The following is a 230686-nucleotide window of genomic DNA, read 5'->3' as shown; positions in this document are numbered from 1 at the left end:
ACAGATTAAAGAAGTGGACTATGGTACCTTTATGAAAATGACGGAGGAAAAAGATATCGGCAGAGTCCAGATGGACAGTTCTGAAATCATGTTCACGGACAAGGAGAACGCCCAGATTTATACTACAGGCATCATGTATGACCCTGCCCTGACGCAACGGCTTTATGATGCCGGAGCTACCTTCGCCAAAGATATCGAGCGCCCCACCTCTCCATTGCTCAGTATCTTCCTGTCCGCAGTGCTGCCCATGCTGATTTTCATCCTTCTGGGGCAGTACCTGAGCAGGAAGCTGACAGAGAAGGCCGGCGGTCCCAATGCCATGATGTTCGGTATGGGCAAAAGCAGTGCAAAGGTCTATGTTCAGTCCACGGAAGGCATTCATTTCGATGATGTAGCCGGGGAGGACGAGGCTAAGGAAAGTCTGGCGGAAATTGTGGATTATCTGCACAATCCCCAGAAGTATACAGATGTGGGTGCGTCCATGCCCAAGGGACTTCTGCTGGTGGGCCCTCCCGGCACCGGCAAGACCATGCTGGCCAAAGCAGTGGCCGGGGAGGCAAATGTGCCTTTCTTCTCCATGTCCGGTTCGGAATTCGTGGAGATGTTCGTGGGCATGGGTGCCTCCAAGGTCCGCGACCTGTTCAGGCAGGCCAAGGAGAAAGCGCCCTGTATCGTTTTTATCGACGAAATCGACGCCATCGGCAAGAAGCGGGAGGGACAGATCGGTGGCAACGACGAGCGGGAACAGACGTTAAATCAGCTGCTCACGGAGATGGACGGCTTCGAAGGCAACAATGGTGTCATCATCCTGGCGGCTACCAACCGTCCGGAATCCCTGGATCCTGCCCTCACCAGGCCCGGGCGCTTCGACAGGAGAGTACCTGTGGAACTTCCTGATCTGGCAGGACGGGAGGCTATCCTGAAAGTACATGCCAGGAAAATCAGGCTGGCCGACGATGTGGATTTCCATACCATAGCCCGTATGGCCTCCGGTACTTCCGGGGCGGAGCTGGCCAACATTGTCAATGAAGCAGCCCTTCGGGCTGTGCGGAGTAACCGCACCGTGGTGTGCCAGGCAGACCTGGAGGAAAGCATAGAAGTGGTCATTGCCGGATATCAGAAAAAGAATGCCATCCTGTCTGACGGGGATAAAAGAAAAGTGGCTTACCACGAAATAGGACATGCCCTGGTGGCGGCCATGCAAAGTCACTCTGCCCCGGTACAGAAGATTACTATCATTCCCCGGACATCTGGTGCTTTGGGATATACCATGCAAGTGGAACAAAACGACAAGGTTCTCATGACCAAACAGGAAATTGAAAATAAGATTGCTACCTTCACCGGCGGACGTGCCGCAGAGGAAATTATTTTCGGTGAAATTACCACGGGAGCCTCCAATGATATCGAACAGGCCACAAAGCTTGCCAGAGCCATGATTACCCGGTATGGCATGAGTGAGAAATTCGACATGGTGGCAATGGAAACTGTCACCAATCAATATCTGGGCGGGGACACCTCTCTGGTCTGCTCTGCGGACACCCAGAAGGATATTGACAGACAGGTGGTGGAGCTGGTGAAACGACAGCATGAAAAGGCAAAGGAGATTCTGAAGGATAACCGCGGGAAACTGGACGAACTGGCAGTGTTCCTCTACGAGAAAGAGACAATTACCGGAGAGGAGTTCATGGAGATTCTTGGGAGAAAATGAAATGGAAAAGGACAAAGAATTTTTTAGATCCGCCAAAAGAAGACGGCATGGGAATCCGAGAGTGGACAGATTGCCACGTTGATATGGGTATTCAGAGAAAGGATGGTACATGGAAATGAAGAAATATTCCGGATTTGTATGGATGGAGCTGGCGGTGGGGGCATTGCTGATTTTGCTTGGCATATTCACCTTTCTGCGCCCCGGCAGCCTGCTCACAGGGATTGTGGTGATTTATGGTCTGATAGCGCTGATTACAGGTGTGGATGACATTCTGACCTATATCAGACTGGAAAAATATACTGGCTTTGCACCTTTGATATCTCTGATTTCCGGTATCTTAAGTGTAATGTGCGGCTGTATGCTTTTGCTCTATCCCAACGCCGGAAAGTGGATATTGTCGTTGCTGTTCCCCATCTGGTTCATAGCCCACTGCATTTCCAGACTGGCCCATGTGTACATAATTCGTATGGCAGGACAAAAGTTTTTCTATTATTTTGCTCTTATTATCAATATCGTGGGACTGGTTCTGGGGATTCTGATGTTCTTCAATCCCATGCTGACTTTTATGACCATGAGATTTATGGGATATGTGGTGGCGGTTTACCTGATATTGCTGGGGATTGACAGTATCATGGCGGCATTGGACAGGAAAGATTTCAGATAGCCGGCAGATTCTCAGGTCCATTTTTACACAGGGGGATTCTTCCTCTTTTTTCACATTCCGATTTCCATTAAAATGAAGAGGATATTCTTTTTTACTACAAGGAGGAAGCCTTATGACAGAGACGACAGCAGTCGGCATGGGGAACGGGAATGAAGGAAGGATGTACGGATATATCCGTGTCTCAACAAAGGAGCAAAATGAAGACCGCCAGAGAATTGCCATGAAGGAATGTGGAATTTTGGATGGAAATGTGTATTCGGACCGGCAATCGGGAAAGAACTTTGATCGACCAGGCTACCAGGCGGTGGTCAGCAGGCTTCAAAAGGGGGATACGCTGGTCATTAAAAGCCTGGACAGGCTGGGGCGTAACTTTGATGAAATTCTGGAACAATGGCGTTTTATCACTGTGGAAAAGCAGGTTGGAATTATCATTCTCGACATTCCGCTTCTGGGGGATCTGAATAAGGATCTGATGGGGCGTGTGGTTGCGCAGCTGATGCTGACTCTTATGTCGTATATGGCGGAGACAGAGCGTATCAATATCCGACAGCGCCAGGCGGAAGGAATACAGGCGGCCAGGCAGAGGGGAGTAAAGTTCGGCCGCAGGCCCAAGGAAGTGGCACCGGAGTTCGAGGAGATCTATGGATTGTGGACGGCCGGGAGCTGTTCGGCCCGTGCCGCCGGCAGAAAGCTGGGAATCAGCAGCCATACCTTTATGAAGTGGGTGGAGGCAAGGAAGACGGATCAGGATATTTGCAGTATCTGAGAGCCTTATATCAGCGGAATCACTGTTTCTTTGGAGCAGTGATTCCTGTGTTATGCCCGGGGTTTTGATATGGGATTTTACTGAAAAATTGCAATAATCTAAGAGAAATGATATAGTAATAAGTGATATACAGTGCCGTTTGTAGCATTTTCCAAAAGGGAGTTTTTAAAGCAGAAGAACAGGAGAGTCTGTGTAATGAAGAAAAAGTATACATTGAAGGTATTTCCTGCCGGAGCGGGAAGAGAGATTTACCGGGTAATTGAACTGTCTGGTGAGCATTCACTGGACGATTTGTGCGGAGCAATTCTGTCAGCGTTTGATTTTATAGATGAACATTTGTATGAATTCTGTATGGACAATAAAATGTATAGCGATTGGAACTATCAGTCGGACCCGGAAGATGGTGAACCTTCAACAAGAGTAAAGCTGGATAAAATAGGTCTGGTAATGAAACAGAAATTTTCTCTCCATTATGATTTCGGAGATGACTGGATGTTCACGATTATAGTTCAGAAAATAACAGAGACATCAGAAAGGATTGCTCCGACTGTGATTAAAGAAAAAGGTTCAATAGAACAGTATTCTGAATGGGATGAAGAGGAAGAGGATTATGAAGAACAGAAAGAATAAACAGCTTTCGGATGTTCTCAGAAGGCTTCTGTGAAAAGTTTTTCGTACACAGGTGCAAAAGTTTGATATCTGAGCAGAAAACGATTTTTCCATACATTAACATAACAGGCTGTGCAGAAAGGTATACTTTTCTGCACAGCATTCTTTTTTCTGAATATCGTTCAAAAATAATTTCAAAAGAAAAACAGCAGTCAACTTTTTGTGCAAAAGCGACAAAAATAAGCTTTCGCAAGCTAGGCTTTACTATAACATACATCATATCCATTTGCAAGAGTCTTTATGAAAAAAAGTATACAATTTTTTACACCTGCGTTCAGGAAAAGCCTGATTTTGCAGGCTTTGTAGCGATCGGAATCAAGTGCGGGGACCTGGCTGAACCGGCGGGAAAGGTAAAATGGAGGTGGCTGCCATGTGGTGCGCGGTGCATGTGAAGGATGGACACGAGGCAAGGACAGAAGCCTTTGTATCCGGCCTGCTTTCGAAAGATGTAAATGCGAGATGCTTTCATCTGACCCGAAGCCGCAGAAAAAAGTACGGCGGACAGTGGAGGACAGTGCGGGAAGCGCTGCTGCCGGGATATGTGATCATAGATACGGACCGGCCGGAAGAGGTGGGGCGGGAATTAAAGAGAACGTCCGGACCTGAGCTTCTTTTTGATACAGAGGCTTTTGTCACTACCGTGAAAGCAGAGGAATCAGAATTCCTGGAACTTCTTATAGACGAGGCAGGAGAAATCGGGCTGTCAGAAGTCAGAGTGGAAGAGGACGGCAGAATTTGCTGTCTCTCCGGACCCCTCAGGAAGGTGAGCCATCTGGTAAGAAAAATGGACCTTCACAAAAGGATTGCGGAAGTGGAGGCCGAGTTCATGGGAGAACGGCAGGTGCTGTACCTGGGGATTGAGATAGCAGGTCAGACAGCCGGGCAGGGGCAGGAAAGTGTGGCACAGTTGCAGTAACTTTGGGTAGACAGCAGCAATAAAAAGGGAAACAGAATGCGGCATGCTTTGGAAAAGGGCAGGAGGTGTGAAAGGCTGTGAAGGGTGAGCTCTATGGATATGTGAGGGCATCTGTGGATAGCCAGGATACCGAGAGACAGATACTCAGTCTGTGGGATTACGGGGTGATGCCGGAAAATGTGTTCGTGGAGCAGTCAAATAGTGGGTCTGCGAAGACACAGACAGCAGACGCTTTCACAGAAGACCGGCGGGACTGCGAAACTGTAAAGCGGCAGGTAGTTGTATCAGAGACGGCGGAAGCGGGGATTGTTTCTGCAGAAGGACAGACATGCGGGATGGGTGCTGTGAGCGAATATCCATCAACAGCTTCTGAAGCGGATGGAGTCAGGGAGATATCCGGAGAGAAACAGAATGACAAAGGAGCAGAAACGGCTTACCAGGCAATGCTGAAGGTGTTAAAGGAAAATGATACCCTGGTCATAACAAGCCTTGATGTGCTGGGAAATGACTGCTATGAGCTGATGGACCGCTGGCGTTATATCACGATTGGGAAGAAGGCAGGCATCATAGTGCTGGAGCTGCCATTATCAAATACAGGAATAGAGGAAGAGGAACTGGGGAAAGTGGTGGCCCGGATTACACTGGGCGTGATGCAGCATTTTGACCAGTCGAGACAGTATAAAAGACGCAGGCAGGCGGAAGGGATAGCCAGGGCGAGACAGAAGGGAATCCCGCTGGGGAGGAAGCCGAAGGAGATTCCCCGGGAATTCGAAAGTATCCGGCTGCGATGGGACAGAGGAGAGCTTTCCGCCAGAAGCGCAGCCGATATCCTGGGGGTGGATGCGGGGACCTTCCGGAAGTGGGTGAAGGCAGGAGCGGGACAGGCTGGGAATCAGAAATATGCAGAGACAGGAATAGGAAAGCATGGAGATGGATAAGAGCAGAAATGCGTGAAAGCAGCACAATTGAAAGCAGGAATAAATAGAGACAGGAAGGAAAGCCGGAAACGGTAAAAACCGAAGGAAATGCAAATGGAAATCTATGAAAATAAAAGCGGATAAATTCCGGAAATGGGAAAAACAGGTGAGACCGGAAGCCGGTAAGGTACAGGTCCGAAAAGAGGTGACAGGCGGCAGATGTGGTATGTAATGCAGGTCTATACAGGTATGGAGACGGATATCTGTGAAAAATGCCGTGAGAGAATACTGGAGGAAGGGGAGGACATTTTTATCCCCCTTGTGGAGCGAATGACAAAAGTCCGTGGAGAGCGGACGCTGGTGATGTCCAGGCTCTTTCCGGGCTACCTTTTTGTAGAGACGGATCGAATTGAAGATTTTCAAATGCGCCTGAAAGAGATTCCTGCCATGACCAGAGTGTTGAAAAGCGGCGAGAAAATGTCGCCTATTCACCCGGAGGAAGAAGAGAGGCTCCGGCGGTTGTGCGGGGACGCGCATATTGCCAGATATTCGGAAGGCTATATCGAAGGGGACACCCTGATTGTCACAGAAGGGGCTCTGAAGGATTTCAATGGAAAAGTGAAAAAGATACTTCGTCACAAGAGGCTGGTGGTGATGGAGATTCCGCTGCTGGGGCGGACCGTGGAAGTGACGCTGGGCCTGGGGGTAGTGTCCAGGCAGGGGACGGAGGAGATTCAGGAGATCCGTGCGGCGGAGGCATAAGGCGAGGAGAGGGTCCTGCATTTGCAGGCAGGAGCTGACCGGTAAAAGCTTTGGGAAATAGAAGAATCCCATATGAGCGTGGAAACGTAAAGAGTGGGCGTTTCATAAAGGATATTTCATAAGAGATATATCATAAAAGACATTTGATAAAAAAGGAAATGTAATACAGGAAATTGTCGAATGCATCTGACGCGTCAGGCGCTGTGCAGGAGGGCAACGGACAGACTGGCTTTGACACAGCCGGGGCATGGAATCATGCGTCGGAGTGGCGAAGCCATGTCTTTTTTATTATACGCAGGCCCGCAATGGGAAGTCGCTGATACAGTTGTGGGCCGCGATTATTTGATTTAAGAAACAGAATTTGCTTGACGGGATGTAATATGAGGGAAGAAATGTCTGGTGCTGAGAATTTGAACATGACAGCAAAGCGGGTTATTCCATTTAGCCCGCCTGATATCACTGATTTAGAGATAAATGAAGTAATAGAGGCTATGAAGTCCGGATGGCTTACCACCGGACCGAGAACCAAAGAATTGGAGAAGAGACTGGCTGAGTACTGTCATACTTCAAAGGTTGTATGCCTGAATTCTGCAACGGCAGCTGAGGAATTGAACTTTCGAATCTGCGGAATCGGTGAGGGGGATGAAGTAATTGTACCGGCTTATACCTATACTGCAACGGCATCAGCAGCCATTCACTGCGGGGCAAAGGTGATATTTGTGGATAGCCGGAAGGATTCCACAGAGATGGATTATGACAGGGTTGCTGAGGCAATCACAGGTAAGACTAAGGCTATTGTCGCCGTGGATCTTGGCGGTATTATAGCTGATTATGACAAACTGTATAAGATTGCAGAAGCAAAGAAGGACAGCTTTGTGCCTGGCGGGAATACCGACTTAGGCAGAAGAATCCAGACCGCGAAAGGCCGCATTCTGATTTTCTCAGATGCGGCCCATGCTCTTGGCGCTGAAAAAGATGGAAAGATGGCAGGAGAATTTGCTGATTTCACAGATTTCTCTTTCCATGCTGTGAAGAACTTTACTACTGCGGAAGGCGGGGCATCGACCTGGAAAGACATTCCGGGAATTGAGAATGAAGAAATCTATCATTCTTACCAGCTGTACAGTCTTCACGGACAAAGCAAAGATGCTCTGGCGAAAACACAGATTGGCGGGTGGGAGTATGATATTATTGGTCCCTGGTATAAGTGTAATATGACAGATATCATGGCGGCTATGGGCCTGCGTCAGCTGGACCGCTATCCGGAGCTTCTGAAGAGAAGGAAGGAGATCATCGGAAAGTACGATGCAATGTGCGATGAACTGGGGGTAAAGCATCTGATTCATTACACAGAAAACAGCACGTCTTCCGGACATCTGTATCTGGCAAGGATTCCGGGGGCGAGTGATGAGCTCCGGAGGGAGATTATTATCAGGCTGGCTGAGTGTGGAGTGAATACAAATGTGCATTATAAGCCTCTGCCTATGATGACGGCTTACAGGGAAATGGGATGGGATATCAGGGATTTTCCGAATGCCTATGACTATTATGCGAATCTGATTACGTTGCCGCTTCATACGAGATTGTCTGATGAAGACGTGAACTATGTTTGCAGGGTATTTCGAAGGGTAATAAAGGAAATGAGGATATAAAAAATGTATAGGAAATACATTAAACGTTTAATCGGACTGTTATTTTCTATAGTCGGTCTACCGATATTTGCTGTTATTTTCTTGATAGTTGCGCCAATTATAGTGCTCGAGGATAAGGGGCCTGTGTTTTATAATGCGCCCAGACTTGGACGTAACGGGGAAATATATAAAATGTTTAAATTTCGTTCTATGAAGGTAAATGCACCGGATCTTCGAAATGAGGACGGCAGCACATATAATGGCGACAGCGATCCCCGTGTGACAAAGGTTGGAAAAATATTGCGGAAAACATCACTTGATGAGATTCCACAACTATTGAATATATTAAAAGGTGATATGGCTTTAATAGGGCCCAGACCAGATTTGCCTGATGCATTATCTGTTTATCAACCAGGCGAGGAAAAAAAGCTGTCAGTTCTTCCGGGAATAACAGGGTATAGTCAGGCCTATCATAGAAATTTAATTGATTTGCATGATCGTTTCAGGGAAGATGTCTACTATGCCGAACACCTTACTTTTGGTATGGATGTAAAGATTTTTTTTAAGACGATTCAAACAGTTCTTCTCCGTAAAGGTGTTTATCGAGATGAAACTGGTAAGAAGATAGTGGAGAAGAAGCAGAACTGAACAAAATAGAAACATCTCTGGTGAGTTGGAGAAATACAAAAATCATATGAGATTATCCATGTGTTCGAAAAAGCGAGCATAGAAAAGAAAGGATTTCTGATGAATATAATAATAGATAAATTTAACAGTGAAATTTTTAATCTGAAGATGGGGAATGTAGATTATTCGAAGGATAAAAAGTTGACATTTGAAGTCATGGATGGAATTCAAAAGGAAGCAGTAAATGAGAAGTTTCAACATTTAACAATAAAAATCCCTTCTAATGACAAAGAAAGCTTTAACATAGCATTACAAAGTGGGTTCATTTTTGTGGACACTCTGATAGAGTATTACTTTGATTTTAATCGTGCAGAGCTTCCTTCCATTGATCACAAATGTATGTTAAGGGATGCCTGTCAGAAAGATTTGGAAATACTGAAGCATATTGCAAAAGTCTCATTCTCTGCAGACAGGTTCCATTCAGATAAAAATTTAGATAATTCATTATGCGATAAATATTATGAACATTGGATAGAGAATTCATTTTATGGATTTGCTGATAAAGTTATAGTGGCTGAGTATCAGGGACAGCCGGTTGGATTTACTACAGGAAAGGTTCATCAGGGGAACCCGGTTGGGCGACTCGTATTATCAGCAGTATCTGATTCCTGCAGAGGACTGGGGATTTATACAAGTATGATTCATGAAGGCGTATCATGGCTGTTAGAAAAATATGGGACTTTGAATGGTGTAATGGTTGGAACGCAAATAGAGACTCTTGCCGTACAAAAGGCATGGGTAAGATTGGGATTTAATGTATTTGATAGCTTTTATACAGTACAGAAGTATTTGGAGAAATAGATATGGATTATAAAATAGGAAAAAAAGAAACATTTTCCAAGACAATATCAGAAAGCGATATATATTTGTTTGCTGGAATTACAGGGGACATGAATCCTGTCCATATAAATAAAGAACCATATAACAATATTTTTGGTGAAAGGATTGCACATGGCATTTTGGTGGCAGGATTTATTTCGAATGTCATCGGAATGAAGCTTCCTGGCCCAGGAACTATATACTTGGAGCAAAACTGTAAATTTTTGCAGCCCGTGAAGATTGGCGATACGATTACGGCTGTAGTAGAAATCCTTGAAATTCTTAACGAACAAAAAAATATAATTAAATTGCGCACCGATGTGACGAATCAGGTGAGTGAACTGGTAATTACCGGGTGGGCTGTGGTAAAAGCACCTTAAGAGCGGAGGAATGTTTATGAAAAACATTTTAATTGTGAATCATTATGGTCAGCAACCCCCATATAACACAATGCTCAGACATCATAATTGGGCAAAGGAGCTTGTGAAAAGAGGATATAAGGTCACTGTTATCTCGGCCAGTACAATTCATAATACGAAAATAGATATGATTGAACAGTTAGGGCAGAAAAAAGCAACTGTTGACGGTATTCTGTATAAATATAAAAGAGCGCTTAAGTATTCTGGAAACGGAATTAAAAGGATGCTGAATTTATTAAGTTTCTGCTTTTCTATTATCTATGGAAAAAAAGAAAGTGCAGATATTATTATAAGTGCCGGTGCATATATTTATCCATTTATGAGAAGAAAATACAGGGATACACCTATTATTACAGATATTGCTGATCTTTGGCCTCAAAGTATTATAGAGTATGCTGATTTTTCGCCCAATAATCTTCTCATAAAATATCTATATCACCTTGAAAAGAAAGCTTATATTAAATCAGATGCGCTTCTCTTTTCTATGGAAGGTGGCATCAATTATGTGAAGGAACGAAAGTACGCAAATAAAATAGACTTTTCTAAGATTTTTCATATTAACATGGGCTGTGATATTTTACAAAAAGACAGAGAACTGGAAGGAATATCATTTGATCTTGGATGGAATCTGGATGAATTTAATATAGTGTACTGTGGCTCTATAAGGCAGGCAAATCAGGTGCGACAGATTTGTGATGCAGCAAGAATTATAAAGGAAAGAGGATACAAGGATGTTAAGTTCCAGATTTACGGAAACGGGGACGAACTGAAGATGCTGAAAAAAAATGTGATTGACAATAGTATAGATAATGTCCATTTCTATGGACGTATAGAGAAAGAAAGAATACCGTTTATATTATCACACGCAAAAGCAAACATACTTACGTATAAACATGTTCCGCTTATGAAATATGGAGGAAGTCAAAGTAAACTTTTTGATTATCTTGCCAGTGGGAAACCTGTTATTTGCAATGCCAAATTCGGCTATAACCTGATTGAACGTTACAACTGCGGTGTAGTGGCTGAGGACCAGAGTGCGCAAGCACTGGCGGATGCTATTGAAAAAGTATACAAAACAAACACAGCAGAATTAGCAGAGATGGGAAAACGGGCAAGAAAAACAGCCGAAATGTATGACCAGCCGATTTTGGTTGATAAGCTTGAAGAAGTCTTTAAGTATGTAAGTAGCAGGAAGAAAATAAAAGCGGTAAAAAGTAATAAGAAATGAAGAGGCAATAATAATATGAAAATCCCATTTGTGTCGTTTCTACCAATGGAGAAGGAATTAAATGATGATCTTAAAAGTGCATTTGAACGAGTGTTCACACGCTCCTGGTATATCGAAGGCGTTGAGGATGAAGCATTTGAAAAGGCGTTCGCAGAGTATTGTGGAGTTAAATGTTGTATTGGCGTTGGCAATGGTCTTGATGCACTTATGCTTGCACTGAAGGCAATGGAGATTGGTGTGGGTGATGAGGTCATTGTTCCATCCAATACTTATATTGCGACAGCACTGGCCGTTACCTATGTGGGTGCGACACCGGTATTTGTTGAGCCGGACATCAAAACTTTCAATATAAACCCAGAACTGATTGAAGCAGCGGTGAATGATCATACTAAAGTCGTTATGCCAGTGCATCTTTATGGACAAGCCTGCGATATGGATCCGATTATGGACGTGGCAAGGAAACATAACTTGTATGTTGTTGAAGACTGCGCTCAGGCTCATGGTGCAACCTATAAGGGACAAAAGGTTGGTACATTTGGAGATGCCGCGGGATTTAGCTTCTATCCAGGCAAGAATCTTGGTGCCCTTGGAGACGCCGGTGCAGTTGTGACAAATAATAAGGAACTGGCTGATAAGATTCGTGCTCTAGGCAATTACGGATCAGACTATAAGTATCATCATATCTATAAAGGAAATAACAGCCGTTTAGATGAACTTCAGGCAGCTTTTTTAAAAGTGAAACTTCCACATTTGGAACGTATGAATGTTGAACGCAGACGGATTGCAAAGATGTATACAGAAGGCATTAAGAATTCAAGAGTTGTAACTCCTTATGTGAATCCTGAGTGTATCCCTGTATGGCATATTTATGGAATCAGATGTAACGAACGGGATACTCTTGAAAAACATCTGAATGATAAGGGCATTATTACCAACAAACATTACCCTATTCCGATGCATTTGCAAGAATGCTATAGAAATCTGAATATACCTGTTGGTTCACTTCCGATTGCTGAGGAAATAAGCGCTACTGAACTGAGCCTTCCTTTGTACTACGGCATGACGGATGAAGAAGTTCATTATGTAATTAATGCGCTCAACGAGTTTTGAGGAGTGAAGTAATATGCGGTTAAGAAGGCTTGAACTGAAGGATGCTCCTCTGATGCTTGAATGGATGCATGATAAAGATGTAGTAAAAGATTTGAATACTGATTTTGCTTCAAAGTCGCTTGATGACTGTGTCGCTTTCATAAAGTCAAGTCTAAATGATGAGAAAAATCTGCACTTGTCTATTACAGATGATGCAGACGCGTATATGGGCACAGCCAGTCTTAAGCACATTGCGGATGGAACAGCGGAGCTTGCAATTGTTGTTCGTGAGGAAGCCATGCGACGAGGATATGCATGGTTTGGAATGGAAGAAATATTAAAAAAGGCTTTTGAAGAACTCAATCTTGAGTCTGTATATTGGTGTGTAAGCAGATTGAATCATAGGGCTGTTCGTTTCTATGATAAACACAACTTTCATGAAGTTAAAGATGTACCTGCCGTTGCACTAGAACGATATTTGGAGTGTGCTGATTTAAAATGGTATTCGGTGCTCCGGGGCGATGATATTAATATAAGAGATAAAGTTGCTGGCTGTAGGGTGATACACATAAAAACAATACCTACGGTCAATGCAGGAGAACTTTCTTATTTTGAGGCAACACATGAGATTCCTTTTGATATAAAACGGATTTACTATATTTCTAAAGTTCCGGAAGGAACAAGGCGTGGTTTTCATGCACATAAAGAATTAAAGCAGGTTTTGTTTTGTCCATACGGACGCATACAGCTTGTCCTGGAAAACAAAAATGGAAGGGAAGAAATAGAACTTTCCGATCCTTCCATTGGTGTGGTAATTGAAGAGTGTACATGGAGAGAAATGTTGTGGCTGCAAAAGGATTCTGTTTTATGTGTAGCGGCATCCGATTTTTATAAAACAGAAGATTATATTAGGGATTATGATGAGTTTAATGAGATTGTGAGGAAAAGTCATGATTAAAGTATGCCATATGACGAGTGTCCATGCGCCAGAGGATGTACGTATTTTCAAAAAAGAATGTGTATCACTGGCTAAGGCAGGATATGATACATATCTGGTGGAACAGGGTGAGACGTATGATAAGAATGGAGTACATATTATTGGTGTTGGAACACAGGAAAACAGCCGATTTGCCCGTATGTTCAAGATGACGAAACGTGTATATGAAGCTGCACTCAAAGTCGATGCAGATATATATCACTTTCATGATCCCGAACTTTTACCATATGGATTAAAATTGAAGAAGGAAGGAAAAAAGGTTATTTTTGATAGTCATGAGAATACGGCCATGTCTATAAAAGAAAAGTATTATATACCAAAGTTGTTTAGAAATATGCTGTATTCAGTATACAGAAAATATGAAGAGTATGTTTGCAATAAATTGGATGCTGTGATTTATGTTACACCAAATCTTAAAAGTGATTTTTCAAGGCTCAATAAAAATACAGTTTTTCTCCCCAATTATCCTATTGTTGATATGGTTAATTATCAAGAACCAGACAGAGATTCATTTAGACTGGTTTTTGCAGGTCTGATTACACCTTTATGGAGTCATCGAAATATAATTGAAGCTATAGATGATATAGATGGAATTGAATACACGCTTTGTGGAAATATTGGAGAAGAATACTTAAAAGAATTAAAAAATCTCGCAGGATGGGAAAAGGTAAATTATATTGGGAAAATTCCACATGAACAAGTAGCAATGGAGTTAGAGAATAGTTTCATTGGTGTTGCATTGATGCAACCACATCTTAATTCAATGGGATATCAGGGAACTTTGGGTAATACTAAAATTTTTGAGGAAATGATGGCGGGGTTGCCAGTACTATGTACCGATTTTGAACTGTGGAAGCCTATAGTTGAAGGGAATAAGTGTGGGATTTGTGTTAATCCTAATAATATTGATCAGATCCGAGATGCTATCCGATATTTTGTGAATAACAGGAAAGAAGCTATAGAAATGGGAAGACGGGGAAGAGAGTTGGTTATTAAGGAATACAATTGGGGTGTGGAAGAGACTGACTTATACTTGTTATATGGAAAGTTAACATATGTAGGTGAGTAAAAATGCATGTTCGAATACTTGGAATTAGTGTAAAAAGCAAGCAAATATTATTTTTTTGTGTGTATAGAATATTATTAGACATTGTTTATATTAATGGTGTGGCACCTACATACAGATATTCAGGCTTTGTAACAAATAAAAATTTCATAGTCAATATTATTAGTTGGATAGTATTTTTGATATACGCTGTGCGGTTAATTACAGTTGAGGACAATAAAGCAGTTTCATTTTCAAAAACGGTTATATTCACGCTATTCTTGTTGATTTATACACCTTTTTCTGTATTAATATCTAACGGAATGTATGATTATAAATACGCAATTTCCAATAATATTTATTGGTTTATTTTGATATTTTTCTTTTCATTTAAGTTTAAGACAGGAATTAGAGAGTTACCTCATTTTGTAATTGGTAATCAAAAAATAGGAGAAAAATTTATTAACATATTTGGATTTGCTTCTTTAGCATTAGTGCTACTTATTTCATGGAAATATACAGGATTTAGAATTAATCTAAGTATACTTAATGTATATGAGCTGAGAAGTGATGCAGCAAACTTCAATCTTCCTACTTTATTGAGATATATGTTTGGATGGACAAGAATTATCAATTCTATATTTTTTTGTCTTTCTCTAATTAGGGGAAAAAAAATCAGGGCTTTAGTTTATTTTATTAATCAAGTTTTAAGTTTTGGTATTGATGGGATGAAGTCATCCATGTTCATCCTTGTGTTGGATATCTTTATATTTTTTTTATATAAATTGAACCTATACAAAAACTCACTAAATTTGCTGACTTTTGGATTTAACCTGGCATCAATCGGAGCAATCTTGGAAATGGTGATAATAAATACAAAGTGGCTGGTATATTTAATATTTTTTAGAATGGAGTTTTTACCTGTTCATATAGGAAGTCAATTTTATGATTTTTTTACAACTCACGAACCTGATTTTTTCAGGTCCAGTTTTTTGAGATGGTTTGGTGCGACCAGTCCTTATGAGAATATAAATTATATGATAAGTGGATTGTATAGTGGGGACTATAGTTCAGAGGCAAATAATGGACTTATATCAGATGCGATAACAAATATGGGATACATAGGGATAATAATCATGCCTGTTATTCTTGTTTTATTCTTTAGATTGTTTGATAGATGCTCACAGGGAATAAATGAATATCTTATATTAACTTTGGGAGTATATTGTGCAATAACGCTATCTAATATGTTTTTCCTTCCAAGTTTGTTAACGGGAGGTTGGTTAGTTGCAACAATTATTGTTCTGTTAATTGATAGAGAGCGGACAGACTTGAAAGATTCTGGTGATAATAGTGTGAAAGGATAAATCATATGAAAATAGTAACTGTAGTTGGTGCCAGACCACAGTTTATTAAAGCAGCGGTGGTATCACATGTGTTGAGGAAAAAACACCAGGAAGTGCTTGTACATACTGGACAACATTTTGATTATAACATGTCAGAGAGATTTTTTTCCGAATTGAATATTCCTGACCCAGATTATAATCTTGGGGTATCCGGCGGAACACATGCCCAGATGACTGGCAAAATGATGATTGCAATAGAAGAAGTTTTGATCAAAGAAAAACCGGATTGGTTATTGATTTATGGTGATACTAACTCAACATTAGCGGCAGCTCTTGCATCTGTAAAACTACATATCCCTATATGCCATGTGGAGGCTGGGGCAAGGGTCCATAGTATGACGAATCCGGAAGAAATAAACCGGATTTGCACAGATCATGTATCAAGTCTGCTTTTGGCATCAACAAGAAGCGGATATGATGAGATGTCAAAAGAAGGACTACAAGATAAAGGCTTGCTTGTAGGTGATCCTATGTATGATGCTTTTATAGAGTATAGTAATAAGTTGAAGCCAGAGGAGATCGAATTAGTACTTCTTCAAGGAGGTACTATAAAAATTCCGAATGAATTCTACTATTTGACTTGTCATCGAGAAGAAAACACTAATGATGAAGACCTGCTGGAAATATTTAAGGCTATGGAAATGTTAGATGCGTCAACTATTTATCCGGTACATCCAAGAAATAAAAAAAGAGCCATAAGTTTACAAGAAAAATATAAGTTCACAAAGATGGTACTTACAGAGCCAGTTGGATATTTAGAAAGTGCATGTTTAGTGAAGAATGCTAAGAAGATTGTGACTGATTCAGGTGGTTTGCAGAGGGAAGCGTTTTATGCTGGCAAAAAATGTATTACTATTTTGAATTTTGTGGCTTGGCCTGAAACAATGGTTGATAATCGGAATGAATTGAGTCGTCCTGTCGCTGAAGAAATCGTAGAAAAGCTTAGTCACATTCAAAAGATAGATGAAAACTACTTGCCATTTGGAGATGGGCATTCAGCAGAAAAGATAGTTAGTGCACTGGAAAATTATATGAAAAGCTGAGGAAATAAATGATGAAATATGCACTTATAGGATGCGGTCGCATAAGCCCCAATCATATTGAGGCCGCAAAGAATAACAAGCTTGACTTTGTGGCTATGTGTGACATTTTATCGGAAGTGATGGAAAAGAAATCTGAGAAATTCGGATTGGAACATGTTAAAAAGTATACTGATTACAGGGAAATGTTGGCGATTGAAAAGCCTGAACTTGTAGCGATTGCCACGGAGTCCGGTAAACATGCTGCTATAGCAATAGATTGCATTGCTGCTGGCTGCAATGTAATTATCGAAAAACCTATTGCATTATCAATTGCAGATGCAGATGCGATCATCAATGCGGGCCATGAAGCTGGTGTGATCGTTTGTGCCAACCATCAAAACCGGTTTAATAAATCAATCCAATACATACGCAAAGCTCTTGAAGCGGGACGTTTTGGGCGCCTTTCTCATGGCGCTGCACATATTCGCTGGAATCGTGGCAGGGACTACTACGAGCAGGCTCCCTGGCGCGGCACCTGGGCTCAGGATGGAGGATGCTTAATGAACCAGTGTATTCATAATATAGATCTGCTTCGTTGGATGATGGGGGATGAGGTGGAAGAGGTTATGGCATATACAGATCAGCTTCAGCATCCTTATCTTGAAGCAGAAGACATTGGCATGGCAATCGTGAAGTTTAAGAATGGATCTTATGGCCTTATCGAAGGGACTACCAATATCTACCCGAAGAACTTGGAAGAGACACTTTATATCTTTGGAGAAAAGGGGACAGCGAAAGCAGCAGGGACGAGTGACAATATTATCGAGGAGTGGAGCTTTGCTGACGGATTAGACGATCCGGAACATGTAAAAGCTACTTATGCAGAAAATCCGCCAAATGTTTACGGATTTGGTCACACGCCGCTCTATGCCGATGTGATTGATGCTATACGAAATCATAGAGATCCTTATGTTACCGGTGAAGATGGAAAAAAAGCATTGGAGTTGGTATTAGCAATCTATAAATCTGCTGCTGAGCACAGGCCTGTGAAATTACCGCTTGAATTCTGTTCCACGTTAGACTTTGTCGGCAGATTTGGAGAGGGAGTATTGTGATGGGTAAGATTTATATTCACCCGACCAGCATTGTTGATGAGGATGTTGAGATTGGAGAAGACACTAAAATCTGGCATTTTAGTCATATTCAGTCAGGGGCAAAGATTGGAAATAACTGTTCTTTTGGGCAGAATGTGAATATCTCAAATAATGTAAGGATTGGGAATGGAGTCAGGGTACAAAACAATGTATCACTCTATGAAGGCGTTGAACTTGAGGATTATGTTTTCTGCGGACCATCAATGGTTTTTACAAATGATCTTACTCCAAGGGCACGCTATCCGAAGGGGCATGAAGGTTACAAAAAAACCATTGTCAGGCATGATGCTACACTCGGGGCTAACTGTACCATTGTGTGTGGGCATGAGATTGGTGAATATGCAACCATAGCCGCTGGGGCAGTGGTAACAAAAAATGTGGAGCCTCATGCATTGATGGCAGGTGTTCCGGCAAAACGAATCGGTTGGGTCTGCAAGTGTGGACAAGTATTAAATGAAGACATGATTTGCCCGGATTGCGGTAAAAGCTATGAGTGTCTTAAGCATTCTGTAACAGCTCGGGGGGGGGCAGTGCTTAAATAGTATTTTTCATCTGCTCTCTGAAAGGAGGGCTGCATGATGAAAATCAATGTTGGGCGAATTGTTGAAGGCAAATCCTTTGACATTGTGGGAATATCTTACATAGGTGCACCCAAATCAAACACGGCGATGTTTATAAGTAAAAAGGTGGAGCACCTGCTAGCGAAACTGGAAAACGTGGACAAATGCCTGATTTTTGCAGAACATCAAACAAAAATTCCGAGTTTTCTGGCAGAGAAGCATGCGTTCCATTTTTCTGAAAAGCCTCAACTTGCCTATGCAAGGTTTGCTGTTCAGTTTGCAGAGGAGCGCTTTACAGAAGAAAAGGCATTGCGATATACATTAACTGCAGGAGGCTATTATGTCAGCGAGGATGTCAATATCCCTGACGACGCATACATTGAGCCCGGCTGTGTTATCGGGCCGGATGTTCAGATTGGTGAGAATGCAAAGATACTTGCAGGAACGATTGTTCGTCACAGCACAATTGGTAATAACTTTCTGGCCAATGAAAATGCGGTTATTGGTGCAAACGGATTTACAATGGCTGAAGATGAAGCTGGCAATAAACTCAGGATTCCAACACTTGGCAGGGTCATCATCGGAAATAATGTAGAAGTTGGGACTCATGATAATATATCCTGTGGTTCCGGTGGCGATACCGTGATAGAAGATTATGTAAAGATTGATGCACTTGTACATTTGGGACATGATGTTTTTCTGCAGAAAAATGTTGAAATTACAGCGGGTGGAATCATTGGCGGGTTTGATAGCCTGGGGGAACATTCTTATGTGGGCATTAATGCGGTGCTTCGAAATCGTATCAATGTCGGTGAGAAGGCTATTATTGGCATGGGGTCAACTGTTACAAAATCTGTTGACGCGGGTATAATAGTTGCAGGAAATCCGGCTAAAGTATTTGAAAAGAAGTAATAATACATTTATTTGTGAAAGCAGCAGAAAAATAAAATAGATAAGCTTCTATAACCGGGAGGTAATTTGATGCAATTCAGAGACTTAAAAGCACAGTACAGGGCATTAAAGCCGGAAATTGATGCAGGAATTCAGGCAGTCATTGACAGTTCTGCCTTTATTCTGGGGAAACCCGTAACAGAGCTGGAAAACAAACTGGCAGAATACGTAGGCAGGAAGCATTGTGTGGCATGCGGCAACGGCACGGATGCGCTTCAGCTTGCACTCATGGCATGGGATATTGGCCCTGGTGATGCAGTGTTCACATCGGATTTTACTTATTTTGCATCCGCAGGAACAAGTTCTGTTCTTGGAGCAATACCGGTACTGGTAGATATTGATATCACTACCTTTAATATGAGTCCGGAGTCCCTGGAAGAGCAAATAAAAAGAGTAATTTCCGAAGGAAAGCTTACCCCGAAGGTAGTCGTTCCGGTAGATCTTTTCGGGCAGCCGGCAGACTATGACAGAATTCTTCCAATTGCAGAAAAATATAATCTCAAGGTGTTGGAAGATGGCGCCCAGGGGTTTGGGGGAAATATAAGAGGTAAGCTGGCATGCTCTTTTGGGGATATGTCTACCACGTCTTTCTTCCCGGCAAAGCCTTTAGGCTGCTATGGCGATGGTGGGGCAATTTTCACTGATTCCGAGGAAGAAGATGCGAGATTAAGATCTCTTCGCGCTCAGGGTAAAAGCCCGGCTGATAAGTATGATAATCGAGAAATTGGTATAAACAGCCGTCTTGATACTCTTCAGGCGGCAATTATTTTGCCAAAGTTTGATGCTTTTGTAAGTCATGAGATTAGTGACGTTAATCGTGTGGCGGATTGGTATTCTAAGCGATTGAGATGTAAATTTGTTACACCGACGGTCCTTCCGGGATTTCTTTCCTCTTGGGCACAGTACACAGTATTGTTTGATAATAGGCAGGAGCGTGACGAGATGCAGGCTAAGCTTAAAACAGCAGATATACCATCCATGATTTATTATCCTCGTGGATTACATCAGCAGGAAGCTTATAAATGGATGGGGCTGGATGATTCCCTGTATCCGAATACTGTTGAGGCGACGAAACGCTGTCTTAGTCTTCCGATGCACCCATACCTGATGGAGGAGGAAGTTGACCGGATCTGTAAGGTGCTGTTGGAGGAGTAGCATTTTATAGATATTGTTGTTGACGGCTAAAACTCTATAAAAGATGCTGGTGGAAGATCAAATCTCTATAAATGTAGAAAAGGAGCAGAGAAGAAAATGGAATTTAATAACATCTATCAGGGGCTGATTTCCGGAAAAGAGAAATTGGCCCTTGTTGGCTTGGGATATGTCGGGATGCCAATTGCGGTGGAATTTGCCAAACATATAAAAGTGATTGGTTTTGATATAAACGAAAAGCGTGTGAAGGAATATGCCAGTGGCATTGATGCGACCAATGAAGTTGGGAAGGCTATTAAGGACACAACTGTAGATTTTACATCAGACCCGGATCGCCTAAAAGAAGCGAAATTTATCATAGTGGCAGTACCCACACCTGTGAATGATGATACAACGCCTGACCTGAAGCCGGTTGAGGGAGCATCACGTACAGTTGGACAAAATCTCGCACCGGGAACTATTGTGGTTTTTGAGTCGACTGTGTATCCGGGGGTTACGGAAAATATTTGCGTACCCATTATTGAGAAGGAATCCGGACTTAAGTGTGGGGTAGACTGGAAGATTGGCTATAGCCCTGAAAGAATCAATCCGGGTGACTACATACATCGACTTCCCAATATTGTAAAAGTTGTTTCGGGTATGGATGAAGAATCTGCCGGGGAGATAAAAAAGGTATATGACATCGTTATTAAGGCGGGAACTTTTATGGTGTCCAACATAAAAACAGCTGAAGCAGTAAAAGTTGTAGAAAACAGTCAGAGAGACATCAATATAGCTTTTATGAATGAGATTGCAATGATATGTGATCGAATGCGTATTGATACAGATGAAGTACTGGCAGGAATGAATACAAAATGGAATGCGTTGGGGTTTAAACCAGGTCTTGTCGGCGGGCACTGTATAGGCATAGATCCCTATTATCTTACAAATGCGGCCGAAAAGCTGGGTTACCATAGTCAGATCATTTTGAATGGCCGTAAGGTAAATGACAGTATCGGTGCTTTTGTAGCAGATGCAGCCATCAAGGAAATGATTGAGGCAGGACTGGCTCCTAAAAAAGCGACAGTATTGATTATGGGGCTGACATTCAAAGAAAACTGTCCGGATACGCGTAACAGTAAAGTTGTAGATATTATAAACCGTTTGAAGGAGTATGAAATCAATCCTGTTGTAACCGATTCATGGGCGGATCCCGAAGTGGCAAAACAGGAATATGGTGTAAATTTGGTTGCGTGGGAAGATATTCCGAAAGCAGATTGTGTCATTGTGGCTGTCGGACATAGCGAATACCGCTCTATGTCAATGATGCAGCTGAAAGAGCTCTTTAAGAGTGAGCAGGCTGATGAGGATAAAGTTCTTATAGATGTGAAATCTCTGTATCGTATGGATGAATTGAAGGCATCCGGTATGCGATTCTGGAGGTTATAAAAGTTTCTGAGACTTGAATGGGAGGAGCAACCTATGGCGGAGATTATTTGCAATAAAAATAGAGGATATAAGTGGACGAATAAGAAGGGAATCTATTTTAAAGGTTATCTTCAGGCGGAAAATGGAGAAGTATGGAGATCGGAGGAAGCCATTGAGCAATTATACAATATTGATTCCTTTGAAAAGTTCAGGAAGTACTTACAAAAAATTTATGGTGTATTTGCAATCATTATAGAGCATGGAAGTGAAATATGGCTTGCCAGTGATGTCGCCGGGTCTATTCCATTGTATTACACAGATGATTTGAAAGTGGTAGCCGATGATGTGGACGCGATTATAAAGAGTGACAACAATTATGATGAACTTGATTCTTTACGCGCATTTGAACTTTATGCCACTTCCTATGTAGGGTATAACAATACTGTATACAAACGTATTAAACAGATACAGATAGGTTCCGTATGCAGGATTAAAAATAATTCAGCCATTGAAACCTCATATTATGTGCATGCAGGAAATGTTTCTGACCGCAGTGAGGAAACCGCAATACAGGAATTAGATGAAAGAACACAGGCAATGATGAAAAGGATAATTGCAGCTGCAGAGGGAAGGACTGTTGTAATATCATTAAGCGGTGGGTATGATTCCCGCTATGTGGCATGTTCCTTAAAAGATAATGGTGTGGATGACGTTATCTGTTATACGTATGGAAGGGAAGGGTCTTTTGAAGTAGAACAATCCAGAAAGGTTGCGAATGCACTGGGGTATAAGTGGTATAATGTCCAGTACAACGACAGTGAGATAAGAGAGCTTATACATGAGGACGGGTATCTTGATTATTCAAACAGACCTGATTATATTACATATCTTCAGAATTATTATGCCGTAAATAGACTCAAGGAAACGGGAATGCTTCCTGACAATGCGGTATTTATTACCGGCCTGTGCAATGATATGCCTACAGGGTTTTATATCCCGGATAGTAAGAGGGCCGAACAATTTGGATTTTCCAACGAAGGAGCAGCGGAATATAATGTCCGGCAGCGCTTTGTAAAATTCAGCATCACTGAAGAGGCTGAGAGAAAATATAAAAGCGACATATTGAAATTTCTTCAGGGAATGGGCATATCTGTGAAAGACTATGAAAGCTTTGTAAGCGCGTTGGATTGCATTGAGACATCAGGATTTCATACACATTGTTACTTAAATATGAATGCTGTCCATGGTTATTTTGGCTATGAATGGCTCTTGCCATGCTGGGACCATGATATGCTGACGTATTGGTATAGTTTGTCCCCAAAGCTCAGAATAGGACAATACCTGTATGAAAAGTATATTACAGAACACCTTGGCAGGAAATACGGTGTTGGAACAAAAAAACATTTAAACTTAAGCGCGCCGACACCGTTCTTAGATAAAATGAAGCGAATCTGCGGAGGAATTCTTGTCAGAATTGCATATCCCTTAGGCATTCCGCTTAAAAGAAATACGGATGTGAACAATTTTGCAGTGTTTGAGGTTGCGCTGTATAAAGCCATATCTCAGAAGAAAGCAATAAAAGCAGATCGTGCGGGTATTATTTTACTGCTTACAATATTTATGATGGAAAAAAGGTACGGTAAGACCTGGTATAGAGATATTAAAAGATATTTGAAATAGAATAAGGGACAACTATGAATCATGCTGGTAGAAATCGAAGTATTTTTAAAACGGTATTTTCAGTGTCTTCTGTTTTGCTGATAGCTAAGCTGTTAGGTTTCGTGAAACAGATTGTAGTCGCCAATGCATTTGGAGCAACTGCGGATACGGATGTTATATCATTGTCTCAGGGGATAATAACTGATTTTGAGTTTTTGATTGCGCAGACAATGATTACAGCTTTTATACCCATCTATATTTCAGTAAAAGAAAATAATCAGGATGAAAAACATTTTGTATCAAATGTTTTAAAGATTTTTGGAATTATATCGATTCTGATTTCATCTCTGATATTTGCTTTCTCCCCAATGGTATCAAAAATAATTGCGCCCTCCTATTCAGGGGAAATATTTGATTCTTTAGTTCACAATGTGCGAATATATGCGTTTTCTCTGGTGATACTCGTTATTACTGCCATATTTAACGCGTTATTGAAAGGAAACGACAGTTTCCTTCCCGGAGAAATTACAAGTGTGAATCAGAGTCTTGTATTTATTGTATGTATTATTTTATTTACAAATTCACTTGGAGTACAGACTTTGATTTTAAGTTTTCTGTTATATGCTGCTGTTAACTTATTTTATTTGGGAATGTATTCAAAAAAATATTGGAGATTTGAATTACGAGGTTTTACTTTTGATGATAATGTAAAAAGGCTTCTTAAGATGATAGCGCCGTTGCTTTTCAGCTATGCAATGGTATACATAAATCAACTTGTCGATAAGATATTAGCCACAGAATTGGGTGGCGGAACTGTGACAGCCATGAGTTACAGTGCGGTTCTCACTAATTTTATTACCGGATTTACAGGCGCAGTTTGTGGCATTGCATTTACAAGAATCGCTCAGAATATTGCCAGAAAGGATGATGAGAAAACGGCATTAATAATCCGATATTTTATAACTTTTTTCGTTACCATATTGATACCTGTAACCATTATTTCCATAGTGAATGCAAAGGATATTGTGACTGCGGTATATGGCAGAGGTGCATTTGACTCTGCCGCCATAGAAAGCTCCACATATGCTTTGATGGGATACGGAGGCATGTTTATACCCTGTGCATTAAGAGAATTATTTACAAGACTTCAGTACGGTTATCAGGATTCAAGAGGACCGACAATTAACAGCACTATCAGCATTGTTGTGAATATTATTTTAAGCATAGTATTGAGCCGGTTCTGGGGGATTCTGGGAATTACCGTTGCAAGTACGATTTCGGTCCTGATCAGTGCAGTTATGAATATAGTTTCATCAAGGAAACATAATCGTTATTTAAAAATTTCAGATTTTAAACAGGATATGATATTTTGGCTTATTGGGATTGGGGCATGTATATGTGTAAAGGTATTGATATGTAAATACATTAATATTCAGAATACTTATGCGAGATTTTGTATTACTGCCATGATAACATTGAGTATTTATGGAGTAGTTGTTTTGCCCGTGATTCTCAGGGTTCTCAAAGGGCGTAATCTATACAGAAACTCATGAACCTGTGTACAATATAGAAGGAATCAAATTACCACAGGAAATAAATTTATGGAGGCTTACTGATTGAAACATAGAATAAGATTCCGGTATTATATTGCGCCATTTTTATTTGTAGGAATGCTATGGGTGGGAATGATTCATTATATGTATGCTTTTATAGCAATTCAAGACAATGATATTGCACTATCAAGGTCGGCAGTTTCTGATTTTTTTGATTCGAATATTTTTTCTCATGATCATTGGATCGAAATCTATGGACTTGTACAAAAATGGATGGGAAAACGACAAATCGACAATTTTACAATCTATAAAACAGACTATGGGGCGATGGTTTCTGCAAGGGAGACACAGACACCAGAGAAAATAAATGAAGAGGTAGATGCGGTCTATTCAATCATATCATATCTAAATGAAAAAAATATTCCTTATTATTATCTGACAAGTATTTTACCAGTGCAGGATATGGCAGATTTACCTTATGGTGCAGCAGAGGGAAGCCAGATAAATTCTTTGATGACACAAAGAGCATTGATCGAGAAGAATATAAACCTTATTGATTTAAATACGGCCGATACAATCAGAACCATTCCAAAAGAAGAATTGTTTTATCAAACAGATCACCACTGGACAATAGAAACCTGTTTTGCCACATATCAGGAGATTATAAAAACGATAGAGGATGAGATTGGATGGGATTTAAATGGGAAAAGTACTACGAATAAAAGCAATTATTTAGAACACAGAATTGCGGATTCTTTTTTAGGTTCCTATGGTGTGAAGGTTGGAAAATATTATGCAGGAAAAGATGACTTTGTGATATTATTGCCGGATTTTGATACAGATATGTTATTCCAGAGCTATGATACAACTGGTAAGCTGCTGTTAGAGAAATCTGGCGATTTTTTCTGCGCATTGCTAGACGGTGATATTCTTGAAGATACAGAATACGACAATAAGTATAATTCCTTTTGCAATGTAGGATATATCGAAAACCATATTCTGAATTATAATGCATTAAATGATTTAAAGTGTCTGTTCATCTCACATTCTTATGGACGTCCATTGACAATGTATTTAGCAATAAATTTTTTTGAAATTGTAAATTTAGATCCGCAAAAGGGACGTTTTGGCGGAAACTACCTTGAATATATTGATGAATATGAACCGGATATTGTGTTATTTCAAGTGGAGTTTGAAGGTGAAATAATCGGAGAATATACAGGAGAATAGGAATGGTATTTTCAAGCATTGCTTTTATATTTGGTTATCTACCAGTTGTTCTTTCCGGGTCTTTTGTTTTGAGAAAAAAGGTCTGGGCGTGGAATATCTTTCTGTTTTTTATGAGTTTATGCTTTTACGCATATGGGGAACCACATTACATTCTTCTCTTGGTATTTATCATATTTTTGAATTGGGGAAGCGGTCTTGTACTTAATAAATTTATTCGGTATAGAAAACTACTACTTTTTGTTACGGTTTTTACAGATGTAATGATATTGTTTTATGCTAAATATTACTTGTGGATTATTGAAGGGCTATATCGGAAGGTTGGAATAGAGTTACCATTATATGGAAAGGGAATTCGACTTCCGATCGGAATTTCATTTTTTACTTTTCAGGCAATATCTTATGTGGTGGATGTATATTACGGGAAAGCCAAACCACAGAAGGCATTTGAGAAGATTGGCCTGTATATATCTTTATTCCCACAACTGATAGCAGGGCCAATTGTTCGATATACTGATATTGAAAAGCAAATGGAAAAGCGAGTGATATCAGTTGTTGATTTGTCTGAAGGATTAGAACGTTTTTTCATGGGGATGAGTAAGAAAGTTCTTCTGGCGGATAATATGGCTATTATTGCAGATAAAGCTTTTTTGATGTGTAAGGAGGAGAGTTTGGGAATGCCTTTTGCCTGGCTTGGAGCATTGGCATATACGTTTCAGATCTTTTTTGATTTCAGCGGATATTCTGATATGGCAATTGGACTTGGAAGAATGCTGGGTTTTACGTTTTCGGAGAATTTTAGTTATCCATATAGAGCTGCTTCAATAAAGGATTTTTGGCGTAAATGGCATATTTCGCTCAGCAGCTGGTTTCGGGATTATGTATATATTCCATTGGGGGGAAATCGAAAAGGAAGAGTAAGGTCATGCATAAATTTATTTGTAGTATGGATGTTGACAGGACTTTGGCATGGTGCAAATTTAACTTTTTTAGTGTGGGGGGGGTATTTATGCGATATGCATTCTGGCAGAAAATCTTTTTCAAATAGAAGAAAGAATCCGTAGTCTAAATTATAGAGTATTGACCATTTTACATGCAGGAATAAGCTTTTTTATTGTAATACTTCTATGGGTGATTTTTCGAGCTGAGAACATATCACAGGCAATACACTACATAAGGATAATGTTTGATGCAGGACAAATTGGAGAAAGCCTTCCCCAAACTGTTTTGTATTTATCGGAATATAAGATTGAACTCGCAGTATGTGCATTTTTGAGTTTTATTAAAATACCTGGAAAAGTGACAGATAGTGGTGCATATTATATTGGAAAAATGCTGATATTGTGGGTGTTTTTTCTGATGAGTATAAGCTATCTGGTGAAGGGCAGCTATAGTCCATTTATTTACTTTAACTTTTAATATCAAAAATCCATATTACATTCTATTTCAACCCCATATTTTCTGGTGCATTCTGCCGGAACATCCTTTGTCAGTAAGAAAACGTCACATTTCTAATCATTCATACCATATTCATTTAATGCGCCAAATAGCTCTTTTTCAGTAAAATCCATGCTGTTGGCATATTGTTCTGAGGTGAATGTTACAATAGGGCAGCATTCCTTTCTTTGGTCAAAAACGATTAATAAGGCATTTTAAGACGAAAGCTCACGTTTTCCTTGCATTTTCAGACCACTTATGGCATAATAACAGAAAATTGACTCACTCTTGAAGTTTATACCAAATGAAAAACAGCGGACAAGGGAGGAATGACCAATGGCTTTACCGGCAAAACAAGTGCAATATACTTTTGCAGACGTTCTTACTTGGGATGAGAGCGAGCATATCGAAATCATCAACGGTGAAGCGTTTATGATGGCAGCGCCATCCAGCCGTCACCAGGAAGTTAGCGGTGAGTTGTTTCGCCAGCTGGCTAATTTTTTGGAGGGGAAGCAATGTAAGGTTTACCATGCTCCATTCGGCGTCAGGCTGTTTGAGCGGGATGGTGACAAACCGAAAGATGTTGATACGATAGTTGAGCCGGACATTTCCGTGGTATGTGACCGGAGCAAGATAGACAAATACGGTTGTATAGGGGCACCAGATCTGATAATTGAAATTCTTTCTCCCTCGACCAGACGGCATGACCGGCTTGTAAAACTGAATCTATATCAGCAAGCGGGGGTTCGGGAATACTGGATGGTGGACCCGGATAACCAATCTGCCCAAGTATTTACTCTGGATAGCGGCGTATTGAAAATTTATGAGGATTATGGGGCGAAAGATGTTGCAAGGGTCAATGTTCTGGAGGGGTGTTTCATCGATTTGGAGAAGGTTTTTTCTGAATAAGCATCAAGAGAGGGGGTATCCTGTCCCCAGCTCCCTACCCAATCAAAACCATATTTCTGATGCATCCTGCCAGAACACTTTTTGCCAGTAAGGAAGCCTCATATTGCACTTCTTCAATCTGTGTAAACGGAGTCTGTACGGTATCTTCCGAAGCCGCATCCTCTGTTAGAAGTAAATTATATAGTAATCTGATAAATTACCCATCAACCCCAGTACAAAACCATGATAAAACCGTTCCGGTTCTGCCTGAATGGAAGATAAGTTTCCTGAACACAGTACAGACTTCTTTGTAGGTCAGAGACAGAACATACATATCTTCTTCCGTTTCGTCATCCCATATCTATTCTATTACCTTCAGATAGCCGCTGGCCAGCAGCAGACTCCAGACGGCATTTTCATCAGTTCCCGGTTGACAGAACATAATCTGCTCATCAATATGTACGCGGGCTGTAAAAAGCAGCTGACTAAGCAGCTGCTTCTTCTCTGTCTTTCATATATAACAGTTTTAAGAGAATCGGAGTGGAGATGCTGGACACGATGATCAGCAGAATCACCGCCGTGAAATACTCTGGTGTGAGCAGTCCCACAGAGAGCCCTTTCTGGGCCACAATCAGCGCTACCTCCCCTCTGGTCATCATGCCCACACCGATTTTGAGGCTGTCCTGAAAACGGAATCTGCAGAGCTTTGCCATTAAGCCGCAGCCGACGATTTTGGTGATCAGCGCCACGATAACGAACCCTGCGGAGAACAGCAGAAGTCCTGCGCTGACATTGTCTATGCTGGTCTTCAGACCGATGCTGGCGAAGAATATTGGGCCGAAGATGATATAGGAACTGACCTCCATCTTGCGGTCTATGTAGGAGGAATCCTGGATAGAGCAGAGGACGATACCCGCCACATAGGCTCCGGTGATATCTGCGATTCCAAAGTACTTTTCCGCCGCATAGGCGAAGAAGAAGCACAGTGCCAGGCCCAGGATGGGGATTCTCTGGGTGTGGGGATAACGCTCGTCAAGCTTTTTGAATATCTTATAGACGATGAAGCCTGCCACCAGTGCCATAATGAAGAACAGCACCGTGGAGAGGACCACGCTTCCGGGGTTGGATTCCGGATTCTTGAAGCCAATTACAAATGTCAGCACGATGATGCCGATGACATCGTCGATGATGGCGGCGCTTAGGATGGTGGTTCCCACCTTGCCTTTCAGCTTCCCCATCTCCTTCAGGGACTGCACTGTGATACTGACGCTGGTGGCCGTCATGATGACGCCTATGAACACGGCCTTGTAGAACTCCTCCGAACCCCAGGGAGCTGCACCATAGAAGCCCATGTACAGAAGTGCTCCTCCCAGAAGAGGGATGAATACGCCGGAGCAGGCAATCAGGAGAGCCACAGGTCCGGTCTTCATCAGTTCCTTCAGATTTGTCTCCAGTCCTGCGGAGAACATCAGAAGTACCACGCCGATTTCCGCCATGTGAGCCAGGAAATCTGACTGCTGCACCAGTCCCAATAAGCTTGGGCCAATCAGGAGACCTGCGATGATTTCTCCTACCACCTGAGGCGCCCTGCACTTTCGGGCCAGTATTCCACAGAGCTTCGCGAAAACGATAATAATTGCCAGATCCTTGAAAATGCTGTATGTTTCCATAATCCTTTCACTCTTTTCTTATTATATTAAACTCTAACCAAAGAATGATTATAGCACAAATTTTGCCAATGTAAAGTAAAAAATGGACCTTGGAATGCCGGTGGCCTCTGCAGCTCTGCTTTATCCGCTAAATCCGATTTTTCCTTTTTTCGGGAAATGCCTTCCGGTAAGCAGCGGCGGTGACACCTTCGTAGCGCTTAAAAAGCCGCATGAAGTATTTTTCATCTGAAATACCTGTCTGCTCACTGATTTCCGCCAGGGAGAGTTTGGGCATGGATGTCAGCAGATTTTTGGCCACCCGGATGCGCTGGCGGTTCAGATATTCGGTAATGGTACAGCCGCTGTAGCGTTTGAAGACAGCGGTAAGGTAGGAAGGATGGTACCCGAATTTCTCTGCGATACCGGCCACGGAGAGCGAGGTATCATAGTTGAGCTGCAGCCATTCCATGAGATCGGCAATGTTCAGCGGAATATTTTCTCCCTGCTGCAGCATGTGATGGCGGAAGAAGCATTCGTTTGTCAGTTCCAGCAGCAGGGTGCTTTGTGCATAATTACACTGTACCGCAGAGAGGCTGCCCAGACGTTTGGCCAGATCAAGGAGCTGTACGAACAATACATTGACCCGGCTGTTGGCGGAGAGAGAGCCGGTCTCAGGAAGAATATAACGGGGACAATCGTTTTCCCGGAAGAAGGCCGCTGTCTTAGTCTCTTCGCAGAGGGTTGCTTCTCCGGCATGAAAATGGAAATGGGTCCAGTAAAAAGACAGCTCTCCCTCGGTAGGCCGGGTGCCGAAATGATATTCTTCCGGAAATAAAAGCACAAACTGACCGGGAGTCAGATGGTAACTGCGGTCTCCTGACTGGATATGTAAATTACCCTTTGTCACGGATAGCAATTCGTAGGAATCCATGATACGCTTTGGATGCAGGAACTGATTTTCATTGGTCAGATTCCCTGCAGATGAGAAAGAGACAGGCAGCGCAGCGTCGGATATCAGATACAACATATATGATTTGTCCACCTTTCCTTGAAAACTGTAGGTTGTGATCCTTTATGAAAATGATAACATAAATTTCAGGGCCAGACAATTCCAGGGATACAGATATTTGCTTTTGTACACAAATGAATCAGTATCCTTTTCCGGAAAAGTTTCTATATCGGGAATGATATAAAATATGCAGACAGGAGAAAGAGAAGGAGAGGTAACAGGATGAGTAAAAAAGCAGGTGAAGTCAGAAGCGGTCAGGTAAAAATTTCCGATGCATTCTGGTCTCAGATGCAGGAAAAGGTAATTGATGTGGTGATACCTTTTCAGGAAAAGGTATTGAATGACGAAGTTCCGGGTGTGGCGAAGAGCCATGCCATCGAGAATTTCAGGATTGCGGCGGGATTGAGCCAGGGGGAATTCTACGGGATGGTATTCCAGGACAGCGATATGGCAAAGTGGCTGGAAGGTGTGGCTTATTCCCTGACTGTAAAGCCGGATTCGGCGCTGGAGGCGAGAGCGGATGACATCATTGAGATCATAGAGAAAGCCCAGCAGCCGGACGGCTATCTGGACACTTATTTCATTGTAAAGGAGCCGGAGCGCCGCTGGCAGAATCTCCATGAATGCCATGAGCTGTACTGTGCGGGGCATATGATGGAAGCAGGGGCGGCGTATTACGAAGCCACAGGAAAGGACAGACTTCTTCGTGTGGTGGAGCGCCTGGCAGATCACATCATCAGCCTGTTCGGCCCGGAAGGGGAGAAATCCCATGGGATTCCCGGACATCAGGAAGTGGAAATCGGCCTGATGAAGCTGTACCATGTGACAGGAAAAGAAAAGTACAGGGATATGGCGAGACATTTTCTGGAAGAAAGAGGAAAAAATCCGGATTATTTCTATGAGGAGAAGATGAAAAGAGGCTGGCAGCACTGGGGACAGTACAGCACTGACAAGCTGGATGTGACTTATAACCAGGCCCATGAGACTGTCTATGAACAGAAGGAAGCAGTGGGGCATGCCGTCCGTGCATTATATATGTATACGGCCATGGCAGATCTGGCCGGCGCTGACGGGGATGAGAAACTGTATCAGGCCTGCAGAACTCTGTGGGAGAATGTGGTGAATAAGAAGATGTATATTACCGGTGCGTTGGGGGGGAATCCCGAGGGTGAATCATTTTCCAGTAACTATGAGCTCCCCAATGACATGGCATATGCGGAAACCTGTGCTTCCATAGCCATGGTATTTTTCGCACATCGTATGCTGGAAATGGAGATGGACGGCTGCTATGCGGATATTATGGAAAAGGAACTGTATAACAGTACCATCAGCGGCATGCAGCTGGATGGAAAAAAGTACTTTTATGTCAATCCGCTGGAGTGTGAACCGGGGGTCTCCGGAAAGCTTTTTGGATACCGGCATTCGCTTCCCATGCGGCCGGGATGGTATGCATGTGCCTGCTGTCCGCCCAATCTGGTGCGTCTGATTACTTCGCTGGGAAAATACTGCTGGAGTGAAAATGATTCCGCCATTTACTCTCATCTGATGATCGGACAGAAGGCGGAACTGGAGAAAGCACAGGTTATCGTGGATACTTCTTACCCCTGGGAAGGGAAAGCTGATTATACCATTATGCCGAAGACGGAAGAGGAATTTACGCTGGCAATTCATATTCCCGGCTATGTGGACTTCGAAAGAGAGGAGAACTGCCTGCGCGTCAACGGAGAAATACTGGATGCCGGGAAACTGCTGAAAAAGGGCTATGTATATATCACAAGAAAGTGGACTGTCGGAGATAAGGTATCCCTTCGGTTCCCTCTGGAGGTGCGCAGGGCGTATGCCAATCAGCATGTGCGGGAGAATGCAGGATGTGTGGCACTTCTGCGGGGACCGATGGTGTATTGCTTTGAAGGGGTGGACAACGGTGAAATGATTCAGAGTCTGCGGATACCAAAGGACCTGAAAGCGATTCCATTTACCTGTGAAGAAGGTGTTCTGAAAGGAAATGTACTGCTTTCCATAGAGGGGTATCGCATGGTCGGAAGCGACGAACTGTACAGCGAAAAACCGCCGGTGAAGGAAAAGGCAAAGCTTACAGCCGTCCCCTATTATACGTGGGCAAATCGCGGTGAGAATCAGATGCGGGTGTGGATGCAGGAGGAGTAATGCCGGAAGCGGGGAACAAACTGCCGGAACCTCTTGTAAAATGGAGTGCTATCGTTTATAATGGGCGATGCATGAAAATTTACAGAGAAAGAGAAAGGCGTGATTTGTATGGAAATGATTAAGAAATTCTTTGAACCTGTGGATATGACGGAAGGCACGCCCTGGAAGAAGATTGTCTTTTTTACGGTCCCCATGCTGGTGGGGAACATTGCCCAGCAGCTTTATAATACGGTGGACAGCGTTGTAGTGGGAAATTACGTGGGAGACAATGCACTGGCGGCAGTGGGAAGCGCCGGACCTATCTTAAACCTGCTGATAGTCCTGTTTGTGGGAATCAGCGTGGGGGCAGGCATCATGGTTTCTCAGTATTTCGGAGCAAAGGAGAGGGAGGAGCTTTCCACTACCATCGGAAACTGTATCACGCTCACGGGGATAGCGACGATTTTTGTGATGATTGTGGCATCTCTGGTGGCGAGACCTTTGCTGGAACTTCTGGATACCCCGGAATCCATCATTGACTGGTGTCATTCGTATCTGCTGATTTTGTTTATCGGTTCCTCGGGACTGGCGTTTTATAATATCCTCAGCGGAATCCTGAGGGGACTGGGAGACTCCATGTCTGCCCTGGTCTATCTTCTGGTATCGACTCTTGTCAATATTGTGCTGGACCTGGTGTTTGTGGCAAAGCTGGATATGGGAGTTAACGGTGTGGCGCTGGCCACGGTGATTGCCCAGGTGATTTCCGCCCTGCTGTGTCTGTTCAGGTTAATGCGGATGACAGAGCTTTTTGATCTGAAGCCGGCTTATCTGAAGCTGCAGAAAAAGCATACGGTGAAAATCATTCAGCTGGGACTTCCCTCCGGTATTACCCAGGCGATTTTCTCCATGGCGATGATTGTAGTGCAGTCGCTGACCAACAGTTTCGGCGAAATGTTTATTGCCGCCAACGTAATCATCATGCGCGTGGACGGATTTGCCATGATGCCGAACTTCTCCTTCGGCACGGCAATGACTACCTATGCCGGTCAGAATGTAGGCGCCAAAATGTATGACAGAGTGGAGAGAGGAGCAAAGCAGGGGACAGCCATTGCCATGGCCACATCCACCGTTCTGACAGGGATGATTCTGCTCTTCGGAAAGGCACTGATGGGAATCTTTACGAAGACGCCGGAGCTGGTGGAGCTGAGCCGGAATATGATGGGAATTCTGGCAGTGGGATATATTGCCATGGCGGTTACCCAGAGTCTGTCCGGGGTTATGCGCGGGGCCGGAGACACGGTGACCCCCATGTGGATTTCCATTGCCACGACGGTTCTGATTCGTGTGCCCATCGCCTATGGAATTGCTTTTTTCACCAGATCACCGGAGTTTCCGGGGGGCAGGCAGGAATGTATCTTTATATCGCTGCTGGCTTCATGGGTGTTTGGGGCAATTATCACCTTTTTCTTCTACAAGCGAGGAAAGTGGAAGGAGAAGGCAGTCTGAGGTCTGCAATTACATAAAAACGGAAAACCGGTCAGAAGCCGGTTTTTTGTTACTGTGAAAGGTGGATAATTTTGGAGAAGAGAGATACGAAATACCTGCAGTATCTGCAGATATTAAGAGAAGAACTGATTCCGGCCATGGGGTGTACGGAGCCAATTGCCATTGCCTACGGGGCGGCCCGGGCGAGGGTGCTTCTTGGGGAAAAGCCGGAGAGAATTCTGGTGGAAGCCAGCGGGAATCTGATTAAAAATGTCAAGAGTGTGGTGGTTCCCAACACAGGCGGCCTGAAGGGGATTGAGGCGGCAGCTGCAGCGGGAGCGCTGGCCGGGAAACCGGAAAAGGAGCTGGAGGTGATTGCGGATATTACGGAGGAACAGAAGGCGGAGCTGGCATTGTTCCTGGGCAGGAAGGCGGTGGAGGTCCGCTTTCTGGACAGTAAATTTCCGCTTGATCTGATCGTTACCGCAGAAGGCTTTGGACATCGCACAAGGGTGAGAATCGCGCAGTATCACACCAATGTTGTGCTGGAGGAGACAGACGGGCAGGTGACATTCCGGAAGGAAGCGGCAGGCAGAGAAGAAGGCCTGACGGACCGCAGTGTTCTGAATGTAGAAGACATTCTGGACTTTGCGGAATCGGTGGAGATTGAAGAAGTCAGAGAGACGCTGGAGAAACAGATCTCCTGCAATATGGCCATTGCAGAGGAGGGAATCCGGAATTCCTACGGTGCCAATGTGGGAAGCGTGCTGCTGAAGCTGTATGGAAATGAAATTCATAACAGGGCCAGGGCCATGGCAGCAGCAGGTTCGGATGCCAGAATGAGCGGCTGTGAGTTGCCGGTGATAATCAATTCCGGGAGCGGCAATCAGGGGATTACTGTCAGCGTTCCCGTGATTGAATATGCCAGAGAGTTGAAGGTGGGGCAGGAGAAGCTGTACCGGGCACTTGTGCTGTCCAACCTTCTGGCCATTCATCAGAAGACAGGGATAGGCCGGCTGTCAGCCTATTGTGGCGCTGTCAGCGCCGGAAGTGCCGCAGGGGCGGCGATTGCTTACCTGTACGGAGGCGATTATAAGACCATCGCACATTGTCTGGTAAATTCTCTGGCAGTGACTTCGGGAATGATATGCGACGGAGCAAAAGCTTCCTGTGCCGCCAAGATTGCATTTTCCATCGAATCTGCATTGCTGGGCTATGAGATGTATAAAATGGGCAGTCAGTTCCGGGACGGAGAAGGAATTGTCAGGAAAGGTGTGGAAAATACCATTGCAAATGTAGGACGCCTGAGCAAAGAAGGTATGAGGGAGACGGACAGGGAGATTCTGAAAATGATGACGGAAGCAAGGTGCTGAACAAGCTGTGGAATATGAACGGGGCTGTCCGCTTTCAAGGGACAGCCCCGTTCCACACACTCTCTCAGAGACTTCGTCCAGTGAATACCGCCACAGAGCGGGGATGCATAATGAACTCATGATCAATGCGGACTTCTTCCCCTTCCGGGTAGAAATAGCGGTTCTGTTCGTCCCCCCAGGTGTTGACGCTCAGATACCAGCCGAGAGGGCAATCCAGCTCCGGGACGGTAATCCGTACATCTTCCCAGTGACTGTTGACTGCTATATATACCAGGTCATCTGTCCTGGTTTCCGGGTTGTAGCCGGCAAAGCTTACAGCCAGAGTTTTGGCATCCTGGGGAATGTAGATTTCTTCCGCATTGACATTGTGAGTGTGCATCGGATCCATGCCGCAGACTGCTTCCGGAAGCATTTTGCGGATGACGGGATGGGTGTGTCTGTAATGGATCATGAATTTGAAAAATTCGAACAGCTCCCTGTTTTTTTCCAGCAGACTCCAGTCCAGCCATGAAATTTCATTGTCCTGACAATAGGCGTTATTATTGCCGGACTGAGAATTCCCGAATTCGTCTCCGGCCAGAAACATGGGAGTTCCGCGGCTGCACATCAGCACAGCGCAGGCATTGCGTATCATGCGGAATCTCAGGGAAAGGATTTCGGGATTGTCGGTGTCACCCTCGACACCGCAGTTCCAGCTGCGGTTGTCATCGGAACCGTCCGTATTGTTCCAGCCGTTTCTTTCATTGTGCTTTTCGTTATAGGAATACAGATCATACAGTGTAAATCCGTCATGGCAGGTGAGAAAATTGACACAGGAATTATAGCCTGCATAATTGTTCGTGTTGTCGGAATAGAATCCGCCATAGAGATCGCCGGAACCGGAAATGCTCCATGCAGCTTCCCAGGAATGCCAGAAATCTCCCTTTAAAAAGGCTCTGAGAGAGTCCCGGTAACGGCCGTTCCACTCGGCCCAGCGTTTGCTGGCCGGGAACTTTCCCACCTGGTACAATCCGCCTGCGTCCCAGGCTTCGGCAATCAGCTTCACATTGCGCAGAACGGGGTCCATGGCCAGAAGCTCCAGAAGAGGCGGATTGTTCAGAGGAGAACCGTCCTCATGCCTTCCCAGAATACTGGCAAGATCAAAGCGGAAGCCGTCGATTCTGTAATTTACCGTCCAATAGCGCAGACATTCCAGAATCATCTGGCGGACAGCCGGGTGATTGCAGTTCAGGGTATTGCCGCAGCCGCTGAAATTATAATAATTTCCGTTGGGTGTCAGCATATAATAAACCTTATTGTCAAAGCCTTTAAAGCAGAAGGTCGGTCCTTTTTCATTGCCTTCCGCAGTGTGATTGAACACCACATCCAGAATCACTTCAATGCCGTTATCATGCAGGGCTTTGATGAGAACTTTCAGTTCGGTGCCCTCCTGATTGTACTCGTCTCCGGCGATATATCCCGTGTTGGGCGCAAAAAAACTTACCGTGTTATACCCCCAGTAATCAAGAAGCTTTTCTCCGTTCACCTCCCGGGCGTTCATGGTCTCGTCAAATTCGAAAATGGGCATCATTTCCACCGCATTGATTCCCAGCTCCTTCAGATAGGGAATTTTTTCCATCAGACCGGCAAAAGTTCCCCGATGAGTCACACCGGAAGAGGGGTGATAGGTAAATCCTCTCACGTGCAGTTCATAAATAATCAGATCGCTCATGGTGCGGGAGGACTGAGGCATATCTCCCCAGTCAAAAGAATCCCGGATCACACGGGCATGGTAACTTCCGTGCGTCTGACTTCCCCATTGCCGCTGACCGGCCACCGAGCGTGCGTATGGGTCCAGAAGAACGGCATTCCGATTAAATATAAGCCCGTTTTCCGGCTCGTAGGGACCGTCTACCTGGTAGGCATATTCAAATTCCTCGATATCCAGTCCGAACACAATCATGGAATAGACATCTCCGATTTTATAGGCTTCGGGAAACGGGAGTCTGGCATAAGGAGTAACTGCATTTCTGTGAAACAGAAGAAGCGTGCACGAAGTGCCGTAATGGGTATGGACAGTAAAATTTACGCCTACCGGGAGCATCATTGCCCCATGAACGTCAAAAAGTCCGGGACGGACGGGAAAACCTTCGATTTCTGCCATCGGCGTCAGCGAACGATGAATTTCCGGAATATAAGTCTGTGTATATAGTTTCAAATTATGCCTCCTGTTGTTTATGCATTTTGCGTATAACGGCATTGGGGAAATCCGCTGCAGCCCCAGAAAGCCCCGAATCGGCCTTTGCGGCGGATCAGCATACCGCCGCATCTGGGACAGGGGAGCCCGGACTGGTCAGAACTGTCCCGGTTTTTCTGCTGCGCCAGAAGCAGCCCCAGCTGCTCGTAACATTGCTGGTTCATGATGCAGTCGTTCAGTGCGCGGTGGGCGCCTGCGGTCTCAATATGGAAATAGGCGGCTATGTCTGTCAGCCTGTGACGGGGCAGAGCGGGCAGAAGCGTTTTCGACAGATACAGGGTATCCACATAATCATTTTCCACCTTTCGATTCAGCTCTCTGCCCACACCATTGGTAAGAAAACGCATGTCAAATGTATGGATATTGTGTCCCACCAGAATGTTGTTTTCCGCAAAGGCAAGAAATTCTTCCAGGATGGGACAAAGCCCCGGGGCATTCTTCACCATATCGTCACTGATTCCGTTGATGCCTGTTGCGGTGGCGGGAATGTGTCTGCCGGGATTGACCAGCGAGGAAAAGCGGGATGTCACCTGTCCCGACTGCACTTTTATCGCGGAGAGTTCAATGATTTCATCCTTTTTCGGACTTAATCCTGTTGTCTCCAGATCGAATACCACATAATCTTTTGTATATATGGAAAGCCTTTTTCCGTTTTTTTCGGTCATGGTATACTGTCCTTCACAGCAGCCGGACGGGTGCCTGACCGCTGTATCCTTTGTCTGAATACATTATTTACTGCATTACAGAATACTATATGGGTATGGAAAAAGCAAGGGAATTTTCAGGATTCTCTGCGGGTCCGCCGCAGGGAGGTATAAAATTCAGATTTAAGTAAAATATAAGATTATTTTAATGAAAACCAACCATATTTTCTGGTAAAATCAGGATAGAAATCTGCAGGTTACAGAAAGGCAGGAATGGGAATATGGGAACTGTGCTTAATTATCTGGAAAAATATGGAAAATATACCTTTGCGGAAATGCCCATGACCGAGGTGGACAGTCTGGCTCTGTGTCAGCTTTCCTATTTGAAATTTGACGGTATGGTGTCGGAGGAAGGAGAGCCCGTCATCCTGAAAAGCCTGAGGGAACATCCGGATTACGAGAAGCTTTTTGCGGATGTGCGCTATGAGAAGGTAAACAGGGCACTGTTGGAGGAGATGATACAGAGCAGGCGTTTCGGCCACATGAAGCTGAACTATTATGTCAACGTAATCGAAGAGAAATGGGAGACACAGTTTTCGGCTGTTACCTGTTTCCCGGATGAAGAAATTGTCTATGTGGTTTTCCGGGGAACAGATGAGACAATAGTGGGATGGAAGGAAGATTTTAATATGGCTTTTCTGTCACCGGTGCCGGGCCAGGAGTACAGTGTCAGGTATCTGGAATCAGTGACAGGTAAATTTGAGGGGCCGTTTTATGTGGGAGGACATTCAAAAGGGGGAAATCTGGCAGTGTACAGCGCTATGAATGCAGCCCCGCATATTCAGGACAGAATCATCCGGATTTACAGTATGGACGGTCCGGGATTCAGACCGGAGGTGCTGGAAAAGTGCGGCTATGACAAAATTGCAGAGAAGGTGGTGAAAATTTTGCCCAATTCTTCCCTGGTAGGTATGATTTTTGAGTCAGATATGCATTTTCAGGTGGTAAAAAGCAATACCTTCGGCCTCCTGCAGCATGATCCCTATACCTGGCAGGTGACGGGAAACCATCTGGTCAGAGCGAATGACCTGTATGAGCGCAGAAAGGAAATGGACAATAACCTGAATCAATGGATATTGTCCCTGGATGAACAGCAGCTCCGCACCTTTGTGGATACATTGTATCATGTGATTACTGCTTCAAAGGCGGATAATCTGATCGATTTTACCGCAGAGTGGAGGCGCAGCATGAATGGTATCATCGGCGCTTTAAAACAAGTAGACGAAGAGACTGTGAAGATGCTGAAAGAGATGGTCAGGTCGCTTTTCGAGATTGCAAGAGCCAACAGAAAGCGGCAGATTGCCGCCAAAACCGAAGGGGCCTGGAATCTGCTTACGCAGAAACAGAAACCAGAGAAACAAAATAAGTCAAAACCTTCTCCCCTGTGATGCCGGTGCGCTGTTCGTCAATCCGTTCCGGATGCCATTGAACCCCGAGGATGGGCATCGTCTCATGGGCGATGGCTTCTATGCAGCCATCCTCCGGGCAGCGCTGAACCGCGGTCAGGTTTCTGCCCAGCCTGCCCAGAGCCTGGTGATGAGCGCTGTTTATGGTCATTTTTTCTCCGTATAAATGGCGGAGCCAGGAATTTTCGGCATTCACGGCAGAGTGGCACTTATCCCCCCGGTCGTATTGATGGCGTCCCAGGGCGTCAGGATCCAGATTCTGGATAATGGCGCCTCCCAGGCCTACATTTATAATCTGCATTCCCTTGCAGATACCCAGAACAGGAATTCGCCTGCACAGGGCAATATCGAAAGCATGAAGCTGCAGAATATCCAGTTTCGTGTCAATATCACGGGAACCGTGGTTCTGTTCTCCGAAAAAAGCAGGGGTAATGTCACCGCCGCCGGGAAGCAGCAGCGCGTCGCAGCAGCATACATCCCCTGGATTTATTGTAACCACCGGTATGGCGGAGGCAGATTGAACATAACGGACATAGTTGAGTGTGTCGGATTTTTTTCCCACAATGGCGATTTTCATTTTCTGATACCTTTCTGATCAGGTTCCGCGGGGCGGAACGCCCTGAATTCATTCAAAACAGTTATTTCATTATATGCCGGGAGAGCTATTGTATTTCTGACCGTTTGAGATTATAATGGAGAAAGTTTTGGCGAAAGTTCCGGAAAAGCTGTATAAAAGGAGTTATATCGTATGAAAGCATGGGTCCTGACAGAGATAGGAGAGATACGACTGGAAGCATGGGATAAGCCTGTACCGGGCCCCGGGGAAGTGCTGCTGGCGGTAAAGGCCGCAGGTGTCTGCGGTTCCGACATCCCGCGGATTTATCAGACGGGGGCGCATGTGCATCCACTGATTCCCGGCCATGAATTTTCCGGAATCGTTGTCGACACAGGGGCGGAGACTGAATGGCCGGGAAAACGTGTGGGTGTATTTCCGCTGATTCCCTGCAAAAGCTGCAGACCCTGTGCGGAGGGGCATTATGAGATGTGCAGGCATTATGACTATCTGGGATCCCGCAGGGACGGCGGATTCGCGGAATATGTGTGTGTTCCTGCCCGCAATCTGGTGGAGCTTCCTGATAATGTTTCTTACGAAGAGGCGGCAATGCTGGAGCCTATGGCGGTGGCGGTACATGCCATGAGACGGGCGCAGCCGGGAAATCAGGATACAATAGCAATCTGCGGGATGGGAACCATAGGACTGCTGCTCCTTATGTTCCTGCTGGAAGCGGGAAAGGCAGAAGGGCTGCGCCCGGAAAGAATCCTTGTGGTGGGCAACAAGGAATTTCAGAAGCAGAAAGTGCTGAAGCTGGGGCTGCCGGAAGACTGCTGGTGTGACAGCCGGAAGCAGAATGCGGATGAATGGCTGAAAGAACATACCGGAGGTGGCGGCGTGGATGTGTTCTTCGAGTGTGTGGGAAAGCAGGAGACTCTGGTACAGGCAGTGAATCACACCTCGGCGGGCGGAAGAATCTGTCTGGTGGGAAATCCTGTGTCGGGTATGACTCTGGAGAGAGATGTGTATTGGAAGATTCTCCGCAATCAGCTGACTGTAACCGGAACATGGAATTCGTCGTTTTGTCATGAAGAGACGGATGACTGGCATTATGTACTGGACCGGCTGGCCCGGAAGCAAATCATCCCGGGCGGGTTTATTACCCATAGATTTCCGCTGGAGGAGCTGGACAGAGGCTTCCGCATTATGCGTGACAAGTCCGGCGATTATGGGAAGATAATGGGGATTTTATAGATGGGAGAGATAATCTGAAGGAGAGGACTGCCGGTCCGGGGATCGGATAAAAGTAAATTACCATGATAAAAAAGAAGTTAAAGTGCAAAGGGAAGTATGACATCCGCAAGACGGCGCCGTTTTTTGCATTGCTGCTTCCCAGTCTGATTATGTTGATTTTATTTATAATCAGGAGAATCTATCCCTTTGGAGACAGAAGCTTTCTGTTTTCAGACATGTATCATCAGTATATGCCTTTTTTCAGCGAGCTGCTGCATAAAGTCAGAGGGGGAGAATCTCTGAATTTCTCTTTCAATGTAGGGATAGGATCGAATTTTCTGGCTCTGTTTGTGTATTATCTCGCCAGCCCCTTTCACATTTTTTCTCTGCTGGTACCGGAAAGCCATCTCATGGAATTTATGAGCTATCTGATTGTGCTGAAAATCGGGCTGGCAGGGCTTACCGCCTACATTTACCTGCGGAAGCATTCTGTCTCGCAGAATGCCCGGGGATGGCAATCCGGTCTGAATGCTCTCTGCCCGACAGAGGACAGCTGCTTTGGAGCGCTGCTTTTTTCCTGCTTTTATGCGCTGTCGGGATTTATGGCGGCCTATAATTACAATATTATGTGGGTAGATTGCGTGGTGCTGCTTCCTCTTGTGGTGCTGGGACTGGAGAGGCTGGTGAAGGAGGGGCGCTGCGGACTGTACTGTGTGATGCTGGCGTTGTCCATTTTTACCAATTACTATCTTTCCATTATGATCTGCATTTTTCTGGTGCTGTATTTTATTCTGCTTCTGGTAACGGAGAGAGGCGGCCTGCGCAGCATCGGACATTTTGTGTTCTTTTCTCTGCTGGCCGGAGGTATGGCCGCAATACTGCTGATTCCGGAGGTCTGCGCCATATTGAAGACAGATTTCGGAGATATGGATTTTCCGAAAAAGGTGGAATCCTATTTTTCCGTATTGGATATGCTGGCGAGACACTGTATGTGTGTGACGACGGAACGGGGACTGGACCACTGGCCCAACATTTTCTGCGGCAGTGCCGTACTGATATTGATTCCCATGTATCTGATGAATAAAAGCATTTCTGTCCGGGAAAAGTTCTGCCGCATGACGCTGGCAGGATTTCTGCTGCTGAGTTTCGGCACAAATATACTTGACTTTATCTGGCATGGCCTGAATTATCCGGATTCTCTTCCGGCGAGACAGTCATTTATTTATATTTTCCTTGTGCTGGTAATGTGTTATGACGCCTGGCGGTATTTACGGAATGCGGACGAACAGCAGATTGTATACGGCTGTCTGTGCGCGGCTGTGTTTGTTCTGTTTTGCGAGAAATTCATTGACCATGAAGACTTTGAACTGGGTGTAAAAGTCCTGACTTTGGTGTTTGCGGGAATATATGGCATATTGCTGTATCTGTATCGTACAAGAGAAAGCCGCAATGTACACCGGGCTGTAGCTGTCACGGCATTGGCCGTGGTGATTGCGGAATGTGGTATCAACACATTCGCTACAAGCGTGGGAACGGTGAGCCGCAGTGCCTATCTCGGCCAGCAGGCGGACTACAGAGCGCTTTATGAAATGACGAAAGAGCAGGAACAGGGCGTTTATCGTCTGGAGAAATTTACCAGAAAAACCAAGAATGACGGAACGCTCACAGGCTATCCCACAGCCAGTGTGTTCTCCTCCACGCTGAATTCTTATGTGATGGATATGTATAAGAGGCTGGGAATGCGCCACAGTAAGGTATATTATGGCTTTGACGGGGCAACGGCACTGACCTCCGCCATGCTGAATGTAAAATATATGTTCGGGGAATCGGAGAAATATGAGAATGGACTGTATACGCTGGCTGGTCAGAGCGGGGACATCTGTCTGTATCAATGTAATGCCGTTCTGCCTTTCGGCTATGTGGCGCCCACAGGCTTTGACCTGCCGGAAGAGGAGGGGATTCAGGGACTTCGACTGCAGAACCGCATGGTGAAGGACCTGGGGATTGACGGTGCGCTGTTCGTAAAGTGCGAGAGAAGTGTATCCGGGGATGATATCGTATTTACGGCGAAAAAGGAGGGATACTATTATGGGATTCTCACTGCTTCCGGAACCGGTAAAGTAGATTATCTCGGAGGAAGCACGGAAGAAGAAAAGTTTATTGATCTGAAGAAGGGATCCATTCTATATCTGGGATATCTGGAAGAAGGCAGGAAAATCACGCTGACCAATGGAAATGAGGAGGATACCACACCGGAGATTTCGGTGGATGTGTACCGGATGGACGAAGAAGTGCTGGGCGAGGTGCTGGAACTGCTTTCTGCACAGTATATGGAAAATGTGGAGTGGGGAAGCGACTGGCTTACCGGAACACTTACTCTGGAGAATGCGGGCAGGCTGATCTGTTCTATTCCTTATGAGGATGGCTGGAAGATTTTGGTCAACGGCAGGGAAACGGAGGGAACTTTGTTCGGCGGATGCCTGATGGCGTTTGACCTGGAACCGGGAGAATATACTTTTGAGATGCACTATATTCCCAGCGGAGCCCACGCGGGTATTGCAGTGAGCGCAGTGAGTATCGGAATCTTTATTCTGACTGTGACCGTGAAGAAGAGAAGAGTCCGTCAGAAACCCGGACGTGGTATTGAGAACAGTTCGACAAAAAGGGCCGCCGATTGAGGAACTCAGATAGGAGAAAGCGAGAATGAAAACGAAAGTGGAAAATGCGATGTGGAATGCCGGAAAGCGAACAGCGATGATAGCAGCGGCTTCCGTGATTATGGCGGTGAATCTGAAAACCTTTGTCCGCACGGGCGGTCTGATTCCCGGGGGATTTAACGGACTGACCAGGCTGCTGCAGGAAATCAGCGATATGCTGTGGGGTGTGGAGCCGCCCTTTACTGCCATCAATCTGACGTTGAATGCAATTCCGATTGTGATCAGTTTTAAATTTATCGGTAAGAAATTTACGGGATATTCCTGCCTGATGATTGTGCTTACCGGCCTGCTTACCGATCTGATTCCCGGCTATACGTTCACAGATGACATATTGCTGGTGGCAGTGTTCGGCGGCCTGTTTAATGCCCTGGCCATAGCGGTCTGTCTGATGGCCAATGCCACAAGCGGAGGAACGGATTTCATTGCCATTTTTCTCTCAGAAAAATATGATATTGATTCCTGGAATTATATTTTTGCGGTGAATGTGGTGATACTGGGGATTGCGGGAGCGCTGTTCGGCTGGGAGAAGGCCCTGTATTCCATTATCTTCCAGTTTACTTCCACCCAGGTACTGCACACATTGCATCGCCGGTATCAGAAGCAGACGCTGCTGATCATCACGCAGAAGCCGGAGGAAGTATATATGGCAATCCGGGAGACTACCAACCATGATGCGACGCTGATTAAAGGAGAGGGATGCTATCTGAAGCAGGAATGCAATATGCTTTATTCTGTGGTGGGCAGGGATGAAGTGCGGAAGGTGCTGAACCGTGTCCGGGAGACGGATCCCGGTGCTTTTGTGAATATGATTCGGACGGAGAGTCTGTCAGGGCGTTTCTATCAGCGCCCCAATGACTGAGTGGCCATATCAGAATCTGATGTAATGTACACCGACAAAAAAGACGGGTTTTTATATTGCCCGTCTTTTTTCTGTATGCTATAATGAAACGAATGTCCGGGTGGGGCATTTGCCGGAGATTTGCAGGAAGTTTCAAGTCCATGCATGTAATCGGTGCTTTGCCGGAAGGAATCAGGAAAGGCGCAGGTAGAAGGATGAAGGCATTTTTGGTTTTGGAAGACGGTACTGTATTTGAAGGAACACATATAGGTGCCGACAGAGAAATAATCAGTGAGATTGTGTTCAACACCTCCATGGCGGGATATCTGGAAGTTCTGACAGATCCATCCTATGCGGGACAGGCGGTGTGTATGACGTATCCGCTGACAGGCAATTATGGTATCTGCAGAGAGGATATGGAATCCCGGCGTCCCTGGCCGGATGGATTCATTGTGAGGGAGCTGTCCCGTGTCCCCTGCAATTTTCGCTGTGACATGAGTCTGCAGCAGTTTCTGGAGGAGAACGATGTGCCCGGGATTGCGGGGATCGACACCAGAGCCCTGACGAAGATCCTGCGGGAGAAGGGAACCATGAACGGAATGATTACCACCCGGGAAGATTTTTGTCGGGAAGAGGTACTGCCAAAGCTGAAGGCTTATACCACGGGCAGAGTGGTGGAGCGGGTGACCTGCAGGGAAAAATATATCGTGAAGCCCTCGCTCTCCCTGGATGAGAACGGACCGTTGTCGGGGGCGGCGAGATTTGATGCGGATTATTACGAAAAAGGCGGAAGAGAGCAGAGGCCGACACTGATTAAGGAGCTGAACGGCGTGGGACTGAATGTGGCGCTTCTGGATTTCGGGGCTAAGGACAATATTGCCCTGTCCCTTGCAGGGAGAGGGTGTCAGGTAACGGTCTGGCCGGCATTTACATCCGCGGAGGAAATCATTGCGTCACAGCCGGACGGGATTATGCTCAGCAACGGTCCCGGGGATCCAAAGGAATGCGCGGAGATTATCGGTGAAATTAAGAAGCTTTACGACACAGAGATTCCTGTATTTGCAATCTGTCTGGGACATCAGTTGATGGCTCTGGCAACAGGAGCGGATACCTATAAGATGAAATACGGGCACAGAGGCGGGAATCATCCGGTAAAGGATCTTAAGACAGGAAGGGTGTACATTTCCTCTCAGAATCACGGCTATGTGGTGGACATGGACAAGCTGGATCCGAACGTGGCGGTACCGGCGTTTGTGAATGTAAACGACGGAACCAACGAAGGACTTGCCTATACAGGGAAAAACATTTTCACAGTGCAGTATCATCCGGAGGCGTGTCCCGGTCCTCAGGACTCCGGATATTTGTTTGACCGGTTTATTGACATGATGAGGGAACAGCAGAGGGTGACGAAAATGGAAGGAGGTGCTTCTCATGCCTAAGAATCCTGAGGTAAAACGAGTCATGGTGATCGGTTCCGGGCCCATTGTCATTGGACAGGCGGCGGAATTTGACTATGCGGGCACGCAGGCCTGTCGCTCTCTGAAGGAAGAGGGCGTGGAAGTCGTACTGGTGAACTCGAATCCGGCGACAATTATGACGGATAAGACCATAGCGGACAAAGTATTTATCGAACCTCTTACCATAAGTGTATTGGAGAGGATTATTGAGCAGGAAAAGCCGGACAGCATTCTTCCCACGCTGGGAGGGCAGGCGGGTCTGAATCTGGGGATGGAGCTGGAAGAATCGGGATTTCTCGCCGCCCACGGCGTGACGCTGCTGGGAACTACCGCGGCCACCATCCGCAATGCGGAGGGGCGGCAGGAATTCAAGGATCTGATGGAGCGCATCGGGGAACCCTGCGCGGCTTCCAAAGTGGTGGAGACTGTGGCGGAAGGCGTGGAATTTACCGGGTCCATCGGGTATCCGGTGGTTCTGCGGCCTGCGTATACGCTGGGCGGTTCCGGCGGCGGTATCGCGTATAATCAGGTACAGCTGGAAGAGATTCTGGAGAATGGTCTGCGGCTTTCCAGGGTGGGACAGGTACTGGTGGAGCGCTGTATTGCAGGCTGGAAGGAAATTGAGTATGAGGTCATGCGGGACAGCGGGGGCAACTGTATTACAGTGTGCAACATGGAGAACATTGACCCGGTCGGCGTTCATACCGGTGACAGCATTGTGGTGGCGCCTTCTCAGACATTGAGCGACAAGGAATACCAGATGCTGCGGACTTCCGCTCTGAAGATTATCAACGAGCTGCAGATTACCGGCGGATGCAATGTACAGTTTGCTCTGCATCCCACCAGCTTTGAATATTGTGTCATTGAAGTAAATCCCCGGGTAAGCCGCTCTTCGGCGCTGGCCTCCAAGGCCACCGGGTATCCCATTGCCAAGGTTGCGGCCAAAATTGCCCTGGGCTATACGCTGGATGAGATAAAAAATGCGATCACAAAGAAAACCTGTGCATGCTTTGAGCCGGCTCTGGATTATTGTGTGGTGAAGATTCCCAGGCTGCCCTTTGACAAGTTTATCACGGCGAAGCGGACGCTGACCACGCAGATGAAGGCCACCGGCGAAGTCATGAGTATCTGTGACAATTTTGAAGGGGCGCTGATGAAAGCGATTCGTTCGCTGGAACAGCATGTAGACAGCCTGCGCAGCTATGATTTCAGCGCTCTCACGGCAGAGGAGCTGAAGGACGCCATGAAGGTGGTGGATGACCGGCGTATCTGGATGATTGCAGAGGCTGTCCGCAAGGGGATCAGTTATGAAGAAATTCATGACATTACCATGATTGATATCTGGTTTATAGATAAAATTGCCGCTCTGACAGAGATGGAAGAGACGTTGAGAACCGGGGACCTGACGCCTGCACTTTTGAGAGAGGCGAAGCGGATGGAATTTCCGGACAATGTGATTGCGGAGCTCACCGGCAGAAGCGAAGCTGACATCAGAAAGCTGCGCCATGAAAATGGAATCAGGGCAGTTTACAGGATGGTAGATACCTGTGCGGCAGAATTTGAAGCGTCAACACCTTACTATTACTCCGTGTACGGGGGAGAGTGTGAGGCGCGGGAGAAGACTCCTTTCGCCGAGGACGGTACCCTGACAGCCAATGGGGGGGAGAAGCAGAAGAAGGTACTGGTTCTGGGCTCAGGCCCCATTCGTATCGGACAGGGAATTGAGTTCGATTACTGCTCTGTGCACGCCACCTGGGCTTTTTCAAAGGCAGGTTATGAGACGATTATCATCAATAACAACCCGGAGACTGTGAGTACGGACTTTGACATTGCGGACAAGCTTTACTTTGAGCCTCTGACACCGGAGGATGTGGAGTCCATTGTGGACATTGAAAAGCCGGATGGAGCGGTGGTGCAGTTCGGCGGTCAGACAGCCATCAAGCTCACAGAGAGCCTGATGAAGATGGGGGTTCCCATTCTCGGCACAAGGGCGGAGGATGTGGACGCCGCGGAAGACAGAGAGCTTTTCGACAAAATACTGGAAGAGACAGGAATTCCCCGTGCGGCGGGCGGTACGGTATACACAGCCGAGGAGGCAAAGGCGGTGGCCAACCGTCTGGGATATCCGGTGCTGGTGCGTCCTTCCTATGTGCTGGGCGGCCAGGGAATGCAGATTGCCATTTCCGATGAAGAGATTGAGGAGTTCATGGCAATCATTAACCGGATTGCGCAGGATCACCCGATTCTGGTGGATAAGTATCTCCAGGGCAAGGAGATTGAGGTGGATGCTGTCTGTGACGGGACAGATATTCTGATTCCCGGCATTATGGAGCATATTGAACGGACTGGTGTACATTCGGGGGACAGCATTTCGGTGTACCCTGCGCATACCATCGGCAAACTGGTGAAGGATAAGATTGCAGAGTATACAAGGCGTCTGGCGAAAGCGCTTCATGTAAAGGGATTAATCAATATTCAGTTTATAGCCATCGGAGAGGATGTGTATGTCATTGAGGTGAATCCCCGCTCTTCACGTACGGTTCCCTATATCAGCAAGGTGACAGGCATTCCCATCGTGGATTTGGCTGCAGAAGTTATCATCGGAAAAACCATACGGGAGCTGGGCTATCAGCCGGGGCTGCAGCCGGAGGCACAGTATTATGCCATCAAGATGCCGGTATTCTCCTTTGAGAAGATTCGCGGAGCGGAAATCAGTCTGGGACCGGAGATGAAGTCCACCGGAGAATGCCTGGGAATTGCCCGGGAGTTTCATGAGGCGCTTTACAAGGCTTTTCTGGGGGCCGGCGTAAGTCTGCCCAGGCATAAGAACATGATTATCACCGTGAAGGATGCAGATAAGGGAGAGGCCATTGAAATCGGGCGTCGCTTTGAGAAGCTGGGATATACAATTTATGCCACCAGAAGCACGGCTGCTGCATTGAATGAAGCCGGTGTGAAGGCAAGAAAGGTGAATAAGATTTCTCAGGAATCGCCCACAGTGATGGATTTGATTCTGGGACATCGGATTGATCTGGTCATTGACACGCCTACTCAGGGGCGGGATAAGTCCAGAGACGGTTTCCTGATTCGACGGACTGCCATTGAGACGGGAGTGAACTGTATTACGTCCATGGACACGGCGAGAGCATTGCTGACCAGCCTGGAAAATGCAGGGAAGAACCTGACGCCTGTGGATGTGGCACAGATTACGGAATGACGGGAGACGGGGAGGGTAATGAATATGGCCGATGGACCTAAGGTGTTAAGTAATAAGGTGTTTTTATATCTGACAGAATTTTTTGCAGGTATGTCTGTGATGGCGGTGGAGCTGGGAGCCAGCAGGCTGCTGGCCCCATACTTCAGCTCTTCCCAGATTGTGTGGACAATCATCATCGGAACCATTATGATTGCCATGGCACTGGGGAATATATACGGGGGAAGAAGCGCGGACAGAAATCCGGACCCCGGCAGGCTCTACACAAGGATTTTAATCGCGGCAGTGTGGATAGCGGCTATTCCGGCGGTGGGGAAATACATTATTGTGGGAATCTCAGCATTGCTGATTTTCTCCGTGAGCAGTAATTTCCTGATTGTTGCGGCATTTGCAGCCTGTATGGTAATTTTTGTATTCCCTTTGTTTCTGCTGGGAACAGTGACGCCTTCGCTGGCAAAGTATTCGGTGGGCAATCTGCAGGAAAGCGGCAAGATTGTAGGGAATCTGGGGGCTTTTAACACTGTGGGCAGTATAATCGGAACTTTTGTGCCCACTTTTGTAACCATTCCTTCTGTGGGAACTTCTGTTACATTTCTGATTTTTGCAGGGATTCTGCTGGTGCTCGCTCTGATTTATTTTATCAGTGCGGGAACAGGAAAGGGGAGGCTTGTGGTATCCGGTCTCTGCTTTCTGCTCAGCTGTATTCTGGGGTACTCTGACAGCTTTGCTTTCTGGGAGAGTAACCTGGCTTATGAGGGGGAGTCGGTCTATAACTATCTGCAGGTAAAAGAGAGCGGCAGAAGCGTTATCCTTTCCACGAATGTACTTTTTGGAGTGCAGTCCATTTATATGAAGGAGCAGGGGCTTACCGGTATGTATTATGACTATGCCATGGCGGCTCCGCTGATGGTGGAAGGAAAGACACCGGAAGATTGTTCCGTGCTGATTCTGGGCATGGGTACAGGGACATATGCCACACAATGCAGGAAATATTTCGGTGATATGGAGATTGAAGGAGTGGAGATTGATGACAAAATCACGGCACTTGCCAGGGAATACTTTTATCTGCCGGAGGATGTGCCTGTCACTACTTATGACGGCAGGGCCTTCCTGAATGCGGTGGATAAAAAGTATGACGTGATTATGGTGGATGCCTATCAGGATATCACAATCCCCTTTCAAATGTCTTCCATTGAATTTTTTTATCTGGTGAAGGCTCATCTGAAAGAAAACGGTGTCATGGTTGTGAATATGAACATGCGGGGAAGCGATGAGGGGAATATCAATCAATACCTGGCTGATACGATTTCCTATGTGTTTGGAGAAGTCTGTATGGCAGAGGTGTCCGGTTCCACCAACAGAGAACTGTTCGCTTCGGACAATCCGGATATGATATCCTGTCTGGAAAAGGGCAGGCAGAGATTGACAGATGAGAATCTGTATGCCATGATGGAGCGCACGGCGTCTTCTCTGGAAAGCTATATACCCGGGGAGTATATTCTGACAGATGACAGGGCTCCGGTTGAGCTTCTGGGCATGCGGGTAATTGATGAGCTGATTGGGGATGAAGTCGCCTATTATAAGGGAATCTATGAGGCTGAAGGGCTGGAAGGACTGCTGAATTCTTTTTAATTCATTTGTGAATAATCGCGATAAGTCTGTATATACTTACCATTAGAAAAAATTATGCAGAATGTGAGGAGATTATGAAAGCTGAAACCTATCCCTTTGTAGTTCGTCCACTTCCCTATGAGTATGATGCGCTGGTCCCGGTGCTGGATGCGGAGACACTGACTTTTCATCATGACAAGCACTATAAGACGTATGTGGATAACCTGAACAATGCGCTGGCGGATTATCCGGAACTGCAGAAGCAGAGCCTGCCGGAGCTTCTGTCTGGTCTGGACACGCTGCCGGGGGCAATCCGGATTGCAGTCCGCAATAACGGAGGAGGAGTCTTTAACCATGAACTGTATTTTGACTCCATGAAAAGTCCGGTGGGACAGGAACCTTCCGGGGCTCTGGCGGAGGCCATTGACCGGGATTTCGGCTCCTACAGACAGTGGAAAGAACAGATGAAACAGTCTGCCGTGAGTAAATTTGGATCAGGATGGGCATGGCTGGTGAGTGATAAAAACGGTGTACTGTCCATTGTGCAGACCGCCAATCAGGATGTGCCGGACCTGGAAGAATACACGCCCGTATTGCTGGTGGATGTGTGGGAACACGCATATTACCTTCAATATCAGAACAGAAGGGCGGATTATGTGGAAGGGTGGTTTGGACTGATTAACTGGCGCAAGGCCGGGAAACGTTACGAGGACAGCCTGAACGGAAATGCGTAAAGGAGAAATCCCATAACAGTTTGCAGTGTATAAAACTGTTATGGGATAATGACACAAAGAGATAAGGGACGAACGGAAATCGTTCGAAAGGCAGGCTGAATATGAATCAGAAGAATTACCAGAAAGAACTGGAGAAAATCATAGATAAAGTATCAGGTACAGACAAAAAATCTGTACCTGCGCTGCTGCTGCATAGCTGCTGTGCGCCCTGCAGCAGCTATGTGCTGGAATACCTGTGCAGATATTTTAAGATTACCGTATTCTATTTTAATCCCAATATATCCGAATCAGAAGAGTACCAAAAGCGGGTTGCCGAGCAGATAAGGCTGATAGCATCCTATAACCATGAGAAGAAAGGCTATCCGATTTCTGTGGAAGAAGGCGATTATGAACCACAGCGTTTTCTGGAAGCGGCAAAAGGTCTGGAAAATTGCCCGGAAGGCGGCGCCAGATGCTTTCGATGTTATGAGATACGGCTGAGAGAAACGGCAAAACGAGGTGCCGCGGCAGGATATGATTATTTTACTACCACACTCACCATCAGCCCGTTAAAAAACGCACAAAAATTAAACGAAATCGGATATGATATGGCTCAGGAGTACGGAATTGCCTGGCTTCCCTCTGATTTCAAGAAAAGAGACGGATATAAACGCTCTGTCGAATTGTCCGCACGCTATGACTTATACAGGCAGGATTACTGCGGCTGTACATATTCCAAAATGCAGCGGGATATACGTAATAAGAAATCAGCAGATTTACAATAATGGCAGAGTCAGACCGCATAAGCTCTGTAGCGGTGGTAAGTATCGGTATAACAGGCTTCGATATTATTCAGCCGCGGCAAAAACAGAGTCTCCTGACGGAGATCTATGCGATGGACTTTGGTCTCCATTTTATCGAGCCTGTCCTCGATTCTGTCAAGTCTGTTCTCGACGTTGTCAAGTCTGTCATTGAGTACCTGATTATCCTCTTTCATGTCCTGCAAATCTTTTTCCACTGTCTGCAATCTGCTTTTTACCGCCTGCAGATCTTCTTTGATGGGCTTCAGCTCGGATTTCAGCTTAGTATCCATCATATCAGATATGGCAAGCAATAATTCGCTGTTTGTCATGCTGTATACCTCCTTTTTTTGTGAATTGTTATCGCAGATGAATTATAATGCGATAGATGAACATCCGGATGTGTTCTGTGACAGGAACAAATTTATTATAGCAGATTCGGTATATAGAGTCACGAACTTTTTTGAAAAATGGGGAACGAAAAAACGTTTATGCAGAATACAGTCAGTACAGGACGAAATAATTTGTTGCAGGACGCAGGAAATTAGGGTATAGTAGAAAAATACAGGAAAATAACGAAACAAAAAGAACGGAGAGTCAGAATGAAAAAGATTTTGGATTTATTATCAGAAGAAATGGGAAAGGCATTTGAAGAGGCAGGATACGAGGCTTCTCTCGGCAGGGTGACGTTGTCTAACCGTCCTGATTTGTGCGAATATCAGTGTAATGGTGCTATGGCAGGGGCAAAAAAATACAGAAAAGCGCCCATTATGATTGCAAATGAAGTAGCGCTTCAACTTGGAGACAGCCCTGTCTTTCAGGAGGCTGCGGCAGTGGCACCCGGATTTCTGAATCTGAGGGTTTCCGAAGAATTTCTTTTGGATATGGTCAGGACAATGGCAGAAGAAGAGAAGTTTGGTCTGGAAATGCCCGGAAAATCGAAGAAGATTATGATTGACTACGGCGGGGCCAATGTGGCGAAGCCTCTGCATGTGGGACATCTGCGTCCGGCGATTATCGGGGAGAGCATCAAGCGCATCTGCAGGTACGCAGGACATGAGGTTATCGGTGATGTGCATCTGGGAGACTGGGGCACTCCTATCGGAATGGTGATTACGGAGCTGCAGGAGAGAAAACCGGATCTGCTCTACTTTGACGAAAGCTATGACGGTGCATATCCGGAAGAACCGCCTGTTACCGAGGCTGAATTCGCGGAAATCTATCCTCTTGCCAGCACCAAGGCAAAGGCAGACCCGGAGTACAGGGCCAGAGCTCTGGAAGCAACTCGTAAATTTCAGACCGGTGTGAGGGGATATCGTGCTCTGTGGAAGGTAATCGTGGATATATCCAAAGTGGATCTGAAGAGAAATTATGACAGTCTGAATGTGGAATTCGACCTCTGGAAAGGTGAGAGTGATGTGAACGATCTGATTCCGGAGATGGTAACCTATATGAAAGAAAATGGGTACGCCCACATCAGTGAGGGTGCGCTGGTGGTGGATGTGAAGGAGGAGACTGATACCAGGGAGATTCCGCCCTGTATGATTCTGAAGTCAGACGGGGCTTCTCTATATAATACCACGGACCTGGCCACCATTATGGAACGTATGCGTCTGTATGCTCCGGACGAGATTATTTATATTACGGACAAGCGTCAGGAATTGTACTTTGAACAGGTATTCCGCTGTGCACGCAAGACAAAACTGGTGAAGCCGGAAACTGTTCTGAAATTCCTCGGACATGGCACCATGAACGGCAGTGACGGAAAACCCTTTAAAACCAGAGACGGAGGGGTAATGCGTCTGGAGAATCTGATTGGGGAGACCAGAGATGAAATGTACCGGAAAATAAGGGAAGGACGTGAAATGCCCGAGGAGGAAGCAAAGGAAACGGCGGAAACAGTGGCGATTTCCGCTCTGAAATACGGCGATCTGTCCAACCAGGCCGCCAAGGACTACATTTTTGACATTGACCGATTTACCTCTTTTGAGGGGGACACCGGCCCCTATATCCTTTATACAGTTGTCAGAATCAAGTCCATATTGAACAAATATCAGGAACAGGGAGGAGAAATGAAAGGGCTCATGTTCCTGAAAGCGGGAAGTGAATCGGAGAAAGCGCTGGAAATGGCTCTGGTACAGTTCAATACTATGATGATGAATGCTGCAGAAGAGAAGGCCCCGCACAGAGTGTGTGCCTATATTTATGATCTGGCCAATGCGTTCAATCATTTTTACCATGAGACAAAAATTCTGGCAGAGGCAGATGAGGACAGGCGCCGGAGTCTGATTGCCCTGTTGATGCTTACCAGGGATGTACTGGAGACCTGCATCGATCTTCTGGGATTTTCTGCGCCTGAGAAGATGTGACTCGTATAATAAACTGCTGAGAAAATATCAGCAGAGGGATTGGAGACAAAACGGAAAACAAGCGGAATCAGGAAGGAGGAGTATCGCCATGAAAGTAGTCATAATCGGCGGTGTGGCGGCAGGAACAAAGGCTGCCGCGAAACTGAAACGGGAAAATCCGGGGGATGAGATTGTCATTTACACGAAGGGAAAGGACATTTCCTATGCGGGATGCGGCCTTCCCTACTATATCGGAGGTTCCATTGAGACGGAGGGGGAACTGATAGTGAACACGCCCCGGAAATTTATGGGGCTTACGGGAACTGAAGTTCACACAGGGAGTGAAGTGGTGGCAGTTGACCCCACGGCGAAAACCATTCAGGTGCAGGGAAACGGAATCGAGACGGTCAGTTATGACAAACTCGTAATTGCGGTGGGCGCAGAGAGTTCGGTGCCTCCGGTGGAGGGCACGTCTCTCCCCGGTGTCTTTTCCGTGCGGACTCCCGAGGATGCCATAAGTGCCAGAAAGTATGCTGTGGAGAAGGCATGTAAGCGTGCTGTGGTGGTAGGCGGCGGATTTATCGGTCTGGAGGTGGCGGAAAACCTTATGGCAAGAGGGATTTCCGTGACTGTATTGGATATGGCGTCTCAGCTGATGCCCAATATTTTCGATGGGGAAATGGCGGATTACATACGGCGCAGACTCCAGGAAAAGGGAATGCGGATTCTAACGGGAACGGGGCTGAATGCCATAGGCGGGGAGGAAGCCGTAAGCAATGTGCAGACAAGTACAGGAGTTCTGCCTGCGGATATGGTGATTCTGGCGGCAGGCATCCGCCCTGCCACGAGATTCCTGGCAGACACCGGGCTGGAGATGGACCGGGGCTGCATTCTTACAGATGAATATCAGAGGACAAATCTGCCGGATATTTATGCTGTGGGAGACTGCTGTCTGGTGCGGAACCGTATCACCGGGAAGCCACAGTGGTCCGCCATGGGCTCTACAGCCAACATTGCGGGCAGAGCGCTGGCGCTGAATCTGGGTGGGGAAGAGACCTCCTACCAGGGCTGTCTGGGCACAGGTGTGGTGAGGCTTGCGGATAATCTGAACGCGGCCAGGACCGGACTGACGGAAGAACAGGCAAAGGCAGCCGGATATCAGGTGATTTCCGCACTCTGTGTCACAGATGACAAGGCTCATTATTACCCTGATGCAGGTATGTTTATTACAAAACTGATTGCCGACGCGGACAGTCACAGACTGCTGGGCATGCAGGTAATCGGGGGAGGTGCAGTGGATAAAATGGCGGACATTGCCGTTGTGGGGCTTTCCATGGGGAGCAGAGCGGAAGATTTTATCACCATGGATTTTGCCTATGCGCCGCCTTTTTCCACGGCGATTCATCCTTTTGCGACAGCATGCAGTATACTGGTGAACAAAATGAGCGGGCGTCTGGCATCCTTTACACCTGCGGAATATGCGTCCGGCGCGGCGGAGGAGTATCGGCTGATAGATGCCCATCCGGCTTCCACACTGCCCGGCGGAGAGTGGATTGACCTGGCCAGACCGGAGGCTTTTGCACAGAAGCATGCGAGAGAGGAAAAGCTGTTGCTGGTCTGTGCAAGAGGAAAGAGGGGATATCTCACCCAGAATAAGCTTCGCGCTCTTGGGTTTACGAATACCCGTGTTCTGGAAGGCGGATCTACATTCAATACAATTAAAAAAGCGCTTCCTGTGGGAGGGAAACTTCCCCCGGAGGAGATTAAACGTGTGAAAGGACTGGGGTGTCTGCAGGATAAGCGGTATGGGGACGTGTTCAATGTCCGCGTCATCACCAGGAACGGCAAGATTACCGCGGAAGAGCATCGCTGTATCGCGGAGGCGGCGGAACGGTTCGGAAGCGGCGAGATTACCATGACCACCCGCCTCACCATGGAAATCCAGGGAGTGCATTATGAAAATATTGATCCTTTGATTGCCTTCCTTGCAGAACACCATCTGGAGACCGGCGGCACGGGTTCCCTGGTGCGCCCTGTGGTTTCCTGCAAGGGCACCACCTGCCAGTACGGACTGACTGATACCTTTGACCTGAGCGGGAAGATTCATGAACGGTTCTATGAGGGGTATCATCAGGTGACTTTGCCCCATAAATTCAAGATTGCGGTGGGAGGCTGTCCCAACAACTGTGTAAAGCCGGACCTGAATGACCTGGGCATCATCGGACAGAGAGTGCCGATGTTCGATTACTCCAAATGCAGGGGCTGCGGAAAATGTCAGGTGGAGACTTCCTGTCCGGTGAAAGTGGCAAAAGTGGAAGACGGAATGCTGAAAGTGGACGGGGGTGCCTGCAATGGCTGCGGTCGCTGTAAGGGGAAATGTCCTTTTGGCGTCACAGAGGAATATATTGACGGATACAGAATCTATATCGGCGGCAGATGGGGCAAGAAAATTGCCAACGGACGTCCTCTGGATAAGCTGTTCACCAGCGAGGAAGAGGTACTGGATACGGTGGAGAGGGCCATTTTGTTCTTCCGGGATGAGGGTATCACAGGTGAACGCTTTGCGGATACGGTGAATCGTCTGGGATTTGACTATGTGCAGGACAAACTGCTCCATGCCGAAATCGATAAAACTGCAGTTCTGGAGAAAAAAGTGAAAGGCGGCGCCACCTGCTGAGAAAAAGTGTTTTCGGTACTGCGGAAGAAAAATGGCAATATGAGAGGAGTGGAATGATGGGTGCATCTCTGAAAAAAAGAAAGAACCTTGACGAGATAAGGGATTTGATTCGGTGCGGATGTATCCGCCTGATTCTGCTTCTTCTGCCTGTCGGGCTGACAGCCTGCGGACAAAAGGAGCCGCAGGCCCAGGAAAACGGCGGATATACTTTCACAGATGATCTGGGGCGGGATGTGACGGTCTCCTCCACGGAACGGGTGGCAGTGCTGCTGGGAAGCTATGCGGACATGTGGATTCTGGCGGGCGGGCAGGTGTGCGCCGCCCCGGAAGACGCTTTTGAGGATTTCGACTTGGCCCTGGCGGAGGATACGGTGAATCTGGGAGAGACAAAGAGGCTCAGCCTGGAGCTGCTGCTCTCCGCAGACCCGGATTTTGTGATTGCCAGCACCAATACAGGCCAGCATCTGGAGTGGCAGCAGTCTCTGGAGGGAGCAGGGATTCCCACAGCATATTTTGATGTGTCTGATTTTGAGGATTATCTGCGTGTGCTGAAGCTTTGTACCGGGATTACGGGACAGGAAGAGCGCTATACCCAGTACGGAACAGATATCCAGAAAGAAATAGATGAGATATTGGACAGAAGAGAGGGGGATACTCCGGGGAGTGTTCTGTACATGAGGGCTTCCGCCACAAGTATCCGGGCCAAAAGCAACAGAGACAATGTGCTGGGAGAGATGCTGGAGAAGTTCGGCTGTGTGAATATTGCGGACACGGACGACTCTCTTCTGGAAACATTAAGTGTGGAGAGCATTTTACTGCAGAATCCGGATTTGATTCTGATTGTCCAGTCTGGAGATGATATAGAGGGAACAAAGCGGAACATTGACGCCATGTTTCAGGAGAATCCTCTCTGGGGAGAACTGGATGCGGTAAAGAACGGAAGGGTACATATTCTGGATAAACATCTCTATAATCTGAAACCGAACGCCCGGTGGGCGGAGGCTTATGAAAAGCTGGAGGAGATTCTGTATGCGGAATAAAGGGAGGACCCCGGGAATGCTTCTGGGAGGCGGGATTCTGGCGGTTTTGCTCGTGACAGTTTTAAGCCTTTGCCTGGGCAATGTACATTTTACTCCCGGAGAGCTTTTCGGAATTCTGCAGGGAAGTGAGGGAAATGTGAACCGGAGCATTCTGCTCTATGCCAGGCTGCCCCGGACTTTTGCCTCCCTTCTTGCCGGAGCCGCGCTGGCGGTGTCCGGAGCTGTGCTGCAGAATGTACTGGCCAACAGGCTGGCATCTCCCGGAGTTATCGGTGTCAATGCGGGGGCAGGACTGGGTGTTACGCTCTGCGGTGCGGGAGGCATTTTGTCCGGCTATGCCGTTTCCCTGTCTGCCTTTGCCGGAAGCCTTGTCAGTATATTTCTGATTTTTCTGTTTTCCCGTCGGATGAACGCTTCCAAAACAACTGTAATCTTAAGCGGCGTGGCTCTGAACAGTATATTGAATGCCATTTGCGAATCGGTGACAGTGCTGGATACGGACCTTGCCATGCTGAGTATTGATTTTCGGGTGGGTGGTTTTTCAGCTGTCTCCTTCACACGATTATTTCCCGCCGCCGTACTGATTTCGCTGGCGCTGTCCGGATTGTTTTCTCTGTGCAATGAGCTGGATATCGTGACTCTGGGAGATGAGACTGCACAGGGAGTGGGGCTGGCCGTGGGACGGTATCGGATGATTTTCCTTGTGCTGGCGGCACTGCTTGCAGGGGCGGCGGTGAGCTTTTCAGGGCTGCTGGGATTTGTGGGACTGATTGTGCCGCATTTTGTCCGCAGGTTCACGGGAAATGAAAGCGGCAGACTGCTGCCGTTGTGTGCGCTGTCCGGGGCTGCATTTGTGACCTTCTGTGATCTGGCTGCCAGATTGCTGTTCCTGCCCTATGAGCTGCCGGTGGGGATTCTGATGTCAGTGGTGGGAGGTCCGGTATTTCTGGTCCTGCTGGTGCGTTACAGAGGAGGATTGGGATGATTCAACTGGAGAAAGTATCTGCCGGATACGGGAAACAGGAGATTCTGCACGGTATAGATATGGAGATTCCCAGGGGGAAAATCGTCACTTTCATCGGTGCCAACGGCAGCGGAAAAAGTACGCTGCTGCGGGTGATTCTGGGATTTCTGCCCCTGTGGGGCGGCGGGATTCGGATTGACGGCATTTCCATAAAGGAAATGGGGCGTGCGGAAATTGCCAGGAAGATCGCCTATCTGTCACAGGGGAAAAACGTTCCTGATATCACGGCAGGACGTATGGTTCTTCACGGGAGATTTCCCTATCTGCGTTATCCCAGGAAATACACAGAGACGGATTTCCGGATTGCCGAAGAAGCCATGAAGCAGATGGAAATTGAAAATCTGGCAGAAAAGCAGATGTCCGAGCTGTCCGGGGGAATGCGGCAGAAAGTCTATATTGCCATGGCCCTGGCACAGCAGGCGGAGGTCATAGTCATGGATGAGCCCACTGCATATCTTGATATCGGACAGCAGATAAAATTTGCAGAAATGATAAAAGGGCTGTCGGAGAACGGGAAAACAATTGTTCTGGTGCTGCACGATATTCTGCTTGCCCTGCAGCTTTCTGATCGAATCGCGGCGATTCAGGAGGGGAGGATTCTGCGGTGGGGAACGCCGGAGGAGATACTGGTGTCGGAGACTTTTGAAAAGCTTTACGGGGTCAGTGTGAATTCCTGCCGGACGGATACAGGTTTGCAATATTATTATGAGATGCCGCAATTTGGCGGAAAATCAGAAAAAACATTTAAGAGTTCAGATAGCGCTTGACACTGCTGGACTATTGTGATAGTCTGTATATGACGTCAGACTATTGCAATAGTCCTATTTTGCTTTTATGGAAAAACACAAGGTACCGGAAAGGAGAATCTGTGAATATTAAGCTGTTTGACTCGGAATTAAAGGTGATGGAAGTTCTGTGGGAACAGGGACCTCAATATGCCAAAGATATTGTGGACGTGCTGTCAGAGCGTATAGGATGGAACAAGAATACCACTTACACAGTTATTAAAAAGTGCATGGAAAAGGGAGCCGTAGAGCGGACGGAACCGGGGTTTCTGTGCACGCCGCTGGTCACAAGAGAGGAAGTGGCGCAAAGTGAAACGGAGCAGCTGATTGACAAAATGTTCGGCGGTTCCAGCGAGCTGTTTTTTTCATCTTTTTTAAAGAATCAGGGAATATCGGAGGAAGACGCCGTCCGACTGGCCCGTATGATAGAGGAGGCGAAATAAATGCTGCATTTGGGAATGAATATGCCTTTTGTCTATATGGCATTCTATGGAACGATTATGATTGCAATTGTGATCCTGCTTCGGGTACTGCTGGAAAACAGGATGCCCAAATTTGTGTTTCCCGTGCTCTGGGGAGTAGTGCTCCTGCGCCTGCTGGTGCCCTTTTCTCTCAGCAGCCCTTTCAGTTTACCGGTTCCTGAAAATCCGTTCTTGTCTATTCGTTTTCTGGAACAGCAGCTGACCCGGGAGGCAGAAGCTGCTGTGCTTTCTGAGGACAGGGCCGTTCTGGCAGGGGCGGCAGAAAATACCGGAAGCGTAGAAACGAGCGAGGTCAGGGATATTGATGCAGTGAAGGAAGACGCGGGAACGGTGAGCAGCAGCGAGCAGGGTTCTGCTTGGGCAGGGGACTTCTCCGGGGACAGGGGCGTTTTTCCCCGGCATGTGCTGCCATCCGTTTATCTTCTGGGGCTTGTGGTAACGGCCGTGATTCTGGGATGGCAGAAATATGATTACGCAGGGAAGCTGAAGAGCGGACTGCTCATGGAGCACAATGAGACGGTGAATGCCATGCTGCGGGAGATGGACATGGGGCATGTGCTGGTGTTTACAAATGATGAAATTGCCTCCCCGCTGGTATGCGGTCTGAGGAATCCGCGCATTTATCTGCCCACGCGGATGGATTTCGGCAATAAGGAACTTCTGCGGCATATTCTGGTTCATGAGACCATGCATATCAGACGCAGAGACAACTGGCTGAAATGCATTATGCTGATAGGATTAGTCGTACATTGGTACAATCCAGTGGTATGGCTCATGTCAAAATGTCTTTCTTCTGACCTGGAGACGGCGTGTGACGAAGCGGTGCTTAAACTGTGCGGTGAAGAAGAGAGAAAAAGCTATGCGTTCAGTCTGCTCTCCATGGCCATCACAGGGAACCGCAATTCACTTCTTTACAGCGCCTTTTCCAAAACAGAGGTGGAGAGGCGGGTGAAGCACATTGTTCATTACAGGAAAGCCACTGTCTTCGTCATTATGCTGGCCGTGCTGTTCACCTTCGGAAGTACCGTGGCATTTGCCACCGGAGGACAGGCTCCTTTTTCCGCCCGACTGACGGCTTATTGCTTTAGCTCCAACTGCCACTGGGGAGGTTACGTCCGGATGACACGGGAGCTTTCTCTGGGAAAAAATGCACAGGAACGGGCGGAAGAGGCAGTTTTCAGTGTTCTGGGAGAAGATACCACAGGCGACCCGGAAATACTGGAGAGTGAAATCCGTACGGCGCTGGCAGAAGAATTCGGGGTGGAGAGAACTGCGTTTTCCATTGAATTAAGTCTGATTCTGAGCCCGGAAGAAGCGGAAGCAGAGTACGGGGCCTTCGGACTTACAAAGGAAAAGGATGGCTTCTGGCTCTATCAGAATGAGACGGTCCGCACCTTTGAGGACAGAATCTTAGGCTTTTATCAGAGCAGGGAAGAGGGAAATGTGGACATCTCCGTGCAGAGAGACCGATTCGGCAAAGTGACTTCTCTCACCGTATGGCGCGCAGGGGATCAGGAATATGATGAGCGAACCAGAAAGCTGGAACAGTACAAGATGCGCAGCTATGGCATGGAGACAGAGGTCGGGACGGAAGAAAAATAATCTGCTGCAGGTAAAAAATATGGCCCGGCAGACATGGACCTGGGAGCAGACGGCGGAACTGACACAGAAATGGATGGGATTGTGAGGGAAGACAGCGGATATGTTTCATGATGACTGGAAAAAGAGACTGATTCACAGCGTAAAGATTGCGGCGGCTGCTGTCGCCGCAATTGCTCTTGCGGGAGAACTGGGGCTGAAATATTCTGCGACTGCGGGAATTATCACGGTTCTGAGCATACGAAATACGAAGAGAGAGACCCTGCGAAGTGCGGGAAACAGGGCATTGGCCTTTTTATGTGCCGCAGGGCTTTCAGCCATGTGTTTTCGAATATTTGGATACAACCTTCAGGGGTTTGCTGTGTATCTGTTTTTGTTTGCCCTGCTCTGCCTGGGCGCCGGCTGGACGGAAGCCATCGCCATGGATTCCGTTCTGGTGACACATTTTATGACGGAAGGCTCCATGGAAGTGCCGCTTCTGGTCAATGAAGCTCTTTTGTTTGTGATCGGAACATCTCTGGGCATTCTGGTGAATCTTCATCTCCGCAGAAAGACGTCAGAATTTGACCGTCTGGCGGCAGAGGCAGACAGTCAGATCCGGGGAATTCTTCACAGAATGTCATTGTGGCTGCCAAGAGAAGACAGGGACGGATATGGATCGGACTGCTTTGAAAAGCTGGAACAGGCGTTGGAGGCGGCAAAGCGCTGTGCCGTGGCAAATTATGATAACGCTCTGTTCACAGGAGATTTCAGGGAACTGGACTATGTTAAAATGCGCGGAAGACAGAGCGTAATTCTGAGGGATATTTATGAAAATATTTTGAAGATACAGTATCTGCCGGAACAGGCCGCCCAGGTGGCAGCTCTCCTGGGACAGATTGAGCGGGATTATCACAGAGAAAATACAGTGGAGACACTTCTGAAGGAGCTGGAAATACTGCTTTTAAAGATGAAGGCGCAGCAGCTGCCTGTAAGCAGAGACGAATTCGAGGCCAGAGCCATTCTGTTTCATATTCTGATGCAGTTGAAAAGTCTGCTGGAGCTGAAACGGGACTATATGGCCGGGCAGGAAGCACAGTGACAGTTACAAATCGCGGTTTTGCATTAAATAACAATCAGTTATAACCCTGATGGCGTAAAAGAATGAAAAAGGATTGACAAACAGACCTTTTCAGAGGATAATTAATGTTGCCCCGATGCGCAGGAAACGGTTACTTCGATTTGGGATCGCGTTGTTATGGGTTCGACTCCCATCTGTCGTGAAAGCGGCAGTAGCTCAATGGTAGAGCACGACATACCGTTTCCGACTTTTTCTCGGGGCATTTTGTGATATGAGATAAATGGGGGTATGGAAGCGTCTGAACAGCTTGCCGGGGAGGTGATGGATTTGAGTCGTTTTCGGGAAGTCCTGGGCTTGTCCAGGAAGTATACAACAGTAGAAAATTTTATGGGAGGGGAATCATATCAGATAAATCCGCTGGACACACTGAAAATGGTCACAGCGTCTTCTGTTTTCGGAGAACCTTCTTATTACAGGGCGGGGGGACTGAAAGGTGCGGTGAGGGACGCCCTGTTTGAACACTGTAAATTACTGGAGGGATATCTGCTTTTTGCGGATGAATGGGATGGACATACCACCACAGAAATCATGGAAAATGCCGTTGATGAGGCTCTGACGGCAGATTTCGAGGGAACGCTCCGCTGGGCCGTGTCGCTGAGGCAGGACTTTTATATGCGCCTGAATCCGCAGGTTATCATGGTGAGAGCTGCGCTGCATCCTGCAAGGAAGAAGTTTACCCAGGAGAATCCGGGATTGTTCCCTGCTCTTGAGCGGCAGGTGATGAGTCGGGGAGACGATGCATTGTCTCAGCTGGCTTATTTCCTCTATTGCAATCAAGGGAAGCGGAAAATGCCCAGCATTCTGAAGCGTGCACTGGCCCGGCGTCTGGAACAGATGGACGCTTACGAGGCGGCGAAATATAAAAACGCCGAAATGGGATTGAAGGATGCCGTCCGGATTACCCATGCGCATTCCGCCGTGATTGACGAATTCATGAAGACAGGAAATCTGCAGCTTCCGGCGCAGAAGAAGACATGGGAGAACATGCGCTCAGAAGGCATGGGCTGGAGAGAGATTTTCGGGCAGGTCTCCATGGGACATATGGCGCTCATCAGGAATCTTCGGGGCGTATTTGAGGAGACGGAGGACCGGGAATTCTGCAGAGAATACCTGGAACGACTGAAGGGCGGAGTGGAGAAGGGAAGGCAGTTTCCTTTCCGTTATTACAGCGCCTGGCAGGCCGTGAAAAAGAGTACCTGTGCCCATCGGCCCCAGATTATGGATGCGCTGGAGGAATGTATGGATTTGTCCATGAAGAACCTGCCTGTATTTCAGGGAAAAACCATGTGCCTGTCGGACAATTCCGGATCGGCCTGGGGCACGATTCCCTCGGAGTACGGAAGCGTCCAGGTGGCTGTCATCGATAACCTTTCTTCCGTAATGGCGGCTGCGGCTTCCGAGGAAGGATATGTGGGCAAGTTCGGCGACAGGCTGAAGATTTATCCGATTTCCGGGCGGGGACATATTCTGCGTCAGTGCCAGGAGATATCAGCCGGTATGAACAATGATGTGGGCGGTTCCACAGAGGGCGGTATCTGGGAATTTTTCTTCCATGCCATAGAAAAGAAAGAACACTGGGATCAGATTTTCATCTATTCCGATCAGCAGGCGGGACACGGCGGACTGTATGGAACCGGGGCACAGAGGAAGAAATACCAGGAGCTGGGTTACAGCTGCAATCGTGGCAGATGTGGCCAGGGAACTTATATCAATGTATTTGATTTGATTCTTGCTTACAGGCGCAAAGTAAATCCCCGTGTAAATGTATTTTCCATTCAGACTGCGGGGTACAATAATGTCTGTATTCCTGAGTATGCTTACCGCACCTGTATTCTGTACGGATGGACCGGCAGAGAACTCAGTTTTGCCAGACAGATGATAGATTTATGGGACGAGAAAAATATGGAAAAATTTTGAGAAAAATTTGTTGACAAATGAAGCTTCTCATTGTATACTAACAAAGTCGGTTGTGTGGACAATCGTTAAGACGGAATCTTAGCTCAGCTGGGAGAGCATCTGCCTTACAAGCAGAGGGTCATAGGTTCGAGCCCTATAGGTTCCATTTCAACGAAAGTTGTATACATGGCGAGATAGCTCAGTTGGCTAGAGCATGCGGTTCATACCCGCAGTGTCGAGGGTTCGAATCCCCCTCTCGCTATTTGAAAAGTCTGAAGACAGCATCGTTTTCAGGCTTTTGTTTATGACAATAGAATCCACGCGCTGCGTGGATTCTATTGTTTTGTGCGCAGCAGCTGACAGAGCACCGAAGATCTGCTTTGGTACAGAGGAAAGCGAGGGGAACGCAGGTGTCGGGGAGAGAGATGGCCGCGGGAGAAATGAGAATCAGACGCGGGGAAGAACAGGATATGGCAGGCATTAACAGGCTGCTGAATCAGGTTTTGGCGGTTCACAATGCCGGAAGGCCGGATTTGTTTAAAGCCAATACCAAAAAATATACGGACCGGGAACTTCGGGAGATACTGCACGATGCCGGCAGACCGGTATTTGTGGCTGTGGATGAGGAAGAAAGAGTGCTGGGATATGCATTCTGTGTATTTCAGCAGCATATTGACAACAATATACTGACAGACATTCGGACATTGTATATTGATGACCTGTGCGTGGACGAGACGCTGCGGGGAAGAAATATAGGCAGAAAGATATATGAGTATGTGCTGGAGTTTGCCCGGAGGGAAGGCTGCTACAATCTGACCCTGAACGTGTGGGAATGCAATTCGGCGGCAAAAGCATTTTATGAGAAATGCGGGCTGAAGCCCCAGAAGATTGGAATGGAAAAAATATTGTGATGATGAAAAGGATTATGAGGTAATTTTTTATGAGTGATTTGGAAGCACTGATGGGACTGGACAACGTTATAGGGCAGGCAGGCATGGGAACGCCTCTGACGGATGAGAATCAAGCAGACAGGAAAGGCCTGGAGATTGAAGGGCCGGAGCCGGACAGCCTGGCCACCATAGAGCCTCTTCTGGATGAGCGTATCGTACATGCTGTGAGAGAAATGGGCTTTGAAAAGCTCACGCCTATTCAGGTACAGGCCATCCCCTATCTGCTGCAGGGAGAGGACATTATCGGACAGGCCCAGACCGGAACGGGGAAAACGGCGGCATTTGCCATTCCCGCTCTGCAGAAAATTGATCCGGACTTGAAGAAGCTGCAGACCATTATTCTTTGTCCTACCAGAGAACTGGCCATGCAGGCGTCAGAGGAAATCCGCAATATAGCGAAATATATGAAGGGAATCAAAGTGCTTCCGGTATATGGCGGTCAGGAGATCGGCAGACAGATCAGCGGTCTGCGGGGAGTGCAGATTGTTGTGGGCACACCGGGGCGTGTGATGGACCATATGCGCCGTCACACGATTAAGCTGGAGCATGTCAATATGGTGGTGCTGGACGAAGCGGATGAAATGCTGGATATGGGATTCAGAGAAGATATGGAGCTGATACTGGGCGAGATTCCCAATGCGCATCAGACGGCTCTTTTTTCGGCGACTATGCCGCAGCCGATTCTGGAAATCGCGAACCGCTTCCAGAAGGACGCCAGACTGGTGAAGGTAGCCACGAAAGAGCTTACCATACCGTTGGTGTCCCAGAGATATTATAAGGTGAAAAGTCAGGATAAGGATGCAGCCTGCATCCGTCTGCTGGAATATTATCAGCCGAAGCTCTGTCTGATATTCTGTAATACGAAGGTAAAGGTCGATCAGCTGGCGGAGGTGCTGAAGAGAGCCGGATTCCAGGCGGAGGGGCTTCATGGGGATATGTCCCAGCATCAGAGAGATGTGGCCATGAGCCGCTTCAGAAACGGCAGCACCAATATGCTGATTGCCACAGATGTGGCGGCCCGGGGAATTGACGTGGACAATGTGGAGGCGGTTATCAATTACGATCTTCCTCAGGACAATGAGTACTATGTACACCGCATCGGCAGAACGGGACGGGCGGGCAGAACAGGGAAGTCCTTTACATTTGTCAGCGGCAGAGAGATTTACCGTGTCCGTCAGCTGGAACATTTCTGCCACACTACGATTGAAGAGAAGAAGCTGCCGGGGGCATCCAAAGTGCTGAAGGCAAAAGCTGATAAATATCTGAACCGGGCCTGGGAGCTGCGCGAACATGAAGACATTGAGCTCATGAAGCATTATCTCCAGCGGAAGATGGAAGCGGAGGCGTGTGATGCGCTGGATCTGGCGGCAGTGATGCTGAAATATCAAATCGGTGACAAGGGACCGGAGATAGAGGCAGATGACTATGAGAGTCGCCGGGGAGAGCGGGACAGATTCGGCAGAAGAAGACGTGGGCGGACAGATGACCGCGACAGTCGACGGGGCCGTGGAAGTGAGGAAGACAGGAGAAGATACGGGCGGACAGATGACCGTGACAGTCGGCGCAGACGCGGAGGAGAAGAAGACGGACGCAGACGGGGATACGAGGACGAGCGCGACAGCCGCAGAAGACGCGGACATGAAGGGGAGCGGGAGGAGAGCCGCAGACGCGGATTTGAGCAGGAACGTGACAGCCGCAGAAACCGGAACGGCGAGGAAGACAGAGACAGCCGCAGACGCCGTGAGCGGGACGGAAGTCGTGTGGCCAGAGCAAAGGATGTGAGAATGGACGGCAGCGAGAAGGGGCTGACATTTCCCTTTTCCAAAAAGAAGAAAAGAGACAGGAAGAATTAAGAATAAACAGTAAATGAAATCGTATAAAGTGTCATGAAGGTTGGTGTGGAATGAGAATCGGAACGGGATATGATGTTCACAGACTTGTGGAAGACAGACTGCTGGTGATTGGCGGAGTGAAGATACCCTGTGAGAAAGGACTGCTGGGACATTCGGATGCGGATGTTCTGCTGCACGCTATTATGGATGCCCTGCTGGGGGCTGCGGCGCTGGGAGACATCGGCAGACATTTTCCGGACAGCGATCCTGCTTATAAGGGAATTTCATCCCTGATACTTCTGGAAAAGGTGGGAACTCTTTTGCATGAAAAAGGGTTTATCATTGAAAATGTGGATTCCACCATTGTGGCGCAGGCGCCTAAAATGCGTCCTTATATCGAGACAATGCGGGAAAATATCGCAACGGCTCTGGGAATCGGAACGGAGTTCGTCAATGTAAAGGCTACCACAGAGGAAGGACTGGGCTTTACCGGAACAGGAGAAGGCATAGCGGCGCAGGCGGTATGCCTGTTGAGCAGTCCCTTTGACTTGACGACAATACCGATGTCCGGTGGCTGCGAAGGCTGCAGCGGGTGTAAAAAATAAGAATCTTTTATAAAACCATTGACAGAATTTCTGATTTTGCATATTCTAATATAGGGAATCAGATATTTGCCTGAAAATATGGAAAATGCAGAGAACGGAAAGAGTACTTTTTTCGACAATGAGGACTGGCGGCAGTCTCATTGTATCAGGGTGCCAGAGAGGGACTGCCGAAAGGGCTGGAAGCGGTCTCCATCCGGGAAAAAGGAAGTGCGTCCGGGAGCAGATTTGTCGAAGGTCTGAAGGTGCGGGAATTTCCGGCAGGAATCCTGAGAGAAAGGCTGTTAGGCAGATACGCAGGCGTGCGTTAGACGTGCAGAGGGAAGGGTGAAGACCCTTAAGTAGAGTGGAACCGCGGATAAATTCGTCTCTAGGACGGACTTTTCCGCGTTTTTTGTTGTATCTGCATGATTACAGGCAGGGGGTGGACTATGGGGATTATCAGCAATATTACGGAAGAAATCCGGATTGTCAGAGAGCGGGACCCGGCGATTCATTCCGCCATGGAAGTATTTCTATATCCCAGCTTCAAGGTGATGATACATTACCGGATTGCGCACAGACTGTATCGGAAGGGACATTATTTCTGGGCCAGATGGGTTTCCCAGAGAGGCGTGAGAAAGACTGGCATAGAGATTCATCCCGGCGCCAGAATCGGCAAAGGCTTTTTTATTGATCACGGAAACGGAGTTATCATTGGAGAGACCACTGTTATCGGAGACAATGTGACACTGTATCAGGGGGTGACTTTGGGAGGCACAGGCAAAGAGCATGGGAAGCGGCATCCCACCATAGGCAACAATGTGATGATCAGTGCCGGTGCCAAAGTGCTGGGTTCCTTCACCATCGGGGACAATTCCAAGATAGGTGCGGGAAGTGTGGTTTTAAGCGAGGTACCTGCCGGGTCCACGGTGGTAGGAGTACCGGGGAGAGTGGTGAAACGCAATAATATGGCATTGCCACAGGAGACTATGAACCAGACTGACCTGCCCGATCCTGTGAAAGAAGATATCGCCAATCTGCGGCGGGCCAATTCGGAGATGATAAACCGAATCCTGGAGCTGGAACGCCAGCTGAAAATTATCCGCAGTGAGGGCATGAAATGATTTGAGACGGAACTAAAACAGTAGAGAAGAATTTCTCCCACAGGAAGCATGAAATGATTCGAAACGGAACTAAAACATTAGAGAAGAATTTCATGCGGGGAGAATTTACAGATGCGGACTGAGCAGCTGGAAATTTCTCCCACAGGAAGCATGAAATGATTCGAAACGGAACTAAAAATAGAGAAGAATTCAAGACGGAACAATATAATAAGGAGAAAAAAATGGAGAACAAATTACGGTTTTACAACACCCTAAGCAGAAAGGAGGAGCTTTTTGTCCCCAATACGGACGGAAAAGTGTCCATGTATACCTGCGGCCCCACGGTTTACCATTATGCGCATATCGGGAATCTGCGAAGCTATATTATGGAGGATATTCTGGAGAAAACACTGCGCTATGTGGGCTATGATGTGAAGCGTGTCATGAATATCACGGATGTGGGACACCTTTCTTCCGATGCGGACACCGGGGAGGATAAGATGCTGAAAGGTGCAAAGCGCGAGCACAAGACAGTGATGGAGATCGCAAAGTTTTACACGGACGCTTTTTTTGCAGACTGTGCAAAGCTGAATATCAGGACGCCGGATGTGGTGGAGCCTGCCACTAATTGTATTTCCCAGTTCATCCATATGGTGGAGGTGCTGCTGGAAAAAGGATATGCCTATGCAGCCGGCGGCAATGTCTATTTTGACACATCCAGACTGGATGACTATTATGTATTTTCCTCCCAGAGTGAGAAGGAACTTCTGGTGGGAGTTAGGGACGATGTGGAGGAAGATGCCAACAAGAAGAACAGGAATGATTTTGTGCTGTGGTTTACAAGGTCCAAGTTCGAAGACCAGGCCTTAAAATGGGAGAGCCCCTGGGGAGTGGGGTATCCGGGATGGCATATCGAGTGCTCCTGCATCAGCATGAAGCATCTGGGCGAATTTATGGACATTCACTGCGGCGGTGTGGACAATATTTTCCCTCACCATACGAACGAGATCGCTCAGAGCGAGGCTTATCTGGGGCATAAATGGTGTAATTACTGGTTCCATGTGCATCATCTCACTGACAAAACGGGAAAAATGAGCAAGTCCAAAGGGGATTTTCTCACGGTGTCTCTGCTGGAGTCCAAAGGGTATGACCCGAGAGTCTATCGTTTCTTCTGCCTCCAGTCTCATTACCGCAAGCCGCTGGAATTTTCCTATGAAATACTGGACAATACGGCGGTTGCATATGAGAAGCTGGTGAAGCGAATCGGAGGCCTGAAGAAAGAAGGAGAGACGGACAGAGAAAAATTTGATGCCTACAGGCAGAAGTTTCAGGCGGCTCTCTGCGACGATTTGAATTCGTCCATGGCGATTACCGTACTCTATGATATGCTGAAGGAAGATATGTCGGATGCCACAAAATATGCGCTGGCAGAGGATTTTGACAAAGTGCTTTCTCTGGATTTAACCACGGCCCACGCGGACAGGGAGGCGGAAAATGAAGTGGATGCACAGCTGGAGGCTTATATTCTGGAGAAGATCGAAGAGCGCAGGGCTGCGAAGAAGGAGAAAGATTTTGCAAAGGCGGACGCCATCCGGGCGGAGCTTTTGGAGAAGGGTATCATTCTGGAGGATACCAGAGAGGGTGTGAAGTGGAAGAAAGCATAGACAGGGAGCAGCAAACGGCAGAGGGGCAGAGGGAGTCTGTCAGTATGCCGTCGATGATCCGGGAGATTTTTCACGGCAAATGTCAGGATATCAGGAGCTATTCGCCGTTGACGCTGGCCTATATCGGAGATGCGGTGTATGACCTGATTATACGGACGGCGGTGGTGGAGAAGGCGAACCGCCCTGCCAATATTCTGCATCATATTACGGTTAAATATGTGAGTGCCGGCGCGCAGGCGAGGATTGTGACGGCGCTGCAGGAGCATTTTACGCAGGAAGAACAGACAGTGTACCAGCGGGGGAAAAATGCCAAGCCTCACACTATGGCGAAAAATGCCTCTCCCGCGGATTACAAGAAGGCCACCGGCTTTGAGGCGGTGCTGGGCTGGCTGTATTTAAAGGACGATATGGAGCGGATTCTGGAGCTGGTGCGGAAGGGTATCGAGGCTGCCGATATCGAGAACCTGTAATTTCCGCAGAGGGCGGCAGATGGACAGTCATCTGCTGTAGAATGGAGGGAAAATGGCATACAGAGAATTTACGATTGAGGGAAGAAATGCGGTGACGGAAGCGTTTCGCTCGGGCAGGACTGTGGACAAGCTCTACGTTCTGGACGGGTGCCAGGACGGACCTGTTCTGACCATTAAGAGAGAAGCTGCAAAACAGGGCACGCTGATTAAATACGTGACCAGAGAGCGTCTGGATCAGCTGTCCGGAACCGGAAAGCACCAGGGTGTGGTTGCCGTGGCGGCCGCCTATGAATACGCGTCCGTGGAGGAGATTCTGAAGGCGGCGCAGGAGAGACAGGAGCCGCCCTTTGTGATTCTGCTGGACAATATTGAGGATCCGCATAATCTGGGGGCTATCATCCGTACCGCCAATCTGGCCGGGGCCCATGGAGTGATCATCCCGAAGAACCGGGCGGTGGGACTGACTGCCACTGTGGCGAAAACTTCCGCCGGGGCGCTGAACTATACTCCGGTGGCGAAAGTCACCAATCTGGCGAAAACCATTGAGGAGCTGAAAAAAGAGGGACTGTGGTTCGTCTGTGCCGATATGGGCGGTACCACCATGTATGATCTGAATCTGAAAGGCCCCATAGGACTTGTCATCGGCAGCGAAGGAGAAGGCGTGGGCCGCCTTGTGAAGGAAAAATGCGACATGACAGCGGCTGTTCCCATGAAGGGAAATATTGATTCCCTGAACGCTTCCGTGGCGGCAGGCGTGCTGGCCTATGAGATTGTGAGACAGCGGGGGTTGGCGTAAAAGGGAAGTTCTGCCTCGGATAAGTGTATACGGCAAAACGGATGGATATAAAAGGCGGCGAGAGAAGGAATATGGGGGACAGATACGCAAATTACAGACAATACAGCGACGGAGAGCTGATTGACCGTCTCCGCAGGGGAGAAACCTCTGTCATGGAGTATATCTGTGACAAATACAAAAATCTGGTGCGCAGCAAGGCGAAGTCCATGTTCATTCTGGGGGCGGACAATGAAGACCTGATTCAGGAAGGCATGATAGGACTGTTTAAGGCAGTGCGGGATTATGACACCGGGCGGGATGCCAGCTTCAGCTCCTTTGCGGAGCTGTGCATTAACCGTCAGATGTACACGGCGGTGCAGGCCTCCAGGAGACAGAAGCATTTTCCGCTGAATACTTATGTGTCTCTGGACTGGGAAGAAACCGGGGATGACAGAGAGGGACTGCATCTGACGGAACTGCTGGCAGACAAAACAAAGCGGAACCCGGAGGAGCTTTTTCTGGACAAGGAGCGGGTGGACTATCTGGAGCGTATGATAGAGGAGGAGCTCAGCGACTTTGAGAAACAGGTTCTCGACCTTTATATCACAGGGATGAGTTATACACAGATAGCAAAGGTGCTGAGCAGGGATGAAAAGGCCACAGATAACGCCCTGCAGCGTCTGAAGGCGAAAATCAGAAAAATGTTGTGAAAGTTCGGTGTAAAAGCCGGACTTTTTAATTGTTTTTTTATAAAAGGGACAGATTCATTTTATTGACATGACAAAAAATCGGGCATATAATCAACGGCAGAAAACCGACTGACTGGTCGGACGGCAGGAGGAACGGAAATGATTTCCAGATTCAGTGTGAAAAAACCATATACAGTGCTGGTGGGAGTGGTATTGGCCATTATTCTGGGCATTGTGTCTTTTACCAGAATGACGGCGGATTTGTTGCCCAATATCAGCCTTCCCTATGTGATAGTCATGACTACTTACCCGGGAGCCAATCCGGAGACGGTGGAGTCTGTGGTGACACAGCCTGTAGAGGCGGCCATGGCTACGGTAAGCAATATAGAGAGTATCAGTTCGGTTTCCAATGAAAGCTATTCCATGGTGATTCTGGAATTTGCCCAGACAGCGGATATGAATGCGGTATCTCTGGAGATACGGGAGAATCTGGACCAGATTAAAAGCTACTGGGACGATTCGGTGGGGAATCCCATCATCATGAAACTGAATCCGGATATGCTGCCGGTGATGATTGCCGCCGTGGGCGTGGAGGGCATGGATAATGCGCAGATCAGTACATATGTGCAGGAAAGTGTCATGCCGGAGCTGGAGAGCCTGGAGGGGGTGGCCAGTGTCAGTGCCACAGGCCTTCTGGAAGAGAGCGTGAATGTCATTATCCGTCAGGACAAAGTGGATGCTGTCAACGGGAAAGTGTACGCTGCCATCGATGAGAAGATGCGAGAGGCGGAAGAGGAGCTTGCAGACGGGCGAAAAGAATTGGAAGACGGCAAAAAAGAACTGGCGGACGGCAAAAAGGAGCTTCTGGACGGACGCAAGGAGCTGGCAGATGGAAAGAAGGAGCTGGAGGACGGCAGGAAAGAACTGGAAGACGGCAGGCAGGAGCTGGAGAATCAGCAGGAGGCAATTAACAATCAGCTGGCAGTTCAGAAAAACTCTCTGCTGAGCGCCAAGGCACAGCTGGAAGAAATCCAGACAAACCTTGCCACAGCGAAACAGCTGAATGACGGTATCGGGCAGATGGCATCCGCGGTGGAACAGTTCGGCGTCATAGAGAAGGAAAAAGGCAGCCTGGAAGTGCTGCGGGACGGGGAGTATCTGACGAGATATACTACATATATGACCGAGTGGGCGGATGCGCTGGGCAGAGCCATGGCTTTGCTGGAAGCCGGCGGTTCTTTTGCCACTCCGGAGGGAGTGGCAATTATCGGAGATTTCGGAAGGGCATGTGACAATATTGACAAGCTGCAGGCAGAATTCAGAGGCAACACGGCACTGCCGCTGATTTCCGGTGTCAGCGAACAGCTTGCCGGCATTCTTGCCGCGGAGGAAGCGCTGCCCCGCTGGTATCCGGTGATAGATTTCAGCAACGGAATTCCCGACCAGTCCGTCATACCGGATGAGGAAGCAATCACCCAGCTCACCACTGTGGTAGGGACCGCGCTGGGGGCAGCCAAAGAGGCTGCGGGGAGTATGCTTGAGCTGCTGGAGCAGAATGGCGACATTCTGGTGAAGTATGAAGATATGAAATCGGCGCTGGCGGCGCTGACCAGCGGCCTGGGTTATGACGGATATGTGGCGATGGTCAATGAAATGCTGCAAAAGCAGAATATCACGGACCTGGCACAGGCTATCAACGACATCAACAGCGGTCTGATTGCCATTGAAAAGGGACAGATGGCGGCGGCCATTGAATTTGCCAACGGCAAGGCGACTATCTCCATGGGAGAGTACCAGCTGGAGGTGGCGGAGTCCCAGCTGAAGACGGGAGAGGAACAGATTAAAAGCGGTCTGGAGCAGATGGAGGATGCCGAAGAACAGCTGAAGGACGCTGAGAAGCAGCTGGAAGAAGGGGAAAAGCAGCTGGCGGATGCGAAGGCAGAGGCATACGAACAGGCGGACATGACCAAAATCCTTACAGTTGATACGATAAAAAATCTTCTCACAGCTCAGAACTTTTCCATGCCGGCGGGCTATGTAACCGAGGAAGGCATCAGCTATATGGTGCGTGTGGGAGATAAGCCTTCCACCGTGGAGGAGCTGCAGGCGCTGCCTCTGATGGATCTGCACATGGACGGTGTGCCCGTAATCACGCTGGGAGATGTGGCGGATGTGTTTTACACCGATAACTCCGCAGAAATCTATACCAATGTGGACGGCAGTGCGGGTGTTATGCTGAGTATTCAGAAGCAGACGGGCTATTCCACCGGCGAGGTATCGGATTCTCTGGGAGAACGGTTCGGAGAGCTGATGGAGGAGAATCCCGATTTGTCCCTGATAAAGCTGATGGACCAGGGAATCTATATTGATCTGGTCATGGATTCCATCCTCAACAATATCCTGGTGGGCGGGGCGCTGGCGATACTGATTCTTCTGGTGTTCCTGAAGGATCTGCGCCCTACGCTTGTGGTGGCTTTCTCCATTCCCGTCAGTCTGGTGACTGCCATTGTATGTATGTACTTCAGCGGAGTGACGCTGAATATCATCTCTCTGTCAGGACTGGCGCTGGGAATCGGTATGCTGGTGGACAATTCCATCGTGGTGATAGAAAATATATACAGACTGCGAAGTGAGGGAAGTTCGGTGCGGGAGGCTGCCATGGAAGGGGCCAGAGAAGTGGCGGGCGCCATTACCGCCTCCACATTGACTACGGTCTGTGTATTCCTTCCCATTGTATTTACGGAAGGGATTACCAGACAGCTGTTCGTGGATATGGGGCTGACAATCGCCTATTCGCTGTTTGCCAGTCTGGCCATTGCGCTTACCGTGGTTCCCGCCATGTCATCGAAGATGCTGGTCAGGACCAGAGAGCAGAAGAGCGGCAGATTATTCGAGGGAATGACGAAAGGTTATGAAAGACTGCTGGAACTGTCGCTGAAGGGGAAACCGCTGGTGCTGATTCTGGTATTGGGACTGTTTCTGGGCAGCATTGCGCTGGCTTTTACCAACGGAACTGCCTTTATGTCGGATATGGATTCCACACAGCTGACGGTGAATGTGGCACTTCCTGACGACGCCACACTGGAAGAGACAGGAGAAATCTCGGATAAGGTGGTGGAAGCCATTCTGTCCATAGAGGATGTGGAGAATGTGGGAGCCATGTCCAGCAGTTCTGCCATGTCCGTGATGGGCGGCGGAGGTAGCGGCAGCAGTAATCTGGCCACCATTTATGTGGTGACCCGAGAAGACAAAAAGAGGAGCAATGAAGAAATTGCCCGTATGATCAGAGAGAAAACGGCAGATCTGGAGGCGGAGATTACCATTGATACATCCAGTATGGACATGAGCGCCATGGGCGGCAGCGGTATCTCCATTCAGGTGAGAGGCCGTGATCTGGACACGCTGCGGAGCATTGCGGAAGAAGTGGCGGCGGTGGTGGAGAGCGTGGAAGGAACCGCCGATGTCAGCGACGGGCTGGAAGATGCGGATGAGGAGCTGAGAATCATCATTGACCGGGACGAAGCGGTGCATTACGGACTTACGGTGGCTCAGGTATATACGCAGATTTATGCCAGACTGGCGGAAGCAGGCAGTGCCACTACACTGGTTGCCGCCGATAAGGACTATAATGTCTATGTCATGAACGGAGGAGACCTTGAACTGACCAGGGAACTGGTAAAGGATCTGGAGATAGAAGGCACTGATGAAGAAGGAGAAAAGGTGAAAGTGCCGCTGTCAGAACTTGCCTCTTTTAAGACAACGGAAGCATTTGTATCCATCAGCCGCGCGGACCAGACAAGGTATGTGTCCGTGTCCGCCGCCATTGCAGAGGGATATAATGTGGGACTTGTGTCCGGTGATGTGGAGGAAAAGCTGGCCGGCTACGAACTGCCGGCAGGATACAGGCTGGTATTTTCAGGTGAAAACGAGACAATTGTGGATGCCATGGAACAGGTTATGCTGATGATGATACTGGCCATTCTGTTTATGTACCTGATTATGGTGGCACAGTTCCAGTCGCTGAAATCTCCGTTTATCATCATGTTCACCATTCCGCTTGCGTTCACGGGAGGATTTCTGGGGCTGTATGTCACAGGAAGTGAAGTGAGCGTCATTGCCATGATAGGCTTTGTCATGCTGGCGGGAATCATAGTCAACAATGGTATCGTCATTATTGACTATATGAATCAGCTGCGGGAAAGCGGTATTGAAAAACGTCAGGCGATTCTCACTGCGGGCCGTACAAGGCTCCGGCCTGTGCTGATGACAGCTCTGACCACCATTCTGGCGCTGTCCACCATGGTGTTCAGCAGCGATATGGGAGCGGAGATGGCCAGACCCATGGCGGTGGTTACCATCGGCGGACTGCTTTATGGTACACTGCTGACACTGATCGTGATTCCCTGCATCTATGACCTGTTCAACCGGGATAAAAAGAAAGGGAGCGCGGAATTGGCTGAGCCGGAATTGTAGGCAGGAGAGAAAATTATGGGAAAAATCAACGGTTTGGAGGATATCAGTCAGGTGCCGCCGAAGGTGCGGCAGATGTACGGGGCCGTGATTGAGATGTTGGAGGAGGGGATGGACGCATCTGGCATGCGCGTCTCCGCCATCACGGAGAGAGCAGGAATCGGGAAAGGAACGGCATACGAGTATTTTGACTCCAAAGAGGAGCTTGTGGCCTGTGCTGTGGTATATCAGATAAAATGGAGTTTTGACTGGCTGAAAAGTACTCTGGAAGAGAAGGCGAGCTTTCAGGAACAGTTTTCTTTTGTGATGGAAGTGATCCGGCAAAAGGATATGCGCCTGAACTGCTTTCTGCGATTCGTGCACATGATGACGGATAATTCAGAGTTCAGCAGGATGGTTCGGGAAAAGCTGAATTCTGAATCCTTTGCCGCCTATCAGCCGGTGAATATATTTGGGAAAATCCTGCGGCGGGGAGTGGAGCGTGGAGAACTGCGGGGAGATATCCCCATGGAATATATGGTGTTCAGTGTGTTTGCACATCTGCTGACCTATGTGTTCGCCGCAGTGACGGACGAATGCTTTTCCCCGAATCTTGAGAGGATTAAGATGCTGGCCTCTCAGGGCATTTTGAACGAGCTGGGGAGTACTGCAGGCACCGCAGACTGACGGCCGGGTTTATCTCAGTTTTAAACTTTTTTAGATTTTAATTTAGAAAATAGACACACTTTGGACACAATTCTTTTGTAAGATAAATATCAGATAGTTGATGAACTCACTATCTCCCCCCTCATAAGAAATAGTGAAAAGGTCACGGTGAAAGCCGGGGCCTTTTCACATTGTAAAAATCTTGCATCCGGTATGAAAAAACGCTATAATGAATAGCAGGTATTGGGCCGGAATTCAGGGAAAGGGAAGAAGATTAATGGGCAGACGCAGGAAAGAACAAATGAAAAACGGACCGGATAATGACAGGGATGAGGCATTGGAAAAGGGAGAACAGACGGAAGCGGAAGTGACGGCAGCACAGCAGGAGTACATAGTACTGAACCGTCAGGAAGAGGAGAGCGCTTCTTCCGAAAAGGCAGAGCGAAGTCTGGCAGACTATATGACGCATTCTCAATACCGGTATTTTGACTGTGATGCCATATGGAAGAATATGGAACTGACGCAGGCGGTTATTCGAAAAGGAGAGGCGCTGAACCAGGAGAATAAAGTGCGGCTGCGCAGCGTGGAAAGCGGATATATGAGCGGTAAAAGCGAAACCGTGGGGGAAGCTGTAGGGGGAGGCACCGAGGGGAAAACCAATTTTCCCATTCATATAGTTTTTGACCGGGATTCCGTTCTGTTCGCGGAGTGCCAGTGTGCAGACTGCAGGAAGCACTATTACAGCAGATATTACAGGAGAGATTACTGTGGGTATCTGGCGGCATTTATGACATTGGTACAGGATTATCTGAAGGAAAAAAGTCTGGGTGACGCCACGGATGTGCGGGGCATTAAACTGATCCGGGCTTTTTCAGAGCAGCGGGCCAACAATGTGGTATCCGATACCATGGGGAGGAATGAAAGTCTGACGCTGATTCCCAGAATGATTATGAAAAACGGCGACCTGGCGATTTCTTTCAAGGTGGGAGAGCGTAAACTTTTTGTGGTGAAGGACCTTTTTGAGTTTTATCAGAATGTCCAGGAGTCTAAAACGGCAGCGTACGGCAGCAATACGGAATTCAGCCATGGCATTGACAATTTTATGGAGAAATCCCGTAAGTGGATAGAATTTATCGGAAGAATCGTGAAGGAGGAACTGGCCTTCGAGAGGAGGATGATCGAAGCCCACAGTTACTCCAAAAAAGCGGCTTCCAAAATCGGAGAGTTTACACTTTTCGGCTGGAGGCTGGACGAGTTCTATCGTCTGGTGCAGGGGGAGGAATTCGAGTTCGAGGACAGGGACAGTGAGAGAAAGACGAAGGCGCAGCTGCGGACGGGGGAGCGGAATCCCAGAGTCTCCATGACCATCCGCAAGAATGATTTTGGCGTCCGGAGAAGCTTTCACGGAATAACGGTTGACTGTCGTATGCCTCAATTGTTTTACGGTGTGGGAACTGCTTACTATCTGTGTGAAGACGCCTTTTGCAGGCTGGAGGAGGAATTTCAGAAGAAGGTGCGCACCGTGGCACAGTTCTGCAGAGACGGTTCGCTGACCTTTCAGGTGGGAAGAAACAATCTGTCACAGTTTTACTATTCCGTGCTGCCTCAGCTGGAAGGGGTGGTGGATGTGATGGAAGAGAACGCGGAGGAGATTGCGTCTTATCTTCCGCCGGAGGCCCGCTTTGTATTTTATCTGGACGCGGAGGAGCACAATATGACCTGCCGGGTGGCTGCAAGATATGGGGAAACAGAATTTCCCGTGCCGGATTTTGCCGGGGAAGGTCAGCCGAAGGTGCCGCTGGAGTCCTTCCGGGAGAGAATAAGGGAGTCGGAGACTATGTTTCTGGTGAGTCAGTGGTTTCCCTACTGGGACGCCGACAGACAGGAGAGACATTGCGGACGGGAAGAAGAGCGGATGTATCAGGTGCTGGACAAGGGTGTGGATGCACTTCTTTCCCTGGGGGAAGTGCAGTGTACCAGGCGATTCAGCAATCTGAATGTGGGGCGCAGGGTGAGGCTGGCCGTGGGGATATCCGTCTCCAGGAATCTGCTGAATCTGAATATTTCCACCCAGGATGTACCCCCCGAAGAACTGCTGGATATCCTGAAAAGCTATCGTCAGAAGAGAAAATATTACCGGCTGAAAAACGGAGATTTCCTGAGCCTGGACGAAGAAGGCGCGCTGCAGACCCTGACGGAAATGGTGGATATACTGCGGATGTCTCCCAAAGAGCTGATGAAGGGCAATGTCCGACTTCCTCTGTACCGCGCGCTGTATCTGGATAAGCTGCTGGAGAAAAACCAGGAGATATACAGCAGCAGAGACAGCTATTTCCGGGAGATGGTGAAGGACTTTAAGACGGTGAATGACGCGGATTTTGAGGAGCCGGCCTCTCTGTCCGGAATCATGCGGGGATACCAGAAGAACGGCTATCGTTGGCTTCGGACACTGGAGGAATATCGTCTGGGAGGCATTCTGGCGGATGACATGGGGCTGGGTAAGACACTGCAGGTGCTGGCAGTGCTGCTTTCCGCAAAGCTGGAAGGGAAAAAGGGGACTTCACTTGTGATCGCGCCGGCCTCCCTGGTCTTCAACTGGGGAGAGGAGATACGAAGTTATACCCCGGAGCTTTCCTATGGCTTTATCACGGGAAATCAGGAGGAGCGGAGAGGAAAGCTGGAGCGGTACGGGGAGTTTGACGTACTGATAACTTCCTATGATCTGTTGAAGAGAGATATTGAATATTATGAAGATAAGGCATTTTATTACCAGATTATAGATGAGGGGCAATATATCAAGAATCATACCACTGCGGCGGCCAAAGCGGTTAAAGCGGTGAAAAGCAGTGTGCGCTATGCTCTGACGGGAACCCCCATTGAAAATCGTCTCAGCGAACTGTGGAGTATATTTGACTTTCTGATTCCGGGGTATCTGTACGGATATGATGTATTTCGAAATGAGTTCGAATCGCCCATTGTGCGCAATGAGGATCAGTCTGCGCTGAAGAGGCTGCAGAGAATGACAGGGCCTTTTATTCTCCGCAGAATGAAGGAAAATGTACTGAAGGACCTTCCGGAGAAGCTGGAAGAGAACCGGTATGTCAGATTTGAAGAGACGCAGCAGAAACTATATGACGCCCAGGTAGTTCATATGAAACAGAAAATTGTCATGCAGGACGCCCGGGAGTTCCAGAAGAACAAAATACAGATTCTGGCGGAACTGACGAAACTGCGGCAGATTTGCTGTGATCCCGGACTTTGCTTTGAAAATTACGGGGGAGAATCCGCCAAGCTGGAAGCCTGCATTGACCTGGTACAGAGTGCGGTGGAAGGCGGTCACAAAATACTGCTTTTCTCACAGTTTACCTCCATGCTGGAAGTGATAGCCCGCCGTATGGAAGAGGAGAAAATCAGCTTCTATACCATCACGGGAGCCACACCGAAGGAAAAGCGTCTGGAGCTTGTGAAAGCTTTCAACAGAGATGACACGAAAGTGTTTCTGATCTCCCTGAAGGCAGGCGGTGTGGGATTGAATCTGACAGGAGCGGATGTGGTGATTCACTATGATCCCTGGTGGAATCTGGCGGTGCAGAATCAGGCGACAGACCGCACTCACCGCATTGGACAGACAAAGGTGGTGGTGGTTTACAGGCTGATTGCCAAGGGGACCATCGAAGAGCGGATCCAGGCGCTTCAGGAGAGCAAGAGAGCGCTTTCGGACCAGATTATTCAGGGAGATGCCGGGCAGCTTGGCGGTATGACCAAAGAAGATTTCCTGAGTCTTCTCTGAAGATAAGCTCTTTTATTTATTTTCTGAAAAAATATACATATTTTTCCAGACTTGTCCATATACTGTTAAAAAGGATTGACGACGGGTAAGAAGAGAATCGGCGGCCTGATAATAATTTCCGGACCGCCGCAGACAATCCTGTGAAAGGAGACGTGTATGGCAAGAGGACAACGCAAGACTCTCGAGGAGAAGATTGCTGCAAAGATGGAATTGATTGAGGCACTGACAACTCGTCTGGAGTCGGAGCAGAGAGAGCTGGAAGAAATGTATCAGGAAAAGAGACGAAAGGAACTGGAGGTTGTGAGCGACATCATAGAAGAGGCAGGGCTGGAACCGGAAGAAGTGGCGGAAGTGCTGCAGCAGTACCTGGAGCGCAGGGAGGAAGCGGCTTCCTGACGCGAACATTTATATGAAATATCTGCAGGAATCGGGAGTGTCTGGAACATTCCCGGTTTTTTTATTTAAGGTCTTTTTATTGTGGGAAATATGTGGTAATATAGTAACGGTATCTCTTTCAGAGAGCTGTTTTTTCACTTATCAGCTTATAGGCCGCAACAATTCAGATATCTGACCGAATTGTCGGCGTATTGTGACAGTTCGGACAGAGCATCGAACGGTTGCGTCATATTTTCTATCAACAGACAGGGCAGATCTTGACAATATGATACGAAACGCGGGGATACGTGGACTCCCGCGGCATGGAGGGAAAGCGATGACAGAAAATGACAACTTGCAGATGAAGCCTTATCCCATGAACGACCGCGCAGAAGGAGAGAGTGTGTGTTTTTCTTTTGTGTCCAGGACGGCGTCCTGCGGAATCATGTTGTATGACAGGGGAACAGGCAGACTGCTGAAGAAAATTCCTTTTACCGAAAAAGACAGAACCGGATATGTATACTGCAGGATCGTGGAGAATATAGATGTAAAGACGAACACTTATCTGTTCTATGAAGAGGACAGGCTTGTTCCGGATGAACGGGCGAAAGTCTTTCCACAGAGAACAGGATACGGCAGAGAAAGAAGCATTGCGGATCTGAAAGCCGGATTTGACACAGGAGAATTTGACTGGGGAGAAGACTGTCTCCCGCGCATTCCCTACAGTCAGATGATCGGATATTGTCTGCATGTGCGGGGATTTACCAGACATGCCTCTTCCGGTGTGCGGGACAGAGGAACCTTTTCGGGAATCAGGGAGAAGATTCCCTATCTGAAAGAAATCGGCGTCACTACCCTGGAACTGCAGCCGGCCTATGAGTTTATGGAGGTTCCGCTGAAGGAGGAGGAACAGAGACTTCCTCTGATGACGCCATTTGGGATTATGGAAGAGACCTCAGCGGGCAGGTTAAATTACTGGGGATATAAAAGGGGATATTATTATGCGCCGAAGGCTGCATATGCGGCCGCAGAGGATGCACCCCGGGAATTCAGAGAGCTGGTCAGGGCGCTTCATGAAGAGAGAATGGAGCTGGTGATGCAGTTTTATTTTCCCGGTGATGTCAATCAAAATGAAATCGCGCCAATTCTTCATTACTGGGTGAAGGCATATCATGTGGATGGTTTTCACCTGCTGGGAGAAGATCTTCCCATAGATTTACTGGCGTCCGATGATCTGCTGGCAGATACGAAATTGTGGTACTGCCATTTTGACACAGCGCGGATTTACGGAAAGGCAGAGCAGCCGCTGTACCCACATCTTGGGGAATATAATGATACCTGGTATTATGAAATGCGCAAATTCCTGAAGGGTGATGGAAATATGCTGGGCAGTGTGCTCTACCACATGCGGCATATCCCGGAAAAGGCGGGAGACATTCATTATCTGACAAATTATTTTGGACTCACCCTGGCAGATATGGTGTCTTACGATTATAAGCACAATGAAACCAACGGAGAGGAAAACAGGGACGGAAATGATTACAATGCCAGCTGGAACTGCGGAGAGGAAGGGACAAGCCGCAGACAGAGTGTGAAGAAGCTCCGGATAAAACAGATGAAAAATGCCATGTGTCTGCTTCTGCTCTCACAGTCCGCGCCGCTGATTTTCATGGGGGATGAATTTGCCAATTCTCAGAAAGGGAATAACAATCCGTATTGTCAGGATAATGCGGTAGCCTGGCTGGACTGGAAAGATGCGAAGAAAAATGCTGAAATACTGGAATTCTGGAAACTGCTGATCGCATTCCGACACAGGCATCCCATTCTGCACCCGGATCGGGAACTGCGTCTGATGGATTATCTGGCCTGTGGTTACCCGGATCTGTCGTATCACGGGAAATATGCATGGCAGCCCCAGACGGAAAACGGCTGCAGACATGTGGGTATCATGCTCTGCGGAAAATATGCGAAATCCGGCAGCGGAAGCGACGATACCTTCCTCTATATCGCCATGAACATGCATTGGGAGAGCCACAAGCTGGCGCTGCCCAGACTGCCCAAAGGGATGAAATGGGAGGCGGCTTTTTCCACGGAGAACGGAATCGGAACGAAGACAGATCTGCGGGAGGAAGAAAATTCGGAATGGCAGAGGAACATCGCACCCAGAAGCATTCAGGTGTATGTCTCTGTCCCGGTGAAGGAGAAGAAAGCCCGGGGAACCGTTGAAAAGTGACCGTGCACCTTTGCTTTTTCGTCTGCATATGATACCATAAACACATCATATGGAGATAACTATGAACTGCTTGATTTTGATACTGCTGCTTGGCTGCTGCGGCGGATGGGGAAACAATTCCTGCGGCTGCAGAGCAGGGAATGACGGTAACTGCTGCAGAGAATGCGGGGGGAATCTTCCCGGGAGAAAATGTCCTCCGAAGGATCCCTGCAGAAGAAAGCCCGACAGGATGCCTGATGACTGCGGCTGCAGAGAAGAGAGAACCTGCTGCAGAGAAGAAAAGCCCTGCTGTGATAAGAAGCCCTGTGACTGTGAGCAGAATGAAAGAGAGAGCTGCGATATCGGTCTGATACCGCCTCCCTGGCAGGATTATCCGAAATTCCCGCACCATGACGACAGAGAGGACTGTGAATCATAAAGAACAGAATCCGGACTCTGTGGGTATTCCGGTATCATGAATAATGTAAAAGGCGGTCCCGCAACAAGGTTGACCGCCTTGTTTTTGTTTTTTCGGAAAAAGTATTTAAAGTGGCAAAGGGGTGTGGTATAATAGAGAATACGAATGCGGGCTTTCGGATTGGATCAGGAGAAAACCGGCGTACCGGATATAATATAGCGAAAGGCAGGGCTTTCTGATGGAGAAGGAAAAGTATGTTGCTTATGTTTCCACTTACACAAGAGGGGACAAAAACGGGATAAAGATATATGATGTGGATATGGAACGGGGAAGATTTATTGAGAAGGATAAGGTGGAGATTACCAATTCTTCCTATGTGACCATTTCTCATAACGGGAAATACTTATATTCCATAACGGATTTTGGAGTGGAAGCCTATGAGATATTGGAGGACGGCAGCCTGGAATTCCTGAATTTCGCTTCTATTAACGGGATGAGAGGCTGTTATGTCTCCACAGATTATACAGACAGATATCTGTTTGTGGCGGGCTACCATGACGGGAAGCTGACTGTTCTGAAGCTGGGGAAAGACGGGGCCATAGGAGATATCACGGATGAAATTTACCATAAAGGGCTGGGCAGTGTGGCGGAGCGCAATTTCAGACCCCATATAAACTGCGCGAGAATGACCCATGATAATAAATATCTGCTGGTGGCGGACCAGGGGATGGACCATGTAAATGTATATCGTTTTGACGCGTCGATGGGAAAGGTGATGCTTGCAGATATTATCAGAAGCGAACTGGAATCTGCGCCAAGACACATCAAGATTTCGAAAGACGGACGTTTTATTTACATTGTGCATGAATGTAAATGTTATATTGATGTATATTCCTATGAGGACAAAAAGAATCAGCCTGTGTTCGAAAAGCTTCAGACGGTGAAGACCTGCCGTGGAGAGATGGGCAGCTACAATGCCGCCAGTGCGCTTACCTTTTCTGACGACCACAGATACCTGCTCAGCTCCAATGCCGGGGACAATTCAGTGGTACTGTATGAGGTAAACGAAGAGACGGGAAATCTCACCCAGATCTTCTGTCTGCCGGTGGGCGGGGAGTATCCGAAGGACGCCAGCCTGTTCCCCAACAATAAATTCCTGGTCTCCCTGAATCATGAGACCAATGACATGACATTTTTCCGGGTGAATGCGGAGAATGGTACCATGATTATGAACGGACCGCCCATTCGGGTGGATGTGCCCAACTGCATTACCTTTCATAAGCTGTAAAATTGCCGAAGAGACTTTATCCAATTGCCGTATGCGGCGATTTAGAGCCGTCGCGCAGCGACTAAACAGCAGCGGCCCGTTCAGTGCCCAGAGGACTTACGGACGTGCAATATGCGTCCGGAAGTTCTCAGCCCATAATCAGGTACTGAAGGGGCTGCTGCGGAACTGGAAATTACGGATGATAAAGTCACAAAGGCGCACGAGAGGAATTTTCATGAGAGCACTATCGAGTGAAAATTTCTTTCCTGAGGTGTGCGCCGAAGAGACTTTATCCAATTGCCGTATGCGGCAATTTAGAGCCGTCGCGCAGCGACTAAACAGCAGCGGCCCGTTCAGTGCCCAGAGGACTTACGGACGCGCAATATGCGTCCGGAAGTTCTCTGCCCATAATTCAGGTACTGAAGGGGCTGCAGCGGAACTGGAAATTATGGATGATAAAGTCACAAAGGCGCACGAGAGGAATTTTCAGGAGAGTATTTTCGAATGAAAATTCCTCTCCTGAGGTGTGCGCCGAAGAGACTTTATCCTTTAGAGCTGTCGCGCAGCGACTAAATTAGGAGGAAAAAATGGCAGGTTCCACATATGGTACTGTTTTCAGGATTACAACATGGGGAGAATCTCACGGGAAAGCGCTGGGCGTGGTGGTAGACGGATGTCCGGCCGGGCTGGAACTGGAAGAAAGGGATATTCAGCTTTATCTTGACAGACGTAAACCGGGAGCAACCGGGATTGCCACACCCCGGAAGGAAGCGGATAGTGTGGAAATTCTGTCCGGCGTATTTGAGGGACGCACCACGGGGACACCGATTTCTCTGATGATACGTAATACTTCTCAGATTTCCGGAGACTACAGTGAGATTGCCTCCTGCTATCGTCCCGGACACGCGGATTATACTTTTGACAGGAAATACGGGTTTCGGGATTATCGGGGCGGCGGCAGGTCTTCCGGAAGGGAGACAGTAGGCCGTGTGGCGGCCGGCGCAATTGCCTGTAAGATATTGAAGAAGCTGGGAATCACAGTGTGTGCCTACACCCGTTCTATCGGCCCGGTGGAGGCGGATATGTCCGGATTTGACAGGCAGGCAGCTCTGGAGACCCCCACTGCCATGCCGGACAGACAGGCAGATGCAGCGGCTGTGGCGTATCTTGAGGATGTGAGACATGACATGGACTCTGTGGGCGGCTGTATGGAATGTCTGGTAGAAGGTCTTCCCGGAGGGATCGGGGACCCTGTCTTTGAGAAGCTGGATGCGAATCTGGCCAAAGCCGTTATGTCCATAGGGGCGGTAAAGGCAGTGGAAATCGGAGACGGTCATGAGGTGTCGAGACACAGGGGAAGTGAAAATAATGACAGCTTTCAGATGAGAGAAGGGAAGGCTGTGAAAGTTTCCAACCATGCAGGCGGAATTCTGGGCGGTATCAGCGACGGGGATACCATTGTGGTTCGGGCCTATGTGAAACCAACACCCTCCATTTTTCGGACACAGCAGACTGTCAGTCAGTCCGGTGAAAGCATGGAGATCAAAATTAAGGGGCGTCATGACCCGGTGATTGTACCCAGAGCCGTGGTGGTGATGGAGTGTATGACGGCGCTTACGGTGCTGGATGCCATGATGCTGAATCTGTCCGCCAGGATGGAGAACCTCACAGCATTCTATGGTTTTGGGGGAAAGCAGGTTTTATGACCTGCTTCCCCGGGTCTGTGAGACGGGAAGCACAGCGCGGGGGCTGTGAGGTCAGACTGAATAACAGGGAGGATGGCGATAGATGCGTTATCGTATTTTAAAACAGGAAGGGCGGGCAAAAAGGGCGGAGCTTGAGACTGTTCACGGGACAGTACAGACTCCTTTATTTATGAATGTGGGGACCGTGGCTGCCATCAAGGGTGCTGTGGCCACCTCGGATCTGGAGCAGATTAAGACCCAGGTGGAACTGTCCAATACCTATCATCTGCATGTGCGCCCGGGAGATAAAATCATCAGACAGCTGGGCGGGCTGCATAAATTTATGTCCTGGGACAGACCCATACTCACGGATTCCGGAGGCTTTCAGGTATTTTCTCTGGCTGGCCTGCGGAAAATCAAAGAGGAAGGCGTTTACTTTCGTTCGCACATCGACGGACGGAAGATTTTCATGGGGCCGGAAGAGAGTATGCAGATTCAGTCCAATCTGGGCTCGACTATTGCCATGGCATTTGACGAATGTGCGCCCAGCAGGGCGGACAGAAGTTATGTACAGGCGTCGGTGGACCGCACGGCCAGATGGCTGGAGCGCTGTAAAAAAGAGATGGCGCGTTTAAATAGCCTGGAGGATACCATCAATCGGGAACAGCTGCTTTTTGGGATTAATCAGGGTGCGATATATCCCGATATCCGGATTGAACACGCGAAGAGAATCTCGGAGATGGAGCTGGACGGTTATGCGGTGGGAGGCCTGGCAGTGGGGGAAACTCATGAAGAGATGTACCACATTCTGGACCAGGTGGTTCCCTTTCTGCCGAAGGACAAGCCTGCTTATCTGATGGGGGTGGGGACACCAGCCAATATTCTGGAGGGGGTGGAGCGGGGAATTGACTTCTTTGACTGCGTCTATCCCACCAGGAACGGCCGACATGGACATTTATACACCAATCAGGGAAAAATCAATCTGTTCAATGCAAAATATGAGCTGGATGACAGACCCATTGAGGAAGGCTGCGGCTGTCCGGCATGCAGACGGTATTCCAGAGCCTATATCCGCCATTTGCTGAAGGCAAAGGAAATGTTGGGGATGCGGCTCTGTGTACTTCACAATTTATACTTTTACAATACCATGATGGAAGAAATCCGGGATGCGCTGGATGAGGGCAGATTTGCGGAGTACAAAAAACGGAAGCTGACAGGAATAAATCCCCTTGACCAATAAGGCTTTTTTGTGTATGATACCTATTGTGGTTTCATGACAATGGAATTTGAGCGGAAAACATTTCAGCAGAGGGAACGGTTCGAACGGCGAAGGCAGAACGGACAGTTTACCGGTACAGACATTTAGTCGGAATGGAGGAAAAAATGGGTATTTTATTAGATGCAGCGCCAGATCCCGCGGCGGGGGGAATCAGCCTGATCAGTATGGTTCTTATGTATGCTGTCGTCATTGGCGCCATGTGGTTTTTCCTGATGCGTCCCCAGAGCAAGGAGAAAAAGAGAGTTGCAGCCATGATTTCGGCGCTGGAAATCGGCGACTGTGTGCTGACTACTTCGGGCTTTTACGGAATTGTGATTGACATCAATGATGACATGGTGATTGTAGAGTTCGGCAGCAACAAGAACTGTCGTATTCCCATGGAAAAATCGGCCATCAACCGTGTGGAGAAGCCCGGGGAGAACTGAGACTTCGACAGACAGATGTGATGGATGGAGAGCAGGAGCTGTTATACAACTGAATAGGAAATGAGAGACCGGTGTGTTCAGATGCCGGTCTTTTTTCATCTTGTTTTTTCCATATTGATGATGTAAAATATAAAAGTCATGTTATCAGTATGTTTTAAACTTGATAAAGTACATACAGCAGTATTCCATGCTGTTTAATTACTGTATGACATTTGTGGATGACTGGAGAAAGTAAATATTTACAGGTTTTGACACCATATATCTGACAGGAGACAACAATGAAAAAATATTTTAGACTATTGACAGTAATGCTGACGGTAATCCTTCTGGCCGGCTGCGGGAACGGTGTCGGCCATGGCGCTTCGCAGGCGGCGGAGTCGGGGGAAGCTTTGCATGAGACGGTACGGCAGACTGCTGCCGAAACTGTCCCGGAAGGCCGGGGAGAAAGTCTGACGAAGGAATCTTATGACGATACGGCAGACAGTTTTGACTGGGGGACTGCTGAGGATGCAGAGATCCCGGAGGAAAATGCAGAAGAATCTGGCAGGGAGACAGACGACACATTACCGGAGGATGGAGAATATTCGTCAAAGGAGGATGTGGCGCTATACATTTATCTGTATGGTCATCTGCCGGACAATTACATCACGAAAAAGGAGGCGGAAAAGCTGGGATGGCCGGGAGGATCTCTGGAGCCCTATGCGCCTGGAAAATGCATTGGGGGAAGCCGGTTTGGTAATTACGAAGGGCTGCTGCCGGAGAAAGAAGGGCGCAGCTATACGGAAGACCATTACCAGTCCTTTGAACTTTTGTATGGAGAAGAATAAAATGTATCTATGTGTCATAGACGGAGAAAAAATCACAGACAGGGAAATGCTTCATGAGATTCTGGCGGAGGGACTGAAACTTCCGGAATGGTACGGCGGGAATCTGGATGCTCTGTACGACTGCCTGACAGAGATGCGGGAGGAGGCGGAGATTCAGGTTCGGCATGAAAGCGTTCTGGAAGCGCATCTGGGCGGGTATGCCAGGGCCTTGAGGCGGGTTTTGTCCTCGGCCGCGGCGGAGAATTCCGGAATATCCTGTCGGTTTGAGTGAAGTATTTTCTCCTGTAATATAATCACACTTCTGTTATGCTTCCCCTTGATTCTTCATAATATTTTGTTGCTATTTACTTCTGAATCAGTTATTATAATAAGAAATGCTTTTGCAGCGCGGAATATTGGAACCGGAGAACGCAAAAGCGTAGATGAAAAGGCAGCAGAGTGTACTGTCTGACAGAAAGGACGGAAGAGTATGGAATTACATATCACATGTATTCCCGGCGACGGTATCGGGCCGGAGATTATAGCGGAAGCGAAGAAGGTGCTGGAGAAGACTGCTTCTGTATATGGACATAAAATTATTTTCGAAGATATTCTTATGGGAGGTGCGTCTATTGACGTACACGGCGTGCCGCTGACAGAGGAAGCAGTGGCGAAGGCGAAGGCGGCGGATGCGGTGCTGATGGGTTCTATCGGCGGGGATACCACCACTTCTCCCTGGTATAAACTTCCGCCCAATCTGCGTCCGGAAGCAGGTCTGCTGGCCATTAGAAAAGCGCTGAATCTGTTCGCCAATCTGCGTCCGGCCGTGCTGTATGACGAACTGGCAGGGGCCTGCCCGCTGAAGGAAGAAATCAGCAAAGCCGGCTTTGACATGATGATTATGCGGGAGCTGACAGGGGGCCTGTATTTCGGAGAGAGGAAGACTTTCGAAGAAAACGGCGTGATGAAGGCTGTGGATACCCTGACCTATGATGAGAATGAGATTCGCCGTATTGCCATCAAAGGATTTGACATCGCCATGAAGCGCCGGAAGAAAGTGACCAGCGTGGACAAGGCAAATGTGCTGGATTCTTCCAGACTCTGGAGAAAAGTGGTGGAAGAGGTGGCGAAGGACTACCCGGAGGTGAAGCTGGAGCATATGCTGGTGGACAACTGTGCCATGCAGCTGGTGAAGGATCCGGCCCAGTTCGATGTAATTCTCACGGAAAATATGTTCGGAGACATTCTTTCCGACGAGGCCAGCATGGTGACCGGCTCCATCGGGATGCTCGCCAGTGCCAGCCTGAATGACAGCAAATTCGGCCTCTATGAGCCCAGCCATGGCTCCGCGCCGGATATTGCCGGGAAGGATATTGCGAATCCCATAGCCACGGTCTTAAGTGCCGCCATGATGCTGCGTTACAGTTTTGACCTGGACAGGGAGGCGGATGCCATAGAGAGAGCAGTGAAGCAGGTACTGACCGACGGCTACCGCACCGGAGATATCTATTCTCAGGGCTGTGAGAAGGTTGGCTGCAGTAAAATGGGCGATCTGCTGGCGGAGCGGATTCGGTAAACAGAAGTCAATAGATTACGTTCATAAAGGTATTGCATTTCAGAAAGGTGAAGAAAATGAGAAGTGATTCGGTAAAAAAGGGTACGGCTCAGGCCCCCCACAGAAGTCTGTTCAATGCATTGGGTTATACGGAGGAGGAGAGACAGCGTCCGTTAATCGGCATTGTATGTTCTTATAATGAAATAGTTCCCGGCCATATGAACCTGGATAAGATTGCCGAGGCGGTGAAGCTGGGCGTGGCCATGGCGGGCGGTACGCCGGTGATGTTTCCGGCCATTGCGGTATGCGACGGGATAGCCATGGGACATGTGGGGATGAAATATTCTCTGGTGACCAGAGATCTGATTGCAGACAGCACGGAGTGTATGGCCCTGGCCCACGGCTTTGACGGTCTGGTGTGCATTCCCAACTGTGATAAAAATGTGCCCGGACTGCTGATGGCGGCGGCAAGGGTAAATATTCCCACCATCTTCGTTTCCGGCGGTCCCATGCTGGCCGGCCGTGTGCACGGACAGAAGAAGAGTCTGTCCTCCATGTTCGAGGCGGTGGGCAGTGTGGCTGCCGGCACCATGACCATGGAGGAGCTCTGTGAATATGAAGAAAAGGTATGCCCTACCTGCGGGTCCTGTTCCGGCATGTATACGGCGAATTCCATGAACTGTCTCACAGAGGCCATCGGTATGGGACTGAAGGGCAACGGTACCGTCCCGGCTGTTTACTCGGAGCGTATCCGTCTGGCGAAACATGCCGGTATGAAGATTATGGAGCTGGTGGAAAAGGATATCAAACCCCGTGATATTATGACAGAGGAAGCGTTCATGAATGCGCTGACTGTGGATATGGCTCTGGGCTGCTCCACCAATACCATGCTGCATATCCCTGCCATTGCCAGGGAAGCAGGGGTGGATCTGAATCTTGACATTGCCAATGAGCTGTCGGCGAAGACCCCCAATCTGTGTCATCTGGCGCCTGCAGGTCCCACTTATATGGAGGACCTGAACGAAGCAGGCGGTGTCTATGCGGTGATGAATGAGCTGACGAAAAAGAATCTGCTGAATCTGGACTGCATGACTGTAAACGGAACTGCCATCGGAGAAAATATAGCGAACTGCAGGAATCTGAATCCGGAAGTAATCCGGACCGCGGAGAATCCCTATTCCGAGACCGGCGGCATCGCCATCCTGAAAGGAAATCTGGCTCCCGACAGCGGTGTGGTGAAACGCTCTGCTGTGGTACCTGAGATGCTGGTGCATCAGGGGCCTGCCAGGGTATTCGACTGCGAAGAGGATGCCATTGATGCCATCAAGAGCGGTAAGATTGTGGCCGGAGACGTGGTGGTGATTCGGTACGAAGGACCCAAAGGCGGTCCGGGTATGAGAGAGATGCTGAATCCCACTTCCGCCATTGCCGGCATGGGCCTGGGTTCCAGCGTGGCGCTGATTACAGACGGACGGTTTTCCGGCGCTTCCAGAGGGGCTTCTATCGGCCATGTATCACCGGAAGCGGCGGTGGGCGGTCCCATTGCCCTGGTGGAAGAGGGGGACATCATCAGTATCAATATTCCGGAGAATAAGCTGGATATTCTGGTATCCGATGAAATTCTGGCGCAGAGACGGGCAAAATGGCAGCCCAGAGAGCCCAAAGTGACCACAGGGTACTTGTCCAGGTATCGGGAGCTGGTGACCAGCGGAAACCGCGGCGCAGTGCTGGAGTTCCCGGGCAGGTAGGTGATTGAATCTCGCCTTTTTTCCAGTGGACAGCTGCTGAATGGAAGGAACAGTAACCCGGAACAGATCAAGATTGACGGAGGAGAATGAGATGCAGTTAAATGGTTCGGAAATTGTTGTGGAATGTCTGAAAGAACAGGGCGTGGATACTGTGTTCGGCTATCCTGGCGGTTCTATTCTGAATATATATGATGCTCTTTATAAACACAGCGATGAAATCAGACACATTCTGACATCCCATGAACAGGGAGCCGCCCACGCGGCGGACGGCTACGCGAGAGCCACGGGAAAAGTAGGAGTGTGTATGGCCACCAGCGGCCCGGGAGCCACGAATCTGGTGACGGGAATAGCCACGGCCTATATGGACTCGGTTCCCATGGTAGCCATAACGGCCAACGTGACGCTTCCCATGCTGGGGAAGGACAGCTTTCAGGAGGTGGATATTGCGGGAGTGACCATGCCAATCACAAAGCATGGCTATATTGTAAAAAATGTACAGGATCTGGCAGATACCCTGAGAAGAGCCTTTGCCATTGCCAGAAGCGGCCGCCCCGGCCCTGTGCTGGTGGATATCACGAAAGATGTGACTGCGGCAGTCTGTGAATATACGCCTGTGCTTCCGGAAAAGCAGGAGCGCGTCTGCCTTTGCTCCCGGGAAGAACTGAAGCTGGCGGCAGATTATATCATGGCGGCGAAGAAGCCCTATATTTATCTGGGAGGCGGAGCCATCATTTCCGATGCCTGTGAAGAGGTTGCCGCTTTCGCCGAATTGATAGATGCTCCTGTATGTGATACTTTGATGGGGAAGGGCGGCTTTGACGGCAGAAGCCCCCGCTATACCGGCATGATTGGCATGCACGGCACGAAGACTTCCAACCTGGGTGTCAGTCAGTGCGATCTGCTGATTGCTCTGGGCGCCAGATTTTCCGACCGGGTCATCGGCAATCCGGGTAAATTTGCAGAAGGTGCGAAAATTATTCACATTGATGTGGATGCGGCGGAAATCAACAAAAATATCCGTGTGGACGCCAGTCTGGTAGGAGACTTAAAAGTTGTGCTCCAGAAGCTGAACGGGTATCTGACTCCTCAGGAGCATGGCGAGTGGATGCAGACCATCGCACAACTGAAGGAAAAATATCCGCTGCGGTACGATCAGGATCGTCTGTCCTGTCCGTATATTATAGAGACTGTGGACAGAGTGACGGAGGGAGAGGCACTGATTACCACAGATGTGGGACAGCATCAGATGTGGGCGGCGCAGTATTATCATTATACGAAACCCCGTACTTTTCTGTCATCGGGCGGTCTGGGGACGATGGGATATGGTCTGGGAGCCTGTATCGGCGCACAGCTCGGCCAGCCGGATAAGATATGCATCAATATTGCCGGAGACGGGTGCTTCCGGATGAATATGAATGAACTGGCCACGGCCAGCCGTTATCATATTCCCATAATACAGATTGTCATCAATAATCATGTGCTGGGAATGGTCCGCCAGTGGCAGACATTGTTCTACGGTAAGAGGTATTCACAGACAGTGCTCAGCGATAAGGTTGATTTCTGTAAGGTTGCGGAGGGACTGGGCTGTGCGGCCATTCGAGTAACGGAGAAGGAGGAGATCGGACCTGCCCTGGAGAAAGCCATTGCTCTGAAAGCACCGGTGTTAATCGAATGCGTGATTCCCGAGGATGACAAGGTATTTCCCATGGTTCCTGCGGGAGCTTCTATTACGGAAGTCTTCGACGGGGAGGATTTAAGGTAAAAAGATTCATATGAGAAAGATGTTTCGTTTCCTTCTGGTGTTTTTGCTTTGCGGTCTGCTGTTGAGCCTGGCTGGCTTTCTGGCGCTGGCATTGTACTATCGCAATAATTTTCCTGTCAATACCTGGATTAACGGTGTCTACTGTACGGGGAAGACCATAGAACAGGTGAATGAAGAACTGGTGAATGCGTGTGAAGCGTCTGTGCTGACAGTGGTGGATTTGGAAGGCAATTCCTGGGAAATCATGATGGAGGACGCGGGTATCAGACCGGATTATACTGCGGAGCTGAAGGCATATCTGCGGAAAAATACTTTTTTCGACTGGCTGGAGAACCTGAACAATCCGGTTTCCAGTGAGATTACAGCAGGAAAATATCTGGCGGAGGAAGAAAAGCTCCGCAGAAGCTTTGAATCCCTTGCTTTTGTGGGAGAAGAAAGAACCATGGAGGCTGGAGCGGCTGTCTGCCGTGATGAGAGCGGATTTTACTTTGTGGACGGAAATGCAAGGCGGCTGAACGAGGAAAAGGCCTATTCCGCTCTGAAAGAATGCCTGGAAAAGGGCGTCACTACCGTGAATCTGGAGGCGTGTTATGAAGACTTTTCCGACAGTCCGGCGGACAAGGTGCAGAGAGAGCTCTGGGAGCAGATTTGTGCCTATACGGACAAAAGCGGTAAAATTGTGTATGATATGGGAGCAGAGACAATTGCATTCACTCCTGATATCACAGCACAGTTCCTGAAGTCGGGAGCAGACGGCTGTCCGATTCTGGATGAAAGCGGCAGAATCATGGTGGACGAGGAGGCTGTTCAAAGCTGGGTGGAACAGCTTGCGGCAGATTACAACACCTGCGGTACGGAAAAAGAGTTTGAAGCCACCAGAGGAGATATCGTTACGGTAAAATATGTCACCTATGGGACAAAGCTGGACACAGAAGCGGAAATGCAGTATCTTCTGGAAGCACTTCAGTGGGAAAATGAAAGGACAGGAACAGAGATACATATTCCCGCATATCTTCAGGAGGGATATGTGCGCGGGCGGGACGATATCGGAGATACGTATATCGAAATTGATATGACAGAACAGAAAATGTATTATTATGCGGATGGGGAACAGATTCTGGAGACGGATATTGTAACCGGCAATACGGGCAGAAGGATGGGGACTCCCCAGGGAATTAATTTTGTCTATGGAAAGGAGCGCAACAGGACGCTGCGGGGACCGGGTTATGCTTCCTTTGTAAAATACTGGGTCCCGGTCAAGGGCAACATAGGCATTCATGATGCCAGCTGGCGCTCCAAATTCGGCGGGGAAATCTACAAGACGAACGGTTCCCACGGCTGTATCAACACGCCTACGGATATTATGTCGGAACTGTATGACATGGTGGAAATCGGGACGCCGGTTATTATGTTTTATTAGCGACAGTTCAGACAGGTTACTGGACTGTTACTTTTTTAAACCGGATGAATCAAAATAATTTAACAATGCAGTTGACTAAAGTGCCGGAAGCGAGTATTCTATACTAGAGGAACTAAATTCAGGAGGAGAATAGATGTCCAGAGTGTATAATTTTTCCGCAGGACCTGCGGTTCTGCCGGAGGAGGTACTACAGGAAGCAGCCGATGAGATGCTTGATTACAGGGGGACTGGCATGTCTGTCATGGAGATGAGCCATCGCTCCAAGGCATATGATACCATTATTAAGGAAGCGGAGGCTGATCTGCGTGATCTGATGAAGATCCCCGACAATTATAAAGTGCTTTTTCTGCAGGGGGGAGCCAGCCAGCAGTTTGCCATGATTCCCATGAATCTGATGAAGAATAAGGTGGCGGATTATATTGTGACCGGCCAGTGGGCGAAGAAGGCATATCAGGAGGCTCAGATTTACGGCAGGGCGAATAAGATTGCCTCATCGGAAGATGAGACGTTCTCCTATATTCCCGATTGTTCCGACCTGCCCATCAGTGAAGATGCGGATTATGTCTATATCTGTGAGAACAACACAATTTACGGGACAAAATTTAAGACACTGCCCAACACAAAGGGCAAGACTCTGGTGGCGGACGTGTCCAGCTGTTTCCTGTCGGAGCCCGTGGATGTGACGAAGTATGGCGTCATTTACGGCGGAGTCCAGAAGAATATAGGACCTGCGGGAGTGGTAATCGTGATCATCCGCGAGGACCTGATTACAGAGGATGTGCTTTCCGGCACGCCTACCATGCTGAAGTACAAGACCCATGCGGACAATGATTCCCTGTATAACACACCGCCTGCATATGGCATCTACATCTGCGGCAAGGTATTTAAGTGGCTGAAAAAGCAGGGTGGCCTGGAAGCCATGAAGGAATATAACGAGAAGAAAGCGAAGATTCTCTACGACTATCTCGACGAGAGCAAATTGTTCCGGGGCACTGTCCGCAGGGAAGACCGCTCTCTGATGAATGTTCCGTTTGTCACAGGCAGTGAAGAGCTGGATGCGAAATTTGTAAAAGAGGCGAAGGAAGCCGGATTTGAGAATCTGAAGGGACACAGGTCCGTGGGGGGGATGCGTGCCAGCATTTACAATGCAATGCCCATGGAAGGTGTGGAGAAGCTGGTGGAGTTCATGAGAAAATTTGAGAAGGAAAATGAAAAATAAATGTGATGGTTCAGGCAGGTTACTGAACTGCTGCAAATAAATAATGTTCTGGAAAAGAGGAAAATATGTTTCAAATAAATTGTCTGAATCCCATTGCTCAGGTGGGACTGAAAAATTTTACCGATCAATATGAAATCACGTCGGAAGTGAAGAATGCGGACGGGATTCTGGTAAGAAGCGCATCCATGCATGAGATGGAACTTCCGGAAAGTCTGTTGGCTGTGGCCAGAGCAGGCGCCGGTGTCAACAACATTCCTTTGGATAAATGTGCGGAACATGGTGTGGTAGTATTCAATACACCCGGCGCCAATGCAAACGGTGTGAAGGAACTGGTGATTGCCGGTATGCTGCTGGCGGCACGGGATGTGGTAAGCGGCATTGAGTGGGTGAAAGCGTCCAGAGAAGATCCGGATATTGCGAAGGCGGCGGAAAAAGCGAAGAAGAATTTTGCCGGCACTGAGATCAAAGGAAAGAAGCTGGGTGTCATCGGCCTGGGAGCTATCGGCGTGAAAGTGGCGAACGCTGCTGTGGCGCTGGATATGGAAGTGTACGGCTATGACCCGTATCTGTCCGTAAATGCGGCGTGGAGCCTGAGCCGTGCCGTTCATCATGTGACCAATGTGGAAGACATTTATGCCCAATGTGATTATATCACCATTCATGTGCCGCTGATGGATTCTACAAAGGGGATGATTAACGCGGAAGCTGTCGGAAAGATGAAGGACGGCGTGATTCTGCTGAACTTTGCAAGAGATCTGCTGGCAGACGAAGAGGATGTTCTGGAGGGGCTGCACAGCGGGAAAATTGCCCGCTATGTTTCCGATTTCCCCAATGCCACCACCGCGGGACAGAAAGGCTGCATTGTGATTCCCCATCTGGGAGCCAGCACGGAGGAATCCGAGGATAACTGTGCGGTAATGGCTGTGGAAGAGATGATGGATTATCTGGAGAACGGCAATATCAGAAACAGTGTCAATTATCCTGCCTGTGATATGGGTATCTGCACCAAAGCCGGACGGGTGGCGATTTTCCACAAGAATATTGCCAATATGATTACAAAATTTACTGCGGAGTTCGGTGAGAAGGGAATCAATATCAGTGACATGACCAACAAATCCAGAGGTGAAGTGGCTTATACCATGATGGATGTGGAGGAAGCGCCGACGGAGGAAATCATTCGGGCGCTGGAGAACATTAAAGGTGTGTTCCGGGCAAGGATTGTAAAGGGATGATTTGACAGGAGGATGCTTCATTCTCCGGGGTGACAGCAGACAAATGATTTCATGGACAGACAAAAAAGGCATATGCGGGAGAGCATATGTCTTTTCTTTATGTGCAGGGGCCATGGCATCTCTTTTTCGCCAAATACTTCTGTCCGGACAGTATAACTGATTACTTGACAGAGTGGTCTATTCATGATAGACTAAGTGCGGGTCTATTGTGGATAGACCAAAGAGGCAGGAAATATACGTTCAGGGTGAAGCAGGATATGGGATAGGCGAAAAGGAGAAAACGTTGTATGGAAGATGTGAAATTAGGTGTGGTGGAGACAAAATTTGCGGATATTATCTGGCGTCAGGAACCGCTTTCTTCCGGAGAACTGGTCACAATCTGCCGGGAGGAACTGAGCTGGAAGAAATCCACCACATATACAGTTTTGAAAAAGCTCTGCGACAAAGGCATTTTTCAGAATCAGGAGGGCAGAATTACTTCTCTGATTTCCAGGCAGGATTTTTATGCCGCCCGGAGCACGAAGTTTGTGGAGGACACCTTTGATGGTTCTCTGCCCGCTTTTATCGCGGCGTTTACATCCAGAAAGTCCCTGTCCCGGGAAGAAATTGCCGAGATCAGGGATATGATCGATTCTTCCGGCGGGGCCGACCATCGGCTGGGAAACCGGAAATGAGAGAGTGACGACTGAAAACTGTCTGATGGGGAAAGGGAGGTGTGTATGGAAACTGTTTTTCTGAAAGTACTGAATATGGCAATTGCGGCAGGCTGGATGATTCTCGGAGTATTGATTCTGCGGATTGTTCTGAAGAAAGCGCCGAAGGCAATATGCTGTACCTTGTGGGCATTGGTGGGAATCCGGCTTCTCTGCCCGGTTTCCTTTGAAAGTGTGTTGAGTCTGATTCCCAGCGCGGAGACGTTGCCCGGGGAAATTCTGCTGGCGGCCGAACCGGCTGTCGAAAGCGGCTTTGAGGTACTGGACAATGTGGTAAATCCTGCTATTGCAGATTCCTTCCGACCGAATGTGGGGGACAGTGTCAATCCGCTGCAGGTGTTCACTTATGTGGCTTCCCTGCTGTGGGCTGTGGGCGTGGCGGTGATGCTGCTGTATGCGTTGTTCAGCTGCCTCAGACTCCGCAGACGTGTGAGAACGGCTATGAAGCTGGAAGGAAATCTCTGGATTTGCGATACTGTGGAGTCCCCGTTTATTTTTGGAATTCTGCTGCCGCGAATCTATCTGCCATCTGATCTGGAGGAAGCACAGCTTGCCTGTATCACAGCCCATGAAAAGGCGCATTTGAAGCGGCGGGACCACTGGTGGAAGCCCCTGGGATATCTGTTGCTTTCCGTGTACTGGTTCCAGCCGCTGTGCTGGATTGCCTTTCTTAGCCTGTGCCGGGATATTGAGCTGGCCTGTGATGAACGGGTGGTGAGGGAAATGGACAGTGAAGAGAGAAAAATGTATGCGGAAGCTTTGCTGCAATGCAGTACACACCGTCATATGACAGCAGCCTGTCCTCTGGCTTTCGGTGAAGTGGGTGTAAAGGAAAGGGTAAAGGGCGTGCTGTATTATAAAAAGCCGGCTTTCTGGATAGCCGCTGCGGCAATTGCGGCCTGTGGGGCAGCTGCAGTGTGCTTTCTTACCAATCCTGTGGAGGAGAGGGGGAATGACGTTTTGGGTGCCGGCTATTCCGTATCGGAGGTGCTTTATGACGCGCCCTGGTATGATGCCGCCTATACACCGGATACTGCGCCGGAGTATGTATTTACACCGGACGGCTGGCTGATGATGAGAAGCAGTAACGGTGTCATGGGCAACGGTAATGTCTGGACCAGAGTGGGCGTATTTCATGAGACAGAAAAGGACGAAAGCCGGATACAGGACCTTCATGACCCGGAAGGCAGACTGTTGGCACTGCTGGAAACAGTGGAGCAGATATGGCGGGTTGATGGGGAGGGGGAACAGGGATATTTTTATCTTGTGATGCAGACAGGGGACGGGGCAATACTGCTTGCCACAGGACTTCAGACCGACGGAACAGAGCATATCCGATGGATTTGGAAGATGGAGAAGCACTCTGGCCAGGGAGACACGGACTATCTTGCGGCGCTGATTGCATCTATGTACCCCCGGAAGCAGATTGAGATATTTGCATTTTATGAATCTGACAGTATGCCGGACTATCTGCTGGCCGGCTTTCAGGATGACAGAAACCGAAGAGGCTTTGCCGTATTCCGGCGGGATGGCAGGAAGGACTTCTCATGGAAAATAAAAGGATTTTCCATGACAGAGGATGTGTCCATGTGCAGCGTGACTCTGGGAGAGGACTGGGGGCTGGACCACAGTGTCACTCTCATTTTCAGCAACAATCGCTCTCTTTCCCATGTGACTGTCCGGGCAGGCGGAGAAGAGCAGTCTGCGGGAAGCGGCGGAAGCGGTGACAATGTGATGCTTGTCTTCGAATGGTCCCGTCTGTTATCCGGGGAGGAAGCGGCGGAGATAGAAGTACATTATTACAATGTAAAACAGGTTGACAGGATAAATTTTCCTGTGGTATACTGGGACTCGATAAAGGGAGTAGCTTGCATGGAACCATTTCATGTTTATCTGGCCGTCAATACGATTTCTTCTTAAAAGAATCCGGCTTTGTAAGTGAGAAGCGAGACTTTGTTGTAATTTTTTGCAGCAAGGGCTCGCTTTTTTTGACAGAGAAGAAAGTTTTTTGACAGAGAAGAAAGAAAACCTGCTGCAGAGGAAAGAATAGTTGCAGACAGGGAGGAAATCGTATGGAAATGGGAATGGCTGTATTGGCGCTGATAATTGGATTCGGCATGCTGGCAAAGGGAGCGGACTGGTTCGTGGAGGGAGCATCCGGCATTGCCGAACGCTTTAAAATTCCCCAGGCAGTAATCGGTCTGACCATTGTGGCAATGGGAACCAGTGCGCCGGAGGCAGCAGTGAGTATAACCGCGGCGATAAAAGGAAACGCTGATATCACAATAGGCAACATTGTGGGGAGTAATATTCTGAATATTCTGATTATATTGGGGATTTCTTCCATAATTGTGCCGCTGGCAGTGGCCGGAAATACAGTGATGTGTGACATTCCGTTTATGATTGCCGTCACAGTGTTGCTGCTGATACAGGGAATGGGCGGTACCATCGGGTTTGGAGACGGCTTGATACTGACACTGGTTTTTTCGGGATATTTGCTTTATCTTTTCTACACATGGAAAAAAAGCAAAACTGTGGGAATGGTGACTGTGAAAAGCCGTAAATTGTGGCAGTCTCTGGCGGGTACGGTCACAGGCCTTATCATGATTATTCTGGGAAGTCATCTTGCCGTCAACGGAGCCTCCTGCCTGGCCAGGACGTTCGGCATGAGCGAACGATTTATCGGATTGACAATTGTGGCTCTGGGAACGTCGCTGCCGGAACTGTTTACTTCTGTGTCTGCCGCCATGAAAAGAAACGCAGAGATTGCCATTGGAAATATTGTGGGAAGTAATATTTTCAATATTCTGTTTGTTGTGGGAATCTCTGCGCTGATTACACCGGTGCCGTTCTCCCCGGAGTTTTATACAGACACCGTCATTGCTGCGGCAGCCGGGATTCTGCTGTTACTCTGCTGTCTGCGGAAGCGGGAACTGAGGCGTAGGGACGGGATTCTCATGTTGACTGGCTATGCTTTGTACTTTATATCTGTATGCCTGTGAAAACCTGCAATGGCATGGCAAAGTTGCCCAGGCTGTTGAGAATGGCTGGATTTTTGACGGAAATCAGGGAAAAATAAAAGAAGACTGGAAACGAAAAGACAAGGGACAGGAGAAAATGTTATGGATATTTTTGATGTGCTGACATTGATTGGAGGCTTAAGCCTGTTTCTCTTTGGAATGAGCATCATGGGACAGGCACTGGAGCGCAGGGCAGGAGAGAAGCTGCGCTCTCTGCTGGGGAAATTTACTACCGGCAGAATGGCAGGGCTTTTGACGGGACTTGCGGTGACAGCGGTGATTCAGAGCTCTTCGGCGACGACGGTTATGGTGGTGGGCTTCGTCAATTCCGGCCTGATGACGCTGAAACAGGCTGTGAATGTGATTATGGGGGCAAATGTGGGAACCACGATTACGGCCTGGATTTTAAGCCTTGCAGGGATAGACAGCGGCAATTTTTTTGTCAGACTTTTAAAACCCTCTTCTTTCACTCCGATTCTGGCCCTGGCAGGCATTATCCTGTATCTGTTTGTCAAAGGGGGGAAGAAAAAGGATACCGGCATGATCTTTCTGGGATTTGCCACATTGATGTTCGGCATGGAGACCATGTCGGGAGCGGTGGCGGGGCTGGGGGATATTCCTGCCTTCCGTCAGATATTCCTCCTGTTCCGCAATCCGGTTGCCGGTGTTGCGGCAGGGGCGATTCTGACGGCCATCATTCAATCCAGCTCCGCGTCTGTGGGAATTCTGCAGGCGCTGGCGGTTACCGGGCAGATTTCTTTCAGTGCGGCCATTCCCATCATTATGGGACAGAACATAGGTACCTGTGTCACGGCCATGCTTTCTTCTGTGGGTGCCAACAAGAATGCAAAGCGTGCGGCAACGGTTCATCTTTCCTTTAACTGTATCGGAACTGTGGTATGGCTGCTTGTTTTCTGGGCTGTGAAAGTCCTTTTTCGCCCGGCATTGCTGGACGAGCCTGCCACGCTTTTCGGCATTGCGGCGGTTCACACTGTTTTCAATCTGCTGTGCCTGCTGCTGATACTGCCCCTGTCCGGTGTCCTGGAGCGTTTTGTGACAAGAATCGTTCCGGATGAGAAAAGGCCGGAAGAGTATATGGAACTGGACGAACGTCTCTTTGCCGCGCCGTCTATCGCTCTGGAGCGGGGACATAAGGTTGCGGGGGAAATGGCGGAGATTGCAGTGGCTTCTCTGAAAGAAGGGATTGCCTCGCTGAGGAGCTGCTCTGCGGAGCTGGCGGGAAGCATACACGAGAAAGAAGAGAAAACAGATTATTACGAAGATATTCTCAGCACTTACCTTGTGAAACTGAGCACCAGACAGATCAGCGGCAAAGACAGGATAGAAGCTGCAAAATTACTGAAGATGATAGGAGATTTCGAGCGGATTTCCGATCATGCGGTTAATCTGCTGGAAGCGGCAGAAGAAATGCAGGAGAAAGGGCTGCGCTTTACAGACAGAGCGCATTCGGAGCTGGAAGTGATTTTCGCGGCGGTGGAGGAGATACTCGACAGATCTCTGGAGGCAGTGCTGCACAATAATCTGGAAGCAGCTGCGTCGGTGGAGCCTCTGGAAGAGGTGATAGACCGGCTGAAAGAGGAGATGCGCACACGTCATATTCTGCGGATGCAGCAGGGGGATTGCTCTATCGGCGCGGGATTCATATGGTCGGATTTGCTGACAGATCTGGAACGTACGGCCGATCATTGCTCCAATATTGCAGGCTGTATGCTGGAGATTGCACAGCAGAATATGAATATGCATGAGATACTGAGAGAATTCCGGAACGGAAGTGAGGATTTCCGGGAGAAATTCAGGGAGTTCGGAGAAAAATATAATCTGGGCTGACAGAAGGAAGAGGGTCTGCTTGCTCTTTTGGAAGAAAAAAGATATAATCGGAATATATGGCGATTGACTTCATGTGACATGCGGACATATGATGTATGGAGAAGCGGTCCGGGAGAGCAGGAGGAATACAGAAGAGATGAAGAAGCAGACTACCATTCACAGGCTGGCCGGACACATGACAGCCTTTTTCAAAAAGGAAACCGTTTTGTGTGTTGCCGCGGTTCTGGCGGCCCTTTCCGTTATCTTTGTGCCGCCGGACAGAACTTATCTGGAGTATCCGGATTATCGGGTCCTTGCTCTTTTGTTTTGTCTGATGCTGGTGGTTGCGGGTCTGCAGAGCATCGGTCTCTTCCGCTATCTGGGCTTTCGGCTTCTGAGAGGCATCCGGAATACATTTCAGCTGAATTGTCTTCTGGTGGCTCTGCCTTTTGCCGCCAGTATGTTTATCACCAATGACGTCGCATTGATCACCTTTGTCCCATTTGCCGTTATGACCCTGACCATGGCCGGACAGCAAAAGCTTCTGGTCCCCGTTGTGGTGCTCCAGACCATAGGTGCCAATCTGGGCAGTATGCTGACGCCTGTGGGAAATCCACAGAATCTGTATCTGTATACGGTGTTTGATCTGTCCATGGCATCTTTTTTAAGAGATATGCTGCCGCTTACCCTGCTGTCCCTTCTGCTGCTGGCAGCGGCGGTATGGTTCCAGGGAAGGACGCTGCTGGCCGTACAGACACTGGAAATGCCCAAAGCGCCTGACAGAAAGAAGCTGGCGGCATATGGGATTCTGTTTCTGGTCTGCCTGACCTGTGTGCTTCGTCTGCTGTCCTGGCCGGTGATGCTTGCGGTTCTGATGCTTGCGGTTTTGTTGATTGACCGAAGCCTGTTTCGCTCCGTGGATTACTTTCTGCTGCTTACATTTGTCTGTTTTTTCCTGTTCATTGGCAATATGGAGCGCATTCCGGCCGTTGCTTCCCTGATGAGGGAGCTTATCGACGGAAGGGAACTTCCGGTATCGGTGGGACTCAGTCAGGTCATCAGCAATGTGCCTGCCGCAATTCTGCTTTCCGGCTTTACCGAAAAGGTACGTTCCCTTTTATATGGAGTCAATATCGGCGGCCTGGGCACGCTGATCGCCTCTCTGGCCAGCGTGATTTCCTATCGCATTTACGGCGGCAGCAAAGAGGCCCAGAAGGGGAAATATATGAAAACTTTTACCGTTTACAACGTGATTTTCCTGGTTGTGCTGTACGTGGCGGCAGCGGCGCTTTTATCTCCATCGTGAATACAATTCAGGAATGTCCCGCCGCACTTTCATTACGGCAGAGCTGAGCACAGCAAAAGGGGGAACCTCAGCGGAACAGCAGCGGAGAACCGCCGTCGAAGCCGTCGTTGATGTCCTGCAGGCTTTCCTTCAGCTTCTGATTGGTGGCGCAGGAGGCCTCGCTCTGGAGATCCATGTAGAGAATGAACATATCTTCGAGACTGATTCCCTTCTCCGCCGCGATTTCTTCCATTACAGGTTTCAGCTGTTCCAGCTGGACGGATACCTGAACTTTCTGCGGATCGATTTCGCCCAATGTGTTTTCCGCATATGTGTTGATGCGTTCCAGTATTTTTCTGTTTTCATCTGTCATGATTGCTTCCTCTCAACTTCTTCAAAATATGCCTCAGCTCCGTTGGAACTGTGGCACATAGTTTTTACGATTATGATATAGTTTATCACTTGGTGCTTGTTAAGTACAGATATTTTTGATAAAATAAATCTGGTATTTAAACAGTTGTTTTGCCTATACCGATTCATGGAACATATTATTTTGCTCGGATATGTTTTTGGACATGTGGTATGATGATTCTGCATTCGCAGAATCCAAGTCAGCATAAGCTGACTTGCCATCACAGTGTGATGCATTATACCTGGAAGTCCATGGCTTGAAAATCAAATGTCTCCTTCGGAGCCGCTTGATTTTCTGCGCACAAGGTATAATGATTCTGCATTCGCAGAATCCAAGTCAGCATAAGCTGACTTGCCATCACAGTGTGATGCATTATACTTGGAAGTCCATGGCTTGAAAAGTAAATGCCCCTTCGGGGCGCTTCCTTTTCTGCGCACATGGCATAATGATTCTGCATTCGCAGAATCCAAGTCAGCATAAGCTGACTTGCCATCACAGTGTGATGCATTATACTTGGCAATCCATGGCTTGAAAAGTAAATGCCCCTTCGGGGCGCTTGATTTTCTGCGCACATGGCATAATGATTCTGCATTCGCAGAATCCAAGTCAGCATAAAGCTGACTTGCCATCACAGTGTGATGCATTATACCTGGCAATCCATGGCTTGAAAAGTAAATGCCCCTTCGGGGCGCTTGATTTTCTGCGCACATGGCATAATGATTCTGCATTCGCAGAATCCAAGTCAGCATAAGCTGACTTGCCATCACAGTGTGATGCATTATACCTGGCAATCCATGGCTTGAAAAGTAAATGCCCCTTCGGGGCGCTTCCTTTTCTGCGCACATGGTATAAAAAAAGGAGTATAAAATATGGCGGATATCAGACCATTTACAGCCCTGCGTCCGGCCCCGGGCCTGGAAAGCGTAATTGCTGCATTGCCTTATGATGTATACAACAGGCAGGAAGCAACGGAAATTGTGAGAAGGAATCCGGATTCTTTTCTGGCCATAGACCGGGCGGAGACCGGTTTCGGCCCGGAGATGGATACTTATGCCCCGGAGGTGTATCAGCGGGCGGCCCGGGTGCTGCGGGAATGGATAGAGCAGGGGAAATTCAGGAAGGATGAGGCGCCCTGTTACTATCTCTATGAACTGACAATGAACGGCAGAAGCCAGACGGGGATTGTGGCCTGTGCCTCTGTTGACGATTATCTGAATGGGGCGATCAAAAAGCATGAGAATACCAGGGCGGACAAGGAACAGGACAGAATCCGCCATGTGGATGCCTGTGACATGCAGACAGGCCCCATATTTCTGGCATACCGCTCCCATGAAATCCTTCGGGAGACGATTCGGAAGTGTAAGGAGGAACGCCCTGCCTGCGACTTTGTCTCCGATGACGGAATTGGTCATCGGGTATGGGTGATCAGGGAGGAAGACCAGGCGGGACATATCCGGGAACAGCTTCAGAAGCTGGATGCAGTTTACATAGCGGACGGGCATCACCGTTGTGCGTCTGCGGTGAAGGTGGGGCTGATGCGCAGGGAAGAGCACCCGGAGTATACCGGCAGAGAGGAATTCAACTTCTTTCTGGCAGTGCTGTTCCCTGACGAAGAACTGTATATCATGGATTATAATCGTGTGGTCCGGGACCTGAACGGATACACGGCAGAAGCCTTTCTGGAGAAAATAGAGGAAAACTTTGAAGTGGAGAAGGCAGAGCAGTCGCCTTACCGCCCTGACCGGAAGGGGAGATTTGGACTGTTTCTTGAGAATAACTGGTACAGGCTGACGGCCAGATCCCATATTTTGTCGGAAGATGCGGTGGATGGCCTGGATGTGTCTCTGCTGCAGAATCATCTGCTGGGACCGGTGCTGGGGATACAGGATCCGAAGACGGACAGGAGAATTGATTTTGTGGGAGGAATCAGGGGAATCGGAGAACTGGAACGCAGAGTGCATACGGACATGAAGGCTGCATTTTCTCTGTACCCCACGTCCATCGGAGAGCTTTTTGCGGTGGCGGATGCAGGGAGACTGATGCCTCCGAAATCCACATGGTTTGAACCGAAGCTCAGAAGCGGACTGTTTCTGCATGAGCTGAAGGATATAGATGAGAGTGAAACTGGCGGAAAATGAATTGACAGGAAAAGAAAGGACACAGGCTATGACGAAAAAACTTTATAATCTGATGAACTGGCCTAAAATCGAGGAAATCATTTACTCGGAAAGCGATAATCCCCATGAACTTCTGGGCCCTCATAAGACGGGAAGTCAGACTCTTGTGCAGGCTTACTTTCCGGGCGCGGAGAAGGCTGCAATTGTGTTTGAGGGAAGCGGAGAAACCATTGAGATGGAGATGGCCGACGAGGATGGTTTTTTCGCCGTGCTGGTGCCAAAGAAGGAGAAAGAGCTTCCTGTGTATCAGTATGCGGTGACGGACAGGGACGGAAGTGAACATGTCAGGGGAGAGGCTTACCGCGCGAGACCGCAGATTGACCAGGGCGATCTGGAGAGATTCAGAAACGGTATTCATTATACCATCTATGAGAAGCTGGGGGCACATCCCATGGAGCTGGACGGCGTGAAAGGGACTTATTTTGCGGTGTGGGCGCCTGCGGTGATGCGTGCCAGCGTGGTGGGAGATTTCAACAACTGGGACGGAAGGATGCATCAGATGCGCAGACTTTGGGATTCCGGTATCTTTGAACTGTTTGTGCCGGATGCAAAGGTGGGAGACAATTATAAATTTGAACTGAAGCTGAAGGGCGGCCTGACTTATCTGAAATCAGATCCCTATGGAAATGCAGCGCAGCTTCGGCCGGAGACAGCTTCTGTGATCACGCAGCTGAATGAGTTTGTGTGGGAGGACGAAGCTTTCATAAAAGCCAGAAGGGAATTTCAGACCGGCAGTGTACCTGTCAGCGTCTATGAATTATATCTGGGATCCATTGCAGAAGGGAGAGAAGGCGAAGCCTACGCCAATTATAGGGAAATTGCAGACCGGCTGATTCCCTATGTCAGGGAGATGGGTTACACTCATGTGGAACTGATGCCTGTCATGGAGCATCCGCTGGACGGCTCCTGGGGATATCAGGTCATCGGCTACTATGCGCCTACAGCCAGATATGGTTCTCCGGAAGACTTTATGTACTTTGTCAATGAACTGCACAAGGCGGGGATCGGCGTGATTCTGGACTGGGTGCCGGCTCATTTCCCCAGAGATGTGTATGGTCTGTCCAATTTTGACGGGACCTGTCTGTACGAGCATTTTGACCCCAGACAGGGCAGTCATCCTCACTGGGGAACCCTGATTTACAATTACGGCAGACCCGAGGTGTCCAATTACCTGATCGCAAACGCTCTGTTCTGGGTGGAGAAATATCATGCGGACGGAATCCGGATGGATGCGGTGGCAAGTATGCTGTATCTGGATTACGGGAAAAAGGACGGTGAATGGGTGGCAAATATGTATGGCGGAAAGGAGAATCTGGAGGCCATCGAGCTGATTAAGCATCTGAATTCTGTCATGAAGAAGAGAAATCCCGGCGTGCTGACCATTGCGGAGGAGAGCACGGCATTTCCGAAAATCACAGGGGCGCTGGAGGAGGAAGGACTGGGATTCGATCTGAAATGGAATATGGGATTTATGAATGACTATCTGAATTATATCAGATTTGACCCCTACTTCAGGGCGCATCATCACGGAGAGCTGACATTCAGTATGGTCTATGCCTACAGTGAGAAATTTATGCTGGTCTTCTCCCATGACGAGGTGGTCCACGGAAAGGCCTCCCTGCTGGGGAAAATGCCCGGTGAGCGGGAGCAGAAATTTGCGAATCTGAGACTGACCTATGCTTATATGATGACACATCCCGGCAAAAAGCTGCTGTTCATGGGACAGGAGCTGGGAGAATTTGACGAGTGGAATGAGAACCGCTGTGTGGAGTGGGAGCTTTTGGAGGCACCGGAGCATAAGGGGATTGCTGCGCTGGTGAGAAATCTGAATCATCTGTACCGCACCATGCCGGAGCTTTATGCCATGGATGACAGCCCGGAGGGATTTGAGTGGATAAATCATATCTCCTGGGAGGAATGCTTCCTGACTTATCTGAGAAAGGGATCCAAGGAGAATGAGATGCTTTTGATTGCGGCGAATTTCTCCGGTGTGGAAAAGGAAATTACTACAGGAGTGCCGCTGCCCGGAAAATATAAGGAGATATTGAATTCCGACGATGTGAAATACGGTGGTACCGGTCTGGTCAACGGACGTGTGAAGAGGAGCAAAGAGAAGGAATGGGATGACAGGCCGCATTCTGTCACACTGAAGCTTGCACCGCTGTCTGTGAGTATTCTGAAATACATTCCGCTGACACCGAAGGAGCGGGACGGGGAAGCTGCCGCCGCACAGAGAACAGGCGGAAAGGGTACCTCCCAGGGCAGTAAGAAGACAGAATCGAAGAAGCGTACTGCTGCAAAAGGTACGGCAAAGAAGAGCAGGTAAAATTTTCTGATCTGTCGTGGGGCATGCAATACGCGAGGAGGAATGGTTGATGCGCAGGAATTTGCTATGGGCGCTTATGATTGTGGCCATGTCTGTTGGATTGGCAGCCTGTGGAATTATGCCGCAGGAGGAGGAACTTCCGGCGGCTCCGGTCATTCGTTCTTATGAGGCAGAGGAATATCGGCAGGCCACAGTCATGCGGGGAGACATAATCCTGGAAAAAACAGTCAGATGCGTGTATGCATCGGCCAGACAGGAAATGTACAGCTTTTCGCTGGGTGGCCTGTACATAGATAAGATATATGTCAGCGAGGGAGATCTGGTGAAGAAAGGCGATCTGCTGGCGGAGCTGGAAAAGGGTAATCTGGCGCAGCAGATATCCGACGGGGAATATGCGCTGAGGGCAATGCAGATCCGTCAGGCAAATCTTCCGGAGAGTCAGAGACTGGAGCTGGCCAGACAGGATGCCACCATAGCAGGTATGGATGAGCGGATAGACAGGCTGATGGTAAAGGCGGAGCTTGCCGGTCAGAAGGAAGAGAAAAGCGCATTTATAGATCAGGCCAATGAGACCCTGATACAGAAGCTGGAACTGGAAGCGCAGGAGGACGACATCCGGGAAGCGCAGGAAAAGCAGCTGCAGGAGATGGCAGATTCCGTGTACATCGGGGAACTCAGACTGAGGGAGCTGAAGGAAGAGCTGCGGGAACGGCAGATATATGCCGGGATCAGCGGGACAGTCATACATGTCCAGAAGGTAAAAGAGGGAGAGCGGTCTGTGAAGGGAAAGAACATCATCACGATTGCCGATCTGGACAAGGTGGTGTTCACTGTGAAGGGGGAGGACGCCCGGTACTTTACGGCGGGCATGCAGGTGACCGTTCTGTGTAATAGAAAGGAGTATCCGGCTCAGGCGGTGGAGGCAACGGAACTGGGGCTTTCACAGTCTCAGGAGGACAGTGAGCCTGTCGCCTATCTTCAATTGCTTCAGCCGGATCCGACTCTGGAAAATGGGGCGAGTGGAAATGTACATGTTATTCTGGACCAGCGGGAAGATGTGACATATGTGGATAAAAAGGCCATAAAAACGGCGGATGGAAGGCAGTTTGTCTATATGCTGGATGAAGACGGCTTAAGAATCCGACAGGAAGTCACCACGGGCCTGGAGAGTGGGGATTTTGTGGAGATAATAAACGGCCTTACAGAAGGCGACAGCGTTATCCTGGAGTAATCTGACGAAAAGACTTCAATTAAAAATGAAACCAGCATGTGTATACCGGTCTTCTGGTGTTGTCAGGCATTGACAGAGCGCGTGCGGAACTGGAATAGAAATGAAGAAGAAAACGGTATTGATGATAATTCTGCTTCTCCTTATGGGAATTACAGGATGCAAAATGGAAGAAGCGGATTCCGGAGCGTTATCTGCGGAAGGGGTGCCGGAGCTTCTGGAGCCTGTGGATGTGAAGATGGATGTGGCAAGGGCACAGATCGGAGATATATACCGGATCTCCATCTATAAAGGGGAGGTGGTTCCCTATACGGAGGAGCTGCACTTTCTTGTGGATGGCTGTCTGGAAGACGTTTATGTCACCACAGGAGATATGGTACAGGAAGGTCAGGTCCTTGCTGTCTTAAGTGAAGAGCAGCTCAGGGAGCAGATAGAGATCCTGGAGGAAGAGATTGATGCTCTGGTGCGCCAGGGGGAATTCAGTGACCGACTGGCGGAAGCGGACATAGCGATTGCCAGGGAGGAGCTGGCAATCATGCGGGAACTGGGTGACTTCGGACCTACGAGCACAGTGAAAGAGCTGGAGATTCAGGAGCTGGAGCTGGCGTTGGAGCAGACCAGACAGCTGCGGGGTCTGGAGCTGGAAAAGAGACAGGCCTCTCTGGGGGCGCTGCAGAAAAAGATGGGGAAGAATGAGATTGTGGCCCCCTGCAGCGGAAGAATCGTCTATGTCAGCGAGATCAGAAGGGGAGATGCCATACAGGGATATACGCCTGTAATCTATATAGCGGATGAGAGCCGTTTAAGGCTGCTCACGGATTATGTTTCGGAGTCGACTGTAAAAAGTGCGGACAGAGTCTATGCAAAAATTCTGGATCAGGAATTTGATATCAGTTACATCCCATATGAAAAAAGTGAGATGATACAGATGGCGTTAAACGGGGAGGAGATGCGGGCGCAGTTTTCCGTCGATGCCCGGGAAGGCGTCCTTCAGGCGGGCCAGTTTGCGGTGGTTATGCTTTACCAGTCGTACAGGAAGAATGTGCTGACCATCCCGATAAATGCTTTATACCAGGATGGAAGCGGCCAATATGTCTACAGACAGGTGAATGGCACACGGACGCGGTGCAATGTGAAGACTGGCATGACCACGGACACAAAGGTGGAAATCCTGGAAGGACTTGAGGAAGGAGAGCTGGTCTATGTCAAAGATTAGGATAATGGCAGCTGTGTCACTGCTTACGGCAGTGATTCTTGCCGGGTGCGGCGACAGCGGTCAGGAACAGACGTGGTACAGTGAGGAACTGCCTGCTCCGGAACAGGCCAACTATGAAACAATACAGGTGCAGGAAGGGGAATACTTAAGAACCACAGGAGGCTCACTGCACGTGTACTATCCAATCACCGCAGAACTTTGCTGGGAGGAGGACAGCATTGCCAGGTTCCGTGAAATTCTGGTGAAAAAGGGGGAGGAAGTCAGGGAAGGAGATGCCATTGCCACCTTTGATATCGAGGTGAGCAGGGCTGACAGAGAGGAAATGACACTGTCTCTTGCGAGAGAGACAGAAGCTCTCAGACTTGGGAGAGAAGATCGTCTCTCCGCCATAGAAGAGGCCAGAGAAGATGCAGAAGGACTGCGGGATCATGAGCTGCGGATTGCTCAGCTCAGAATAGAGAAAATGGAGACGGAATATGAGCAGTTTGTTTACCAGTCGGAGAGGGAAATTGCCAGGCTGCAGAAGTCTCTGGAAGAACTTGAGGAGAAGGCCGGGAACGATACCCTGTTCGCACCTTTTGACGGCGTAATTGACAGTGTGACATTCTATAATCCGGGAGATCTGATGACGGCGGACAATATTCTGGTTACCATGCATGCCACAGACCGGTTTTATCTTGCGGCTGACAATGGGGCTGATGCGCTGCGTTACAATATGGATGTGGTTGTGGAGGCAGGCAAGAAAAATGAGAGAAAAACCTATGTGGGAAAAGTGGTTGCCGTGCCGGCAGTTTTGCCTGCTTCAGTGCCGGGAACTGTGGCTTTGATCGAGCTGTATGAGGAGATCTCCCAGGAGGATTTGAAGACTTCACTCCAGTATCAGTATAATTCGGAGGAACTGCAGGGGGTACTGCTGTTGGACCGGAGTGCTGTGGATTCCGAAGAAGGAAAGAGCTATGTTTATGTGCTGGAGGAAGATATGGTGCAGAAGCGTTATATTGTGCCTGGTTTGACCAACATGAAGGAAATATGGATTCTGGATGGTCTTACTGAGGGGCAGACTGTGATTGCAGATTAGGGGGCAGAATGCATGTTAAGTTTTGTTTTCCGCAGAATTGAGAGCAGGAAATGGATGGTTATCAGCCTTTTGATCGGCAATCTGCTGATGATAGCCATTGCGGCAGCCAGCCCTATGTATTCCCGGGCAATTTTGCAGCGGACTCTGACACGGAATCTGAGCGACTATTATGTGGAGAAGAATATCTACCCGGGGCTGATTGTCCTGCGGGGAGCTTATAACACAGTCCTCGGAAAGAAAAAGGAAGAGGAGTTCAGCAAAGTTCTCCGGGCAGGCCGGATGATGGAGGAGCTGCAGGCAGAATTGGGTGTGCCTGCGCTTTATTCGGTGACACAGCGCTATATGAATAATGTGAAAGCCCTGCATGAACTGGCGGTAGAGAACAGGAAAAATGAGCTGACATTGAGGATAGCTTCCTATTCGGACCAGATGGACCATCTCAGGATTGTGAATGGAGAAATGTATTCCGGAGAGCTGGACGGACATACCTTTGATGTCATTGTCAGTGAGAAGACTTTCGTGGAGCAGAACCTGCTGCTGGGGGAGGAGCTGGAACTGACAAGGCTGACAGATGCGTCGGGGAATCCATATCGAATTCGAATTGCGGGAATTTTTGAGAACAGCATGCCCCAGGATGTCTACTGGGTGTCATGGCCCACCACATGGCGCGATGTGTGCCTGATGGACGAGACGCTGTTTCAGGAATTATTCGCCAATGAAGAACGGATGAGCGAGAGCTTCAACATGGAGTGGTATATGACCCTGGATTATGCCCGGATGCGGGGAGACCAGGCGGAGCGGTATCTGGATGTGCTGGATCGCTATGCGGAAGCTTTTGAGGACATGGGATTCAATCATTCCGTCTATTTTACAGCGGTGTTGGAAGCTTTTTTGCTGCAGGCTCAGAAGCTGAATACTACAATCCTGATTTTGCAGACACCGGTTTTTATATTGCTGGCAGCATTTATCTTCATGGTGTCAAGACAGATACTGGAGATGGAGCAGAACGAGATTGCGGTCTACAAAAGCCGCGGCGCGGACAGGAAGCAGATTGTGTTTATCTATCTGCTGCAAAGTCTGGTGATTTCCATTTTGGGATTGGCCGGCGGAATTCCTCTGGGAGTGTTGATGTGCAGGCTTTTGGGCGCGTCTAATTCCTTTCTGGAATTCGTGAAAAGGGCGGCGCTGTCTGTGGAGACGGGACCGAAAGTCTGGATGTTTGCCGGGGCGGCAGCGTTTTTTTCCGCCTGTACCATGGTATTGCCGGTGATCCGGTATGCCAATGTCAATATTGTGGCCCACAAACGTGGAAAAAATCGTAAAAGCAGAAGTCCCTGGTGGCAGAAGCTGTTTCTGGATGTGATTCTGCTGGGGGTGTCCCTGTACGGTCTCTACCAATACTATGAACAGAGAGAGTATCTTATGCAAAAGGTTCTGGAAGGTGCATCGCTGGATCCGATCCTGTACTTTTGCTCTTCTTTGTTTATGGTGGGAGCAGGTCTGCTGGTTTTCAGACTTTTTCCGTTGCTGATGCGGATTCTGTTTCTGCTGGGGAAGCGCTGGTGGCCGCCGTCTCTGTACGTTTCGTTTCTGAGAATACTGAGGACCAGAAACAATCAGGGGTTTTTTATGGTCTTTCTGATTCTGACCCTGGCCATGGGGATTTTCAATGCCCAGGCGGCGCGGACCATCAATGCCAATGCGGAGGAAAAGATTCGCTACTCCATGGGGGCGGACGTGGTGCTCCGGGAAGTCTGGAAGGACAATAGTGCGCTGCTCTATAATGGAGCCGATGACGGAGGGATGGCAGGTCAGCTGGAGCTGATTTATGAGGAACCGGATTTTGGAAAGTATCAGATGCTGGACGGGGTAGAAAGTGTCACGAAGGTTCTCATTGACAGAGAGGTGAGCGTATCTGTAGAAGGCGGAAGAATCAACAATGCCATGTTGATGGGCATTCATACGAAGGAATTCGGAGAGACTGCCTGGTTCAAGGACTCCCTTCTTCCTGCCCACTGGTACGGATATCTGAATGCCATATCTCAGAATTCCCGGGCGATTCTGGTCTCTTCCAATTTTCAGCGGCTCTATGGTTATGAGGTTGGAGATGTTCTGAATTATACCAATGGAAATGGAGACGGCACCAGGGGAATCATTTATGGATTTGTAGACTACTGGCCATCCTATGCGCCTGTCATACGGTCTATGGGCAGGGACGGACTTTATGCGGAGATGGATAATTTCCTGATTGTGGCGCATTTGTCGCAGCTGCAGTCTTCCTGGGGAGTGATTCCTTATCAGATATGGATCAGGACAGAGGGCTCATCACAGTTCCTGTATGATTACGCTGAAGAATCGGGGACTAAATATGCACTATTTCTGGATACCGCGGCAGAGATCATTAAACTGAAGAACGATCCGATTTTCCAGGGGACAAACGGAATCCTGACGATAGGGTTTATCTGTGTATTGCTGCTGTGTATCACTGGATTTTTAATTTACTGGATTCTGTCCATACAGTCCAGGACGCTTCAGTTCGGCATTTTCCGTGCCATGGGTATGTCCATGCGGGAAGTGCTGACCATGCTGGTCAATGAGCAGCTTTTTATCACAGGTGTGTCTGTCGCTGCCGGAATCCTGGTGGGGATGCTGACGTCCAGACTGTTTGTTCCTCTGATTCAGATTGCCTACAGCTCGGCGGATCAGGTGATACCGCTTGAGATTGTCAGTGAAAGCGGCGATTATGTGCGACTGTTTGCGGTGATCGGGCCGGCGATACTGATTTGTATGTTTATTCTGGGCTGGCTGATTTCGAAGATTAAGATATCTCAGGCGTTGAAGCTGGGAGAGGATTGAGTGTGAACAGAGCAGGCATTCTTATGGACCTGTATTCGTTCATTGGATTGTTCATGCGCTGGCAGGGGGAAAGAGTATGGAAAGAATCATTGCGGCAAAAGGAATTAAAAAAGGCTTTCCTGTGGCAGGAGGTGATACCTTCTGGGCGCTGAAGGGGCTGGATCTGGAAATTGCCGGAGGACAGCTTGCCATTTTAAAAGGCCGGTCCGGTTCCGGTAAGACAACTCTGATGAATATTCTGAGTGCACTGGACTATCCCACAGAGGGGGATGTGTTCTTTCAGGGCAGCAATATTACCAGGATGAGTGAAAAAGAGAGAGGGCGTCTTCGAAGGAACAGGATTGGATTTGTATTTCAGTCCGTGGCGCTGGTTCCTATGATGACTGCCTGTGAAAATGTGGAATTTGCTCTTCGGATGGCAGGATATAAGGGCAATCGGAGGGAGCGGGTGGAGGAGTGCCTGAAAGTAGTGGGACTTGGCAGCAGACTGCATCATCTGCCCCAGGAATTGTCCGGCGGGGAACAGCAGAGGGTCGCCATTGCCAGGGCCATTGCCCACAGGCCGGAGATTTTATTTGCAGACGAGCCCACAGCAGAGCTGGATACCAATACGGGGCTTCAGGTGGTAAAAATTTTTAAGGATCTGGCGTCTTCGGAAGGGGTGACAATTGTCATGACGACTCATGACACGGGGCTGATGGAGATTGGAGACGTGGTATTTCAGCTGGAGGACGGTGAGTTTGTTGAGTGAAGATATCATTATTTGTGAAAATCTGGTGAAGATTTACAAGACGAAGGATCTGGAAGTCCTGGCGCTCCAGGGACTTGAACTCAATATTGCCGTGGGGGAGCTCATGGCAATTATCGGCAACAGCGGCAGTGGTAAGTCCACATTCCTGAATATGGTGGGCGGACTGGATCGCCCCTCTGCGGGCAAACTGACTGTGGATGGCAGAGACCTGTTTAAACTGAACGAGAAGGAACTGGTGGAATATAAACGGAATACTGTGGGTTTTGTGTGGCAGAATAATGCAAGGAATCTGATTCCCTATTTGAGTGCCTGGCAAAATGTCCGTCTGCCCATGCGCTTTACCAATGGGAAGCGGCAGAAGGACAGGGCACTGGAACTGCTGGAGATGGTGGGAATGGGCCACAGGAAGGACAGCCGGTTGAGCCAGCTGTCCGGCGGGGAGCAGCAGAGGATTGCCATTGCCATTGCACTGGCCAACAATCCGAAAATCCTGCTGGCGGACGAACCTACCGGGTCGGTAGATACCAAAACGGGCAATTATATTCTGGATGTTTTCCGGGAACTGAATAAGAATCTGGGACTGACCATTGTGATTGTGACTCATGACAGGATGCTGTCCAAAAAGGTGAGCCGTGTGGTGGCGATCCGGGATGGTAAGACCAGCAGTGAGATGGTCATAAAGCAGAGTTACGCCGATAAGCTGGACGCTATCGGCATGTTCGAGGAGGCCCACAACGAGTATGCCGTGCTGGATAAAGCAGGGCGTGTTCAGATACCGAGAGAATTTCTGGAGAATATCGGCATTAAGGGGAACAGGGTTCGCATGGAACTGGAGAACGGAAGGATTGTCATCGGTTCGCCGGAAGAGGACAGTGTGAAAAACGGATAGGAAAAGCAAAAGCAGAAGGCCGGACAGCGTAAAGGCAGACGGCGGGAAGAAGAGAGACAGGGATGGGAAGGGCTGAAAAATGAGGATGATATGTCAATTGGCGGCAGAAGGCATTACCGGAAACATTATGGAGGAAGTGGGAGAGAAAATGCAGCCCGATGTGATCAGGGAATGGATAAGCCTGCTTCCTGAAAAGGCTTTTAATCTTGGTCTGCGTATTTTGCTTGCGCTGGTCTTCTTCCTGATCGGCGTGAATCTTATTAAATTTGTCCGTCGGATGCTGAAAAATGCCATGAAGAAAACCAGTGCGGAGCTGGGAGTCATTCAGTTTGCGGATTCTTTTGTCAAAGCCACACTGTATGTGCTGCTGGTGATGTTTCTGGCATCTTCCTTCGGACTGGATGCAGCCAGTGTGGTGGCAGTGCTGGGGTCGGCAGGTGTAGCCATCGGTCTGGCGGTGCAGGGAAGTCTGTCGAATCTGGCCGGAGGTGTGCTGATTCTGGCCCTGAAGCCTTTCCGGGTAGGGGATTATATCAGGGAGAGCTACTCGGGAAAGGAGGGAACTGTCACGGAAATCCAGATATTTTACACGAAACTCCTGACCCCTGACAACCAGACCGTGATTCTGCCGAACGGAAATCTGGCCAATAACAGCCTGGTAAACGTGACTACCCAGGAGGTGCGGCGTATGGATATTTCTGTGGGAATTTCCTACAGTGCAGATCTGAAGAAGGCAAAGGAAGTATTGCTTCTTGTGCTGACGACGGACGAGGCCGTTTTAAAGGACAGAGACATGCTTGTGTTCGTGGATGAACTGGCTGATTCCTGTGTGAAGCTGGGCGTCAGGTGCTGGTTTCGGCAGGAGGATTTCTGGCAGGGTAAATGGCGTGTGACAGAGAACTGTAAGCTCAGTCTGGATGAAAACGGAATTGTAATTCCCTATAACCAGCTGGATGTACATCTGGATGAAGGGAAAGCGTAGAAAAGGAACTAAGACAAGGGATGCAATAAGAACAGCAAAATCCAGAAACAAAAATAAAAACGAAAATCCATGCTTTATGGATTTTCGTCATTTTAAAAAGCTTCTGACGGGACTCGAACCCGTGATCTATTGATTACGAATCAATCGCTCTACCAACTGAGCCACAGAAGCATATAACAATCTGCTGCTTTGTTGAATCACAACTAGATATTATTATACAGACTTTTAAATTTTTTTCAACTGTTTTTTTCAATCTTAAAAAATTTCTTTTAATGGTTCATTATGAGATCAGGAGCAGTAACTTTTTTTGACTGTTTTTCCGGTTTTTTTCATGCAATATTTTTAATATTTTTCTGTCACACAGACAGGAGAACATTGTCTAATAACTCAGGAGGTAAAAAGCCATGAATAAAAAAACAAATGAGGAATTACAGGATCTGGTCAGTAAAGCCACAGCAGGGGATAAAAAAGCCCTTGAAGCGCTTGTTGCAGGTGTGCAGGACACTGTGTTCAATTTATCACTGCGGATGCTGGGCACATTTGCAGATGCGGAGGATGCCACTCAGGACATACTGTTGAAAATGATTACGCATCTGTCCTCCTTCAGAGGGGACAGTTCCTTTACAACGTGGGTGTTCAGCATTGGGGTGAATCATCTGAAAAATTATAAAAAGCATATGTTTGCACACTGCCCGTTGAGCTTTGCGTATTATGGAGAGGATATAGAAAACGCCGAAATAGAGAATGTGCCGGATCTGACACAGAATGTGGAGAGAAATATATTGGCGGAAGAACTGAAAATGTCCTGTACCAATGTGATGCTGCAATGTCTTGATGTAGAAAGCAGATGTATTTTTATACTGGGTACGATGTTTAAGCTTGACAGCCGCATAGCGGGAGAAATTCTGGAGATGACCCCGGAAGCATATCGCCAGAGACTCTCCCGGATACGCAGAAAAATGGCGGACTTTCTTGGACAGTACTGCGGAGAATATGGCAGCGGCCGATGTAAATGTAAGGACAGAGTGAATTATGCGATACAAAGCCATCGGCTCAACCCGCTGCAGCTGGATTATATGACTGCTGAGGAAATCCCCGTTCAGACCATAGTGGATGTGAAAAATGCCATGGAAGAGATTGACGATTTGTCACAGGATTTTTCATTCTGTAAGCCCTATCAGTCTCCTGAACGTACGAGACATCTCATCCGGGAATTTTTAGGTTCCATGCAGCTTTCTATCATTCAGAAATCGTAAAGGAGAAGACAGACGATGAATACACAGCTTATAATGGATTATTTATCCGCATTAAGCAGGAATAACAACCGCGAATGGTATCATGCGAATAAAGAGGACTATAAAAAGGCAAACGCCGAGTTTGAAAAATTATTAAAGACATTGATGCTGGAAATCGGAAAATTTGACAGCAGCATTTTACAGAACAATCCGGGTGATCTTACCTTTAAACTTGTGAGGGATACCCGTTTCAGCCATGACAAGTCTCCCTATAATCCTGCGTTTCGCGCCCATATTTCCTCCAGGGGCAAATTACCTGTTCCCGTGGGGTATTATCTTATGATAAAGCCCGGAGGAGAGTCTTTTTTAGGCGGCGGCCTGTTTGCTGACATGTTTAAGGATGCGACGACGATGATACGGGATTATATCCTTCAGAATGGGGAAGCATGGGAAGCGATCATACATGAGCCGGAATTTGAGAAATATTTCACAGTCCAGGGAACTGCGTTGAAAAAGGTTCCCGCCGGATATGAGAGAGAACATCCCCAGGCGGAATATCTGAAATTTAAGAGCTGGTATCTGGAATATCCCCTGAGAGACCGGGAACTGAGAGATGCGGATGCATTTATCGCAAAGGCGGCCGGACTTTTCCGAATTATGAAACCTTTTAACGATTATCTCAACAGGGCGCTGGCGGACTTTCAGATGCCCGCAAGGTGACAGAAAGGACGGAAAAGGGCCGGGCAATGGTCTCGGATAGATCCGTTTCCCGGGTTCGGAAGCGGCGGGAAACAGTACTTTATGCCGCTTCTGAGCCCGTTACAGCGCTCTCACATTTTAAACTGAATTTTGATTCTGTGTTCGATGAGCTGGATGGATTTATAGAGACCCAGGGCGATGAGACAGAGGATAATGATGCTGGTGATGACCATATCCAGCTGAAATACCTGGGAACCATAGATAATCAGGTATCCCAGGCCGCGCCTTGCCGCAAGGAATTCTCCGATGATGACGCCTACCAGAGCCAGGCCTATATTTACCTTGGCCGTGCTGAGCAGAATGGGAATGGAGCCGGGGAGCACCACCCGGAAGAAAGCGTCACGTTTACTGCCGCCCAGAGTATATATCAAAGTGATTTTTTCCGCGTCGACCTGCTGGAAGCCGGTATAAAAGCTGATGATGGAGCCGAAGACAGCCACGGATATGCCTGCAACGATAATGGTTTTGGTTCCGGTGCCAAGCCATACGATGAACAGAGGAGCCAGCGCGGATTTGGGCAGACTGTTCAGGACTACCAGATAGGGTTCCAGGATTTCCGACAGCTTTCTGGAATACCACAGAAGCGTGGACACCAGAAGGCTGAAAAGCAATACCAGCAGGAAGCTGAAAAGTGTCTCAAAAAGGGTGACACCGATGTGAGAGAGCAGGGAATTGCCTTTTAACTGTTCGGCAAAGCAGCGCAGCACCCGGCTGGGACTGGAGAAGAAAAAGCTGTCAATCCATTTCATGTCTGCGCTGATTTCCCAGAGAATCAGAAAGAATACGAAAATCACAGTTCTCCAGGATGCAATTTCATGATGATGTCTTCTGTGCTGTCTGACGAATTGTTCCTGTCTGGTCAGTTCAGCGCCGGACTTTTTCTTATTTTTCCGTTCATTTTTCATGTGTCAGGTCCTCCCATAGCAGGTTAAAATACTGTTGGAACTCGGGAGCATTTCTGGCGGCCAGAGGAGAGGTATCCGCGAGAGTCAGTTTTACGGATACTTCGTTTTTGACGACGGCGGGACGGCCGGACAGGACAATAATTCTGTCCGCCAGACTGATGGCCTCCGATAAATCGTGTGTTATGATGATCATGGTCTTTCCGGCGGCTCTGATTAAGCGGCAGATGTCTGCGGATACGAACAGTCTTGTCTGATAGTCCAACGCGCTGAAGGGCTCATCCAGAAGCAGAAGCTGAGGCTCCAGAGCCAGGGTGCGGATCAGGGCGGCACGCTGCTTCATTCCGCCGGACAGCTCACTGGGCCGTTTATCTCGAAACTTGTCAAGCCCATAGTCTGCCAGAAGGCGTTCCACCGCTTCCAGGCGCTCCCTGGTCACACAGTGATTCAGCTCCAGGCCGAGAATTACATTGCGATAGATGCTGCGCCACTCAAAGAGATGATCTCTCTGGAGCATGTAGCCAATCTTCGGATAGTGCAGGGTACCGTCAGGATTGTTTACAATGATGGTGCCCTCCTCCGGCTCCAGGAGGCCGGCTATAATGGAGAGCAGTGTGGACTTTCCACATCCGCTGGGCCCTACAATGGCCACAAATTCGCCTTCCCGGACACCGAAGGAAATATTTTTCAAAGCCCTGGTCTCCCCGTGGAGACTGTGATAGGAATAGCCGATATTTTTTAACTCCAGGATACTTTGCATGGATATATCTTTTAAGTCCGGCTTTTTCGGACTTTCTTCCTTTTTGCTTTTATCATAATGTATGAAAAAATTGCAAAGGGGTTCGACTTTGAACAGTCAGATTTGTAAATTTTTAGGAAAAAGGGGTTGACATTCTTCTGTAAATATGAGTATACTGGAAAAGGTCATTCAAAAATAAGAAGGAAAGGAGGCAGAAAGATGAAGATCAGGTTGGAAGACAGGGAATTACAATTCAGAATCGACTTTATAACGCCTCCCAGTACCGTAGATTGAGTTAGTTCATCGGCAGTTTTTGTGTGCTGCCAACATAAAGTGATGAAGTGAACCATGACTGTCTGCCTGCAGGAGCCATGGTTTTTTTGTCGTTATGGGTACGGGGAGAGTTGAGTCATTAAAAACGGAGTAATGGAATGAAAGTCCGCAAATGCGGGCAGGGGGTGTGTAATAATGAATTTACCAAAAAGTTTTGTCAGCGTGGCAGCGAAATACGGAATTTCCAAAGAGGAAATTATTTTCGCCGCCATGGCTGACTTTGACAGTGAGTATCGGTTTGCGGATACCATTGTGGCGCTGACTGCGGAAAAGCTGGTGCTGGCGGCCTATCCCTACCGGGAAAAGGAAGAGTATCGCTTCGGCGGTTATGGAGGCTGGCAGATTACGGAAGGGAGGACGGCGGGAAAGGAATCCCTTTCCAGAGAACGGGCGGCTCTGGCACAGGAGCCGGCACTGCAGATATTTGAGTTGCAGAAAGTGGGGAAGACAGAGGTGATCCGGCAGGTTTCCACAGGTGTGCTTCTGGGGGAAATTGACGGTGTGGAGCGGAATCTCTGCCATTTTTCCAATACCAGGATGGAATCCTTTTTAAAGGTCTGCAGTCTGGCGCAGAAGCTGAAAAAAGGAGAAGAGATATCGGAAGAGGATCTGGATATACAGAAAGGGAAGGAATGCTGCCCTCAGTGTGGTATGCTTTATCCTGATCAGGAGAGGAAGATCTGTCCCAAATGTATGGATAAAAAATCCATTTTGTTTCGGGTTCTGTCGTATTTCAAACCTTACAAAAAATGTCTTGTGGTGATGATGCTCTGCTATCTGGGGACAGCGGCGCTGAATCTGGTATGGCCGTACTTAAGCGGCACCATTCTCTATGATAGAATTCTCGCAAAGGACGAGGCCTTTCTGGCGTTTTTACACATTCCGGCGGGCCGCTTTATGACGGCGCTTACTGTACTGGTACTTGCCATGATCGTTGCAAAAGTACTGATTCAGGCGCTGGGGATTCTGCAGGGAGTGCTGACGGCGAAGATTGCGCCGGAAGTGGTGGCAAAGCTGAAAAGTCAGGTGTTCGGCTCCATGGGGAGGCTGTCCATCAGCTTCTATTCCAAGCGGCAGACCGGCGGTCTGATGACCAGGGTGTCGGATGATGCGGAAGAAATAGCGGTCTTTTTTATAGACGGAATTCCTTACTTTTTCATCAATGCGGGGACTATACTGGCCACGACGGTGATTATGTTCATGCTGAATCCCGTGCTGGCGCTGGTTTCTGTGATTCTGATGCCTGTGCTGGTGGTTATCAGCTATCGCATGATACCCCATCTGTGGCACTATTACGGCAAAAGACACAGGGCCAACCGCCGTCTGAAGGGGCAGATGAATGAGAACTTTACAGGAGCCCGGGTGGTGAAGGCATTCGGACAGCAGGAACAGGAGATGACCCGGTTTGCCAAAAATAATGGAAAGGTGAAGACAGCGGAGATGGATCTGGTCCGCTATGACAATAAATTTTTTGCGCTGTATTGTTCCGTGGAGGACGCCATCAGCTTTCTGGTGTGGGCTGTGGGCGGTGCCATGATTATCGGAGGATCCAATGTCGAGCTGGGTATGCTGCTGACCTTTTCCGGCTATGTGGGGCAGCTGAGAGGGCCGCTGGAATTCATGTCCAGAATTATCCGCTGGTATACCCAGTGCATGAATTCGGCGCAGCGTATGTTTGAGATCATTGATGCGGTGCCGGAAGTGAAGGAAATGCCCAATCCCTTACGACCTGAGAAACTGAGAGGCGAAATCGAGCTGAAGGATGTGACCTTCGGGTACGAAGCCAATAAGCCCATTCTGAAAAATATCAGTTTTCATGTACAGGCAGGCGAAGTGTTCGGCATTGTGGGACGTTCCGGAGCGGGAAAGTCCACTCTGGTGAACCTGATATCCAGGCTCTATGACACCCAGGAGGGGGAAGTGCTGGTGGACGGTGTCAATGTAAAACAGTATGGATTCCGTGAACTGCGCAAAAATGTGGCCATGGTGTCCCAGGAGACTTACATTTTCATGGGGACTGTGGCGGAGAATATCGCCTACGCACGGCCGGAGGCCACCCGGGAGGAAATCATCAGGGCTGCCGTCCAGGCCAACGCCCATGATTTTATCTGCAAGATGCCGGAGGGCTATGACACCCTGCTGGGCTCTTCCAGCCGCTCGCTGTCGGGGGGAGAGAAGCAGAGAATCTCCATTGCCAGGGCGATTCTGGCGGACCCTAAAATTCTGATACTGGACGAGGCCACTTCGGCGGTGGATACGGAGACGGAGCTTGCCATCCAGAAATCCCTGGAGAAGCTGGAGAAGGGCAGAACAGTGCTGTCCATAGCCCACAGACTCTCTACCCTGCGCAACGCCACACATCTGATTGTGCTGGATGACGGCAGGCTGACAGAATCGGGGACCCATGAAGAGCTGCTGGCGCAGAAGGGGACTTATTACAAACTGAGCGAGCTGCAGACCAAAGCGCTTGCCATGCGGGGAATCGAGTAAGACAGAGAACATAAATGTTGATTATGGAGGTGTGTAAAATAGATGGAAGGACAGGAGAATACAAGGGTTGACCTGCTTGACCTGGAAGAATTTGACGAGGAGGCTCTGAGGAAGGAATCGGAGGAACTTCTGGAGATGCGTTTTCTCACCGGAGAAAACGCGCAGTTTGCCAGGACGGCCGGCGGATTTGTCTCGCTGAAGACAAAAGAGAAAGAATATGACAGAGTGGGAGTCTATCTGACGTTCCCGCTGACCAATCCGGAGGAATTCATTTCCATCCGGGAGGCGGACGAGAAGGCGAAGGAGATTGGCATGATAGAGAAGCTGTCACAGCTTCCGAAAGAGCAGCAGGAAATGCTTCGGGAGCAGATTAAGCTGCGTTACTTTATGCCGGCCATCACCAAAGTGATGGATGTGAGGGATGAGTACGGGCATGCTTACTGGAATGTGATGACAACCTTCGGAGCCTGCCGTTTTACCACGCAGATGAGCGGCGACGCGGTGATTCACTTAAGTGATTCCAGACTGCTGGTGACGGATATCGACGGGAACCGTTATGAGATACCGGATTTCTACCAGCTGAGTGTGATAGAGAGGAAAAAGCTGGATCTCTTTATTTAGTTTATATGGGTGAAAGGGTTGGAAATTTATGAAACTATTATATACTTTGAGTGACAGTCAGAGGGCCGCTCTGGAGCTGAAGCCCGGAGAGGAGCCGCAGTACTGTGTGCCCACAGATCTGGATTATGACGGCGGAAAGATGCGGGTGCGGGAACAATATGCGGACAAAATCTGGCTTGTGGTGACTCAGGAACGCTTTCTGGTGCTGGAGGACGAGAAAGTGAGCGCTTCGTTTCTGCTGGATGACTGTGAGAAAATCAAATGTGAGCATCAGGTGCACAGCGGGATTGTCATTGTGGTGAAGAAGGACGGACTGTCCGTCTGTGCGGCGCGTTTTTCCATGAGGCATATTGTCCGGGCCGCATATGCGGTCCGGGGAGCGCAGGCGATTCTCACAGCCAGACGAAAGGGAGAGACACCGGAAAGAATAGTCAGTCTGGAATATGAGAAATATTGTGAGAAATGCGGCCGTGCGCTTCCGGGCACCAGAAAATGTCCCTACTGTGAGGGGAAAGCGGACATTCTCAAAAAATTTATGTCACTTTGCGGAGAATATGTGGGAAAGCTGCTGGTAATTTCTCTGATCATGGTGCTGATTACCATTGTAAATCTGGTTACCCCGCTGATCCAGCGGCAGTTTATCGACGGCGTACTGGCCACAGGAAACGGCGGATGGAAAGAACTGTGGATTTTTGTGGGTGTCACGTTTTCCATGCTGGTGGCTCGTATTCTGCTGGAAGTGTACAGGTTCTGGCACTGTATGGCCCTGGGAACGTCCCTGAGCATGTCCATGAGGCGCAGCCTGTATTACAAGATACAGACCCTGTCTCTTTCCTTTATCAACAATCGGAAGCCGGGGGAACTGCTGAACCGTGTATCCCAGGATACCAATCAGATACGCCGGTTTATGGAAGAGGTATTCGGAGAAATGTTTTCCACTCTGCTGACCATGACAGTGTCTCTGGTTGTCATGTTTATGATCAGTTGGAAAATGACTTTGTTCTCGCTGGTGTTTGTGGTGGTGGTATTTGTTGTCACCAAAGCATTCTGGCACCATATCCGCAGTATTTTCCACAGACAGTGGCTGAAGGCGGATGATCTGGCCAGCAATCTCCAGGACATTATCTCCGGAATGCGGGTGGTCAAATCTTTCGGCAAGGAAGAGAAGGAAGCGGCACGCTTTCAGAAAAAGACGGAAGAGTTTGCCGCTATCAATAAAAAGAACGAAATCTTCTGGGCGGTCTTCTTCCCCATTGTGACCTTTCTGATGGGGGCCGGCTCCTATATTGCCGTCTATTTCGGCGGTATGGACGTGCTGAACGACAGGATGACTCTGGGCGAGCTGGTGCAGTTTATCACCTACTGCGGCTATCTGTTCGGCCCTTTGAGCTGGATGACACATATGCCACGAATGGTCATGCAGATGATTACCAGTCTGAACCGGATTTACGATGTGCTGGACGAGGAGCCTGTGATTGCGGACAGCGATGACAGCCGGGAATTTCCTGTCAAAGGTGCTTTTACTTTTGAGAATGTCTCTTTCGGTTATCACACTTATGAGCCGGTGCTGGAAAATATCAGCTTTCAGGTGAAGCCCGGGGAGATGATCGGCCTGGTGGGCGCTTCCGGCACGGGAAAATCCACGCTGATCAATCTGATCATGAGACTGTATGATGTGGACCAGGGAAGGATTACCATAGACGGCGTGGATATCCGAAAGGTGAAGACGGAAAGTCTGCACTCCCAGATCGGCGTAGTGCTTCAGGAGACTTTTCTGTTCTCCGGCAGCATTCTTGCCAATATCCGGTTTGCAAAGCAGGATGCCTCCCTTGCGGAGGTGATCCAGGCGGCGAAAGCGGCCAACGCCCATGACTTTATCTGTAAGACACCGGACGGCTATAATACCTATGTGGGTGAGCACGGCTATAACCTTTCCGGCGGCGAGCGCCAGAGAATTGCCATTGCCAGGGCAATCCTGAACAATCCGAGGCTGCTGATTCTGGATGAAGCCACATCGGCGCTGGATACGGAGAGCGAGTTCCTGATACAGCAGGCCCTGGACCGGCTTGTGAAGGGCAGGACGACGTTTGCCATAGCCCATCGGCTTTCCACCCTGCGCAATGCGGACCGGCTTGTGGTGATCGACAGACACGGTGTCGCCGAGATTGGCACGCACAACGAACTGCTGGAGAAGAAGGGAATCTATTACGGATTGGTGACAGCCCAGCTGCAGATGGCAGAGGGAAAGTGACATTTCCGGGAAGTATCAGGGCCGTTGTGGCGGAAAAGGAACAGAAAATAAGATTAGAAAATCATGGGAAAAAGATATTGACAAAGCATATGAACCAGATTATAATGAAGCAGTATGTGAAGCGCACTATGTCTATCAGGGATACAGGCTGTGTAAATGTCCCCAGGAGTCATTATGTTTGTAAATTTATCTGATGTACTGACATCCGAAGGGATGCAGCTGAAAAAAGAGATACCTCTTGAGATGAACGTTTTTGAGTGCAGAGGGGAAAGGTTCGAGATTACAGGGCGGACTCCCGTGTCTCTCGTGATTACGAATGCCGGTCCCGGCAGGGCGAAGATTGAGGGAGGCATGGAACTGACCCTTCAGGCGGGCTGCGACAGATGCCTGACGGAGGTACCGGTGGAACTGAAGCTGGAATTTGACCGTGTTGCTCTGATGCCGGGAGGAAAGCCTACGGAGGCCGAGGACGAAGTGGCTCTGACAGAGGGGTATCAGCTGGATACGGAAGCTTTCGTGCGCAATGAGATTTTGATTAACTGGCCTGTGAAGATTCTGTGCAGAGAGGACTGCAAGGGAATATGTCCTGTGTGTGGGCAGAATCTGAATATGAGGGACTGCGGATGCGATACATTTGTTCCGGATCCCCGTATGGCAGTAATACAAGATATTTTCAAGAATAAGGAGGTGTAACAATGTCTATTTGTCCTAAGAATAAATCTTCCAAAAGCAGAAGGGATAAGAGGAGAGCAAACTGGAAAATGAGTGCTCCCACTCTGGTAAAATGCAGCAGATGCGGCGTGCTTATGGTACCGCACAGAGTGTGCAAAGCCTGCGGTTCTTACAACAAGAAGCAGGTTATAAATGTTGACTGAAGACAGGATCGTTTGTGCATTGCATAGTGGACATGCGGTCGACATTTAGATGCCGGCAGTGAGCCAGGGCGTTCTGAAGGACGCCCTTTTCTTATGTGAAAAAATTCTTGATTTTTATTTCAGATTCTATTATAGTAAAATATGGAATATAAAATGCCTGTAAACAACTGAAAGGAAGTCCAATCACGGAAGGAAGAACGGATGGCTGAGATGGTAAATGTGGCGGTAGACGCCATGGGCGGAGACAATGCGCCTGGGGAAGTTGTCAAAGGTGCGGTAGACGCGGTAAATGCCGACAGGAGGGTAAAGGTATTTCTGGTAGGCCGGGAGCCTGTGATAAAAGAAGAGCTGAACAAATATACTTATCCCCCGGAGCAGATGGAAATAGTACATGCGGAGGATGTCATTGAGACAGGAGAACCTCCGGTAATGGCAATCCGCAGGAAGAAAGATTCTTCTATTGTAAAGTCCATGTATATGGTTAAGAACGGAGAGTGCGACGCTTTTGTCTCGGCAGGAAGTACCGGAGCGGTGCTGGTTGGCGGTCAGGTTATTGTGGGCCGGATTAAGGGTGTGGAGAGGCCGCCTCTTGCCCCTGTGATTCCGCATGTCAGCGGTGTGAGTCTTCTGCTGGACTGCGGCGCCAATGTGGATGCCAGACCTTCTCAGCTTCTGCAGTTTGCCAAGATGGGATCTGTTTATATGGAAAGTGTAATTGGCATTCAGAATCCGAGAGTGGGACTGGTGAATATCGGCGCGGAGGAAGAGAAGGGGAACGCGCTGACGAAAGAAGCCTATCCTCTTTTGAAGAACTGCCCGGAGATCAATTTCGTGGGCAATGTGGAGGCCAGGGATATTCCCATGGGAGCGGCGGACGTGCTGGTCTGCGAAGCTTTTGTGGGGAATGTGGTACTGAAGATGCTGGAGGGAGTCAGCGGAGCCCTGATTCAGAAGATCAAGGCCGGGATGATGAGCAGCCTGAGAAGCAAGATAGGAGCGCTGCTGGTGAAGCCCGCTCTGAAGCAGACGCTGAAGGGATTCAGCACGGAGGAATACGGCGGAGCGCCGCTGCTGGGGTTGAACGGACTGGTAGTTAAAACCCACGGAAGCAGTAAGGCCATTGAAATTCGAAATTCTGTTTTGCAATGTATTGCATTTAAGGAACAGAAAATAAATCAAAAAATCAAAGAACAGATGGTTCTTGAGGATTAAGGAAAGGAGGTAACCGTATGGAATTCGAAAAACTGAAGAAAATCATTGCGGAGGTATTGAACCTGGATCCTGATGAGATTGCCATGGAATCTACCTTTGTAGACGATCTGGGTGCCGATTCCCTGGATGTGTTCCAGATTGTGTCGGGAATCGAAGAGGAATTCAACATTGATATTCCTGCTGAGAAAGCGGAAAAGATCAGTACTGTGGAAGAAGCAGTGGAATTAATCAAAAGCGCGTTACCCTAAATACGCTCAGTCATATGGACTATAATAAGAGCAGTCCGCTATGCGACTGCTCATTTGCGTTCAGACGATTTCAGTCTGAGTGCCATAATGTAAAAAGGAAGAAGACAAATATGCTGGATGGTTATACCATGGAGACATTGGAGGAACGAATCGGATATCACTTTCGGGATCATGCGCTGCTGAAACAGGCTCTGACCCACAGTTCCTTTACCAATGAACAGAAAATCCGCAAAGGGAAAAATTATGAAAGGCTGGAATTCCTGGGAGATGCAGTGCTTGAGGTGGTTACCAGCGAATTTCTGTACCATGAATATGAAGAAATGTCAGAGGGAGAACTGACCAAAATGCGTGCTTCCATGGTCTGCGAACCTGCTCTGGCATTCTGCGCAAAGGACCTGGAGCTGGGAGAATTTATGCTGCTGGGAAGGGGAGAAGAGAACACCGGGGGCCGCAGACGTGACAGTCTTACTTCCGATGTCATGGAAGCGCTGATTGGCGCGGTCTATCTGGACGGCGGTATGGAGCCGGCGAGGACATTTATCAATCGCTTTATTCTGTCCGATCTGGAGGACAAGCAGCTGTTCTATGACAGCAAGAGCAATCTGCAGGAGCTGATACAGGGCAGACTGAAGAAGGAATTCAGCTATGAGCTGCTGTCGGAGAGCGGACCGGAACATGATAAAATATTTCATGTGCTGGTATGTATGGAGGGCGAGACTCTTGGTACCGGAGAGGGAAAGACCAAAAAAGCGGCGGAGCAGCAGGCGGCATATAAGGCACTGTTGTTTCTGAGGGAGAGGGAATGTATTTAAAAAGCATCGAGGTGCAGGGCTTTAAGTCCTTTGCCAATAAAATCAACTTTCAATTCCACAATGGGATAACGGGAATCGTGGGTCCCAACGGAAGCGGAAAGAGCAATGTGGCGGATGCGGTCCGCTGGGTTCTGGGAGAACAGCGCGTGAAGCAGCTGCGCGGAGCCAGCATGCAGGATGTCATTTTCTCGGGTACGGAGAACAGAAAGCCGCTGAGCTACGCATATGTATCTATTACGTTGGACAATGCGGATCATCAGCTGGCCATTGACTTTGACGAAGTGACGGTGGCAAGGCGCATTTACCGTTCCGGAGAAAGTGAATATCTGATTAACGGAAGTCCGTGCAGACTGAAGGATGTAAATGAACTGTTTTATGATACAGGTATCGGCAAGGAAGGATATTCTATCATCGGACAGGGACAAATTGACAAAATCCTGAGCGGCAAGCCGGAGGAGCGGAGAGAGCTTTTCGACGAAGCGGCGGGCATCGTAAAATTCAAGCGCAGAAAGGCGGCGGCTCAGGTAAAGCTGGAGAATGAGAAACAGAATCTGGTCCGGGTGAACGACATTCTCTCGGAGCTGGAGAAACAGACCGGTCCTCTGGAGCGCCAGTCTGAGACGGCCAGAATCTATCTGCGAAAGCGGGAAGAGCTGAAAAACCTGGATGTAAATGCATTTCTTCTGGAGAATGCCAGACTCAGAGAACAGCTGCGGTCCGTGGAAGAAAAATATGGGACGGCAAGCGCCGAGCTTTCCGAGACCAATGAAGCCTACGAGGGGATAAAGGAGGAATACGGTCGAATTCAGGAAGAAATCGAGAGACTGGAGACTGCCATTGAGGAAGCCAGAAGTACTGTAACCGATGCAGGACTTACCAGGGGCAGGCTGGAAGGAGAGATGAATGTCCTGAAGGAGCAGATTAATTCCGCCAGGGGCAGCGAATCCCATCTGAACAGCCGCCGGGACGCTCTTCAGGAAGAGATCGCCGCCAGAGAACAGGACAGAGTGTCCATTCTCAGGGAAAAAGAAGAAACGGATGCGCAGATGCGGGAGATCCATGAAAAGGCAGATGCGGCCAGAGGAACTCTGGAGGAAATACAGGAAAAAATCTCGCAGTTGAATGCCGGCATGGAAGCCGGGAAGAATACCATTATCGGAGAACTGAATCAGAGAGCTACCATCAAATCGCGGATGGAACGTCTGGATACCATGATGGAGCAGGTGAATATCAGAAGAGCAGAGCTGAATTCCAGGCTGCTGCGACATAAATCCGACGAGGCTGCCAGAGAGGAGACAATAAAGAACCTGGAGGCGGAATTTGCAGCAATTACAGAGGAAATCCGCACACTGAACGACCAGGAAAAAAATGTGGAGCAGGAGCTTGGCACGTTCCGGGAGACATTGACCCAAAAGGACGGAAGACTGAAAGAAGCCCAGAGCGCCTATCACATGGAAAAGTCCAGACTGGAGGCACTGTCCAATCTGGCCGAGCGTTACGAGGGTTATGGCGGCAGCGTCAAAAAGGTGATGGAGCAGAAGGAAAAGAACCGGGGGATTATCGGAGTTGTGGCGGACATCATCCAGGCGGAGAAGAAATATGAGACTGCCATAGAGACGGCCCTGGGCGGGAATATTCAGAATATTGTCACAGACAATGAAGAATCTGCCAAGCAGATGATTGCCTATCTGAAGACCAACAAACTGGGCAGAGCCACTTTCCTGCCGCTGACAAGTATTCGGAATCCCCAGAAGTTTAAGAACGACAGTGTGCTTGCCGAAAAAGGTGTAATCGGAACGGCGGATACGCTGGTGAAGATCGAGGACAGATACCGGGATGTGGCAGGCTCTCTTCTGGGACGCATTGTGGTGGTAGACAATGTGGACAACGCGGTGAAGCTGGCCGGGAAATACAACCACAGTATCCGGATAGTCACGCTGGAAGGCGAGCTTCTGGTTCCGGGAGGCGCCATCAGCGGAGGTGCCTATAAGAATAACAGCAACCTGCTGGGCAGAAGGCGGGAAATCGACGAGCTGAACGGAAAGGTGAAGAAGCTGCAGAGTTCCATTGAGGAGATAGACCGGGAGATTGAACAGACGAAGGCCAGACGAACCAGACTGCGGGTGGATCTGGAGGCCATAAAGGGTGAGATACAGCGCAAATCCATAGAGCAGAATACGGCCAGACTCAACATTGCCCAAGCCAGAGAACGCATGGAGGAGGAAGTGGAGAGCGCCGTTTCCCTGAGGCTGGAAGAGAAGGAAATCGAAGAGAAAATCCTGGAAATCAGGAGAGACAGAGAGACGATCAGAGAGGCGCTTTCCTCCAGTGAGGAACAGGAAAAATCTGTTCAGGAGCAGATTGCAGCCCTGGGACAGGAGCTGGAAGAACAGCGAAAGACAGAGTCGGAAGCGGCGGCACTTGTCTCCGAGTGGGATTTGAAAGTGGAAAAGATGCGTCAGACTCTGGGCTTTAAACAGAGCAATGTGGAACGTATTCTGGGAGAGATTGAACGATTCCGGGGAGAGCTGGCGGAAATCCTTCAGGCCCTGGAGGAAAACCGGCAGGAGGTGGAGCGAAGGCAGAGAAACATCCTGGAGATTGAGAAGACCATCGATGCTTCCTTTGCGGCACAGAGTGAGTCTGAAAGGAAACTGAAGGAGGACGTGACCAGGCGGGAAGAGCTGACAGAAAGGCAGAAAACCTTTTTTGCCAGACGGGAAGAACTGTCTGAGAAAAGGGCCGCGCTGGATAAGGAAACCTATCGGCTGAATGCCCAGAAGGAGAGAATGGAAGAATCTCTGGAATCCCAGATCAATTATATGTGGGATGAATATGAGATAACGCTGAGCGATGCCGCTGCTCTTCGGAATGAAGCCATGACGGATCTATCCGCAATGAAGAAGGAGATTGCCGCTCTGCGGGACCAGATTAAAAAGCTGGGAGATGTCAATGTAAATGCCATTGAGGATTATAAAAACCTCATGGAGCGTTTTACCTTTATGACCGGTCAGCGGGATGATCTGGTGGAAGCGGAGAAGACACTGGAGGGCATTATAGAAGAGCTGGACAGTGCCATGAGAAAGCAGTTTGCTGAAAAGTTCGCGGAGATTGGCAGAGAGTTTGACAAGGTATTTAAGGAGCTGTTCGGAGGCGGAAAAGGTACTCTGGAGCTGATTGAGGAGGAAGATATTCTCGAGGCGGGTATCCGCATTATCGCCCAGCCCCCCGGAAAGAAGCTGCAGAATATGATGCAGCTGTCAGGAGGGGAGAAAGCGCTGACGGCCATATCACTGCTTTTTGCCATTCAGAATCTGAAGCCGTCTCCTTTTTGCCTGCTGGATGAGATTGAAGCGGCCCTGGATGATTCCAATGTGGGAAGATTTGCCAAATATCTGCACAAGCTGACACGAAACACACAGTTTATCGTGATAACGCACAGAAGAGGTACCATGGAACAGGTAGACCGGCTGTATGGAATTACCATGCAGGAAAAAGGCGTTTCCACTCTGGTAAGTGTGAGTCTGATTGACAAGGACCTGGAATAAATGTGAATTGCTTCACACGAAACCCAGGAACAGCGTTTTTCGGATGGCTGGAGAGTCGGAATAAATCGGCGGAGGGATGACGAAGATGGGAGAAGAGAAGAAAGGTTTTTTTACCAGGTTAAAAGAAGGACTGGCCAAGACAAGAAATAATATTGTCAGGGGAATCGATTCCCTGTTCAGCGGTTTTTCGGCTATTGATGACGAATTTTATGAGGAACTGGAAGAGATACTGATCATGGGCGACATCGGCGTAAATGCCACCATGGAAATCGTAAGCCGCCTGAAGGCACAGATAAAGGAGAGACATATCAGGGAACCCCAGGAGTGCAAGCAGCTGCTGATAGAGGGAATCAAGGAGCAGATGCGGGTAGGGGAAAATGCTTATGATTTTGAAAAGAAACAGTCTGTGATCATGGTGATTGGTGTCAACGGGGTGGGAAAGACCACATCTGTGGGAAAGCTTGCGGGAAAGCTGAAGGATGACGGCAGAAAAGTGCTGATAGCCGCCGCAGATACCTTTCGGGCGGCTGCCGGTGATCAGCTGGCAGAATGGGCAAGGCGTGCGGATGTACCTGTGGTGGGCGGCAGCGAGGGTGCGGACCCGGCCAGCGTTGTCTTTGACGCGGTCAGCGCGGCCAAAGCCAGAGGGGTGGATGTGCTCCTGATTGACACTGCAGGACGGCTCCATAACAAAAAAAATCTGATGGAAGAACTCCGCAAAATGAATCGTATCGTGGAGAGAGAATTCCCGGATGCACACAGAGAGAATCTCATTGTTCTGGACGGAACCACAGGGCAGAACGCCCTTGTGCAGGCCAGGGAATTCGGCGAGGTGGCGGATCTGACAGGTATCATTCTCACCAAGATGGACGGAACCGCGAAAGGAGGCATCGCCGTGGCCATACAGTCTGAACTGCGGGTTCCGGTAAAATATATTGGTGTGGGGGAGACCATAGACGACCTTCAGAAATTCGACTCGGATGAATTTGTGAACGCGCTGTTTGACGTGCGGCAGGACACATAGGACAGTCTCGGAACTGAAGGGACGCAACTGGAATAGGAGATAAGGAAGAGATGACAGAAGAATACAGGAAAGAGACAGAAGGCCTTTCCCTGGAGAAATTTGAGGAGGCTTCGGAGATTGTAAAGCGGGTAATTCTGGAGACAAAGCTGGTGTTCAGCGAATATCTCAGTGCCAAGACCGGAAATAAAGTGTACCTAAAGCCTGAAAACATGCAGCTGACAGGCGCATATAAGCTTCGCGGCGCATATTATAAAATCAGTACCCTCACCGAGGAAGAGCGGGGGAGAGGACTGATTACGGCATCGGCGGGTAACCATGCGCAGGGAGTTGCCTATGCGGCCAAAGCCTACGGCGTGAAAGCTGTCATTGTGATGCCTACCACCACGCCGTTAATCAAGGTGAACCGCACCAAAAGTTACGGGGCCCAGGTAGTACTGTACGGAGATGTGTATGATGAAGCATGTGGGAAGGCGTATGAGCTGGCGGAGGAGAACGGATATACCTTTATACATCCTTTCGACGATCTGACAGTGGCTACCGGACAGGGAACTGTCGCCATGGAGATTGTGAAGGAGCTGCCGCTGGTAGATTATATTCTGGTGCCCATCGGTGGAGGCGGTCTGGCCACAGGCGTGTCGGCACTGGCAAAACTGCTGAATCCGAAAATTAAGGTGATTGGAGTGGAGCCGGCCGGGGCAAACTGTATGCAGAGGTCTCTTGCGGAGGGAAAAGTGGTGACTCTGCCGAAAGTCAATACCATAGCGGACGGAACGGCGGTGAAGACTCCGGGAGGCAAACTGTTTCCTTATCTTCAGCAGAATCTGGATGATATTATTACCGTGGAGGATAAGGAGCTGGTGGTTGCCTTTCTTGATATGGTGGAAAATCATAAGATAGTTGTGGAAAATTCCGGACTGCTGGCGGTGGCCGCGCTGAAGCACCTGGATGTGAAAGGGAAAAAGGTGGTGTCCATTTTAAGCGGAGGCAACATGGATGTGACTATCATGTCTTCTGTGGTGCAGCAGGGGCTGATTATGAGAGACAGGATTTTCACCGTATCCATACTTCTGCCGGATAAGCCCGGTGAACTGCACAAGGTGTCAGGGCTCATTGCAGGGGTGGACGGAAATGTGGTCAAGCTGGAGCATAACCAGTTTGTCACCATCAACAGAAATGCGGCTGTGGAACTGCGCATTACCATGGAAGCGTTTGGAACAGACCATAAGAACCGAATTATGGAAGCTTTGGAAAAAGAAGGCTACAGCCCGAAACAGGTGACTACAAGTATCTGATTCGGAAAGGGACTGTGAAAGGAGACATGTACATTCTGGTATGGGGAAACAGGTCAGAGAGCAGAAAAACCAATCGGGACCGGAAGAAAAGAAAACGATAAGACGAAGAATTGCTGATTACCTGATGATAACGCTGGCTGCGGGCATCTATGCGGCTGCCGTCAGCATGTTCCTTGATCCGAATTCCCTTGCTCCGGGAGGTGTCACCGGGATTGCCATTATTCTGAATCGAATTACGGGACTGGAGACAGGTACCTGGATGTTCGCCGTCAATATTCCGATTCTGCTGGTGGGTACCTGGAAGTTTGGCTTAAAGTTTATTCTGTCAACCCTGTACTGTACGGTGATGAGTTCTTACTTTACCAATCTGCTGGCGCCGCTGGGAGCGGTGACGGCAGATCCGCTGCTTGCGGCGCTGGCAGGCGGAGCGCTGATGGCCGTAGGGCTGGGATTGATTTTCAAGGCCGGAGCCACTTCCGGCGGAACGGACATTATTGTAAAGCTGTTGCGGCTGAAATTTCCCCATTTGAAAACCGGCGCCCTTTTTCTGCTGACGGATACGATTATTGTGACAGCATCTGCTTTTGTGTTCCAGGATATCGACACAGCGCTGTACGCGGGGCTGGTAGTGCTGGTGAACTCTCTGCTGCTGGATGTGGTGCTGTACGGCCATGACGGAGCGAAGATGCTTTTTATCATCAGTGACAGACATGAGAAGATTGCGGGGCGTATTCTGGAGGAACTGAATATCGGCGCCACCTATATGTCCGGAAATGGCGCATACAGTGGTAAGGATAAGAAGGTCATTCTGTGTGTGGTGAAGAAATATTTATTTCCAAAGGCGGAAGAAATTGTCCGTCAGGAAGACCCTGACGCTTTTATGATTATCACCAGCGCCACGGAGATCTATGGCGAGGGCTATAAAAGTATTTTCAGTCAGAAGCTGTAGACAGAAAGAGAAAAGACAGGGTGAAAAATGACACATAAGATATTGCTTGTAGATGATGAAAAAATGATGACGGAACTTCTGGAAGATCACCTGCGGGACTGTGGCTATGAGACTTTTTCGGCAAACAGCGCGGGGGAGGCAATCAGGCTGCTGCAGAAGCAGCCTGATCTGATTATACTGGATATCAATATGCCTGGGATGGACGGATTGGAGCTGTGCAGGAGCATACGTGACCATATTGTCTGTCCCATCCTTTTTGTGACGGCCCGGGTTACGGAGCAGGACAAAATAAACGGTCTGCAGTACGGAGGGGATGATTACATCACAAAACCTTTCAGCCTGAATGAACTGGCGGCCCGGGTGGCGGCACATCTGCGCAGGGATGAGAGGAACAGGAACAGGCCTTCCGTGCTCACCGCAGATGAACTGATTGTCAATCTCTCAGAAAGGGTGGTATGCTGCAGGGGAGAAGAGATTCCTTTTTCCAGAAGAGAATTCGATCTCATTGAATTTCTCATGACAAATGCGGGACAGGTGTTTGACAGAGAGCATATTTACGAAGCTGTCTGGGGCTATGATGCCGATGGGGACAGCAGTGTCATCAAGGAACATATCCGGAGGATACGGGGAAAGCTGAGAGAAGCCACGGGACATGATTATATCGAGACAGTCTGGGGGGTGGGATATAAATGGAACCGCTGAAAAGGAAACAAATATCTCTGAGAGGTTTTTTTCTTCTTACTGTTTTTTCCGTCTTCGGCGGGGTGGTTTTGCTGTCCGGACTGACCATCTGGGGATGTATGGCATTCAGACATTGGCTTTTGCCGGATCCGGAAGCCGTTTATCTGACTATGGAAGAGACGCTTCCTGACGGCGGCACAAGCACTTCTTCCTATTTGCTGGAATACGGAGAAACCACGAAGCAGTCTCAGATCATTGAGGAGTTCTATGGGGGTGAGACAGACCAGCACTCAGGCACAGAAGCATACGGTGGGAATATTGTGAGAAGGATAAGAGCTGCGGATATTGCTTATAGCGTTCAAAAGCTGGAGCGGGGATATGATACTCTGACGCCGAAGCGGAAGCTTGCCTGGCGACTGAGCGGTGCGGCACAGGTGCTGGTTCCCGGAATACTATCCGTCGGCGGCATTTTGTTTTGCGGGTTTTACTTTTACAGAAAGAAATTATCCTTACCGCTGAAATTGTTGTCGAATGCCACAACGCAGATTGCGGAACAGAATTTGGACTTTACGCTGGAATATTCCAAAGGGGATGAAATGGGAGAATTGTGTCGATCTTTTGAGGTCATGCGCAGGGAGCTGGCGGAAAATAACAGGGCCATGTGGGAGATGCTGGAACAGCGCAGGATGCTGCAGGCTTCCATTGCCCATGATCTGCGTAATCCCATTGCCATTGTGGAGGGATATACAGAATACCTGCAGATGAATCTGCCGACAGGAAAGCTGAGTCCCGACAAGGCAGAGAGGGTTGTCCGGAATCTGAATACGGCAGCAAAACGACTGGAGCGGTATACGGAATCGGTGAGGCAGCTGAACCAGCTGGAGGACATGGAACTTGTCAGGCAGGAGATTTCTTCCGGAGAGCTTCTGAGAGGAATTTGTGACGATCTGAAGGTGATGGCCGATAAGGCCGGGATTACATTGCGTGTAAATGACTCTCTGCCAGAGCAGACACTGCGGGCAGATACAGGCATAATCAGCCGGATTCTGGAAAATGTATTCGAAAATGCAGCCCGTTTTGCCCGGAATTCAGTGTCAGTGGATTTCACATTAGGGGAAGAAAGAATGGAGATTCTGGTGAGGGATGACGGGGAAGGCTTTCCGGAGGAAATGTTCGAAAAAGAGTGGAAAAAACGGTTTCCCGGCACACGGGAGGAAGGACATCTGGGGCTGGGACTGGCTATCAGCCGTACGCTCAGCAAAAAGCATGGAGGCAGTCTGCAGCTGACGAACTGGGAATCTCATGGAGCGGAAGTAAAAATTATTTTGAAAGTTTGACCAAAAATAGACTTTTTTGTTTTATTTTCTTTATGTTGGATGTAAAAGAAATAAAATAAGGAGGTCTTTTTTTATGATGAAAAAAATAATGACGATATTTCTTGCGGCGGGAATAGCTGTTTCCCTTACGGCCTGCGGAGGATTGGGAAATGTGGATGCCAGGGAAAACGGAAGCGCTGTGTCAGGCGCAGACGGCGGCGAGGGATTGAACGCAGATGGTACCGGGGAGGATGGAGCAGGAGAAAGTGGCGGATCGGGAGGCGGGACTTCCGCACAGGCGGACGGCGGTGCATGGTCCGAAGGAGGCCTGCGGCCCCTTGGGGGGTTTAACAGGGATGGCTGCAATACGGAGGACGGCTATTATTATCTGTGTGCTCACCCGGAGAAGCTTTCAGACGGAAATTATGGATCTCATATGATGTACATGGATTTTGCCTCCCAGCAGGAAGTATATCTGTGCAGCAATGCGGGATGCAGCCATGATACGGCGGAGTGCTCTTCTGTCTTTTTATATGATGAATTTCCCAGTTACACCACACTTTTGTTCGTGCATGGAAACCAGCTGTATCTGCTGAGCAAGTACAATGACTATGATGGTTCCGCGTTCTCCGGTATGAGCTATGATGTGGAGGATAGCGGAGCGACTCTGGGATTTGCAGGGGAAGACAAAACGACAGTCCTGTATCGGACTAATCTGGACGGGACGAATCGGGAAAAAGTACATACCTTTACTTCGGGGGTGATGCTGGAGGATTTTGTGCTGGGAGATGAAAACGGAATCTATGTGGCGACGAAGAAGATAACGGCTGAAAAAAGCGGTGCGGATACTTATTACAATTCCTCGGAGCGCAGGCTGGTCTATCTGGATCTGGAGAAAATGGAAGAGAGAGAAATCTGCTCCATGGATTTCCAGGACTCTTTTTTCTGGGAGGTGGAGGGATGCTATGCGGATAAGCTTATATTAAATGGGACGGATTACGGCAGAGAGGTGTCCTCTGAGGAGTTGTTTGACGAAGATGAAGACAAATATAAAGAACTGTACAATAATTCTGAAGAAGCGTATGCCACGCTTGACCTGAACAGCGGACAGCTGAACCGGGTATACAGCATAAGCAACAGGGAAATGAATTCTGCAGTGGCGGACGGCGGGGTGCTGTATGTATCCTCTGAGATCGACAACAGTGTAAAGGCCGTGGATCTGGATACCGGTGAAGAGCGTATCCTGTGCAGCGGGATGGACCAATATTATTATCTCTGTGACATAATCGGCAGTAAGATTCGCTGTGAAGACGAAGCTTTTAACAAGACATTTTTCTATCTGGATGTGAACACAGGAGAGCTCAGTCATTCTTCTCTGGTGAACAAAAGTCTGGGCTGGCAGCTGGATTTTCGGGCTGTGACAGGTTCAGATGTACTGGTAATTTATGATTATGATGCAACGCCGAACGGAGACGGTTCCTATGAACTTAACGGTTATCAGTATGGGTTGATTTCTCAGGAGGACCTTTTTGCCGGCAGAGAAAATTATCGGACAATCCATATGATAAAGGAGGGGTGGTAACAGGTGCTGGAACTTCGTGAGATTACGAAAAAATATAAGGATAAGACTGCACTGGAACAGGTGACACTCACGTTGGGGAAAGGGATTTACGGACTGCTGGGTCCTAACGGAGCAGGCAAATCCACCCTGATGAATATCATTACCGGAAATGTCCGGCCCACGGGGGGTGCAGTCTGCTGGCAGGGAAAGGAAATCAGAGCACAGGGCGCAGCCTACAGAAGTATTCTGGGGTATGCGCCTCAGCAACAGGGACTGTATGACAATTTTACAGCTGTGCGTTTTCTCTCCTATATGGCCACACTGAAGGGAATTTCCCGGAAAGAGCAGTCTGGGGAGATAGAGCGTGTCCTGGATTTTGTCAATCTGACAGATGTCAGGAATCGCTTTATCGGAACTTATTCCGGCGGCATGAAGCAGCGCATGTTGATTGCGCAGGCGGTCCTGGGCAAGCCGGAGCTGATTGTACTGGATGAGCCCACGGCGGGACTGGATCCGAAGGAGAGAGTGAGAATCCGGGAGCGGATTCGGGCACTTTCCGGGGAGCGGATCATTCTGGTATCCACCCATGTAGTGTCAGATATTGAGACCATAGCAGGAGAAATTATTCTGCTCAGAGAGGGGAAAGTCGTGGACCGGGATTCGGTGGAAAAGCTTTGTGAGAAACACGGCGGTGCTGGAGGGCTGGAAGAGGTTTATATGCGGGTATTCGGGGAGGAGGAGAGGGATGCTTCGGCTGACGGGATTTGAACTGAGACGGATATGGTGCAGAAGGAGCTTCCTCCTGGGATTTGGCGCATTGCTTGTCTTAAATGTGTTCCTGCTGTGGTATGCGAATCTGCCGGGGGAAGAAAAGCCGGGATTGTCTTCTTATAAGACAGCACAGAGAGAAATTGCCGGGATGTCAGAATCAGAAAAAGGAGAATGGATACTCGAGCGAAAGGAAACCATGGATGGAGTGAGCCTGGTCCAGGAGGTTCTCATGCTGCGGGCGGGAGACCATGAGATGGGAGAAATGTTCGCCGAACAGGCCTTGGAAGCGGCGCCCGGAGTTTTTGAGAGATATTATGATACTTATCAGAATGGGACATATCTGGAATGGACGGACTCCTTCTGGCAGGAAAAGGCATTGACAGACGAGCTGTATGAAGAGTGGGTAAAAACTGCCGGATACGGAGATTATCTCCGGTCCGTACAGGAGAATCAGGCGATTCTGGGGGGAATCGGAATCTTTGCCGGAGAAGGGGAGGAGTCTTTTTCCTCCCGGAATATCCGTAAGAGTGCCGCGGACTATGAGAAATTAACTCCGGAGGGAATTTCCTGGATACCAGACAGGGCCATTACCCATTCCATGGAAAATACGGAGACGGACCTTATCATGCTGCTTTCGGTGTTCTTTTTTGTGGGTTATCTGATTCTGGAGGAGAAAAGGAAAGGTCTTTTTTTCATCACGAGAAGTACCAAAGGGGGGATTTGCCGGAATATAGGGGCAAAGCTGACCGCGCTTTGGGTGCATTGTATGATGACAGCTTTTGTGCTGTACGGAGCCAATCTCCTTTACTTTGGCATGGCAGTTGGCTTCGGAGATCTGAATGCGCCGCTGCAGTCTGTGGCTGCTTACAGAGAGAGCAGTCTGCCTGTGAGTATCCTGGAATATATTCAGATGTCAATTCTCACGAAGGGATTTGTACTGTTTGGATTTGGCACTGTGATGACAGCATTTTCGGTCATGGCTGTGAGACAGGTTCTGCCCTATACAGCAGGCATGCTGATTGTGGGTGTCAGTTATCTCCTCTGTCTGATAATCCCGGCGGTTTCGGATTACAATCCGCTGAAATACATGAATCTGACAGGGCTTCTGAAGACGGAACAACTGTATGGCGGGTATCTGAACTTCAACTGGTTTGGAAAGCCGATATCCCGCATGAGTTTTGCCTGGATGACGATATTTATCCTGACGGCGGCGGGCATTGCAGCCGGTATCTGCCTTTTCATCAGGGGAGAAAATTTTGTGTTGAAGGAACGGCGCTTTCTGTCACTTTGGCCATTTCGGCTTCATGATGGTCTGCTGCGGCATGAAGGGTATAAGATTCTGATGGGAAACAGGGCGGCAATCGTTCTTCTGGCATTTGGGATTCTGATTGGATGGAGAGAGCTTGGAGGGAAGATTCCCATTGGCGGACAGGAGCAGTATTATCAGGATATTATGCTGACTCTTGAGGGTGAGATAAATTCTGAAAAGGAAGAACTGATCCTGGCGGAAGAAGCCAGATACCGGCAGGCCTTTGAACAGATAGAGAAGATAGAACAGGGGGTGGCTTCAGGGGAACTCAGTGAAAACGCGGGAGAGAGCATGAAGACAAAATGGTATGCCGTGACAGCCTTCTATCCAGCCTTCTCACGTGTCTGGAGGCAATACCAGTATATAACGGAAAACGGAGGAAGGTTTCTCTATGATACGGGATATCTGTATCTGCTGGGACAGAAGAACAATCCCTTTCCTGTCAATCTGCTTCTGCTTGTCTGCGGTATTGTCATGGCCTTCGGCAATGGAATGTCCATGGAGAACCTTGCGGGCGCCTGGAATCTGCTGGGCGCCACGAGACGGGGAAAGCGCAGCATTATCATCGGTAAGACAGTGGTCTGTGTGACGGCGTCCGCAATTTTTGCACTGGTGCCCTTTGCAGGCAGATGCTGCAGTGTCTGCAGCGCATTTCCCATGCATGGACTGACTTTTTCCTCAGGGGATATTCCTTATTGCCGCCAGTTCGGACTGCCGCTGCCGGTGTGGGGATTTCTCGCGCTCCACATTTTGACGCAGATGCTGACATTGACTGTAGTTGCCATTGGTGTTCTGTTGATTTCTTACTGGCGGAAGGATCCGGTACAGACATGGCTTTTTGGTGTGCTGCTGTTTGCGGTTCCACTGGTGTTTAAGCTGCTTGGCTTTTCCGCGGCGGAAGCTTTTTCTCTGTATCCATTCTATGCATGGACAGGGGCGTGACCACCACGTAAATTAAGAATGAAATGTGTTCTCTTCTTGAAATCTCCCCTGTGTCTGTGGTAAACTGGCTTTATATGCAGGGTATATCTTTACTTTTGCCAGGCAGACAAACTGAAGGCAGGAGAGTTCAGAGAGAAAGAGGGGGACACTGTGGAAAACGGAAGAGAAGAAGGAATCAACGTACCGGAGGATATAAAAGTAAAGTCCCTGTACAAGGCGGTCCGGCTGTTGTTCTATTTTACAGAGGAGGACAGGGAGCTGGGGATTACGGAACTGGCGCAGAAAAGCGGGCTGCTGAAAAGCTCCATTTACAACATGCTTTCCACCTATGAGGCCTGCGGTCTGGTGAAACGGAATCCCTATACCAATAAATATTGCCTGGGTGTGCGGGTCCTGGAGCTGAGCAATCAGTTCTACCGAAATAACGACATCCGGCAGATTGCAAGACCGCATATGAACGAGATTGCCAATCTGACGGGAGAGACTGTGTACCTGGCGGTGCTGAACGGGACAGAGGTTATCTATCTGGACGGTGCTTTTCCGGACTTCTCCACTGGGGGAAGGAATATGACAGGACTGAAGGCGCCGCTTTACTGCACGGGAATTGGTAAGGCGCTGCTGGCCTATGAAAGCTCTGAGAAGGTGGATGAGGTCATCGGGGAAGGGCTGTATTCTTTCACGAAAAATACCATTACAGACGGCGATTCCCTGAAAGAAGAACTGAATGCCGTGCGGGAGCGCGGGTATTCCACAGACAACATGGAACATGAATATGGAATCAAGTGTGTGGCGATTCCCATCCGGAACGGCGAGGATCGGGTGGTGGCGGCCTGCAGCGTGACGGGGCCTTCCCCCCGATTTACGGAGAAACGAATCGCCGAGCTGGCAGAGATTTTGAAAAACCATGCGGCCGAGCTGAAGAAGATGCTGTGAGAGAATCATAAAGAAAAGATTTCAGAGAGCAAATCCATTTTGAACATTCTGCACATAGTAGGTGCAGAATTTCAAGGTGAATTTGCTCTTTTTTTATCTGTCAAAAGATATGGATTAAGAATTCTGATAAATTCTCTGCAAACTTTGTTGACAATGATCATGAAAAGGGATATAATACACATATCATTAATGATGAATAATGTTCATTATTAATGAAAAACAAAAAGACATGCTTTAACGATGTCCTATATCAGAGAAGCTGTCATGCAGACAGGGAGAAAGGGGAAGTTATGGATATAAAGAAATTCCCGGGAGGTGTCTGGCCGGTCATGCTGACGCCGTTTCGGCCGGACGGTGAAGTGGATTATGAAGGTTTGCGGAGGCTGACGGACTGGTACATAGAAAAAGGAAGCAAAGGACTGTTTGCAGTATGTCAGTCCAGCGAAATGTTTTTCCTGGAGATGGAGGAACGGCTGGAAATCGCCAGGGCAGTAGTAGAATGTGCGGCCGGCCGTGTACCTGTGATTGCCTGCGGCAACATTGCGGATAAAGAGGCCGAAAGGATTGAAGAGGCGAACCTTATGGCGCAGACCGGTGTGGACGCCGTGATATTGGTTACGAACAGCTTCGCTGAAGCGGAGGAAGGCGATGCAGTGTGGATGGAGCGCTGTGAGAGATTTCTGAAAGAGATCAGGGAAGATATCCCCCTGGGATTCTATGAATGCCCCTACCCTTATAAAAGGCTGATCTCCCTGGACAATCTGAAAAAATGTGCCGAAACGGGAAGATTTTATTTTCTGAAGGATACCTGCTGTGACCTGCGGCTGATAAAACAGCGTCTGACAGCGGTGAATGGCACGAAGCTGAAGATTTACAATGCCAACAGCGCCACTCTTTTGGATTCTCTCCTGTGCGGGGTACACGGGTTCAGCGGAGTCATGGCAAATTTCCATACGGATTTGTACGCGTACCTGTGCAGCCATATGAAGGACGAAGGGATTCGCCTGCTGCAGGATTACCTGACTGTGGCCGCCTGGGCGGAATGTAAATATTATCCTGCCAATGCGAAATATTTCCTTCAGAAATGTGAGAAACTTCCTGTTGATGTATATTGCAGGAAGCTGGACGGTAAAGATATGAATGATACACTGCGGAGCGAAATGGAAATGTTCTGCGAACTTACCGGAATGGTAAAAGCGCATTATGGACTGTAGGGCGAGAAAGACAGATGGAGGGTTTCCTGTATGAGCAAAAATGAGGGTACGACAGTAAAGCCGTATAAAATGACGGGGAAGCAGAGATGGAAACAGATTAAGAGGAACAAGTATCTTTGGATTCTTATGATACTGCCGCTGGCGTATTATATTATTTTCTGTTACGGTCCCATGTACGGCGTATTGATTGCATTCAAGAATTACAAGATCATGGACGGCGTGTGGGGAAGCAAATGGGTGGGGCTTAAATGGTTTGCGAAATTCCTGCCGGATCCCTACTTCTGGAAGCTGGTGCGCAATACACTGCTGCTGAATTTCTACGGGCTGCTGTGGGGCTTCCCGATTCCCATTATCCTGGCGCTGATGCTCAACGAAGTAACCCATTCCAGATTTAAAAGAGTGATACAGAGCGTGAGCTATCTGCCGCATTTCATTTCTACAGTGGTGGTCTGCGGTATGGTGACCAATTTTCTGTCCCTGGACGGCATTATCAATCAGGTCATTGGCGCGCTGGGATTTGAGAAGAAGGTATTTCTGATGTATCCGGAGTATTTCCGGACAATCTTTACAGCCACAGGTATCTGGCAGAGCTGCGGGTGGACTTCCATTATCTATCTGGCATCTCTGACAGCGGTAGACCAGGAGATTGTGGAGGCTGCCATGATAGACGGAGCCAACAGATGGCACAGGATCCGACATGTGACGCTGCCGGCTATTGCACCGACCATTTCCACCATGCTGATCATGCAGCTGGGCAAGCTGATGACCATCGGATATGAGAAGATTATACTTCTGTATAATGGATCCACTTACGAGACTGCGGACGTTATCTCCACCTATGTGTACCGCAGAGGTATTCTGAAAGCAGACTACAGCTATTCCACGGCAGTGGGGCTGTTCCAGTCTTTGGTAGGTCTGATTCTGCTGGTGGTATCAAATCAGATATCGAAGAAGCTCAGCGAGACCAGTCTCTGGTAGCTGATCGTGGAAAGGCGTGGTGATTAAGATGAAAAGACAAAAAATTGTGAGCAGAAAACCGCAGAGTGCGGGAAGCAGGGCTTTTGATGTTATCAATTGTATTCTGCTGGCTGTCATAGGTTTCATTATGTTCTATCCCATGTACTATGTATTGATTGTCTCTATGAGCTCGGCGGTGAACATTGCTCAGGGCAATGTCGCATTTATACCAAGGGGGATCAACTTTGCCGCCTATGAGAGGGTATTTCACACGGCTACCATCTGGACAGGCTATAAGAATACCCTTGTGTACACGGTGCTGGGCACACTGATCAACGTGGCTCTCACAGCCATGTGTGCCTATCCGCTGTCCCGGAAGGACTTCTACGGCAGAGGCCCTCTGACTGTGTTTGTGACGCTTACCATGTTCATCAGCGGAGGTATGATTCCCCTGTACCTGGTGGTCAACAACCTCAGGCTGCTGAATACCATGTGGGCCGTGCTGTTGCCCAGTGCTGTCAGCACTTACAATATGATCGTAATGAGGACTTCTTTCAGTTCCATACCGGATTCCCTTGTGGAGTCGGCCTATCTGGACGGAGCAAATGACATCCAGATACTGGGGCGGATTGTACTGCCGCTGTCGAAGCCAATCATCGCCACTATGGTGCTGTTCTACGCGGTGAGTCACTGGAACAGTTATTTCCCGGCGTTGCTGTACTTAAACGACCAGAAGAAATATCCCGTCCAGGTCATTATGCGCAGTATTATCATCGAGGGAGATGTGGCAGCCGAGACCACCGGGAGCATCAATGTGATTGCCACCAATTACAAATATGCGGTTATCATTATATCGGTAATCCCGATTCTGATGGTATATCCGTTCCTTCAGAAGTATTTTACGAAGGGTGTCATGGTAGGCGCTGTAAAGGGGTAACTCATTATAAATGCATTATATCATTTCAAATCAGAGAAGGAGGATTTAAATGAAGAAGAAAGCAGTAACTCAGAAATTGGCCGCTATGGTCATGACGACAGTTCTGGCGGCGACGACTCTGGCAGGCTGCGGAAACGATGGGGGGGAGAGTTCCTCCCAGGAGTCATCCGGCGCACAGGCAAATTCAGGTTCCTCTGAAAACGATTCTGAAGCGTCTGCAGAGAACGGGGGACAAAACGATGAGAACCCTTCCTGGATTGCAGACGAGCCAATTACGGTATCCGTCATGCTGTCGGACAACAGCCAGCAGCCCAAGAGACAGGATGCTCCCGCTCATGAGGAGATTTTCAGGAAAACCAACATTCAGCTGGAATTCCAGATTGTGCCTGCCGCCAGCTATGAAGAGAAGCAGAGTGTGGTGCTGGGAACCAATAACTTCCCGGACGTTATCTATCTGCAGAACGGAACCAAGGATATCGTCCAATATGGTACCTCCGGCATTTTCGAGCCGCTGATGCAGTATGTGAACGAGGAGACCATGCCTAACTTCTACAAATTCTGGCAGCAGTATCCGGATATGAAGAAATATCTGCTGGAGGGAGAGCTTTACGCATTCCCTGTGGTGGCGAGAGATGAGTCCGCGGCAGGCTTTGGTCCTGTGATCCGCATGGACCTTCTGGAGAAACATGACATTCCGATTCCCCAGACCTTTGACGAGCTGCTGGAGGCGCTGGCAAAGCTCCATGAGATTTACCCGGATACCATTCCCTGGACCGGAAGAAAAGGAACCCCCCAGCTGCTTGCAACCACTGCCTATATGCTGGGATCCGGAATGGGCGGCAGAACCGATGGTATGTATTATGATTTTGACGAGAAGAAATACATCTTCGGACCTGCCTCCGAGAATTTCAAGGAAGTGTTGGGCTATCTGAACAAGGCTTATGAGATGGGTGTGCTGGATCCCGAATTTGCCACTACCACTGACGAGCAGATGGATTCCAAGCTCAGCAGCGGCAAGTCCCTGTTCTATCTGGACAACAGCGGTTTTGGAGCAAACTATACGGCAAAGCTGAATCAGATTGAAGGTTATGAGGATGCCCGATTCCAGGTACTGCCCATCCCCGAGAACAGTTTTGGTGACAGACGTGCAGTGGCCTATGCGGCTGACCTGCCCGGGAGATTCTATGCGATCAATGCTTCTGCGGATAATAAGGAAGAAATCATTAAACTGATCGACTGGCTGTATTCCAAAGAAGGCTCCGATATCACCAACTATGGTGTGGAGGGCGTATCCTTCGAGTACGGAGAGGACGGAGAACCTCATTTCATCGAAGATTATGTTATGCAGTTCAAGGGAGCGGAGCCGTCTGACTATTATGCAGTGTTCGCTGACCAGGGTATCACCAAGCTGGATTTCTGCTTCTGGGCTGGAAACACAAGGATGGGATCGGAGATTCAGAAGATAACGGGAAGCTGGACGGATCTCACAGATGAGTACTGGGAAATCATCAACAATGATTCTGCTTATGTACAGCCCCATATCAATCCTTCCCTGACGGAGGAAGAGGCGGAGACTGTGCAGGATATTCTGGCAGAGGTCAATACCATTCTGGAGCCTGAGTACAATAAGTACATCATGGGGACGGAGCCTGTGGATAACTGGGACAGTGTCATCAAAAAATGCGAGGATGCCGGTGTCCGTCAGATCGAAGAGATTTACAATGCCGCGGAGGCCAGAGCCAACGCGCAGTAAAACAATATGTCTGGAATACAGTACCCCCGGCGGCAGGGAATTTCCTTTTGCCGGCCGGGGGTATTGCCCATAAATGTGGGAAAGCGTAAGGACGATATCAGGATTTCAAAGATATGCACTTTCATGACCGGAATAGAATGAGGAAGGATAACAGGTGGAGCTATGAGAATAAAAAACAGAATAAAAGAACTGATTGCAGGAGAGGAGAGGGCTTTTGACAGCGCCCATGCCTCTACTTTGGTACAGGCGGAGGACGGAACTGTCATTGCCGCCTGGTTCGGCGGCAGCTGGGAGAAGGCTCCTGATGTGGCCATCTGGCTGTCGCGCAGAGTACATGACAAATGGGAGACGCCGAGAGTCGTGGCGGATGTGAGAGGGGTGGCCACGTGGAATCCTGTCCTTTTCCGGAAAGAAGACGGAACCATTGTGCTGTTCTATAAAGCAGGAGAGATTATTCCCACCTGGAAGACATGGTACGTGGAAAGTCGGGATAACGGTGTTACCTTTTCGGAGCCGAAGGAACTGGTGCCCGGAGATGAGCAGGGGGGCAGGGGCCCTGTAAAGAATAAGCCCATTCGTCTGGCAGACGGCTCAGTGCTGGCACCTGCCTCTCTGGAGGGAGAAGTCTGGGATGCCTTTGTGGATATTTCCCGGGATGACTGTGCCACCTGGGAGATGAGCTCCATGGTGCCCCTCAGACGTGCGGGTATTGATGTCCGTGCCATGAATCGACCTTATGATAAGCACCATGTGTATGGGAAAGGCGTGATTCAGCCAACGCTGTGGCAGGATGACACAGGGGAAGTGCATATGTTTCTGCGCAGCACATCCTCCCGCATCTTCCGCAGTGATTCTGTAGACGGGGGACGCACCTGGTGTACAGCCTATGACACGGGGCTGCCCAATAATAACAGCGGGCTTGATCTGGTAAAGATGGGGAACGGGAATCTGGTACTGGTATATAATCCCAGAGAAAATTACCCGGGAATGTTCAAGGGCTCCCGAACGCCTCTGTCTGTGGCAGTGTCACGGGACAACGGAGTAACTTTTGAACATCTGACGGACCTGGAGACTGCCCAGGGGAATTTCTGCTACCCTTCCGTAATCTGCGGTGCCAATCAGGAAATCATGATAACATATACCTGGGACAGACAGACCGTTGCGTACTGCCAGCTGGAGATAGAATAAAGAGGATCTGAAGGATATTGGGGTGACAGACATGCGGAAAGAACTGAGAGAGAAACTGAGAAATCCGGATGCATATTACCGCTCGCTTCCGTTCTGGGCATGGAACGGGAAATTGGATCCGGAAGAACTTGTCAGGCAGGTACGTCTGATGCAGGAAGCAGGTGTAGGGGGATTTTTCATTCATTCCAGAGATGGGCTGGAGACGGAATACCTGGGTACGGAATGGATGGAATGTGTGAAGGCCGTGGTGGCGGAGGCCAAAAAGCTGGGGATGTACGCCTGGCTGTATGACGAAGACCGCTGGCCTTCCGGGACGGCAGGAGGAAGGGTTCCTGCCGGGGGAGATGCGTATCGCTGTAAGGGACTGACACTTGAAGTGCTGGGCACATCCGAATATTCCCGTCTGTACGAAGAAGAGATCCGGGGGCGGAGCAGCTTTTCAGACGACCGAAACGGTGTTCTGGCAGCTTATGCCGCCCGGGTAAACGGAGATGAAATCTTTTCCTGCAGAAGGATTTCCATGCAGGAGAAAGAAGCGTTTACCGGTCACGAGGTACTGCTGGCGGTCAGGCTGGAGGTATCGGCGCCAAGTGAATGGTTCAATCATGAGGCTCCTCCTGACAATCTGAATCCGGATTGTGTGAAAAGGTTTCTGGAGGAGACACATGAGAAATACAGGGCAGTGATAGGGGAAGAATTTGGGAAGACTGTTCCCGGAATCTTTACCGATGAACCGAGCCTTCATGACAGACATGCCTTTTTCGGAGAGAAACGCAGCTGGATTCCGTGGACTTATGGTTATGGGGCATATTTCAGAACCATTACAGGGTATGATTTCCTTGATGTATTGCCCTGGCTGTACTTTAACGGGGAAAAATCCGAACAGGTCAGAAGAGATTACTGGGGCAGTATAACAAAAAGATACAGTGAGTCTTATTTCAGAACCATCGGAGAATGGTGTGAGAAAAATAATCTCCTTTTTACGGGACATTTTCTGCAGGAGGACAAAATGGGACTTGCCGTCAGAGTAAACGGTGCTGTCATGCCCCATTATCGTTATCAGCATGTGCCCGGAATTGATTTGCTCTGTGAGCAGACAGAAGAATACCTGACGGTAAAGCAATGCACAAGCGTGGCCAGGCAGCTGGGGAAGAAGCAGGTGCTGACGGAGACCTATGGCTGTACCGGATGGGAGTTCACCTTCGAAGGCCAGAAATGGATAGGAGACTGGCAGTATGTGCTGGGAGTGAATCGCCGTTGTCAGCACCTTGCTCTCTACAGCCTGAGGGGATGTCGGAAGCGGGACTACCCGCCTTCTTTTAACTACAATACGAACTGGTGGAACAAGAACCGACACACAGAGGACTATTTTGCAAGGCTTTCCGTTCTTCTGGAGCAGGGAGAAGCTCTGCGGGAGATTCTGCTGCTTCATCCTGTGTCCACTGTGTGGGGAAAGCTGGGCTGCAGTCCCTACGGGAATCCCCTCAGAAGACAGGAGCGGGATGTTCCCGGGTTGAACCAATACGGGGAGTGCTTCAACGGGCTGATTGCATTTCTGGTGCGGAAGCATCTGGACTGTGATCTGGGTGATGAGATGCTGATCGGAGAATTCGGAGCTGCCCATAACGGCAGGTTCCGGGTGGGAGAGGCGTCTTATGGAGCAGTGGTATTGCCCTCCGGGATGGAAGTCCTGCTGCCTGAAACCGTGGAAAAGCTTATGGACTATATGGAACAGGGCGGGTATGTGTATGCAATGGAACCCTGTGTGACTCTGGAGAATCCACATTTTATCACTGTGAAGACAGAGGAAGAGCTGGCAGAGAAGCTGGAAAAATATCGTACCATCCATATTGAAAACGGGGAAGGGGCAGAATGCGCGGATGTGCTGTACCAGCTGCGGAAATCCGGGGATGGGTATGTGCTCTTCCTGGTGAATAACAACAGAGACAGGGCTGTGGATGCAAAAGTCGCTCTGCCCTTCTGTGCCGTTCCGGAAGAAGTTGATCTGGGCAGCGGAGAGGTATGTGAAACACCAATTTACCATAATGGGAGCAGCGGCGTAACTCTGTCTGTACATCTGGACAGGACGGGATCCGCAGCTTATCTGCTGAAACCCTGTCAGGTGAGGGAAACTGTTTTCCCGAAAGAGCTGCCTTACCGTCTGGACAGGCCCAATATTCTGACGCTTGACTTCTGTTGTTATCGGCTAGACGGAGAAAACTGGTCAGAAAAAATGGAGGTATGGCAGGCTCAGCAGCAAATCCGGGAACGACTGGGAATGCGCCGGATCCATTATAACGGTCTCGAGCAAAGATACAAATGGATTGGCAGAAATCATCCGGGAGACGGACATTTTCTGGAACTTACCTTTGAATTTGAAGCGGAGGAAGTGCCTGAAAATGCAGTTCTGGCAGTGGAGAGACTGGCTGATTTCCAGATTGTGTTAAACGGAAAACCGGCAGGAAACCGCACCCCGGATACCTGTGCATGGCTTCTTGACAGGGAATTTGAGACGATGCCGCTGTCCGGAATCCAAAGGGGGAGAAACCGGATTCTGCTGTCCTGTGATTACAGAAATGATATGGAGCTGGAGAACATTTATCTGGCGGGCCATTTCGGCGTATCTGGGGACAGGAAGCTGACTGCCCTGCCTCAAAAGCTGTGTATCGGAGACTGGACCAGGCAGGGATTGATACATTACTGCGGCAGTGTACATTATATGTTGGAATATGACTGTACCGGGAGGGAAGCGGAAATTCTTCTGGTTTTACCAAAGATAAAGGCTGTCTGTGTGGAAATCAGGATAAATGAAAAGCCATGTCCGCTGTGCTGGAATGGGGAAAGCGAATTGTCGGTGGGGAAATGGCTGAAGACCGGGAAGAATATCATTGAAATTGAAGTGGTGGGAAGCCCGAGGAACATGATGGGGCCTTTTCATCTGAAAGAAAAGCCGTACAATACCCATGATGCCAGTTTCTGTCCTCCTCCGGAGGCGTACTGCGAAGCGTATCTGCTGACACCCTGGGGAATCATGGGGGAAATACGGATGCTTGAGATTAAGGAGAGAGCAGATGAATAAGTATATTACCAATCATTACAGAGAAGGACAGAAACGTCCCAAACTCTGTACGGAGCAGTTTGTATTGTGGGAACCTGACGAGAAATGGAATTATGCGCATCACGCACAGATTATCTGGTTTAAAGGCCTTTATTATGTCATGTTCAGCAGCGGGCGCTGCAATGAAGACGACACGGGACAGCGGGTCATGTATACCGTTTCGGAGGACTATGAAAGCTGGAGTCAGCCGGAAGTACTGGTGGATTCCATGCCGGGAACCTATGCGGATGCGGTGTTGATTCCCGGGTGCTGGCATACAGACGGCAATACTCTGGTTGCCTATTATCTTTCCTTTGAATATACGGAAGACTGGCTGGCAGACGGCAACAGGAAGCCTGGAAGTAAGGGAAGAATGAACTGGAGAAAATATCAGATTACTTCCGCGGATGGAAGGCATTGGTCCGAACCGGCGGAGAGCGGAAATGCCGGCGGGAACCATACCCCTTACAGACTGCAGTCAGGAAGGCTTCTGTGTCCGGGGGGAACAGAACACGGCATTACAGATGATCCTGCCGGCATCGATGGCTGGAGAACTGTGCGCTGCTGTGAAGAGGGGTATCCGGGCAATCAGAATGCGGAGGACGGAGAGGGGACCACTGCGGCCGGCATTGTGAACGACCATACAGTGTACCTGTGTGAGGCTTCCTGTATTCAGCAGGAGGACGGTACCATCCGGATGCTGATGCGCAGCGGCACACCCTATCTGTGGGCGAGCACAAGCACAGATGACGGAGAAACCTGGACTTTGCCGGAGCCTACCCGTTTTACGGATAACCGGACGAAATTTGCATTTGGCCGGCTTCCCGGAGGAAAGTACTATTATGTGGGAACCCCGGATCCGTTTCCGCCCCGCACCAGACATGTGCTGGCGCTGTCTCTGTCCGGGAATGGAACAGATTACAATCAGCATTTTATTCTGGATGACAGACAATATAAAGGAAGATATACAGGTCTGGATAAAAACGGGATTTACGGATATCCCTCCGTTCTGGTCAGAGAAGGATATATGCATATTGTATTTTCGATTTGTAAGGAGACCATTGTAGCCATGCGGTTTCCCTGTGAGACTTTGTAGAGGAGAACGGATATTTCAGTCATAAAACAGAATATTAAGGGTGTCAAGAAAAAACACTTGACACCCTTTCCTTTCTGTAGTAAACTAAAGCGGTTCAGAAATCTGTCTGAATGGTTGTGCTGAGACAGCGGCGGTTGATAAAGTGATGGATAAAATATATGAACAGACAATGTTGTATGATTTCTATGGAGAATTACTGACAGAGCATCAGAGAAGCGTTTACGAAGACGCGCTGTATCGGGATATGTCTCTGGGAGAGATTGCGCAGGAGCGGGGAATCAGCAGACAGGGTGTACATGATCTGATCAGGCGCTGTGACAGAATTCTCCAGGAGTATGAGAATAAGCTGCATCTGGTGGAACGATTTGATCGGGCGAAGAAGACGGTGGCGGAGATAGAACAGCTCACAGGAGAAGCGGAGAGCCCGGGCGGTGGCGGATATGACCGTATGAAAGAGCAGCTGCAGGCTGTCAGGAGGCTGGCTCTGGAACTGCTGAAAGAATTTTAATCATTATTGAGAAGGAGTCGCAGGTGGCATTTGAGAATTTAACGGAAAAACTGCAGAATGTATTCAAAAATCTCAGAAGCAAGGGACGTCTGACGGAGGAGGATGTCAAGACTGCCTTAAAAGAAGTGAAGATGGCGCTTCTGGAGGCGGACGTCAACTTCCGCGTGGTGAAGCAGTTCGTCAAATCTGTGGAAGAACGGGCCATAGGCCAGGACGTGATGAATGGTCTGAATCCGGGCCAGATGGTGATCAAGATTGTCAACGAAGAGATGATTGCCCTTATGGGCAGTGAGACCACCGAGATTGTCATGCAGCCCGGCAAATCCATCACCGTAATCATGATGGCGGGTCTGCAGGGTGCCGGTAAGACCACGGCCACGGCGAAAATTGCCGGAAAGCTGAAGACCAAAGGGAAGAAATCCCTGCTTGTGGCCTGCGATATCTACAGGCCGGCCGCTATCGAGCAGCTGCAGATAAACGGCCGGAAGCAGGAGGTGGATGTGTTCTCCATGGGAACAGATCACAGGCCGCCGGAGATAGCCGCGGAAGCGGTGAAATACGCGGAGAAGAACGGTCACAATGTAGTGATTCTGGATACTGCCGGACGACTTCATATCGACGAAGACATGATGGCCGAGCTTCAGGAGATCAAAGCAGAAGTGTCCGTACACCAGACACTGCTGGTGGTGGATGCCATGACCGGTCAGGACGCCGTGAATGTGGCGAAGGAATTCGATGAAAAGGTGGGAATTGACGGCGTCATTCTGTCCAAGATGGACGGTGATACCAGAGGTGGTGCCGCGCTTTCCGTAAAGGCGGTCACAGGCAGGCCGATTCTGTACGTGAGTATGGGAGAGAAGCTGTCCGACATGGAACAGTTCTATCCTGACCGCATGGCGAACCGGATCCTGGGAATGGGAGATGTGCTTTCCCTGATTGAAAAGGCTCAGGAGAGTATCGACCTGGACGAGGAGAAGGGCCGGGAGATGGCGGGCCGTATGAAGAAGGGGAAGTTCGATTTCGAGGACTACCTGGAAAGCATGAAGCAGATGCGGAACATGGGCGGCTTGTCCAGTATTCTGAGTATGCTGCCCGGACTGGGCATCAAAGGGGCCGATTTGGACTCCATGATTGATGAAAAGCAGCTGAAGCATATGGAAGCCATTGTTCTTTCCATGACTAAGGAGGAGCGGAGGAATCCGAAGCTTTTAAATCCCCGGAGAAAGCACCGCATCGCAAAGGGAGCCGGAGTGGATATCGCAGTGGTCAATCGCTTTATCAAACAGTTTGAACAGAGCCAGAAGATGATGAAACAGTTCGGCGGAGGCAAAAAAGGCAGGGGAATGCTGGGAGGATTTCCGGGAATGGGAGGCGGCAGATTTCCCTTTTAGACCTGCTGTATATCAGGGTGAACATGGAGCCATGGCTCCTTTTCATAAACAAATTAAAACACGCGAAAGGCCGTAAGACGGCAGAAAGAGGTAAAGAAATGGCAGTAAAGATCAGATTGAGAAGAATGGGACAGAAGAAAGCTCCTTTTTACAGAATTATCGTGGCTGACTCCCGTTCTCCCAGAGACGGAAAATTTATCGAGGAGATTGGTACTTATGATCCCAGCACTGATCCCAGCACGTTTAAAATCAACGAGGAGCTGGCTAAAAAGTGGCTGGCTAACGGCGCACAGCCCACGGAAGTGGTTGGTAAGCTTTTCAAGGCTGCCGGAATCGAGAAATAAAAATTTCATTCTTGGAGGTGGCTTATGAAGGAATTGGTGGAAGTTATCGCAAAAGCGCTGGTTGACAACCCGGATGAAGTCGTTGTGACGGAAAAAGAGGAGGGCAGAAGCACGCTGATCGAGCTTCATGTGGCGCCTTCCGATATGGGTAAGGTTATCGGCAAACAGGGCAGAATTGCGAAAGCAATTCGTTCTGTGGCAAAAGCGGCGGCATCCAGGGACAAGAAGAACGTGGATGTGGAGATTATGTAGTGATGGCTGGGAGGAACCTGTGGTTCCTCCTTCCTTTTATCAGCCAGCAGTGAGAGGAAAACGATGGAAGAATATTTTCAGATCGGCATTATCGCTTCTACTCATGGTCTGCGGGGTGAGGTAAAGGTATACCCCACAACAGATGATGTAAAACGGTTCAGAGGGCTGAAAGAAGTGATTCTTGATCCTCATAAGACAAGAACAGTGAACAAAAGGGAGGCTTGTATTCCGGCAGCCGACCTGCGGAAATCCGATAAGGAAGAGAGCGGCAGAATTCTGCTTGAGATAGAAAGTGTCAAATTTTTCAAACAGTTTGCCATCCTGAAATTCAGAGGTATGGACCGGATCGAGGATGTGGAAAAGTACCGCAGCTGTCCGCTTCTGGTGCCCAGAAGCAATGCGGTGCGCTTGAAACGGGACGAATACTTTGTGGCTGACCTCATGGGGCTTACTGTGAGGGATGAAGATGGAACGGAGATTGGTGTCCTGAGAGAAGTGCTGGAGACAGGGGCCAATGACGTGTATGTCATTGGGATGAATGACGGAAGAGAATTACTGCTGCCCGCGATCAGACAGTGTGTTCTTGAAGTGAATGTGGAGGCCGGATATATCAGAATTCATATTCTGGAGGGACTGCTGTAGAGATGTAACAGTTCCGTGAGCGGTTCCAACTGCCGGGGGGAAACATACAGCCCGGACATGCGGGAATGCGGAGGCGGAGAACAGGAGAAAAAGTGAGATTTCATGTGTTGACTTTATTTCCGGAGATGATTGAGCAGGGACTGGGCCAGGGGATTCTCGGCAAAGCGGCGGCCAGGCAGCTTTTTACTCTGAATGTGGTGAACATCAGGGATTATACACAGGAGAGGCACGGAAAGGTGGATGACTACCCTTACGGGGGCGGGGCGGGAATGCTGATGCAGGCACAGCCTGTCTATGACGCCTTTGAAGCGGTGACAGCCGGAAGAAAAGTCAGAACCATTTATGTGACACCTCAGGGAGAACCCTTTACCCAGAGGAAAGCGCGGGAGCTTTCGGAAGAAGAGGAACTGCTTTTTCTGTGCGGCCATTATGAGGGCATAGATGAGCGGGTCCTGGAGGAAATCGTCACGGATTCCATTTCCATTGGAGATTATGTGCTGACCGGAGGAGAGCTTCCGGCCATGGTGATGATCGATGCAATCGCCAGGCTGCTGCCGGGTGTGCTGGGCAATGACTCTTCCGCGGAGGAGGAAAGCTTTCACTGTGACCTGCTGGAGTATCCACAATATTCACGGCCGGAAATATGGCATGGACAGAAAGTACCGGAGGTGCTTTTATCCGGAGATCACCGTAAGACAGCAGCGTGGCGTCTGGAACAGTCCGTGAGCCGCACCGCCGAAAGGCGCCCTGATTTATATGAGAAATATCGCAGGAAGCAGGAAATGATCAAAAGGCTTTCCTCGGAAAAGAGAAACAATATCCATATGATGGAATCGCTGGCCGCAGGCCGGGGAGAAATTCTGTATGCGGCAGATGTGGGTACTTCCGGGGAATGGGATATTCTGGTATATGACGGGGAAAGCAGAATCTGCATGATGATGGCTGCGGACGGGACGGCCGGTAAAGCGCTGGCGGAAAAAATCCCGGCGGATGCCCGGTGGATAGTGACATCCCAGCCTTTTATGAAGGAGATTCTGGAAAGAAGGGAATTCCCGGATTCCGGGCGGACATTCCCGGGGGATATAAAAGGGAAGTTCCATGAGATATCCCCATGCGTGCAGATGCTTTATACTCCGCGGGAGACGCTTTCGGTGCGGTACAGGGAAATCCGCAGACTCACCGAAAAGGATATCGCTTATGTATGCCTTCATTATCCTGAGAGGGAAGGCGGCGGAGAAGGCTATATCAGGGAACGGATTCGATCCGGCGCGCTGTACGGGGCATTTGCGGGAGAGCGCCTCATAGGTTTTGCGGGGGTGCACAGAGGCGGCAGCCTGGGGATGCTTTATGTGGAGGAAGCCCGGCGCAGAAGCGGAATCGGACAGTCGCTGGAGGCATACATGGTAAATCGGATGCTGGACAGAGGACGGACTCCGTATCTGTATGTGGACGAGAGAGACGCCGCAATGTACAGGCTGCAGGAGAAGCTGGGATTTTACAAAGCAGGAAAAAGTTTCCTGTGGCTGAAAAAAGTACTTGCAAATAGCATGGCCCTATGCTAAAATTTTAATGTTGTGAAAACGAGATGGTCCTCTGTTACAGGAGAATCGGAGAGAGAAGAACGTCCGGGGCTCAGGCGTATTAAGAACATCCATTTTATGAAGGAGGCTCATTATGAGTGAAATTATCAGAGAAATCGAAGCGGAACAGTTAAAGAAGGAAGTTGATGAGTTCAACGTGGGCGATACCGTAAAGGTATACGGCAGAATCAAGGAAGGAAATCGTGAGAGAATCCAGGTATTTGAAGGGATTGTACTGAAGAGACAGGGCGGCGGTGCCCGCGAGACCTTCACTGTCAGGAAATCTTCCAACGGCATCGGTGTCGAGAAGACCTGGCCTGTGCATTCTCCCAATGTTGAGAAGATAGAAGTAATCAGAAGAGGTAAGGTAAGACGTGCCAAGCTGAACTATCTGAGAGGGCGTGTAGGTAAGAGAGCGAAGGTGAAAGAGGCAATCCGGTAAGGAATGAGGGACATGTTGCTGTGAACGGAGTGAACAGTAATATTGACACAGAGACGATAAGAGGGCGATTACTTGTGTAGTTGCCCTTTTCGCTTTAAAGTGGTATTATGGTATAGTATATGGCGAAAAAAAGGGGCTTAAGCTTTTACAAGCGGAAAAAGAAAATAAGTTCCGCCCATGTGCGGGAGGGATTCAGCTGGGTTTTCGGCATTCTGACAGCGGTTTTTATAGCGGTTGTTCTGAATGTTTTCCTGGGCATGACTACCAATGTGGTAGGCGTATCCATGGAACCGGTGCTGTATAACGGCCAGAAGATATTTATCAATTCCTTTCTCTATCTGATTTCATCCCCCAAAAGAGGGGATGTGGTTGTATTTCTTCCCAACGGGAATGAGAACGCGCACTATTATGTGAAGCGTGTGGTGGCCGTGCCCGGGGACAGTGTAGTAATCCGGGAGGGGATTCTGTATGTGAACGGAGAGGAAAGCCGGTGGGTAACGGAGAAGCTGGCGGACGCGGGAATCGCCGTCAACGAACTGCTTCTTGAAAACGGCGAGTTTTTCTGCATCGGAGACAATCCCGGGAACAGCGAGGACAGCCGCTCTGCCAATATAGGGCCGGTAAAGGAGACGGAGATTATAGGAAAGGTATGGTTCCGCGCCCCCTGTGAAGAGGTGGGTATGGGATTTGTAAAATAAAATGAACTATCAGTGGTATCCTGGTCATATGACGAAAGCAAAGCGTATGATGCAGGAAAATATCAAATTAATTGATCTGATTATAGAGCTGGTGGATGCGAGAGCACCGCTGGCCAGTCGGAATCCGGACATTGACGAGCTGGGAAAGGGAAAGTCCAGAATTGTGCTTTTAAACAAAGCGGATCTGGCGGAGGTATCTGTTAACAGGCAGTGGATGAACTATTTTGAAGCCGGTGGATGCCATGTGCTGGAGGTGAATTCCAGAACGGGAGCCGGCGTAAAGGGAATCAACCACGTGGTGCAGCTGGCCTGTGCGGAGAAAATTGCCCGGGACAGAAGACGGGGAATTGTAAATCGGCCTGTGAGAGCCATGGTGGTGGGGATTCCCAACGTGGGGAAATCGACATTTATCAACGCCTTTGCCGGGAAGGCCTGCACGAAGACCGGCAACAAACCGGGCGTTACAAAAGGCAAGCAATGGATTCGACTGAATAAGACACTGGAGCTGCTTGATACGCCGGGGATTCTGTGGCCGAAATTTGAAGACAGTCAGGTGGGTATGCGCCTTGCTTTTATCGGTTCCATCAATGATGAGATCATCATTATGGAAGAGCTGGCCTGTGATTTGCTGAACTGTCTCAGAGCTGTCTGCCCTGATGCAGTGACTGCCCGTTACGGAATTGAATGGAGAGAAAATGCGGCGGATATGCTGACTGAAATTGCCCGCAGCAGAGGGTGTTTTCTGAAGGGGGAAGCTCTTGATCTGAAAAAGGCTGCCGGCATGCTGACGGATGATTTCAGAGCGGGACGCCTGGGCAGAATATCACTGGAGAGGCCTGCGCAGCAGACGGGGAAGCGGGCGTCTGAGAGCGAAGGCTGACAGGAGGGTATGACAATGAACAAAGTGATGAAAGAAATGATAAGTACCCTGTCTTATCTGCTGGGTGTATTGTGTCTGACCTGGCTGGTAATCACATTTGTGGGGCAGCGCACGGAAGTGGACGGTTCCTCCATGGAACCCATGCTCACAGACGGGGATAACCTGATTGTGGATAAAATCACTTATCGTTTCAGGGAGCCACAGAGATTTGACATTATTGTATTTCCGTTTAAATATCAGAAGAATACATATTACATCAAGAGAATTATCGGTCTGCCGGGAGAGACGGTTCAGATTGACGGTCAGGGGAATATCTATATTGACGGTGAGATTCTGGAGGAGAATTATGGAAGTGAGATTATTGCCCCGGATAACATCGGAACTGCCGCTTCCCCGATTGTCCTGGGAGAGGATGAATATTTTGTCATGGGTGATAACCGCAATAACAGCAGAGACAGCAGGCATCCCATGGTGGGCAATGTCCGGCGGGAGGACATCATCGGCAGGGCATGGGTGAGAATCTGGCCTTTAGCTGACATAGGTGTGCTCAAGCATCAGTGAAGGGGAGAGAGTACGGAGAGAAGAGATGAAAAGTATCAATGAGATAAAGGAAATTCTTCAGGCAGCGTCCGCAGAGAAGCTGCCTGAATTTATAGCTGCCTGTTCTGCCGATGAGAGAGCCGGGGTGCGGAAGCTGGCGGCTCAGGCCGCAAAGCGGCTGGAAGCTCTGGAGAAGGAGAAGCGCAGAATAGAGAAGCTCAGAATATATGAGGAGCAATACAGAGAATATTCGTTTATCTGCGGTATCGACGAAGTGGGGAGAGGACCGCTGGCAGGCCCGGTAGCCGCAGCGGCAGTGATACTTCCGAAGGATTGCCGTATTTTATATATAAATGATTCCAAGCAGCTCTCCGAAAAAAAGAGAGAGGAGCTTTATACGGAGATAACAAAACAGGCCGTGGCATATGCGGTAGGCTTCGCCTCGCCGGAGAGAATCGATGAAATCAACATTCTTCAGGCAACATATGAGGCTATGCGGGAGGCGGTGGGAAAGCTGAATCCGCAGCCGGATCTTCTGCTGAATGATGCGGTGAAGATTCCCGGGATAGCCATTCCGCAGGTACCGATTGTCAAAGGAGATGCGAAAAGCATTTCCATCGGGGCGGCCAGTATTGTGGCAAAGGTGACCAGGGACAGACTGATGGCGGAATATGACAGCATATTTCCGGAATATGACTTTGCCGGGAACAAAGGCTACGGCAGCGCCGGCCACATTGAGGCCCTGAGAAAATACGGGCCTTCGCCGATACACCGCAGAAGCTTTCTTAAAAATTTTATTTAGGAGTGGAAAATGAAACTGTCGCAGTTGTTTTCAGGAGAAGTACGCGCGGAAGGGCCGTCACAGCCACAGCTGACGCCGGCCCAGACAGAACATTTGAATCGTCAGATCCGCTCGCTGGCGCCCGGACAGACCATCAGCGGGGAAATTGTGGGGCGAAACGGCAGCGAGGTACAGATTCGCCTTTCCGAGGACCTGATACTCAATGCCAGAGTGGACCGCAATATGAACATTGAAATCGGGAAAAACATGACTTTTGAGGTGAAAAATAACGGCAGTACGCTGACGCTGAGTCCTTTGTTTACCAATGTGGCCACGGATGTAAATGTGATGAAGGCACTGGATATGGCGGGACTGCCTTTAAATCAGACTTCAGTCAGCATGACAGAACAGTTGATGGCAGTGGGGCTGCCTGTGAATAAGAATTCTCTGCAGCAGATATTCAGAGAGATCAATGCCTATCCACAGGCGGAAATCTCAGATATCATTAATCTTCACAAACTGCAGCTTCCTGTCAATGAAGCAAATGTAAATCAGATGGTCTCTTACCGGAATCTGACACATCAGCTGACGGGGGGAATGGAAGTTATACAGGAAGCGCTGCCCGGGGTATTTGACTCCATGATCGCGGAGGGAGATATTTCGGGAGCTGTAAAGCTGTACAGCGAAATTCTGCAGCTGTTTCAGGAGAATTCCGGGGAAGGAACGCAGACTGGTGAAGTGCCTGGCGGGGGAAACGCGGCAGGAGACGCAGGACTGCCGTGGGCAGAGGAAACCGGTTCGCCTGGTGCAGCGGAGCCGGGGAGAACAGGAATGTCCGGAGAAGTGCAGACGGAAGCGGCTGTGAGGGAACAGCTGGGGAAAGTTGCGGAGGCCACAGGGAAAACCATCCTGAATATGGTGGCCGGAGAGACAGGAGATACGTCCGGGAGATCGGAGAACCCGGTCAAGGGAGATCCTTTGATGCAACCTGCCGCCGAAGAAAGCGGGAATCTGATTTCCGAGGCTCTGAGAAGCACGGTGGCCAGAGAAGTACTGCAGCTTGCAGACCGGATGCAGCTTCCGGAGGGAACTGCTTCCCAGATACGGGAGCAGATACTGCAGTTTGCCCGGGGAGAGGGAGATATCAGACAGTTTTTTTCCGCTCTGACCGAGCTGGCGGATGGGGCGAGATTTTCCCAGACATCTGCCCAGGCGCTGGAAAGAATATTCTCCGGAAGAGCGTTTCGGGAATTGATGAAAGGGCAGCTGAAAAATAACTGGATGCTCAGACCGGAAGAGCTGACAGAGCCCGGTAAGGTGGAAGAATTATATCGCAGAATGGACAGACAGCTTAAGAGCCTGGCCAATGTGATGGAAAATGCCGGACAGACGAATTCCGCCGCGTTCAAGGCGGTTGCCACCATGTCGCAGAATGTGGATTTCCTGCAGCAGGTCAACCAGATTTATGCCTATGTACAGCTGCCGCTGCGTCTGCAGCAGGGGGAAGCTCACGGAGAACTATACGTCTACACCAATAAAAAGAAGCTTACCTCCGGCGACGGAACGGTCAGCGCGCTGCTGCATCTGGATATGGAACATCTGGGACCGGTTGATGTACACGTGGCCATGAAGGACAGTAAGGTAAGCACGAGATTTTACCTGCGCGACGAGGAAATGATTGATTTTATTGCGGCACATATGGATACTCTGACTGCACGGCTGAAAAAGAGGGGATATGACTGTAATTATTCCATGACTGTCAGAGCCGGCGAAGAGCCTGCTGCGGAAAAAGGGGGGCTGAACCCTATCCTGCGACAGGAAAAAGGAATTGTGCTTTCTCAGTATGCGTTTGATGTACGTACCTGAGGAAAGGGAAGGGATTTGATTTCATGGATGGGAAAAAAGGAAAAGAAGAAAAAGTAAAGCAGGCCATCGCATTGGAATATGATCCTTCGGATGACGCGCCCAGAGTCATCGCCAGCGGCCGGGGTGCGCTTGCGGAACGAATCATTGAGAGGGCACAGGAGAGCGATGTGCCGATTCACCGGGATGATAAACTGGCAGATACGCTGTCCAGACTGGATATCGGCGATATGATTCCGCCGGAGCTCTATGAAGTGGTGGCGGAAATCCTGATTTTTGTGGATTCCATGGATAAGATTAAGGGTAAAATAAAGAGGTAAACGGTTGAACAAAAGGAAAACGGGAACCGGATGGGAAAAGCGAGCTGCGGAATATCTGACGGCAAGGGGAATGAAGGTTGTGGAGACAAATTTTCGCAGCAGACAGGGAGAAATTGATCTGATCGGCATTCATCAGGGATATCTCGTGTTCGTGGAGGTAAAGTTTCGTCAGTCTGCAGAAAAGGGATATGCGCTGGAGGCGGTGGATATCCGTAAGCAGAGACGAATCTGCAGGGTGGCGGATTATTACAGATATATTCACAAAATAAAGGCCAATGTGGGTGTGCGCTATGATGTGGTAGGTATCCAGGGGGAAGAAATCCATTGGGTACAGAATGCATTTTTCCATCATTACGCAGAAAGGTAAGAAGGGGCATTATGTTTCAAATACATCGTGTGGAGGAATGCAATCCGGTATTACGGCAGAACTGCATCCGTACAGAAGACGGCACGGAGCTGGAATATCTGACTTTTCCTCTGCTGGAGGAGACAGGAATTGTAAGGCATCTGTTCAGCACCCGGCTGGGCGGTGTCAGCGGAGAAGAATTTGCCTCCATGAATTTCAGCGTTGACAGAGGGGACCGGATGGAAAACGTAATGAAGAATTACGGCAGGATTGCGGAGGTGCTGGGCTGCAGTGCAGGTGATATGACAGCCTCTCACCAGACGCATACCACCAATATCCGCAGAATGGGTCCGGAGGACAGAGGAAAGGGGATCACATCTGCCAGGGATTATGAAAATGTGGACGGTCTGCTGACAGATGAGCCGGGGCTTGTGCTGGTTACGTTTTATGCGGACTGTGTGCCGCTGTATTTTGTGGACCCTGTGCACAGGGCCATTGGCCTTGCGCATTCCGGATGGAAGGGTACTGTGTGCCGGATGGGGGAATGTATGGTGAGAGCCATGGAACGGGATTTCGGGAGCCGGCCGGAGGAGTTGTATGCCGCAGTGGGACCTTCCATCTGCCGGGACTGCTATGAGGTGGGCGAAGAAGTGGCAGAGCAGTTTGAGGGGTTTGGCGATGGCGTGGTGACGCCGGGAAAGCGCGCAGGGAAATATCAGCTTGACTTATGGCTTGCCAATAAAAGAATTCTGAGACAGGCCGGGATTCCGGCATCCCGGATTGCCGTTACGGATATCTGTACCTGTCACAATCCGGAGTATCTTTTTTCTCACAGGGCAAGCGGAGGCCGGAGAGGAAATCTGGGCGCGTTTATGATGCTGAAAAATTAAGAAAAGTTTCATATTTTTCCTGAAAAAGATTTAAAGAAATTCTGTTTCAATAGAATCTGACGGAATGGAATTCCGGGAAAAAGAGGTGTAAAATGGCAAATATACTTGTGTGTGACGATGACAGAGAAATTGTGGATGCGATTGAGATTTACCTGAGCCAGGACGGATATCAGATTTTTAAGGCATATGACGGGGAGCAGGCCATTGAAATTTTAAAAAAAGAAGATATTCAGCTGTTGATTATGGATATTATGATGCCCAGGCTGGACGGAATCCGGGCCACTCTGAAAATCCGGGAATACAGCAGCATTCCCATTATCATGCTGTCGGCAAAGTCTGAGGATACGGATAAAATTCTGGGCCTGAATATAGGTGCGGATGACTATATTACCAAGCCCTTTAATCCGCTGGAGCTTGCCGCAAGAGTGAAGTCGAATCTGCGCAGGTATACTTCGCTGGGTAGCCTGGACGCGGGCAGTCGTGCCATCTATCAGACCGGCGGTCTTGTGATTAACGATGATACAAAACAGGTCACTGTGGACGGAGAGCCGGTGAAAATGACGCCCATAGAGTACAATATTCTTCTGCTGCTGATGAAGAATCAGGGCAGAGTGTTCTCCATAGATCAGATTTACGAGAACATCTGGAACGAAGATGCCATAGGCGCGGACAACACAGTGGCGGTACATATCCGCCATATTCGCGAGAAGATAGAGATCAACCCGAAGGAACCCAGATATCTGAAGGTAGTCTGGGGCGTGGGTTACAAGATTGACAGACAGACGTAGGAGAGGAAGATGAGGAAATCTTTTTTGAAGAGACTGGGGCTGAATCTGCTTCAACATTTGCTGGCTGTCGGTATTCTGACAGCGGCGGCATGGCTTCTGCTGAATTCTTATATGGCGGTGAATTCCATTAACGGAACAGTGGTATACCGGATATTTCCTGTGGATACGGAGCAGGAATTCGAGGAATCTGAAATCTATCACGATCTGTTTCGAAACGCGGTATCCGATATCACACAGCTGGTGGTGATAAAGGGACAGCTGGAGACAGATGGTGTCTTTGATCCCCAGAAAAAAATTGACGTGACGGAGTATGCCGGCAAAATCGGTGCGGATCAGGGCTGTGCCGTCTCTGTGGTGTATGAGCTGGACGATATCATAAAATGGGGAAAATACGGTGTGGAATATACCAACCGGATTATGAGCATGTCGGAATTTATCGCCTATTTCGGCAATTGCATTTATCCGGAAAACTTTATCCTGGACGAGCACGGGCAGCTGGTCTTTGACGGCTTTCATCGGGTGGAAGATATGGAGGAGGAAGCTGCGGAGGAGATGGAGAACGGATGGGAAGAAGAGAGCGAAAATGCGGAAGAGAAAAAGCCGTCCGGGAAAAGTGAAGAAGAGCTGGCTTTGTTGGAAGAGAAGCTGAACGAGTGTACGAGTGAGCAGCTGGAGGACCTTGTTTTTTCGTATATTGTGGCGGCGGACTTAAATGATGTGAAACTGTCCAGAGAGGATGACGGCAGCATGAGCGTGTATATTCCCATGCTGAACTGTCGCTATCACACTGTGGATAAGGAAAAGCAGCTTACAAACTATGTGAACAACTGGGTAGATTATATCAGACTGCAGAATAATGTGGTGGCCACCATAGACAGTCTGACGATAAGTTATCAGCGCTACCAGGTCTGCAATGCCGCGTACGGAGAGGACAGCAGCAATATTAAATATATGGTGCGTATGATGACAGACAATGGAATGGTCACATATACAAACCGGTCGGAACTGAAGGAAGAAGGAGAAGACTTTGTGACGGAAGCTTTCTCCGAGTACAGACGTTATCTGATTTATTATCCGGACAGCCTTGTGTTTATGGGAAATACCATCATAAATGAGGAGGAGCTGGACGGATATATCAGTGTCTATGATTATGCCTATCCGGATACCACACATATCTGGGTGGGGGTGGATGCCAATTACTCCATTGCAGGAGATGCTTTTTACACGGCAAATGCACTTTATCAGAAAATCGTGCCCAATATCAGCCGAATTATCTTTCTGATCGGTTTCCTGGCACTGCTGTGGCTGGGAATCGGCATTTATCTCACAGTTACAGCGGGAGCGGCTGCGGATGAGAACGGACAGCGCACCTGGTATCTGAACAGATTTGACAGGCTCTGGACGGAAGCGGTTCTTCTTCTGGGGGCGGCAATGTGTTATGGAGCGTACCGCGGTTATCAGATAATTGTGGAAATTGCGGCAAACGCAGGAGCGGATGTGGAGATCCTGGGAATACAGTTTACCAGGGCATACCGTTACGGGGCATTTGCGCTGTTTGGGATTTATATCAGCATTTCAGCCAATCTGCTCTGGTACAGCCTGGTGCGGCGTATTAAGGCGGGAAATCTGTGGAGGGACAGTTTCCTGTGTCTTGTCTGCAGAAGTCTGATAAATTCTGTGAAATTTATCTTTCGTCATAAAAATTCAGTGATCAGTATGCTGCTTCCCTATAATGTTTTCCTTTTTTCCAATCTGGCCGGAATTGTGCTGGCTTACAGTCTGAGGGAACAGATAATGTATACGGTTCTGATTCTGATTGTCATGGTGACAGCGGACGGAATTGTGGGTGTACTGATGTTCCGGCGGAATGCGGAGCAGGTGGAAATTGTGGAGGGAATTAACAGAATCCGTGACGGGGAAGTGGACTTTAAGCTGGATACGGAAAGCCTTCACGGCGCCAGCAGAGAACTGGCGGATGCGGTAAACAATATCGGTGAGGGGATTCGAAAAGCGGTGAGAACCAGTATGAAGGACGAGCAGATGAAGACGGACCTGATTACAAATGTATCTCATGACATCAAGACACCGCTTACCTCGATTATCAATTATGTGGACCTGCTGAAACGGCTGAAAATCCAGGAGGAACCTGCAAGGGGATATATAGAGATTCTGGATAATAAAGCCCAGCGGCTGAAACAGCTCACGGATGATCTGGTGGAAGCCTCCAAAATTTCCTCCGGCAATATCGAACTGGAAAGGGAAAAACTGAATCTGACGGAACTGATGAATCAGGGGATAGGAGAATTTTCCGAAAAGCTGGAAGAGTGCAGACTGCAGATTGTATTTGAAGAGGATGACGTGCCGGCTTATATTTATGCGGACAGCCGCAGAATGTGGCGTGTGGTGGAAAACCTGTTTAACAATATCTGTAAGTACGCTCTGGAGGGAACGAGAATCTATATTGATCTTCTGAAAGAAGAAGGACAGGTGGAGATATCCGTGAAAAATATTTCAAGACAGCAGATGAACATTCGCCCGGAAGAGTTGACCGAGCGGTTTATCCGGGGAGATTCTTCCAGAACAACGGAAGGCAGCGGCCTGGGGCTGTCCATCGCCAAAAGTCTGGTACAGGTTCAGGGAGGAAATCTGGAGATTCTTCTGGACGGAGATCTGTTTAAGGTAAAGATTACCTTTCCGGAATATACAACAGCTCAGACGCCTGTCTGAGCTGTTGTTCAGGGTCCGGCTTTCTGCCCGGGAGCCTAATGAAATTCGAAATCAACGCGATTGTTGTAGGCCTGTAAAATACCCTGCATTTTTTCCGTGGTGTCAAGTATATTGTTCATGGAGACATCGTGGTTCATAAAATCAATGAGAGAAGCGATGAACTTGCTCATATCGGCTTCTGCAAAATAGGGCCTTGTATAGAGTTCCGGGGGAAGATATGTCAGATTGGTGGTAATTAATCTGTCAAAACAGCCTTTTTCAAACGCTTCGTCAAAGGCTTTCAGGCCGTCGGTAAACAGACCGAAAGTACCGCAGAGGAATACACGTCTGGCATTCATTTTCTTCAGCTGTTCGGCTGTGTCCAGGATGCTCTGCCCGGAGGAGATGATATCGTCAATTATGATGACATCTTTGCTGTCAATGTTGTCACCCAGGAATTCATGGGCCACAATGGGATTCCTGCCGTTAATGATGGTGGAATAATCCCGGCGCTTGTAGAACATGCCTGTGTCCACACCCAGAACGCTGGCAAAATAGATAGCCCGATCCAACGCTCCTTCATCCGGACTGATGACAGTGAGATGTTCTTTGTCCACAATCAGGTCGTCTTCGGAATGCAAAAGTACTTTGATAAATTCGTGAGGTGTGGTAAAATTATCGAAGCCATTGAGAGGAATGGAATTCTGCACCCGGGGGTCATGAGCATCAAATGTGATAAAATTCTTGATTCCCATATCCCGAAGCTCCCGCAGGGCAAAAGCACAGTCCAGGGATTCCCGGCCGCTGCGTTTATGCTGTCTGCTCTCGTACAGAAACGGCATAATGACATTAATCCTGTGGGCTTTGCCGTTGCAGGCGCCGATTATGCGTTTCAGATCCTGATAATGATCATCAGGCGACATGTGATTGGTGTATCCGTTCATGGTATAGGTGATGCTGTGATTGCAGACGTCCACCAGGATGAATAAATCCTTCCCGCGGATGGATTCCCGGAGCATAGCCTTTCCCTCTCCGCTTCCGAAGCGGAGCGTGTCGGCGTCCACCAGGTAATTCAGTTCGCTGTAGCCCTGGAAGGCAGGGTCTGTTTTCACTTTATCGTTATGTATGGTTTTACGGAATTCTACCAGATAATCGTTGATTCTCTTTCCCATTGCCTTAGCGGAAGGCAGCGCTATCAGCTTCAGCGGCGCAGCGGGCATGGCGTTTTCCAGCTCTTGTAAATTAGGCATGACAACCTCCATCTGTTGTTTGAAGTAAGTAATATTATGTAATAGTCAGAGGGTACTCTTCTTTTATAACATTATGACAGTGACACGTCAAGGGATTTCTTGCAAGACAGAAAGGTGTGGTAAAAAATGGCTCAGAAGGCACATATCATCAGAACGGTTCTGCCCGGCAGCATTGCCGCCGAGATGGAGGTAGAGACGGGAGACAGGCTGATATCCATCAATGATACGGAGATAGAAGATGTATTTGATTATCAGTTTCTGATACAGGATACGGATATAACGGTTTTGATTGAAAAGCCGGACGGAGAACAATGGCTTTTAGAGGTAGAGAAAGAATTCGGGGAAGATCTGGGAGTCGAATTTGAGAATGGCCTCATGGATGAATACAGACACTGTCGGAACAAATGCATTTTCTGCTTTATCGATCAGATGCCTCCGGGAATGCGGGACACATTGTATTTTAAGGATGATGACTCCCGGCTTTCCTTTTTACAGGGGAATTATGTGACACTGACGAATATGTCGGACCATGATATCGACAGAATCTGCAGATATCATCTGGCTCCGATTAATATATCCTTTCATACCATGAATCCGGAGCTTCGCTGTACAATGCTGAACAACAGGTTTGCGGGGGAGGCTTTAAAGAAAGTGGACACCCTGTTTGCGGCGGGAATTCCCATGAACGGACAGATTGTTCTCTGTAAGGGTGTAAACGACGGAGCGGAACTGGAATACAGCATAACCAGACTGATGAAGTATATTCCCATGTTGGAGAGCGTCTCCGTTGTGCCGGTAGGCCTTTCCAGGTACCGTGAGGGACTGTACCCTCTGGAGGCTTTCACGAAAGAGGACGCGGTCACCGTCATTGAGCTGATAGAGCGTTATCAGAGACAATGCTTTGAAGAACATGGAATTCACTTTATTCATGCCAGCGACGAATGGTATCTCCTGGCTCACATGGAGGTGCCGGAGGAAGAACGCTATGACGGGTACCTGCAGCTGGAGAACGGCGTGGGTATGCTGAGGCTGCTTGTAAATGAATTTGAGCAGAGTATGCGGGAGCGGGAAGCGGACGGGCGCTTCCCGGACCTTCTGGTCTCCGGTGAACTTGCACTGGCCACGGGACGGCTGGCGTATCCGTATATCCGGCAAATGGCGGAGCGGGTGGAGGCAGCCTGCCCGGAAATCAGGGTCCATGTGTATCCCATTACCAATTATTTCTTCGGAGAATCCATTACTGTCTCCGGGCTTCTCACCGGGCAGGATCTGGTGGCGCAGCTGGAAGATATGCCTTTGGGCAGATGTCTTCTTCTGCCGGAAAATATTCTGCGGAGCGGAGAAGATGTATTTTTGGATGATATGCGCCTGGAAGAAGTGGAAAAGGCTTTACAAGTGCCGGTTAATATTGTAAAATCAAGCGGAAATGATTTTGTGGAAGCGATTCTTCGTGCATTGAGCTGTGGAGACGCCTGAAGGGATTCGACAGGCGGAAGTTGCGGCGTGAGAGGTGAATTATGGCAAAAAGAAAGAGAAAGCCGATTGTGGCAGTAGTGGGAAGACCCAATGTGGGGAAATCCACGCTGTTCAATGCATTGGCAGGGCAGAGGATATCCATCGTCCAGGATACTCCGGGAATTACCAGGGACAGAATTTATGCGGATGTCACATGGCTGGACAAGGTATTCACACTGATTGATACCGGGGGAATCGAGCCGGACAGCAGGGATGTGATTTTGGCTCAGATGCGGGCGCAGGCTGAGATTGCCATAGAGACCGCGGACGTAATCCTTTTTCTGGTGGACGTAAAGCAGGGGCTTGTGGACTCGGATGCGAAGGTGGCGGATATGCTCCGCCGTTCCCGTAAGCCTGTGGTGCTGGTAGTCAACAAAGTGGACAGCTTTGAAAAATATATGACAGACGTCTATGAATTCTACAATCTGGGAATCGGAGATCCTCATCCCATCTCCGCAGTGAACAGGCTGGGACTGGGAGATATGCTGGAGGATGTGGTTTCTCATTTCCAGGAGAGTGGGGAAGAGGAAGAAGAGGACGAGAGACCCAGGGTTGCCATTGTGGGAAAGCCCAATGTGGGGAAGTCTTCGCTGATCAATAAGCTGTTGGGAGAAGAACGGCTGATTGTGTCGGACATTGCGGGGACGACCAGAGATGCTGTGGACACAGAGATAGCTTACAAAGGAAAGGAATATGTATTCATAGATACAGCCGGTCTCAGAAGGAAGAACAAGATTAAGGAAGAGCTGGAAAAATACATGATTGTCCGGGCTGTTGGCGCGGTGGAGCGTGCGGATATTGTGGTGCTGGTCATCGACGCCGTGGAGGGGGTCAGCGAACAGGACGCCAAAATTGCCGGGATTGCTCATGAGCGCGGCAAGGCGGTAATCATAGCCGTGAATAAATGGGACGCCGTGGAAAAAGATGACAGGACTATTTACCAGGTGACGGAAAAGGTCCGCAATGTGCTGTCCTATATGCCGTATGCGGAGATTATTTTCATTTCCGCCCTGACAGGACAGCGGCTGAACAAACTGTTCGATCTGATTGACATGGTCAGTGAAAACCATGCCATGCGGGTGGCTACCGGTGTGCTGAACGAAATTATGACGGAAGCGGTGGCACTGCAGCAGCCTCCGGCTGACAAGGGCAAGAGGCTGAGACTTTACTATATCACCCAGGTGGCCGTGAAACCGCCCACTTTTGTGATTTTTGTGAATGACAAAGAGCTGATGCATTTTTCCTATACAAGATATATTGAGAATCAGATAAGGGAGACCTTCGGATTCAGGGGAACTCCGCTGCGGTTCATTATCAGAGAGCGAAATGAAAAGGAGTAAAGTAAACAATGGAGAGGGTAATCTGTTTGGGGATCGGTTATATATTCGGATTGTTTCAAAGTGCCTACTTTTACGGAAAAGCGCATGGAATTGACATCAGACAGCATGGAAGCGGGAATGCCGGTACCACCAATACCCTGCGTGTATTGGGAACGAAGGCCGGATTGATTGTGTTTGCAGGGGACTGTCTGAAATGTATGGCGGCAGTATGGCTTACAAGGCTGATTTTCGTCGGCAGTCATCCGGAAATGATATATCTGTTGTGTCTGTATGCCGGAGCCGGGGCCATTCTGGGGCATAATTATCCCTTTTACATGGGTTTTAAGGGAGGAAAAGGAATTGCTGCCACAGCAGGAATGATTTTATCCTTTCACCCCTATTTTATTGTTATGGGTGTGACGGTGTTTTTTGGAATTTTTCTCACCACTCATCTGGTGTCGCTGGGCTCTCTCCTGGTGTATCTGGGCTTTGTAATCGAGATGATTATCTGCGGTCAGAAGGGGGTATTCGGCGCAATGTCCCAGGCGCAGCTGTATGAGATGTATGCCCTGGCCGTGGCTTTGGCAGGAATGGCCTACTGGAAGCACAGACAGAATATTGTGCGTCTGATACACGGAAATGAGCGCAGAACCTATCTGTTTAAGAAGAATAAAGTAGATGTGGAAGAGACGAAAAAGTAAAGCGGGAGGGAATATGGCACAAGTAAGTATCATCGGCGGAGGCAGCTGGGGGATTGCCCTGGCAGTGCTGTTACGGAAGAACGGACATGAGATTACAGTCTGGTCGGCGTTGGAGAGGGAAATTGCGATGCTGCGGGAATTCCGGGAACATAAGATGCTTCCGGGCGTAAAGCTGCCGGAGGAGATCGTGTTTACCACAGATGACAGGGAAGCTGTGGAAGGGAAGGACCTGCTGGTGATGGCTGTGGCGAGTTCTTATACCAGAGAGACTGCTCATCGCCTGAGCAGTCTGGTAGCTCCGAGGCAGAAGATTCTGAATGTGGCGAAAGGCATAGAGGAGCATACCGTGATGACGCTCTCCGAGATTATCGAACAGGAGATTCCGCAGGCGGATGTGGCTGTGATGTCCGGACCTTCCCATGCGGAGGAAGTTGGAAGGGGGATACCTACAACTATCGTTGTAGGTGCCGGAACCAAAGCGACCGCGGAGTACATCCGCAGCCTTTTCATGAACGAGGTATTTCGGGTATATATCACTCCTGATATTCTGGGGATGGAGTTGGGAGGGGCGCTGAAAAACGTCGTGGCTCTTGCGGCGGGAATTGCCGACGGTCTGGGGTACGGAGACAATACCAAAGCCGCGCTGATCACCAGGGGAATCACGGAGATTGCCAGGCTGGGCACTGCCATGGGGGGAAAGTTTGAGACCTTCTGCGGCCTGACAGGTATCGGAGATCTGATTGTAACCTGCGCAAGCATGCATTCCAGAAACCGCCGTGCAGGGATTTTAATCGGCCAGGGAAAAACCTGTGAAGAGGCCATGGAAGAAGTCAGAATGGTGGTGGAGGGCGTTTATTCTGCAAAGGCCGCTATGGAACTCGCCCGGAAATACAATGTGCAGATGCCCATCATTGAGCAGGTAAATGCAGTATTATTTGAGGGAAGAAGCGCCGCGCAGGCAGTGAAGGAGCTGATGCTCAGGGATAAGAAGCTGGAAGTATCGGATCTGCCCTGGCCGGAAGAAAACAGATAAATGCATTTCGGGCGGTCAATATACCGCCCGGCAACAGATATGCTGCAGGGTATTTGGGATTTGGGCGTCACTGGAAAGCGGCGCCTTTTTTGCGGCTTTTTCCCACAAACAGGCACAGGATGGGCACTTTTCCGGCAGCTTTGGTGATAAGCCATGTGAGAGGCAGGATAATCATTGCTTCCGCCAGATTCAGCAGATGGGAAGGTGTGAAGGGAAGCCTGCGTACGAAGAGCAGCAGTACATAGCCGGACAGAATATAGATGCCCATGCTGTTCTGTCCCAGATCTGTCAGAAGCCTGAATTCCACCTTTCCTTCTGCCTTTTTCAGAAGGTACTGCCAGAGCAGCGTGAAAAATGCGATGCCGGCAAAACCGATGAGGGTTCTGTAGAAGTCAATCTGAAGCTGAAGGAGAATGTTTTTTCCTGTAATTTTATATCCGGACAGATAAATCATGGAATTCTCGTCGAAGAAGACAAAGAGAATTCCGAAAAAAGCGCCTGCGGACAGTACTTTCCAGAGCCGAGGTTCTGTGAGCACAGAATACAGATGCCTGTCCAGCCAGTCATGGGAATAGAAGGCGGCCACAAAAAACGGCAGCATATATTTGTAGGCCCCCAGGCCCAGACCGTCCGGCAGAAAGAACATGACAATAAAGCCTGCCGAATATATGAGAATCGAATCCTGAAAAAAGGAATGCATCACATAAACAATCAGAAAGCACCAGAAGACAGCCCACAGAAACCATAGGTTGAGAAAGGCATTGTGGAAAAAAGTAAGCAGGAATTCTCCCGGATGGGAGGGCAGCGGCTCGGATGCCGTCACCAGGGAGCGAATGGTGTCTGCTCCTGTCCATAAAAAAATCGGCGCAAGCAGTCTGCCTGCCCTTTTCTTCAGTAAAGCGATCTGTCCGGACCGGGTTGTCGCCCGATCCATGCTTTCCCGGCAGAGATATCCGCTGATGGCAATAAAAAGGGGCATATGAAAACTATAGATAAACTGATACAGCTTATCGTAAAAATAAAGGGACCGGCTGCTGAAGGCTTCGCCGCTGCCTTCCTGGATACAATGTCCCAGAACTACCAGTATCACGGCAAAACCTCTCAGCACATCCGGCAGCTTTTTCCTTTGATGCGGTTTTTCACACAAATCGGTCTCTTCCGACCTGTTATCTGTAAATTGCATTCACAATTTCTCCGGCCATTTTAGGCTTATTCATGGTATAGATATGGATATTGCTTACACCGTTTTCCTGAAGATCACGGATCTGACGGATCGCGTAATCAATTCCGGCTTTTCTCATTTCCTGCCGGTTATCTCCGTATGTGGCAAACAGATCGGAAAGGGCCTTCGGCACACTGGAACCGGACAGCTTGACAGTGGTGCCGATCTGTCTGGCTGTGACAATGGGCATGACTCCTGCACAGATGGGGATGGTAATGCCTTTTTTATCAGCCTTTTCCAGGAAGGAATAAAAATAATCATTGTCAAAGAAAAGCTGGCTGATAAAGAATTCGGCGCCGGCCTTCTGCTTTTTGAGCAGATTGTTCAGATCGGATTCCATGCTGAAGCTTTCATAATGCTTTTCCGGATAGCAGGCGCCGGCCAGATGCAGCTGTGTATTCTCCTGCAGGAACTGCATCATGTCGCTGGCATGGGCAAAATCCCGGCTCGCATACTGTTCGTCGGTCATGTCCCCGGGCCTGTCGCCCCGCAGAGCCAGCACATAATCTATATTGGTTTCTTTTAGCTTTTCCGCTATACCCAGCAGATCTTCTTTTTTACTTCCCACACAGGTCATATGTGCTATGGTATCGATTCCCAGTGTATTCTGAATGTAGGAGGCAAGTTCCACGGTCTTGCCGGAACGACTTCCGCCGGCGCCGTAAGTAACGCTGATAAAGTCCGGTTCCAGCTTTCCAAGTGCGTTTAATACGTCGAAAGCGGCGTCAAATTCTCCGTCCTTTTTCGGAGGAAATACTTCAAAAGAAAGAGTTCGTTTCTGTTCAAACATATCTTGCAGCATAATCAATTTACCTTTCGTATGTCTCGTCTGTTTCTCTGTTATAATTTGGCCTTATGACCGGTTACTGACCGCTGTGAGACAACGGGGTCCATGACCTGTATGAACCGTTGTACGGGTCAATCTGCGGCCTTAAGATTTCCTTAGTTTAGTCTTGATTTTACAGCGATAATATCGTAACATAAAAAGGACTTAATTTCAAGGGAAAGGTGTGTGGAGCAAATGGGACAGCAGGGATTTCAGGGGACGGGAGAATATGTGGCCAGCCAGGAACTGATGGCCAGTGTGAATATTGCGGTTGCGCTTAAAAAGCCGCTTTTAATCAAGGGAGAGCCGGGTACAGGCAAGACAATGCTGGCGGAGGCTGTGGCAAAGGCACTGGGAAAGCGGCTGATTGTCTGGAATATCAAGTCGACCACCAAAGCGCAGGAAGGACTGTACGTGTATGATACCATACAGAGACTTTATGACGGGCAGTTCGGAGAGGAAGGCGTCAATGACATAGCCCGCTATATCAAGCTGGGGAAACTGGGCGAGGCCTTTGACAGCGATGAACAGGTGGTGCTTCTGATTGACGAGATTGACAAGGCGGATCTGGAATTCCCCAATGACCTTCTGTGGGAGCTGGACCAGATGGAATTCTATATCAACGAGACGAAGAGAACGGTAAAAGCAAAGCAGCGTCCCATTGTAATCATAACTTCCAATGCGGAGAAAGAGCTTCCGGATGCCTTTCTGCGCCGCTGCATTTTCCATTATATTGATTTTCCTGACAGAGAGCTGATGGAAGAGATTGTGCGGGTGCATTATCCCGATGTGGAAGAGAATCTGCTGAAAAATGCAATGGAAGTGTTCTATAATATTCGCGCTATCCGGGATATTCGCAAGAAGCCCAGCACCTCCGAACTCATTGACTGGATTAACGCGCTCCAGATCGGCGGAATTCCGGCGGATACCATTCGCAGAGCTCTGCCTTTTGTGGGTGTCGTGGTGAAAAAGGATGAGGATTTACAGCTGGTGCGGAGTGAACCGGGTCTGTAAGAAAGGCGACGGAATATGTTCATTAAATTTTTTGAGACTCTGAGGGAAAAAGGCCTTCGCGTGACCCTGGGAGAGTGGCTGACCTTTCAGGAAGCGCTGGATGGGGGGCTTTGCGGCAATTCTCTGACACAGTTTTATTACACGGCCCGCATGATTCTGGTCAAGAGCGAGACGGATTTCGACAAGTTTGACATGGCTTTCGATGAATGCTTTAAGGCGGCTTCGAGAGAGACAGAGGTGGGCAGGGAAATGCTCCGCTGGCTGGACAAGTCAGATATGGTGGAAATGGCTCACGAGGAGGCCAGAAAGCATCTGAATCAGATGGAGGAGATTCAGGTGGACAGGCAGGATGTGGAAGAGAAGTTCCGACAGCGCCTGAAGGACCAGGACAGCGAGCACAACGGCGGAAGCTTCTGGATTGGCACGATGGGAAAAACTTCCTTCGGCAATATGGGCGGAAATGTAGGCGGTGTGCGCGTGGGAGGCAAGACTGGTTATCAGTCTGCCTTTGCGGTAGTGGGCGCCCGGAAATACAGGGATTTCAGAGATGACCGGGTATTGGACAACAGACAGTTCCAGATGGCATTCCGGAAGCTGCGGCAGTTTTCCAGCAGACTGGACATTCCGGAGACGGAGCTGGACATTGACGGGACAGTGAACAAGACCTGCAGCAACGGCGGCTGCCTGCAGATTGTCATGCAGAAGCCCCGGAAAAATGCGGTAAAACTGCTTCTGCTGATGGATTCCGGAGGTACTATGATTCCTTTCAGCAATCTGCTGAACGACTTGTTTCAGGCGGTACACAAGTCCAATCATTATAAGGATGTGAAAACGTATTATTTTCATAACTGTATCTACAGCAAACTGTACAAGACACCGGAATGTGAAAATGGAGACTGGATTGACACGGAATGGATGTTCCGCAATGTGGGCAGCGATTATAAGGTAATCATTGTGGGTGACGCGGCCATGGCACCGGAAGAACTTTACTCTGACACGGGCAATTACCGTGGACCAAACGGCGGACTCTCCGGTTATGAATGGCTTCAGCTGGTCAAAAAGAAATATAAAAAGGTGGTGTGGCTGAATCCGAAGATGGCGCCTGGCCGGGCACCCTGGCGGGAGGCGGAGACGGCGGTGAAGGAACTTTTTCCCATGTATAAGCTGACGGTGGATGGGCTGAACCGGGCCATGGTGAAGCTGATGGCCAACAGGTAGCACGTTTTTGAGAGAAAAGAAAGGTATGGAGAATCAAAATGACAGTATTCGAAGAATTGAAAGCAAGAGGGCTGCTGGCGCAGCTTACAGACGAAGAAGAAATCAAAGAGTTGATCAACGCCGGGAAAGCCACTTTCTATATTGGCTTTGACCCGACGGCGGACAGTCTGCATGTGGGACATTTCATGGCATTGTGCCTGATGAAACGCCTGCAGATGGCGGGCAACAAGCCCATTGCTCTGATTGGCGGCGGCACAGGCATGATCGGAGACCCTTCGGGAAGAAGTGATCTGCGGACCATGATGACAAAGGAGACCATTCAGCATAACTGCGAATGCTTTAAAAAGCAGATGAGCCGTTTTATTGAATTCGGTGAGGACAAGGCTCTGATGGTGAACAATGCCGACTGGCTGTTGGATTTGAATTATATCGAATTTATCCGGGATATCGGGGTGCATTTCTCTGTGAACAGGATGTTGACTGCAGAGTGCTACAAACAGCGCATGGAGAAGGGACTGAGCTTTCTGGAGTTCAATTATATGATCATGCAGAGCTATGATTTTCTGAAGCTGTATGAGAATTATGGCTGTAATATGCAGTTCGGAGGGGATGACCAGTGGAGCAATATGCTGGGCGGAACGGAGCTGATCCGCCGCAGGCTGGGCAAGGACGCTTATGCCATGACCATCACACTGCTTTTAAATTCCGAGGGAAAGAAGATGGGCAAGACCCAGAAGGGAGCTGTGTGGCTTGATCCCAACAAGACTTCGCCTTTTGAATTCTATCAGTACTGGAGAAATGTGGCGGATGCGGATGTGCTGAAATGCATGCGTATGCTGACTTTCCTGCCCATAGAGCAGATAGACGAGATGGATAAGTGGGAGGGCAGCCAGCTGAATCAGGCAAAGGAGATTCTGGCTTTTGAGCTGACGAAGCTGGTGCACGGCGAGGAAGAAGCGCAGACAGCCCGGGAAAGTGCACGCAGACTGTTCGGCGGCGCCGTGGCCGGCGCAGACTTTGAGATGCCCACCTGTGAGTTGGAAGAGAGCGATTTCCAAAACGGCACCATTGACATTCTGGGAATCCTGGTGAAAGCAGGACTGACCGCTTCCCGCTCCGAGGCGAGACGCGCAGTGGAACAGGGCGGCGTCACCGTGGAAGGAGAGAAAGTTGCTGATATTAAAGCTGCCTACAGCCCTGAAAAATTTGAGGGGGAAGGCATTGTGGTGAGACGGGGAAAGAAGAATTATAAGAGAGTGAAGATGGGGAAAGCAGGGTGAAAAGAGCTGTTTCTGAATTATGATTATTCCAGTCTGCATAAATAAAAAATTATATTTATAGTGAACATTATATGATTTTTTTCGTCCATACAGGTAAGAGATTCCTACAGCAAAGTAGAGAGCGTATTTTGTGGATTTTTTACAGGAAGAAATGGAGGTATGTGATGAAGAAAAGACTGGTAAAAATGGCTGTGTGTCTGACAATGACCACAGCCATCCTTTTTTCTGTCACCGGTTGTGGAAGGCGGACGCGGAATTCGGACCGGGCAGAAGACGCTGTGGTCAAAGTGGGGGAAGCGTCTGAGAGCAATATAGAATTCGGCGATGAAGAAGGCGCCGAAGCGATTACTGACTTTGGCGTCCGTTTATTGCAGTTCTGCCTGGAAGAATCCGCGAATTCTCTTCCTTCTCAGGCTTCCATGCCGCAATCGGTATATGAAATGTCTGTGGGCGAAAGGAATCTTCTGATTTCACCATCGTCGATACTGTCGGCATTGATTATGACTGCCGGCGGCGCAGGCGGGGAGACTCTGCGGCAGATGGAGGAGGTGTTCGGAATGTCTGTGCCGGCACTTTCCGCTTATCTTTCGGAGTATCAGAAGAGCCTTTCCGATAACGACAGATATCATCTGAATATGGCAAATGCCATCTGGCTTACAGAGGATGAACGTTTTACTGTGGAGCAGAAGTTTCTGGAGACCAATGAGAATCTCTTTGGGGCAGATGTGTATCGGGCATCTTTCGACCAGTCCACACTGAAAGAAATCAATGAATGGGTGAAAGAAAATACCTCTGGAATGATCGAAAAGATTCTGGATGAAATATCTCCGGCTGCCGTCATGTATCTGGTAAATGCGCTTGCCTTTGACGCAGAGTGGCAGGAAATCTACCATGACTATCAGGTACGGGATGGAAGATTTACCCGGGAAGACGGGAAAGTACAGGATGTAAAAATGATGTATTCCGAAGAAACACAGTACCTGGAAGGCGAACACGGAACCGGCTTCCTGAAATATTATGCGGATGGAAAGTATGCTTATGCCGCAATTTTGCCGGAAGAAGAAATGACAGTGGCAGAGTATGCGGCTTCTCTCACCGGAGAGGAACTGCGCAGAATGCTGACAAACCCTGTAGAGACAGTGGTACAGACGGCACTGCCAAAATATGAGAGTACATATGAAATTGAAATGAGTGAGATTTTTGAGAAAATGGGAATGACAGATGCCTTTGACGAGGGCAGAGCTGACTTTTCAGGAATAGGCCATTCCACTCAGGGCAATATTTTTATCGACAGAGTATTGCACAAGACCTTCATTGCAGTAGATGACAGAGGAACCAAAGCGGGTGCTGCTACTGCAGTGGAGATAAAGGACGGATGTGCAGCACTGGAAGAGAGGAGCAAAACAGTTTATCTGGACAGGCCGTTTCTCTATGTAATTGTAGACTGTGAGACGATGATTCCCGTATTTATCGGGATAGTGGAGGATATGGCGTCCATCGGTGGTCTTTTCCTGTTTGGTAAGCCCAGTTCTCATGTAAGCATATTTTTTGGAACTGCCTGACGAAAGATTGTGAATTCTGTGGAATAATGATATAATGGGCGTCGGAAGTAAAAAAGTCAGTTTTGCAGCGACATTGAATTAGGAGAATAACATGAGCATCAGAAGGAAAATAATAGATTACTCAAGGGGAATTAATCTGAATCATTTCTGGCGACTGTACAGATGGCAGAAGAAGATAGATAAAGGAATATGCCACGATATCCTGACGTTCATGCTGAGCCGGTGTGCCTATCGGCACGGTGGTTACATTGGGCCGGACACGGTGATGAAAGGGATTCCGGAGCTTCCACATGGACTGCAGGGGATATTTATTTCCCGCTATGCGGAAATAGGAGAAAATTGCCGGATTTACCAGAATGTTACCATTGGTGAAGTAAACAGAAAGGCCCCGAAAATCGGAGACAACTGCCTGATTGGAGCCGGAGCCGTCATTGTGGGGGATATCCGAATCGGCAATCAGGTGAAAATAGGGGCCGGGGCAGTGGTCAGTATGGATGTGCCTGACAATTGTACCGTGGTTTCACAGCCTGTGAGGATACTGGAGTAACAAATTTCTTGTCATTTTCCGGGAGATGTTTTATACTGAATAATCATCGGGACTTCTTCGTGAGGAACTGATTGGGACGGAAAGGCATGAAAGCGGCAATGGGATATACAGACGGGAAAAAAGTAGTGGTGGGCATGTCCGGAGGAGTGGATTCTTCTGTGGCAGCCTGGTTATTGAAGAAGCAGGGCTATCAGGTGACAGGGGTTACCATGCGTCTCTGGCAGGAGAAAAGAGAAGATGTGGCAGAGGACGCAGCCCGTGTGGCAGAGGCTATTGGAATTCCACACTATGTCATGGACTTCGAAGAAGAATTCAAATGTCATGTGGTGGATTATCTGGTGGAAGAATATCTGCGGGGAAGAACACCGAATCCCTGTATTGCCTGTAACCGCCATGTGAAATGGGAGGCTTTGCTGAAACGAAGCCTGGCGCTGGGAGCAGACTACATAGCCACGGGACATTATGCCAGAGTCGAGAGGCTGGCCAGTGGAAGGTATGCGATACGCCGCTCTGTAACAGGAGAAAAGGATCAGACCTATGCGCTTTACCGGCTTACCCAGGAGCAGCTGGCACACACGCTGATGCCGGTGGGAGAATATGAAAAAAGTCGGATTCGTGCCATTGCACAGGAAGCGGAACTGCCGGTGGCGCATAAGCCTGACAGCCAGGAAATCTGTTTCATACCGGATCAGGATTATGCATCGTTTATTGACAGGCAGGCAGGGAAACGGGTTCCGGGAGCCGGCAATTTTGTGGACAGCAGCGGAAATGTACTGGGCCGCCATAAGGGAATTACTCATTATACCATCGGACAGCGAAGGGGACTGGAGCTGGCGGCGGGAAAGAGAATTTATGTGACTGATATCCGACAGGATACAAATGAAGTGGTGCTTGGAAGGAATGAAGATACTTTTACCAAAGAAGTGTTCTGTGATAATCTCTGCTTTATGGCCATAGAGGATTTGAAGGAACCTTTGAGAGTGTTTGCAAAGATTCGCTATAATCATAAGGGAGAATACTGCCGGATTGAGAAGGCGGCGGCCGGAAAAGTACGTGTCATATTCGAAAAGCCGGTTCGAGCAGCCACACCCGGACAGTCAGTCTGTTTTTATGACGGCGAATATGTACTGGGCGGCGGGATTATCATCGGTTCCGGAAGATAAGAAGACAGGCACATTCTGCGAAGAAATACATATGATAGGCAGACAGATTATATTATTTATGACAATGGAGTTTCTGTGCAGCATGAATTCCATTGTTTCAGGGAGAAGCTATGGATTTTATTATGGGAAACAGGATGCCTGGAAGAAAACGATTTCTTTCCATTACCGGTACTATTGTGGAACTGCTTCCGGCGGGGGTGGGCGGCCGCCGGACGGATGGCTGTATTCTGTTTGCAGGTGTGGAGGATACGGAGGGAAATACTGTTAATTTTATGGTGACACCTGCCACTTATGTGGTGGATTTTGAAACACTGTCTGTGGGAATGCAGTGTACTTTCTGGTATGCGGCAGACGCTCCGGCGCCGCTGATATATCCGCCTCAGTATAGTGCTGTAGTGGCGGCCAGGGAGAGAAATGGCCGTATGGTGAGTGTCGGCTATTTTGACTTGTCGATGGTAAATGAGGATCGAACTCTGCAGCTGAATCTGGACGGAAGTGTGGATATGCGGACGACAAACAATCAGTATTTTCAGGGAAGCCCGTCCAACCACAACCTGGTGGTTATCTATGAGAGCTCAACCAGAAGCATTCCGGCGCAGACCACGCCACGGGAAGTGATCGTTCTCTGTGACACAGGCGGGAGATAAGACTGCGGAAGAAAGGAAATAAAATGTTTTTTCGATGTAAAAATTGTGGAGGAAATGCGGTATACAGCCCGGAGAGACATGGGATGTACTGTCCTTTCTGTGAGAGTGAGGAGAGCGGAGAGCGGACGGAGGCGCAGACAGAAAGTCTGACGCTCTGTCCTAACTGCGGTGGCGAGGTGTCTGTACAGGAGCACACTTCCGCTACCCAGTGTCCCTATTGCGACAGTTATCTGATTTTCAACGAGCGGGTAGAGGGGCGGTATGAGCCGGCTATGATGATTCCCTTTCAGATGGGAAAAGAGGCCTGCAAGAATTCTGTCCGTGAAAAATTCCGGAGATGTCTTTTTGCGCCCACTGATTTTCTTTCAGAGGTGCGTTTAAACAGCATACAGGGAATTTATGTGCCATATTGGTTTTATGATTACGATACGGACTGTCAGTTTCAGGGGGAGGGGACTCGAATCAGATCATGGCGCAGCGGAGATATCGAATACACGGAGACCAGCTTTTATGCCGTTAACCGCAGGATGGATATTCATTTTGAGAGAATTCCCGTGGATGCCTCCGAGCAGATGCCGGATGATGTGATGGATTTGATTGCGCCCTTTCAATATAATCAGATGACTGGTTTCCAGCCGAAGTTCATGTCGGGCTTTTACGGAGAAAAATATAATGTGACCTCTGATGTGGTGGAAGACCGCGCAAGGACACTGATGAAGGAAGATGCCGGAAAGCTTCTGCGGGAAAGTTACGCGGGATACAATACTGTGAAAACAATCCGGCAGGATATCTCAGTGCGGGATTCCAGGGCCGTTTATGGTCTTCTTCCTGTGTGGAAGTATGTTTATCATTATAAGGGACAGGAGTATCCTTTTTATGTAAACGGACAGACCGGGAAGATTGTGGGAACGGCACCTTTTTCGAAGACGAAGTTTATGGTGTATGTAGGTACCATGTGGGGATGCCTTACCGCAGTGCTGGCGCTGCTGCAGATACTGCTGGGGCTGCTGTAAAAATTCTCAGACACAATTCGACTCCTTTCCATGTAAGGCAGAGCAGCCTGAAGCATGAAAAGTTGCTTTGAAAAGTACAGCCTTCAAATAAGCTGAGTGATTTGCTGCGGGAAGAGAAATTCCGGATGACAGAAAGAAATGGTTATGAATATGGAAAATGATTTCAGAAAAGAAGCAAGAAAACAGTATCTGCGCTATTTTCGTTTTTGGTTTGCGGGAATTGGCATACTGATTATATTTTGTATTGTGATGGCATTGATAAAACGGTCGGGGAACGAGGTTCCCAGGACCAATGCAGATGCGCCTGCGGAAAGAGTCTACGATTATGCGGATGTACTGACCGATGGAGAAGAGGAAGAACTGCGCAGCTACATAGCAAAGATGGAGAAGGAATATCAGATTGATATCGTGCTTGTGACGATTGATCAGTCCGTGGAAGGCGCCGAGGCTATGGAACAGTATGGCCTGCGCTCGAAGAACTGGGAGCAGAATATGCAGGACCTGGCGGATGATTTCTGGGATGAGAATCGATTTGGCTATAACAGGGGATTTGAGGGAGATGGCGTCCTGCTGCTGCATAACTGGTACCCGGGGCAGAACGGAGAGCATCTGTCCACCAGCGGCAGTGTGGAGAAAGCGTTCAGCAATCGGGATATCAACCAGGTGCTGGATGCGGTGGATGCCTATTATGACACAAATCCATGTAAAGCATATCGCGCCTATGTGAAAGAAGTCTGCAATTTAATGGATACTTCTCTGAAGCTTCCTTTTTCCTGGTGGACCGTAATCATTCTGCCTGTGATCATTGCACTGATTTATGCAGTCAGCGGATCTGCACAGAAAAAAGCGGAAAACACAGTGGCGGTAAATGCCTATGTGGCAGGAGGGAAACCGGTTCTGAACGACAAAGCGGATGCATTTATCAGAAAAAGTGTCGTTACCAGGAGGATACAGAGCAGCAGCTCCGGCAGCGGAAGTTCCGGAAGCCGGGGGGGAGGCGGACATCACCGCAGCAGCAGCGGAGCCAGCCATGGAGGCGGAAGCCGCAGACATTAAGCAAAAATAAAAAAACACTCATCTGACGGTGATGAGTGTTTTTTATTTTTGATTATACTTAACTTAAGCCATTTCGTTGACAGCTTTGCTGATGCGGGAAACTTTGTGGGCTACGTTATTTTTATGATAAACGCCCTTGCTTCCGGCCATTTCGATAACCTTGGTAGCAGCAGCCAGTTCTGCCTTCGCGGCAGTCTTATCACCTGTTGCGATTGCGGCATATACTTTCTTGATAGCGGTCTTAACACCAGATCTGATCGACTTATTTCTCTCAGTCTTGGTACGGCTTACCAGGATTCTCTTTTTTGCGGATTTAATGTTAGCCAAGTCCTACACCTCCAATTGTATAAAAATATGTTGAGTATCGTTTCACTTTAGCCAGACACGGAGAGCTAATGTAAACACATAAAGACAGTTTAGTAAATAATAGAAGGTTTGTCAAGACATATTCCGAGAAAAATTGAACAAAATAGTAATAAGTTGTTGCGTAAACGCGAAGTTGGCCCCCAACAAAATGACAGAAACCTATACAGTCCCCAGAAACATAAAGGAGTATAAAGCCATGCAAAACAACGGAAGTTATCAGATGAGGACGGACCTGGCCCTGGAGGCCCGTGAGAGCATCAGTGAAGCGGACAGCGAACTGCGGGGGGTGAGAGTGGAGGAGTATTATCACGAGGAAGAGGATATCCATGTCACAAAAGTGATGATTGATACCAAAAACGCGGCCAAAGCCATGGGAAAACCCATGGGAATTTATGTGACCATGGAAGCGCCTGCCATGGTGGAACCGGACGATGGGTATCACAGAGAGATCTCGCAGCGTCTTGCGGAAGAAATCCGGCAGCTGCTGCCGGATATGGAAATAGAACAGTCCATACTGGTGGTAGGACTGGGCAACAGGGAAGTAACCGCAGATGCACTGGGCCCCCAGGTGGTGGACAATCTCTTTATCACCCGACATATTGTAAAGGAATACGGAAAAGCAGCCTATAACTGTGAAAAAATGAACCTGGTCAGTGCCCTGGAGCCTGGGGTTATGGCGAAGACCGGTATGGAGACGGCAGAAATTGTGAAAGGGGTGGTGACGGAGACCGCTCCGAATGCGTTGATTGTCATAGATGCACTGGCTGCGCGGAGTATCAGAAGACTGAACCGGACTATTCAGATTACCAATACAGGGATTCAGCCCGGTTCCGGGGTGGGCAATCACAGGAATGCGCTGACCCGGGAGAGCCTTGGTGTGCCGGTGATTGCCATTGGCATTCCTACCGTTGTGGATGCTGCCACAATAGTGGGAGATGCCCTGGAAAAGCTGCTGGAAGAAGAAAAGGATCTTGCAGGTATCAAGTGCAGAGAGAAACAAAAGCTGAATTTTGCAGAGCTGAATAACATGTATATGACAGGAAAAGACATTGACGCTGTGATTAAGAGGGTCAGCTACACGGTGTCCGAAGGAATCAACATTGCGGTAGGAGAAGCATTTCTGCCGGAATAATCATACTCCCGGCAGGAAAGGAATGCCGCCATCCATTTCATGATGGAACTTGAATCCATAGTGGAACCGGAATCATGGAACAGCTCAGACGGGCATATATTTAAAAGGGTATTCTGTGATTGGGAAGGAAGTGCATTGTTGTAAAAGAAAAAGCGTTTGCAGATAAATTTATAAAAAAGCTTTTTTTGCTGGCACTCCTGTTTCTGGGACTGCAGGCACTGACAAAAAGCTGCGGCGCAGTCAGTCCCGGAGCTGTGGAACAGCAGGGGACCTTTGGCAATACCATGCTGAAAGGGCTGGCTGACGAGGCGGAGACGCTGCTGTACAGTCAGTTTATGCCCAGTGCCGTAATGATTTCCGGAACAGGCGGAGAAACGCTGCGGTGGGTGCGGGAACAATTGGATGCACTTTTTCCCTTATATGGTTTTATGACAGGGAACATGCTGGAACAGCCGGAAAGCAGCCAGGCGGATATCCGCACAATTTTGCTGGCAGAGGCCGAGGAGGGCAGTTATCTGTGGGACGAAGAGGAAATGGCGGAGAATATCGGGACGCCGGAGCCTTCACAGGAAGAGTCATTAAATGACCTTCTGCAGGCGGAAAATGAGGCGGCAATCCAGATGAGACAACAGAATGCCTCTTCGTTTGTTCCGCACACTATTCAGAATCAGGTGGATTTGGGAACATTGAGCAATTATGAGACACTGATTCAGCAGTTTTATACGGTAGACAACAATACTACGGCAGGCAGTGACCAGCTGAATGTGGAAAAACTGACAGCGGCGGATATGCGTATATCAAAAGACAGTGACGGTCCGCAGATTTTAATTTATCACACCCATTCTCAGGAGACTTTTTCCGATTCTGTCCCCGGGGATGCCTCAACCTCCATTATGGGGGTGGGGGAGCATCTGACCGAGATCCTCACTGAGGAATACGGATATCAGGTGCTTCATCATCTGGGAAAATATGACGTGGATTCCAGAGATGATTCTTATTCGGTGGCGCTTACTGACATAGAACAGATTCTGAAGGAATATCCCTCCATTCAGGTGGTAATTGATTTACATAGAGACGAAATGCCGGAGACCACCAGGCTGGTTATGGATCTGGATGGCAGGCCTACTGCCAGATTTATGTTTTTCAATGGACTGTCTCGAACGAAGAAAACCGGAAATATAGCTTACCTGTATAATGAGAATCTGGACAGCAATCTGGCATTTTCCTTCCAGATGCAGTTGAAAGCAGTGGAGTATTATCCGGGCCTTACCCGCAAAATATACCTGAAGGGATATCGCTACAATATGCATCTGCGGCCCAGAACGCTGCTGATTGAGCTTGGCGCCCAGAACAATACGGTGGAAGAGGCAATGAATGCCTGTGAACCCCTGGCGCATATTCTGGATATGGTTCTTTCCGGGGAATAGACCGTTTGTATGCATTTTCCGGCGAAATATCCGCCTGGTATAAGAGTAACAGTTCAGTGTCTGTCTGAACTGTTACGTATAAGAGGATTTCAGATGCTCTGAGATTGAAAACGTAATTGACAGCCCAGGAGAAAACGTTTATAATAAAGAAAACTTTGAAAAAGCAGGAAAGGATGTAAGGAATGATTATTTTCGTATAATTTCTTCACTTAGCAGGAACACGTGAAAGTAGGAGGGCAGCCTCTTTCTTTTGAATGCCGGGAGTTGGGATTATCACGGATAATGATTTGCTTACAGGACAGATTGCTTTTTCAGGCGGCTTTGACGGGCGGCTTCTGTCACTATGTATGGAAATGTTTAAGGATAATCCCTCTTATAGAAAAGGAGGGATTTTTTATGCGGCAAAAATTATATCTGCAGGCGGAAAATATTGTTGTAAGTTTTGGAGAACAGAAAGTTCTGGACTTTGACAGACTTATGGTATACCAGGGGGAGCGTATTGGGCTTGTGGGAGCCAACGGTGCCGGCAAGACGACACTTTTGAGGGTGCTGTCCGGGGAATTGGAGCCGGACGCCGGAACTGTGAAATGTATGTGCGACACACATTATTTCAGACAGTTTTCCGAGGGCGTGGACCCGTTTGAGCTGAATGGGAAGGAAATGAAAACCATGCAGATTCAGGATAAGGTGTGGCAGGAGACTGTCAGCGGCGGCGAGGACACCAGGATGCGGCTGGCCTGGATGTTCAGCAGCGGGAAGATGCTGGTCTTTCTGGATGAACCCACAGCCAACCTGGATATGAAGGGAATTGCACTTTTGAAGAAGAAACTGCCAAAGCTGGATACCATGATCATTGTCAGCCATGACAGGGCGCTTCTTAATGTGCTCTGTACCAGGATTGTGGAAGTCCGGGACGGCAGGCTTACCAGCTATGACGGGAACTATGATGACTACACACAGCTGAAGGAGCAGGCCGTTTTGCGGCAGTGGACGGAATACGAGAATTACACCAGTGAGAAGAGAAGACTGGAAAAAGTGTATCAGCAGAAAAAGAAGAAGGCGGCAGCCATTGAAAAGCTGCCTAAAGGCATGTCGCCCAGGGAAGCGGGGCTTCGGAATTTCCTGTCACATCATCCAAAGGACACAAAAGCCGGTAAAATGGAGGCCTCCGCCAAAAATGTGCTGGAGAGGCTGGAACACATGGAAGTAAAGGAAAAACCACGTGAACTGCCGAAAATGCGCCCGGATTTCCGGCTGACGGACCCGCCTGAGAATGCGGTGGTAATCCGGGGAGAAGACATTTGCTTTTCTTATGAGGAAGGCAGAGAGATTTTCCGGGATGCCTCTTTTCAGATTCGGAACAGAAGCAGGGTTGCCATAGTGGGAGAAAACGGCGCGGGTAAGACGACACTTCTGAATCTGATTCGTCAGGAGTATCAGGCGGAAAAGGGTTCCATTTATGTGGTACCGAAGGCTTCCATAGGACTCCTTGACCAGAATATGGCCTCTCTTGATTATGAGAAGACTGTTCTTCAGAATGTGATGGATGTGAGCGTACAGAGGGAAGCGATTGCCAGGACGGTTCTGGCCAGACTTCTGCTGTCCGCGGAGGATACCTGCAAAAAGGCCGGTGTCCTGTCCGGTGGGGAGCGGATCAAGCTGGCATTCGCCAGGCTGTTCGTGGGCAGGGCGAATGTTCTGATTCTGGATGAGCCTACCAATTATCTGGACATCCCCTCGGTGGAGGCACTGGAGGAAATGTTTTCGGAATATGAAGGCGTGCTTGTTTTTGTATCTCACGACGAGGCGTTTATCCGGGCGTGTGCCACGGAGATTCTGGAGGTAAAGGACGGGCAGATTATAAGCTATCCCGGGACGCCGGAAGAATTTTTCGCCGGGGGGCTTTGACTGCCCAACGGATGAAACAGACTGGAGCGGGCGGAATATATCAGGAATACAGCTGCGATGCTCTGGACATTTTCGCACAATTCTGCTACAATCATACTTGTTTTACAGACAGGTTAATTTCAGAGAAGAACGAGGAATTTCTATGGAGTCGATAAAGAATACAGAACAGTCCAAAATCCGCAATTTCTGCATCGTGGCACATATAGATCACGGCAAGTCCACGCTGGCGGACCGGATTATCGAGCATACAGGACTTCTGACCAGCAGGGAAATGCAGGCTCAGGTACTGGACAATATGGACCTGGAGAGGGAGAGAGGGATTACCATCAAGGCCCAGGCCGTTCGGACCGTATATAAGGCGAAGGACGGAGAAGAATATATTCTCAACCTGATAGATACCCCGGGACATGTGGATTTCAACTATGAAGTCAGCCGTTCCCTGGCGGCCTGCGACGGGGCCATTCTGGTGGTGGACGCAGCGCAGGGCATCGAGGCCCAGACGCTTGCCAATGTCTATCTGGCGCTGGACCATGATCTGGATGTGATACCGGTGATTAATAAAATTGATCTGCCCAGCGCGGAGCCGGAGCGCGTGATAGAGGAAATCGAGGATGTAATCGGGCTGGAGGCCCGGGATGCACCGCTGATTTCCGCGAAAAACGGCGTGGGCATCGAGGATGTGCTGGAACAGATTGTGAAGAAGATTCCGGCGCCCAAAGGGGATCCGGGTGCGGCTCTGCAGGCCCTGATTTTTGATTCTCTCTATGATCCATATAAAGGCGTTATTATCTTCTGCAGAATTATGGAAGGGACTGTAAAAAGGGGAACGTTGATCCGCATGATGGCCACAGGAGCCAGAGAAGAAGTGGTGGAGGTGGGGGTATTCGGGGCCGGACAGTTTATTCCCTGCGAGGAATTGTCTGCAGGAATGGTGGGATACATTACGGCTTCCATCAAGAATGTGAAGGACACTGCCGTGGGTGATACTGTAACCGATGACAGAAGCCCCTGTGCAGAGCCTCTTCCCGGTTATAAGAAGGTACAGTCCATGGTTTACTGCGGTTTTTATCCGGCGGACGGCGCAAAATATCCCGACCTGCGGGACGCGCTGGAGAAGCTGCAGCTCAATGACGCGGCGCTGCAGTATGAACCGGAGACATCAGTGGCGCTGGGCTTTGGATTCCGCTGCGGATTCCTGGGACTGCTGCACCTGGAGGTGATTCAGGAGCGGCTGGAGCGGGAATACAACCTGGATTTGGTGGCTACCGCACCCGGCGTTGTGTACAAAGTTTTCCGGACCAACGGAGAGGTGATCGAGCTGACCAACCCTTCCAATCTGCCGGATCCTTCTGTGATTGAGCACATGGAAGAACCCATTGTCAGCGCGGAGATTATGGTGACCAGCGAGTTTATCGGCCCCATAATGGAGCTTTGTCAGGAGAGACGGGGACGATACCTGGGGATGGAATATATGGAAGCGGGCAGAGCGCTGCTTCGGTATGAGCTTCCGCTGAATGAGATTATTTATGACTTTTTTGACGCGCTGAAATCCCGCTCCCGGGGGTATGCTTCTTTTGACTATGACATGAAGGGGTATGAGGAGTCAAAGCTTGTAAAACTGGATATTCTGATTAACCGGGAGGAAGTGGACGCACTGTCGTTCATTGTGCATGCGGATTCTGCCTATGAGCGGGGGAGAAGGATGTGCGGGAAGCTGAAGGAGGAGATTCCCAGGCATCTGTTTGAGATTCCCATTCAGGCTGCGGTGGGCGGAAAAGTGATTGCCAGAGAGACGGTGAAGGCCATGCGCAAGGATGTGCTTGCAAAATGTTACGGGGGCGACATCACTCGTAAGAAGAAGCTGCTGGAGAAGCAGAAGGAAGGCAAAAAGCGTATGCGTCAGATTGGAAATGTGGAGATCCCGCAGAAGGCATTCCTGAGCGTGCTGAAGCTGGATGATGACTGATTGGCTGGAGAAATTATGTCAGAACAATATTGTGCGGAAAAAGAACTGGAATTATACTTTCATATTCCTTTTTGCGTAAAGAAATGTCTGTACTGTGATTTCCTGTCAGCTCCCGGGGATGAGCGGACCATGCGGGCATATATGAAAGCGCTTCTTGCTGAGACAGCGGGAAGCGCTTCTCGGTATGCAGAGTGTTACATTACCAGTATATTTATCGGAGGAGGTACGCCGTCTGTAGTGCCCATGGAGTGTGTGGAAGAGCTGCTGGCGGCAGTTATGAGCCATTACAATCTTGCGGAAGATGCAGAGATAACCATGGAAGTGAACCCGGGAACCATATCAGAGGAAGGACTGCTGCGTCTGCGGAAGGCGGGAGTCAACCGCCTGAGTATTGGACTGCAGTCCGCTCACAATGAGGAGCTTGCGGCCATTGGCAGAATTCATACCTGGGAAGAGTTCGAAGTAAGTTTTGCCGCCGCCAGAGCGGCGGGATTCGACAATATCAATGTGGATCTGATGAGCGCGCTGCCCGGTCAGACCATTTCCGTCTACAGGGACAGTCTGCGGAAGGTGCTTTCCCTGAACCGGCCGCCGGAGCATATATCAGCGTACAGCCTGATTGTGGAAGAGGGGACTCCTTTTTACGAAAAATGCGAAAAAGGAGAACTGGATATTCCGGACGAGGACACGGACAGGGTGATGTACCGGGAGACCAAAGCCATTCTGGCCCGGGAAGGATATCGGCGCTATGAGATTTCCAATTATGCGAAAAAGGGATATGAATGCCGTCACAACTGCGGCTACTGGCGAAGGAAAAATTATATCGGCTTCGGTATCGGGGCGGCATCTCTGCTGGAAAATGTACGATTCCGGAATGGCTCTCAGCTGAACGCCTATCTGGCAAATCCACTTGGATGCCGGGAGGAGATTCAGAAGTTGAGCATACAGGAGCAGATGGAAGAATTCTTCTTCCTGGGGCTTCGGATGACGGAGGGGACGGACTGCGGAGAATTTGAAACGCTCTTTGGCCGCAGACCGGAAGAAGTGTACGGGGCAGTTATCCGGAAAAATATCCGGGACGGGCTCCTGCGGTATCGCATGGGGACAGAGCGGACAGCGGGAAGATCCGACAGTATGCTAAGAGACAGCGGGGACAGAGCCGGGAAGGCGGACAATGCCGGAACCGGGGGCGCGGACAGTGGGAGCGGGAAGGTGTCCGGCTGTGCCGTGTGCCTGGCGCTGACAGACAGAGGAATGGATGTAAGCAATTATGTGATGGCGCAGTTTCTGCTGTAAGACATCCGGGAAGTGAAGAATACCGGGAAATGAAGAATTTTGAAAATACTTGACAAAACAGGACAGCTGTGCTAAGGTAAATTCAATAAGATGCAGAGACGATGAGACGCATCAAAACAGAAGTTTCGACTTTTGTTTTGGTGCGTCTTTTTGTTTATGACAGCAGAATCACTGTAAAAATTGAATTCTGTTGTCGGACGGGAGAGGAAAATGGTAGATGTAGTAATTATCGGAGCAGGGGTTATCGGTGCCATGACGGCCAGGGAGCTTTGTAAGAATCGTTTGTCAGTCTGTGTGGTGGAGCGCGCCAACGACGGGGCGGCCGGGGCATCCCGGGCCAACAGCGGAATTGTACATGCGGGCTTTGACGCGGAGCCGGGGACGCTGAAGGCGCGTCTCAATGTGGCGGGCTCAGAGAAGATGGAGCACATTGCTGAGGAACTGGGCGTGCCCTATAAACGGAACGGATCTCTGGTGCTGGGGTATAACGACGAAGATAAAGCAGCCCTGGAGAAATTGTACCGACAGGGACAGGAAAACGGTGTCAGAGACCTGGAACTGCTGAATCAGGAACAACTGCGGGAGGCGGAGCCCGGGGTATCCAGACAGGCGACCTGGGCGCTGCACGCGCCCACAGGGGCCATTATCTGTCCCTATGAACTCACTATAGCGGCATTGGGGAATGCCATGGATAACGGGGCGGAATTCCTGCGCAATTTCCAGGTGACTAAGATTCAGGAGACGGAGGAGGCGATGGTTCTGCATGCCGCGGACGGGAGACAGGTGGAGGCCCGGTATGTGGTGAATGCAGCCGGTACCTTTGCCGACAGAATTGCGGCTATGCTGGGTGATGACAGCTTTTCCATATGCCCCAGGCGGGGAGAATATCTGTTGCTGGACAGGGAGTGTGGCGGAATGGTTCATCATACTCTGTTCAGAACGCCTACCAAAAAGGGAAAAGGTGTTCTGGTTACACCGACTGTGGATGGAAATCTTCTCCTTGGCCCCACGGCGGAGGCGCAGGAGGACCCTGAGAGCGCCGAGACAACGGCTGCAGGTTTGGCGGAAATCATCAGTCAGACCGGCAGCGAAGCAGAGGGGATTCCTTTCAGACAGGTAATTACCTCCTTTGCAGGACTGCGCGCCACCGGAAGCACGGGAGACTTTATCATTCGTCCCTGGGGGAAACGTACGGTTCATGCGGCAGGTATGGAATCTCCGGGCTTGTCCGCGTCACCGGCAGCGGCGGAGTATGTAGTGGAACTGCTGCGCGGTCTGGGACTGAAGACAGTTCCGCGGGAGGATTTTCAGCCCAGGCGTAAAGCAGCCCACTGGTTCCGGGAGCTTTCTCTTGAGGAGAAAGACGCATATATCCGGGAGCATCCTGTGTACGGAAAGATGGTCTGCCGCTGTGAGACAGTCAGCGAAGGAGAGATTCTGGAGGCTATCCGGCGGGCGCCCCAGGCTCTGGACCTGGACAGCGTAAAGCGGCGGACACGCAGCGGAATGGGACGGTGCCAGGGGGGCTTCTGCTCACCGCGCATTGTGGAGTTGCTGGCCGAGGAACAGGGAATTGCATTTGAACAGGTGACAAAGAGCGGAAAAGGTTCTTATCTGAATATAGGCAGAACCAAAGGAGGAGAGCAGGCATGAGGCGGGAACAGGCAGATCTGGTCATTATAGGTGGCGGTCCGGCAGGACTTGCAGCGGCGGTTGCCGCGTACGACAGCGGTGTACGGGATTTACTGGTTTTAGAGCGGGACAGCCATCCGGGCGGCATTTTACAGCAGTGTATTCACAACGGCTTCGGACTGCACCGTTTTCAGAAGGAACTGACCGGTCCGGAATATGCGTGGGAATATGAGAAGATGGCCGCGGAGCGGAATATTGCGATTCGCTGCGGCAGTATGGTGTTGCATGTGTCGCCGGAGAAAGTGATTACTGTGGTGAGCCGGGAGGGCGTCACGCAGATTCAGGCGAGGGCAGTCATTCTTGCCATGGGGTGCAGAGAAAGAAGCCGCGGTGCGCTGAACATTCCCGGCACCCGTCCCGCAGGAATTTTCTCAGCGGGAACAGCACAGAAATACGTCAACTGCATGGGATATCTCCCGGGGCGGGAAGTGGTGATTCTGGGTTCCGGCGACATCGGATTGATTATGGCCCGCCGTATGACGCTGGAGGGAGCAAAAGTGAAGGCAGTATGTGAGCTGATGCCTTATTCCGGCGGTCTGGCGCGGAATATCCAGCAGTGTCTGAAGGATTTCGACATTCCGCTGAAGCTCAGTCATACAGTGACAGCCATTCATGGAAAAGAGCGCCTGACGGGAGTCACCGTGTCGCAGGTAGACGAAAAAAGGCGTCCCATTCCGGGAACGGAAGAGGAGATATCCTGTGATACGCTGCTGCTGTCTGTGGGACTGATTCCGGAAAATGAACTGTCCAAAGAGGCAGGTATCCGACTGGATCCTGTAACCGGCGGAGCGGTGGTAGATGAAAAAAGGCAGACATCCTGTCCGGGAATCTTCGCCTGCGGAAATGTGCTGCATGTACATGACCTGGTGGATTTCGTGTCGGAGGAGGCCGCGCTGGCGGGAGAAAGCGCAGCGGCATATATTGCCGGAAAAGTATCTTCGGACAATGTGCTGGAACTTGTGCCGGATGGGAAAATTCGTTATACGGTTCCCCAGCGGATTGCCCACAGACAGGGGAATGTCAGGGTCTATTTCAGAGTGGACAATGTCTATCGGAAGGCTGAAGTCCGGGTTACCTGTGACGGGGAGACGATTCTTGCGATAAAAAGGCCTGTTGTCAAGCCGGGTGAGATGGAATCGCTTACATTGACAAAAGAACAGCTGGAGAAATGTCGTGGATCACGGCTGGAGTTTAGTCTGGTTTAGTCTGGACAGGATGTAGCCGGATAAATATAGGGAGTTTTGTGTCTGCGAAAAGGCGGCAGGTGCAGGAAAGGTATGGTTAGAAGTATGAAACGGGAACTGACTTGTATTGTCTGCCCGATGGGATGTGACCTGACGGCGGAGATTGAGAACGGCCAGGTGGTAAGTGTTACGGGAAACACCTGCCCACGGGGAGCGAAATATGCGGAGCAGGAGTGCGTTCACCCGGAACGGGTGCTTACCACCACGGCAGTCACGGAGGACGGCGGAGTGCTGCCGGTGAGGACGGACAGTACTGTGCCCAGGGAGAAGCTTTTTGACTGTATGGCAGAAGTCAACCGACAGAAGGTGCGGTTGCCAATTACAGTGGGAACTGTTATAATAGAGCATATTGCCGGGACGGAAGCGAATCTGATCGCGGCGAAAAATATGGAAAGAGGAAAATGACATGATACGCTTTAAGCATCCGACGGTGATTGCGGCAGTGCGGACAGATGCCGATTTTGCATCTGCACTGACAAGCGAATCCCGGCTGATTTTCGACCTGATGCCCAGTATTCGAAAAGTAAAGGAGCGGACGGACCGTGCGCATCAGGCCGGAAAGCGCCTGTTTCTGCACATGGATCTTGTGGAGGGAATCGGTAAGGATGCGGCGGGACTGGAGTATGTGCGGGAGCAGGGGGCAGACGGGATTATCAGTACCCGGGCCGGAATGATTCGCCCGGCGAAGGAGACAGGGCTTCTGACGGTACAACGCTTTTTTATGGTCGATTCACAGTCCGTTCGCACTGCGGAGGAAACGTTGAAAACCACCAGGGCCGATATGATTGAAGTGATGCCGGGATTACTGCCGAAAGTCATCGAAAAACTGGCTGTCTCCGGCAGGACACCGGTGATTGCGGGAGGGCTGATTGAGACTGTGGAGGAAATCCGGGCAGCGTTTGCCGCCGGCGCATCTGCTGTATCCACAGCGAAGGTGGAACTGTGGAAGAATTTTGCGCGGCTTACAGAGAATGTCACAGCGGATGACTGATAATATTCCGAAATTTCGTTTTCCTTTGACAGGCACCATGGATAAGTCTGACACATAAAATGATGTTAAGAGTAATCCGTGGGGGTAGGATTTGGAGACGTTTCAAAAGCCGTTGACTCAGGAGGAGGAAGCGGAATACATCCGTTTACTGCGCGATGGCTCCCCTGAGGAGGCCGAACAGGCACAGAAGACACTGGTGGAACGGAATCTGCGCCTGGTGGTTCACATTGTCAAAAAATATCAGAGTGCGGACGAGGATATAGAGGATTTCATTTCCATAGGCTGTATCGGCCTGATCAAGGCCATCAGGACCTTTGATGAAAAAAAGGGACGGCTGGCCACTTATGCGTGCAGGTGTATTGAAAATGAACTGTTGATGTTCCTGCGGGGCAAGAAGAAATCTTCCCGGGAAGTATCGCTGTTCGAACCAATCGGTCAGGACAAGGAAGGAAATGAGATTCATCTGGTGGACGTGATTGAGCAGAATCAGCCGGACATTGTCGAAAATATGGAACTGACCGGAAATATAAAAAGGCTTTTTACACTGATAGATGCCAATCTGACGGAACGGGAGAGACAGATTATTATCATGCGCTATGGTCTGTACGGAAACCGGGAGGTAACACAGAACGAAATCGGAGAGAAGCTGGGGATATCCAGAAGCTATGTGAGCCGGATTGAGAAGAAGGCTCTTTCGAAGCTGCGGGAGAAGTTTGAGCAGGGATAGGCGGCGAAAGAGGACAGATGCGCAGGCGTGATTCCAGGGACCGGAAAACGGTTTCTGTAATATCAGAAAAAGAGACGGAAACAGTATCTGTCTCTTTTTTAATGCACTCTAATGTTAACCATCAGGACAAATCGGTTGACAACCTGTTTTTTCCCGGTTATAATCAAAAGCATGTTCCGGAATCTTTCCGATGGTCTTTACCTTTCAGAGTAACGGGAGCCGGAAATTGTTCCATCATATGAGGTGTCTATGAAAAACAGAGAAAAAATCAGAGAAATGACCACGACTGCTTTGCTGGCAGCTTTGTTGGCAGTCATGGGTATGTTCAGACTTCCCAGCATTCTTCCAGGCTGCGAATTTCAGCTTTCAGCCCCTTTTGCCGTGTGTCTGGCCGCCTGTTTCGGCTTCAGGAGATATTTTAAAATCGGCGTTCTTGCCAGTATGATGAATCTGATTTTGGGGACTCATACTATAGTGAATGTTACAATCGCAATGATTTTTCGCCTTGTGGCAGGCGGCATCCTCTCTCTCTTCGGCGTCAATCCTGTGACGATTGCAGTCAGCGGTCCATTGGGGACAGTGGCCGGCAGAGTGGTATTGGGCGCCATTTCCGACACAAATCCGCTGGCGCTGACAGCGGCTGCTGCACCGGGAATGGTGTTTACTGCAGTGGGAGCGTCAGTGATGTATCCGGTGATGAGGCACCTGGTGCGTAGAGAGAAAAATGCATAAGTAAAGGAAGAAGGGCATTGTCCAATTACCGGGAGCGGGGATGGGGACAGAAAATGCCATGGAAGAGATCCGGAGGAAGAAAAATGAATCGATACAGCATCAAAATGAGAGCCTCAAACAAAGAGGAGGGGCATATATCCGGAGCGGAAAAAATCATTCCGGAAGAAGAGCTGGAACAGTACTGCTCCCGGCTTCTTGCCCGGGCCCTGCGTCACAGTAAGGGAAAGCCGGACTTTATCAATCTGAAGATTGAAGCTGTCAGGGAAGAAGAAATTCTGCACCTTTTTGCTTTGAATGTGACCACTGTGGAGACTGCCGATGCCGGGGAAGGGATGGATGTGGTGCGCGGGTATCTGCACAGGCTGGGGCTGGAGCGGACGGAAGAGATTCTGGCTCTCTGGAAACAGACCTATGCCATGCGGGGAGCCATGCTTCTGGATGCGGATACACTGCAGCGTCTGGAGCCGGACAGGGAACGGGGAATTCGGGCGACTTATATGGACATGGAGACAGAAGACACTGAAAGGCAGTCTGCCTGCGGCGGCAAAAACCATTTCAATGAAGCTCTGGTTCTGGCCACAAAGGTAGTCAGTCATCCCAACATAGTTGCAGAGCTGTGTATTTCCGACGATCCCGATTATGTCACCGGCTACATTGCGTCCGGCACATTTGGCTATGTGCGCATTACCAGACTGAAAGAGATGGGAAGTCCCAATGGAGGACGTATTTTTTTATTTCGGGGAAATGAAAGGGAGCGGGAGGAATGTATCCGCTATCTTCAGCAGCAGAAAGTGCTGGTACATATTCCATAAGAGAGGGGAAATACACCAGTGAATAAATGGAGACGAATAGAAGAGGAGCTGCAAAGCCTTCAGGAACAGCATTTGTACCGTGAAATCAGAGTTATCGAGAGCTCTCAGCATGCCCATGTCCGGTACCGGAACCGGGATATGCTGATGTTGGCTTCCAACTCCTATCTGGATTTCTGTGATGAAGAGCGGATCAAGGCATATGCGGCACAGGTGCTGACGGAGTACGGCACAGGCTCCGGCGGTTCGAGACTTACCACCGGCACAACTGTCTGCCACATACAGCTGGAGGAGGCTCTGGCCCGTTTCAAGGGGAGAGAGTCGGCAATGGTGTTCAACACGGGCTTTGCGGCGAACGGCGGCGTTCTTCCCGCTCTGTGCCGTGGAGGGGATATTATCTACAGCGATGAGCTGAACCATGCCAGCATTATCGACGGCTGCAGGCAGTCCCGGGCGGAAACGGTGATTTACCGACACAATGATATGAGGGACCTGGAAAGGAAGATCCGGGAGCATCCGGGACAGCCGGGGCTGATTGTCAGCGACGGAGTGTTCAGCATGGACGGGGATATGGTGGATTTGCCCGGACTTGTGGAGCTGGCAGATACATACGGACTTCTGTCCATGATTGACGAAGCCCACGCCACCGGCGTGGTGGGAAATTCCGGCCGGGGCTGCGAGGAATATTTTCATATGGAAGGACGGACCGATATTCTCATGGGTACCCTGAGCAAAGCCATTGGGGCGGAAGGCGGGTATGTCTGTGGTTCCCGGACCCTGACAGAATATCTGAAGAACAGGGCAAGAAGCTATATTTTCTCCACCTCTCTTTCTCCTGTGACCGTGGCGGCGGCAAAGCGGGCCCTGGAACTGATAGAGGAGGAGCCCTGGAGGGTGCGCAGACTTCAGGAGAATATCCGGTGGTTCTGCAGAGAACTTCAGAAGAATGGAATAGATGCTCATTCGGAGACTGCCATTATACCGATTCGAATCGGAGGAGAAGAAAAGGCCGTGCAGGTGTCCGAAGCACTGCTGGAGCAGGGGTTCTTTATTCCGGCCATTCGTTATCCGACGGTGAAGAAAGGAGAGGCCATGCTGCGGGCGGCGCTGATGGCCACACACACAAAGGAAGAGCTGACGGCAGCGGCGGCAGCCATAGGGAGGGCAGTCAACTGCCTTACATGAAAAGGCAACAGAGAGATTACAGCCGGGATTTCCGGACTATGAAAGGAGCAGAGTACCATCATGGGTATTGTACAGGAACTGAAAGAAAAGGCACTGACCTTTGGGGAGATTTCCAGAGAAGAAGCACTGCTTCTGGCGCAGATGCCTCTGGAAGAACTGGCAGAAGCGGCGGAAGAGATTCGAAGAAAAAAGTGCGGACAGGGCTTTGATCTCTGTACCATTGTCAATGGCAAGTGCGGCCGCTGCTCGGAAGACTGTAAATATTGCGCCCAGAGCGCCCACTATCAGGCCAAATGTACGGAAGCCTATGGACTTCTGCCCACGGAAAAGCTTCTGGAAGGAGCCAGACACAATGAGGCGAAGGGAGTGCTTCGCTATTCTGTTGTCACATCCGGCAGAAATTTGTCAGACCGTGAAGTGGAGCAGGTCTGTGAAAGTATCCGTGTTATCAGAGAAGAAACCAATATACAGGTCTGTGTGTCCTTCGGTCTGCTGGAGGAAGTACAGTTTCGGAAAATCAGGGAAGCCGGTGCCTCAAGAGTTCACTGTAATCTGGAATCTTCCGCAGGTTTTTTCCCGAAAATCTGTACTACACACACTTACCAGGAGAAAATCAACACGCTGAAGGCGGCGAAGAGGGCAGGGCTTTCTGTGTGCTCCGGAGGGATTCTGGGGCTGGGAGAGACCATGGAGGACCGCATTGACATGATTCTTACTGCCAGGGAGCTGGGGGTGAAGTCTGTTCCTGTCAATTTTCTGAATCCCATTCCAGGGACGCCGCTGGAGAACAGAAAGCCGCTGACCAATGAAGAAGCCAGACGATGTGTGGCTTTGTTCCGTTTTCTGATACCCGAGGCTTCCATTCGACTTGCAGGAGGAAGAGGGCTTCTGGGGGACAAGGGAGAAGCCTGCTTCAGGGGCGGCGCCAATGCCGCTATTTCCGGAGATATGCTGACCACGGCGGGGATTACGGTGGAGACGGACAGGAAAATGGTGGAAAGTCTGGGATTTGAGGTGAAGCTTTGTAATGAGTAGAAAATTGTTCATTGTGGGAACAGGGACGGATGTGGGCAAGACCTATGTGACGGGCCTGATATTGAAGAAGTTGAAGGAAAGCGGCAGACGTGCCGGCTACTATAAGGCGGCCATGAGCGGCAATGAACGCCGGAGAGACGGCACACTGATTCCGGGAGACGCGCTCCATGTGAAGAACGTCTCAGGTATTGACCAGTTGCTGGAACAGATGTGCCCCTATATCTATGAGAACGCAGTATCGCCTCATCTGGCTTCGCGGCTGGAAGGAAATCCTGTGAGGATGGATGTGGTGGAGAAAGGATTCCGGGAAGTGTGTGCCGCCTGTGACTATGTGACCATGGAGGGCAGCGGCGGTATCCTCTGCCCTGTCTGTTTCGATGAAGAAGAAATCTGGCTGGAGGATGTGATTGCCAGGCTGCATCTGTCCTGTCTGCTGGTTGCCGACGCGGGGCTTGGCACCATCAACAATGTGGTGCTGACTGCGGAATACATGCGTTCCCGCGAAATTCCTCTCAAGGGTATTATCTTTAATCATTTCCATGCCGGCAATGAGATGGAAGAAGATAATGTGCGGATGTGCGAACACAGGACAGGACTGAAGGTGCTTGCCTGTGTGGAGGAGGGAGCGACGGACCTTGCCATGGATGAAGAGACGCTGGCTTCTCTGTACGAATTGTGAAGCGTGAAATCTATACGGTGTAGATCTGCGGCAGGGCAGTGAAATGAGATTGAAAAGAAGGAAGGTATCAATATGATCTGGTATCCATACCAACAGATGAAGACAATGAAAGCGCCATACGAAATCCTGGATGCGAATGGCGTATATTTATATACGAAAGATCGAAAGGTGATAGACTCCGTGTCCTCTTGGTGGAGTGTCATCCACGGTTACAAGCACCCTGTTCTGACGGAGGCCATCAAGACCCAGGCGGATCAGTTCTCCCATGTAATGCTGGGTGGACTCACTCATGAGCCGGTCAGGAAGCTGGCGGACAAACTGGCGCAGTGGCTGCCGGGAGATCTGGATTACTGCTTTTTCTCGGACTCGGGCAGCGTGGCAGTGGAAGTGGCCCTGAAGATGGCCCTGCAATATTATGTGAACAGAGGGGACTGGAAGAGGACGAAGGTCCTGTCTCTGACTCATGCCTATCACGGGGATACATTTAAGACCATGGAAGTGGGAGATGATGAAGATTACCACTTTATTCTGGAGGCATATGGGGAGAAAAAAGATGTCATTCACATTCCCACGGAAATTTCAGCTCTGGAAGAAGCATTCGAACATTACCATGAAGAATTGAACTGCTTTATCGTGGAGCCTCTGCTTCAGGGAGCAGGTGGCATGCGGATGTACGATGTGGACTTTCTGAGGAGAGCCAGAGAGCTGTGCGACAGATATGGTGTCCTGCTGGTGTTCGATGAAGTGGCCACAGGCTTTGGGCGGACGGGGAACCGATTTGTGGCAGATCTGGTGCTGCCGGATATTCTGGTGCTGGGCAAGGCGCTGACCGGAGGATATATCGGACATGCGGCCACCATCGCAAACCATAAGGTATATGATGGATTTTATGGAGATGCCCCTGAAAAAGCGCTGATGCACGGTCCTACTTTTATGGGAAATGCCCTGGCCTGCACTGTGGCACTGAAATCTATCGAGCTTTTTGAAGAGGGTGACTATCTGGCCAGGATTCATCGTATCGAGGAGATTACACGGCGGGAGATGGCGGGATTGTCTCATGAGCAGATTCGGGAAGTGCGGATTATGGGGGGATGCGTCTGCGTGGAAGTGAAGGAGGGGACGTTCCTGAACGGCTATCAGCAGTTCGCTTTTGAGCGGGGTGTATTCAGCCGGCCGTTCCTGAACTATCTGTATGCCATGGTGCCTTATGTCATAACGGAGGAAGAACTGGTACAGGTGCTTGGCGTGATGAAGGAGTGGTTTCACTCAGATTGCCGTGCGTAATCAGAAAGCCTGTTCGGGAGGTTCCCGGGTCAGGCTTTTTTCAATGGAAATATAGCTTTTTTGTCAGAAATGTATTATACTGGGAAAGGCAAATATTGACATTTTTTTTAACCAAAAAAATGACAGTGGCATATAATAAATAAGCAACTTAAATCAGGAGGAAAAGTATGGGAAGTATATACGACAGAGCGGATATTTATGATTTGCTGGAAGATGAATACAGGTATAATGTGTACAGAAGACATTGGGAAACGCTGCTGAAAAATCGACAGATAGAAACATTTCTGGATGTGAGTATCGGTTCAGGCAGTGTCACACTGCCTGTGACAGATCTGGGGGTTCGTTTATCCGGGTCAGATTTAAGCGAAGTGATGCTGTGGAAATGCCGGGAAAAAGCTGACGCGAAGAATCTCAGCTTAGAGCTTGCATGCTGTGATTTCAGAACAGTGAGTGAGCATTTCTCAGGGAAATATGACTGTGTGGCCAGCACAGGGAATTCTCTTCCCTATGTGAGCAATGAGGATGTGTGCAAAACGCTGGAGCAGATGGATTTGCTGGTCAAGCCCGGAGGATATCTGTATTTTGATGTGAGAAACTGGGATAAAATTCTGAGAGAAAGACAGAGATTTTATCTTTACAATCCGTTTTTTGACGGAGATACCAGGATTAATCTGATTCAGGTATGGGATTATAACGAAGATGAGTCCATGACTTTTCACCTTCTGTACACTTTTGAAAAGGAAAACAGAATCTTTCAGAATGAGAAGTTTGAAGAGCACTATATTCCCGTCAGAAGGAAACTGCTTCTGAGTAAGCTGCAGGAAATGGGATATGAAGAGATTGAAACCATGAATTTCCCTGTCGGTATCTCGAACATTTCTGTTGATGATACAGACTGGTATTGCGTGATGGCGAGAAAACCATAAAAAGGAGTTGAAATCAGAAATGAGGGAGACTATAATACTATAGGGATGTGGAGACAGTGCTGTCAAAAAGGGGATTAACACAAGTCGGTTTATGATCAAACTATAAGAAATTGAAATTAATGTTATAATCAGGGGGTTGAAATGGATAATCAGAAGTTTGTATGGCATGAAAGATACAGCATCGGAGTGGATGTCATTGACAGAGAACACAAGAAGCTGTTCAATATTATGAACAAGCTGTTTGCCTATGGAGGAAATGACGAAAAAAGCCGCTGGGCATATCAGGAGGGAATCAAATTTTTTAAGGGCCATGCTATGAAGCACTTTGCGGAAGAAGAAGTGTACATGGCATCCATCGGGTATGAAGGGTATGAAACGCACAGACGTCTGCATGATATCTTTCGCAAGAAGACACTTCCGGAGATTGAAAAGGAGTTGGAGGAGTCTTTTTATTCTCCGGAGGCAGTGGCACATTTCCTGGGAGTATGCGCAGGGTGGCTTATTGGACATACCATGATAGAGGACAGGGCTATTACCGGCGGAGTTTCCAGCAGGTGGACTGAGCTGCTGCCGGAAGAGGAACAGGCGGCAATGAAGAAGACCATTATCCAGCATCTGCATGATCTGTTCCAGCTGGAGGCCCGGGTGATCAGCGAGAGCTACAGCGGAGAAAAGTTCGGAAACGGAATTTATTATCGCCTTGTCTATGGGTCCGACAAAGGAGAGAGATGGGAATTCCTTCTGGTTTTTGATGAGAAACTGCTGGTGAGTACGGTGGGTAATCTTGTGGATTCTGACGCAGAGAAGGTAAATGTCATGATGATGAACGCTGCCAGGTACATATCCAGACAGTTTGTAGAAAGAATCATGTCTCATTTTTCCACGGACGGACAGGTTGAGATAGTAGAAGAAAATCTGCTGCCGTACAAGCAGTTTGAGAGAGTATTTGAGCGGCATAACCCTCAGAGCAGTCTGCTGTTCGACACAGGCAAGGGATACTTTGCATATTGTATGCTTGCGCCGCACATGCTGGAGGATACACCGGGCATGCCTCTTAAAGCGGCGAATGTAATGGATGAAATTCAGAAATATCTCAGAGAAAATGAGAAGGAAAAGGCCGGAAAAAAGAAGATACTGGTGGTGGATGACTCTGCCGTTGTGCTGCAGTTTATGAAAGAACTTTTTGATAAGGACTATGAGATTACCCAGGCACAGTCAGGGGTAGCCGCAATTCGATGTATCACTTTGGATAAACCGGATCTGGTTCTGCTGGATTATGAAATGCCCATCTGCGACGGAAAACAGGTATTGGAAATGATTCGTGCGGAAGAGGCGTTTGTGGATATCCCCGTTATCTTTCTGACGGGAACCGTGGATAAAGAGCGCCTTCAGCAACTTTTGCCTCTGAAGCCGGCAGGCTATCTGCTGAAGACGACACCTCCTCAGGAAATCAAAGGATTTATCAGCGATTTCTTTAAAAAGAGGGCAAGAATAACATCTTGAATTTCTGTTAAAACGGCACAGGGAATTTGTATACCTCCCTGCTGCAGGCCCGCCGGCGGCTGTGCAGCAGCAAAACAGCATAAAGGCGCATGGAACAGGTAAATGTGAACCATGCGCCCTTTTTGTGTTCAAAAGCAGGAATATGAGCGGTGACATGGAGACACTGTCACACGCGGCAATGGGACATCAGTTTTCCTGCCCGTTAATCCAGTTCTCCATCCATTGACGGACCAGGGGAATCCAGGCGCCGGCAGCGCATTCCGGACCGTGTCCCTGGGTGTTGGTCAGGCGGTTGGCAAGGGAGAGCCCGTGACCTCCCTTTTCAAACAGATGGAATTCCACAGGAATCCGGTGACTGACAAGTGCGTTAACCAGGAGCAAAGAGTTTTGAACGGGCACGCTCATATCCTCACAGGTATGCCAGAGGAAGGTGCGGGGCACCTGTTCTCCCGCCCGGTTTTCCAGAGAAAGACTTTCTTTTTGAGCTTCATATTCGTCTCCCAGCAGGTTCTGGAAGGAACCCTTATGGGCATATTCTCCTGATGTAATCACCGGATATCCAAGGATCATTCCGTTGGGGCGCAGCAATTCATTCTCTGTACTCAAATCTTCCGCCATCCATTTCTGATTCCAGAACATACAGTAGCTGGCAGCCAGATGGCCTCCGGCCGAGAAACCTGTTATCACGATTTGATTCGGATTTATATTCCATTCTTCCGCATGGCTTCTGATCTGCAGCACTGTGCTGGCCAGCTCCAAAATTGCCGTGGGATAAACAGCCGGCGCCGTGGAGTATCTGAGGACAGCGGCATGATATCCCATGGCAAGAAACTGTAATGCCACAATTTCTGCCTCTCTGTTTGAAGTATAAGAATAGCCGCCTCCCGGGCAGACAATGACCATGGGCCGCGTTTTGATGGTGATCTCTTTGGCGCTGTCGATCAGATATACATTGCAGACGGCGTATTCCATGGAGTGACTTTGTTTTACATCCAGATTGAAGTATTGCATGGTAGTGATTCCCTTCTGCCCGTTTCAGCGGGTCTTTTTATGGTATGAAAATTATATGCCCTGATTCGGAAAAAGACAAGATGAAAACTGATTTTTTTATGTGAATGTGCCCTGGCATGCTTTTAAAGAGTCCGTCTGAGAAATATAGACATCCCCTGTCTGCTGTAGTATAATGATTTCAGCCGCAGAAGCGGCGCGGAGGTGGAATATGCAGCTGGATGATTTATTTTTAAAAGCATGCCAGAATGGACAGAAGAGTGTGGTGATCACTTTTCTGAAAAGGGGCGGCATCAATGTGGACAAGAGGGATGCGGGAGGATTTACCCCGCTTCATTATGCCTGTAAAAAAGGGGCGAGGGATATTGTCAGACTTCTGATTGACAATCAGGCCGATGTGAACCTGGCTTCGAATGCCAGTGTCACGCCTCTTCATTTTGCAGCCGCAGTGGGAAATCAGGAAATTATACAGTGTCTTCTGGACGCGGGGGCGGATATCAATGCCACGGACAAAGAGGGAAAAAGTGTTCTGATTTACAGTGTGACAGCTAAGAAAGTGGAGGCGGCAAAGTATCTGATTGCAAAGGGAGCGGATACGACCGTGAAAGATAATGAGAACAGAACGGCGCTGGATTACGCCAATGCGCTGGGACTGCCTTATCTGGTGGCGGAAGTATCACCGGACAGTTTTGGGGAGACAGATGCCAACGGCAATACACCCCTTCACCAGTCATGCTTTAACGGGCAGAGTGAAGTTGTAAAAGTGATGCTGGCGAAGGGGAATGTAGATGTAAATGCCGTAAACAATGACGGAGAGACCCCTCTGTTTATTGCGGTGGCAGAAGACAACATTTATGTGTCCGAGCTTCTGCTGGAGGCGGGAGCGGAGGCAGACAAGGCGACCAATGTGGGGGAAAGTCCCATTCATGCGGCGGCGGAAAATGAGAATGAACATATGGTGGATGTTCTCATTCGGCACGGAGCCAATGTGAACGGCAGAAATCGTGCCGGGGAGACGGCATTGATTATCAGTGCGAGAAACGGGCTGAACAACGTGACGGCAAAGCTGCTGGAAAAGGGAGCCGATGTCACCTGTGCGGACGAAGAAGAACATACAGCTCTCTACTATGCGACGGAGAGAGGATATAACGAGATTGTGGAATTGCTTTTGATGGCAGGGGCGGAAAGCTGAGAGGCTGGCCCCGCCTCTTTTATTCCCGCGGGCAACGAGCCAAGCGGGCATGCTTGCATGCACATTTGGCGACTGCCGCGAGGGTCAAATACCAAAGTATCCTTTGGACGCTTTCTGCTCTGCAGCGATACAAATTTGTTGCCCCGTTGCTTGCAGCGGGGTCTTTGACTTCCGGAACCGTGAATGTGCTGTACCTGAAATGTGCCGGTTACCTGTTTTTACAGTTTTGAGATTGTCAGATTCGGGAAGGCATGATATAATGACTTTACTTTTGGTAAAAAATCAGATTGCCATCCATAAATCAGAAGCAGGATTCTGAGGGAAAAGGGGAAATTATGTCTGTGATATCTGCCATGTTGGAAGAAATATTACATACGGCCAGGGAGGCCGGTGCCAGTGACGTTCATCTGGCGGCAGGACTTCCGCCCAGAATGCGCGTAAACGGTGCGCTTGTGAGCATGGGATACTCCAGGATATCGCCATCGGATACGCTGGATATGCTGATTCATGTGATGCCGGAGTCTCAGAGGAGCAGTTTCGAGGAGAAGGGAGAATACGATTTTTCTTTTTCCGTCTCAAACTGCGGGCGATGCAGAGCCAATGCCTACAAGCAGAGAGGCAATGTGGCGCTGGCACTTCATCTGGTTGATAAGGAGATTCCGTCACCGGAGGTGCTGGGAATGCCGGAGTCTGTCATCAGGCTGCATGAGAAGGAAAGCGGGCTGGTGCTGGTGACCGGTCCCTCCGGAAGCGGCAGATCTGCAACGCTGGCGGCATTGGTGGAGCAGATTAACGAGAACAGAAACGCGCTGGTAATCACGCTGGAGAGTCCCATAGAGTATATACATCAGCACAAAAAGTCCATGATAAATCAGCGGGAAATCGGGTTGGACAGCAGAAGCTACGCGGCTGCGCTGGACGCCGCGCTTCGTGAGGACCCGGATGTGATTCTGGTGGGTGAGCTGCGGGATGCGGAAACCGTCAACGCGGCTGTGACGGCGGCGGAAACAGGACATCTGGTGCTGTCCGCACTACATGCATCCAATGTGGTCAATGCTGTGGAGAGTATGATTGACCTTTTCCCCTCATACAGACAGGAAGGGCTGCGCAGCCGGCTGGCCGATGTGCTGGAGGCTGTTGTTGCTCAGAGACTGCTTCCGGCCGGAGACAGGGCCGGACGTGCGGCGGCTTTTGAGGTATTGCTCGCATGTCCTGAAATGCGGGATGCTGTCCGCAGCGGCAGAACTTCTCTGCTGCAGGGAGTAATGCGCAGCGGCAGAGAACAGGGAATGATCACCATGGATGAATCTCTCAACCGGCTGTATACAGAGGGAAAGATTGTTCCGAAGACTTAATGCACAGTGAATCCCCGAACTTTTATTCGCAGTGGCAAAGCCTGTACGGGGATTGGCTGTGACCTGTCCAATTCTAATTTTTCAGACAGCTTTAACATCTTAATTTCATTCAATTCATCTTATTTTTCCATTATCATCAATCAGGAGGTGCTTATGTACAGTACGGTTTTTTCGGGAGCCGTTTATGGAGTATCCGCATATCTTGTCTCTGTGGAGGTGGATATTGCCAACGGACTTCCGGCTTTTTTAATGGTGGGTTCTCTGAGTACGGAAGTGCGGGAATCCAGAGAACGCGTGACAGTTGCCCTGAAAAATGTGGGACTGAACCTGCCGCCCTGCCGTATCACCGTCAATCTTTCTCCGGCGGATACCAGGAAAGAAGGAACGGCTTTTGACCTGCCGATTGCAGCGGGAATGCTGGAATCTATGGGGATGATTCCACAGGGAGTGACGGAAGGAATTCTGTTCCTCGGCGAACTGGGGTTGAACGGCGAGGTGAAAAAGGCCCGGGGTGTACTTCCCATTGTGCAGGCTGCGGCGGCAGGCGGACTGACACAATGTATTGTTCCTGCCGCAAATGCCGGAGAGGCGGCGGTAATTCCCGGTATGACAGTCTGGGCGGCGGATAATATTCTGGATATCCTGCACTTTCTGATGGCAGAACAGAAGGAAAGGGCGAAGGTTCTGCAGGCAATCACCGTGGATACTAATATCCTGTTCGGGAAGAGTGCCCGGGGAGCAGAGGAGACAAGGCCGGATTTCCGTGAAGTAACAGGACAGGAGACAGCACGGCGTGCCGCGGAGATTGCTGCGGCCGGCTTTCACAATTTACTGATGGTAGGGCCTCCGGGATCCGGTAAATCAATGATTGCCAAGCGGATTCCGGGTATCCTGCCGCCTCTGACTCTCGAGGAGAGTCTGGAAGTGACTTCGGTGGTCAGTGTGGCGGGGCTGATGGAAGAGGGGGAAGCGCTGGTGACGGAGCGGCCTTTCAGAAGTCCGCATCACACCATATCTCAGGCAGCCCTGATTGGAGGAAGCATTGTGCCGAGACCAGGCATGATTTCTCTGGCACACAGGGGAGTGCTTTTTCTGGATGAACTGCCGGAATTTCAGAGAAGCGTTCTGGATGCGCTGCGCCAGCCCCTGGAGGATCGGCGTGTGAACATATCACGGATAAGCGGCAATGTCACATATCCCAGCGATTTTATGCTGGTCTGCGCCATGAATCCCTGCCCCTGCGGCTATTATCCGGACACGAACCGCTGTCATTGCTCTTCGGTTCAGGTGGGAAAATACATGGGAAAAGTGTCCGGACCCATTCTGGACAGAATTGATTTGTGTGTGGAGCTCAAGACCGTTGACTATGCCAGCCTTAAGAATAAGACAGGCGGGGAGAGCAGCGCGGATATCCGGCGTCGGGTGGAAAAGGCCAGATTGTGCCAGAGGGAACGGTTTGCGGGAACAGCATGGCGTTTTAACGGAGATATAGAAGTCTCGGCCATCGAAAAATACTGTGTGCTGGGGCGGGAACAGCAGCAATGTATGGAGAAACTTTACAGGTCACTGCAGCTCAGTGCCAGAGCCTATCATCGCATCTTAAGGGTAGCAAGAACCATTGCGGACCTGGAAGGCGCGGAGGTAATCGGAACCGACCATCTGATGGAGGCATCTTTTTACAGGCCGTCACTGGAATATTGGGGCCATTGAGGGGGGAAAATGAATCGAAAAGAATGGAAAGAAAGAGAAAAAATATATGCCTGCTGGCTGTGTAATTTTCCGTACATTGATAACAGGCAGCTGCACAGACTGTCGGAACTGTGCGGTGGTCCGGAAGCGGTTTACCTTGCTGACAACGAGACCTGGGAACAAGTGCTTACGCCGAAGCAGGTCAAATATCTGAAAGAGTATACCGCGTCCTGGCGTCCGGAGGCGGAGTATGGGAAGATGCGGGAAGAGGGGATTGAGATTCTGACGATTGATGAGGAGGAATACCCTGAGAGACTGAGAGAAATTCCGGATGCGCCTTACGGGATTTTTGTCAGAGGAAAACTGCCTGTGGCAGATGCGCCGGCGGTTGCGGTCATCGGGGCCCGGGACTGTTCTGAATATGGGAAATATGTGGCTGCGGAACTGGGAGCCGTTCTGGGACAGCAGGGAGTAATCGTGGTCAGCGGTATGGCCAGAGGCATCGACGGCATCAGCCAGGAGGCGGCGATGAAAGCAAAGGGAAGATCATTGGGGGTTCTGGGCTGTGGTGTGGACATTTGTTATCCCGCCCAGAACAGAAGGATATATGGCCAGCTATTGGAAACCGGCGCCATTCTGTCAACTTATCCTGTGGGAACACCGGCCAGACCGCAGAATTTTCCGCCCAGAAACCGTATTGTCAGCGGCCTGGCGGATGCTGTGGTAGTGGTGGAGGCCAGACTGAAAAGCGGGACTCTGATAACGGTGGATATGGCTTTAGAGCAGGGCAGAGATGTATATGTGGTGCCGGGGCGTGTGACGGACAGACTGAGTGACGGCTGCAATCGTCTGCTCAGGCAGGGCGCAGAAGTACTGCTCAGTCCCGGAAGCTTTCTGGAAGAAATCTGGCAGAACTGGGAAAAGAAACAGCAATGTGCGGAGAAACAAACTGCCGGTGAAAGACAAAAAAACGGGGGTGAAAGTGTCGCACGCAGAGGAGAAAAAGGGAAATCCGGGGGCCGGAAACATTCCCGCAAAAAAGAATTCAGTCCTGACATTGCTGAGAGACTGGATCCGGAACTGGCAGCAGTTTTCAGGGCACTGGATTTTACGCCGCAGTCGCCGGAGGAAATCCGGGAGAAGCTGCCGGAGAAGTATCGGAAGATACAGGTTATCAGTTGTCTGATGCGGCTTTGTGTGGAAGCGCTGGCGGTACAGATCAGTCCGGGACGGTTCAGTCTGAGCGGGAGGCGGACGACAGAGTGAAATCCGCCATTAGAGGAGCAGATCCATTGGTTATTCCAATAGCTGATGAAATATCTCCAGATAAGATATACCCACTCTTTGAGAATGAGGTGTCAATTTTTTATATCATATAAGACAGCAAAATGCGTATTGCAGAATTTGTAATTTAGTCTTGCATGTTCCTGTCCCATATGCTAAAATCAGCTCAAAGCATGATAATTTCTCGGCAGGGAATTTTAATCTGTGAAATTCCTGTTCACCGGTCGCCTGTGCGACTCAGGTCAGTTGTTTTCATTTGTTATCGAAACTCTATGCTTTTAAATTCAAAATCAAAGTGCAAAAGCAGGGGATTTCGGAATATCTGGTTCTCCTGTGGAAAAAGGAGGACAGTGAATGGATATTGTTTCTTTGAAGTACGACTATTTATTCAGGTATCTGATGCAGAACCCGCTTGTCAGAAGGCATTTTGTCAGTGACGTGCTGGATATTCCCACAGAGGAAATCCGGTCGGTGCGCCTGGCCAGTCCCTTCCTGTGGAAGCGCTTCTTCCGCCAAAAGCAGGGGATTCTTGACATTCTGCTGCTTTTGAACGGCGACACGAAAATCAACATTGAGTTGCAGATCAAAATCATCCGGTACTGGGACAGGCGCTCTTTGTTTTATCTGTCAAAGACTTTTACAGAAGACCTGCTGTTCGGTGAAAAGTATACGAAATTAAAACGGTGCGTCAGCGTCAGTATCCTGGATTTTAATCTCAGCAATGATCCGGATTATCATCGGGTTTACAGGCTGAGGGACAAAAATGGCGATGAATTTACTGATCTGCTGGAAGTACATATCGTGGAATTACAGAAGAAGCTGAGCGGTACCGAACGGATGGATGACTGGATCCGGATTTTTAATGCAGAGACAGAGGAGGAGCTGGACATGATTAAGACAGAAAACCCTGGTATTTTAGAGGCAATCAGAGAAATAAAGCTTTCCAGTGCCGGAAAAGTAATACGAGCTTTATATGACGCGCATATGAAAGAGATCCGGGACAGGAATGCAAGAGATGATTATGTGCGGGAAGAGGGAATCGCAATCGGTGAAACCAGAGGCAGGGCGGAAGGATGGGCGGAAGGGGAACTCCAGAAGGTCATCAGTCTAGTCCGGAAAAAAATTTCCAGAAATATGTCTCCGGAAGAGATTGCGGATATGCTGGAAGAAGATATTAATCTTATTACTCAGATATGCCATGTATTGAAAAAATATCCGGACCTGAACGATGAAGAAATCAGAGCGTCATTACAGCGATAAAGCCGAATGTGCAAATTGCATTGTAACAGTTTTGGCAGTTGCCTTACTGTTATAATTTGTCTATTAAACACTAATTTATCCGACGGCATTCCCAATTATCCTTGACATCATTTTGCCTTATGATATACTTGAAATAAATCTTTTTCAGGAGGACGAAACATGTTAATTGGAGGAATTGAAGCAGGCGGAACAAAGATGGTCTGTGCGGTTGGAGATGAAAACGGGAATATTAAGGACAGAGTGTCTTTTCCCACCAGGCAGCCCAAAGAAACCTTCGAGGATATGATTGGATATTTCAGGCAGTGGGATATCAGAGCGCTGGGTATCGGATGTTTTGGGCCCCTTGACTTAAACAGACAGTCGAAAACCTACGGATATATTACGAAGACTCCCAAAAAAGGCTGGGAAAACTGTAATATTGTCGGAACTTTCAGAGACGCTTTCGGCATACCGGTAGGGTTTGATACTGATGTGAATGGTGCTGTGCTGGGGGAAGTGACCTGGGGAGCGGCAAAAGGACTGGAAAATGCGATTTATATCACCATAGGAACCGGTGTGGGTGTGGGCGTGTATCTGAACGGGGCGCTGCTGCACGGACTGGTCCATCCAGAAGCCGGGCATATTATGCTGTCCAGACATCCGGAAGATTCTTATGAGGGAAAATGTCCCTTTCATAAAAACTGTGTGGAAGGCCTGGCGGCAGGCCCTGCCATTGAAGCACGCTGGGGGAAGAAAGGGGCGGAACTGGCAGACAGAGATGAAGTATGGGAGCTGGAAGCCTATTATATCGCTCAGGCCATAATGGACTATATTCTGGTATATTCGCCCCAGAAAATCATACTGTGGGGAGGCGTCATGCATCAGGAAAAGCTTTTTGCCATGGTGCGGAGGGAAGTAAAACGCCTTTTAAACGGCTATGTGTCTCATGAAATGATTCTGGAATCCATTGATGACTATATTGTGCCTCCTGCTCTGGGCGAGGATCCCGGAATTAAGGGCGCAATCAGATTGGGGGTACTGGCATGAGAGAAATCCTTTTTTTTGACTCCGGTATGCGTACATAATATATGGGGCGGTTCAAAACTGCGGGAAGAATTCGGCTATGCTGTGGAAGGAAATGACGTGGGAGAGTGCTGGGGAATTTCGGCGCATCCGGAAGGAGACGGAACCATTCGAAGTGGCGTCTATGAAGGAAAAAAGCTGTCCGAAATCTGGCAGGAGCATCCGGAGCTGTTCGGTAATCTGCCCTATGACAGATACCCGCTGCTGACTAAAATTATCGATGCACAGGATGACCTGAGCATTCAGGTCCATCCGGATGATGCCTATGCCATGGAAAAGGAAAACGGCAGTCTGGGGAAGACAGAATGTTGGTATATTATGGACTGTCCGGAAGGAGCCACTCTGGTAATCGGTCATAATGCCCGGACAGAAGAAGAGCTGAAGACTATGGTAGCGGAAGGAAAATGGAAGGACCTGATTCGGGAGATTCCTATTCGGAAAGGCGATTTCATTCAGATAGACCCTGGAACGGTACATGCGATTAAGGCACATACTCTGATTCTGGAGACCCAGCAGAACAGCGCCATCACTTACAGGCTCTATGATTACGGCAGGCTTCAGAATGGAAAGGAAAGAGAGCTTCATATTGATAAAAGTCTGGATGTTATCACAGTGCCGGCAAAAGGGATGGAAGACTGTATGAAATCCACCGATAACCTGCCGGAGAATGCGCTGAATCTGATGTATGCCTGTGAGAAATATAATGTATTTAAGCTGGATGTAAAAGGAAGTGCGACATTTGAACAGAAATACCCTTTCCTGGCGGCTTCAGTTCTGGAAGGCACGGGAAGCGTGGACGGAAAGGCTGTTCGGAAAGGGGATCATTTCATATTGTCTGCAGATTATGGAAATGTGGAAATGAGCGGCGATATGAGCCTGATTTTATCTACTGTGGAAGAGTGAGCGGGTATGGAACACTGGATACCTGCAGTATCAAAAGGAAAGCGGCAGGCTCTGAGAATATGTGTTAGATAACACAGACAACGAGAAAGGGATGGTTTAGCGAGATGGGAATGACAATGACACAGAAGATTCTGGCTGCGGCTGCAGGTCTGGACAGAGTCGAGGCGGGACAGCTGATTGAGGCAAATCTTGATTTGGTGCTGGGGAATGATATTACCAGCCCTGTGGCAATTAAGGAAATGGAGAAAATTCAGGCAGCCGGAGTCTTTGACAGGGACAAAATTGCTCTGGTGCCCGATCATTTTGTACCTAACAAGGATATCAAATCCGCCGAGCACTGTAAATGTGTCCGGGAGTTTGCCCGCAGAAATGAAATTACCAATTACTTTGAAGTAGGCGAGATGGGAATTGAGCATGCGCTTCTTCCGGAAAAAGGTCTCACCGTGGCAGGAGATGTGATTATCGGCGCTGATTCTCATACCTGTACATACGGTGCGTTAGGCGCATTTTCCACAGGAGTGGGAAGCACGGATATGGCGGCGGGAATGGCTACCGGAAAAGCCTGGTTTAAAGTACCTTCCGCTGTCAGATTTCATTTAACCGGCAGGCCCGGGAAATGGGTCAGCGGCAAGGATGTGATTTTACATATTATCGGTATGATCGGCGTGGATGGCGCTCTCTATAAATCCATGGAATTCACAGGAGACGGTATTGCAAATCTTACAATGGACGATCGCTTTACCATCGCCAATATGGCCATTGAAGCCGGTGGTAAAAATGGTATTTTCCCTGTGGATGCGCTGACGGAAAGCTATATAAAAGAGCATTCCTCCAAACCGTACAGAATTTATCAGGCAGACGAGGATGCCGTATATGATGAAGAATATACCATAGACTTAAGTACCCTGCAGCCTACGGTGGCTTTCCCTCATTTGCCGGAAAATACACATACCATCGAAGAAATCAGACAGATGGATCCCATTGCCGTCGACCAGACAGTGATCGGGTCCTGTACCAACGGACGTCTGGACGACCTGCGTATTGCAGCGGAAGTACTTCGGGGCAGACATGTGGCGAAGGGAATGCGCTGTATCGTGATTCCTGCCACGCAGGCCATTTACATGCAGGCCATGGAAGAGGGATTGCTGAAAACCTTTATAGAGGCGGGAGCGGTTGTAAGTACGCCTACCTGCGGACCCTGCCTGGGCGGATACATGGGTATTCTCGCCGAAGGAGAGCGGTGTGTATCCACCACAAACCGCAACTTTGTGGGTCGTATGGGACATGTCTCCTCGGAAATCTATCTGGCCAGCCCTGCGGTTGCGGCAGCCAGCGCCGTGACAGGTGTGATCTCCAGTCCCGAGGATCTGGCATGATGCCGGGCCGCGGAATTCGCGGGTAAGATTATTGTTGCTGATAATCTGCGTCCGGGTCATGACCTGAAAGTAAAGTGTCTGTGTGAAAAATGAAAGAAAGGAATTTCGGGATTGAAGACCGAAACTGGGAGAAACATGAACGCAAAAGGAACAGTGTTTAAATACGGTGATAACGTGGATACAGATGTCATTATTCCCGCCAGATATCTGAATACTTCCGATCCTGCAGAGCTGGCAGTGCACTGTATGGAGGATATTGACGGAGATTTTATGAAAAAGGTGCAGAAGGGAGATATTATTGTGGCGGAGAAGAATTTCGGCTGCGGGTCTTCCAGAGAACATGCCCCTATTGCCATCAAGGCAGCCGGAGTCAGCTGCGTGATAGCGGAAACCTTTGCGAGAATTTTCTATAGAAATGCCATCAATATCGGGCTGCCCATAATTGAGTGTCCGGAAGCGGCGAAAGGCATAGACGCCGGAGATGAAGTGGAAGTGGATTTTGACTCCGGGATAATTACGGATGTGACAAAGGGAACGCAATATAAGGGACAGGCCTTCCCGGAATTTATGCAGAAAATCATTGCATCGGAAGGGCTGATTAATTACATTAACGCATCTGCCCGGAAGAGCCTCTGATGTAAGTCATGACAACGGAATTGCCATAGAATGAGATTCAATTCACAGCGGAGCCATAAGCTCCGCTGTAATATTCATAAAAACAGGGCGGATTATTATGGAAAAGCAATCATCGAAAAAGTATGAAATTGATATGTGCAATGGTCCTCTTCTTGGGAAAATCATGATTTTTTATGTTCCTCTTATGTTGTCCGGAATTCTGCAGCTTCTGTTCAATGCGGCGGATATTGTGGTGGTGGGACGTTTTGCGGGAAATGAGGCTCTGGCGGCTGTGGGCTCGACCAGTTCTCTGACAAATCTGATTGTGAATCTATTTATCGGGCTGTCTGTGGGCGCCAATGTGCTGGTGGCAAGGTATTACGGAGCCGGTCAGAACGGTGAACTGAAGGAAATGGTACAGACAGCGCTGGCCACTGCCGTGGCAGGCGGTATCATTTTGATTTTTCTGGGCTTTTTTATTTCCGGGCCGGCGCTGAACTGGATGGGAACCCCGGAAGATGTCATCTCGCATTCCGTTCTCTATATGAGGATTTATTTTGCCGGAATGCCATTCATGATGGTGTATAATTTCGGCAGTGCCGTTCTGCGCGCCGTGGGCGATACCAGAAGACCACTTTATTATCTGCTGATAGCAGGTGTTGTGAATGTCATATTAAATCTGGTGTTTGTAATCGTTTTTTCCATGGGGGTGGCAGGGGTAGCCACTGCCACGGTGGCTTCTCAGGCTATTTCTGCGGCATTGGTGGTCAGATGCCTGATTCTGACAGACAGTCCCTATCGGTTGCATCTGAAAGGGATACGGATTGCCGGTGACAAACTGGTGAGAATGATTCAGATCGGTGTTCCGGCAGGGATGCAGGGGGCACTGTTCTCTATTTCCAATGTGCTGATTCAGTCTTCGGTAAACAGTTTCGGCTCCGTGGCCATGGCAGGGAATACGGCAGGCAGTAATATAGAAGGATTTGTCTATACAGCCATGAACGCTTTTCATCAGGCGGCTATCAGCTTCAGCGGCCAGAACTACGGAGCAAGAAAGTATAAAAGAATTAAAAAGGTTTTGCTGATCTGTGAACTTCTGGTAATGGCTGTGGGCGGACTGATGGGAGGCTTTGCCTATCTCTTTGCCGGAACGCTGCTTCGACTGTACACAACGGACCCGCAGGTGATTCAATATGGAATTCTGCGAATGGGCATTATCTGTGTCCCCTATTTCCTGTGCGGCATGATGGATGTGGCAGTGGGGGCGCTGCGGGGAATGGGTTATGCCATTATGCCCATGCTGGTATCTCTGACAGGGGCCTGTCTGCTCAGAGTGGTCTGGATTTATACTGTATTCCAGAAGGTCCATACTCTGAAATGTCTGTATATTTCCTACCCGGTCAGCTGGGGGCTGACCTTTGGGGTACATATGGTGTGCTTTGCGATTGTATATCGTAAACTATTGAAAAGAGATCCGGGAATTGACTGAAAAGAAAGGGAAAGTATGATTGCATATGTGAAGGGAACCGTGGCGGATATCGCTGAAGATAATGCCGTGATAGAAATAAATGGTATCGGCTATAATGTAAGAATATCTGCAGATACCGCGGCGAGAATGCCGGGAGTGGGAGAGACCGCAAAGTTGTACACTTACACCAGTGTGCGGGAAGACGCAATCCAGCTGTTTGGCTTTCTGTCCGGAAATGACCTGGCGATTTTTAAGAAATGTATTACAGTAAACGGCATCGGACCGAAAGGTGCGCTGGCCATTCTGTCTGTGCTGGATGCAGATTCTCTGCGGTTTGCAATTATGTCGGGGGATGTGAAAACTATCTGCAAAGCGCCGGGAATCGGTGCCAGAACTGCAGAACGACTGATTCTGGAGCTGAAGGATAAAATAAAAGCAGATGATGCCATGATTGAACGCGAGATAGAGAGTACCAGAGCTGCGTCTGCAGGAGTGGGAGACAATCCGCAGAAAAAGGAAGCGGTGGAGGCACTGGTTTCTCTTGGATATGGTCATGGGGAGGCCGTGAAGGCGGTCAATGCCATCGAGGGAATAGAATCCATGGATTCCGGCGGGGTGCTGAAGGCTGCTCTGAAGAAAATGTTTTGAGGTGTAAATTCCTGGATGGGAATCTGTCACCTGGAATGAGATATCACATACCCGGCAACGAAAGGAAATAAATATGCCGAAGAGAATGATTGAGACGAATATAACGGAAGAAGATATTAAGATAGAAGGCTCTCTCCGCCCGCAGAAGCTGGATGACTATATCGGTCAGTCCAAGGTGAAGGAGAACCTGAAAATTTATATTGAAGCTGCAAAACTGCGGGGGGATGCGCTGGATCATGTACTTTTTTACGGTCCGCCGGGACTGGGCAAGACAACGCTTGCGGGGATTATCGCCAATGAGATGGGAGTTCATTTGAAGGTAACCAGCGGGCCGGCCATAGAGAAACCGGGAGAGATGGCGGCAATTCTCAACAACCTGGAGGAGGGAGATCTGCTTTTTGTAGATGAGATACATCGTTTAAACCGTCAGGTGGAAGAGGTTCTCTATCCGGCCATGGAAGATTACTGTATTGATATTATGATCGGGAAGGGCTCCACTGCCCGGTCCGTGCGGCTGGAACTGCCCAGGTTCACTCTGGTGGGCGCAACTACCAGAGCAGGCCTTCTGACGGCACCGCTGAGAGACCGGTTCGGAATGATTTATCATCTGGAATTTTATACCATACAGGAACTGCAGATGATCATTCTGCATTCGGCAAGAATGCTGGCTGTGGAAATCGAGCCGGAAGGCGCACTGGAAATGGCCCGCAGAAGCCGGGGAACGCCCAGACTTGCCAACCGTATTTTAAAAAGGGTACGTGATTTTGCCCAGGTGAAATATGATGGGATTATTACTGAGGAGGTGGCCAGAACTGCCCTTGATCTGATGGATGTGGACAAACTGGGACTGGACCATATCGACCGGAACATACTGCTGACTATGATTGAGAAATTTGACGGCGGCCCTGTGGGACTGGATACACTCGCCGCCGCAATCGGAGAAGATGCGGGAACCATAGAAGACGTCTATGAGCCCTATCTGATCAAAAACGGTTTTCTGAATCGCACGCCCAGAGGCAGGGTGGTTACGGAGCTGGCATATCGGCATCTGGACTGTGGGATTTACAGGAACAGACGCGGCGATATATGATAAGTAAATAGAACAAAAAAGAAAGGAAACAGAGACTGAGATGAAAGTAAAATCAAGTAATTATCTGAAAGAGATGAAACCTGTGTTGATTCATCTGCGGGACAGACTTCTGGAAGAATACCCGTATGTGTCCATTCTGGCCACAGATTCGGTATCCAGACAGTATTCCGTATCCAGAACGGTGACATCCGCGAATATGATTCCGCTGATGTCCGGACGGGGATTCGTCATAAAAATCTATGACGGGACGAGCTACGGGGAGTATTCTTTTAATGAGATTTCGGAAGAACGAATTGAGGAAATCCTCCGCAGGATCAGGGAAGAACTCTGGCCCATGTCGAAAAAACTTCCCCAGGGAGTGAAGAAAAGCGTCTATGCCATGGTAGAGGATGAGCCAATGGTATTTGCAGACAGCACAGAATATGAGATTGATCCTTTGGCGTACGGAGACGAGGCAATTCTCCGGGAATTGACCCAGATCAGCGAGACCGGCAGAGCCTGCAGCGAAAAGATACTGGACTGCAGAGCATTTGCCAGTTTTCAGAAATACAGTAAGCTGTTTCTCTCAAAAAATCGTGATATGGAGCAGAATGTACTCTGGATGGCAGGCGGATTCAGCGTGATGGCATCCAGAGGAGAGGAGATCAAGAGCAGTTATAAAAGCTTTTCCAATCTGGGCGGTGCGGAGGTCCTGGAGAGAATGCGGGACGGCGTGGAAGATACGGCACGGGTGGCTCTGGAGCTGCTGGACAGCGAGCCCATCAGGCCCGGTGAATACACCTGTATCTGCAGGCCCGAAGTTACCGGTATGATTGTGCATGAGGCCTTCGGTCATGGTGTGGAAATGGATATGTTCGTGAAAAAGAGAGCACAGGCAGAAGAATTTGTGGGAAAGCAGGTGGCCTCTGACCTGGTTACCATGCATGACGGTGCCGGAGCCGCTGGAGAAGTCGCCACATATTTCTTCGACGACGAAGGGATTCCGGCAAAGGATACCACGATAATCGACCATGGCATTCTGCAGGCCGGAATCAGTGACGCGCAGTCGGCCATGCACCTGGGAACGGCACCTACCGGAAACGGTCGGAGGGAGAGCTATCAGAGGAAAGCTTATACCAGAATGACCAATACTTTTTTCGAAGGCGGTGTGGACAGGGTGGAGGATATGATTGCCTCTGTTGATTATGGCTTTCTGCTGGAAGAACCTTCCAGCGGCATGGAAGACCCGAAAAACTGGGGAATTCAGTGCATGGTCAGCATTGCCCGGGAGATCAGAGACGGAAAGCTTACCGGTAAGATCTTCTCCCCTGTGGTGCTTACGGGATATGTGCCGGATCTGCTGAAATCTATCAGCATGGTGTCGGAAGAGGTTGAACTGGGCGGCGGAGGTATGTGCGGCAAGGGCTACAAAGAATGGGTCAAGGTGTCTGACGGCGGTCCGCATATCAAGGCCAGAATACGTCTTGGCTGACAGACTGCAGCAGTTTCAAAGAGACAGTATTACCTGATTTGCAGTCTGGAGGGTACTGATTTTGCAAAAAGAAAAGCGATTTGTATGACACAGCGCAGAAATGAGGAAAGCATGATAGAAAGAATATTATCCGCACTGAAAAGGAGCGGAGTGGAATTATATCAGATTACCGAAACCAGAGAAGAATCCGCGGAGCTGTTTTTTATCCGAAAATCTCTTGATATGCAGAGGAGGAAAGAAATCCGTCAGGCGCAGGTGGTGGTCTATAAAGAATTTACAGAAGGTGAAAATCATATGCTGGGTTCGGCTTCTGTACAGATTCAGGACAGCTTTACCGGGGAAGAGATGGAAGAAATGTTCCGGGACGCTCTCTATGCGGCAGGTTTTGTCAGAAACAAATACTATGAGCTGTATGCCGGGCAGAAGGAAGCGTCGGCAGAGGACAATCTGCCCGATACTTCTCTGACGGAGATGGCAGAGCTGTTTACGGAAGCTCTGTATGCGGAAGATACTGAGACAGATGTATTCCTGAATTCTGCGGAAGTCTTCGCCACGAAGACCACCTGCCATATTCTCAATTCCCGGGGCGTGAATGTGAGCTACCGGAAGAGCCGGATCCAGGGAGAATTTGTGGTACAGTGTATTGACGGTCAGGATGTGGAGACCTATCAGGATTTTGCCTATAATGATTTGAATACAGAAGCTCTCCGCAAAAAGGTGAGAGACACCCTGGAAATGACACGGGCCAGAGCGAAAGCTGTTTCCGCACCTCCGGCGGGGGAATATCGTGTGATGATATCCGGCCCTTATGTAAAACAGATTTTCAGTTACTATGTGGAACGTTCCGATTCCTATATGATTTATCCGAAGTATTCTGCCTTTCAGGAAGGCTGTGAAGTACAGGGAGAAAAGGTGGAGAAGGATCGAATCAATCTGACGCTGAAGGCACTGGAGCCCTACAGCGCCGAGGGGATTCCCATGAGAGACAGAGAGCTGATTCGGGACGGGAAGCTTAAGCTGATTCACGGAAGCAACAGGTATGCTTATTATCTGGGCCTGGAGCCCACCGGCAACTATCGTTGCTGCAAAGCGGAAGCCGGGAATGTATCCGTGGAGGAAATGAAGGCGGCACCTTATCTCGAGATTGTGAACTTCTCCGACTTTCAGATGGACAGTTTCACCGGACACTTCGGGGGAGAAATCAGACTTGCTTTCTGGTACGACGGAGAGAGGAAGATTCCGGTTACAGGAGGTTCTATCAACGGCAATATTCTGGAAGCCCAGAAGAATCTGCTCTTTTCCCGGGAAATGCAGACAGAGGAAACGTTTGAAGGTCCTGTGTCAGTGTGTATGGAGGGAATTAATGTGGCAGGGTAAGCCGGCGGAAGGCTATGGAAAATTCAATGGGAGAAACAATTGGGAGAAACGAACAATTTATGATTGCGAAAAAGTAAATCCCATGATATCATAGGGATAAATCTTTCAGCTTGCTGATAAGCCCGGCTAAAATTCCGGGAATAACTTCTCGGAATCTCAATGAATGTGATTCTAACTGAAAATTGACAACTGAATATGGTGCAGGAAAAGAAATTTGAGAAAAATGGACATAAACATTGGACATAGTGGGTACTATGCCTTGAAAAATCTTATGGAATCGCTTAAGATATCATTATTAGGCGGCTAAACCTAAGAATGATTCTTGAAATGCCTCAGTCGATGGCATTTCCCAGGCATCAAGATGCTGTAACATCATGATGCCGTAGAGGCGGCAGTACCACATCTTCGTAGAGCGGTGCCTGCCGTCTTCTAATTTATAGTCCTCTTTCTCCCGCTTGTTGGAGCGCTCCACGGAAGTTCTTCTGTCATATTCCTTTTCCCATGCTTTAGAGTCCCTTGGCGGTATGTTGAATAACCTTGGATTGTCATTGGTAAAGATGTGTACGGTTCTTCCATATTTTGCCGGTGAACAGGGGTGTTCACAGAAGCAGCCACGTTTCCG

The 230686-nt window shown here is 49.0% G+C and carries 193 protein-coding genes, 3 tRNA genes and 1 pseudogene (1 of these 197 cut by a window edge); 181 read left to right on the top strand and 16 right to left on the bottom strand.

Translation table 11 applies throughout. The features are described 5' to 3' along the window. The 28 genes from ftsH to NSB25_RS06645 form a co-directional block, all read left to right on the top strand. Positions 1-1708 carry the 3' portion of an ATP-dependent zinc metalloprotease FtsH gene (ftsH, locus tag NSB25_RS06780; RefSeq protein WP_103238525.1) on the top strand. It extends 107 nt beyond the left edge of the window, so 1708 of the gene's 1815 nt are visible here — the last part of the coding sequence; its start codon lies beyond the left edge, outside the window; its stop codon occupies positions 1706-1708. Positions 1709-1817: 109 nt separating this feature from the next. Further along, positions 1818-2372: an HdeD family acid-resistance protein gene (locus tag NSB25_RS06775; RefSeq protein WP_242982321.1), complete on the top strand. Its 555-nt coding sequence runs from the start codon at positions 1818-1820 to the stop codon at positions 2370-2372. 112 nt (positions 2373-2484) lie between these two features. Then, positions 2485-3138: a recombinase family protein gene (locus NSB25_RS06770; protein WP_242982322.1), complete on the top strand. Its 654-nt coding sequence runs from the start codon at positions 2485-2487 to the stop codon at positions 3136-3138. Positions 3139-3333: 195 nt separating this feature from the next. Further along, positions 3334-3768, top strand: coding sequence for a plasmid pRiA4b ORF-3 family protein (locus NSB25_RS06765; protein ID WP_103238526.1), 435 nt, complete (start codon positions 3334-3336; stop codon positions 3766-3768). A gap of 62 nt (positions 3769-3830) precedes the next feature. Then, on the top strand, positions 3831-4199 hold the full coding sequence (locus NSB25_RS06760; protein ID WP_146039984.1) for a hypothetical protein: 369 nt from the start codon (positions 3831-3833) through the stop codon (positions 4197-4199). Then, complete coding sequence (locus NSB25_RS06755) at positions 4178-4723, top strand: hypothetical protein (protein WP_103238528.1); 546 nt, start codon at positions 4178-4180, stop codon at positions 4721-4723. The genes NSB25_RS06760 and NSB25_RS06755 overlap by 22 nt, the downstream gene beginning before the upstream one ends. A 77-nt stretch (positions 4724-4800) precedes the next feature. After that, positions 4801-5661: a recombinase family protein gene (locus NSB25_RS06750; RefSeq protein ID WP_103238529.1), complete on the top strand. Its 861-nt coding sequence runs from the start codon at positions 4801-4803 to the stop codon at positions 5659-5661. A gap of 198 nt (positions 5662-5859) precedes the next feature. Beyond that, positions 5860-6402, top strand: a complete 543-nt coding sequence (loaP, locus tag NSB25_RS06745) for an antiterminator LoaP (protein WP_103238530.1) — start codon at positions 5860-5862, stop codon at positions 6400-6402. A gap of 392 nt (positions 6403-6794) precedes the next feature. Next, positions 6795-8054 carry a DegT/DnrJ/EryC1/StrS family aminotransferase gene (locus NSB25_RS06740; protein WP_257479236.1) on the top strand — a complete coding sequence of 420 codons (1260 nt, stop codon included), beginning with the start codon at positions 6795-6797 and terminating at the stop codon, positions 8052-8054. Between the two features lie 3 nt (positions 8055-8057). Further along, a complete protein-coding gene (locus NSB25_RS06735) occupies positions 8058-8681 on the top strand; it encodes a sugar transferase (protein ID WP_103238531.1) in 624 nt (207 codons plus the stop codon). A 60-nt stretch (positions 8682-8741) separates the two neighbouring features. Then, positions 8742-9521 carry a GNAT family N-acetyltransferase gene (locus tag NSB25_RS06730; RefSeq protein WP_146039985.1) on the top strand — a complete coding sequence of 260 codons (780 nt, stop codon included), beginning with the start codon at positions 8742-8744 and terminating at the stop codon, positions 9519-9521. A 2-nt stretch (positions 9522-9523) separates the two neighbouring features. Continuing rightward, the gene (locus NSB25_RS06725) at positions 9524-9919 is read left to right on the top strand and encodes a MaoC family dehydratase (RefSeq protein ID WP_103238533.1); all 396 of its coding nucleotides are present in this window, start codon (positions 9524-9526) and stop codon (positions 9917-9919) included. A gap of 16 nt (positions 9920-9935) precedes the next feature. Beyond that, positions 9936-11186, top strand: a complete 1251-nt coding sequence (locus NSB25_RS06720) for a glycosyltransferase family 4 protein (protein ID WP_103238534.1) — start codon at positions 9936-9938, stop codon at positions 11184-11186. A gap of 15 nt (positions 11187-11201) precedes the next feature. After that, a complete protein-coding gene (locus NSB25_RS06715; protein WP_103238535.1) occupies positions 11202-12296 on the top strand; it encodes a DegT/DnrJ/EryC1/StrS family aminotransferase in 1095 nt (364 codons plus the stop codon). Positions 12297-12309: 13 nt separating this feature from the next. Next, the gene (locus tag NSB25_RS06710; RefSeq protein ID WP_103238536.1) at positions 12310-13233 is read left to right on the top strand and encodes a GNAT family N-acetyltransferase; all 924 of its coding nucleotides are present in this window, start codon (positions 12310-12312) and stop codon (positions 13231-13233) included. After that, on the top strand, positions 13226-14341 hold the full coding sequence (locus NSB25_RS06705; RefSeq protein WP_103238537.1) for a glycosyltransferase: 1116 nt from the start codon (positions 13226-13228) through the stop codon (positions 14339-14341). Before NSB25_RS06710 ends, NSB25_RS06705 begins: the two co-directional genes overlap by 8 nt. Positions 14342-14343: 2 nt before the next feature. After that, positions 14344-15684, top strand: coding sequence for a hypothetical protein (locus NSB25_RS06700; RefSeq protein WP_103238538.1), 1341 nt, complete (start codon positions 14344-14346; stop codon positions 15682-15684). Between the two features lie 5 nt (positions 15685-15689). Then, entirely contained in the window at positions 15690-16766 is a 1077-nt protein-coding gene (gene wecB / locus NSB25_RS06695; RefSeq protein ID WP_103238539.1) for a non-hydrolyzing UDP-N-acetylglucosamine 2-epimerase, read from the top strand. An 8-nt stretch (positions 16767-16774) separates the two neighbouring features. Then, positions 16775-17860, top strand: coding sequence for a Gfo/Idh/MocA family protein (locus NSB25_RS06690; RefSeq protein ID WP_330406050.1), 1086 nt, complete (start codon positions 16775-16777; stop codon positions 17858-17860). Then, positions 17860-18441, top strand: a complete 582-nt coding sequence (locus NSB25_RS06685) for an acyltransferase (protein WP_103238540.1) — start codon at positions 17860-17862, stop codon at positions 18439-18441. The genes NSB25_RS06690 and NSB25_RS06685 overlap by 1 nt, the downstream gene beginning before the upstream one ends. A 33-nt stretch (positions 18442-18474) precedes the next feature. Continuing rightward, on the top strand, positions 18475-19371 hold the full coding sequence (locus NSB25_RS06680) for an LbetaH domain-containing protein (protein ID WP_103238541.1): 897 nt from the start codon (positions 18475-18477) through the stop codon (positions 19369-19371). 69 nt (positions 19372-19440) lie between these two features. Continuing rightward, complete coding sequence (locus NSB25_RS06675) at positions 19441-20565, top strand: DegT/DnrJ/EryC1/StrS family aminotransferase (RefSeq protein ID WP_103238542.1); 1125 nt, start codon at positions 19441-19443, stop codon at positions 20563-20565. A gap of 96 nt (positions 20566-20661) precedes the next feature. Then, positions 20662-21990: a nucleotide sugar dehydrogenase gene (locus NSB25_RS06670; protein ID WP_103238543.1), complete on the top strand. Its 1329-nt coding sequence runs from the start codon at positions 20662-20664 to the stop codon at positions 21988-21990. 33 nt (positions 21991-22023) lie between these two features. Then, positions 22024-23649 carry an asparagine synthase-related protein gene (locus NSB25_RS06665; protein WP_103238544.1) on the top strand — a complete coding sequence of 542 codons (1626 nt, stop codon included), beginning with the start codon at positions 22024-22026 and terminating at the stop codon, positions 23647-23649. 14 nt (positions 23650-23663) lie between these two features. Continuing rightward, positions 23664-25181 (top strand): oligosaccharide flippase family protein, encoded by a 1518-nt coding sequence (locus tag NSB25_RS06660; RefSeq protein ID WP_103238545.1) that lies wholly within the window; start codon positions 23664-23666, stop codon positions 25179-25181. Positions 25182-25244: 63 nt separating this feature from the next. Further along, positions 25245-26411 carry a DHHW family protein gene (locus tag NSB25_RS06655; protein ID WP_103238546.1) on the top strand — a complete coding sequence of 389 codons (1167 nt, stop codon included), beginning with the start codon at positions 25245-25247 and terminating at the stop codon, positions 26409-26411. 2 nt (positions 26412-26413) lie between these two features. Continuing rightward, on the top strand, positions 26414-27472 hold the full coding sequence (locus tag NSB25_RS06650; protein ID WP_103238547.1) for an MBOAT family O-acyltransferase: 1059 nt from the start codon (positions 26414-26416) through the stop codon (positions 27470-27472). A 709-nt stretch (positions 27473-28181) separates the two neighbouring features. After that, positions 28182-28754: a Uma2 family endonuclease gene (locus NSB25_RS06645; RefSeq protein WP_103238549.1), complete on the top strand. Its 573-nt coding sequence runs from the start codon at positions 28182-28184 to the stop codon at positions 28752-28754. 464 nt (positions 28755-29218) lie between these two features. Here the strand turns inward: NSB25_RS06645 and NSB25_RS06640 are convergent, their stop codons facing one another. Further along, positions 29219-30403, bottom strand: coding sequence for a cation:proton antiporter (locus NSB25_RS06640; RefSeq protein ID WP_103238550.1), 1185 nt, complete (start codon positions 30401-30403; stop codon positions 29219-29221). Between the two features lie 127 nt (positions 30404-30530). Continuing rightward, positions 30531-31409, bottom strand: a complete 879-nt coding sequence (locus NSB25_RS06635) for a helix-turn-helix transcriptional regulator (protein WP_103238551.1) — start codon at positions 31407-31409, stop codon at positions 30531-30533. Positions 31410-31613: 204 nt separating this feature from the next. On the opposite strand from NSB25_RS06635, the gene NSB25_RS06630 reads away from it, so the two are divergent. The 3 genes from NSB25_RS06630 (at position 31614) to NSB25_RS06620 (ending at position 36394) form a co-directional block, all read left to right on the top strand. Continuing rightward, entirely contained in the window at positions 31614-33557 is a 1944-nt protein-coding gene (locus NSB25_RS06630) for a glycoside hydrolase family 127 protein (protein WP_103238552.1), read from the top strand. A 108-nt stretch (positions 33558-33665) separates the two neighbouring features. Next, positions 33666-35042: an MATE family efflux transporter gene (locus NSB25_RS06625; protein WP_103238553.1), complete on the top strand. Its 1377-nt coding sequence runs from the start codon at positions 33666-33668 to the stop codon at positions 35040-35042. 71 nt (positions 35043-35113) lie between these two features. Beyond that, on the top strand, positions 35114-36394 hold the full coding sequence (locus tag NSB25_RS06620) for an L-cysteine desulfidase family protein (protein ID WP_103238554.1): 1281 nt from the start codon (positions 35114-35116) through the stop codon (positions 36392-36394). 64 nt (positions 36395-36458) lie between these two features. Here the strand turns inward: NSB25_RS06620 and NSB25_RS06615 are convergent, their stop codons facing one another. Then, positions 36459-38537, bottom strand: a complete 2079-nt coding sequence (locus tag NSB25_RS06615; protein WP_242982332.1) for a glycogen debranching protein — start codon at positions 38535-38537, stop codon at positions 36459-36461. A gap of 71 nt (positions 38538-38608) precedes the next feature. Next, entirely contained in the window at positions 38609-39295 is a 687-nt protein-coding gene (locus NSB25_RS06610) for a 3'-5' exonuclease (protein WP_103238556.1), read from the bottom strand. A 260-nt stretch (positions 39296-39555) separates the two neighbouring features. Between NSB25_RS06610 and NSB25_RS06605 the strand changes: the two genes are divergently transcribed. Next, positions 39556-40722: a DUF2974 domain-containing protein gene (locus NSB25_RS06605; protein WP_103238557.1), complete on the top strand. Its 1167-nt coding sequence runs from the start codon at positions 39556-39558 to the stop codon at positions 40720-40722. Here NSB25_RS06605 and NSB25_RS06600 read toward each other — a convergent pair. Then, on the bottom strand, positions 40667-41317 hold the full coding sequence (locus NSB25_RS06600) for a gamma-glutamyl-gamma-aminobutyrate hydrolase family protein (protein ID WP_103238558.1): 651 nt from the start codon (positions 41315-41317) through the stop codon (positions 40667-40669). The genes NSB25_RS06605 and NSB25_RS06600 overlap by 56 nt on opposite strands. 171 nt (positions 41318-41488) lie before the next feature. Between NSB25_RS06600 and NSB25_RS06595 the strand changes: the two genes are divergently transcribed. The 8 genes from NSB25_RS06595 to NSB25_RS06560 all read left to right on the top strand — a co-directional run bounded on the left by NSB25_RS06595 (position 41489) and on the right by NSB25_RS06560 (position 53861). Next, entirely contained in the window at positions 41489-42547 is a 1059-nt protein-coding gene (locus tag NSB25_RS06595) for a galactitol-1-phosphate 5-dehydrogenase (RefSeq protein ID WP_103238559.1), read from the top strand. A 62-nt stretch (positions 42548-42609) separates the two neighbouring features. Beyond that, complete coding sequence (locus NSB25_RS06590; protein WP_257479235.1) at positions 42610-45204, top strand: YfhO family protein; 2595 nt, start codon at positions 42610-42612, stop codon at positions 45202-45204. 25 nt (positions 45205-45229) lie between these two features. Next, positions 45230-46102: a YitT family protein gene (locus tag NSB25_RS06585; RefSeq protein ID WP_103238562.1), complete on the top strand. Its 873-nt coding sequence runs from the start codon at positions 45230-45232 to the stop codon at positions 46100-46102. 194 nt (positions 46103-46296) lie between these two features. Continuing rightward, positions 46297-47520: a carbamoyl phosphate synthase small subunit gene (locus tag NSB25_RS06580; protein ID WP_103238701.1), complete on the top strand. Its 1224-nt coding sequence runs from the start codon at positions 46297-46299 to the stop codon at positions 47518-47520. Continuing rightward, positions 47513-50755: a carbamoyl-phosphate synthase large subunit gene (gene carB / locus NSB25_RS06575; protein ID WP_103238563.1), complete on the top strand. Its 3243-nt coding sequence runs from the start codon at positions 47513-47515 to the stop codon at positions 50753-50755. Before NSB25_RS06580 ends, carB begins: the two co-directional genes overlap by 8 nt. 24 nt (positions 50756-50779) lie before the next feature. Beyond that, entirely contained in the window at positions 50780-52384 is a 1605-nt protein-coding gene (locus tag NSB25_RS06570; protein WP_242982324.1) for a spermidine synthase, read from the top strand. Positions 52385-52458: 74 nt separating this feature from the next. After that, positions 52459-53097: a superoxide dismutase gene (locus NSB25_RS06565; RefSeq protein WP_103238564.1), complete on the top strand. Its 639-nt coding sequence runs from the start codon at positions 52459-52461 to the stop codon at positions 53095-53097. A gap of 101 nt (positions 53098-53198) precedes the next feature. Beyond that, positions 53199-53861 carry an epoxyqueuosine reductase QueH gene (locus NSB25_RS06560; RefSeq protein ID WP_103238565.1) on the top strand — a complete coding sequence of 221 codons (663 nt, stop codon included), beginning with the start codon at positions 53199-53201 and terminating at the stop codon, positions 53859-53861. 8 nt (positions 53862-53869) lie between these two features. Here the strand turns inward: NSB25_RS06560 and NSB25_RS06555 are convergent, their stop codons facing one another. Next, positions 53870-54208, bottom strand: coding sequence for a hypothetical protein (locus tag NSB25_RS06555; protein ID WP_103238566.1), 339 nt, complete (start codon positions 54206-54208; stop codon positions 53870-53872). A gap of 270 nt (positions 54209-54478) precedes the next feature. Between NSB25_RS06555 and argS the strand changes: the two genes are divergently transcribed. The 43 genes from argS (at position 54479) to NSB25_RS06340 (ending at position 108088) form a co-directional block, all read left to right on the top strand. Beyond that, a complete protein-coding gene (gene argS, locus NSB25_RS06550; RefSeq protein ID WP_103238567.1) occupies positions 54479-56245 on the top strand; it encodes an arginine--tRNA ligase in 1767 nt (588 codons plus the stop codon). Between the two features lie 88 nt (positions 56246-56333). After that, positions 56334-58901, top strand: coding sequence for an FAD-dependent oxidoreductase (locus tag NSB25_RS06545; protein WP_103238568.1), 2568 nt, complete (start codon positions 56334-56336; stop codon positions 58899-58901). Between the two features lie 53 nt (positions 58902-58954). Next, positions 58955-59941 (top strand): ABC transporter substrate-binding protein, encoded by a 987-nt coding sequence (locus NSB25_RS06540; RefSeq protein ID WP_103238569.1) that lies wholly within the window; start codon positions 58955-58957, stop codon positions 59939-59941. Continuing rightward, positions 59931-60926 carry a FecCD family ABC transporter permease gene (locus NSB25_RS06535; protein WP_172454976.1) on the top strand — a complete coding sequence of 332 codons (996 nt, stop codon included), beginning with the start codon at positions 59931-59933 and terminating at the stop codon, positions 60924-60926. Before NSB25_RS06540 ends, NSB25_RS06535 begins: the two co-directional genes overlap by 11 nt. Further along, complete coding sequence (locus NSB25_RS06530) at positions 60923-61732, top strand: ABC transporter ATP-binding protein (protein WP_103238571.1); 810 nt, start codon at positions 60923-60925, stop codon at positions 61730-61732. The genes NSB25_RS06535 and NSB25_RS06530 overlap by 4 nt, the downstream gene beginning before the upstream one ends. Positions 61733-61833: 101 nt before the next feature. Next, positions 61834-62193, top strand: coding sequence for a BlaI/MecI/CopY family transcriptional regulator (locus NSB25_RS06525; RefSeq protein WP_172454977.1), 360 nt, complete (start codon positions 61834-61836; stop codon positions 62191-62193). Then, positions 62194-63834: a M56 family metallopeptidase gene (locus tag NSB25_RS06520; RefSeq protein ID WP_103238572.1), complete on the top strand. Its 1641-nt coding sequence runs from the start codon at positions 62194-62196 to the stop codon at positions 63832-63834. Between the two features lie 100 nt (positions 63835-63934). After that, on the top strand, positions 63935-64912 hold the full coding sequence (locus tag NSB25_RS06515) for an aromatic acid exporter family protein (RefSeq protein WP_103238573.1): 978 nt from the start codon (positions 63935-63937) through the stop codon (positions 64910-64912). A 267-nt stretch (positions 64913-65179) separates the two neighbouring features. Beyond that, entirely contained in the window at positions 65180-66868 is a 1689-nt protein-coding gene (locus tag NSB25_RS06510) for a TROVE domain-containing protein (RefSeq protein WP_103238574.1), read from the top strand. Between the two features lie 72 nt (positions 66869-66940). After that, a tRNA-Val gene (locus tag NSB25_RS06505) sits at positions 66941-67013 on the top strand. Positions 67014-67035: 22 nt separating this feature from the next. Next, positions 67036-67109, top strand: a tRNA-Met gene (locus NSB25_RS06500). A 118-nt stretch (positions 67110-67227) separates the two neighbouring features. Next, positions 67228-67758 (top strand): GNAT family N-acetyltransferase, encoded by a 531-nt coding sequence (locus NSB25_RS06495; RefSeq protein ID WP_330406055.1) that lies wholly within the window; start codon positions 67228-67230, stop codon positions 67756-67758. A 29-nt stretch (positions 67759-67787) separates the two neighbouring features. Next, complete coding sequence (locus NSB25_RS06490) at positions 67788-69650, top strand: DEAD/DEAH box helicase (protein ID WP_242982325.1); 1863 nt, start codon at positions 67788-67790, stop codon at positions 69648-69650. A 50-nt stretch (positions 69651-69700) separates the two neighbouring features. Beyond that, a complete protein-coding gene (gene ispF / locus NSB25_RS06485; protein ID WP_103238575.1) occupies positions 69701-70234 on the top strand; it encodes a 2-C-methyl-D-erythritol 2,4-cyclodiphosphate synthase in 534 nt (177 codons plus the stop codon). 140 nt (positions 70235-70374) lie between these two features. Next, positions 70375-70542, top strand: a complete 168-nt coding sequence (locus tag NSB25_RS06480) for a hypothetical protein (RefSeq protein ID WP_172454978.1) — start codon at positions 70375-70377, stop codon at positions 70540-70542. 120 nt (positions 70543-70662) lie between these two features. Continuing rightward, positions 70663-71337 (top strand): serine O-acetyltransferase, encoded by a 675-nt coding sequence (gene cysE / locus NSB25_RS06475; protein WP_103238576.1) that lies wholly within the window; start codon positions 70663-70665, stop codon positions 71335-71337. A 221-nt stretch (positions 71338-71558) separates the two neighbouring features. Continuing rightward, positions 71559-72980, top strand: coding sequence for a cysteine--tRNA ligase (gene cysS, locus NSB25_RS06470; protein ID WP_103238706.1), 1422 nt, complete (start codon positions 71559-71561; stop codon positions 72978-72980). A 44-nt stretch (positions 72981-73024) separates the two neighbouring features. Beyond that, positions 73025-73450, top strand: a complete 426-nt coding sequence (locus tag NSB25_RS06465; protein ID WP_103238707.1) for a Mini-ribonuclease 3 — start codon at positions 73025-73027, stop codon at positions 73448-73450. 52 nt (positions 73451-73502) lie between these two features. Continuing rightward, the gene (gene rlmB, locus NSB25_RS06460) at positions 73503-74246 is read left to right on the top strand and encodes a 23S rRNA (guanosine(2251)-2'-O)-methyltransferase RlmB (protein WP_103238577.1); all 744 of its coding nucleotides are present in this window, start codon (positions 73503-73505) and stop codon (positions 74244-74246) included. 71 nt (positions 74247-74317) lie between these two features. Next, positions 74318-74935 carry an RNA polymerase sporulation sigma factor SigH gene (gene sigH / locus NSB25_RS06455; RefSeq protein WP_103238708.1) on the top strand — a complete coding sequence of 206 codons (618 nt, stop codon included), beginning with the start codon at positions 74318-74320 and terminating at the stop codon, positions 74933-74935. A 138-nt stretch (positions 74936-75073) separates the two neighbouring features. Further along, the gene (locus NSB25_RS06450; RefSeq protein ID WP_103238578.1) at positions 75074-79387 is read left to right on the top strand and encodes an efflux RND transporter permease subunit; all 4314 of its coding nucleotides are present in this window, start codon (positions 75074-75076) and stop codon (positions 79385-79387) included. A 15-nt stretch (positions 79388-79402) separates the two neighbouring features. Continuing rightward, positions 79403-80050 carry a TetR/AcrR family transcriptional regulator gene (locus NSB25_RS06445; protein ID WP_103238579.1) on the top strand — a complete coding sequence of 216 codons (648 nt, stop codon included), beginning with the start codon at positions 79403-79405 and terminating at the stop codon, positions 80048-80050. 256 nt (positions 80051-80306) lie between these two features. Further along, positions 80307-83819 (top strand): DEAD/DEAH box helicase, encoded by a 3513-nt coding sequence (locus NSB25_RS06440; RefSeq protein ID WP_242982326.1) that lies wholly within the window; start codon positions 80307-80309, stop codon positions 83817-83819. A gap of 156 nt (positions 83820-83975) precedes the next feature. Continuing rightward, complete coding sequence (locus tag NSB25_RS06435; protein WP_103238581.1) at positions 83976-84215, top strand: hypothetical protein; 240 nt, start codon at positions 83976-83978, stop codon at positions 84213-84215. Positions 84216-84531: 316 nt separating this feature from the next. Next, positions 84532-86427 carry an alpha-amylase family glycosyl hydrolase gene (locus NSB25_RS06430; RefSeq protein ID WP_103238582.1) on the top strand — a complete coding sequence of 632 codons (1896 nt, stop codon included), beginning with the start codon at positions 84532-84534 and terminating at the stop codon, positions 86425-86427. A gap of 61 nt (positions 86428-86488) precedes the next feature. Beyond that, complete coding sequence (locus tag NSB25_RS06425; RefSeq protein ID WP_172454969.1) at positions 86489-86845, top strand: hypothetical protein; 357 nt, start codon at positions 86489-86491, stop codon at positions 86843-86845. Positions 86846-87062: 217 nt separating this feature from the next. Then, on the top strand, positions 87063-88112 hold the full coding sequence (locus NSB25_RS06420; protein WP_103238584.1) for a lactonase family protein: 1050 nt from the start codon (positions 87063-87065) through the stop codon (positions 88110-88112). A 566-nt stretch (positions 88113-88678) separates the two neighbouring features. Then, positions 88679-89797 carry a chorismate synthase gene (aroC, locus tag NSB25_RS06415; protein ID WP_103238586.1) on the top strand — a complete coding sequence of 373 codons (1119 nt, stop codon included), beginning with the start codon at positions 88679-88681 and terminating at the stop codon, positions 89795-89797. A gap of 82 nt (positions 89798-89879) precedes the next feature. Further along, positions 89880-91016, top strand: coding sequence for a tRNA guanosine(34) transglycosylase Tgt (tgt, locus tag NSB25_RS06410; protein WP_103238587.1), 1137 nt, complete (start codon positions 89880-89882; stop codon positions 91014-91016). 203 nt (positions 91017-91219) lie between these two features. Then, on the top strand, positions 91220-91480 hold the full coding sequence (gene yajC, locus NSB25_RS06405; RefSeq protein ID WP_442864770.1) for a preprotein translocase subunit YajC: 261 nt from the start codon (positions 91220-91222) through the stop codon (positions 91478-91480). A 278-nt stretch (positions 91481-91758) separates the two neighbouring features. Beyond that, positions 91759-92307: a ribonuclease domain-containing protein gene (locus NSB25_RS06400; RefSeq protein ID WP_242982327.1), complete on the top strand. Its 549-nt coding sequence runs from the start codon at positions 91759-91761 to the stop codon at positions 92305-92307. Between the two features lies 1 nt (position 92308). Then, on the top strand, positions 92309-92578 hold the full coding sequence (locus NSB25_RS06395) for a barstar family protein (RefSeq protein WP_207656140.1): 270 nt from the start codon (positions 92309-92311) through the stop codon (positions 92576-92578). 198 nt (positions 92579-92776) lie between these two features. After that, positions 92777-93862 (top strand): 3-isopropylmalate dehydrogenase, encoded by a 1086-nt coding sequence (gene leuB, locus NSB25_RS06390; protein ID WP_103238589.1) that lies wholly within the window; start codon positions 92777-92779, stop codon positions 93860-93862. A 56-nt stretch (positions 93863-93918) separates the two neighbouring features. Then, positions 93919-95589: a dihydroxy-acid dehydratase gene (gene ilvD, locus NSB25_RS06385; RefSeq protein ID WP_103238590.1), complete on the top strand. Its 1671-nt coding sequence runs from the start codon at positions 93919-93921 to the stop codon at positions 95587-95589. A gap of 91 nt (positions 95590-95680) precedes the next feature. Beyond that, entirely contained in the window at positions 95681-97351 is a 1671-nt protein-coding gene (gene ilvB / locus NSB25_RS06380; RefSeq protein ID WP_103238591.1) for a biosynthetic-type acetolactate synthase large subunit, read from the top strand. Positions 97352-97361: 10 nt separating this feature from the next. Beyond that, on the top strand, positions 97362-98771 hold the full coding sequence (locus tag NSB25_RS06375; RefSeq protein ID WP_103238592.1) for a L,D-transpeptidase family protein: 1410 nt from the start codon (positions 97362-97364) through the stop codon (positions 98769-98771). Positions 98772-98904: 133 nt separating this feature from the next. Beyond that, complete coding sequence (gene serC / locus NSB25_RS06370; protein WP_103238593.1) at positions 98905-99990, top strand: 3-phosphoserine/phosphohydroxythreonine transaminase; 1086 nt, start codon at positions 98905-98907, stop codon at positions 99988-99990. A gap of 65 nt (positions 99991-100055) precedes the next feature. Beyond that, complete coding sequence (locus tag NSB25_RS06365; RefSeq protein ID WP_103238594.1) at positions 100056-101222, top strand: phosphoglycerate dehydrogenase; 1167 nt, start codon at positions 100056-100058, stop codon at positions 101220-101222. Positions 101223-101509: 287 nt separating this feature from the next. After that, entirely contained in the window at positions 101510-101896 is a 387-nt protein-coding gene (locus tag NSB25_RS06360) for a BlaI/MecI/CopY family transcriptional regulator (RefSeq protein WP_103238595.1), read from the top strand. 45 nt (positions 101897-101941) lie between these two features. After that, positions 101942-103855: a M56 family metallopeptidase gene (locus NSB25_RS06355; protein ID WP_257479234.1), complete on the top strand. Its 1914-nt coding sequence runs from the start codon at positions 101942-101944 to the stop codon at positions 103853-103855. A 152-nt stretch (positions 103856-104007) separates the two neighbouring features. Further along, positions 104008-104937: a calcium/sodium antiporter gene (locus NSB25_RS06350; protein ID WP_103238597.1), complete on the top strand. Its 930-nt coding sequence runs from the start codon at positions 104008-104010 to the stop codon at positions 104935-104937. A 120-nt stretch (positions 104938-105057) separates the two neighbouring features. Next, complete coding sequence (locus tag NSB25_RS06345) at positions 105058-106803, top strand: Na/Pi cotransporter family protein (RefSeq protein ID WP_103238598.1); 1746 nt, start codon at positions 105058-105060, stop codon at positions 106801-106803. 175 nt (positions 106804-106978) lie between these two features. Continuing rightward, positions 106979-108088 carry an SLC13 family permease gene (locus tag NSB25_RS06340; protein ID WP_103238711.1) on the top strand — a complete coding sequence of 370 codons (1110 nt, stop codon included), beginning with the start codon at positions 106979-106981 and terminating at the stop codon, positions 108086-108088. Positions 108089-108155: 67 nt separating this feature from the next. Here the strand turns inward: NSB25_RS06340 and NSB25_RS06335 are convergent, their stop codons facing one another. Beyond that, complete coding sequence (locus tag NSB25_RS06335; protein WP_207656141.1) at positions 108156-108440, bottom strand: hypothetical protein; 285 nt, start codon at positions 108438-108440, stop codon at positions 108156-108158. A 908-nt stretch (positions 108441-109348) separates the two neighbouring features. Here NSB25_RS06335 and NSB25_RS06330 point away from each other — a divergent pair. The 9 genes from NSB25_RS06330 to NSB25_RS06290 all read left to right on the top strand — a co-directional run bounded on the left by NSB25_RS06330 (position 109349) and on the right by NSB25_RS06290 (position 121982). After that, positions 109349-110617: a DUF1015 domain-containing protein gene (locus NSB25_RS06330; protein ID WP_103238600.1), complete on the top strand. Its 1269-nt coding sequence runs from the start codon at positions 109349-109351 to the stop codon at positions 110615-110617. Beyond that, positions 110592-112982: a 1,4-alpha-glucan branching protein GlgB gene (gene glgB / locus NSB25_RS06325; RefSeq protein WP_242982328.1), complete on the top strand. Its 2391-nt coding sequence runs from the start codon at positions 110592-110594 to the stop codon at positions 112980-112982. Before NSB25_RS06330 ends, glgB begins: the two co-directional genes overlap by 26 nt. 49 nt (positions 112983-113031) lie before the next feature. Then, positions 113032-114213, top strand: a complete 1182-nt coding sequence (locus tag NSB25_RS06320; protein ID WP_103238601.1) for an efflux RND transporter periplasmic adaptor subunit — start codon at positions 113032-113034, stop codon at positions 114211-114213. A gap of 100 nt (positions 114214-114313) precedes the next feature. Continuing rightward, the gene (locus NSB25_RS06315) at positions 114314-115426 is read left to right on the top strand and encodes an efflux RND transporter periplasmic adaptor subunit (protein ID WP_103238602.1); all 1113 of its coding nucleotides are present in this window, start codon (positions 114314-114316) and stop codon (positions 115424-115426) included. After that, positions 115413-116504, top strand: coding sequence for an efflux RND transporter periplasmic adaptor subunit (locus NSB25_RS06310; RefSeq protein WP_146039987.1), 1092 nt, complete (start codon positions 115413-115415; stop codon positions 116502-116504). The genes NSB25_RS06315 and NSB25_RS06310 overlap by 14 nt, the downstream gene beginning before the upstream one ends. A gap of 12 nt (positions 116505-116516) precedes the next feature. Next, positions 116517-119360: an ABC transporter permease gene (locus NSB25_RS06305; protein ID WP_103238604.1), complete on the top strand. Its 2844-nt coding sequence runs from the start codon at positions 116517-116519 to the stop codon at positions 119358-119360. Between the two features lie 76 nt (positions 119361-119436). Further along, on the top strand, positions 119437-120111 hold the full coding sequence (locus NSB25_RS06300; RefSeq protein ID WP_103238605.1) for an ABC transporter ATP-binding protein: 675 nt from the start codon (positions 119437-119439) through the stop codon (positions 120109-120111). Continuing rightward, on the top strand, positions 120101-121000 hold the full coding sequence (locus tag NSB25_RS06295; protein WP_330406060.1) for an ABC transporter ATP-binding protein: 900 nt from the start codon (positions 120101-120103) through the stop codon (positions 120998-121000). The genes NSB25_RS06300 and NSB25_RS06295 overlap by 11 nt, the downstream gene beginning before the upstream one ends. A gap of 79 nt (positions 121001-121079) precedes the next feature. Further along, positions 121080-121982: a mechanosensitive ion channel family protein gene (locus tag NSB25_RS06290; protein ID WP_242982329.1), complete on the top strand. Its 903-nt coding sequence runs from the start codon at positions 121080-121082 to the stop codon at positions 121980-121982. A 98-nt stretch (positions 121983-122080) separates the two neighbouring features. Here NSB25_RS06290 and NSB25_RS06285 read toward each other — a convergent pair. Beyond that, positions 122081-122153, bottom strand: a tRNA-Thr gene (locus NSB25_RS06285). A gap of 233 nt (positions 122154-122386) precedes the next feature. Between NSB25_RS06285 and NSB25_RS06280 the strand changes: the two genes are divergently transcribed. Beyond that, positions 122387-123238: an RNA polymerase sigma factor gene (locus tag NSB25_RS06280; RefSeq protein WP_103238606.1), complete on the top strand. Its 852-nt coding sequence runs from the start codon at positions 122387-122389 to the stop codon at positions 123236-123238. 15 nt (positions 123239-123253) lie between these two features. Then, entirely contained in the window at positions 123254-123937 is a 684-nt protein-coding gene (locus NSB25_RS06275; RefSeq protein WP_103238607.1) for a DUF2461 domain-containing protein, read from the top strand. 110 nt (positions 123938-124047) lie between these two features. Here NSB25_RS06275 and NSB25_RS06270 read toward each other — a convergent pair whose 3' ends face one another. Continuing rightward, a complete protein-coding gene (locus NSB25_RS06270; protein ID WP_103238608.1) occupies positions 124048-124881 on the bottom strand; it encodes an ABC transporter permease in 834 nt (277 codons plus the stop codon). Further along, on the bottom strand, positions 124871-125638 hold the full coding sequence (locus NSB25_RS06265; RefSeq protein WP_103238609.1) for an ABC transporter ATP-binding protein: 768 nt from the start codon (positions 125636-125638) through the stop codon (positions 124871-124873). Before NSB25_RS06265 ends, NSB25_RS06270 begins: the two co-directional genes overlap by 11 nt. Before the next feature lie 447 nt (positions 125639-126085). Here NSB25_RS06265 and NSB25_RS06260 point away from each other — a divergent pair, with 447 nt between their 5' ends. From NSB25_RS06260 to NSB25_RS06050, 42 genes are all read left to right on the top strand, one after another. Beyond that, complete coding sequence (locus NSB25_RS06260; RefSeq protein ID WP_103238610.1) at positions 126086-128440, top strand: ABC transporter ATP-binding protein; 2355 nt, start codon at positions 126086-126088, stop codon at positions 128438-128440. Positions 128441-128482: 42 nt separating this feature from the next. Next, positions 128483-129061 (top strand): DUF1854 domain-containing protein, encoded by a 579-nt coding sequence (locus NSB25_RS06255; RefSeq protein ID WP_103238611.1) that lies wholly within the window; start codon positions 128483-128485, stop codon positions 129059-129061. A 28-nt stretch (positions 129062-129089) separates the two neighbouring features. Continuing rightward, positions 129090-131312, top strand: coding sequence for an ABC transporter ATP-binding protein (locus tag NSB25_RS06250; RefSeq protein WP_103238612.1), 2223 nt, complete (start codon positions 129090-129092; stop codon positions 131310-131312). 174 nt (positions 131313-131486) lie between these two features. Beyond that, positions 131487-132005 (top strand): YceD family protein, encoded by a 519-nt coding sequence (locus NSB25_RS06245; protein WP_172454979.1) that lies wholly within the window; start codon positions 131487-131489, stop codon positions 132003-132005. 2 nt (positions 132006-132007) lie between these two features. Further along, the gene (rpmF, locus tag NSB25_RS06240) at positions 132008-132187 is read left to right on the top strand and encodes a 50S ribosomal protein L32 (RefSeq protein ID WP_103238615.1); all 180 of its coding nucleotides are present in this window, start codon (positions 132008-132010) and stop codon (positions 132185-132187) included. A 201-nt stretch (positions 132188-132388) separates the two neighbouring features. Continuing rightward, positions 132389-133399 (top strand): phosphate acyltransferase PlsX, encoded by a 1011-nt coding sequence (gene plsX / locus NSB25_RS06235; protein WP_103238616.1) that lies wholly within the window; start codon positions 132389-132391, stop codon positions 133397-133399. Between the two features lie 17 nt (positions 133400-133416). Further along, positions 133417-133647 carry an acyl carrier protein gene (acpP, locus tag NSB25_RS06230; protein ID WP_103238617.1) on the top strand — a complete coding sequence of 77 codons (231 nt, stop codon included), beginning with the start codon at positions 133417-133419 and terminating at the stop codon, positions 133645-133647. Positions 133648-133757: 110 nt separating this feature from the next. Next, entirely contained in the window at positions 133758-134459 is a 702-nt protein-coding gene (gene rnc, locus NSB25_RS06225; protein ID WP_103238618.1) for a ribonuclease III, read from the top strand. Then, on the top strand, positions 134450-138007 hold the full coding sequence (gene smc, locus NSB25_RS06220) for a chromosome segregation protein SMC (RefSeq protein ID WP_103238619.1): 3558 nt from the start codon (positions 134450-134452) through the stop codon (positions 138005-138007). The genes rnc and smc overlap by 10 nt, the downstream gene beginning before the upstream one ends. An 85-nt stretch (positions 138008-138092) precedes the next feature. After that, positions 138093-139031, top strand: a complete 939-nt coding sequence (gene ftsY, locus NSB25_RS06215; RefSeq protein ID WP_103238620.1) for a signal recognition particle-docking protein FtsY — start codon at positions 138093-138095, stop codon at positions 139029-139031. Between the two features lie 50 nt (positions 139032-139081). Beyond that, positions 139082-140323, top strand: coding sequence for a threonine ammonia-lyase (ilvA, locus tag NSB25_RS06210; protein WP_103238621.1), 1242 nt, complete (start codon positions 139082-139084; stop codon positions 140321-140323). Positions 140324-140363: 40 nt separating this feature from the next. Then, positions 140364-141272 carry a YitT family protein gene (locus NSB25_RS06205; protein WP_103238622.1) on the top strand — a complete coding sequence of 303 codons (909 nt, stop codon included), beginning with the start codon at positions 140364-140366 and terminating at the stop codon, positions 141270-141272. A gap of 27 nt (positions 141273-141299) precedes the next feature. Beyond that, a complete protein-coding gene (locus tag NSB25_RS06200; protein WP_103238623.1) occupies positions 141300-141974 on the top strand; it encodes a response regulator transcription factor in 675 nt (224 codons plus the stop codon). Continuing rightward, positions 141962-143290, top strand: a complete 1329-nt coding sequence (locus NSB25_RS06195; RefSeq protein WP_103238624.1) for a HAMP domain-containing sensor histidine kinase — start codon at positions 141962-141964, stop codon at positions 143288-143290. Before NSB25_RS06200 ends, NSB25_RS06195 begins: the two co-directional genes overlap by 13 nt. Before the next feature lie 73 nt (positions 143291-143363). Beyond that, positions 143364-144851: a hypothetical protein gene (locus NSB25_RS06190; RefSeq protein ID WP_103238625.1), complete on the top strand. Its 1488-nt coding sequence runs from the start codon at positions 143364-143366 to the stop codon at positions 144849-144851. A gap of 3 nt (positions 144852-144854) precedes the next feature. Continuing rightward, positions 144855-145598 carry an ABC transporter ATP-binding protein gene (locus NSB25_RS06185; protein WP_103238626.1) on the top strand — a complete coding sequence of 248 codons (744 nt, stop codon included), beginning with the start codon at positions 144855-144857 and terminating at the stop codon, positions 145596-145598. After that, positions 145576-147852, top strand: coding sequence for a hypothetical protein (locus tag NSB25_RS06180; RefSeq protein WP_103238627.1), 2277 nt, complete (start codon positions 145576-145578; stop codon positions 147850-147852). The genes NSB25_RS06185 and NSB25_RS06180 overlap by 23 nt, the downstream gene beginning before the upstream one ends. A 150-nt stretch (positions 147853-148002) precedes the next feature. Next, positions 148003-148785 (top strand): IclR family transcriptional regulator, encoded by a 783-nt coding sequence (locus NSB25_RS06175; protein WP_207656142.1) that lies wholly within the window; start codon positions 148003-148005, stop codon positions 148783-148785. Between the two features lie 290 nt (positions 148786-149075). Next, positions 149076-149999, top strand: a complete 924-nt coding sequence (locus tag NSB25_RS06170) for a dihydrodipicolinate synthase family protein (RefSeq protein ID WP_103238628.1) — start codon at positions 149076-149078, stop codon at positions 149997-149999. Between the two features lie 30 nt (positions 150000-150029). Further along, entirely contained in the window at positions 150030-150977 is a 948-nt protein-coding gene (locus tag NSB25_RS06165; RefSeq protein ID WP_103238629.1) for an ABC transporter permease, read from the top strand. A gap of 28 nt (positions 150978-151005) precedes the next feature. Then, entirely contained in the window at positions 151006-151893 is an 888-nt protein-coding gene (locus NSB25_RS06160) for a carbohydrate ABC transporter permease (RefSeq protein WP_103238630.1), read from the top strand. 49 nt (positions 151894-151942) lie between these two features. Next, positions 151943-153646, top strand: a complete 1704-nt coding sequence (locus NSB25_RS06155) for an extracellular solute-binding protein (RefSeq protein WP_103238631.1) — start codon at positions 151943-151945, stop codon at positions 153644-153646. 162 nt (positions 153647-153808) lie between these two features. Next, complete coding sequence (locus tag NSB25_RS06150; RefSeq protein WP_103238632.1) at positions 153809-154834, top strand: sialidase family protein; 1026 nt, start codon at positions 153809-153811, stop codon at positions 154832-154834. A 31-nt stretch (positions 154835-154865) separates the two neighbouring features. Continuing rightward, positions 154866-157913: a glycosyl hydrolase gene (locus tag NSB25_RS06145; protein WP_146039988.1), complete on the top strand. Its 3048-nt coding sequence runs from the start codon at positions 154866-154868 to the stop codon at positions 157911-157913. Next, positions 157906-159027, top strand: coding sequence for an exo-alpha-sialidase (locus tag NSB25_RS06140; RefSeq protein ID WP_103238634.1), 1122 nt, complete (start codon positions 157906-157908; stop codon positions 159025-159027). Before NSB25_RS06145 ends, NSB25_RS06140 begins: the two co-directional genes overlap by 8 nt. A gap of 145 nt (positions 159028-159172) precedes the next feature. After that, the gene (gene ylxM / locus NSB25_RS06135; protein WP_103238635.1) at positions 159173-159535 is read left to right on the top strand and encodes a YlxM family DNA-binding protein; all 363 of its coding nucleotides are present in this window, start codon (positions 159173-159175) and stop codon (positions 159533-159535) included. A gap of 23 nt (positions 159536-159558) precedes the next feature. Next, positions 159559-160926, top strand: coding sequence for a signal recognition particle protein (ffh, locus tag NSB25_RS06130; protein ID WP_103238636.1), 1368 nt, complete (start codon positions 159559-159561; stop codon positions 160924-160926). 98 nt (positions 160927-161024) lie between these two features. After that, positions 161025-161270, top strand: a complete 246-nt coding sequence (gene rpsP / locus NSB25_RS06125) for a 30S ribosomal protein S16 (RefSeq protein WP_103238716.1) — start codon at positions 161025-161027, stop codon at positions 161268-161270. 24 nt (positions 161271-161294) lie between these two features. Then, positions 161295-161522 (top strand): KH domain-containing protein, encoded by a 228-nt coding sequence (locus tag NSB25_RS06120; protein WP_103238637.1) that lies wholly within the window; start codon positions 161295-161297, stop codon positions 161520-161522. A gap of 63 nt (positions 161523-161585) precedes the next feature. Further along, complete coding sequence (rimM, locus tag NSB25_RS06115) at positions 161586-162164, top strand: ribosome maturation factor RimM (protein ID WP_103238638.1); 579 nt, start codon at positions 161586-161588, stop codon at positions 162162-162164. Between the two features lie 92 nt (positions 162165-162256). Continuing rightward, positions 162257-163726 carry a tRNA (guanosine(37)-N1)-methyltransferase TrmD gene (trmD, locus tag NSB25_RS29170; protein ID WP_103238639.1) on the top strand — a complete coding sequence of 490 codons (1470 nt, stop codon included), beginning with the start codon at positions 162257-162259 and terminating at the stop codon, positions 163724-163726. A gap of 112 nt (positions 163727-163838) precedes the next feature. Beyond that, the gene (gene rplS / locus NSB25_RS06100; RefSeq protein WP_103238640.1) at positions 163839-164186 is read left to right on the top strand and encodes a 50S ribosomal protein L19; all 348 of its coding nucleotides are present in this window, start codon (positions 163839-163841) and stop codon (positions 164184-164186) included. A gap of 119 nt (positions 164187-164305) precedes the next feature. Then, positions 164306-164884 (top strand): signal peptidase I, encoded by a 579-nt coding sequence (gene lepB, locus NSB25_RS06095; protein ID WP_103238641.1) that lies wholly within the window; start codon positions 164306-164308, stop codon positions 164882-164884. A 1-nt stretch (position 164885) separates the two neighbouring features. Then, complete coding sequence (gene ylqF, locus NSB25_RS06090; protein ID WP_103238642.1) at positions 164886-165764, top strand: ribosome biogenesis GTPase YlqF; 879 nt, start codon at positions 164886-164888, stop codon at positions 165762-165764. 15 nt (positions 165765-165779) lie between these two features. Then, positions 165780-166325, top strand: a complete 546-nt coding sequence (gene lepB, locus NSB25_RS06085) for a signal peptidase I (RefSeq protein ID WP_103238643.1) — start codon at positions 165780-165782, stop codon at positions 166323-166325. Positions 166326-166350: 25 nt separating this feature from the next. Beyond that, the gene (locus NSB25_RS06080; RefSeq protein ID WP_103238644.1) at positions 166351-167106 is read left to right on the top strand and encodes a ribonuclease HII; all 756 of its coding nucleotides are present in this window, start codon (positions 166351-166353) and stop codon (positions 167104-167106) included. Positions 167107-167115: 9 nt separating this feature from the next. After that, positions 167116-168951 carry a flagellar hook-length control protein FliK gene (fliK, locus tag NSB25_RS06075; protein WP_103238645.1) on the top strand — a complete coding sequence of 612 codons (1836 nt, stop codon included), beginning with the start codon at positions 167116-167118 and terminating at the stop codon, positions 168949-168951. Between the two features lie 23 nt (positions 168952-168974). Continuing rightward, a complete protein-coding gene (locus NSB25_RS06070; protein WP_103238646.1) occupies positions 168975-169268 on the top strand; it encodes an EscU/YscU/HrcU family type III secretion system export apparatus switch protein in 294 nt (97 codons plus the stop codon). 4 nt (positions 169269-169272) lie between these two features. Next, positions 169273-169635, top strand: coding sequence for a YraN family protein (locus NSB25_RS06065; protein WP_103238647.1), 363 nt, complete (start codon positions 169273-169275; stop codon positions 169633-169635). A gap of 11 nt (positions 169636-169646) precedes the next feature. Next, a complete protein-coding gene (gene pgeF, locus NSB25_RS06060; RefSeq protein WP_103238648.1) occupies positions 169647-170504 on the top strand; it encodes a peptidoglycan editing factor PgeF in 858 nt (285 codons plus the stop codon). Positions 170505-170596: 92 nt separating this feature from the next. Beyond that, entirely contained in the window at positions 170597-171292 is a 696-nt protein-coding gene (locus NSB25_RS06055) for a response regulator transcription factor (RefSeq protein ID WP_103238649.1), read from the top strand. A gap of 9 nt (positions 171293-171301) precedes the next feature. Beyond that, positions 171302-174019 carry a sensor histidine kinase gene (locus NSB25_RS06050; protein WP_103238650.1) on the top strand — a complete coding sequence of 906 codons (2718 nt, stop codon included), beginning with the start codon at positions 171302-171304 and terminating at the stop codon, positions 174017-174019. 35 nt (positions 174020-174054) lie between these two features. Here the strand turns inward: NSB25_RS06050 and NSB25_RS06045 are convergent, their stop codons facing one another. Further along, entirely contained in the window at positions 174055-175248 is a 1194-nt protein-coding gene (locus tag NSB25_RS06045) for a ribose-phosphate pyrophosphokinase (RefSeq protein WP_103238651.1), read from the bottom strand. A 126-nt stretch (positions 175249-175374) separates the two neighbouring features. Here NSB25_RS06045 and NSB25_RS06040 point away from each other — a divergent pair, with 126 nt between their 5' ends. The 4 genes from NSB25_RS06040 to NSB25_RS06025 are packed head-to-tail and all read left to right on the top strand — an operon-like array spanning position 175375 to position 179816. Further along, complete coding sequence (locus NSB25_RS06040; RefSeq protein ID WP_103238652.1) at positions 175375-176724, top strand: DUF512 domain-containing protein; 1350 nt, start codon at positions 175375-175377, stop codon at positions 176722-176724. Positions 176725-176765: 41 nt separating this feature from the next. Then, positions 176766-178103, top strand: coding sequence for a ribosome biogenesis GTPase Der (gene der / locus NSB25_RS06035; RefSeq protein ID WP_103238653.1), 1338 nt, complete (start codon positions 176766-176768; stop codon positions 178101-178103). Between the two features lie 8 nt (positions 178104-178111). After that, positions 178112-178783, top strand: coding sequence for a glycerol-3-phosphate 1-O-acyltransferase PlsY (plsY, locus tag NSB25_RS06030; RefSeq protein WP_103238654.1), 672 nt, complete (start codon positions 178112-178114; stop codon positions 178781-178783). 13 nt (positions 178784-178796) lie between these two features. Next, positions 178797-179816, top strand: a complete 1020-nt coding sequence (locus NSB25_RS06025) for an NAD(P)H-dependent glycerol-3-phosphate dehydrogenase (RefSeq protein ID WP_103238717.1) — start codon at positions 178797-178799, stop codon at positions 179814-179816. Between the two features lie 67 nt (positions 179817-179883). On the opposite strand, the gene NSB25_RS06020 is transcribed toward NSB25_RS06025, so the two are convergent. Both NSB25_RS06020 and NSB25_RS06015 read right to left on the bottom strand, forming a co-directional pair. Further along, positions 179884-180999: an acyltransferase family protein gene (locus NSB25_RS06020; protein ID WP_103238655.1), complete on the bottom strand. Its 1116-nt coding sequence runs from the start codon at positions 180997-180999 to the stop codon at positions 179884-179886. Then, complete coding sequence (locus NSB25_RS06015) at positions 180983-181840, bottom strand: methylenetetrahydrofolate reductase (RefSeq protein WP_103238656.1); 858 nt, start codon at positions 181838-181840, stop codon at positions 180983-180985. The genes NSB25_RS06020 and NSB25_RS06015 overlap by 17 nt, the downstream gene beginning before the upstream one ends. Positions 181841-182059: 219 nt before the next feature. Here NSB25_RS06015 and NSB25_RS06010 point away from each other — a divergent pair, with 219 nt between their 5' ends. The 9 genes from NSB25_RS06010 to NSB25_RS05970 all read left to right on the top strand — a co-directional run bounded on the left by NSB25_RS06010 (position 182060) and on the right by NSB25_RS05970 (position 191364). After that, on the top strand, positions 182060-182878 hold the full coding sequence (locus NSB25_RS06010; RefSeq protein ID WP_103238657.1) for an AAA family ATPase: 819 nt from the start codon (positions 182060-182062) through the stop codon (positions 182876-182878). A gap of 15 nt (positions 182879-182893) precedes the next feature. Then, positions 182894-184096, top strand: a complete 1203-nt coding sequence (locus NSB25_RS06005; protein WP_103238658.1) for a VWA containing CoxE family protein — start codon at positions 182894-182896, stop codon at positions 184094-184096. A 38-nt stretch (positions 184097-184134) separates the two neighbouring features. After that, on the top strand, positions 184135-185376 hold the full coding sequence (gene tyrS, locus NSB25_RS06000; protein WP_103238659.1) for a tyrosine--tRNA ligase: 1242 nt from the start codon (positions 184135-184137) through the stop codon (positions 185374-185376). A 164-nt stretch (positions 185377-185540) separates the two neighbouring features. Next, a complete protein-coding gene (locus NSB25_RS05995) occupies positions 185541-186938 on the top strand; it encodes a serpin family protein (RefSeq protein WP_172454980.1) in 1398 nt (465 codons plus the stop codon). A 91-nt stretch (positions 186939-187029) separates the two neighbouring features. Next, complete coding sequence (locus NSB25_RS05990; RefSeq protein WP_103238661.1) at positions 187030-187485, top strand: serine O-acetyltransferase; 456 nt, start codon at positions 187030-187032, stop codon at positions 187483-187485. Between the two features lie 98 nt (positions 187486-187583). Next, positions 187584-188648 carry a tRNA 2-thiouridine(34) synthase MnmA gene (gene mnmA, locus NSB25_RS05985; RefSeq protein WP_103238718.1) on the top strand — a complete coding sequence of 355 codons (1065 nt, stop codon included), beginning with the start codon at positions 187584-187586 and terminating at the stop codon, positions 188646-188648. A gap of 110 nt (positions 188649-188758) precedes the next feature. Beyond that, positions 188759-189295 carry a hypothetical protein gene (locus tag NSB25_RS05980; protein WP_103238662.1) on the top strand — a complete coding sequence of 179 codons (537 nt, stop codon included), beginning with the start codon at positions 188759-188761 and terminating at the stop codon, positions 189293-189295. Between the two features lie 23 nt (positions 189296-189318). Beyond that, entirely contained in the window at positions 189319-190308 is a 990-nt protein-coding gene (locus tag NSB25_RS05975) for a TFIIB-type zinc ribbon-containing protein (RefSeq protein ID WP_103238663.1), read from the top strand. A gap of 144 nt (positions 190309-190452) precedes the next feature. Next, positions 190453-191364 carry a TPM domain-containing protein gene (locus tag NSB25_RS05970; RefSeq protein ID WP_172454981.1) on the top strand — a complete coding sequence of 304 codons (912 nt, stop codon included), beginning with the start codon at positions 190453-190455 and terminating at the stop codon, positions 191362-191364. Between the two features lie 63 nt (positions 191365-191427). Here the strand turns inward: NSB25_RS05970 and rpsT are convergent, their stop codons facing one another. Beyond that, complete coding sequence (gene rpsT, locus NSB25_RS05965; RefSeq protein ID WP_103238665.1) at positions 191428-191691, bottom strand: 30S ribosomal protein S20; 264 nt, start codon at positions 191689-191691, stop codon at positions 191428-191430. 235 nt (positions 191692-191926) lie between these two features. Here rpsT and gpr point away from each other — a divergent pair, with 235 nt between their 5' ends. From gpr to NSB25_RS05875, 18 genes are all read left to right on the top strand, one after another. Beyond that, positions 191927-192862 (top strand): GPR endopeptidase, encoded by a 936-nt coding sequence (gene gpr, locus NSB25_RS05960; protein ID WP_103238666.1) that lies wholly within the window; start codon positions 191927-191929, stop codon positions 192860-192862. 119 nt (positions 192863-192981) lie between these two features. Further along, complete coding sequence (locus NSB25_RS05955; protein WP_242982330.1) at positions 192982-194289, top strand: stage II sporulation protein P; 1308 nt, start codon at positions 192982-192984, stop codon at positions 194287-194289. Between the two features lie 396 nt (positions 194290-194685). Continuing rightward, complete coding sequence (gene abc-f / locus NSB25_RS05950) at positions 194686-196197, top strand: ribosomal protection-like ABC-F family protein (RefSeq protein ID WP_172454982.1); 1512 nt, start codon at positions 194686-194688, stop codon at positions 196195-196197. A 142-nt stretch (positions 196198-196339) separates the two neighbouring features. Beyond that, positions 196340-198163, top strand: a complete 1824-nt coding sequence (lepA, locus tag NSB25_RS05945; RefSeq protein WP_172454983.1) for a translation elongation factor 4 — start codon at positions 196340-196342, stop codon at positions 198161-198163. A gap of 15 nt (positions 198164-198178) precedes the next feature. Beyond that, the gene (gene hemW, locus NSB25_RS05940; RefSeq protein WP_103238668.1) at positions 198179-199459 is read left to right on the top strand and encodes a radical SAM family heme chaperone HemW; all 1281 of its coding nucleotides are present in this window, start codon (positions 198179-198181) and stop codon (positions 199457-199459) included. A 210-nt stretch (positions 199460-199669) separates the two neighbouring features. Then, positions 199670-201112: an NAD(P)/FAD-dependent oxidoreductase gene (locus NSB25_RS05935; protein WP_103238669.1), complete on the top strand. Its 1443-nt coding sequence runs from the start codon at positions 199670-199672 to the stop codon at positions 201110-201112. Beyond that, on the top strand, positions 201109-202356 hold the full coding sequence (locus tag NSB25_RS05930; protein WP_103238670.1) for an NAD(P)/FAD-dependent oxidoreductase: 1248 nt from the start codon (positions 201109-201111) through the stop codon (positions 202354-202356). Before NSB25_RS05935 ends, NSB25_RS05930 begins: the two co-directional genes overlap by 4 nt. 72 nt (positions 202357-202428) lie before the next feature. Further along, positions 202429-202800, top strand: coding sequence for a DUF1667 domain-containing protein (locus NSB25_RS05925; RefSeq protein ID WP_242982331.1), 372 nt, complete (start codon positions 202429-202431; stop codon positions 202798-202800). A gap of 1 nt (position 202801) precedes the next feature. Further along, positions 202802-203386, top strand: a complete 585-nt coding sequence (locus tag NSB25_RS05920; RefSeq protein WP_103238672.1) for a glycerol-3-phosphate responsive antiterminator — start codon at positions 202802-202804, stop codon at positions 203384-203386. A 91-nt stretch (positions 203387-203477) separates the two neighbouring features. Then, positions 203478-204113, top strand: coding sequence for an RNA polymerase sporulation sigma factor SigK (sigK, locus tag NSB25_RS05915; protein ID WP_103238673.1), 636 nt, complete (start codon positions 203478-203480; stop codon positions 204111-204113). Positions 204114-204362: 249 nt separating this feature from the next. After that, on the top strand, positions 204363-204845 hold the full coding sequence (locus tag NSB25_RS05910) for a hypothetical protein (protein WP_103238675.1): 483 nt from the start codon (positions 204363-204365) through the stop codon (positions 204843-204845). A gap of 83 nt (positions 204846-204928) precedes the next feature. Further along, the gene (locus tag NSB25_RS05905; RefSeq protein WP_103238721.1) at positions 204929-205657 is read left to right on the top strand and encodes a 6-carboxyhexanoate--CoA ligase; all 729 of its coding nucleotides are present in this window, start codon (positions 204929-204931) and stop codon (positions 205655-205657) included. An 18-nt stretch (positions 205658-205675) separates the two neighbouring features. After that, positions 205676-206839: an 8-amino-7-oxononanoate synthase gene (gene bioF, locus NSB25_RS05900; RefSeq protein WP_103238676.1), complete on the top strand. Its 1164-nt coding sequence runs from the start codon at positions 205676-205678 to the stop codon at positions 206837-206839. 60 nt (positions 206840-206899) lie between these two features. Beyond that, on the top strand, positions 206900-207874 hold the full coding sequence (gene bioB / locus NSB25_RS05895) for a biotin synthase BioB (protein ID WP_103238677.1): 975 nt from the start codon (positions 206900-206902) through the stop codon (positions 207872-207874). After that, positions 207867-208553, top strand: a complete 687-nt coding sequence (gene bioD, locus NSB25_RS05890) for a dethiobiotin synthase (RefSeq protein WP_103238678.1) — start codon at positions 207867-207869, stop codon at positions 208551-208553. Before bioB ends, bioD begins: the two co-directional genes overlap by 8 nt. Positions 208554-208625: 72 nt before the next feature. Then, positions 208626-209837, top strand: a complete 1212-nt coding sequence (bioA, locus tag NSB25_RS05885) for an adenosylmethionine--8-amino-7-oxononanoate transaminase (protein WP_103238679.1) — start codon at positions 208626-208628, stop codon at positions 209835-209837. A gap of 167 nt (positions 209838-210004) precedes the next feature. Then, positions 210005-210763: a class I SAM-dependent DNA methyltransferase gene (locus tag NSB25_RS05880; protein ID WP_103238680.1), complete on the top strand. Its 759-nt coding sequence runs from the start codon at positions 210005-210007 to the stop codon at positions 210761-210763. A gap of 141 nt (positions 210764-210904) precedes the next feature. Further along, positions 210905-212266, top strand: a complete 1362-nt coding sequence (locus tag NSB25_RS05875; protein ID WP_103238681.1) for a hemerythrin domain-containing protein — start codon at positions 210905-210907, stop codon at positions 212264-212266. A gap of 186 nt (positions 212267-212452) precedes the next feature. On the opposite strand, the gene NSB25_RS05870 is transcribed toward NSB25_RS05875, so the two are convergent. Beyond that, complete coding sequence (locus NSB25_RS05870; RefSeq protein WP_103238682.1) at positions 212453-213277, bottom strand: alpha/beta hydrolase; 825 nt, start codon at positions 213275-213277, stop codon at positions 212453-212455. A 208-nt stretch (positions 213278-213485) separates the two neighbouring features. Between NSB25_RS05870 and NSB25_RS05865 the strand changes: the two genes are divergently transcribed. From NSB25_RS05865 to NSB25_RS05800, 14 genes are all read left to right on the top strand, one after another. After that, a complete protein-coding gene (locus tag NSB25_RS05865; protein WP_103238722.1) occupies positions 213486-214466 on the top strand; it encodes an ankyrin repeat domain-containing protein in 981 nt (326 codons plus the stop codon). Between the two features lie 335 nt (positions 214467-214801). Continuing rightward, on the top strand, positions 214802-215821 hold the full coding sequence (locus NSB25_RS05860; protein WP_103238683.1) for a type IV pilus twitching motility protein PilT: 1020 nt from the start codon (positions 214802-214804) through the stop codon (positions 215819-215821). 153 nt (positions 215822-215974) lie between these two features. Beyond that, the gene (locus NSB25_RS05855) at positions 215975-217531 is read left to right on the top strand and encodes a YifB family Mg chelatase-like AAA ATPase (RefSeq protein ID WP_103238723.1); all 1557 of its coding nucleotides are present in this window, start codon (positions 215975-215977) and stop codon (positions 217529-217531) included. A gap of 9 nt (positions 217532-217540) precedes the next feature. Next, positions 217541-218776, top strand: coding sequence for a DNA-processing protein DprA (dprA, locus tag NSB25_RS05850; RefSeq protein WP_103238684.1), 1236 nt, complete (start codon positions 217541-217543; stop codon positions 218774-218776). A 372-nt stretch (positions 218777-219148) separates the two neighbouring features. Next, positions 219149-220054: an Rpn family recombination-promoting nuclease/putative transposase gene (locus tag NSB25_RS05845; protein ID WP_103238685.1), complete on the top strand. Its 906-nt coding sequence runs from the start codon at positions 219149-219151 to the stop codon at positions 220052-220054. 159 nt (positions 220055-220213) lie between these two features. After that, a complete protein-coding gene (locus tag NSB25_RS05840; protein ID WP_103238686.1) occupies positions 220214-221080 on the top strand; it encodes an ROK family protein in 867 nt (288 codons plus the stop codon). A gap of 15 nt (positions 221081-221095) precedes the next feature. Next, positions 221096-222019: a type I phosphomannose isomerase catalytic subunit gene (locus NSB25_RS05835; protein ID WP_103238687.1), complete on the top strand. Its 924-nt coding sequence runs from the start codon at positions 221096-221098 to the stop codon at positions 222017-222019. Between the two features lie 104 nt (positions 222020-222123). After that, positions 222124-223395: a 3-isopropylmalate dehydratase large subunit gene (gene leuC, locus NSB25_RS05830; RefSeq protein ID WP_103238688.1), complete on the top strand. Its 1272-nt coding sequence runs from the start codon at positions 222124-222126 to the stop codon at positions 223393-223395. Positions 223396-223530: 135 nt separating this feature from the next. Then, positions 223531-224031 (top strand): 3-isopropylmalate dehydratase small subunit, encoded by a 501-nt coding sequence (gene leuD, locus NSB25_RS05825; protein WP_103238689.1) that lies wholly within the window; start codon positions 223531-223533, stop codon positions 224029-224031. Positions 224032-224128: 97 nt separating this feature from the next. Continuing rightward, a complete protein-coding gene (locus tag NSB25_RS05820; protein WP_207656143.1) occupies positions 224129-225499 on the top strand; it encodes an MATE family efflux transporter in 1371 nt (456 codons plus the stop codon). Positions 225500-225514: 15 nt separating this feature from the next. After that, positions 225515-226126: a Holliday junction branch migration protein RuvA gene (gene ruvA, locus NSB25_RS05815; protein WP_103238690.1), complete on the top strand. Its 612-nt coding sequence runs from the start codon at positions 225515-225517 to the stop codon at positions 226124-226126. A gap of 73 nt (positions 226127-226199) precedes the next feature. Continuing rightward, positions 226200-227216 (top strand): Holliday junction branch migration DNA helicase RuvB, encoded by a 1017-nt coding sequence (gene ruvB, locus NSB25_RS05810; RefSeq protein WP_103238691.1) that lies wholly within the window; start codon positions 226200-226202, stop codon positions 227214-227216. A gap of 40 nt (positions 227217-227256) precedes the next feature. Then, complete coding sequence (locus tag NSB25_RS05805; protein ID WP_103238692.1) at positions 227257-228687, top strand: TldD/PmbA family protein; 1431 nt, start codon at positions 227257-227259, stop codon at positions 228685-228687. A 111-nt stretch (positions 228688-228798) separates the two neighbouring features. Continuing rightward, the gene (locus NSB25_RS05800) at positions 228799-230064 is read left to right on the top strand and encodes a metallopeptidase TldD-related protein (RefSeq protein WP_172454984.1); all 1266 of its coding nucleotides are present in this window, start codon (positions 228799-228801) and stop codon (positions 230062-230064) included. 295 nt (positions 230065-230359) lie between these two features. On the opposite strand, the pseudogene NSB25_RS05795 reads toward NSB25_RS05800, so the two are convergent. Then, positions 230360-230686, bottom strand: a pseudogene (locus tag NSB25_RS05795) (hypothetical protein); the annotation flags it as partial.

Origin of the sequence: Acetatifactor muris, assembly GCF_024623325.1 — a bacterium.
GTDB classification, from domain to species: domain Bacteria; phylum Bacillota; class Clostridia; order Lachnospirales; family Lachnospiraceae; genus Acetatifactor; species Acetatifactor muris.
The sequence above is the reverse complement of the archived record's forward strand: the minus strand, read 5'-3'. Positions and strand labels throughout refer to the sequence as shown.

What these genes read in the sequence shown, in the direction of transcription:
- NSB25_RS06775 (WP_242982321.1), top strand. Translation starts at nt 1,818, where the DNA reads ATGGAAATGAAGAAATATTCCGGATTTGTATGGATGGAGCTGGCGGTG.
- NSB25_RS06770 (WP_242982322.1), top strand. Translation starts at nt 2,485, where the DNA reads ATGACAGAGACGACAGCAGTCGGCATGGGGAACGGGAATGAAGGAAGG.
- NSB25_RS06765 (WP_103238526.1), top strand. Translation starts at nt 3,334, where the DNA reads ATGAAGAAAAAGTATACATTGAAGGTATTTCCTGCCGGAGCGGGAAGA.
- NSB25_RS06755 (WP_103238528.1), top strand. Translation starts at nt 4,178, where the DNA reads ATGTGGTGCGCGGTGCATGTGAAGGATGGACACGAGGCAAGGACAGAA.
- loaP (WP_103238530.1), top strand. Translation starts at nt 5,860, where the DNA reads ATGTGGTATGTAATGCAGGTCTATACAGGTATGGAGACGGATATCTGT.
- NSB25_RS06740 (WP_257479236.1), top strand. Translation starts at nt 6,795, where the DNA reads ATGTCTGGTGCTGAGAATTTGAACATGACAGCAAAGCGGGTTATTCCA.
- NSB25_RS06735 (WP_103238531.1), top strand. Translation starts at nt 8,058, where the DNA reads ATGTATAGGAAATACATTAAACGTTTAATCGGACTGTTATTTTCTATA.
- NSB25_RS06725 (WP_103238533.1), top strand. Translation starts at nt 9,524, where the DNA reads ATGGATTATAAAATAGGAAAAAAAGAAACATTTTCCAAGACAATATCA.
- NSB25_RS06720 (WP_103238534.1), top strand. Translation starts at nt 9,936, where the DNA reads ATGAAAAACATTTTAATTGTGAATCATTATGGTCAGCAACCCCCATAT.
- NSB25_RS06715 (WP_103238535.1), top strand. Translation starts at nt 11,202, where the DNA reads ATGAAAATCCCATTTGTGTCGTTTCTACCAATGGAGAAGGAATTAAAT.
- NSB25_RS06710 (WP_103238536.1), top strand. Translation starts at nt 12,310, where the DNA reads ATGCGGTTAAGAAGGCTTGAACTGAAGGATGCTCCTCTGATGCTTGAA.
- NSB25_RS06705 (WP_103238537.1), top strand. Translation starts at nt 13,226, where the DNA reads ATGATTAAAGTATGCCATATGACGAGTGTCCATGCGCCAGAGGATGTA.
- NSB25_RS06700 (WP_103238538.1), top strand. Translation starts at nt 14,344, where the DNA reads ATGCATGTTCGAATACTTGGAATTAGTGTAAAAAGCAAGCAAATATTA.
- wecB (WP_103238539.1), top strand. Translation starts at nt 15,690, where the DNA reads ATGAAAATAGTAACTGTAGTTGGTGCCAGACCACAGTTTATTAAAGCA.
- NSB25_RS06690 (WP_330406050.1), top strand. Translation starts at nt 16,775, where the DNA reads ATGATGAAATATGCACTTATAGGATGCGGTCGCATAAGCCCCAATCAT.
- NSB25_RS06685 (WP_103238540.1), top strand. Translation starts at nt 17,860, where the DNA reads ATGGGTAAGATTTATATTCACCCGACCAGCATTGTTGATGAGGATGTT.
- NSB25_RS06680 (WP_103238541.1), top strand. Translation starts at nt 18,475, where the DNA reads ATGATGAAAATCAATGTTGGGCGAATTGTTGAAGGCAAATCCTTTGAC.
- NSB25_RS06675 (WP_103238542.1), top strand. Translation starts at nt 19,441, where the DNA reads ATGCAATTCAGAGACTTAAAAGCACAGTACAGGGCATTAAAGCCGGAA.
- NSB25_RS06670 (WP_103238543.1), top strand. Translation starts at nt 20,662, where the DNA reads ATGGAATTTAATAACATCTATCAGGGGCTGATTTCCGGAAAAGAGAAA.
- NSB25_RS06665 (WP_103238544.1), top strand. Translation starts at nt 22,024, where the DNA reads ATGGCGGAGATTATTTGCAATAAAAATAGAGGATATAAGTGGACGAAT.
- NSB25_RS06660 (WP_103238545.1), top strand. Translation starts at nt 23,664, where the DNA reads ATGAATCATGCTGGTAGAAATCGAAGTATTTTTAAAACGGTATTTTCA.
- NSB25_RS06650 (WP_103238547.1), top strand. Translation starts at nt 26,414, where the DNA reads ATGGTATTTTCAAGCATTGCTTTTATATTTGGTTATCTACCAGTTGTT.
- NSB25_RS06645 (WP_103238549.1), top strand. Translation starts at nt 28,182, where the DNA reads ATGGCTTTACCGGCAAAACAAGTGCAATATACTTTTGCAGACGTTCTT.
- NSB25_RS06640 (WP_103238550.1), bottom strand. Translation starts at nt 30,403, where the DNA reads ATGGAAACATACAGCATTTTCAAGGATCTGGCAATTATTATCGTTTTC.
- NSB25_RS06635 (WP_103238551.1), bottom strand. Translation starts at nt 31,409, where the DNA reads ATGTTGTATCTGATATCCGACGCTGCGCTGCCTGTCTCTTTCTCATCT.
- NSB25_RS06630 (WP_103238552.1), top strand. Translation starts at nt 31,614, where the DNA reads ATGAGTAAAAAAGCAGGTGAAGTCAGAAGCGGTCAGGTAAAAATTTCC.
- NSB25_RS06625 (WP_103238553.1), top strand. Translation starts at nt 33,666, where the DNA reads ATGGAAATGATTAAGAAATTCTTTGAACCTGTGGATATGACGGAAGGC.
- NSB25_RS06615 (WP_242982332.1), bottom strand. Translation starts at nt 38,537, where the DNA reads ATGGCAGAAATCGAAGGTTTTCCCGTCCGTCCCGGACTTTTTGACGTT.
- NSB25_RS06610 (WP_103238556.1), bottom strand. Translation starts at nt 39,295, where the DNA reads ATGACCGAAAAAAACGGAAAAAGGCTTTCCATATATACAAAAGATTAT.
- NSB25_RS06605 (WP_103238557.1), top strand. Translation starts at nt 39,556, where the DNA reads ATGGGAACTGTGCTTAATTATCTGGAAAAATATGGAAAATATACCTTT.
- NSB25_RS06600 (WP_103238558.1), bottom strand. Translation starts at nt 41,317, where the DNA reads ATGAAAATCGCCATTGTGGGAAAAAAATCCGACACACTCAACTATGTC.
- NSB25_RS06595 (WP_103238559.1), top strand. Translation starts at nt 41,489, where the DNA reads ATGAAAGCATGGGTCCTGACAGAGATAGGAGAGATACGACTGGAAGCA.
- NSB25_RS06590 (WP_257479235.1), top strand. Translation starts at nt 42,610, where the DNA reads ATGATAAAAAAGAAGTTAAAGTGCAAAGGGAAGTATGACATCCGCAAG.
- NSB25_RS06585 (WP_103238562.1), top strand. Translation starts at nt 45,230, where the DNA reads ATGAAAACGAAAGTGGAAAATGCGATGTGGAATGCCGGAAAGCGAACA.
- NSB25_RS06580 (WP_103238701.1), top strand. Translation starts at nt 46,297, where the DNA reads ATGAAGGCATTTTTGGTTTTGGAAGACGGTACTGTATTTGAAGGAACA.
- carB (WP_103238563.1), top strand. Translation starts at nt 47,513, where the DNA reads ATGCCTAAGAATCCTGAGGTAAAACGAGTCATGGTGATCGGTTCCGGG.
- NSB25_RS06570 (WP_242982324.1), top strand. Translation starts at nt 50,780, where the DNA reads ATGGCCGATGGACCTAAGGTGTTAAGTAATAAGGTGTTTTTATATCTG.
- NSB25_RS06565 (WP_103238564.1), top strand. Translation starts at nt 52,459, where the DNA reads ATGAAAGCTGAAACCTATCCCTTTGTAGTTCGTCCACTTCCCTATGAG.
- NSB25_RS06560 (WP_103238565.1), top strand. Translation starts at nt 53,199, where the DNA reads ATGAATCAGAAGAATTACCAGAAAGAACTGGAGAAAATCATAGATAAA.
- NSB25_RS06555 (WP_103238566.1), bottom strand. Translation starts at nt 54,208, where the DNA reads ATGACAAACAGCGAATTATTGCTTGCCATATCTGATATGATGGATACT.
- argS (WP_103238567.1), top strand. Translation starts at nt 54,479, where the DNA reads ATGAAAAAGATTTTGGATTTATTATCAGAAGAAATGGGAAAGGCATTT.
- NSB25_RS06545 (WP_103238568.1), top strand. Translation starts at nt 56,334, where the DNA reads ATGAAAGTAGTCATAATCGGCGGTGTGGCGGCAGGAACAAAGGCTGCC.
- NSB25_RS06540 (WP_103238569.1), top strand. Translation starts at nt 58,955, where the DNA reads ATGATGGGTGCATCTCTGAAAAAAAGAAAGAACCTTGACGAGATAAGG.
- NSB25_RS06535 (WP_172454976.1), top strand. Translation starts at nt 59,931, where the DNA reads ATGCGGAATAAAGGGAGGACCCCGGGAATGCTTCTGGGAGGCGGGATT.
- NSB25_RS06530 (WP_103238571.1), top strand. Translation starts at nt 60,923, where the DNA reads ATGATTCAACTGGAGAAAGTATCTGCCGGATACGGGAAACAGGAGATT.
- NSB25_RS06520 (WP_103238572.1), top strand. Translation starts at nt 62,194, where the DNA reads ATGCTGCATTTGGGAATGAATATGCCTTTTGTCTATATGGCATTCTAT.
- NSB25_RS06515 (WP_103238573.1), top strand. Translation starts at nt 63,935, where the DNA reads ATGTTTCATGATGACTGGAAAAAGAGACTGATTCACAGCGTAAAGATT.
- NSB25_RS06510 (WP_103238574.1), top strand. Translation starts at nt 65,180, where the DNA reads ATGGAAGCGTCTGAACAGCTTGCCGGGGAGGTGATGGATTTGAGTCGT.
- NSB25_RS06490 (WP_242982325.1), top strand. Translation starts at nt 67,788, where the DNA reads ATGAGTGATTTGGAAGCACTGATGGGACTGGACAACGTTATAGGGCAG.
- ispF (WP_103238575.1), top strand. Translation starts at nt 69,701, where the DNA reads ATGAGAATCGGAACGGGATATGATGTTCACAGACTTGTGGAAGACAGA.
- cysE (WP_103238576.1), top strand. Translation starts at nt 70,663, where the DNA reads ATGGGGATTATCAGCAATATTACGGAAGAAATCCGGATTGTCAGAGAG.
- cysS (WP_103238706.1), top strand. Translation starts at nt 71,559, where the DNA reads ATGGAGAACAAATTACGGTTTTACAACACCCTAAGCAGAAAGGAGGAG.
- NSB25_RS06465 (WP_103238707.1), top strand. Translation starts at nt 73,025, where the DNA reads ATGCCGTCGATGATCCGGGAGATTTTTCACGGCAAATGTCAGGATATC.
- rlmB (WP_103238577.1), top strand. Translation starts at nt 73,503, where the DNA reads ATGGCATACAGAGAATTTACGATTGAGGGAAGAAATGCGGTGACGGAA.
- sigH (WP_103238708.1), top strand. Translation starts at nt 74,318, where the DNA reads ATGGGGGACAGATACGCAAATTACAGACAATACAGCGACGGAGAGCTG.
- NSB25_RS06450 (WP_103238578.1), top strand. Translation starts at nt 75,074, where the DNA reads ATGATTTCCAGATTCAGTGTGAAAAAACCATATACAGTGCTGGTGGGA.
- NSB25_RS06445 (WP_103238579.1), top strand. Translation starts at nt 79,403, where the DNA reads ATGGGAAAAATCAACGGTTTGGAGGATATCAGTCAGGTGCCGCCGAAG.
- NSB25_RS06440 (WP_242982326.1), top strand. Translation starts at nt 80,307, where the DNA reads ATGGGCAGACGCAGGAAAGAACAAATGAAAAACGGACCGGATAATGAC.
- NSB25_RS06435 (WP_103238581.1), top strand. Translation starts at nt 83,976, where the DNA reads ATGGCAAGAGGACAACGCAAGACTCTCGAGGAGAAGATTGCTGCAAAG.
- NSB25_RS06430 (WP_103238582.1), top strand. Translation starts at nt 84,532, where the DNA reads ATGACAGAAAATGACAACTTGCAGATGAAGCCTTATCCCATGAACGAC.
- NSB25_RS06425 (WP_172454969.1), top strand. Translation starts at nt 86,489, where the DNA reads ATGAACTGCTTGATTTTGATACTGCTGCTTGGCTGCTGCGGCGGATGG.
- NSB25_RS06420 (WP_103238584.1), top strand. Translation starts at nt 87,063, where the DNA reads ATGGAGAAGGAAAAGTATGTTGCTTATGTTTCCACTTACACAAGAGGG.
- aroC (WP_103238586.1), top strand. Translation starts at nt 88,679, where the DNA reads ATGGCAGGTTCCACATATGGTACTGTTTTCAGGATTACAACATGGGGA.
- tgt (WP_103238587.1), top strand. Translation starts at nt 89,880, where the DNA reads ATGCGTTATCGTATTTTAAAACAGGAAGGGCGGGCAAAAAGGGCGGAG.
- yajC (WP_442864770.1), top strand. Translation starts at nt 91,220, where the DNA reads ATGGTTCTTATGTATGCTGTCGTCATTGGCGCCATGTGGTTTTTCCTG.
- NSB25_RS06400 (WP_242982327.1), top strand. Translation starts at nt 91,759, where the DNA reads ATGAAAAAATATTTTAGACTATTGACAGTAATGCTGACGGTAATCCTT.
- NSB25_RS06395 (WP_207656140.1), top strand. Translation starts at nt 92,309, where the DNA reads ATGTATCTATGTGTCATAGACGGAGAAAAAATCACAGACAGGGAAATG.
- leuB (WP_103238589.1), top strand. Translation starts at nt 92,777, where the DNA reads ATGGAATTACATATCACATGTATTCCCGGCGACGGTATCGGGCCGGAG.
- ilvD (WP_103238590.1), top strand. Translation starts at nt 93,919, where the DNA reads ATGAGAAGTGATTCGGTAAAAAAGGGTACGGCTCAGGCCCCCCACAGA.
- ilvB (WP_103238591.1), top strand. Translation starts at nt 95,681, where the DNA reads ATGCAGTTAAATGGTTCGGAAATTGTTGTGGAATGTCTGAAAGAACAG.
- NSB25_RS06375 (WP_103238592.1), top strand. Translation starts at nt 97,362, where the DNA reads ATGAGAAAGATGTTTCGTTTCCTTCTGGTGTTTTTGCTTTGCGGTCTG.
- serC (WP_103238593.1), top strand. Translation starts at nt 98,905, where the DNA reads ATGTCCAGAGTGTATAATTTTTCCGCAGGACCTGCGGTTCTGCCGGAG.
- NSB25_RS06365 (WP_103238594.1), top strand. Translation starts at nt 100,056, where the DNA reads ATGTTTCAAATAAATTGTCTGAATCCCATTGCTCAGGTGGGACTGAAA.
- NSB25_RS06360 (WP_103238595.1), top strand. Translation starts at nt 101,510, where the DNA reads ATGGAAGATGTGAAATTAGGTGTGGTGGAGACAAAATTTGCGGATATT.
- NSB25_RS06355 (WP_257479234.1), top strand. Translation starts at nt 101,942, where the DNA reads ATGGAAACTGTTTTTCTGAAAGTACTGAATATGGCAATTGCGGCAGGC.
- NSB25_RS06350 (WP_103238597.1), top strand. Translation starts at nt 104,008, where the DNA reads ATGGAAATGGGAATGGCTGTATTGGCGCTGATAATTGGATTCGGCATG.
- NSB25_RS06345 (WP_103238598.1), top strand. Translation starts at nt 105,058, where the DNA reads ATGGATATTTTTGATGTGCTGACATTGATTGGAGGCTTAAGCCTGTTT.
- NSB25_RS06340 (WP_103238711.1), top strand. Translation starts at nt 106,979, where the DNA reads ATGACAGCCTTTTTCAAAAAGGAAACCGTTTTGTGTGTTGCCGCGGTT.
- NSB25_RS06335 (WP_207656141.1), bottom strand. Translation starts at nt 108,440, where the DNA reads ATGACAGATGAAAACAGAAAAATACTGGAACGCATCAACACATATGCG.
- NSB25_RS06330 (WP_103238600.1), top strand. Translation starts at nt 109,349, where the DNA reads ATGGCGGATATCAGACCATTTACAGCCCTGCGTCCGGCCCCGGGCCTG.
- glgB (WP_242982328.1), top strand. Translation starts at nt 110,592, where the DNA reads ATGAGAGTGAAACTGGCGGAAAATGAATTGACAGGAAAAGAAAGGACA.
- NSB25_RS06320 (WP_103238601.1), top strand. Translation starts at nt 113,032, where the DNA reads ATGCGCAGGAATTTGCTATGGGCGCTTATGATTGTGGCCATGTCTGTT.
- NSB25_RS06315 (WP_103238602.1), top strand. Translation starts at nt 114,314, where the DNA reads ATGAAGAAGAAAACGGTATTGATGATAATTCTGCTTCTCCTTATGGGA.
- NSB25_RS06310 (WP_146039987.1), top strand. Translation starts at nt 115,413, where the DNA reads ATGTCAAAGATTAGGATAATGGCAGCTGTGTCACTGCTTACGGCAGTG.
- NSB25_RS06305 (WP_103238604.1), top strand. Translation starts at nt 116,517, where the DNA reads ATGTTAAGTTTTGTTTTCCGCAGAATTGAGAGCAGGAAATGGATGGTT.
- NSB25_RS06300 (WP_103238605.1), top strand. Translation starts at nt 119,437, where the DNA reads ATGGAAAGAATCATTGCGGCAAAAGGAATTAAAAAAGGCTTTCCTGTG.
- NSB25_RS06290 (WP_242982329.1), top strand. Translation starts at nt 121,080, where the DNA reads ATGAGGATGATATGTCAATTGGCGGCAGAAGGCATTACCGGAAACATT.
- NSB25_RS06280 (WP_103238606.1), top strand. Translation starts at nt 122,387, where the DNA reads ATGAATAAAAAAACAAATGAGGAATTACAGGATCTGGTCAGTAAAGCC.
- NSB25_RS06275 (WP_103238607.1), top strand. Translation starts at nt 123,254, where the DNA reads ATGAATACACAGCTTATAATGGATTATTTATCCGCATTAAGCAGGAAT.
- NSB25_RS06270 (WP_103238608.1), bottom strand. Translation starts at nt 124,881, where the DNA reads ATGAAAAATGAACGGAAAAATAAGAAAAAGTCCGGCGCTGAACTGACC.
- NSB25_RS06265 (WP_103238609.1), bottom strand. Translation starts at nt 125,638, where the DNA reads ATGCAAAGTATCCTGGAGTTAAAAAATATCGGCTATTCCTATCACAGT.
- NSB25_RS06260 (WP_103238610.1), top strand. Translation starts at nt 126,086, where the DNA reads ATGAATTTACCAAAAAGTTTTGTCAGCGTGGCAGCGAAATACGGAATT.
- NSB25_RS06255 (WP_103238611.1), top strand. Translation starts at nt 128,483, where the DNA reads ATGGAAGGACAGGAGAATACAAGGGTTGACCTGCTTGACCTGGAAGAA.
- NSB25_RS06250 (WP_103238612.1), top strand. Translation starts at nt 129,090, where the DNA reads ATGAAACTATTATATACTTTGAGTGACAGTCAGAGGGCCGCTCTGGAG.
- NSB25_RS06245 (WP_172454979.1), top strand. Translation starts at nt 131,487, where the DNA reads ATGTTTGTAAATTTATCTGATGTACTGACATCCGAAGGGATGCAGCTG.
- rpmF (WP_103238615.1), top strand. Translation starts at nt 132,008, where the DNA reads ATGTCTATTTGTCCTAAGAATAAATCTTCCAAAAGCAGAAGGGATAAG.
- plsX (WP_103238616.1), top strand. Translation starts at nt 132,389, where the DNA reads ATGGCTGAGATGGTAAATGTGGCGGTAGACGCCATGGGCGGAGACAAT.
- acpP (WP_103238617.1), top strand. Translation starts at nt 133,417, where the DNA reads ATGGAATTCGAAAAACTGAAGAAAATCATTGCGGAGGTATTGAACCTG.
- rnc (WP_103238618.1), top strand. Translation starts at nt 133,758, where the DNA reads ATGCTGGATGGTTATACCATGGAGACATTGGAGGAACGAATCGGATAT.
- smc (WP_103238619.1), top strand. Translation starts at nt 134,450, where the DNA reads ATGTATTTAAAAAGCATCGAGGTGCAGGGCTTTAAGTCCTTTGCCAAT.
- ftsY (WP_103238620.1), top strand. Translation starts at nt 138,093, where the DNA reads ATGGGAGAAGAGAAGAAAGGTTTTTTTACCAGGTTAAAAGAAGGACTG.
- ilvA (WP_103238621.1), top strand. Translation starts at nt 139,082, where the DNA reads ATGACAGAAGAATACAGGAAAGAGACAGAAGGCCTTTCCCTGGAGAAA.
- NSB25_RS06205 (WP_103238622.1), top strand. Translation starts at nt 140,364, where the DNA reads ATGGGGAAACAGGTCAGAGAGCAGAAAAACCAATCGGGACCGGAAGAA.
- NSB25_RS06200 (WP_103238623.1), top strand. Translation starts at nt 141,300, where the DNA reads ATGACACATAAGATATTGCTTGTAGATGATGAAAAAATGATGACGGAA.
- NSB25_RS06195 (WP_103238624.1), top strand. Translation starts at nt 141,962, where the DNA reads ATGGAACCGCTGAAAAGGAAACAAATATCTCTGAGAGGTTTTTTTCTT.
- NSB25_RS06190 (WP_103238625.1), top strand. Translation starts at nt 143,364, where the DNA reads ATGATGAAAAAAATAATGACGATATTTCTTGCGGCGGGAATAGCTGTT.
- NSB25_RS06180 (WP_103238627.1), top strand. Translation starts at nt 145,576, where the DNA reads ATGCTTCGGCTGACGGGATTTGAACTGAGACGGATATGGTGCAGAAGG.
- NSB25_RS06170 (WP_103238628.1), top strand. Translation starts at nt 149,076, where the DNA reads ATGGATATAAAGAAATTCCCGGGAGGTGTCTGGCCGGTCATGCTGACG.
- NSB25_RS06165 (WP_103238629.1), top strand. Translation starts at nt 150,030, where the DNA reads ATGAGCAAAAATGAGGGTACGACAGTAAAGCCGTATAAAATGACGGGG.
- NSB25_RS06160 (WP_103238630.1), top strand. Translation starts at nt 151,006, where the DNA reads ATGAAAAGACAAAAAATTGTGAGCAGAAAACCGCAGAGTGCGGGAAGC.
- NSB25_RS06155 (WP_103238631.1), top strand. Translation starts at nt 151,943, where the DNA reads ATGAAGAAGAAAGCAGTAACTCAGAAATTGGCCGCTATGGTCATGACG.
- NSB25_RS06150 (WP_103238632.1), top strand. Translation starts at nt 153,809, where the DNA reads ATGAGAATAAAAAACAGAATAAAAGAACTGATTGCAGGAGAGGAGAGG.
- NSB25_RS06145 (WP_146039988.1), top strand. Translation starts at nt 154,866, where the DNA reads ATGCGGAAAGAACTGAGAGAGAAACTGAGAAATCCGGATGCATATTAC.
- NSB25_RS06140 (WP_103238634.1), top strand. Translation starts at nt 157,906, where the DNA reads ATGAATAAGTATATTACCAATCATTACAGAGAAGGACAGAAACGTCCC.
- ylxM (WP_103238635.1), top strand. Translation starts at nt 159,173, where the DNA reads ATGGATAAAATATATGAACAGACAATGTTGTATGATTTCTATGGAGAA.
- rpsP (WP_103238716.1), top strand. Translation starts at nt 161,025, where the DNA reads ATGGCAGTAAAGATCAGATTGAGAAGAATGGGACAGAAGAAAGCTCCT.
- NSB25_RS06120 (WP_103238637.1), top strand. Translation starts at nt 161,295, where the DNA reads ATGAAGGAATTGGTGGAAGTTATCGCAAAAGCGCTGGTTGACAACCCG.
- rimM (WP_103238638.1), top strand. Translation starts at nt 161,586, where the DNA reads ATGGAAGAATATTTTCAGATCGGCATTATCGCTTCTACTCATGGTCTG.
- rplS (WP_103238640.1), top strand. Translation starts at nt 163,839, where the DNA reads ATGAGTGAAATTATCAGAGAAATCGAAGCGGAACAGTTAAAGAAGGAA.
- lepB (WP_103238641.1), top strand. Translation starts at nt 164,306, where the DNA reads ATGGCGAAAAAAAGGGGCTTAAGCTTTTACAAGCGGAAAAAGAAAATA.
- ylqF (WP_103238642.1), top strand. Translation starts at nt 164,886, where the DNA reads ATGAACTATCAGTGGTATCCTGGTCATATGACGAAAGCAAAGCGTATG.
- lepB (WP_103238643.1), top strand. Translation starts at nt 165,780, where the DNA reads ATGAACAAAGTGATGAAAGAAATGATAAGTACCCTGTCTTATCTGCTG.
- NSB25_RS06080 (WP_103238644.1), top strand. Translation starts at nt 166,351, where the DNA reads ATGAAAAGTATCAATGAGATAAAGGAAATTCTTCAGGCAGCGTCCGCA.
- fliK (WP_103238645.1), top strand. Translation starts at nt 167,116, where the DNA reads ATGAAACTGTCGCAGTTGTTTTCAGGAGAAGTACGCGCGGAAGGGCCG.
- NSB25_RS06070 (WP_103238646.1), top strand. Translation starts at nt 168,975, where the DNA reads ATGGATGGGAAAAAAGGAAAAGAAGAAAAAGTAAAGCAGGCCATCGCA.
- pgeF (WP_103238648.1), top strand. Translation starts at nt 169,647, where the DNA reads ATGTTTCAAATACATCGTGTGGAGGAATGCAATCCGGTATTACGGCAG.
- NSB25_RS06055 (WP_103238649.1), top strand. Translation starts at nt 170,597, where the DNA reads ATGGCAAATATACTTGTGTGTGACGATGACAGAGAAATTGTGGATGCG.
- NSB25_RS06050 (WP_103238650.1), top strand. Translation starts at nt 171,302, where the DNA reads ATGAGGAAATCTTTTTTGAAGAGACTGGGGCTGAATCTGCTTCAACAT.
- NSB25_RS06045 (WP_103238651.1), bottom strand. Translation starts at nt 175,248, where the DNA reads ATGCCTAATTTACAAGAGCTGGAAAACGCCATGCCCGCTGCGCCGCTG.
- NSB25_RS06040 (WP_103238652.1), top strand. Translation starts at nt 175,375, where the DNA reads ATGGCTCAGAAGGCACATATCATCAGAACGGTTCTGCCCGGCAGCATT.
- der (WP_103238653.1), top strand. Translation starts at nt 176,766, where the DNA reads ATGGCAAAAAGAAAGAGAAAGCCGATTGTGGCAGTAGTGGGAAGACCC.
- plsY (WP_103238654.1), top strand. Translation starts at nt 178,112, where the DNA reads ATGGAGAGGGTAATCTGTTTGGGGATCGGTTATATATTCGGATTGTTT.
- NSB25_RS06025 (WP_103238717.1), top strand. Translation starts at nt 178,797, where the DNA reads ATGGCACAAGTAAGTATCATCGGCGGAGGCAGCTGGGGGATTGCCCTG.
- NSB25_RS06020 (WP_103238655.1), bottom strand. Translation starts at nt 180,999, where the DNA reads ATGCAATTTACAGATAACAGGTCGGAAGAGACCGATTTGTGTGAAAAA.
- NSB25_RS06015 (WP_103238656.1), bottom strand. Translation starts at nt 181,840, where the DNA reads ATGCTGCAAGATATGTTTGAACAGAAACGAACTCTTTCTTTTGAAGTA.
- NSB25_RS06010 (WP_103238657.1), top strand. Translation starts at nt 182,060, where the DNA reads ATGGGACAGCAGGGATTTCAGGGGACGGGAGAATATGTGGCCAGCCAG.
- NSB25_RS06005 (WP_103238658.1), top strand. Translation starts at nt 182,894, where the DNA reads ATGTTCATTAAATTTTTTGAGACTCTGAGGGAAAAAGGCCTTCGCGTG.
- tyrS (WP_103238659.1), top strand. Translation starts at nt 184,135, where the DNA reads ATGACAGTATTCGAAGAATTGAAAGCAAGAGGGCTGCTGGCGCAGCTT.
- NSB25_RS05995 (WP_172454980.1), top strand. Translation starts at nt 185,541, where the DNA reads ATGAAGAAAAGACTGGTAAAAATGGCTGTGTGTCTGACAATGACCACA.
- NSB25_RS05990 (WP_103238661.1), top strand. Translation starts at nt 187,030, where the DNA reads ATGAGCATCAGAAGGAAAATAATAGATTACTCAAGGGGAATTAATCTG.
- mnmA (WP_103238718.1), top strand. Translation starts at nt 187,584, where the DNA reads ATGGGATATACAGACGGGAAAAAAGTAGTGGTGGGCATGTCCGGAGGA.
- NSB25_RS05980 (WP_103238662.1), top strand. Translation starts at nt 188,759, where the DNA reads ATGGATTTTATTATGGGAAACAGGATGCCTGGAAGAAAACGATTTCTT.
- NSB25_RS05975 (WP_103238663.1), top strand. Translation starts at nt 189,319, where the DNA reads ATGTTTTTTCGATGTAAAAATTGTGGAGGAAATGCGGTATACAGCCCG.
- NSB25_RS05970 (WP_172454981.1), top strand. Translation starts at nt 190,453, where the DNA reads ATGAATATGGAAAATGATTTCAGAAAAGAAGCAAGAAAACAGTATCTG.
- gpr (WP_103238666.1), top strand. Translation starts at nt 191,927, where the DNA reads ATGCAAAACAACGGAAGTTATCAGATGAGGACGGACCTGGCCCTGGAG.
- abc-f (WP_172454982.1), top strand. Translation starts at nt 194,686, where the DNA reads ATGCGGCAAAAATTATATCTGCAGGCGGAAAATATTGTTGTAAGTTTT.
- lepA (WP_172454983.1), top strand. Translation starts at nt 196,340, where the DNA reads ATGGAGTCGATAAAGAATACAGAACAGTCCAAAATCCGCAATTTCTGC.
- hemW (WP_103238668.1), top strand. Translation starts at nt 198,179, where the DNA reads ATGTCAGAACAATATTGTGCGGAAAAAGAACTGGAATTATACTTTCAT.
- NSB25_RS05935 (WP_103238669.1), top strand. Translation starts at nt 199,670, where the DNA reads ATGGTAGATGTAGTAATTATCGGAGCAGGGGTTATCGGTGCCATGACG.
- NSB25_RS05930 (WP_103238670.1), top strand. Translation starts at nt 201,109, where the DNA reads ATGAGGCGGGAACAGGCAGATCTGGTCATTATAGGTGGCGGTCCGGCA.
- NSB25_RS05925 (WP_242982331.1), top strand. Translation starts at nt 202,429, where the DNA reads ATGGTTAGAAGTATGAAACGGGAACTGACTTGTATTGTCTGCCCGATG.
- NSB25_RS05920 (WP_103238672.1), top strand. Translation starts at nt 202,802, where the DNA reads ATGATACGCTTTAAGCATCCGACGGTGATTGCGGCAGTGCGGACAGAT.
- NSB25_RS05910 (WP_103238675.1), top strand. Translation starts at nt 204,363, where the DNA reads ATGAAAAACAGAGAAAAAATCAGAGAAATGACCACGACTGCTTTGCTG.
- NSB25_RS05905 (WP_103238721.1), top strand. Translation starts at nt 204,929, where the DNA reads ATGAATCGATACAGCATCAAAATGAGAGCCTCAAACAAAGAGGAGGGG.
- bioB (WP_103238677.1), top strand. Translation starts at nt 206,900, where the DNA reads ATGGGTATTGTACAGGAACTGAAAGAAAAGGCACTGACCTTTGGGGAG.
- bioD (WP_103238678.1), top strand. Translation starts at nt 207,867, where the DNA reads ATGAGTAGAAAATTGTTCATTGTGGGAACAGGGACGGATGTGGGCAAG.
- bioA (WP_103238679.1), top strand. Translation starts at nt 208,626, where the DNA reads ATGATCTGGTATCCATACCAACAGATGAAGACAATGAAAGCGCCATAC.
- NSB25_RS05880 (WP_103238680.1), top strand. Translation starts at nt 210,005, where the DNA reads ATGGGAAGTATATACGACAGAGCGGATATTTATGATTTGCTGGAAGAT.
- NSB25_RS05875 (WP_103238681.1), top strand. Translation starts at nt 210,905, where the DNA reads ATGGATAATCAGAAGTTTGTATGGCATGAAAGATACAGCATCGGAGTG.
- NSB25_RS05870 (WP_103238682.1), bottom strand. Translation starts at nt 213,277, where the DNA reads ATGCAATACTTCAATCTGGATGTAAAACAAAGTCACTCCATGGAATAC.
- NSB25_RS05865 (WP_103238722.1), top strand. Translation starts at nt 213,486, where the DNA reads ATGCAGCTGGATGATTTATTTTTAAAAGCATGCCAGAATGGACAGAAG.
- NSB25_RS05860 (WP_103238683.1), top strand. Translation starts at nt 214,802, where the DNA reads ATGTCTGTGATATCTGCCATGTTGGAAGAAATATTACATACGGCCAGG.
- NSB25_RS05855 (WP_103238723.1), top strand. Translation starts at nt 215,975, where the DNA reads ATGTACAGTACGGTTTTTTCGGGAGCCGTTTATGGAGTATCCGCATAT.
- dprA (WP_103238684.1), top strand. Translation starts at nt 217,541, where the DNA reads ATGAATCGAAAAGAATGGAAAGAAAGAGAAAAAATATATGCCTGCTGG.
- NSB25_RS05845 (WP_103238685.1), top strand. Translation starts at nt 219,149, where the DNA reads ATGGATATTGTTTCTTTGAAGTACGACTATTTATTCAGGTATCTGATG.
- NSB25_RS05840 (WP_103238686.1), top strand. Translation starts at nt 220,214, where the DNA reads ATGTTAATTGGAGGAATTGAAGCAGGCGGAACAAAGATGGTCTGTGCG.
- leuC (WP_103238688.1), top strand. Translation starts at nt 222,124, where the DNA reads ATGGGAATGACAATGACACAGAAGATTCTGGCTGCGGCTGCAGGTCTG.
- leuD (WP_103238689.1), top strand. Translation starts at nt 223,531, where the DNA reads ATGAACGCAAAAGGAACAGTGTTTAAATACGGTGATAACGTGGATACA.
- NSB25_RS05820 (WP_207656143.1), top strand. Translation starts at nt 224,129, where the DNA reads ATGGAAAAGCAATCATCGAAAAAGTATGAAATTGATATGTGCAATGGT.
- ruvA (WP_103238690.1), top strand. Translation starts at nt 225,515, where the DNA reads ATGATTGCATATGTGAAGGGAACCGTGGCGGATATCGCTGAAGATAAT.
- ruvB (WP_103238691.1), top strand. Translation starts at nt 226,200, where the DNA reads ATGCCGAAGAGAATGATTGAGACGAATATAACGGAAGAAGATATTAAG.
- NSB25_RS05805 (WP_103238692.1), top strand. Translation starts at nt 227,257, where the DNA reads ATGAAAGTAAAATCAAGTAATTATCTGAAAGAGATGAAACCTGTGTTG.
- NSB25_RS05800 (WP_172454984.1), top strand. Translation starts at nt 228,799, where the DNA reads ATGATAGAAAGAATATTATCCGCACTGAAAAGGAGCGGAGTGGAATTA.